The following is a 230,686-nucleotide window of genomic DNA, read 5'->3' as shown; positions in this document are numbered from 1 at the left end:
TTACTAGAGTTATGCAAACCCAATATATTTACAACATTCGTTGCTGGATTAGGAAATACTTTTATAGTTTGAGTAATTTTTTGTGTACGCTCCTCTTTATTTTGCTGCGCATTTATATTAAAGTAAATACACAAAAAAATAGTTGTTAGGATTAAGTATAGTCGCATTGTAAAAATAATCGTGTGAATTTATAACATTGAAGTTACAAATTCTGGATAGTTACATTAGTTATAGGGTAATTTTTTAAGTGACATTTAACTTTTGTTATAAAAAAATAGCCATATTATGGCTATTTTTACTTTTTTAAACTAACTCAAGGTTATTTACTTCTCGCAATTTTCATATGCTTTTATAAACTCTATTATGCTATTAGCATTATTTTCAAATTCTTTTTCTTTTACACGCTCTTTTAGTTCTGGGCAGTCTTCTCCTAATAAATTCCCAAGTTTTTTTCTAAATGCCATTAACCAACCAGAGCCTGAAGTGGAATACCCTTTTTTGTCAGTATTCTTTTTAATGATTAATTCTCTAGACTGATATTCATAAAGATTAATTTTTTTAGACGCGTAAATACGCTTTACATATTTATAGCTAGCTCTATCAAAACTAGACATTGTTACAGCATCATCTGCTTCTTTAAAAGGTAGCGTATATCTTTTTTCTCCATTTCCTAAGACTAAAGTGTTTACTTCATGAGCACCAAAATTCCTAAGTACTGGTTTGCCTTCTAGATCTTTAACATAGGTTTTTAAAATACCAGCTAATTTGTCAATTTTTTTCATGTTAATATAACCTGGTATGGTATCTCCAGAGTTTGTTATTACAAAAGAGAGGGAGTAGTCTGGATCCGTTTTGGGATCAAACGGTTTGTTAGGGTCATTAGCATCCATAAATTGATTAGAAGATGCTCCATAATAATCCGTTTTGTCTTCTGTTAAAACGTTAAGATGGCGCGTATCTGTTTTGTTTGTTGCAAATACATCTCTCAGTTTTATAGCTTTTTTGTCTAAAGACTTTCCATCGGATTTATCATAATCATTTTCAATTATTTTTGCGCCATAAGTAGCAGTTTCATCTGGATTGTCTAAATAATAATTTATCCACCCTAAATTATAAAGTGAAGCATATCGTAGTTTTTTAGATTTTCTGTCTTTGCCTTCATATTTAGAGAGAATGCTTTTGTAGTACTCCAGGGCGGGTTTCACCTCTATTTTTAAATTATCTAAGGATTCATAGCTTTTCATTTTAGAAAAAGCTTTTTCCACTATTTTAAAATTAGCTTTATGGTTCTCGTACTCTGGGTGCTTTTTAGAGTCCAAAACCCATAAGTTTTTTTTGGATTTTATTTCTTTATAACCAAAAAGACTTGATATTCTAGAGTTAACAGTGCTTATTACGCTTTTAATAAAGTTTATGCGTAATGTTTTTATAGAGTTGCTGTTTCTAAAAGCTCTGGCACTTTCATAATTATCAAATACTTTACTGCTTTTTGTTTTGTTTCCATTAAAAGTAAAAACTTCATTTATAGATTGGTCTGCAGAGGTAACTGTAACACTGCCTTCTGTTCTGTATTTAATAATTGTTTTATACTCAGTCCAGCGGGTAACTTTTCCATCATCGTCGGTTCTGCTCTTTGGAGTAGAATTTATATCATTACTAATTAAAGTAACATCTATTAATTTGCTTTGAATGGCTATAAAAGCATCATTATTTAATTTAGTGAAACCAGATAATTTTATTTCACTTTCAAAATATAATTCGGGTAAAGATTGGGTAAGTACTTGTGAGTTCAAGGATAAAACCGAAAAAGTTCGGTTGGCATCATTTAAAACTGGTTTGTCAGGTAATCTTACGTAACTTATTTCAATTGGTTCTTTGTCTATATCTGTGCTTTGTGCTTTTGCTATGTATAAAGATAATAGAGAAATAAAGGTTAGAAAAAAGATATTTTTCTTCATGAAAATGTTGGTTAGTGGTTAAATAGTTGTTTGTAAATTTAACACTTTGCTTTGCAAACCCTACAATTTTTCGATGAAATGATGTAACCCTCTAATGTTTTATATGTATTAGTGCGCTTCTAACCAATTAGTTCCTAAACCAACTTCTACATCTAACGGAACTGCAATTTTATACGCATTTTCCATTTCGCCTTTAATTAAAGTTTGTAGTTCTTCTAGTTCTGGTTTGTATACGTCAAAAACCAATTCATCATGTACTTGTAAAAGCATTTTAGATTTGTAAGTACCTTGCTCTAATTTCTTATGAATATTAATCATGGCAATTTTTATAATATCTGCGGCACTACCTTGAATAGGTGCATTCACTGCATTACGTTCTGCTGCGCCACGAACAATAGCATTACTACCATTAATATCTTTTAAATACCTACGACGACCTAAAACGGTTTGTACATACCCATTATCGCGAGCAAAATTTACTAGCTCGCTCATGTAGTTTCGTAATTTGGGATAGGTTTTGTAATAGGTGTCTATAAGTTCTTTTGCTTCACTTCTAGAAAGGTCAGTTTGGTTGCTTAGTCCAAAGGCGGAAACCCCATATATTATTCCAAAATTCACCGTTTTTGCATTGCTACGCTGTTCTCTTGTAACTTCTTCTATGGGAACATTAAATACTTTTGAAGCGGTAGAAGCATGAATATCTTCTCCATTTTTAAAAGCTTCAATCATGGTGGTTTCTTCACTTAAAGCAGCAATAATACGAAGTTCTATTTGTGAATAATCTGCAGCTAATAAGGTGTAATCTTCATTTCTTGGAACAAAAGCTTTACGTACCTGTCTTCCTCTTTCTGTACGTATAGGAATATTTTGTAGGTTAGGGTTGTTGCTACTTAACCTTCCTGTTGCAGCTACAGTTTGCATATAATCTGTATGTACACGGCCAGTGCTTTCTTCTATCTGTTCTGGTAAAGCATCTACATAGGTACTTTTTAGTTTTGCAAGTCCACGATAATCCAATACATTTTGAATAATCTCATGGTCTTTAGCTAAATAAGATAAAACATCTTCTGCAGTTGAAAATTGGCCTGTTTTGGTTTTTTTAGGTTTGTCTACTAGTTTTAGTTTATTAAATAAAATTTCTCCTAGTTGTTTAGGAGATGCAATATTAAATTCTTCGCCAGCAGCTTCATATATTTTTGACACTAGATTATTAATATCATTATCAAGATCTTCGGAAAGAGAGTTTAAGAATGTTTTATCAAGGTTTATTCCTTCTAATTCCATTTCTGCTAAAACATGTAAAAGTGGAATTTCAATATCTTTAAAAAGCCCGTCTGTTTTAGCTTCTGCTAATTCTGGTCTAAAGTGTTGTGCTAATTGGTAAGTAATATCTGCATCTTCCACCGCATATTCCGTTTGTTTTTCTAACGGAACATCTCGCATAGATAACTGATTTTTACCTTTTTTTCCAATTAATTCCGTTATAGAAACTGGAGTGTAGTTTAAATAGGTTTCTGCTAAAACATCCATATTATGACGCATATCCGGATTAATTAAATAATGTGCCAACATCGTATCAAAGCAAGGTCCTTTAACTTTTATATCGTATTTACGAAGCACTTTAATATCATACTTCAAATTCTGACCTATTTTTTCAATATTTTCTGCTTCAAAGAAAGGGCGTAATTGTTCTATAAGTTTTTGCGCTTCTTCTTTGTTTTCAGGAAAAGGAATATAAAAGCCTTTTGTTGCTTCCCATGAAAATGCAATACCTACTAGTTCTGCTGTTAGTGGGTTTAAACCCGTAGTTTCTGTATCAAAACATACAGAAGTTTGTTTCATTAAATTTTGAACAAAAAGTTTCATAGCCATTCCCTGAGCAATACTTTGGTAGGAATGCGCAATATCTTTTATGGTTTTTCTGCTAGAAATAGCTTCTAATGTTGCAGGAGAATCTCCATCATTCCCAAAAAGAGAAAATTGTCCTTGCCCAGCAGGGGAGGCTTTTTTAGGAGCTGCTTTTTCTTTTTTAGAAGGGCTTTCTGCAACGCTTTCTTCTTGTTTTGGAGCAAAAAGCTTTAGAAATTGGTCTCTTAGCCTTCTAAATTCTAGTTCTTCAAAAATTTCCTGAACTTTTTCACTATCAGGGGCAGATAGCTTGTAGTCATCTGCTTTAAAGGTAACATCGCAATTAACATCTATTGTAGCAAGTTTTTTAGAAAGCAATCCTAATTCTCCATTAGCTTCTACCTTTTCTTTCATTTTACCTTTTAGCTTATCGGTATTGGCTAAAAGCCCTTCCATAGAATCAAACTGTTCAATGAATTTTTTGGCGGTTTTATCTCCCACACCTGGTAATCCAGGAATATTATCACTGGCATCTCCCATCATCCCTAAATAATCTATAACTTGTTCCGGTCTTTGTACTCCAAATCTTTTTTGAATTTCTGGAATTCCCCAAATTTCAATACCATTGCCCATTCGTGCGGGTCTGTACATGAAAATATTATCGGAAACTAATTGCCCAAAATCCTTATCAGGAGTAACCATGTAGACTTTATAATCTTCTTTTTCAGCTTGTTTTGCTAATGTCCCTATAATATCATCGGCCTCATAACCTGGTAAAACAACAACAGGAATATCCATAGCATTTAAAATATCTTGAATATAAGGAACGGCTATACGAATAGCATCTGGCGTTTCGTCTCTATTTGCTTTGTATTCCGGGAACATTTCCGTTCTTTCTACACTACCACCTTTGTCAAAACAAACAGCTAAATAATCGGGTTTTTCTCTTCTAATAACATCTAAAAGTGAATTCATAAAACCCATAATTGCGGAAGTGTCCATTCCTTTAGAATTTATTCTAGGGTTTTTTATGAGTGCATAATATCCTCTAAAGATTAATGCAAATGCGTCTAGTAAAAAAAGTCTTTTTTGTTCTGCCATTAGTGTTATTGTTGTAGAATTTCAAAACTACGAATTAATGTGGTAAGGTATAAAATATTGTGTTTTTAAAATAAGATTTTATATCTAGTTTAGGAATAATGAAGGTGAAACAGAGGTGTGTTTTTTAAGGAAAGGAAAGAGTTTTCGACAAAAAAATGAAGCTATGTTGCTTTCTAATAAAGTTTTGTAATGTGGTATTGGTGAGTTTGCGTATTAAAACAACAGAATTGTTAAGCGTTAAATAAAAGGTAAAATAGCAATAAAGAGTATTCTAATCAAATACATTTGCAAAAAAAATATAATAAGAATGATTCGTATAGTACTATTTACATTACTCTATTTAATTTTAGGATTATATGTTGTACAGGGCTTTAAAACTATAACAAAAAATCCATGGATAGTTTATCTGTATATTGGTTTGTCTGTATTGGTGTTGCTTAATTTTTTATATCAGTTTGTAATTGTAGAGGGTTCTGGTGGGACTTTAACTAGGGTAAAAACATATGCTTTTAGTTTTTTTGTGATTCTATTGGTGTTTAAACTAGTGACAGTTATTTTTCTGTTTTCTGAAGATATTTTTCGTTTTTTAATTGCTATTTATAATAAGTTTTTTGGAGAAGCTAAAGTGTTTAATATGCCCGATAGGCGTAAGTTTATAAGCACACTAGCATTAGGTATAGCAGCAATTCCTTTTGGGGCATTACTTTATGGAATGTATAAAGGAAAATATAACTTTAAAGTTTTAAAGTACGATTTAGAGTATGATGATTTGCCAGATTCTTTTAATGGCTATCAAATTACTCAAATATCCGATGTTCATAGTGGAAGTTTTGATAATCGTGAAAAGATTGAATATGCTATAAACTTAATTAATGAGCAGAAAAGTGATGTTTTATTGTTTACGGGGGATATGGTAAATAATAAAGCAGAGGAAATGTATCCTTGGAAAGACCTTTTTTCTACTTTGGAAGCTAAAGATGGAAAGTTTTCGGTTTTAGGAAATCATGATTATGGAGACTATATACAGTGGCCTTCTGATGAAGCTAAAAAAGAAAATCTTAAGGATTTAAAAAAAATACAAAAGGAAATGGGTTTTCATCTTTTGTTGAATGATAGTGAATATATAACTAAAGGTGAGGATAAAATAGCTTTAGTAGGAGTTGAAAATTGGGGGAAAGGTGGATTTAAAAAAGCGGGTGATTTACATAAGGCTGCTTCAAAAATTAATAATGACGATTTTAAAATATTACTAAGTCATGACCCATCGCATTGGGAGCAAAAAGTTATAAAAGACCCTTACCATTATCATTTAACTTTAAGTGGGCATACTCACGGTATGCAGTTTGGAATTGAGATTCCTGGATGGATAAAATGGAGTCCGGTAAAGTGGCGTTATACATATTGGGCAGGAATTTATAAAGAAATGGGGCAGTTCATAAATGTAAACCGTGGGTTTGGATTTTTAGGATACCCAGGTAGGGTAGGAATATGGCCAGAAATCACAGTAATAACCTTAAAGAAGAAAAAGTTAACATGAATTTAACCTATTGTGTAGCTTGCAAATGCCTATGTATTAGCTGTATTTTAACATTTTTTATTACATTTGGCTAATAATGCAAAGTTAAACATATGTCTAAATTTGGTGAATTAATAGATTTAAACGTTCCCGTACTGCTTGATTTTTACGCAGAATGGAATGATCAATCTACTGCCATGCATGCTATTTTAAGAGATGTGGCCGCTGCCTTAGGAGATAAGGGAAAGGTTATAAAAATTGATGTAGATAAGAATAAAGAGCTGGCTCAGGCTTTAAGAGTAAAAGGCTTGCCTACTTTAATGATATACAAAAAAGGAGAAATGGTTTGGCGACAAAGTGGTGAGCAAGATGCCAATACACTTATTGGTATTTTAAACGAGTATTTATAAATTCTTCTATTTATTAAAAACAAAAACAAGGTGCATGTACACCTTGCTTTTTTTTGCGCTTTTGTTTAAGAGTAAAACATTAGTTATTCGCTAACGGTTTGTAAAGTAGTATCTTTTATTTGTACAGTATCTTTTAAATCAGGGTTAGTTGTGTTAGTCTCTATAATAGGTTCTTCTACTATTTCATCTTTATAAAAATGCTGAAACTTATCTATATATTCATTAAATATTAGCGTTTCTTTTTCGGCCATCTCGCGATCGTTATTAGATATAAGAATATCTATATTTCTTCTATAAGCTTCCATATCCGTTATGATTTCATCAATCTTACTGTATTGTTCATCTAGGGTAGTGCCAGCATAATAATCTAAACGTTCTTGGTATTTGGTTTTTAGCTTGTTAAATAAATCTCTTGCTTTTGTTGTTTCGCCTACTTTGTAATAACCATCTACAAAAGGTTCTACAAAAGTATAATATCCAAAATAATCTACCGGCATCTGCGTAATAGAAAGGTCTATTATTTCCTTTGCTTTGTCAATCTTATTTTCTTGTAGTAAAGCCTCAGTAAGTCGTGCTAAATTGCCTCTAAAAGATAAGCCTTGTATTCTTGTTTGTGTGTCATGATAAATATCTGCGCCAGAATTTCCCCAGTCCCAACCTTTTACTATAGAATACATTAAATCGGTATCTATGCGTCCCATATCAAAAGAATTTTTTCTTTCTGTTTTAATAGGAACTAATTTGTAGGCAAGACCATCTAATTGTAAATAATCTTTCATCCATATAAATTCAGCATCATCAAAACTTCCTCCAGAAAAATATATAGGTCTTTTCCAGTCGTTATTAGCTAGAATATCTAACATCATCATGCTCTTTTTAGTAATAGCAGAAGGTAAATCTATATCAATATAGTCTACTATTAAAGCAGTGTCTTTTTCTTTTACCAGTCCGTTTTCAAGAACATTTTTTTTGTTTACAGGGATGCGTATTTTATTAGTTGGATAATACACCATATTCTGTGTATTTTCAGAATAAGCACTAAGGTCTCCGCCTTGTTGTTGTAAAATGTATTTTAGTTTAGTGCGTGGTTTGTCACTATCTATCCAGTTTATAAAATCATTTATAGACCACCTGTTTTCTGTCATGCTTTGGTGGTATAAAACATCTCTAGACCCCCAACGGTATTTGTTGTGTGTAATTTGTGATGGTATGGCATCACTATCATATGCTTTTCTCTTCATTTGGTCTACATACCAATCTGTTTCAAAAAGGCTTGTACATATAATACGAACATCGGTACGGTATTTTTCTATTTCTTGTGCATACCATAGTGGAAATGTATCGTTATCTCCAATAGTAAATAATATTGCTCCAGCATCTTTTTGACAAGAATCTAAATATGCTTTGGCCGATGAATTTGCGGTGAACTTTCCGGAACGATCATGGTCGTCCCAGTTTTGATATGCCATTAATGTGGGTACTGCTAAAAGGCATATAATAGTTATTGCTGGGGCTAAAACTTTTGGAGTTATGAATTTTTTAAGTTCAAAGAACAATGCGTATACGCCAATGCCTACCCAAATGGCAAAAATATAAAAAGACCCTACAAGGGAGTAATCTCTTTCTCTGGGTTGAAATATATACGGATTTGTATAAAATTGAATGGCTAAACCAGTAAATAAGAAAAATACTAATAACGCCCAGAAGTGTTTTGGGTTTTTAGAAATTTGAAAGAACAAACCTATTATTCCAAGAATTAAAGGTAAAAAGAAATACGTGTTTCTTCCTTTGTTATTTAAAACATCAGAAGGCAGGTTTTCTTGACTTCCTAGGCGCCAGCTATCTATAGGGGTAAAACCACTAATCCAATTCCCATTTTCATTATATCTACCTTGAATATCATTTTGTTTGCCAACAAAATTCCACATAAAGTAGCGTGTATACATGTAGTTAAATTGAAACTCTATCATGTATTTAATGTTTTGCCAAACACTTGGTGGTTGTACTTCTATATATTCACTAAACCTTCTTAGGAAGCTAATATATTGTTCTGTGTCTATCTCGCCAGTTCTTAATCCTTCTTTAACCTGACTTACGGCTTTTCTTAATTCATCATTAGATTGGGTCATTTTAAAATCTAACGGTCCAAAATAACGCATATAATTTTCGGTATGTTGTGTGCTCCACATTCTAGGTAAAAAACCTACATGTTTTTCATTAGGTCCAGGTAATGCATTTTTATAATGATTTACAATTACGTATTTACCTAAAGTGTAATCTTTTTCATATTTTGGTTTTTCATCTCTTTCCGGGCCAGCTTCTGCAAAAGCATCAGAATAATAACCTCCAAAAAATGGACTGTCTACGCCTGGGTATTGCTCCCTGTTGTAATATGCTAATAAGGATCTAGCGTCTGATGGATTATTTTCATTAATAACAACATTTGCATTAGCTCTAATAGGTAGCATTAACCAAGAAGAAAACCCTAGGAATAAAAATAAAAGACATAAAACTAAGGTGTTTGCTGTTTTAAAGTTGTTTTTTCTAGTGTAATTTAATCCAAAATAGAAAGCCCCAATAAATAATATTCCAATAATTATAGAGCCAGAGTTAAATGGTAAGCCTAAATTGTTTACAAAGAAAACTTCTCCCCAACCAAAAACTTTTAGAACATAGGTTAAAGAAAATTTATATACCAACATTAAAATGGCAATAACAACCACATTGGCAATAAGAAAGTTTTTTACAGTGGTTTTTTTGTATTTCTTAAAATAGTAAAGTAACCCTATAGAAGGTATGGCCAAAAAGCCCATAAATTGTATTCCGAAGGTAAGCCCTACTACAAAAGAAATGAGGATAATCCATTTGTTTCCTCTGGGATTTTCTAAATCATCAGTCCATTTAAGCCCCATCCATAATAATACTGCCATTATGAAGCTTGCCATTGAGTAAACCTCTGTCTCTACAGCATTAAACCAAAAACTATCAGAATACGTAAAAGTTAAAGCGCCAACTACACCACTTCCTAAAACAGCAATAGCTTTGCTGTTGGTAAATTTCTTATCTGGGTTTATTAGTTTTCTAGTTAAATTAGTAATGGTCCAAAACATAAATAATATGGTAAAGGCACTAGATACACCAGATACAAAGTTTACCATACGAGCTACTTGTTCTGGCTCAAATGCAAACATTGCAAAGAAAGCACCTATCATTTGTAATAATGGAGCTCCTGGAGGGTGACCAACCTGTAGTTTAGCAGATGTGGCTATATACTCTCCTGCGTCCCAGAAACTACTTGTAGGTTCTACAGTTAAAAAATATGTAATAAGTGCTATGGAGAAAACTACCCATCCTAAGATGGTGTCCCATTTTTTGAAGTTTTTAGAAAACATGTAATTCTAAGTTTTACCTGATGGCGAATTTACTAATTAATATAGATACAAAGGAATAATTTTTATAAACCTTAACAGGCTTTTTATGTATTTTTTAAATTATTATTTAAAAAATGCTTGTGCAAATGAAAGTTTGTTTTAAATTTGCACGCTCTTAATGATTATTGGCCCATGGTGTAATTGGCAACACTCCGGTTTTTGGTACCGTCATTCAAGGTTCGAGTCCTTGTGGGCCAACTTAAAGTTTAAGATTAAATCCTAACATCCTAGATGTTAGGATTTTTGTTTTTATAGGGATTTTACTGCATAGGTTTGTTTCTGCTTCTATCATAGAGCACTATGCTTCCTGCTACAGCTACGTTTAAGCTAAATTCTGAATCAAATTGAATTAAAAAATGACAACGTTCCATGGCTTCAATAGTTAGGCCATTATCTTCTGCACCTAATAAGTAAACACAACGTTTAGGATGAGAAAAGGTTTCTAGGTTTACTGCATTTTTGGTTTTTTCTACGCCAACAATGCGTACTCCTTTTGGTAGGTGTTCAAAAAAATCATCAAAATCTTTATAGTGGTAGTAGGGAAGTGATTTTACTGCATTATGGGTGTCGCATGCTTGATTGGCATATCGTTTTCCGATAGTAAAAATAAAACTAGCTCCTAAGTTTTGAGCAGTGCGCCATAAAACGCCTAAGTTTTCAGGTGTTTTCCCGTTCTGAATACCTATGCCAAAAAAGGTTGTTGTAAAATTGTTAGGTTGCATCTAAAATAATAGCTATTTAATTTTCTTTTGGAGGGTCTCCTTCTGTTGCTCTAAAAGAATTGTCTTTTTCTGGAAGTTCTTCTTGGTGTTCATCTAAATTATTAAGAATGTCTTCCGCTTCATTTCTTTCTAATATTTCTTCGTCAATCTCATCGAGCATAGTATTCATTTTCCGTTTGTCTTTAATCATAGCCCATGTCATTACTAAACTTGTGGCTATTATAACAAAAAGTAATATCCCGGATTCAAAAGTTGCTACTTGTGCTTCTTTTGGTATATTATAAAACAAAAGAACCGTAATAAGTCCTCTAGGAGCAATAAAAAGTTGTGGTGTAATATCTTTTCCTAAAAATATTTTAAGAATTATAAATCGGATAATGTATATAGATGCTATAATTAATAAACTTACAAATACTACTGTAAAGTTAAATAGAGAAGAAAGAAAAATTGTTATTCCAAAGATTACAAAGAAAAAGGTGCGAACAATAAAGGCAGTTTCTAGGGTTATAATATGTAATTCATGGTATATTTGATGTATTTTTTCGTTCTCTAGAAAAACTTTAGTTTTTCCAGGAAAGAATAGTTTTACGTTTGCTATTACAAGTCCAAATATTAAAATTATTAGTAAAGAAGAAAGGTGCATTTTCTTGCCAATAGCATATAAAAGCAATAAAACAGCAATTAATAAAAATTGTTTTGCTTGACTTTTTATCCGTTGAAAAATAAGTATTATGGCATAACTAGCTATTAATGCAATTGCAATTGTTAGTGCAATGTTGCCAGCAAAACCTGCAACCCCGGAATCTTCAGAAGGATTTAAGCCTCCTATTAAGAAATAGAACATCATTATCCCCATAATATCAGAAAAAGTACTTTCGTAAATATGAAATTCTCTTTTATGTTCAGATAGCCCGCTAACACTAGGAATAATTATAGCGCTAGAGAGTATAGATAGTGGCGTAGCGTAAAGCCAAGCAGATTGCATAGTCATATCTTCAATAAAATAATGTAATATTAGCGCTGCAACCCACGCAGAACCTATTAAACCTAGTAGTGCAATGGCGGTGGCCTTTAGTATGGGGATTATCTTACTTTTTTTAAGTTCTAATTCTAATGCAGCTTCTAAAACAATCATAATAAGTCCAACAATACCAAGAAGTTCTAGTGCACCATCAAAATTTGGTAAATTAGGAACAAAATATTTTAAGGCGTATTGTAAAATTATGCCAAGTACAATTAGCATTAGTACAGATGGGATGTTGGTTTTTTTAGAAATTCCGTTAAACCAAAATGAAAGGACAACAATTAAAGAGGCTCCTATAATTAGGTTGTATGAAGAAAAGATTTCCATAAAATTAGATGTAATGGTTAGTTAATGTTGGTTTAAAAATAGTATTTCTAAATTGTAATTTTACAATAATTAGCGATGGATTAAAATATTTTACTAGTTAACTTGTTTTTAGGATGTTAATTTAGTGTCTTAAGCATGTGTAGGAAAATAAAATTATTTGTATATTTGCAAAACTGAAAGGATGTAAAGTATTCATGAGGGGACATTTTGTCCCCTCTTTTATTACTTAAAATTATGCTTAAACATAGAGTTAAAGAGTTGCTAGAGGTTGCTTTGCAAGAAGATGAGTCTATTTTTTTGATAGATTTAGCAATTACATTAGACAATAAAATTAACGTAGTTATTGATGGTGATAACGGCGTTACAGTTAAAGATTGTGTAAGAGTAAGTAGAGCAATTGAGCATAATTTGGATAGAGAAGAAGAAGATTTTTCTTTAGAAGTAGCTTCGGCAGGAGCAGCTTCTCCGTTTGTTATGCCAAGACAGTATAAAAAAAACATAGGAAGAAAAGTAGAGGTAGAGACCGAAAACACTTCTTATGAGGGTAATTTGACAGTTGCAAATGATGAGTCTATTACTTTAGAGTGGAAAGCAAGAGAACCCAAACCTATTGGTAAGGGTAAAGTTACAGTTCAGAAAAAAATGGAAATCCCTTTTTCTGATATTAGGAAAGCAAAAGTTGTATTAAAATTTTAATAGATAAGTAAAAATGGAAAATATTGCGCTGATTGAATCTTTCTCGGAATTTAAAGATGATAAATTTATAGACCGAGTAACGCTAATGGCGATTTTAGAGGATGTTTTTAGAAATGCTCTGAAAAAGAAATTCGGTTCGGATGATAACTTTGATATTATTATTAATCCAGATAAAGGAGATTTAGAAATTTGGAGAAATAGAATAGTAGTTGAAGATGGTGAGGTAGAAGAGCCTAATGAAGAAATATCTTTAGCAGAAGCTCGTAAAATTGAGCCAGATTTTGAAGTTGGAGAAGATGTGTCTGAAGAGGTAAAATTGATAGATTTAGGAAGAAGAGCAATTTTGGCATTACGTCAAAATCTTATTTCTAAAATCCATGAACATGATAATACAACTATATATAAGCAGTTTAAAGATTTAGAAGGCGAAATATATACGGCAGAAGTTCATCATATTAGACATAAAGCTATTATTATGTTAGATGATGAAGGAAATGAAATAATTTTACCAAAAGACAGGCAAATACCTTCAGATTTCTTTCGTAAAGGAGATAATGTAAGAGGTATAATAGAAAGTGTAGAGCTTAAAGGAAGTAAACCTACAATTATAATGTCTAGAACCTCTCCTAAGTTTTTAGAGGCATTGTTTTTTCAGGAAATACCAGAAGTTTTTGATGGTTTAATTACCGTTAAAAAAGCAGTTCGTATTCCTGGAGAAAAAGCAAAAGTTGCTGTAGATTCTTATGATGATCGTATAGATCCGGTAGGAGCTTGTGTAGGTATGAAAGGCTCTCGTATTCATGGAATTGTTAGGGAATTAGGTAACGAGAATATAGATGTTATTAATTTTACAACAAATCCGCAATTATTAGTTACAAGAGCATTAAGTCCAGCAAGAGTTTCTTCTGTAAAGTTAGATGATGAGAAAATGACAGCTCAAGTTTATTTAAGACCGGAAGAAGTTTCAAAGGCAATTGGTAGAGGCGGTCATAACATTAGATTGGCAGGACAATTAACTGGTTATGAGATAGATGTGTTCCGTGAAGGAGTGGAAGAAGATGTAGAATTAACAGAGTTCTCTGATGAAATAGATGCTTGGATTATTGAAGAATTCAAGAAGATAGGTATGGACACTGCAAGAAGTGTTTTAGAGCAAGATGTTAATGATTTGGTAAAAAGAACCGATTTAGAAGAAGAAACAATTGTAGAAGTTGTTCGTATTCTAAAAGAAGAATTAGAAGATTAACTATATATTAGCAGTAATTTTAAGAACGGCAATCAGTATTTATGGCAGATAATGCAAAAATAAGACTTAATAAAGTTCTTCGTGAACTTAATATTTCATTAGACAGGGCGGTAGATCACCTTAGTTCTAAGGGGCATTCTATAGAAGCAAGGCCTACTACTAAAATTTCTGATGAAGTTTACCAGGTTCTTTTGGATGAATTCCAAACGGATATGAGTAAAAAAGTTGCATCTAAGGAAGTAGGAGAAGAGAAAAGGAAAGAGAAAGAGGCAATTCGTGTTCAGTTAGAGCAAGAGCAAGAAGAAAGAAGACTTGTAAGGGAAAAGAGAAATGCTTCAGAGCGTATCATAAAAGCTAAAGTAGAACTTTCGGGACCTAAAACTGTTGGTAAGATAGATTTAAACCCTAAGAAGAAAGTTGCAAAAGTGGAGCCTGTTGAAGAAAAATCGGCTCCAGAAAAACAACCAGAAGCTTCGGTAAAGGAAGAACCTGTACCAGAGAAAAATGTTGAGGTTGCTGAAGCCAAGCTTGATGTAAAAGAGGAGGTAAAGCCTGTTGAGGTTGTAAAGGAGGTTGAAAAACCCCAACCAAAGAAAGAAGAGGTGCAGGAAAAAGTTGCTGCTAAGGTAGAAGATAAAGAAGCTACAGAGCAAGAAGAAGAGGCATCTCCAGAAAATGAGAAAATAACCACACAGTATAAAAAACTTAGTGGGCCAAAAATTACTGGTGATAAAATAGATTTATCTAAATTCCAAAAGCCAAAGAAAAAGAAAGAAGATGCTAAAGATTCTAATGCAGGAGGAGATAAGAAAAAGAGAAGAAGGAGAATTGTAAGTAATAATTCTGGTGGGGCAGGATCTAATAATAGAGGTCTGGCAAGACCGGGAGCTAGAGGAACAGGTCCAAGAGGTAATAATAATAAAGGTGGTAAGCGTTTTACGCCTGTTGCTAAAGTAGAGCCTACAGAGGAGGATGTACAAAAACAAGTGCGTGAAACCTTAGAGAAACTTCAAGGTAAGTCTAAAAAAGGCAAAGGAGCTAAGTATAGAAGAGATAAAAGGGATCAACACCGTCAACAAACGGAGAAAGATCTTGAGAAGCAAGAACAGGAAAGTAAAGTATTAAAAGTAACAGAGTTTGTTACGGCTAGTGAAGTTGCTACCATGATGGAGGTTAGTACAACAGAAATTATTTCTGCATGTATGTCTTTAGGTATGATGGTTACAATGAATCAAAGATTAGATGCGGAAACATTATCTATTGTTGCAGATGAGTTTGGCTATGAAGTGGAGTTTATAACTGCAGACATTGAGGAAAGTATTGTTGAAGAGGTAGATGCTCCTGAAGATTTAGAAGCAAGAGCTCCTATTGTTACAGTAATGGGGCATGTAGATCATGGTAAAACTTCGTTGTTAGATTATATTCGTAAGGAGAATGTAATTGCAGGAGAAAGTGGTGGTATTACCCAGCATATAGGTGCTTATGGTGTTAGTTTGGAAAATGGTCAAAAAATAGCATTTTTAGATACTCCTGGTCACGAGGCCTTTACGGCAATGCGTGCTAGAGGTGCTCAAGTAACAGATATAGCTATTATTGTTGTTGCTGCTGATGATGATATAATGCCGCAAACTAAAGAGGCAATTAGTCATGCACAAGCTGCTGGTGTGCCAATAGTTTTTGCAATAAATAAGATAGATAGGCCAACGGCTAATCCAGATAAGATTAAAGAAGGTCTTGCACAGATGAATTTATTAGTAGAAGATTGGGGGGGTAAAATACAATCTCACGATATTTCTGCTAAAACAGGTGCAGGAGTAAAAGAGCTTTTAGAAAAAGTATTATTAGAAGCGGAGTTGTTAGAGTTACAAGCAAATCCTAAGAAGTTGGCAAATGGTACTGTTGTGGAAGCTTTTCTTGATAAAGGAAAAGGGTATGTGTCTACCATTTTAGTACAGGCCGGAACTTTAAAAATTGGAGATTATGTATTAGCGGGTACCACTAGTGGTAAAATAAAAGCAATGCATGATGAAAGAGGTAATAGTATTAAGGCGGCTGGTCCTTCAACTCCAATATCTATTCTTGGTTTAGATGGTGCTCCTCAGGCTGGAGATAAGTTTAATGTTCTGGAAGATGAGCGTGAGGCTAAACAAATAGCTACAAGGCGTTCTCAATTACAAAGGGAACAGTCTGTAAGAACACAAAGACATATTACATTAGATGAAATTGGTCGAAGAATTGCACTTGGAGACTTTAAAGAGCTTAATATTATCCTTAAGGGTGATGTGGATGGTTCTGTAGAAGCTTTAACAGATTCTTTCCAAAAATTATCTACTGATGAAATACAAGTAAATATTATTCATAAAGGAGTTGGTCCAATAACAGAATCAGATGTGTTGCTTGCATCCGCATCAGATGCCGTTATTATAGGGTTTAATGTTCGTCCAATGGGTAATGCTAGGCAGGTTGCAGAAAAAGAAGAAATAGATATCAGAATGTATTCTATCATTTATGATGCTATAAATGATCTTAAAGATGCAATGGAAGGAATGTTGTCTCCAGAGATGAAAGAGGAAATTACAGGAACAGCGGAAATTCGTGAGACCTTTAAGATTTCTAAGATTGGAACAATTGCCGGTTGTATGGTTACAACAGGTAAGATATTCAGAAACTCTAGTATTAGGTTAATTAGAGATAGTGTAGTGATTTATACTGGAGAGTTTGCTTCTTTAAAACGATTTAAAGATGATGTTAAGGAAGTTGCTAAAGGATATGATTGTGGTCTTCAAATTAAAAACTACAATGATATAAAGGAAGGAGATATAGTAGAAGCTTTCCAAGAAGTAGCAGTTAAGAAAAAGCTTAAATAAGTAGTAGTTTAATATATTTAGAGAATAAAAAAAATCGACCTATTTGGTCGATTTTTTTGGTTTTAATAATATTGCTTCGGGATATTTTTTCCGTACTTCTTTGAACTTTCTTTCTGCTTCTAATTTAGATTTAAATCTACCTAATCTAACTCTGTATGTTGGGGAGTCAAAATCTATTTTAGAGGATAAGGTTGGGAAGTCTACTTCAACATTAGATTTTATTCTTTGTGCCCTAGCGTGGTTTCCAAAACCAACTTGAATCCTGTAGTAATTAGAGCTAGAGTTAGTATCAGAGTTTGATGATTTGTATAGCTTAAGAAGCTCTGTAATCCTATCGTCTTGACTTATAGTTATTTGATCGTTTTGACCAAATGTAGCTGTTGTAATAGAAGTAAAAGCTATAATTGTTAGTAATGTTTTCATATTGATTAGTTTAGCGTAAATAGTAGCTTTGCAAAAGTAATTTTTAAAAATGATTTATGTGTTTTTTATCTTTATTTAGAATTGTTATAAATTACAAATTATAAATACCTTAACATTTTCAAAATAAAGTCTATGTTGTATTTTTGCCATCGATTTAGGTGAAGATATGGTTGCTCTAAAATGATAAAGCCATTATCGTGCCAAATACCGATTGAAACATTCTATATATGAAAAAGGTTACATACCGCAATCAGATTTGTAAAGTATTAGGAGTAAGTTTTGTATTCTTTCTATTTTTTTCTGTTTCTCTTTTAGCTCAAGATGATGCTTCTGTATCAGAAGGAGATGCTGTAAAAGGTAAGGCATTGTTTAATCAAAATTGTGCTGCTTGTCATTCCTTAACTCGTAAAATGACTGGTCCTGCTTTGGAAAAAGTGGAATCTCGTTTATCTGAAGATGAAGGATTGGATAAGGAGTGGCTTTATGCTTGGATTAAGAATAGTCCTGGTGTTATTAAGTCTGGAGATACTTATGCTAATAAAATTTATGCAGAGTATAATAAGGCTGCGATGACAGCTTTTCCAACACTTTCAAATGCTGATATTGATAATATTTTAGCGTATACTGCGGCTGCACCTGCTGCGCCAGTAGTTCCTGTTGCTGGTACTGCTGCTTCTGCAGTAAGTTCTCAGTCTTCTAGTATTTCTAATAATGTTATTTTAGGGGCGCTAGTTTTTGTGTTTGCTCTTTTAGTGGTTATGTTGTTTTTAGTGAATAAGACATTAAAACGTATAGCAAAAGCAAATGGTGTAGAGTTAGAAGAAGAGAATGCTAAAAAGAAATTACCAATTTGGAAGGCTTTTGCTCAAAATCAATTTTTGGTTTTAGTAACGGTGATTTTTATGATGTTAGGAGGGGCTTATTTTGTCTATGGTTATTTAATGCAAGTAGGTGTTGATCAAGGTTATGCTCCAATACAGCCAATACATTATTCGCATAAAGTGCATGCTGGAGATAATAAAATAGAGTGTAAATATTGTCACTCTTCGGCAAGAGTTTCTAAGACGTCAGGTATTCCTGCTTTAAATGTGTGTATGAATTGTCATAAGTCTATATATGAGTATAAGGGTAATCCTGAGGGGCCTTCTACGGAAGATATAGCTAATGGGTATACAAATGAATTTTATACTGGTGAAATTAAAAAGTTGTATGCTGCTGTTGGGTGGGATGAAGAGTCTCAGAAATATACAGGAGAAAGTAAACCAGTAGAGTGGGTTCGTATACATAATCTTCCAGATTTTGCATATTTTAATCACTCGCAACACGTAAGTGTGGCAGGAGTGGAATGTCAAACATGTCACGGTCCTGTGGAGGAAATGGAAATCATGGAGCAATTTGCGCCATTAACAATGGGTTGGTGTGTGAATTGTCATAGGGAAACAAATGTAAAAGTGGAAGGGAATGCTTATTATGAAAAAATACATTCAGAACTTTCAAAAAAATATGGTGTGGATAAGCTTACTGCTGCTCAAATGGGTGGTTTGGAATGTGGAAAATGTCACTATTAATCTTAAGTAAAAGAAGCTAATTACATATATAAGTATGGCATCAAATAAAAAATATTGGAAAAGCGAAGCGGAGTTAAATCCTAACGATTCCATTGTTGAGACCTTAAAGCAAAATGAATTTGCGGAAGAAATTCCAGTAGATGATTTTTTGGGGGATAAAGAAAATTTGTCTGAAACGAATACGAATAGAAGAGATTTTCTAAAGTATGTTGGTTTTAGTACAGCGGCAGCATCGTTAGCGGCATGTGAGGGTCCTGTTGTTAAGTCTATTCCTTATGTAGTGCAACCGGAAAATATTATTCCTGGTGTGGCTAATTATTATGCTACTACTATTGCAAATGGATTTGATTTTGCAAATATCTTGGTGAAAACAAGAGAGGGTAGGCCAATTAAAATTGAGAACAATACAGATGCTAAGGTTGGTGGCTTTGCAAATGCAAGGGTGCAAGCTTCTGTTTTGTCATTGTATGATAGTACAAGATTGCAAGGTCCTTCTAAAGGAGGAGAGGCTGTTGCTTGGAGTGTATTAGATGCAGAGGTTGTTTCTAAAATAAATAGTTTAAAAGATTCAGGAAAGCAAGTAGTGTTTTTGACACAATCTTATGCTAGTCCATCTACTTCTAGATTAATAGAACAGTATAAGGCTTCTAATCCAAATATTAATCATGTAGTGTATGATGCTATTTCTCAAGATGCAGCTTTAAATGCATTTGAGAAAAGATATGGAGAAAGAGCATTAGCAGATTATGATTTTGAGAAAGCGGATATTATAGTTTCTTTCGGAGCCGATTTTATTGGAGATTGGCAAGGTGGAGGGTATAATGCAGGATATTCTAAAGGACGTGTTCCTAAAAATGGAAAAATGTCTAAGCATGTGCAGTTTGAGGCTAATATGTCTTTATCTGGTGCAAACGCAGATAAGAGAGTTCCTTTAACTCCAATGCAGCAGAAAGTTGCTTTAGCTAAATTGTATGCTAAGTTGTCTGGGTCTTCTGCAAGTGGGGAAATTCCTGCTTATGCTGAACAGGCAGTAGATAGTATTGCTTCTGCAATTAAAAAGAACAAAAAAGGATCTGTTGTAGTAACAGGTTTGGATGATGTTAATGCGCAAGCGGTTGTTCTTGCTATTAATGAGATGTTACAGAGTAAGGCATATGATGCTGTAGCTCCTAAGTATATAAGGCAGGGAAGTGTTAAAGCTGTTAATGCTTTACTATCTGATATGAATGCAGGAAAAGTTGGTGTTTTGGTAATGGATGGGGTTAATCCTATGTATTCTTTGCCTAATGCGGCTGATTTTAAATCTGGTTTAGAGAAAGTTTCGTTATCAGTTGCTTTTTCTACAAATTGGAATGAAACTACGGAGTTGGCTACATATACAGCTGCTTCAAATCATTACCTGGAATCTTGGGGTGATGTTGAGATTAAAAAAGGATATTATAGTTTAACGCAACCTGCGATAAAAGAATTGTTTGATACGAGACAATTTCAAAGTTCTTTATTAAAGTGGGTGGGTAATGATGTTGCTTATTATGACTTTATAAAGGAGACTTGGACTTCTGCTGTTTTAAATGGAAGCGATTGGAGTAAGGCTTTGCATGATGGTGTTTTTGTTGTTGAAAATATAGAAGAACTTATTGTTCCTACTGCGATTGTAGAAGGGGAAGAAGAAGTAGATGTTTTTGGAATATCCTCTGCAGTTAGAAGTTTGTCTAATGCAACTAGTGGAGGTGATTATGAATTAACACTATATTCAAAAACAGGAATGGGTGATGGACAGCAGGCTAGTAACCCTTGGTTACAGGAGTTTCCAGATCCAATTACAAGAGTTTCTTGGGATAATTATATTACTATTTCTAAAGCGGATGCTGAGGCCTTAGGTTTAGAAAATCATAATGTTGCTAATGGAGGTATGGATGGTAGCTATGCAAAAGTAACAGTTAACGGTGTTGCTATTGATAGAGTTCCTGTTGTTGTACAGCCGGGACAGGCAAATAAGTCTATTGGTCTTTCATTAGGGTACGGTAAAAAAGTAGGATTAAAAGAAGAGATGCAGACGGGAGTTAATGCTTTTGCTTTGTATCAAGGATTTAATAATATACAGTCGGTAGCTATTGAAAAAGCTGCTGGTAATCATGAGTTTGCTTGTGTGCAGTTGCATAAAACACTTATGGGAAGAGGGGATATTATTAAGGAAACTAGCTTAGAAATTTTTAATACTAAAAATCATAAAGAATGGAATCCTCAGCCAGTGGTATCGCTGGATCACCAAGAGGTTCCTGCTACATCTGTAGATTTATGGGATAGTTTTGATAGGTCTATTGGGCATCATTTTAATATGTCTATAGATTTGAATGCTTGTACCGGTTGTGGTGCTTGTGTAATTGCGTGTCATGCTGAAAATAATGTTCCTGTTGTTGGTAAACAAGAGGTGCGTAAATCTAGAGATATGCATTGGTTGCGTATTGATAGATATTATTCATCAGAAGAAAGTTTTGAGGCAGATGATACTAAGAAAGAAGAATTTGATGGCCTTTGGGGTGAAAAAGGCTCTTTAGGAGGTTTTGGAGAGTTAGAGGATCCTTCTGCTAATCCGCAAGTAGCTTTTCAACCAGTAATGTGTCAGCACTGTAATCATGCTCCTTGTGAGACTGTTTGCCCTGTTGCTGCAACATCGCATGGTCGTCAAGGTCAAAATCAAATGGCATATAACAGATGTGTTGGTACAAGGTATTGTGCAAACAACTGTCCTTATAAAGTGAGAAGATTTAACTGGTTCTTGTATAACAACAATGATGAGTTCGATTATCATATGAATAATGACTTAGGTAAGATGGTTCTTAACCCTGATGTTAATGTTAGATCTAGAGGTGTTATAGAAAAATGTTCTATGTGTATTCAAAAAACACAAAAAACTATTCTAGATGCTAAGAGAGATGGACGTGTTATTAAAGATGGAGAATTCCAAACAGCTTGTTCTTTGGCATGTGGAGATGGGGCAATTGTCTTTGGAGATGTTAATGATAAGGAGAGTAAAGTGGCTCATTTAAAAGAAAGTGATCGTATGTATCACTTATTGGAACACGTGGGAACTAAGCCAAACGTATTTTACCATGTACAGGTAAGAAATACAAACGAAGCATAATCAAACAAATAAGAAAGTAACTATAATTAAAGTCTATGGCGTCGCATTACGAAGCACCTATAAGAAAAGCCCTAGTTGTTGGTGATAAAGGTTACCATGATGTAACAGTGGATATTGCTGCTCCTGTAGAAGGAAGAGCTAATAAGCATTGGTGGATTGTTTTTTCCATTGCATTGGTAGCATTCCTTTGGGGATTAGGTTGTATCATTTATACCATTTCTACGGGTATTGGAACTTGGGGACTTAATAAGTCTGTTAACTGGGCATGGGATATTACTAACTTTGTTTGGTGGGTAGGTATTGGTCATGCAGGAACATTAATTTCAGCAGTACTATTACTTTTTAGACAGAAATGGAGAATGGCAATTAACCGTTCTGCAGAAGCAATGACAATCTTCTCGGTTGTTCAGGCAGGTTTATTTCCTATTATCCACATGGGTCGTCCATGGTTAGCATATTGGGTGTTACCTATACCAAATCAATTTGGTTCTTTATGGGTAAACTTTAATTCGCCTTTACTTTGGGATGTATTTGCAATTTCTACCTATTTATCTGTATCATTAGTATTCTGGTGGACAGGTTTATTGCCAGATTTTGCAATGCTTAGAGATAGAGCTATTTTGCCATTCCAAAAGAAAATATATGGTCTGTTAAGTTTTGGTTGGAGTGGTCGTGCTAAAGATTGGCAACGTTTTGAAGAGGTGTCTTTGGTTTTAGCAGGTTTAGCTACACCTTTAGTACTTTCTGTACATACAATTGTATCTTTTGATTTTGCAACCTCGGTAATACCAGGATGGCATACAACTATATTTCCTCCATACTTTGTGGCAGGAGCAATTTTCTCCGGATTTGCAATGGTAAACACCTTGTTAATCATTATGAGAAAAGTATGTCACTTAGAAGCGTATATTACAGTACAGCATATTGAACTTATGAACATAGTAATTATGTTAACAGGTTCTATTGTAGGTTGTGCATATATAACGGAGCTATTTATGGCTTGGTATTCAGGTGTAGAGTATGAGCAGTATGCATTCTTAAATAGAGCAACAGGACCTTACTGGTGGGCATATTGGTCAATGATGACTTGCAATGTTTTTTCTCCGCAATTTATGTGGTTTAAGAAGTTAAGAACTAGTATTATGTTCTCTTTCTTTATTTCTATTGTTGTAAACATAGGAATGTGGTTTGAAAGATTTGTAATTATTGTAACATCATTGCATAGAGATTATTTACCTTCTTCATGGACAATGTTCTCTCCTACGTTTGTAGATATTGGAATATTTATAGGTACTATTGGATTTTTCTTTGTGTTATTCTTATTGTATGCTAGAACTTTCCCAGTAATAGCACAAGCAGAAGTTAAATCTATTTTAAAATCTTCTGGAGAAAAGTATAAAAAACTTAGAGATGCTGGTTTACCAACATATGAGATAACTAGGCCTCTTGTAGGTAATAATGTTTCTGAGGTTGTTGCTGAAGAAGTTGCGGAGGTTTTAGAGCCAAATGAAAAGGATGTTTCTGATTTACTAGGAACTCTAGGGGCTTTTAATGCGGATACGGATACTGCTGATGATTTGAAAAAAGTTAAAGGTATTGGACCAAAAATGGAAGTTACATTAAACCAAATTGGGATATATACTTTTGCGCAAGTTGGTAAAATGACAGAAAAGGAATATAATCTATTAGATTCTATCACAGGTTCATTTCCAGGTAGAGCACAAAGAGATGATTGGGCGGGTCAAGCCAATAAATTAAATTCAAATAAATAAGAATATGGCATCTAAAGTTATACATGCTTATTATAATGATGATGAAGTGCTAATGCATGCAGTCAAGAAAGTTAAGGCAGCTAAGCATCATATAGAAGAAGTGTTTTGTCCTTTTCCGGTTCATGGTTTAGATAAGGCTATGGGCTTAGAACCTACAAGATTGGCTATTACAGCTTTTTTATATGGTTGTGTTGGTATTTCTGTTGCAACCTTAATGATGAATTTTATAATGATTGAAGATTGGCCACAAGATATTGGTGGAAAGCCAAGCTTTAGTTATATTGAAAATATGCCGGCTTTTGTGCCTATAATGTTTGAACTTACTGTGTTTTTTGCAGCTCACTTAATGGTAATTACTTTTTATTTAAGAAGTAGATTATGGCCATTTAAGAAAGCTGAAAATCCAGATGTTAGAACAACAGACGATCTTTTCTTAATGGAAATAGAGATTCATGAAAATGAATCAGAGTTAAGAGATTTGTTAGCAGAGAGTGGAGCCGTTGAAATTAATATATCAGAAAAAAACAGTCATTAAATATGAACAGTTTTAATAAATTAATAGTTGTATTTGGATTGGCGCTATTAGCAGTATCATGCGCTGATAAAAGCAAACCTAATTATCAATATATGCCAAACATGTATGAATCTGTTGGGTATGAAGCGTATGGTGAAGCAGATTTTTTACCTTATGGGATGGAAGCAAAAATGCCAGTAGAAAATACAATTTCTAGAGGTTGGATTCCTTATGGAATTGAAAACACGCCTGAAGGTAAAGAAATTGCAAGAATAAACCCTAGTCCATTAGATTCCTTGCAAAGTGTGTCTAATTTATCAAAAGGTAAAGAGTTATATGGCATATATTGTGCTATTTGCCATGGGCCAAAAGGAAAAGGGCAAGGTACTTTGGTAAAGAGAGAAAAAATATTAGGTGTTCCTAGTTATGCAGATGCTGCTAGAAACATAACTGTAGGTACAGCTTTTCATACTGTACAATATGGTTTAAACTCAATGGGTTCGTATGCTTCCCAAATGAATACAGAAGAAATGTGGCAAGTTTCTGAGTATGTAATGGCATTGAAACAAGATTTAATAAAATAATACATAGATAAGAATATGTACACGTTTTCAAATAGATTAAAAATTGCTTCATTTATATTAATGGCAGTTGGACTTATAGGTATAGCAGTAGGATTTATCTCTGCGCCATCTACAGTTGAAGAAGCTAAAGCAATAGTTGCAAGTCATGATACTCATGGAGATAGTCATGCCACAGAATCTCATAGTGCTGTTGATGCTCATAATGAACACGCAACAGTAGATGCGCATGATGATGGACATGGTTCTTCTCATGATGAGCATTTATTACACCAATTGCAAAACAAACCATGGGCAGCATTATATGTTGCGGCATTCTTCTTTATGATGATTGCTTTGGGGGTTTTAGCTTTTTATGCTATCCAAAGAGCGGCACAAGCAGGTTGGTCACCACTATTATTTAGAGTAATGGAAGGTATTACTTCTTACTTAGTTCCAGGTGGTATTATTGTATTTGTAATTTTAGTATTGTCTGTTATGCATATGAACCATTTATTTGTTTGGATGGATGCAGATGTTGTTGCACATGATCATTTATTACAAGGAAAAAAGGGGTATTTAAATCCTATATTCTTCTTAATACGTGCTGCTATATTTTTGGCAGGGTGGATTTTATATCGTGAGTATTCAAGAAAATTATCTTTAAAACAAGATGAATCTAATGATGATTCTAACTTTAAATTAAACTTTAGAATTTCTGCAGGGTTTTTAGTATTCTATCTTATTTCAGAATCTATAATGTCTTGGGATTGGATAATGAGTGTGGATCCACATTGGTTTAGCACCTTATTTGGATGGTATGTATTTGCAAGTATGTTTGTTTCTGGTATTACAGTAATTGCATTAGTAACTATATATTTAAAATCTAAAGGGTATTTAGAAGATGTAAATGATAGTCATATACATGATTTAGCAAAATTTATGTTTGGTATTAGTGTTTTCTGGACATACTTGTGGTTTTCACAGTTTATGCTAATATGGTATTCTGATATTCCTGAGGAAGTAACCTATTATGTTACACGTATACAAGATTTTAGATTACCATTTTTTGGTATGATAGTAATGAACTTTTTGTTTCCTGTTTTATTATTAATGAACAGTGATTATAAACGAGTAAATTGGTTTGTAGTAATGGCAGGTGTTGTTATTTTAGCAGGGCACTATTTAGATATATTTAATATGATTATGCCTTCAACAGTAGGTAATCAGTGGTTTATTGGAATCCCTGAGATAGGAGCTGTGTTGTTTTTTGCAGGCTTATTCATATTCTGGGTGTTTAGAGCATTAAGTAAAGCACCATTGCAACCAAAACGAAATCCTTTTATAGAGGAAAGTAGACATTTTCATTATTAATTAGTAAGGTATAATATTAAATCATACAATGACTACATTATTAACTTTAGTTGTATTAGTTCTAGTGGCAATTGCAATTTCGCAAATGACCAAAATGTTCGAACTCTCACAACTCACTACGGAGAATTCTCAAATTGCAAATGATCAGGATAATAAAATCAATGGTTATTTATTATTTGCTTTTTTAATATTTATTTATGGTATTACCATTTTTAGTTTTTGGAAATACACTAAAGTATTATTACCAACAGCTGCTTCTGCACATGGTGCAGAGTATGACTATTTAATGTTGGTGTCTTTTATAATCATATTTATAGTACAAACATTAACACAAGCATTATTACATTACTTTGGTTATAAGTATAGTGGTAAAAAAGGGAATAAAGCATTGTTCTATGCAGATAACGATAAGCTAGAATTTATATGGACTATTATCCCTGTAATTGTATTAGCAGGTTTAATTCTTTGGGGACTATACACTTGGACTGAAATAATGGATGTTAATGATGAAGATGATCCTATTATTGTAGAATTATATGCGCAGCAATTTAACTGGACAGCTAGATATGCTGGAGATGATAATGTACTTGGTGGTGCTAATGTAAGAATGATTGATATTGATAATGCTAATATATTAGGATTAGATCCTTCGGATAGTTATGCTGCAGATGATATTATTGTAAAAGAATTACACTTACCAGTAGGTAGAAAAGTTAATTTTAAAATGCGTTCGCAAGATGTTTTGCATTCTGCTTATATGCCTCATTTTAGAGCACAGATGAATTGTGTTCCTGGAATGATAACTGAATTCTCTTTTACGCCTATTACAACAACTGCTGAAATGAGATTAGATCCTGATGTAGTTGATAAGGTTAAAAGAACAAATGCTATAAGAGCTAAAAAGGCTGCTCTTGGCGAAGACAATTCTGATCCATGGGAGTTTGATTATATTTTACTTTGTAATAAGATTTGTGGAAAATCGCATTACAATATGCAAATGAAAATTATAGTGGAAACAGAAGAAGAATATAATAAATGGATAAAAGAACAAAAGACTTTTAAGCCAGCTATAGCTTCTGTAAACTAATTACAAGTAAGATAATAAATTAATAAAAAAAATAAAGTACGATTATGTCAGCAACAGCACATGCACAAGTAGATGGTCACGAAGAGGATCATGGACATCATCATCACAAAGAAACCTTTGTAACAAAATATATATTTAGTACAGACCATAAAATGATTTCTAAGCAGTATTTAATTACTGGTTTAATCATGGGTACTATTGGTATAGCAATGTCTATTTTATTTAGAATGCAAATTGCTTGGCCAGGAGAATCTTTTCCAATATTTGAGGCTGTTTTAGGAAAATGGGCTCCAGGAGGTGTAATGGATGCTGATATTTATTTAGCATTAGTTACTATACATGGTACTATAATGGTATTCTTTGTACTTACTGCAGGTTTAAGTGGTACGTTTAGTAACTTGCTTATTCCTTTGCAAATTGGAGCTAGAGATATGGCATCTGGTTTTCTTAATATGGTGTCTTATTGGTTATTCTTTTTATCTAGTGTAATAATGGTTTGCTCTTTATTTGTAGAGGCAGGACCTGCAGCAGCTGGATGGACAATTTACCCACCATTAAGTGCATTACCTATGGCACAACCTGGTTCTGGAATGGGTATGACATTATGGTTGGTTTCTATGGCTATATTTATTGCATCTTCTTTACTTGGATCATTAAACTATATAGTTACAGTTATTAACTTACGTACAAAAGGTATGTCAATGACAAGATTGCCATTAACAATATGGGCATTCTTTGTAACAGCAATTATTGGTGTTATTTCTTTCCCAGTTCTTTTATCAGCAGCATTATTACTTATAATGGATAGAAGTTTTGGTACATCATTCTTTTTATCAGATATTTTTATTCAAGGAGAAGTTTTACATTATCAAGGAGGTTCCCCTGTTCTATATGAACACTTATTCTGGTTCTTAGGTCACCCTGAAGTATATATTGTATTATTACCTGCATTGGGTATTACATCAGAAGTTATGTCTACCAATGCTCGTAAACCAATTTTTGGGTATCGAGCTATGATTGCATCAATAATAGCAATTGCATTTTTATCTACAATTGTTTGGGGGCACCACATGTTTATTTCTGGAATGAACCCATTCTTAGGTTCCGTATTTACATTTACAACATTATTAATTGCAATACCATCTGCAGTAAAAGCATTTAATTATATAACCACACTTTGGAAAGGTAACTTACAATTAAATCCTGGAATGTTATTTTCTATTGGTTTGGTTTCTACCTTTATAACTGGAGGTTTAACAGGTATTGTTTTAGGAGATAGTACTTTAGATATTAATGTTCATGATACCTATTTTGTTGTAGCACACTTCCACTTAGTAATGGGTATATCTGCATTGTATGGTTTATTTGCTGGTGTTTATCACTGGTTCCCAAAAATGTTTGAAGGTAAGATGATGAACAAAAATTTAGGGTATGTACACTTTTGGATAACTGCAGTTTGTGCTTATGGGGTGTTCTTCCCAATGCACTTTGTTGGTATGGCAGGTGTTCCTAGAAGATATTACCAGAATACAGCATTTCCAATGTTTGATGAATTAACTGATGTACAAGTTTTAATGACGGTATTTGCAATAATTGCTGCAGGAGCGCAATTAATATTCTTATACAATTTTGTTAATAGCATTTTTAATGGTAAAAAAGGTTCTTTAAATCCATGGAGTTCAAATACATTAGAATGGACTACTCCACATGAACATTTTCATGGAAACTGGCATGGTCCAATTCCAGAAGTTCATCGTTGGGCTTATGATTATAGTAAGGTAGATGCAAATGGAGAGTATATTATTCCTGGACAAGATTTTGTTCCGCAAACTGTACCTTTACAGCCAGATGAAGAAGAAATGCATCACTAATTAGTTTTGTATTAAAAATAGTAAAGTCTAACTTTTATAGTTAGACTTTTTTTTTGGACTTATTTTAAATGTATATGGCTTTTTTGTAATATCTTACAGTTACCATTAACGCTAAAATTTATCTATAATGAAAAGAATATTAATTGGCACATTATTATTTTTTTGTGCTTATACCTATGCACAACGTAAACCTAAAATAAAAGGGAATAAGAATGTAATTGATGTTGTCCAAGACCTACCCTCGTTTACAGAAATAGAATTAAATGATGACTTAGATATTACTTTAAAAAGAGGAGATGTTGAAGGGTATAGCATTACAGCTGATGATAATTTAATTGATGTTTTAAAATTTCGAGTAGTAAACGGAACACTTAAAATTAGTTCTTTTTATAAAATCACAAGAAAAAAGAAATTAGATATTATTGTAAGTTTTGTAGAATTGGATGCTATTGTTATGAGAGGAGGAAGAATACGAATGGAGGATATTGTAGAGTCTGAAGAACTTTATGTAAATACTTATGAAAATTCTAAATTAGAACTAAATGCACAATCTCCTTATGTAGATATTAATATGGAGGACAATAGTTCTGGTAATTTTAACATAGATAGTGATTCACTACAAATAAATTTAAAAGACCGTATAGATGTTTCTATTTATTCTACAAGTTCTACAAATTCAATTTTTATGACAGATACATCTTCTGCTAAAATGGATGGTACTACAGATGTTTTGAAAGTAAAACTTTTAGGGTCTTCTAACTTAAAAGCAGAGAAGCTTCAGGCAAGTGCTGTTTCGGTCACTTTATCTGAATCTCCTAGTGCAAGAGTTTATGCATCAGATACTATAGAATTATCTTCATCCGGGTCTTCTAAGACTTATTTTTATGGAGATGGTAAAATGGTACTATTAGATTTTTTAGATACCTCAGAATTGCATAAAAAAAAGGATTAATTTTATGCAATAACCTAATTGTAACTGCTCCGATTTTATTTACTAATCGGAGCAGTTAAGCAATGTTCTGGTATTCCAAAACCATCTATAAGGGTATTTATATGAGGTCTTAACTCTGTACTAAGTCTTTCCACGCGTTGTCGTATTGCCTTTGATTTTGTGGCTCCTATATAGCTTTGTTCTAAATACCAACTTGCATCAATTCTTATTTCATGTAACGCATATAAAACACCTAGTTTTTTAAATAGGTCTGCATATTTTTCATCTTTAATTATACTAATAGAAGTATAGTAAGCTTCGTAAGCTTTTGCTATGCTATAGGCTTTTCCTAAGCTTATTAAATGTGTTTGTACTTTTAAAAAAGCTTGATAAGATGGTACGCCTTTTTTAATATACCCTTGTATGCGTTTTGCAATAGAATACGTTAATCTTCTTGTTCTATAGTTTAGAGCATTTTTATGAAATTCTGGATCATATAAATGATCTTTATCTACTTTGTTAGTGTACAAAGGATTAGCAGTAGTAACGCTATCATTTATTTGGTTACTTAATAGTTTTAAAACAGATAAAAAACCAGCACTATTAAACTCTGCCTTAAAATCGGATAACACCCCTTTTGCTGCTAATTGTAGTAAAACTGTGTTATCTCCTTCAAAAGTTGTGAAAATGTCCACATCATTCTTTAAATCGGCTATTCTGTTCTCTATTAGGTATCCTTTTCCTCCACAAGCTTCTCTACATTCTTGGATAGTAGCATTGGCATACCATGTTATAATCGATTTTAAACCTGCAGCTTGTGTTTCTACTTTTCTTTTGTCAGAAGCTTCATTACAATACTCATACATCATTTTGTCTAAAGTAAAATGATATACATACGCTTTAGCTACTAAAGGGATTAATCGTAACTGGTGTGATGGATAATCCATCAACAAATCTTCCTGCATTTTTTTATTGTCATTAAACTGCCTTCTTTGTAAAGCATGTTTTATAGCAATTGTTAATGCCATTTTTGCACCACCTAAACCAGCTCTGGCAACACAAATTCTTCCGCCAACAAGGGTTCCAAGCATGGTAAAAAATCTTTTATTAGGATTTTCAATCTTAGAATAATAAGAACCGTCATTTGTAATAGAGCCATATTTGTCTAATAAATTGTCTTTTGGTACGGCAACTTGGTTAAACCATATTTTGCCATTGTCTACACCATTAAGCCCTAATTTGTACCCATTGTCAACCACATTTATTCCTGGTAGTAAGTTGTGGTTTTTATCTCTTAGAGGAACAAGAATAGCATGCACGCCTTCATTTTTTCCATTTACAATAAGTTGTGCAAAAACAGAAGCCATTTTCGAATCTAAAGCATTTCCTATATATTCTTTGTTGTCAATTTTACCAGGGGTGTGTATAGTTATCTGGTTTGATTTTTTGTCATACGTTGCAGTTGTTTTTACGCCTCTTACATTAGAGCCATGTCCAGTTTCTGTCATTGCAAAACACCCTAATAAAGATGCTTCTCCTGTGTTTTTTAGATATAAATCATGATGCTTTTTTGTGCCAAGTTTTTGAATACTTCCGCCAAATAATCCAAATTGAACACCAAATTTAATGGCCATACTGCCATCTACATACATCATGTGTTCAAAAATTGCAGCGTAACCTTCCATGTCTTCGGTTCCATTATAAACTCTAGGGTATGCCATTGCTCCATACCCTTTATTTGCAAGATGTTTTACCTGTTCTAAAACTTTTTTTCTGTGTGTGCTTTTATCGCGAATAGTTTCCCAGTTAAATATTGTAGCAGATAAATCTTTTCTAAAAGTATCAACCACTTTGGCTTGTTTGCCTTTTAAAATAGAATCTATTATTGCACTGTCATATTCTTTAGATGTTTTGTTAGTACTTATTTTAACCTCAAATAAATGATTGTAGTGGTTGGGTTGCATGCCTAGATTAACCTCTATTTTTTTAAGACTTTCGTTAAATGAGCTATCGGAAAAGTAGGAAGCAGTTACTTTTTGACTAAAAAAAGTTAGTGGATAAGACTCATTTTCTATTATTTTAATTTTAGATGCATCAATAATTTGCTTCCAAATTTTAACTTCTTTGTCTTTAAGAGAGTTTTCATTTTTTAACCAAGAAAGTAGTAGTTCTTTTTCTTGGTCCTCAAGCGTTGTATCTTCTTCTAAAGCATGTTTCACAACATTAATCTCAGAAACAGATAATAAATCATCTGCCCAAATAATATAAAAAAAAGGAAGGTATTGCGTTACGCCTTTAGAGTATTGTATATTTTTCATGAAATGAATTTACGATAATAATTAAATACTTTTTTATGGTTATTTAAAAAATTAGAATGTTATGATAGTTGTTAATTCTATTGAGTTATTAGCATTTGATTTTTGCTATCTTTGTTTACTATGAACGAAAATTTGGATCCAACTACTGGTAATTTTTCTTCGGAAGAGTTTGATATAGAAAGAGCTTTAAGGCCGGTTACTTTTAATGATTTTACTGGGCAGGAACAGGTTCTAGAGAATCTTAAGATTTTTGTGGAAGCAGCTAACCAAAGAGGAGAAGCGTTGGATCATACTTTATTTCATGGTCCTCCGGGATTAGGAAAAACAACTTTGGCTCATATTTTAGCAAATGAACTTGGTGTGGGTATAAAAATTACATCGGGTCCTGTGTTAGATAAACCAGGAGATTTAGCTGGTTTGTTAACAAATTTAGAAGAACGAGATGTCTTGTTTATTGATGAAATTCATAGATTAAGCCCAATTGTAGAAGAATACTTGTATTCTGCAATGGAAGATTATAAGATTGATATTATGATTGAAACTGGGCCAAATGCACGAACAGTACAAATAAACTTAAATCCGTTTACTTTAATAGGGGCAACTACAAGGTCTGGTTTACTTACAGCACCTATGCGTGCTCGTTTTGGAATTCAAAGTAGGTTGCAATATTACTCTACAGAGTTATTATCTACCATCGTAGAACGAAGTTCAGAAATTTTAAACGTACCTATAACTAATGAAGCAGCTATAGAAATTGCAGGCAGAAGTAGAGGTACACCAAGAATATGTAATTCCCTTTTAAGAAGGGTAAGAGATTTTGCGCAAATTAAAGGTAATGGTAGTATAGATATTGCTATTTCTAAGTTTAGCCTAAAAGCATTAAATGTAGATGCACATGGTTTAGATGAAATGGATAATAAAATACTAACTACCATTATTGATAAATTTAAAGGTGGTCCGGTAGGAATTTCTACTATTGCAACGGCAGTTTCTGAAAGCCCTGAAACAATAGAGGAAGTGTATGAACCTTTTTTAATACAACAAGGTTTTATAATGCGTACTCCAAGAGGAAGAGAAGTTACCGAGCAAGCCTATAAACATCTAGGTAGAATAAAAGGAAATATTCAAGGAGGATTGTTTTAGAAATTAGTAATAGCACTTTTGATAGATATAAAAGAAAAGCATAGTGCATTAATTAAAGAAGAAGCCAAGCGCCTTGGTTTTCTTTCTTGCGGTATATCTAAGGCAGATTTTTTAGAAGAAGAAGCTCCTCGGTTAGAAAAATGGTTGCAAGAGAATAGACATGGGCAAATGCAATACATGGAAAACCATTTTGATAAACGTTTAGATCCACGTTTATTAGTAGAAGGTTCCAAATCTGTAGTTTCTTTATTGCTCAATTACTTTCCAGAAGAACAGCAAAATACAAATTCCTATAAAATTTCTAAATATGCGTATGGTAACGATTACCATCATGTAATAAAATCTAAACTTAAGGAACTTCAGAATTTTATTAACACAGAAATAGGAGAAGTTGGGGGTAGAGCTTTTGTAGATTCTGCTCCTGTTTTGGATAAAGCTTGGGCAGCAAAAAGTGGTTTAGGTTGGATTGGGAAGCATAGTAATTTGTTAACCCAGCAAGTAGGTTCTTTTTATTTTATAGCAGAACTAATTTTAGATATTGATTTGGCTTATGATGCTAAAGTAACTGATCATTGCGGTACCTGTACGGCATGTATAGATGCTTGCCCAACACAGGCAATAGTAGAGCCATATAAAGTAGATGGTAGTAAGTGTATATCGTACTTAACAATAGAGTTGAAGAATGAAATGCCATCAGAGTTTCAGAACAAAATGGATGATTGGATGTTTGGGTGCGATGTTTGTCAAGATGTTTGTCCTTGGAATAGATTTTCAAAACCGCATTCAGAACCATTATTTAATCCGCATCCTGAATTGCTAAGTATGAATAAAAAGGACTGGGAAGAAGTTACAGAGGATGTGTTTAAAAAAGTCTTTCAAAAATCGGCAGTGAAAAGAACTAAATTTTCAGGGCTTCAAAGAAATATAAAATTCCTTAAGTAATTACAGGGGCTAACTTGTAATTACTCGTTTTCAAAAAAATTAATATACTTAACTAATATTTAAGCATTAAAAATAAAAGAATACACTTAAATTTGTAGTTCTAAACTTTAGGTATGAGTAAACAAAGAAATAGAAGAGAAGCATTAATATATCATGCAAAGCCAATTCCTGGTAAAATAAAAGTTGTTCCTACAAAACCTTATACAACCCAGAGAGATTTAGCACTTGCGTATTCTCCTGGTGTTGCAGAACCATGTTTAGAAATAGAGAAGGATAAGAATAATGCTTATAAATATACAGCAAAAGGAAATTTAGTAGCAGTAATATCTAACGGTACTGCAGTTTTAGGGTTGGGTAACATTGGTCCAGAAGCATCCAAACCAGTAATGGAAGGGAAAGGATTGCTTTTTAAGATTTTTGCAGATATTGATGTTTTTGATATTGAAGTAGATACCGAAAATGTGGAGGAGTTTATACAAACCGTAAAAAATATAGCACCTACATTTGGAGGAATAAATTTAGAGGATATAAAAGCTCCAGAAGCTTTTGAGATAGAGAGAAGATTAAAAGAGGAGTTAGATATTCCTGTAATGCATGATGATCAGCATGGAACTGCAATTATTTCTGCAGCAGCTTTATTAAATGCATTAGAGCTTACAGGAAGAAAAATTGAAGAGGCTCGTATTGTTGTAAGTGGTGCTGGAGCGGCAGCAGTGTCTTGTACAAGATTGTATAAGGCTTTTGGTGCAAGTGCAGAGAATATTGTAATGTTAGATAGTAAAGGGGTAATTCGTAAAGACCGTGAGAATTTAACAAAAGAAAAGTTAGAGTTTGCATCGGACCGTAAAATAGATACGTTAACAGAAGCAATGGTAGGTGCAGATGTTTTTGTTGGTCTTTCTATAGCAGATATAGTAGATCCTAAAATGTTGCTTTCTATGGCAAAGAATCCTATAGTTTTTGCAATGGCAAATCCAAATCCAGAAATAGGGTATGATTTAGCTTGTAGAACAAGGGAAGATGTGGTTATGGCAACCGGTAGATCAGACCATCCTAACCAAGTAAATAATGTGCTAGGCTTTCCTTTTATTTTTAGAGGAGCTTTAGATGTTAGGGCAACTAAGATTAATGAGGCTATGAAAATGGCTGCTGTAAAAGCGTTGGCAGATTTAACAAAAGAACCTGTTCCAGAGCAAGTAAATATTGCTTATGGAAAAACACGATTAGCTTTTGGTAAGGATTATATAATTCCAAAACCTTTTGATCCAAGATTAATTTCCGAAATACCACCAGCAGTAGCAAAAGCAGCAATAGAAAGTGGAGTTGCTAGAGAACCAATAGAAGATTGGGATCGTTATAGAGAAGAGCTTTTACAACGTTCTGGAAGTGATAATAAAATAGTAAGATTATTGCATGATCGTGCTAGAAGAAATCCTAAGCGAATTGTTTTTGCTGAAGCAGAACATTTAGATGTTTTAAAAGCAGCCCAAATTTCTTATGATGAAGGAATAGCTATTCCAATTTTATTGGGAAGAAAAGAAATTATTAATGAGCTGAAAAAGGAATTAGAGTTTGATGCTGATATAGAAATAATTGACCCAAAACTAGATGAAGCTCAAGAAAAAAGAGAGCTTTATGCTAAAACTTATTTTGAGAAAAGACAGCGAAATGGTGTAGGTATGTATGGGGCTCTAAGAAAAATGAGAGAACGTACGTATTATGGCTCTATGATGGTTGTAGTAGGAGATGCAGATGGGATGGTTACAGGCTATTCACGTGCATACCCTTCTGTTGTAAAACCTATTTTTGAGATAATTGGTAGAGCGGCTAATGTTAAAAGAGTATCTACTGTACATATTATGGATACAAAAAGAGGGCCAATGTTTTTAGCAGATACCTCTATAAACATAGATCCAAACGCAGAAGAACTTGCAGAAATTACACAAATGACAGCTAACGTAGCAACTACATTTGGTTTTACTCCAGTAATTGCAATGCTTTCCTATGCAAACTTTGGGTCTTCTGTTAATCCAAAAGCTAAAAAAGTAAAAGAGGCTGTTAGTATGCTGCATCAATCTAATCCAGATTTAATTGTAGATGGAGAAATTCAAACTGATTTTGCACTAAATAAGGAGTTGTTAGAAAGCAAATTTCCATTTTCAAAATTAGCTGGAAAAAAAGTAAACACGCTAATTTTCCCAAACTTAGAATCCGCAAACATTACGTATAAGTTATTAAAAGAGCTTAATGGTGCAGATTCTATAGGCCCAATTGTAGTTGGTTTAAAAAAAGCAGTTCATATTGTGCAACTTGGAGCTAGTGTAGATGAGATTGTAAATATGACAGCAGTTACTGTAATAGACGCTCAGGAAAGAGAGAAAAGAAAACAAGCAAAACAAGTAGAATAAATAGAGTAAACTACCTTGGGGCAATCCCGCAAGGCATTTATTTGGAAACTAATTTTGATTTCGAGGCAAGCCTCGGAGCATTTAAATCTCGATTATCGAGTAAAAAGTTAATACATAGTTTATGATTACGCATTTAAATGGAAAATTAATAGAGAAAAATCCAACTTATGTAATAATAGAATGTGCAGGAGTTGGGTATTTTGTAAACATATCTTTACATACATTTTCTAAAATTACCGATGCAGAAAACATTAGGCTATTAACACATTTACAAATTAAAGAAGATTCCCACACCTTGTATGGGTTTGTAGAAAAGTCCGAGAGAGAAATATTTAGATTGTTATTATCTGTTTCGGGAATTGGTTCTAGTACAGCAAGAACCATGTTGTCCTCATTAGAACCTTTGCAATTAAGAAATGCTATTGCTAATGGAGATGTGGCTTTAATACAGTCTGTAAAGGGGATTGGAGCAAAAACTGCTCAACGAGTTATTTTAGATCTTAGAGATAAGATTTTGAAAGTTTATGATATAGACGAAGTTTCCACCAGTTCAAACAATACAAATAAAGATGAAGCGTTATCTGCTTTAGAGGTTCTTGGATTTGTCAGAAGACAAGCAGAAAAAGTGATTGACAAAATCATGACCCAAGATCCTACACTTAGCGTAGAGAACATTATAAAACTTGCGCTTAAAAATTTGTAAAAAGTTTGAAACAAGGGGCAAAAAAAAATCTTAAATTATCATTTAAGTTTGCTTTCCTATTTGTTTTGTTTTTTGGAACAGTTACAACAACTGTTGCGCAGGACAATACAGGGGAAACAGCTAATGAGCAACAGGTAGATTCTGTGAAAACAGGATTTGATTTGGGTAAAATTTTACTTGAAAACCCAGAAAGTATAGTCTCTAAGTATATTTATGATACAGAACTAGATCGTTATGTTTATAATGAAAGTATTGGAGATTTTGATATAGGGTACCCAATAATACTTACTCCTGCAGAATATTTAGAATTAGTAAAAAGAGAAGGCATTAAGTCTTACTTCAAAGAAAAATCAGATGCCTTTGCGGGTAAAAAAGCAGGGAGCAAAGAGGCTAAGAAAAACTTACTTCCGGTTTTTTATAAAGACAATAAATTTTTTCAATCCATATTTGGAGAAGGTGGTATAGAGGTAATACCACAAGGTTCTGTGGCAATGGATTTGGGCGTTATTTGGCAAAAAAATGATAACCCATCTTTATCGCCAAGAAATAGAACAAACTTATCTTTTGATTTTGATCAGCGTATTAGTTTAAGTATGCTTGGAAAAATTGGAGAGCGTTTACAAGTAACAGCAAATTACGATACCGAGGCAACTTTTGATTTTCAGAATATTGTAAAATTAGATTACACACCAACCGAAGATGATATTATACAATCTATAGAAGTTGGTAATGTAAATATGCCTTTAAATAGTTCATTAATAACTGGAGCACAAAGTTTATTTGGTGTAAAAACGCAGTTGCAGTTTGGTAAAACTAGAGTAACCGCAGTTTTTTCAGAACAACGTTCGCAAAATAATACCGTTGTAGCGCAAGGCGGTGGTACCGTAAATGAATTTTCTATTACGGCTTTAGATTATGATGAGGATAAGCACTTTTTCTTATCACACTATTTTAGAGATAATTATGATGAAGCTTTAGAAAATTACCCATACATACGTAGTCAAATACAAATAACTCGTTTAGAAGTTTGGGTAACTAATCGTAGCCAACAAACATTAAATGTTAGAAATGTTGTAGCAATACAGGATTTAGGGGAAGCTTTGGAGGATAAAACAAGAATTGGTTCTCAAAATGGAGATCCATCTGGGTTTTTTAATAACCCTAGTAATAGACTGCCTAGGAATGATGCCAATGATTATAACCCTATGGCAATAGGTTCTGGTGCTTTAACAGAATCTATTAGAGATATAGCAACGGTAGAAGCTGGTTTTAATGTTCCAGGCTATCAAGTAAATCAGGGATTTGATTATGCTATTTTAGAAAATGCTAGAAAATTAGAACCTAATAGAGATTATGAGTATAATACACAGTTAGGGTATATTTCTTTAAATCAAAGACTTAGTAATGATGAAGTTTTAGGGGTAGCATTTCAATACACCTATAACGGAGAAGTGTATCAAGTTGGGGAATTTGCAAATGGTGGTGTAGATGCAACAACAGTATCTGGAGGAGTAAACCCAATAATAGAAAATAATACGTTAGTTCTTAAATTATTAAAAAGTAATATTACCAATATTACAGACCCTATTTGGGATTTAATGATGAAAAATATTTATGCTACTGGAGCATATAGATTAAGTCAGGAAGATTTTAAAATGAATATTTTATATTCAGACCCTACACCAAGAAACTATATTACACCAGTAGAACCTTTTCCAGCTCCAATTAATGGAAATAAAGATTTACAAGAAAGAATATTATTAGATGTGTTTAATTTAGATAGATTAAATACGTATAATGATGTCCAAAAAGGTGGGGATGGTTTCTTTGATTTTATCCCAGGTTTAACAGTAGACACAGAGAGTGGTAGAATAATTTTTACAAAAGTAGAACCATTTGGAGAGTTTTTGTTTGAAGAATTAGGAAGCGGAGATTATACAGATGAAAATTCATTTAATCAAAACCAAGAAAAATATGTCTTTAAAGACATGTATGAGTTAACTAAAGCAGCTGCACTTCAAGATCCAGAAAAAAATAAATTCTTATTAAAAGGGCGTTATAAATCGGAAGGTAATAATGGTATTCCTATTGGAGCTTTTAATGTGCCTAGAGGTTCTGTTCGTGTAACCGCTGGTGGTCGTCAATTACAAGAAGGAATAGATTATACCGTAAATTATCAAGCAGGTACCGTACAAATTTTAGATCCAAGTTTAGAGGCATCAAACACGCCAATAAATATTTCTGTAGAAAATAATGCAGTATTTGGACAACAAACTAGAAGGTTTACTGGTGTAAACGTAGAACATCAATTTAATAAGAACTTTGTTTTAGGGGGTACATTTTTAAATTTAAATGAAAGACCGTTAACGCAAAAATCTAATTATGGTGTAGAGCCAGTTAACAATACTATTTTTGGGTTAAATGGGAATTTCTCTACAGAAGTTCCTTTCTTAACTAGAATGGTAAATAAGCTTCCAAATATAGATACCGATGTTCCTTCCAATGTTTCTATGCGTGCAGAAATAGCTTGGTTAAAACCAAACTCGCCAAAGAATGCAGATTTTCAAGGAGAAACTACCACTTATTTAGATGATTTTGAAGGAGCGCAAGCTTTAATAGACATTAGAGCATCCTTAGGATGGACACTTGCTAGTACACCTTTAGAATTTGGGGAAGTTGAAAATGTAAGGTTGTATGGTTCTGGAGTTACAGATCCTGATAACCTTTTAAATGGTCATGGTAGAGCAAAAATGGCATGGTATACTATTGATCCAATTTTTTATACAAACCAAAGACCTTCTGGCATTAGTGATAGTGATTTATCTACAAACCCTACTCGTAGAGTTTTTATAGATGAAGTTTTTCCAGAGACGGATCAAGCGCAAGGACAAACTAGAGTGCAAAGTACTTTAGATATGGCATATTATCCTGATGATAAAGGGCCATATAATAATAATCCAGATTTTAATGCAGAAAACCCTGCAGATAAATGGGCGGGAATTATGCGTTCTTTAAGTAGTACAGATTTTGAGCAGTCTAATGTAGAATTCGTTCAATTTTGGGTGTTAGATCCATATGTAGATGGTATCGCTACAAGTCCTGGAGAGTTAGTTTTAAATTTAGGGAATATATCGGAAGATGTATTAAGAGATGGTAAAAAGCAATATGAAAATGGTTTGCCAGATACAAATAATACAGAGTCTACAGCTCCTACTTCCTGGGGAGAAGTTCCGCAAACACAAGCTTTGGTTTATGCGTTTGATGCCGAAGAGGCTAATAGAGCTATACAAGATGTTGGTTTTGATGGTTTAAGCGATACTAATGAAGGTACTGTTTTTAGTAATAATTCAGGTAATGACCCTGCATTAGATAATTATCAATATTATTTAAATAGAGAAGGTAGTATTTTAGAGCGTTATTTAAATTTTAATAACCCAGATGGTAACTCTCCTGTAGGTGTTTCTAATACCAATAGAGGTTCTACAACTTTACCAGATGTAGAAGATATAGATAGAGATTTAACCATGAATACGGTAAATAGCTACTATGAATATAGAATAGAGATAAAACCTAACACTTCTGTTAATGATAAATACGTAACGGATATAAAAGAAGGGGTTACTCCAGAATTACCAGATGGTACTAATTTAAATCGTAGATGGATTCAATATAAAATTCCATTAAGTGATTTTTCGGAAGCTGTTGGGGGTATTAATGATTTTAGGTCTGTTAGTTTTATGCGTATGTATATGACTGGCTTTACAAGTCCAACTGTATTGCGTTTTGCTACCTTAGATTTAGTTCGTGGCGATTGGCGTACGTATACAAAATCTTTACAAGAAGATGATATTGATAATAATGCAGCAGATGACGGTACAATAATAGATGTAAATACAGTAAATGTAGAAGAGAATAGTACAAGAAACCCTATACCTTATGTGTTGCCTCCAGGTGTAGTAAGGGAACAATTAAATAATAACAATACTATTATCCGTCAGAACGAACAGTCCTTGTCTTTTAAAGTTGAAAATTTAGAGTCGGAAGATTCTAGAGGTGTTTTCAAAAACTTAAATATAGATATCCGTCAGTATAAAAAACTTAAAATGTTTATGCATGCGGAGAAAATTAATGATGGAGATTACTCTGATAATGCTACGCCACTAGTTGGTTTTTTAAGAATAGGTACAGATTTTTCTGAGAATTACTATCAAATAGAACTACCGTTACAGTTTACACCTTTTAACGCAACATCGGAAAGCGAAATTTGGCCAGATGTTAATCAATTAGAAGTTTCTGTTAGCGATTTAAATAAAATAAAATCAGAATTAATAGCAAGCGGTAATTTTAACGAAGCACAATATTTTGAAGTAGAAAATGGCACTATAATTCCAACAACAGAATTTGCGCCAAGAACGTTAGGAAGAATACGTGTTGGTATAAAAGGAAATCCATCTTTAGGTAGTATACGTTCCATGATGGTAGGTATAAAAAACTTAGATAATTTAAGAGCACGTGGAGAAGTATGGTTTAATGAACTTCGTTTAGCTGGTTTAGATAATAATGGAGGTTGGGCTGCTGTAGCTGCCGTAGATGCTAATATTGCAGACTTTGCTAATGTATCTGCTACAGGTAGCAGAAGTACTTCTGGTTTTGGTGCAGTAGACCAAATGCCAAATGAAAGAGCTAGAGAAGATGCTATTTCTTATGACGTAGTTACAAATGTGAATGTAGGGCAATTACTTCCAAAAAAATGGGGAATTCAAGTTCCTTTTAATTATGGAATATCAGAACAACTAGTTACTCCAGAGTTTGATCCTGTTTATGATGATTTAAAGTTAGATGATTTAGTAGATGCTGCAGATACAGAGCAACAAGCAGATGATCTTTTAGAACAAGCAGAAGATTATACAAAACGTACAAGTATTAACTTAATAGGTGTTCGTAAAAATAGAGGAGAAGAAGCAGATGCTAATTTTTATGATATTGAAAATTTTACATTTAACTATTCTTATAACGAAACAAACCATAGAGATTTTGAAATTTCAGAATTAAGAGATCAAAACGTTAATACAGGTTTTGTTTACAATCACAATTTTAAACCAGTCGAGGTAGCACCTTTTAAAAAGAAAGACTCTTTGTTTAATGGAAAGTATTTTCAGTGGTTAAAAGATCTGAACTTAAATCTTTTGCCAAGTAGTATATCCGTGAACTCTAATATTAATAGGCAGTTTAATAAACAGCGTTTTAGAGATGTATTAGAGGAAGGTGTAGATAAATTAGAGTTGCCAGAATTACAACAAAGAAATTATCAATTTAACTGGCAATATGCTGTAAATTATAGTTTAACAAAATCACTTAGATTAAATTTAACGGGTTCTAATAATAGTATTGTTCGTAATTATTTTGAAGAAGAAGGTAATCCAGATTCTAGAATAGACGAAACTTTAGAATTATGGGATGGTTTCTTTGATATAGGAGAACCAAATAGACATGCACAAGAAATGCAATTGAATTATGAAATTCCATTCAATAAGATTCCTGCATTAGATTTTATTAGTGCACAGTATAGTTACACCAGTAATTTTGATTGGCAGCGCGGTGGTGATGCCTTGGCAGAAGTAGCTTCAGATGCATTAGGCTACCAAGCTTCAATTAACACAATTCAAAATGCAAATACACATAACCTTACAGCGTCTTTAACTATGCAGAAGTTCTATGACCTTTTAGGACTTAAGAAGCGAACAGGTAAGGCATCTGCAAAAAATGCACTTGCAAGAAAAGATAAAGCAGGAAATACAAAGGATACTAAAAAGGAAAAAGGAAAAACAAGTGGTTTGTTTAATACAGCTGTAGATGTTTTGACTATGGTGAAGCGTTTAAATATAAATTACAATGAGAGTAATGGTAAAGTGCTTCCAGGATATACACAATCTATAGGATTTATAGGAACAACAAGACCATCTATAGGATTTATTTTTGGTAGTCAAGCAGATGTTCGTTTTGAGGCTGCTCGTAATGGTTGGTTAACTCCTTTTCAAGAATTTAATGAACAATACGTAGAGCGAACAAATAAGCAGCTAAATATTACCGCGACAGCACAGCCAATAAAAGATTTAACAATAGATTTATCTGCAGATAGGCAATATTCTAATAGTTATCAAGAAAGTTTTCAAGTTAATGATTTAGGGAACGGAGATTATCAATATGAAAACTTATTAGGAAATAATTTTGGAAACTTTAGTATATCAACCATAATGATTGGTACTGCTTTTGGAAAAAGTGATGAGTTTGATTCAGAGACATTCCAAGAGTTTAAACAAAATAGAATAACAGTTGCTAATAGGTTGGTTAGTGATCGTGGAGAAACAATTGGAGCAGTAGATGCAGATGGTTTTCCAGAGCGTTATGGTAAAACACAGCAAGAAGTGTTGTTGCCAGCTTTCTTTGCAGCATATACTGGGCAAAAAGTAGATAGAGTAAATTTAGATGCTTTTAGGTCTATTCCTATCCCAAATTGGAATCTTAAGTATACTGGTTTAATGCGCAACAAATGGTTTAAAAAGAAATTTAAACGTTTCTCATTAAGTCATGGGTATAGAGCTTCGTATAGTATAAACTCTTTTCAGACCAATTTAGAAAAGCAAAATGGGAATATAAATTTAGAAAATGGAGATGTATTGCCAGATAATATTATTAGTAATGTGGTTTTAACAGATCAGTTTAATCCATTAATGCGAGTAGATTTTGAAATGAAAAATTCGGTTAGTGTACTAGCAGAAATACGTACAGATAGAGCGCTCTCTCTAAGTTTTGATAATAATTTACTGACCGAGATAAATGGAAAAGAATATACAGTTGGTTTAGGCTACAGAATTAAAGATGTAAAATTTGTAACTAATATAGGAGGAGAAAAAACAAGGCTTAAAGGAGATTTAAACCTTAAAGCAGATGTAACTTTAAGAGATAATATTACAATTATAAGAAACCTAGATATAGATAATAACCAAATTACTTCAGGGCAAAATTTATTATCTATAAAATTTACGGCAGATTATGCATTAAGTAAGAGTTTAAATGCATTATTCTTTTATGACCATTCATTCTCTCAGTTTGCAGTTTCTACAGCATTCCCGCAAACAACTATAAACGCCGGGTTTACACTTAGGTATAATTTTGGAAACTAAGTTGTAATAGCTCTATAGAAATTAGCTTAACTAAGTCGCTTATTTTTTTGAATACTGTTATAGAATCTGTTACATTTGTTTTGCTAATTAAAATATATATTATGAATTTACCATCGGAATTAAAATATACAAAAGATCACGAGTGGGTTACTATAGAAGGAGATGTTGCTACAGTAGGTATAACAGATTTTGCGCAAGGAGAACTTGGTGATATTGTTTATGTTGAGGTAGAAACACTGGACGAAACTTTAGATAAAGATGAAGTTTTTGGAACTGTAGAGGCAGTTAAAACTGTATCCGATTTATTTTTACCATTAAGTGGAGAGATAATAGCTTTTAATGAAGGTTTAGAAGAAGAGCCAGAAAAAGTTAATACAGATCCTTACGGAGAAGGTTGGATGATTAAAATAAAAATATCAGATGCTTCTCAAATAGAGGAGTTATTAAGTGCAGATGCTTATAAAGAGTTAGTTAGTGCTTAAAAAAAGTATATATAGAATTTTATTTATAAGCTGGATGATGTTAGTAACATTTGCCAGCTTATTTTCTTTTTCAGAGAGTAGTACTCCAAAAATAAGTATCCCTCATTTTGATAAAGTAGTACACTTTGGATTTTATTTTGGAGCTGTTGTTTTAGGTGTTTTTGCAATAAGGGAACATACACAAGGAAATACAGCTCTAAATAAAGGAGTGTTTTGGATGATTTTTTTTGCAATTATTTTTGGCATAGTTATTGAGATTTTACAATTAACATATACTTCTGATAGACAGGGAGATGTGTTAGATGTTTTAGCAAATAGTTTTGGCGCAATTTGTGGAGGAATAGCAATAAAAAGTTATTTTTCTAAGAAATGGGCGTTAAAATGGAAATAGTATTTGCATTTCTATTAAAATATTAGTTAAATTAGCAATCACTAAATTATATAAATATGGAACTTAAAAAGAATCCAAAAGCGGATTTAACAAAAAATAGTAGTTTATACTTCGTTATAGGACTAGCTGTAGTTATGTTAGTTGTTTGGCGTGCATTAGAATGGAAAACATACGAAAAAACAAATGAGTATGATGTTTCAATGAATGTTGATGATGATTTAGATGAAGAGGTTCCAATGACTGAACAAATAAAAACACCACCACCACCACCACCACCAGCTGCGCCTGAAATTATAGAAGTAGTTGAAGATGAAGAAGAAGTGGAGGAAACGGTAATAGAATCTACAGAAACTAGTCAAGAAGAAGAGGTTATAGAGGTTGAGGATGTAGAAGTAGAAGAAATTGAAGAAGATATAGATGTGCCTTTTGCTGTTATTGAAAACGTACCAGTTTTTCCTGGTTGTGAAAACGAAAGCAATAAAAGAGCTTGTTTTAATAAAATGATGCAAAAGCACATTGGTAAAAACTTTCGTTACCCAGAAATTGCTCAAGAAATGGGTGTTCAAGGTCGTGTAAGTGTAATGTTTGTTATTCAGAAAGATGGTAGTATTGGTGGCGTTAGAATGCGTGGACCAGATAAAAACTTAGAGAAAGAAGCGGCTAGAATTATTAGTAAACTTCCTAAAATGACTCCAGGTAAACAAAGAGGAAGAGCGGTAAGAGTGCCATTTAGTATTCCAATTACCTTTAAGTTGCAATAAAATATTCCATATATAATATTTAAAATCCCGAGCCTTGGCTCGGGATTTTTTTTTGGTACGCTTCTTGTGTTTTAACATAATTATAACAATCCCGGTAACGGGTCTAAAACGTAATATTATGAATAATAACACATGTAATCCTGCAAATTCTCACGGCAATGAGAATTGCAGCAAGCGCAACAGAGTAAGCCGTAAAAATGGCAAACACAGTGTAAATTTACAAAAAAGAGGTTCTACAAGATTTCAATTTGGTTTAATAATAGCCATGACTGTAGTTTATTTTGCTTTAGAGGCGTCTTTTGAGTCTTTTCAAGGGGCTGAGATGGTACACACTGAATTAGAACCAGAAGTTTTGGAGTACTATCCAGACTTGAACGATATGAAGGTGGAGGTTCCTGAAAAGAAGAAGGTTGTAAAACCAAAGGTTAAGAGTTCTTCTTTTAAGGTTGTTAAAGATGATACAAAAGTAGAACCAGAATTAGAGTTTATTGAAAAACCAAAAGAGGAAACCAAAGAAAATTTGAATCCAGATAATATCGTTTATAAAGAGGCGGAGCCTGAGATAGATGAAATTATTTTTATTGCTGTAGGAGATAAACCTATTTTTCCAGGTTGCGAGAATGTTGGTAAGGAAGAACGATTAAAATGTTTTACAGAAAAAATACAAAATCATATACAACGTAATTTTAAATATCCCGAAGAAGCACAAGAGTTAGGGATTAAAGGAAAAGTACATGTTGGTTTTAAGATTAGTAAAGAAGGGTATATAACAGATTTACAACTAAGAGGCCCTCATAAATTATTAGAAAACGAGGCAGAAAGAATAATAAGTAAATTACCAAGGATGACGCCTGGTAAACAAAGAGGGGAACCGGTTAGAGTTCCTTTTAGTATTCCAATAAACTTTATGTTAAATCAATAATGGAGCTAAAATGCAGTAGCAATAGTAATTGTTGCTGCATTTTGTTTTTTATAAAATACCACAGCTAAGGTGTTTAATGCTAAGATTACTCTTTAAAATATTCGTTTTCACTAGATTAAGTTTGTAGTAATGTTGTTAGATGTAATATAAATACTTGTAAATCGTTGCAAAAAATTAGAGTTGGGGTTATATTTGCAGCCCTCAATTAGATTGTTTAAAATGAAAACCGCGGTTAGCACAGTAGAAACAAAGACTTGGTCTTTAATTTATGCTGATTTTAAGGAAATTACAAAAGCAAGGCTTGCTATAAGTGTTGTGTTTTCATCTATTGCAGGATATTTTTTAGGAGCAATAGAAATTAATTATATATCTATTCTCCTTTTGTCTTTTGGTGGTTATTGTATGGTAGGAGCTTCTAATGCTTTTAATCAAATTATAGAAAAAGATTTAGATGCTTTAATGGATAGGACTAAAAATAGGCCTATTCCTGCAGGAAGAATTACCGTAAATAAAGCTATAGTAATAGCAGTTGTGTTAACTGTAATAGGTATTGTTTCTTTATATTTATTAAGCCCAAAGACAGCTATGTTTGGGGCAATTTCAATATTTCTTTATACTAGTGTATATACTCCTTTAAAAACAATAACACCCTTAGCGGTATTTGTAGGAGCTTTTCCTGGGGCTATTCCTTTTATGTTAGGTTGGGTAGCTGCAACAAATGATTTTGGTATTGAGCCAGGTACACTATTTATGATTCAATTTTTTTGGCAATTTCCTCACTTTTGGGCTTTAGCCTGGATGTTAGATGAAGATTATAAAAAAGGAGGTTTTAAAATGCTTCCAACAGGAAAAAAAGATAAAGGAACAGCTCTTCAAATTATTATGTATACTATTTGGATGCTTTTAATATCTGTAGTTCCTGCATTTGGTTTTACAGGTAGGTTGCATTTATCTATACCCGCAGCTATTGTTGTTTTTGCTATGGGCTTAGTAATGCTTGTTTTTGCATTTAAACTTTATGAAAAAAGAGATAATAAATCTGCTAGAAAATTAATGCTGGCAAGTGTAAGCTATATTACATTAATGCAAATAGTTTATGTTATAGATAAATTTTTACAATAAAAATGGATTTAACACAGGGAACACCAAAAGAAAAAAATGCAAGAGCAAAAATAATGATGCTCTGGTTTGGTATCATAAGTTTACTTATGGGTTTTGCAGGATGGACTAGTGCATATATAATTAGTAGTAGAAGAGAAGACTGGGTTACAGAAATTAATTTACCTTCTTCTTTTTATATAAGTACTGCAATATTAATAGTAAGTAGTTTAACTTATATTTTAGCAAGAAGAGCCATTAAAAAAAGCCAAACTAAGAATGGGACTATTTTATTGTTTACCACATTAGCCTTGGGGATTATTTTTATTGTGTTACAGTTTAATGGTTTTTCAGAAATGGTAGCTCAAGGTTATTATTTTACGGGTCCCACTAGTAGTGTTAAAATGTCTTATGTTTTTTTAATAGCAATGGTGCATATTGTGCACGTTGTTGCTGGTATAATATCATTAGTAGTAGTTTTATATAACCAAATAAAAGGTAAATACAATTCAGATAATATGTTAGGGGTAATTTTAGGTGCTAGTTTTTGGCATTTTTTAGACCTCTTATGGGTATATTTAGTCCTGTTTATGACAATTGTTAAATAATATTTTCAAATAAAGTGAGTTTTGATAGGGATTCGGTTTTTCTAAAGAAGAAAAAAAAAGTATTTTTGTCCAAAATTCTAATAAAATAGTAATCTTTTTATGAATTCTACAATAACAAGTACAGAAGAGAATGTATGGGGTGGTGGAGATAACCAACCTTTAGGAGCAAGTTATGGTAAAATGATGATGTGGTTTTTCCTAGTTTCGGATGCCTTAACATTTTCTGGTTTTCTTGCGGCATATGGCTTTTCAAGATTTAAGTTTATAGAAACTTGGCCAATTGCCGATGAGGTTTTTACACACGTTCCATTTACGCATGGTAGCTATCCTATGATATATGTGGCATTAATGACTTTTATTTTAATTATGTCTTCTGTAACTATGGTACTTGCTGTAGATGCAGGTCATAAAATGCAAAAAAATAAAGTAATATGGTATATGTTCCTAACTGTTATTGGAGGTGCTATTTTTGTTGGTTCTCAAGCATGGGAGTGGAATACGTTTATAAAAGGAGATAAAGGAGCTCTAGAAACAAAAGGTGGTAGAATATTACAATTTGTTAAAGCAGATTCTGGAGAAAGAGCTGCGTTAAAAGATTTTGCAATAACTATTCCGGGAGAAAGAGTAGAGCACGAGAATAAAAATGGAGTTTGGTTTTATGATGAAGGTTATGTGCCAAGCTACTCTGTTAAGGAGGTAGTAAAAGGATTTAAGGCTAATTCTAACATTTTAGTTCGTACAGAAACTATTAATGAAGAAGGGCATAAAACATTACTTTCTAGAGGAGAATCTTTAAAGAAGTTAGAAAATGCAACACAAGTTGTAGAAGGAGCTAACCTAATACACAATGAATACGGTAGTAGACTTTTTGGAGATTTCTTTTTCTTTATCACAGGTTTTCACGGTTTTCACGTATTGTCAGGGGTAATAATAAACCTTATTATTTTCTTTAATGTTGTAATAGGAACTTATGAGCGTAGAGGCCATTACGAAATGGTAGAGAAAGTTGGTTTATACTGGCACTTTGTAGATTTAGTTTGGGTATTTGTATTTACATTCTTTTACCTAGTTTAATAAAAAAATAGATACGGCATTTCATTTAATTGAAATTTTAAAGCATAAATAATGGCACACGAACACAAATTAGAAATATTTAGAGGTCTTTTAAAGTTTAAGAATAACACGCAAAAAATTTGGGGAGTACTTATCTTTTTATCTCTTGTTACTGCGGTAGAAGTTGTTTTAGGTATTATTAAGCCAGAATCTCTCACGGGAACTTCTGTATTAGGGATGAAATTATTAAACTGGATTTTCATTATCTTAACTTTAGTGAAAGCCTATTACATAGCATGGGATTTTATGCACTTAAGAGATGAGAAATCTGCTTTTAGAAGAGCTTTAGTTTGGACACCAATATTTTTAGTAATATACTTGGTATTTATTCTTTTAACAGAGGCCGATTATATTTATGAAGTTTATAAAGATGGTTTTGTTACTTGGAATTTCTAATATAAAAATAGATTTAACAAATAAAAAAGACGGTTTTAAGCCGTCTTTTTTATTTTTGTAGAGTTATTATATTATTACATATATGAAAAAAGTTTTTGTCTTAGTTGTTCTTTTTATTCTGCCTGTTGTTGCATATCTCTTTTTTGCATCTGGAGTAAATAACTTTGGTAAATTACCTATTCTTACAGAGAATATTGAAGATGTTTCTTCCCTAAATTCTGAAGTTACTTTTGCTAATAAAATATCTATTTTTGGATTTTTAGGTAGTAATGTAGAAGTTAAAAAAGGAGCTGCTTTTAATTTAAATCAAAAAATATATAAGCAATTTTTTGAGTTTAAAGATTTTCAATTTGTAATGTTGGTTCCTTTAGGAGCAGAAGATAAAGTTAAAGAGCTCAAGAAAGAACTAGGAGGTTTAGTAAATATAAATAAGTGGAACTTTGTTTTTGCAGATACTTCTGAAATTCAAAATGTATATAATAGTTTACAAACCAATATTAAGTTAGATTCTAACTATTCTACACCTTATGTTTTTATAGTAGATAAAGACCTAAGTTTAAGAGGTAGAACATCAGATGAAGATGAGGGTACTAAATATGGTTTTAACGCTAATTCTGTAGCAGAGTTAAATAATAAGATGGAAGATGATGTAAAGATTATCCTTGCAGAATACCGAATGGCTCTTAAAAAGAACGCTGCAAATAGATAGTAGGACTTATGAAAAAGAATTATACATATGTCTGGGTTTCTTTAATAGTTCTTGTCTTTGGAATTATTTTTATTCCAAGAATTATAGATAGGGTACAAACAGGGACTATTGTAGATAATGATAGAATGAGCCGTTTAGCATTTATAGATGTTAATGGGGAGCATAGGAAGGTTCCAGATTTTTCATTTATCAATCAAGATAGCCTATTTATTACGAATAAAGATTATTTAGGTAAAGTATATGTAGTAGAATTCTTTTTTACCACCTGCCCATCTATTTGTCGAGTAATGAATAAAAATTTGATAGAACTTCAAGAGGAGTTTAAAGGATTTAATGATTTTGGTGTAGCTTCTTTTACGATAAACCCTGAACATGATTCTCCAATGGTTTTAAAGGCATATGCAGAGGAGCATAGAATTACAAACTTAGATTGGCATTTGCTCACAGGGAATAGGGAAGATATATACGAGCTTGCAAATAAAGGGTTTTATATTTTTGCAAAAGAAAATCAAGAGGTTGCAGGAGGTTTTGAGCATTCCGGTATGTTTGCACTAATAGATAAAAATGGTTTTATGCGCTCTAGATTAGATGCCGCAAATAACCCAATAATTTATTATAGAGGTGCAATTACCGAACAGCAAGGAGAAAATGAAGAAGGCGAAAAAGAACAAATTTCTATTTTAAAAGAAGATATTAAAAAACTACTAGCAGAATAAAATGTCGGATACTATTACAATTAAAGAAAAAAAATTTAATAGACTTATAACTATTGTATCTATTATAGTTCCTATTGTGGTTGCATTACTCTTTGGGGTTAAAATTCCAAATGTAAAGCCATTATCTTTTTTACCTCCAATCTATGCAGGTATAAATGGTCTTACTGCTATTATTTTAGTAATTGCGGTTTGGGCAATAAAGAATGGGAATAAAAAATTGCATAAAAAATTAATGACTAGCTGTATTGGTTTGTCTCTCTTATTTTTGATAATGTATATTGGTTATCATATGACGTCAGATTCTACCTCATATGGTGGAGAAGGATTATTAAAATACATTTACTTTTTTATATTAATTACGCATATAGTTTTGTCTATAGCAATAATACCTTTGGTATTACGTACCTATGCTAAGGCATATTTAGGAAAATATGAAGCGCATAGGAAATTAGCAAAAATTACATTCCCTATTTGGTTGTACGTTGCAATTACGGGAGTTGTAGTTTATTTTATGATTTCACCATATTATACGCATGTATAAAAATGTTAGCATGAAAAAAATAGGTTTAATTCTTTTTCTATTGTTACTAATTGCTCCAGACTTTTTGCAAGCGCAATGTGCTATGTGTAGGGCTGTTTTAGAAAGTGGTGAAAACACTACAACAGCAGAAGGCGTAAATAATGGTATTGTTTATCTTATGGCAATACCATATATATTGGTAGGTGGCGTGTTTTATTTTATCTACAAAAAAATGAAATAGCGTTTTATATTTTTTTTAACACTTCTTTACTGTAACAATTATACCTTTCTGTAGTCTTATAGGTGCAATGCATTTTGTGTTGTAACCATCAATCAATCAAAATCAACCTATGTTTGACATCGAAAGATGGCAAGAGATTTTTGATACCATTCAAAAAAATAAACTACGGACATTCTTAACCGGTCTTTCTGTAGCTTCTGGAATATTTATTCTAGTTATTTTATTAGGTTTTGGACAAGGTATGCAAAATGGAATTGCCGCAGAATTTGAACAAGACGCAGCAACTAGTGTTTGGGTGTGGCCTGGTGTAACTACAATAGAATATAAAGGCCTTAATCCAGGAAGAAGAATTACTCTTACCAATGAGAACTACGAATTTTCAACCCAACTATTAGAGGAAAATATAGAGTACCAATCTCCTAGAATTTTTGTTAGAAATGTATCGGTAAATTACGGAAAAGAAGCTTTGGCCTATGGTATTCAAGGGGTTTCTAGTCAGTTTCAGCAAATAGAAAATGCTAAAATTACTGCAGGGCGTTTTATAAATTATCACGATGAAATTACTACAGGAAAAGTTGCCGTAATTGGAGAGAAAATAAGAAAAGATGTTTTTGGAGATTTAGAAACTCCAATAGGAGAGTTTATAGAAATTTCAGGAATTCCTTTTAAAATTATTGGTCAGTTTAAAGAAAAGGAAGATAGAGAAGAAGAAAGAATTTATATTCCAATAACTACAGCACAGAAAGCTTTTAATGGAGGAGATAGGGTTAATAATTTATCTTACACTTTAGCACCGGCTGAAACTTTTGAAGAAACTGTTGCGCAAGCAATACAATTTAAAAGAGATTTAAAAGGATATTTACAAAGTGCTCATACTATATCTCCCAAAGATGATAACGCTATAGAAGTGTGGAGTGCTATGGAAGAAGCAAAGAGATTTTTTAACCTAACAAACAGTATAAAAATGTTCTTTTGGTTTGTTGGTATATGTACCATAATTGCAGGGGTAGTAGGTGTTAGTAATATTATGCTCATTGTTGTAAAGGAGCGTACACGTGAAATAGGTATCCGAAAAGCTTTGGGAGCAAAACCATGGTCTATAGTTGGTATGATTTTGCATGAAGCTATTTTTGTCACCGCCCTATCCGGATTTGCCGGATTAATATTTAGTATGGGACTACTAGAAATTGTAGGGCCACATATAGAGGTTGATTATATTTTAAATCCTTCTGTAAATTTTAATGTAGCTATAACAACAGTATTTGTATTAATTTTTGCAGGAGCTGTTGCTGGCTTTTTTCCTGCGTGGAGAGCAGCAAGTATACATACTATTGATGCCTTAAGAGACGAATAAAATATGTTTAATAAAGATCGTTGGAAAGAAATTTTAGAAGTGCTAACCAGTAATTGGTTTAGAACGGTTTTAACTGCTTTTGGAGTATTTTGGGGTATTCTTATACTTATAATCCTATTGGCTGCTGGCAAAGGGTTAGAAAATGGTATAAAATCCGATTTTGGAGATATTGCAACAAATACAATGTTTATGTGGACAAGAAATACCACTAAACCTTATAAAGGCTTACCAAAAGGAAGGCGTTTTAATTTTAAAGTAGACGATGTGCAGTCTATAAAAGATAACATTCCTAACCTTAGATTTGTTTCACCAAGAAATAGGCTAGGTGGTTTTGGTGGTGGTAATAATGTGGTTAGAGGAATTAATGTAGGTGCTTATAACGTTTATGGAGATTATCCAGAAATTATTAAGCAAGAACCAATGGCTATTACTTCTGGTCGTTTTATTAATTACTCCGATATTAAGGAGAAGAAAAAAATTGCCATTATTGGTGAGGGTGTAAAAACTGGTTTATACAAGAAAGAAGAAAAAGTTTTAGGTACTTATATAAAAATACAAGGGATTAGTTTTTTAGTAGTTGGTACGTATAAGAAAAAAAGTAACGACGGAGATGGGGAAGAAGCTCAAAAAGAAATTTATGTTCCGTTTACTGCTTTTTCGCAAGCTTTTAATAGAGGAGATAATGTTGGTTGGATGGCTATAACTGCAAATGATGGGAGCTCAATTTCTAACCTAAAGGAACGCATTGTGGCATTGGTTAAAGAAAATAGAAAAGTACACCCAGAAGATAAAAGAGCAGTTGGTAATTTTGATTTGTATGAACAGTATAATAGAGTAGAAAGTCTTTTTGGAGCTATGCGTTTTATAGCGTATTTCGTTGGGGTTTTAGTTTTATTATCTGGAATTATTGGTGTTAGTAATATTATGCTAATTGTGGTAAAGGAACGGACCAAAGAAATTGGTATTAGAAGAGCACTGGGAGAAGACCCATGGTCTATAAAATTACAAATCTTAATGGAATCTATTTTTTTAACCATAATATCTGGTATGGCAGGAATTACATTTGGAGCATTATTTATTTATGGGATAAATAAAATGTTAGATATGAACGGACCTGTAGATATGTTTGTAAACCCAAGTGTAAGTCTAGGAGTGGTAGTAGCTGCTTTAATGATATTAATTGTGTCAGGACTTTTAGCTGGTTTTATTCCGGCGCAAAGTGCTATAAAAACAAAACCTATAGATGCTTTAAGAGCAGAATAAAAAATCACATCAATCAAAATAAATATTAAAAATTAGGAAATGAAAAAATCAGTAACTATCATCATTCTATTAGTTATAATAGTTGCCTTTGGGGGTTCTATGTACTATTTGTATCAAAAAAATGCAGAGGACCCAACGGTATATCAAACAGAAATTCCTTCTAAAAAAACAATTATAAAAAAGACAATGGCTACAGGCAGTATTTTGCCTTTAGAAGAGGTTTTAATTAAACCAAATATCTCTGGAGTAATTGAGGAAGTATATGTAGAAGGGGGAGATTATGTTACATCTGGCGATTTGTTATGTAAAATAAAAGTTGTGCCAAATTTAAATGCACTTAATGATGCCAGAAATACTATTGATGAAGCAAAAATAAACTTGGATGACCAACAAAGAAATCATTTAAGACAAAAGGGTTTGTTTGATAAAGGGGTAATCTCTAAAGTAGATTTAGAAAGAGCTCAGGTGTCTTATGATCAAGCAAAACAAGCATACAATGCAGCCAATAAAAGGTACGATATTGTAAAAACAGGTACAACAAGAGGTTTTGGTAATGCTGCAAATACATTAATTAGAGCAACCGTTAGCGGAATGGTTTTAGATGTTCCTGTAGAGGTTGGAAACCAAGTTATAGAAAGTAACAACTTTAACGAAGGAACTACAATTGCTTCTATTGCAGATGTGGAAAAAATGATTTTTGAAGGAAAAGTTGATGAGTCTGAAGTAGGAAAAATAAAAGAAAATTTGCCTTTAGAAATTACTATAGGAGCTATTGAAAATAAAACTTTTGATGCTGTTTTAGACTATATAGCACCTAAAGGTGTAGAGGAAAATGGAGCAATACAGTTTGAAATTAAAGGGACGTTAAGTAAAAAGGACACTACATTTATAAGAGCAGGCTTAAGTGCTAATGCATCTATAATATTAGCTAAAGCAGATAGTGTTTTGTCTTTAAAAGAAGGTCTAGTGCAGTACGATAGCAAAACAAAAAAACCTTTTGTAGAGATTGCAATTGGAGAGCAAGAATTTGAACGTAAGGAAGTAGAGTTAGGAGTAAGTGATGGTATTTATGTAGAAGTAAAAGAGGGTGTTAATGAAGGGGATAAAGTAAAAGTTTGGAATGAAATAGAGTCTGATGAAGAATCTAAGTAATATTTAACAAATAATTTTGAAAGAAAAACGTAACAATTAAGGAACTTAGAAGTCTAACTGTTATGTGTTTAAAAAATAGCCATCAAAAAATAAGATAACTACTATGATAGAAATTAAAGATCTTCACAAATCTTATAAAATGGGTAGCAATTCGTTACACGTATTAAAAGGAATTAATTTTTCGGTAAAAGAAGGAGAGTTAGTAGCTATTATGGGGTCTTCCGGTTCTGGAAAATCTACATTACTTAATATTTTGGGTATGTTAGATGAGTTAGATGAAGGTTCTTATACATTAGATGGTGTTCCAATTAAAAATTTAAATGAAACCAAAGCAGCTCAGTATAGAAATAAATTTTTAGGTTTTGTTTTTCAATCCTTTAATTTAATAAATTATAAAAGTGCTATGGAAAATGTAGCACTGCCATTATACTATCAAAAAGTTGGTCGTAAGGAACGCCAAGAAAAGGCGCTAAAATATTTAGAGCAAGTAGGTCTTAAAGAATGGGCAACACATTTGCCAAATGAATTATCTGGAGGGCAAAAACAAAGAGTTGCAATTGCAAGGGCAATGGCAGCAGAGCCTAAAGTTCTTTTAGCAGATGAGCCAACTGGAGCACTAGATAGTAAAACATCTTATGAGGTAATGGACCTTATTCAGAAAATTAATGACCAAGGAAATACAATTCTTTTAGTAACGCATGAACCAGATATTGCAGATATGTGTAAACGTATTGTGCATTTAAAAGATGGCGTTATTATTGAAGATAAAAAAGTAGAGCAAGTAAGAGCATCTCAATATGTTTAGTAGAGATAACTGGAAAGAAATTTTTGAAACCATCCAAAAGAATAAACTTAGGACTTTCTTATCTGGGTTTACAGTTGCTTTGGGTATTTTAATTTTTGTAGTTCTTTTTGGCTTTGGTAATGGTCTTAAGAATACTTTTTCTAAGTTTTTTGAAGATGATGCTCAAAACATTATAACTCTTTTTCCAGGGCAAACATCAAAACCATATAAAGGGTATAAATCTGGTAGGCGAATAGAATTTGATAATTCGGACTTAGAAGATATAAAAACTAATTTTCCAATTTTTTTAGAATACATAACGCCAAGAATTTCAAGAAACGGATTGGTTAAATATAAGAATGAGTCTAACAATTATTCTACAAGAGCGGTAGCACCATCGCATCAAATAGCAGAGAAGACTATTATTATGAAAGGAAGATACCTTAATGTAAAAGATGTTAAGGAAAAGAGCAAGACTGCGGTTATTGGTCGTCTTGTAGAAAAAGACCTTTTTGGTGCAAAAAATGCAATGGGAGAATATATAGACATTGGAGGTAGTGCCTTTAAAGTTATTGGAGTTTACCAAGATGAAGGTGGCGATGATGAAGAAAGACGTATTTATATTCCATATACTACAAGGCAATTAATAGAAAAAAACACAGATAAAATTGATCAGATTATTGTTGCTTTTAGACCAGAATTAGGATATGCTGGTGCCTTAGCACTAGATAAAGGACTAACAGAATTTATAAAAAATAAAAAATTTATTAATCCTAATGACCAGAACGGCCTTTATGTAAGAAACGTTGCAGAAGGTCTTAAGCAAACACAGCAAATGGCATTTGTTTTACAAATGATTGTTGGTTTTGTGGCAATAGGCACCATAATAGCAGGTATTATAGGAATAAGTAATATTATGGTTTTTGTAGTAAAAGAACGTACTAAAGAATTAGGAATACGAAAAGCTTTAGGAGCCACTCCAAAAGCGGTAATAGGAACTATTTTGTTAGAGTCTGTTTTTATTACAACGGTTTTTGGTTTCATAGGAATGATTATAGGAATAGCAATTCTAAATTCTATGGGAGATAAATTAAAAGACCGTTTTATTACAGACCCTTATATAGATATGCCAATTGCAATTGGAGCAACAGTTTTGCTAATTGTTTTTGGTGCAATTGCAGGATATATACCAGCTAAAAGAGCGGCAAGAATTAAACCCATTGTAGCATTAAGAGACGAATAATATGAAGTTTTTATTTGATAGCAATACATGGCAAGAGATTTTTGGTTCTATAAGTAAGAATAAAACCAGAACAATAATTACAGTAATAGGTGTTCTTTGGGGTATTTTTATTTACGTAGCACTTTCTGGTGCAGCCAAAGGTTTAGATAATGGTTTTGATAAAGCTTTTAAAACCGTAGCTATGAATAGTATGTTTGTTTGGGCGCAAAATACGAGCATGCCATATGATGGTTTTAAAACAGGTAGACCTATGCAGCTTAAATTGGGAGATGTAGAAACTTTAGAAAATAGAATTCCAGAAATACAATTTATAGCCCCTAGAATTACTCAAGGTGGTTTTGGCTCAGAACCTGTGTATACTGTAAGAGGACAAAAATCGGGTTCTTATACCCTTAATGGCGATTATCCTATTTATACAAAAATATCTACTAAGAAAATTTTTGATGGAGGAAGGTTTATCAATCAAGAAGATATGGATCAAGCCAGAAAAGTAATTGTTATAGGAGAACGTGTACAACAAGAATTATTTAAAAAAGAGGAGGATCCAGTAGGTGCTTATATACGTGTTGGTAATGTGTATTTTCAGGTAATAGGAGTTCATAAATTAGCACAAGGCGTGAGTTTCGATTCGGATAGTGCCATGTTTATTCCATTTTCTACCTATAGAAAATTGTATAATTCAGGAGATAATGTAGGTTATTTATGTATAGCAGCTTATGATGATGCCGATGTTGTACAAGTAGAAAAAGATATAAAAGCAATATTAAAAAGTACGCATAGAGTAAACCCTAAAGATGAGAGGGCTTTTGGGTCTTTTAATTTAGGAGAACGTTTTGGTGAAATTATGGGTTTTGCAGACGGATTAACATTTATGTCACTAGTTGTAGGTATAGCTACCATACTGGCAGGGGTAATAGGTATTGGAAATATACTTTTAATTTCGGTAAAAGAACGTACAAAAGAATTAGGAGTACGTAGAGCATTAGGAGCAACTCCTTCAGAAGTAAGAAATCAAATTATATTAGAGTCTGTTTTTTTAACCCTTATAGCAGGAGTAGTTGGTATTATTTTGGGTGCGGGCTTACTTAGCGGATTAAATGCTTTTACTAAAGATGCAGATTTTCCATATGCCAATCCAACTGTACCCATACCTTATGTTTTAGGAGCTTTGGCAATCATGGTAATTTTAGGAACATTAATAGGTTTAATACCAGCGCAAAGAGCAGTAAGTATTAAGCCAATAGATGCATTAAGAGAAGAATAATAAAACCAATTATACAATAAACACAAATAAAATGAATAAAATTGTAAAGTACATTCTAATAAGTCTTTTGGTATTAGGTGCGTTATGGGCTGCCGTATTTTTTATAAAATCTAACAGCAAATCTGCAATTACGTATGAAACTAGTAAACCATTTATTTCTAACATAGAGAAAAAAACAGTTGCAACAGGCAAGGTTGTACCAGAAGAAGAGGTAGAGATAAAACCTCAAATTTCTGGTATTATTCAAAAAATATATTTAGAAGAAGGGGCAAAAGTTAAGGCTGGAGATTTAATTGCACTTATTAAAGTGGTTCCAAATGAACAATCTTTAAACCAGTCTAGAGGTAGAGTTCGTAATGCAGAGTTGGCATTAAATAATGTTAAGATTGAATTTGACAGAAATAAAAAACTTTTTGATAAAGGGGTAATTTCTAGCCAAGACTATAACACAATTCAATTACAATATAACCAAGCAGAGCAAGAACTAAAAAATTCTAGAGCAGATTACCAGATTATTAGAGTAGGTTCTTCTGGCGGTTCTTCTAGTGCAAATACAAATATTAGAGCTACAGTAGCAGGGACAATTTTAGAAATTCCTGTAGAAGAAGGGGATCAGGTTATTCAAAGTAATAATTTTAATGATGGTACTACTATTGCTTCTATTGCAGATTTAAGTAAAATGATATTTGAAGGAAAAGTAGATGAAGGTGAAGTAGGAAAATTAAAAGTAGGAACGCCATTAAAAATTAGTTTAGGAGCTGTTGAAGATGTTGAGTTAGATGCTAAATTAAAATTTATAGCACCTAAAGGTGTAGAAGAAACTGGAGCAGTGCAATTTAGAATAGAGGGAGACGTAGAAATTAAAGACGATCTTTTTATTAGAGCTGGGTATAGTGCAAATGCATCTATTGTATTAGAGAAAAAAGAAGATGTTCTTGTAATTCCTGAAGCGTTACTACAGTTTGATAAAAAGACAGATGAACCTTATGTAGAAGTCGCTAATGGTAATGTAGATGATCAAAAGTTTGAAAGAAAAAATCTTGAAATTGGAATATCTGATGGAGTTAATGTGGAAATAGTTTCAGGTATTACAGAAGAAGATGAGGTGAAACAATGGAATAAAACAGAGCCGATTAAAATTGGTGATGAAAATAAAAAAGAGGAAGATTCCGAAGAAAGTGAAGAGTAAAAAGCATCAATCAATAATCAAAAACAATCAAAAATGAAATTTAAAATAACAACACTATTTTTAGTTTTAGTGCTGGGTATAGCTTCTGCACAAGAAAAGAAATGGACTTTGGAAGAGTGTGTTACTTATGCAGTAGAAAACAACCTTACAATTGAGCAGTTTGCCTTAGATTTAGAGAATACTAAAATTGAAGAGTCGGATGCTTTTGGAAATTTATTACCAAACTTAAATGCTTCAAGTTCAGCATCTAGCAATACAGGATTTTCTATTAACCCTACAAATAATGCACCAACAAATACTACTGCTTTTAATGTTAATGGAAGTTTAAGTTCTAATATTACTTTATTTGATGGTTTACGAAATGTAAATAGACTAAATAGAGCAAAATTAAACGCCATTGCAGCGCAATATAGATTAGATGATTTAAAGGATGATATTAGACTAAATGTTGCTAATGCTTATTTACAAGTTTTATCTAATAAAGAAAATTTAAAAGTATCTAGAGCGCAATACGCTGTTACAGAACAAGATTTAAAAAGAATTAAAGAGTTAGTAGATTCTGGAGTTGTACCTAAAGGAGATTTGTTAGAAATTGAGGCAACTGCGGCGAACCAAGAACAACAAATTGTAAACGGTGAGAGTAGAGTATTAATATCTAGAATAAATTTAGCCCAATTATTGCAAATTACAGATTATCAAAATTTTGATGTAGTAGAAGAAGCTTTTGCTATTCCGCCTTCAAATATATTAGATAACTCTGCAAAAGATATTTTTAATAAAGCTGTAAGCTACAGGAATGATATTAAGTTTTCTGAATCTAATGTTTCTCTTGCCGAAAAGGATTTAAAAATAGCAAAAGGAGCAATTTACCCTACACTTTCGGGATTTGCTAACTATGGTTCTAGATATTCTGATGCTACCACTCTTCCAGGGGGAATTGACCCTAGTTTTACAAATCAATTATGGATTTTTGATGGAGTTTCTTATGGTGCCCAATTAAATGTTCCTATTTTTAATGGATTTAGTACAAAGAATGGTATAAAAAGAGCAAAGATTCAACTAGAAAAAAGTAAGCTGCAATTTGAACAAGATAAGTTAGATTTAGAATCAAACATACAACAGGCTTATGTAGATGTTAAAACCTTTTATAAAGCATATGAAGCAGCAGAAAAAACACTAGAAGCAAGAAGATTGGCCTATAATTATTCTAAAGAGCGTTTTGATGTAGGTTTAATGAATGCTTTTAACTTTAGTCAGGCGCAATCAAGAGTAGATAACGCAGAGGCAGATGTAGTACGTACTAAATATGATTATATTTTTAGGTTAAAAATATTAGAATTCTATTTTGGTATTCCTATAAGCTTAAACTAGATTATATTTGTAGTCCTTATGGCAATATTATTAAATTTAGAAACGGCAACTACTAACTGTTCTGTTAGTATTGCAAAAGATGGAGAACTTATTGTTTTAAAAGAGCATGACTCTTCTAACTATTCACACGCAGAACAATTACATATATTTATAGAGGAAGCTTTACAAGAAGCTTCCTTATCTAGTAAAGATATAGATGCCATAGCGGTAAGTAAAGGCCCAGGTTCTTATACAGGTTTGCGTATTGGCGTTTCTGCTGCAAAAGGGTTATGTTTTTCTTTAGATGTCCCTTTAATTTCTATAGCCACACTAGAAAGTATGGCACATCAAGTAGTTTTGGAAGAAAATACAGTAATTATTCCGGTTTTAGATGCAAGAAGGATGGAAGTGTATTCTACTGTTTTTAACGCTTCGTATTCAGAAATAAGAGAAACTCGTGCAGAAATTATAGACGAAAATTCTTTTAGTAAGTATGTAGAAAATGGTAAAGTCATTATTGCAGGTAATGGAGCGGAAAAATGTAAAGATATTTTAACGCATCTTAATTTTGAGTTTAATACTAGTGTAGTTCCATCTGCTAAAGAAATGGCAAAATTATCTTATCAAAAATATCAAAATAAAGATTTTGAAGATGTAGCTTACTTTGAGCCTTACTATCTAAAAGATTTTGTAATGCAACAGAAAAAAGTAAAATAAAAAAACGCCATTTATTTGGCGCTTTTTTATTCTTTAAGATGCGAAAAGTGTACTAACCGTTTACGGCAACCACCTCGTTTATTTTATCACCCATCATATTTTTAAGCATAGTTTCTATTCCGTTTTTTAATGTAAATGTAGAAGAAGGACAGCCACTACAAGCACCTTGTAAAATTACATTTACGGTTTTAGTATCTTCTTCATAAGATTGGAATAAAATATTACCACCATCACTAGCTACAGCTGGTTTAACATATTCTTCTAAAATATCTATAATTTGTTTAGAGGTGTCATCTAGGCTAACCGCTTTTTCTACTTCAACAGGAGCAGCAACTTTTGTTTGCTGTTCAATAGAATCTGAAACTACTTGTTTCCCTGCAGCAATAAACTCCCTAATAAGTTCTCTTAAAGGCATAGTAATGTCTTCCCATTCTGCAACATCATATTTAGAGACCGACACATAATTTTCATCAATAAAAACTTGTTTAACAAAAGGAAGTTGAAATAATTCTAAAGCTAATGGGGAATCTTTTGCTTCATCAATATTCTTAAACTCAAAAGCTGTTGCAACTATTTTTCTGCTAGCAACAAACTTCATTGTAGTTGGGTTAGGCGTAACTTCTGCATAAACAGTTACCGCAACAGGTTTGTCGGTGTTCTCTTCTATAACAACTGGCTCACCAGAGTTTAAGTATTCTACTAATTGTTGTGCAACTTCATCTTTAACATCATCCCAAGCAACAATATCATATCTTTCTAAGCCAATAAAATTGCCAGAAATATAAACAGTCTTTATAAAAGGAAGGTAAAATAACTGTTGTGCTAAAGGCGAGTTTTTAGCTTCATCAATATTTTTATATTCGAAATTGGTATGGCTTGTTAAAAGGTGATTTGTTTCAAATTTTAATATGTTAGGATTGTTTGTGCTAACAACTGTAATTGTGTACTCCTTCATGAATCTAAATTTTTTACAAAAATACAAAGTAATTCTTAGTAATCATTTGGATAATATTGTTGTATTTGGCTCGTTATACTATATATTTAGAAGGTATAACAACTAATTAGCCCCATTTACTAGATGAAAAACCGAATTTTACTTCTATTGTCTTTCTTTGCGTTAAGTTTTAATTCTTATGCACAAGAAGGGGTTCCTGTTTATTTTGATTATTTATCCGATAACTATTATTTAGTATTTCCTTCCATGGCAGGTATTGGAGAAGGAGGCAAAGTTCGTGGTACTATACGTAAGCAATGGTTTAATGTAGATGAAGCACCAAGCCTACAGACATTAAATGCGCATTTTAGAGTTGCAGATAGTGATAGTGGAATAGGCGCTATATTTTATAATGATGCTAATGGGTATCATTCGCAAACAGGATTTAAAGCTACATACGCACATCACTTACGAATGGGTGGCGGAGATATAAGGTCTTTAAACCAATTATCTTTTGGTTTAAGCGCAGGATACTTACAAAGTAATTTAGATGAATCTGAATTTAGAAGCGTAATCCCGGATCCTATTATTAATGGAACTAATAATAGTGTTGGTTATTTTAATTTAGATTTTGGAATGTCTTATAACTATAGAGATTTTTATGCACATGCTGCAGTATTAAATGCGTTAGGTAGTGGTAGAGATTTGTATACTGCTATAGAAATTGATAATTTAAAAAGATATTTAATTTCTGCTGGTCATATTTTTGGAAGAAATGAATGGCAGATAGAACCTTCAGTTTTATTTCAGCTTACAGATTTTACAAAAGAAAAAACATTAGATATAAACGGAAAAGTTTATAGAGATGTAGATTTTGGTAGACTTTGGGCAGGTATTTCTTATCGTAGAAGCTTTGATGGTGCTCAGTTTCAATCTAACGGAACTTTTGGAGAACAAAGGTTACAGTTAATAACACCAATTATAGGCGCTAATATTAAGAACTTCTTAGTTTCTTATAACTACTCCTACCAAATGGGAGACATTCGCTTTGATAACGGAGGTTTTCATCAAATAACAGTAGGTTACGATTTTGGACAATCAGAACGTAAGTATGATTGTTATTGTCCTGCAGCACAGTAAAATAAAAATGTGTCTACCTTATAAATAAGAATAGACACATTACAAAACACCAACTAATTATTTATTCTTCCCACTTGTAATTTTTAGCAGCAGCTTGCTTTTTAATTGCTCTAAGCATTGCATTTTCTAATTCGCCTTTTGCATTTTCTTTTTGGTTTTTAGCTATGTAAGCGTTTCTTTTTTTATTTAATTCTTGTATTTCATTCTGGATTTTAACTCGCTCTGTTTTCTTTTCTTTAATATAACTTTTGATCTCTGCGCTAGATTTTTCTTTTAACTCCTTTGGTAATTCTTCTTTTTTAACTTTAGAAACATCAAAAGAAGCATCATCGGCAGCATCTACTAAATCCCAATTTTTGTTTTTATATAATCTAGAACTTTTACTAACGGCACGTTTTACAGCAACGGCTTCTTCCATTTCCATTGCATTACTATCTTGGGTACTTTGCATTTTATGTTTAGATGCGCCAAGAGAACCGTAAGAAATGTAGGTAGTATTTAGCTTAGAATTAAGTTTAATAATAACCTCATCATAAGGAGTATCTATATGTACTATTTTTTTGTTGTGATTAATAGCAATATATTCTCCACCAGTGAGGGTAGCACCTTTTTTCCATTTGCTATTTATGCCTTGTTCGTAATTTCCGCAGAAAATAGTATTTACAATAACATCTTTTTCTTTGGCATTGGTAACAGCATCTTCATAGTTTAATTTTCCTTGTGTAAAGGGTTCGTTACCAGCAATAAAAATTAGTTTTAAGTTGTCCTGGTTATTACCCCACTCTAATTGTTTTAACGACGTTTGTATAACTTCACCACAATATTCTTCTCCACCATTAGTAGTAAGTGAAAATAGTTTTTCAGAGATTTCATCTAAATCGCCACTAAAATTTAAAACTTGTTGTATATATCCTTCTTTAGAAGACAAGGCGTCATTGCCATATTGATACAATGCAATTTGTAAGTTAGGTTTAGCTTCATTGCCACATTTTGCATGCGTAAATTTATTTACAATATCCCATAATTGTGCTTTAGCTTGGTTTATTAGGCCATCCATACTATTACTAGTATCTAGTAATAAAGCAATTTTAACGGTGTTATTGGCAATAGGCTTTTCTGTTAATGCTTGTGCGTAAATAGTTTTTGTTTTCTTTTTTGGTTCGCAACCAAAAGTTGTAGAGCAAATTAATGCTGCAAATAAAAGACTAAGAATAGCGTTTACTTTTTTCATTTTATTATTTTTTAGAATTTATTTATTGATTTTAAGATGTTTTTAGTTTATTAATAGTGATGCTTACTAAATAGGCGAAAAGAGCCAAAAAGGTTAGTGCAGCCATTATTTTTATATAGGTTTCTAGGGTCCATTCTAAGGCAGATAAAATTTTAGTTATTATGGGAGTATCTATTTTTTTACCTTCAGATAAAGTAAATTGTACGGTACAGAATTCATTCTCATCATCAAAATTACCAAGGCTAACTCCTAAATCTTGAAGCTGTTGTTCTATCTCTAAAATTCTATTTTCTAACTGCATAAACTCATCAATTCTGCCACCTTTTGCTTTTAATTCTACCAGCGCAGTTCTAATTTTTTCAAGAGATAATTTTTTAGCATTTAGCTCTTTGTATTCATTAGTTTTATCTGTTTTAGTAATTTGCTTAGCAGAAACCACACCTATTTTAATAAGGCTTTGGTACATGGTATCAAAATTTTCTGGAGGCACCCCAATAGAAAAATTTAAATTCCTATTACCAGTATTACCGCTTTTGTTTTCATACTGTATTAAAGCTTTATAGTTTTTTATCTGATTTCTGATTAATTTTTCATCCGCAATAAAATCTGCTGTACCAGAACTAATTTTTGCTATTTTTTCATATTTCTGGTCTATTCTAGTTTGTGGAACAGCACTAGTGTTAGAAAATACTTCATGTTTTTTAGAAGCGTAATTTTTTCTAACATCCCATATAGTTTCAGAAATAAGTTGATTGTTAAATTGTATTGGAGTTTCTTTTTCGTTGTAGCTATATATAAAACGTACTATAAATAACGCTATAAAGCCTGCAATAAGAAGCAGAGTTATTTTTTTAAAATTGTGTTTTTCTTTTGTATTCATTTTTTTAGGTGTTTATGTTGGGTCAAATCTATGGGCAACTTTTTTAAAAAAAAATGAGGAATGAGGGAGCGCATCTTTTCAATGCGTAAAAGCGTGTTTTAACTTTGTGAAGGCATATAAAAGGAGGTTTAAAGGCTAAAATGTCGTGTGAGTCCATTTTTTAATGCCATATAAATCTGCTAAGTTTACGTTGTTATATAAAAAGCATGCAAAAAGCACTATACATACTTATTGTTCTATTTAGTTTTTGTTTTGGAACCTATGCTCAAGATTTTAATTCTAAAAAAGAAATAAAGGGTTCTGTAAAAGGGAAAGAAAATAGAACTCTCATACGTAATGTTGAGGTATCTACAAATAGTGGGCAATACACAAATACAGATAGTTTTGGGGAATTTAAGATTAAGGTTGCTATAGGCGATGAAATACTATTTAGAAGTCCAGAAATAGAAACGATTTATTATACTGTTAAAAGCTATGAAGATATTGATGTTTTGGTGGAAGGGTATGTTGTTGAAGCAAAAAAAACAAGAAGTAGTTCTTGGGTAAAAAGTGTTTCAGAGCATGAAGTTTTATTAGATTCTGCAAAAAAATATAAAAAAGGAGATATAGCAAAGAGCATAGATTTTATTACCCAATCTATTGCAAGTTTAGGCAAGAGAGCCAATAAGATAGAGTTGGCAAAATCTTTATCTCTTTTAGGAGAAGTGTACCAACAACACAACCAAACAGATTTAGCAATTTCTAGTTATTTAGACGCAATTAAGGCATACAAATCTTCTAAAACGTCCCTTTTGTTAGGAAAAGCTTATGTGTTAAATGGAGAGTATAAAAAAGCTATTGCTATACTGGAACCATTATTAAACATTAAAAACTTAGTGCCTTTTCAAAAGGTTACTTTGTATGAGACAATAGGGGATAGTTATAAAGGTTTAGAAAATGTAAATCAGGCTGTTTCTTTTTATGAAGAAGGGTTGGTTATAGCTAAGAAAAATCAGATAGCGCCAAAATTGGCCGATTTAAATTCTAAAATTGCAGATGCTTATTCTAGTGATAATAGGAGTGTAGAAGCAGAAGGATTTTATACAAATTCTTTAGAATTATCAGAAAAGCAAGCCCCACAAAGAGCAATACAAGAAAAGGAGAAAGTAGCCGATTTTTATAATAAAAAGAATAGGTATGATGAGGAAATTAAACTTCGTAAAGAATCTCTAGGAGAGTTAAATAGCTTTGGAAAAGTAAAAAAAAGTAAAGAATTAGGAGGTGTACTGGCAGACTCCATAACATCACAAAGAATAAATTACAAGATAGCTAATGCTTATGTGGCGCAACAAAAGTATGAAGAAGCAATACCGTATTTAGAAAAGAGTATTGTAGAGGCAGATGTAGAGGATGATTTGGTAGTACAAAAAGATGCAACTCGTAAATTATCGGAAGTTTATAAGTATAAAGGAGATTTTGGTAAAGCTTTAGAAACCTACCAGGAATATGTAAAAGTGGTTGATACTCTTTATGTAAGAAAAGAGCAAGAAATATCTCAGGCAGCCCGTTTTAATAGAGAATTAGCTTCTAAGCAAAGTAGAATTTCTGGCTTAGAGCAAGAACGCGAATTATCACAAAGCAAGTACGATCTGGCCTCTACAGAACAACAGTTATATCAAGTAAATAATAAGCGTCAAAAATGGGTTATTTACTCTTTAATAATAGGTTTGGTCTTAATGGCATTGGCAGCTTTTTTCTTTTATAGAAGTAATCAGCAACAAAAAATAGCAAACAACTTATTGGCTTTACGTTCTTTACGAACACAAATGAATCCGCATTTTATATTTAATGCGCTTAATTCTGTAAATAATTATATTTCTAAGAATGATGAGAGAAGTGCCAATAGGTATTTAAGTGATTTTTCGACTCTAATGCGAGCTGTTTTAGAAAATTCAGACGAAGATTTCATTCCGTTTTCAAAAGAATTAGAATTGTTAGAACTTTATGTGAAATTAGAACATTCTCGTTTCCCAGATAAATTTGATTATAGCATTACTGTAGATGAGAAAATTAATATAAACTCTTTTCAAATTCCACCTATGTTATTACAGCCTTATATAGAGAATGCAATTTGGCATGGTTTGCGTTATAAGGAGGAAAAAGGTTTTTTAAAAATTAATATACTGTATGTTTCTAATGAAGTGGTTCATATTGTTATTGTGGATAACGGGATTGGAAGAAAAAAATCTGCAGAGCTAAAAACCCAAAACCAGAAAAAGCAGAAATCTAAAGGAATGGGGAATATCAAAAAAAGAATAGCCATTTTAAACGAGATGCATAAAGATAAAGTAGATGTGTCTATCTCTAATTTGCAAGAAGATGGTATAGGAACAAAAGTACAGTTTACACTCAAAAAAGAATAATGGAATTAAAAGCAATTATAGTAGAAGACGAGGCAAATAGCAGGGAGATTCTTCGTAATTATTTACAAAAATATTGTCTTAAAGTAACACTCTTAGGGGAAGCAGCATCAATAGAAGAAGGGTTAAAATTAATACAAGAAAACACCTTAGATTTGGTTTTTTTAGATGTAGAAATGCCCTTTGGAAATGCTTTTGATTTATTAGAAAAAGTTCCAGAACGAAGTTTTGAAACCGTTTTTGTAACCGCATACAACCAATATGCTATGGATGCTCTTAATAACCATGCCGCATATTATTTAATGAAACCTATAAATATAGATGAGTTAATTAAAGCGGTGGATTATGTTTTAGAGATTAAAGAGAAAGAAGCACAAATATCAGATACCGTTTTAACTCCAAAAATTAACGGAGTAGAAGGTAAAATAACCTTACCGCAACAAGATGGTTTTCAAGTCTTAAATGTTGCAGATATATTGTTTTGCAAGGCAGATGATAATTATACCGAGATATATTTAGAAAATAAAAAAATTGTAGTAAGTAAAACTCTAAAATATTTTGAAGAGGCATTAGGTACGTTTTCTTTTGCAAGAATTCACAAGTCTTTTTTAGTTAATGTAAACGAAATAGTAAAATATAGAAAAGGAAAAGGAGGTAGTGTAATACTATCTAATGGTAAAGAAATACTTGTTTCTGCTAGTAGAAAAAAAGAATTGCTTTCCTTTTTTTAAATAAATTTAAAGTATGATAATAAAAACAGTTAAAGGGAAAACACCAGAATTTGGTAACGATTGTTTTATAGCCGAGAACGCCACTATTCTTGGAGAGGTTACTATGGGGGACCAGTGTAGCGTATGGTATAATGCTGTTTTGCGTGGCGATGTACATTACATTAAAATGGGGAACAAAGTAAATGTGCAAGATGGCGCTGTAGTGCATTGTACGTACAAAAAATCACCAACCACTATTGGTAATAATGTTTCCATTGGGCATAATGCAATAGTACATGGCTGTACTATTAAAGACAATGTTTTAATTGGTATGGGAAGTATTGTTATGGACGATTGTATTATAGAAAGTAATAGTATTATAGCTGCAGGAGCCGTAGTAACAAAAGGCACACATGTAAAAGAAGGTACTGTTTACGCAGGAATGCCAGCAAAAAAAATAAAAGATATTAGTCCAGAGCTAAGTTCTGGAGAAGTTAATAGAATAGCAGATAATTACGTTAAATATGCCAGTTGGTTTAAAGAAGAATAAGTAAGTTATTTTTAATATGTATTTTTGCCGCCTTAAATATGAATAAAATGAATGCATATATATTTCCAGGTCAAGGAGCTCAGTTTGTAGGAATGGGGTTAGACCTATTTGAAAAATACCCAATAGCAAAGGATTTATTTAATCAAGCTAATGCTATTTTAGGGTTTTCTATTACAGATATTATGTTTAATGGTACGCCAGAAGACCTAAAGCAAACCAAAGTAACACAACCTGCTATTTTTCTTCATTCTGTTATTTTAAGTAAAGTAATGGGAGATTCTTTTAAACCAGATATGGTTGCTGGGCATTCTTTAGGAGAGTTTTCTGCACTGGTAGCCAATGGGGTATTAAATTTTGAAGAGGCTTTAAAATTAGTTTCTCAAAGAGCTTTAGCAATGCAAAAAGCTTGCGAGATAAAGCCAAGTACAATGGCTGCTGTTTTAAGATTAGAAGACGCTGTGGTGGAAGAAATTTGTGATTCTGTAGAAGGTATTGTAGTGCCTGCAAATTATAACTGCCCTGGACAATTAGTAATTTCTGGTGAAGTAGAGGCAATTAATGAAGCTTGCGAAAAAATGAAAGAAGCGGGAGCTCGTAGAGCTTTAGTATTGCCAGTAGGTGGAGCCTTTCATTCTCCATTAATGGAACCAGCAAGAGAAGAATTAGCTACAGCAATAGAGCAAACAACATTTAATACACCTAACTGCCCAATATATCAAAATGTAACTACAACCGCTGTTACTGATGCTTCTGAAATTAAGAAAAACTTAATTTCACAACTTACAGCACCAGTAAAATGGACACAAAGTGTACAAAATATGATAGCAGATGGTGCAACACAGTTTACAGAAATTGGTCCAGGAAAAGTGTTGCAAGGTTTAGTTAATAAAATAAATTCTTCTGTAATAACTAGCGCTGCAATTATAGAATAATTACCTAATAACCTATAATACTGTATTTTATCCAAAAAAATCTAATTTAAGCTATTTCCTGAGGTAATGGCTTATTTTTTTAGTAATATTGACACCCAAATTTTGCCTTATAAATACTTGTTTTGCTGTGGATTGAATTCGTGTTAATTCATAAAACAGTTATGAAATTGAAAGAAAAATATAATGTATATCATTTAATAGTAAAGGGGGTATTTTTTTTACTAATTCTTTTGTTTAATGTTAATAGTTACAGTCAAACAATAACTATTGAAGATGTAAGTGCTAATGAAGATGATGGCGTTATTGTAATGTCTGCTACTTTAACAGGAGCTACTCCTAATCCATTTTCAGTAGATATCTCTACTTCTGATGATACTGCTCTTCTATCAGATAATGATTATACACCCATTGTAAGTCAAACATTAAATTTTAATGGAAATGATGGTGAAACAATAAATTTTAATGTTTTGCCAACTCCTGATACTAATATAGAGGGTTTAGAGGAATTAATAATATCGATGGATAATTTTATTCCAACAGGCTTTTTTCTATTTTTTGTTGATATTACGGATACTGCTATAGTTGGGATTTTAAATGATGATACAGGAACGGTTAGAGTTATTGAAAGTATACCTAATGCAGACGAAGAAGGTCCAGTAAATGGCCGTTTTCTATTAAGATTAAGTGATAATAATAATACGGGAACATCTCTAACGGTTAATTACACATTAACAGGTTCTGCTATATTGGGGGCTACAGAGGATTATACTACTACCGGGGCAGCTACTTTTAATGCAACTCAACTTGCAAGAAATATAAATATACTACCAATAGATGATAATTTTATAGAAGGAGCCGAAACCGTATTGTTAACTATAACGGGTACTAGTAGTACATCATTTACTCCTTTAGTAGGTTCTGAAAGTGGTACTGTTACTATTGCAGATAATGATACAGCAGGAGTAAATGTTACGGCAATAAATAGGAATACTACAGAGGCGGGACAAACAGCAACATTTAGAGTAACATTAGATAGCCAACCTGAAAATCCTGTAAATATTGCTTTGTCTAGTTCAGATGCAACAGAAGGGACAGTACCTGCAACAGTAAATATCCCTGTTGCTAATTGGGATAGTGGAGTTCTTGTTACAGTAACAGGAGTAGATGATGTGTTAGTAGATGGACCACAAAATTACAGTATAATTACAGGTAATGTAACTTCTGCAGATCCTGATTATAATACTTTAAATGGTGGGACAGTTGCTAATGTTCCAGTTACTAACGAAGATGATGATATTTATATAGCATCCTTAACCGCTACAGATGCGACAGCTACAGAAGCTGCAGAAGTAGGGAGAAATGGTGTTTTTACAGTAGATTTAGGAAGGGCTAATACTACAGGAAGCCCAATTGTAGTTAATTTTCAAATACTAGGTACATCTACTTCTACTGGTGCAGACTATGCAAGTATTGGTACAACTGTATCTATTCCTAATGGGCAGGAAACAGGTTTAATAACAATTAACCCTACTGATGATGCTATTTTTGAAGGTTCCGAAACGGTAGTAATACGATTAGTTGCTGGTACAAATTATGATTTAGCAACGCCAGCTTCTGCGCGTACTGCCACAGTTACTATTCAAGATAATGATACAGCAACCCTTAGTATTGCAGATGTTACAGAAAATGAAGATGTTGTAGGTGGTAATTTAGTGTTTACAGTAACTTTAGATAATGCGGTAGCAGGTGGCACAACAGTTAATTATGCATTTACAAATGGTACCGCAACAGGTGGTGGGGTAGATTTTACAGGCGTAGCTAGTAGCGTAACTTTTGCAGGAACACAAGGGGAGACAGAAACAATAGAGGTTCCAATTAATGATGATGATCTTTTAGAAGAATCGGAGACTTTTACAATTCGTTTAAGTGGTGCGACTAATGGAGTTCTTATTGCTGGAGATGGTAGAGCAACAGGAACTATTGGAGATGATGATAATTGTGCACCAACACCATTGTTAAGCCCAGATGCGCCAAGCGCAGAATTTTGTGGAGCTATACAAGCAAACTTAAATGAGTATACAGATTCTACACCACCAGCAGGAATGGAATTAAGATGGAGTCAATCTTCTAATCCACTTAATTCGGGAGCGCGTTTAACACCAGCAGAAAGTCAAGATGTTACGGTTCAAGGGTCCTTCTTTGGTTATTTTTATGATAGTGCTAACAATTGTGCAGGAGGTGTTTTAGAAATTGAATTAATTTCTAATGAAATACCTACAATAATTTCAACTACAGGAGAAACAAAATGTGAATCAGATTCAGGCTTAATAACCGCAACTCCTAGTGACGGAGCATCTATACGATGGTTTGATAGACCAACTGGAGGAACACAAATAGGAACAGGAAGCTCTTTTGTAACGCCTATAGTGGATGAAAGCACATTTTTTTATGCAGAAGCCATAGCAAATGGTTGCCCTTCGTTAGAAAGAATAGCGGTTGAGGTAACTATATTGGAAACACCTTCTTCTGGTATTCCTAGTAATGCTACGGCATGTAATTTAAACTCTACACAACAACCGTTAAGTCTTATAGATTTAGACACTCGTTTATCAGGAGATGTAGATGAAGGGGAGTGGACTTTTGTGTCGGGCCCAGCCACATTAGAGATTAACCAAGACAATGAAGTTAATTTCTTAGAAGAAGCTGTAGGGGAATATATATTTAGATATACAACTACTGGAGCGCAAGCCCCATGTACAAATAGCTCTACAGAGGTAACTATTACCGTGGTCTCAGATTGTACACCAGACCCTATAGATTTAGAAGTTTTAAAAACATTAGATAATCCAAATGCTATACTAGGGGAGAATGTAATTTTTACCATTACAGTGAATAATATATCTGCTAATGAAGGAAAAAATATAACTATAGGAGATGTTTTAGAATCTGGTTTTGAGTATGTTTCTAGTGAAACATCTACAGGAATGTATGATGAAGTAAGTGGTAATTGGATTTTTGAAAATTTACAGGCTAATGCAACAGCTACGTTAACTATAGAGGCTACTGTATTAGCAGGAGGAGTTTATACCAACACAGCAGAATTATTAGAATCATTTCCATTAGATAATAACTTAGCTAATGATACAGCAACAGTTTCTTTAGAATTAGATATCCCTGAGGGAACAGATTTAGAAATTACTAAAGCAGCACTAAGTAGTAGGCCGTTAGTAGGTGACCAAATAGTGTTTACAATAAAGGTTGAAAATAAATCTCAAGAAGGGGAAAGTGTTTCGCAAATACGAATTTCAGAAATTATAAACACAGATAATTTTACTATCGTAGAAGATCCAATTGCAGAACCAGGTAGTGTCTATGATATAAATACAGGTATTTGGGAAATTCCAGTCTTAGAAAGAGGGGAAGAAGCTACTTTAATAATTACGGTAACAGTCCCTAATGAAGGATTATTTACAAATACGGCTACGTTATTAAGTTCTTTTCCAACGGATAGTAATCTTGAAAATAATGAGGCAGTTGTGGAGGTAACAGTTAGTGAACCTACACCAGCCGAAGAAGGATTTTTGTTCAACCAGTTTTCTCCAAATGGTGATGGTACAAATGATGTTTTAAAGGTTCAAGATTCTAATATATTACCTGATTTTCCTAACCTCTCTATTACAATTTTTGACCGTTATGGAAGCTTAATACTAGAAAGAAAAAATATAACGGACACTATAATTTGGGACGGATTTTATGAAGGGAAACAATCTCCTAGCGGAACTTATTTTTATATTCTAGATTTAGGAGATGGTTCTAAAGTTAAAAAAGGCTGGATACAGTTAATAAGATAATGTATATGAAATATAAGATAGACATACAAAAGCAATTTTTGTTTGTTTCCATATTACTTTTGTTATTTAGTATAACATCGGTTTTTGCTCAAAAAGAACCCCAGTATACGCAGTATATGTATAATATTGGAAGTTTTAACCCTGCCTATGTTGGGAGTGTTGAGTCTCCAGAAATAAGTGCAGCATATAGAGCGCAATGGATAGATATTGATGGGGCTCCAAGAACTATACGTTTGGGAGCAAACCTTCCTTTCCAAAATGAAAAAATGGGATTGGGAATTAATATTATAAATGACCAAATAGGACCATTAACACAAACTTTTTTAGATATAGCATATTCTTATCAAGTTAAAGTAACCGATGAAACAAAGCTATCTTTTGGAATAGATGCTGGAGGGTCATTTTTGAATGTAGATTTTTCTAAAGGTACCTTTGAAAACCCTGGAGAGCCAATTTTAGATAGAGAAACAGTAAACAAATTTTATCCTACTGTAGGAGCAGGTCTTTTCATGTATGGGAATCAGTGGTATTTAGGGGCTTCAATTCCTAATTTTTTGACGGAAAGTGTATATAATGAGGATGTTGCTACTGTTGTAGAAGACAAAATACAATTTAACTTTGTAGGTGGTTATGTGTTTAACTTGTCGGAAGGACTTAAATTTAAACCCGCATTTTTAATAAATTCATTACAAGGAGCACCTGTTAATATTAATGTGTCTACTAATTTTTTAATTAAAGATGTATTTACGGCAGGAGTATCCTATAGAGTAGATAATGCTTTTAGTGGGTTAGCTGGTTTTCAAATATCTAACACAATGTATGTTGGTTATTCTTATGATTATAATACAAACCTCTTAGGAGATTTTAATAGCGGTTCTCATGAATTTATTCTTAAGTTTTATTTAGGAAGAAGTTCCAATACGAATAGAACTAATAAGTCTTCTAATAAAGGAGAAAGCCAAAATGCAAAAGGGAAGCCAAAACAAATTGATACTCCAAGATTTTTCTAAAGCTTGTAAGAATATGAAATTTAGATATATAATAATAGTATTTTTAGTAGTAAGTAAATTATCTCTTGGACAAAATAAAAAGTCTAAAGCAGATATCTATTTTTATGAATATAATTTTACTAAAGCTATAGAGGAGTACCGTAAAGAGGAAACAAAATGGCCATTAACGCAAGAACAACAACTAAAATTAGCAGATAGTTATTTTCAAATAAAAGATTTTAAAAACGCTTCGCAATTATATATTAATATTAATAAAGAAAATGATACTATTTTATCTACTCATAGAGTAAATAAAATGCTTCAAAGTTTGTCTAAAAATAATCAGAAAGAAAGGGTTGATGCTTTTTTACAATCTAAATTACATTTATTATCCGAAGAATTATTTAAGAACTATCAATTTAATAAAGAGTTGTTAGCTGGAGGGGTATCCTCTCAAGATTTCAAAATAGAAAACCTTTCTATAAATAGCCCTCAAGCAGATTTTTCTCCATCCTTTTATAAGGATAAAATATTATTTAGTAGTAGTAGAATAGCTAGTTACAAAAAAGCCTCTAAATCTAATGCAGAAGGTTATCTTGATATATACATTGCAAAAGTAAATTCAACAGGAGAAGTTTTAAACCCTAATCCTTTTACTGGAATACCAGAATTTGGTTATCATGAGGCTACACCTTATTATTCAGAAACTTTGAAAAAACTTTTTTATATACGTTCTAATAGTAATGGCGATAATATGGCTTTTAATGAAGAAGGAAAAAATTCTTTAGCTATAGGGGTCTTTGATGATACAAATACTTTTAGGTATTTGTTAAAGGATTTAAGCACTTCTTTTTATTACCCACATTATCAGGTAGAAACAAATAGATTGTATTTTGCAGCTAATTTTAGTGATAGTTATGGTGGTACTGACTTATACTATGTAGAAACCAATAATGGACAAATTATGTCTAGACCAATTAATTTAGGCCCTAAAATTAACACTCCTGCAAATGAAATAGCACCTTATATATATAATGGTAGTTTGTATTATGCATCAGACATATTTTATGGCTTTGGTGGAATGGATATTTATAAAACGAACATACAAGCAGACCAGAGTTATAGTATACCAATTAATTTGGGGAGCGGAATTAACTCTAAATCCGATGATTTTGGGTTCATTGTGAAAAATGATAAAACAAATAACTTAATAGGGTATTTTTCTTCCAATAGAGCAGGGGGAAAAGGAAAAGATGATATTTATAAATTTAGTGTGTCAGACCAAATAGGTCTAAAAACTTTTGCTATAAAAGGTAGAGTAATAAATTCTAAAACACGTAGAGGTGTAGAAAAAGCCTTGGTGAAACTATTAAATAATAGAGGAAGTGTTATAAGAGAAATATATACTAATGAGGATGGAGATTATAGTATAGAACTGCCTTGGCAAAAACAAATAACCATAAATACAAGTAAAGAGGGATATTCTTCTTTTTCAGTAACTTACAATGAAGAAGGAATGGTAGAAGCGCAAAAGGCTCCATTAAATATGGGAATTGTGGCTTTAAAAGACTTGGTGGAAGAAAAAGAAAATAAAGAAGTTATTAAGCTTAATAAGTTTTACTTTGATAAAGGTAGGAGTGAAGTAACCCCTTTAATAGCTGTTGAATTAGATAAAGTTATTGAGACCATAAGAAATTTCCCCCAATTACAGCTTAGAATAGAAACACATACTAGTAGTAAAGGATATACTTCAACTAATAAGAAAATATCTCAAAAAAGAGCCGATGCCATAAAATTTTATTTACTTAAAAAAGGTGCATCTGTTTCTAATATAGTAGGGGCTATAGGCTACGGAGAGGAACAGATTGTTAATAGGTGTGTTAATGGAGCGTATTGTTTAGATTTTTTGCATAAGCAAAATGAGAGAACTTTAATTGTATTGGTTAAGTAAAAGTATTACTCGATAATCGAGATTTAAATGCTCCGAGGCTTGCCTCGAAATCAAAATTAGTTTCCTAATAAATGCCTCGTGGGCTTGCCCCGAGGTAGTTTACTTAATACTAATTTTATCTCCAAAGAATTTAGGTTGCGTATTAAATAAAAGGTCTAAAAATACTTTTACTCGTGCAAAGTATTCTCTAAGATGTACCTTAAGTCCAGATTTACCTTCAATATCCTTGGCGTTAAATCCAATGGCATTTAATCCTTTTTTTTGAGCAATATAAATTGCTCTTTCATTGTGAAATTTTTGAGAAATTATAGTAACAGAGTCCAGGCCAAAAACAGCCTTGGCTCTTACCATAGAATCTAAAGTGCGGAAGCCTGCATAATCTAAAAATATTTTATCAGCAGGAATACCACCCTTAATTAAATCTCTTTTGAAACTATTGGGTTCATTGTAATAAACACTTCCATTATCACCGCTTACTAAAACAAACTCTATTTTATTAGAATTAAATAGAGTTATAGTAGCACTAATTCTGTTGGTGTAATAAGGGTTTGGTTGTCCTCCAACTAATTTTTTTGCAGTGCCTAAAACAAGCCCTACTTTGTTTTTAGGAATGTCTAAAATGTTGTCGAATGTTTTATTATTTGTAGAGTTACTAATAATAAAATTACTTAATATTAATGCAATACCAGGTAAGACAATTAATAATATAAGACTACGAAATAAAAACTTTTTCATGTAAAAAAAATCAACTTTTAAATATAGTGAATTGATGCTATATGGTCACATTTTTAATGCTAAGTCTAGTATTAAATCATAGCGATATAGTTACTTAAGTTTTCTTCTCTGGATAAATTTAATTTTTTGCGAACTCTAGAGCGTGCCATATGCACACTATGTAATGAGATTCCTAAAATCTGAGACATTTCTTTACTGTCAAATTTTAGCTTTATGAGGGCACAACATTTTAAATCGTTTGGAGTAAGTTTTGAGTGTATTTCAAGTAAACGTTTATAAAATTCACTGTTGGTTTTAGTGAATTGAAGATGAAAATCGTTCCATAACTTTTCATTACTTTGCTTGTATTTGTTATTTAGTGACTTATATTTTTGAGGTATGTTTTCTTTAATTGTTTCTAATAGTTCATTAACGGTATGGTCTTTTTCAATAATTTGTAGGGCGTTAGCTGTAAGTTCTTTATTTCTTATTTCTAAAATAGCATCATTTTTTTCTTTATTGTAAAGCATTTTTTTTATTCGGTACCGTTGTCTAAAAGTTAAAATTCCAATAGCGGCTAATAAAATTAGTAAACTGATTAAAAGTTTTTGTCTAAAGCTAGCTATATCTTTTAATTCAATGAGTTTGTTTTGAGCGATTATTTTGGCTTCTTTTTTAGATAGATCTTCTTGGTATTTGTTTTTAATTTCAAATAATTCTTTGTTATGTTCACTTTGAGTGTGGAAAAGGCTATCAGAGATTGCTTTAGCACTTTTCATATAGTTAAAAGCTTGTGCTTTTTTATTGATTTTAAAATGTAAGGTAGCAAGTTGCTCTAAAACTTCCGTTTTTTGTTCAATATGCACTTTCATGGTGTTTATAACTTCTAGAGATTTTTTGTAATAATAAATAGCACTATCCGTCTCTTTAAGGGATAATTTTAAATCTCCATTAAAAGAGCAAACCATAGCTAAAAAGCCTAATTTTCTTTCTTTAAATTTAGATGTAAGACCTTTTAAATATATGTTTGCTTTTCTATAATCTTTCTTTTTAGTGTGTATATGTCCATAATAGGCGTCAATATAAATTAACCTATTTTTTTTTTTATTACTTAAATAACAAGAGTCTAAGTATTTTAAAGCGGTATCGTATTTTTTAGTGTTAATACACTGTATTGCTAATGGCAAATAAGAACTAGGCAAAAGATTTTCAGGGGCATTATTTTTTTTCACGATTTCAACACTTTTTTTTAGATGATATAGAGAAAGACTGTCCTTTCCATATAATCCATATAATGACCCTAATTTTCGATGAAGCAACGCTAATGAATTTTTATTAGAATTTTGTTTTGCCTTAGGAAATATATCCCATAATATTTCAAACGACCTGTTAAACTTACCTTGTCTTATTTTAATTTCAGATAGTCCAAGCATACAATTTATATATGCCGTAGTATCTTTTTTCAATTTATAATATGTAGCTCCATTTAAAAAATGTTGATACGCTTTTTCTTGATTTTCATGAGCAATAGAATATCCTTCTTGAATGAATTTTTTTGATTGCTGTATAGTTGTATTTATTGGTGGTATAGTGTCTGAAATTGAAGCATAGACTTTAGGTTTAATGAATGTAATCATTAATATGATTGTTAAAAGTCTGAAATACAGCATTTTTTTGAATTTTTTTTAATGTTGGTATATGAGATAAATATAGTTTTAATATTTCCTTTTTTCAATATAATGTAGTTATTATGTAGTCTATTTTTTATTGAAGATTAGATTTTGGGTCTACATTTGAAATAAATTGTTATAGAAATATTACGTTTTGATTAGTAACATTTCTAACGATTAATGTAGATTCTCAATTTAAATGATAGAAATTAATTTATTAATAATGAAAAAAATAATACTTCTAAGTGTACTGGTCTTTTTATCTATTCAGTTAAAAGCACAAAAAGAAACCAAACCTAATGTTCTAGTAATTTATACGGATGATCATCGTTATTCTGGAGTTCACGCATTAGGGGGTGAAGCTGTAAAAACCCCCAATTTAGACAATCTTGCTCATGATGGTATTGCGTTTACAAAAGCATACTTAATGGGGTCGTTTTCCGGTGCAACTTGTGTGCCTAGTAGAGCAATGTTACTTACAGGAAGAAACGTTTTTCAATTACAGGGTCGTGGGTTCGATATTCCTAAAGAGCACACAACAATGGGGGAAATGTTTAAAAAAGAAGGCTACCATGCCCATCATGTTGGAAAGTGGCATCAAGATTTTGGGTCTCTATCTAGATCTTTTGATACTGGAGATAAACTTTGTGGTAAACCTGCATATTTAACAGACCAATATAGAATGCCTTATAGTGACTGGCATGCAGATGGAAAATATGTAATGGAAGATGTTTATTTGTTGGAGTATGATGAAAATGGAAATGTAAAAAGACGCCCCATTGCTAAAACTGATAAAAGAGGACCAACAGCAACCGAAAAAAAAGGACCCCATGTTTCTGAAGTGTTAGCAGATGCTAGTGTTGATTTTATTTCTAATTACAATAAGAAAAAACCTTTCTTTCATTATTTGGCCTTTCCAACACCGCATGATCCTAGACAAGCTCCGAAAAAATATAAAGACATGTACCCTGAAGATGAAATTGGATTATTGCCTTCGTATATGCCACAACACCCCTTTGATAATGGACATATTGTTTTAAGAGATGAGCTATTAGATGTATGGCCTCGAACAGAAGAAATATCAAAAAGACATTTATCTGATTATTATTCAATAATCACACATTTAGACGCCCAAATCGGTAGGGTTATTATAGCTTTAAAAGAAAGCGGATTGTATGAAAATACTATTATTATAATGGCAGGAGACAGTGGTTTAGCTGTTGGAAATCATGGATTGTTAGGTAAGCAAAATATATATGATGAAGATGGTGTGCATATTCCTTTTATTATTTCCGGAGGATTAATAGATGAAGCTAATAAAGGGAGAAGAGAGGATGCTTTTTGTTACAATTTAGACATATTACCAACACTTTGCGATATGATAGGTATTAAGAAACCTGCCTCTGTGTCTGGAACAAGTTTATTACCTATAATAAATAATGAAACAGAGAGCGTAAGAGACTACACCTATCATGTGTATCGCCAGCACCAACGTGCTTATAGAAAAGGAGATTATAAATTGATAGAATATGTTAGAGCTCCTGATGTGAGTAGAAAACGTGGGGATTTTATTTCTGGTTCTAGGGTTACACAATTGTTTAACATTACTAAAGACCCTTGGGAAATCTTTAATATGGCAGATTTTCCCGAATATGCAGAGATTGTTGCTTCCATGCGAAATGAAATGAAACAAAAGGCTAAAGAGTTAGGTGATAAATCACATGATGAACTGGCCAATGTAGATTTTTGGAAATATTACTAATCTATTTTAAGTAAAAAGGAAGTTAACTATAGTGAAAAAGTTTTTATTTATTTTTTTAGGACTTGTTTTTCTAGGATGTAATTCCAAGCTACCTGATACCATAAATTCTGAGTACAAAAATCTTCCTAAGGTTGTCGATTTTAATTTTCATATTAGACCCATATTATCAGATAGATGTTTTCATTGCCATGGACCAGATGAAAATGCAAGAGCAGCAGATTTAAGACTTGATGTTAGAGAGAGTGCTATTGCTTTGTTAAAAGATAAAGAGATATCTGCTATTCATCCCAATAAACCTTGGGAAAGTGATTTAGTAAATCGTATCCTTTCTCATGATGATGAGCTTATAATGCCTCCTTCAGACTCAAAATTAGAATTAACAAGTAGGGAAAAAGCCCTTTTAATTAAATGGATTGAACAAGGAGCAGAATGGAAAGAGCATTGGGCGTTTACAGCACCAATTAAAGCAACACTTCCAGAAGTAAAAAATACCGAATGGGTAAAAAATGAACTAGACTATTTTGTTCTTAACAATTTAGAATCAAAGAATTTAAACCCTTCTCCTGAAGCAAATAAAGAAACTTTAATCCGTCGTTTGTTTTTTGATTTAATTGGACTACCTCCATCTATTAAAGACATCCAAGCCTTTAAGAATGATACTTCAGAGCGTGCATATGAAAATTTAGTCGATCGTTTACTTAATTCTCCTCGATACGGAGAACGCTGGGCATGGGAGTGGTTGGATGTCGCTAGATATGCAGATACTAATGGTTTTCAAGGTGATTTTACTAGAGATATGTGGCCTTGGAGAGATTGGGTTATAAAAGCTTTTAACAGTAATATGCCATATGATGATTTTACTATCAGACAATTGGCAGGAGATTTAATTCCCGATGCAACTCAAGATGATGTTTTGGCTTCTGCTTTTAATAGAAATCATCCATATAATACTGAAGGCGGAACTATTCCTGAAGAAACACGTGTTGTAAATGTTTTTGATAGGGTAGAAACCACAGGTACGGTATGGCTGGGGTTGACTTTAGAATGTGCTCGATGTCATGATCATAAATTTGATGCTATTTCTCAAAAGGAATACTATCAATTGTTTGACTATTTTAATCAAACCTCTGAAGAAGGAGGTGGTTGGGGAGGAAATCAGGCTCCTCTATTAAATATAGGAGAAGAGCACCAAGTAAAGGAAATTGAGAAAATTCAAGCTTATATAGAAAAACTTTACAATGAAGTAGATAAAACTGAATTGGTGAAATTTCCTAGAGAAAAAGGGAAACCTACTTCCGAATCTAAAAAAGCAAAAGATTTGAATGGATTAGACCCTAGAATTTTAGCAAGACCGGCCAAACTTAGAGCTAAAAATCAATACAAAAGACTATCAAAATATTTTAAACAAAAGGATGAATACGGAAAACTTATAAAGAACGTTTTCGATTTAAAAACAGAATATGACGAATTAGCATCTTCCATTACTCAAGTCATGGTAATGGATAATCTAAAAGAACAGCGTAATACCTATGTTTTGAACAGAGGCGGTTATGATAACCCGCGATTGGACGAACAAGTTTATATGAACACGCCAAAAGCTTTACCTAAATTGCCGATTGATATTAAAAATAACAGATTAGCCTTGGCTAAATGGCTCGTGTCCAGAGAACAACCGTTAACTTCTAGAGTTACTGTTAATAGGTACTGGCAAGCTTTTTTTGGGAATGGTATTGTTAAAACTGTTGATGATTTTGGTGTTCAAGGGGAGCTTCCAACCCATCCAAAGTTATTAGATTGGTTATCTAGAGATTTTCAAGATAATCATTGGGATTTAAAAGCACTTTTTAAGAAAATAGTAATGAGTGCAACGTATAGGCAATCCTCAAAAGTGTCTAGTTATATATTAGAATTAGACCCAGAGAATAAATTATTATCGCATGCATCCAGAGTAAGATTACCATCATGGATGCTAAGAGACCAAGCGCTATTTACAAGTGGCTTACTGGTTGATTCTTTAGGTGGAAAACCTGTAAGACCATATCAACCATCAGGTATATGGGAAGAAGCTTCCTTCGGTAAAATCAAATACAAGCAAGATCATGGTGATGCCCTTTACAGAAGAACTCTATACACTTTTTGGAGACGTATAGTAGGACCAACAGTATTGTTTGATAATTCTACTAGACAAAAAAGCGCCGTTAAAGCTATGCGAACCAATACACCTTTGCATGCTTTAAATACTTTAAATGATATTACATACCTGGAAGCCTCTAGAGTTTTAGCGGCGAAGGTTATGAAACAAAAAAACTCTATCGAGGATAGGATTGTATATATCTTCAAAAAAATAACTTCAAGAACTCCTAAAAAACAAGAGTTAGACATATTAAAAAATAGACTAGAAAGATTAAAAGAAGAATATAATGGAAATTTAAGAGAAGCTGAAAAAATAATTCATGCAGGAGAGTATCTTATTGATGAAGAATTAGATGTATCAGAACTAGCTTCCTATGCTGTTATTACTTCTATGATTTTAAATTTAGATGAAACCATAACCAGACAATAATGAAAAAGAATATTTTACATCCTTTTGAAGCGCATCAAGCGAATTTAACAAGACGTGCTTTTTTTGGAAAAATGGCAAAAGGGGTTGGAGCAGCGGCATTGGCTTCAATGATTAATCCTAGTGTATTGTTTGGTTCAAACATTGGTTCTATAAATGCGCATTTAAAGAATAACTTAGGATTGCCTCATTTCCCGCCAAAAGCGAAACGTGTTATTTATTTATTTCAGAATGGCGCTCCTTCTCATGTCGATTTGTTTGATTATAAACCCATGTTAAGAAAATGGCATGGTAAACAGATTCCAGATGAACTTACACATGGTAAACGTTTTTCAACGATGACAGGTGGTCAATTAGATAGACCTGTAATTGGAGAGATTAGCAATTTTGCACAACACGGGCAAAGTGGCGCTTGGGTTTCAGACTTTATGCCAGAAACGGCCAAAGTAGCAGATGATTTATGTTTCATCAAGTCAATGTATACTGAATCTGTAAATCATGCACCTGCTATTACATTCTTTTTAACGGGTAATGAACAACCCGGTAGACCAAGTATAGGATCATGGTTAACATATGGTTTAGGAAGTACAGCTAAAGATTTACCAGATTTTGTGGCCATGACTTCCGTTGATAAACAAGCAAGTTGCGGACAAATATTTTACGATTATTATTGGGGAAGTGGTTTTTTGCCTTCAAAATTTCAGGGTGTAAAATTTAGGGGTGGAGGAGATCCTGTTCTTTATTTAAAAAACCCAGAGGGCATTAGTCGTAATACAAGGAGAAAAATGCTGGATGATATGCAAGCGCTTAACGAAATGAATTATCAAGAGTTTGGAGATCCAGAAATCAATACTAGAATTTCTCAATATGAGATGTCTTATAAAATGCAAATGAGCGTTCCTGAATTAACAGATTTATCTGATGAACCACAGCATGTGTTAGATATGTATGGACCAGATGTTAAGCGAAAAGGGAGTTTTGCATACAATTGCATTATGGCAAGACGACTAGCTGAAAGAGGAGTGAGATTTACACAATGTATGCATGCAGGTTGGGATCAACATACAAATTTAAATCATCAATTAAAAATTCAATGTCAAGATACAGATGCCCCAAGTGCCGCATTGATAAAGGACTTAAAACAACGTGGTATGTTGGAAGATACTTTAGTGATTTGGGGAGGAGAATTTGGGAGAACTCCATTTTTACAGGGTAATATAAAGGATGAAAAAAACTGGGGAAGAGATCATCATCCCTATGCTTTCACTATGTGGATGGCCGGTGCGGGTGTTAAACCTGGAATATCATATGGAGCAACAGACGATTTTGGATTTAACCCCATTGAAAACCCGGTTCACGTACATGATTTTCAAGCGACACTCATGCATCTTATGGGCATAAATCATGAACACTTTACCTATAAACACCAGGGTAGAAGATACCGATTAACAGATGTTCACGGGCATGTCGTTAAAGATATTTTAAGTTAGTAAGCTATGAAACGAAGACAATTTATAACAACAACAGCATTGGCTAGTGCCGGATTAACATTTTCAGGAGTGAAAGCTTTAACTCCGAAAATGTCCAATTCATCTGGTTTTGGTTTGGCCTTTTATTTAACAAAATGGGGATTTAAAGGTTCTTATGATGACATAGCAAAAGCAGCAAAACGAGAGGGCTATGATGGTATTGCTGTTGGCCCTCCAAAAGATGAGAGGCAAAAGGCTGATTTTTTTGAAGCTATTGCAAAATATGGGATTTCATATAGTGGATTTGCAAGTAGTGGAGAAAGCAATAATTTTCAAAAGCACGTAGATACATTTACAGATAATCTGAATAAAATGATAGCCTGTAGACCACATCATATCAATTGTCATGCAGGTAAAGATTATTTCTCCTTTGAGCAAAATGTAGAGCTATTTAAGATAGGGCTTCAAAAATCAAAAGAAAGTGGTATTCCCATTTATCAAGAAACGCATAGAGGGCGTGCTTTATTTGCAGCACATCTAAGCGAGTCTTATTTAAATGAATTGAAAGAATTAAGACTGACATTAGACATTTCGCATTGGTGTAATGTATCAGAATCATTCCTAGAAGATCAAAAAGACATTGTGAATAAAGTTCTTAAAAGAGTAGATAATATACATGGTAGAGTAGGATTTAAAGAAGGGCCTCAAGTTCCAGATTTTAGGGCGCCAGAATGGAAAAAAGCTACAGATGTGCATTTTGCTTGGTGGGATAAAGTTGTTGACATGAAAAAAGAAAAAAACGAGTTGTTAACCATTACTCCTGAATTTGGACCAAAGGATTATATGTGGCAGTTGCCATACACTCAGCAACCCGTCGCTGACCAGTTTAAAATGAATGTAGCCATGATGAATACATGGAAAAAAAGATATTTATAAAGCGAAACGATAATGGGTGAAGTGTCAGATATAGTCATTTTTTTAGGGAGATTTCACCCTTTAATTGTGCATTTGCCTATTGGTTTTCTCTTATTGGCAGGTATCATGGAAATACTGTCTTCAGCTTATAAAATTAAGTATGCCTCCTTAAATACAGCTATATCCATTTCTATGTTATGTGGAGCACTAGGAGCCGTAGCTTCAGCGATAATAGGATATATGTTATCCAAACAAGGAGGGTATGAAAGTAACACCTTGTTTTGGCATCAATGGTTAGGAATTTTATTAGCAGTTTTATCGTTTTTAGGATGGGCTATAAAATCAGGAAAAATAAACATTCCGTTTATCTCGTCTAAAACAATAATTATTTTATTAATCGTACTCATTTCTATAACAGGACATTTGGGAGGAAACTTAACACATGGAAGCGATTATTTAACAGCATATGCCCCAGAATTTTTAAAAGGGGATGAAGAGAAATCTAATTTTAAAATACCATCAAACCCAGATTCTATAGTTGTATTTAAACATTTGATACAACCTATTTTGAACAATAAATGTATTAGCTGTCATAATGATACGAAATCTAATGGCGGACTTAACCTTACCAATACAGATAAAGTGAATGATGGTGGTGATAATGGTATGGTTATTACACCTTTTCAACCTTATAATAGTGAACTTTTTTTACGATCTACCTTTCCTGAAAGCAGTAAAAAATTTATGCCTCCTAAAGGCACTGCATTAACATTTACAGAACTAAAACTTTTAGAATGGTGGATTGCTGAAGGAGCATCTTTTGACGGCAGATTATTGTCTTATAAATTCCCAAAAGAGTTAAAAAATCTTTTTGAAAGAGATTTTAAATTAAACACAAAAAAAAGACCTTATTATGAAACGGTTAAAAGCCCCAAGTTGGATGAACAAATTGTGTTAGAATTATCAGAACAAGGGTGGCTTGTAAATCCTTTGTCCGCAGAACATCACATGTTAGATGTGAAATTTTTCGATAACGAAATAACGCTATCGGCTTTTGAAACTTTGGAAAAAGCGAAAGAGCAAATTACATGGTTAGATATAAGTAAATCAGGACTTACAGATGATTTGTTAAAAAGACTTTCAGCGTTTAAAAATCTAACATATCTAAATATTCATAAATCCAATATCACTGATGAAGGTGTTAAACATATAGAAACTCTTGCACATTTGGAAGTACTTAATTTATACAATACCGAAATCACAGATAAAAGCATTATTGTTTTTGCAAAACTGCCATCTTTAAAAAGGGTGTATTTATGGAATACAAAAATTACAAAAAAAGCGATTGAAGAATTATACAAAGAAAATCCTAACCTAAAAATAATATCCAATTAATAATGAAAAAGAAACTCCTATTTTATATTTTAAATCTTGTCACAATGCTTACAGTAGAAGCGCAAAGGGCTAAACAACCAAATGTTCTAATTATTCTTGCAGATGACCTTGGATGGGCAGATGTAGGGTTTAATGGAAGTACCGATATTCCAACACCAGCATTAGATAAAATTGCTAAAGATGGTGTTGTTTTTACAGCAGGTTACGCTACGCATTCTTATTGTGGACCAAGTAGAGCTGGTTTATTGGCAGGAAGATATCAGCAACGGTTTGGATGTGAAAATAATATAGGGAAAGCGTTTGAAGGTCCTGTAATGGGCTTACCGCTTGAAGAAACTATTCTTTCTGAAGTGCTTAAAAAAAACGGATATCAAACTTGTGCCATAGGGAAGTGGCATTTAGGACACACTCCAGAGTATTGGCCAAATAATAGAGGGTTTGACGACTGGTTTGGATTCTCTGGTGGGTCAAGAAATTATTGGGGTAAAAATTGGGAGAAGAATTGGACCAATTGGCATAGAATTATGCGAGATGGAAAACCAGAACCTCTTGAGAATTTAAGTTATTTAACCGATGATTTCTCTAATGCCGCTGTAAAATATATTGATAGTTACAGCAAATCAGAGAAACCATTTTTTATGTATTTAGCCTACAATGCACCACATGCGCCAATTCAAGCTACTAAAGCATATTTAGAAAAGGTAAACCATATAGAACAAGGAGATAGAGCTGCATATGGCGCAATGGTTTCTGGAATGGATGCTGGCATAAGTAAAGTAGTAAATAAGTTAAAAGAAACAGGGGAATATGAAAACACACTGATTTTCTTTTATAGTGATAATGGCGGACATGGTAAGGGGTCTAATCAAGACCCATTTAGAGGGCAAAAGGGATTACTTTTTGAAGGTGGTATTCGAGTTCCGTTTCTAATGTCTTGGCCTGCTGGTTTCAATGGAAATCAAAAAATAGAAGAACCCGTTATAGCCTACGATATATTTTCAACAGTTCTAAAAGCAGCCAATATTAAAGCTAAAAAACAGCTTGATGGGGGTAATTTAATTCCGGTAGCAAAAGGAATCACAAAAAAAGGCATACATGACAAATTATTTTGGAGATACAGTGATGGGGCCGGATTTGCAGTTCGTAAAGGAGATTATAAACTTGTAAAAGAAGCGGTACGAGATGAATTATTCTTATTTAATATAAAAGATGATGCATACGAACATACTAATCTGGTTGATATCATGCCAGATAAAGTAAAAGAATTAGTTGCAGAATATAAAAACTGGAATAAAGAAAACATTGTTAATTATTGGCCAGACCCACATTTACCGAATATTTTAAAAATGAAAAAGGCAAGAGAAATTTTTGTAAATAAAGCTAGTGCTGGAGAAAATAAATATTAATGAAAATCATGAAAAATATACTGAAGTGTTTAATCATATTATTCATTGCATCAATAAGTATTGCATGTTCAAACGATTCAAAAAAAATACAAATAAATACTATTGAGAATTTTGATTTCGCATGGAAATTCCATGAGGATGACATATCAGGTTCTGAGAAAACGAACTATGATGACTCCAATTGGAGAGCTATTAATTTACCGCATGATTGGAGTATTGAAGGAAACTTTAGTAAAGATAACCCAACATTTTCTAGAGGTGGTTGGTTGCCAACAGGAAAGGTGACTTATAGAAAAACATTCTTGGTTTCTGAAAGTAGCAAGGATAAGCGTACTGTTATATATTTCGATGGAGCTTACAGAAATTCAGAAGTATATATTAATGGTAACTTACTGGGAAAAAGACCATTCGGGTACATTGCATTTTATTACGATATGACCAAATATCTCAAATTTGGGAAAGAAAATGTAATAACTGTAAAACTTGATAATTCAAATCAACCAGGAGCGCGTTGGTATACAGGAACAGGTATTTATCGTCATGTAAAATTAATAACAACCAATAAATTATACATACCTGTTTGGGGTAATTATATTAAGGCTAATAAGGTTGAAAATAATCAGGCAACTATTGCTGTTGAAACCAATATTGTTAATGATTTTGATGAAGATAAATTTATCGATATTCAGGTTTCAATCTTTGATAAAAAAGGTGTTTTAGTCGCTTTACAAAAGGAATCTAAAACAATTACTAAAAATAATTCTATTCAACATAAATCAAGTTTATCTATTGAAAATCCTTTATTATGGGATACCGAAACCCCACATTTATATGTTGTAAAAACAGATATTTTACAAAATGGTGAAACAATTTATTCTGAAACTTCTAAAACCGGAATTAGAACTTTGGAATATAGTAATAGCGATGGATTTAAATTGAATGGAAAGGCTACCAAATTAAAAGGAGTTTGCTTACATCACGATGGTGGTCCATTAGGAGCTGCAGTTCATAGAAGAACTATAGAGCGTCAGTTAGAAAAATTGAGAGAAATGGGATGTAACGCAGTGCGTACCGCTCACAATCCGTTTTCTGAAGAGTTTATGAATGTTTGTGATGAAATGGGTTTTTTAGTTATGAATGAAGCCTTTGATGAATGGGAAACACCAAAATCGCCAACAACAACCCAAAATGGAGCAAAAAAGAAAGTATTAGTACATAAATATGCACATGTCTTTAAAAAATGGGCAGATAAAGATTTAACTGATTTTGTAATGAGAGATCGTAATCACCCTTCGGTTATCATGTGGAGCATTGGTAATGAAATTGCTGAAATGCGCTATGAAAGTGCAGCAAAAATAGGAAAGCGTTTGGTTGAAATAGTTCATGAACTAGATTATAGACCTGCAACTAATGGAGTTCATGGTTACGGAAGTCTTAAAAGACCTAATCAAAAGGCAGCCGCTACAAGTGATATTTATGGATATAATTATATAAAAGATTGGAGATTAAAACTTGAAAGAGAAAAGTTTCCTAATGTTATGGCAGTAGTTACGGAGCATGAATCAGCTCAATCATTTTATCCACGTTCAACATATTTATACGGTGAAAAGAAAAAGGCTTGGTGGGATAAACTTGGATATGAAAAAAAGGAATCTTTTGATTGGGTAGAAAAACGAGATATTCGTGGTGAAAGCGGTATGGAAGCTTGGAAACTTGTTAAGGAAAGAGATTATCTAATGGGTATGTTTATCTGGACCGGTTGGGACTATTTAGGAGAAGTGATTCCTTTTGGTTGGCCAGCACGTTCGTCTTCTTTTGCACCCATAGATTTAGCTGGTTTTCCTAAAGACGGATATTATTTCTATCAAAGTCAGTGGTCAAAGAAACCTATGGTGCATATTTTTCCGCATTGGAATTTAGAAGGAATGGAAGGGGAAACAGTTCAAGTTTATAGTTATACCAATGGAGATGAAATTGAATTGTTTCAGGATGGAAAATCGTTAGGAAAGCAAAAAAATAATATTGAAGGTGTTGAATACCAAACTTGGAATATAGTTTATAAGCCTGGAGAGTTAAAAGCAGTATCTTATAAAAATGGAGAAAACATTGCGGAGAAAATTGTTAAAACTTCTGGAGCTCCTTCTAAAATAAAAATTGAAACACGTAAAACAGAAATGCAAGCCAATGGTCAAGATTTAATTTATGCGGAATGTACCATCTTAGATAAAGACGGTAATGAAGTACCAATAGCAAATAACCTATTAAGATTTGATGTTGAAGGTCCAGTAACTATAGTAGGCGTTGGAAATGGAGATAATATGGGCTTAGAACCTTTTAAAGCTAATCAACGAATGGCTTTTAATGGTAAATGTCTTGTGATTCTTCAGTCGACAAAAGAATCAGGTAATGTAAAACTTACTGTGCAATCCGATGGTTTATCTTCAAATACGGTAAATTTAATTTCGAAATAAAATGAAAAAGGTATATAAAATAACACTATTGTATTTATTGAGTTTTAGCTCTCTTTTAGCCCAACAAAAGACTTTTAATATTTTAGATTTTGGAGCTAAAAAATCACATATAGAGCTAAGTACAAAAGCCATTCAAATGGCAATTGATGCTGCTTCTAAAGAAAAAGGTATCGTTATTATTCCAAAAGGAACATATGTTACAGGAACATTGTTTTTAAAAAGTAATGTCACTATTAAAATGGAGGCTAATACGGAATTATTTGGAAGTTCTAACCTTAAGGATTATGCCGAAGTCCCATTAGGAACAGAAGAGCCACATTTTTCAAAATGCATGTTTTATGCTTATGGTGAAAAAAACATAAAAATTATAGGACATCCACGTTCAGAAATTAATGGTAAAGGATACATGTTTAAACATAGTCATGAAAGGCCAAAGTTATTTCGAATAGAAAATTGTAATAATATTGAGTTTGATAATGCTATTATTAAAAACTCAGGTTCTTGGTGTGTCTATTTTAAAGAATGTGACACTATAAATATTCATCATACTTCTGTTTATAACAAGGAGAATAGAAATAACGACGGGATGAATTTCGATGGTTGTTCCAATGTAAAAATTACAGATTGTAATTTACAGGTTGAAGATGATGCGATATGTCTTAAAAGTAGTGTAGATAAGATTTGCGAAAACTTTCTGGTAGAAAACTGTACCGTAAGTAGTTACTGGGCTTCTTTAAAATTTGGAACTGCATCAAAAACAGGGTTCAAAAATATAAAAGTTACCAATTGTCAGTTTTTTGATAGTAGACATGGGGCTATAAAATTGCTGGCTGTTGATGGGGCTATTATAGAAAATGTAGAAATTTCAAATATCAAAATGTACAATTGTGGAGGACCCATTTTTGTAAGGTTAGGAAACCGCGGTAGAGATTATTCTAAATCGATAAAACAAGTTTACAAATCAGATGCTCAACCGGAAGGCAGACCGGTTGGACAAATTAAAAATATTCTATTCAAGAATATAGAAGGAAGACTTACCGGGCGTATAGACCCGCCAACAGAGGGGATTATGTTTACAGGTTTACCAGGACATTATATTGAAAATGTAACATTAGAAGACATTAACTTTTCTTATACAGGGTTTGGAAATCAAAATGTAAAAGATAAAGTTATTAAAGAGGATGAAGCACGCTACCCAGAACAACTCTTCTTTGGAGTACTTCCTTCTTATGGTATGTATTTAAGGCATGTTAAAGGTTTAAAATTAAAAAATGTGAATCTAAGTTTGCGAAACCCAGATGATAGACCAGCAATTGTAATGGATGATGTTGTTGATAGTAGTTTTGATACTGTTAATTTAATTGTAAAGCCAGAAGCAGGCTCTGCATTAATACTGAAAAATGTAAAAAACACCACGTTAACGAATGTGAATTCTCTAGAAAGTATAGAATATTTATTAAGTATAAAAGGTGAGTTATCGAAAAGTATTAAGCTAAAACCATCAAAATTATCTAAAGAAAATTCTATCGCCAATTTTTCGGAAAATGTAAAAAAGAAGGCATTAAAAATTAAATAATAATGCAATGAAAGAGCGCTTCTTTTTCCTTTTTATAATATCAATGTTGGCATGTAATGCCCAAAACTCTAAACCAAACATTGTCGTAATTTTTGCTGATGATTTAGGGTATTCTGATATTGGTTGCTATGGTGGAGAAATAGAAACTCCTAATTTAGATAAGCTAGCTAATGAAGGTATTCGATTTACACACATTATTAATGGATCAAAATGTGCACCTTCAAGAGCTTCATTACTTACAGGATTGTACCCGATAGAAACTGGTTGTGTTGGCCCACCTGACCAAATGGTAAATGGAGTAACTATCGCTGAATTACTGAAAAAAGAGGGGTATAAAACATTGATGACTGGGAAATGGCATGGAAAAGAAAATCCTGTAAAAAGAGGTTTTGACCGATTTTTTGGAAGTACGCATGGTTCATTTAATTATTTTGAACCAAAAAAAAATCAGAAATATTGGGAAGACGAAAGTAATTTAACTCCATTTATTCCTAATAATAAAGAGGAATTTTATACCACTGATGAATTCACGAATAGGGCGATTAATTTTTTAGAAGATTATAAAGGCAGTAAAGAACCTTTCTTTTTATATGTAGCTTATAATGCTCCACATTATCCACTTCAAGCTTGGCCACAAGATATTGCAAAATATAGAGGGAAGTATTTAAGAGGTTGGGATAAATTAAGAGAACAAAGATTTGGTCGCCAACAAAAAATGGGATTAATCCCGAAGAATTGGAAATTATCTAAAAGAGATGTAAACGTATCTTCTTGGAAGAATTATAAGAATAAAGATATTGCAGATTTAACTATGGCAACCTATGCTGCTATGGTTGATAGAATGGATCAAAATATTGGCAAGTTAATTACTAAACTGGAAGAAACAGGGCGAAGAGAAAATACTCTAATTATTTTTTTGTCGGATAATGGCGGAAATGCAGAAGGGAATATGTGGGATGAAAAAAATTTAAATAACAAACCAGGTTTAAAAAATTCACAAGCAAAACTAGGGATTGAATGGGCAAATGCTTCAAATACACCTTTTAAAAATTACAAAAGATCTACGTTTAATGGTGGCCAACTAACACCTTTTATTGTCAATTGGCCAAATGGAAATCTCAAAAAAGGTTCAATATCAACTCAAAAGGGGAGTATCGTTGATTTAATGCCGACTTTTTTAGAGCTAGCAAATGTTAAATACCCAGAAGGTGATACATGGACTGTTGTACCAGAAGGGAATTTAAAAACTGAGTGGAAAATAAAAGCTCTTTCTGGAAAAAGTTTGTTGCCTGCCATTAAATATAATAAAGTTGTTGAGCGCGAAAATTTTAAAGGGTATTTTCAAGGAAGTAGGATGTTGATTTCAGGAAATTGGAAAATTGTATCTAATGGTGGTGATGGTGCAATTTTGCATTTATATGATTACCCTTGGGAATTATATAATATTAATGAAGATGGTACAGAAACTAGAAATGAGGCACTTATCTACTCTAAACTTGTTGATTCTTTAGATATTGTTTATAGGAATTGGATAAATGAAACAGATATATATACGAATGTAAAATCTCATGAATATTATCAGCCATATTATACAAGAGAACAAAAACAAGCTATTGAAATATTAGAAAAAGACTCAATCTATAATAAGTTAATGGCAAAAAGGAGAGCTATTGGATTGTCTATTGTTGATAAACTTAAGAGTGCAAATGTTAAAATGAAAACAACTTTAGGGATGGAGAAATTACCAATGTCTTATTTTGGAATAGTTGAAATTGGACGAAAAAATAGAGACTCAGTTCCAGAATTAATTAGTCTATATAAAGCATGGGATAATAATATAATATGCGGGGAAAAGTATTGTGAACATTTAGGATTGGTCTTTTTTGATGTATGGAAAATTCAAGAAAAAATAAGGCCTAGAACTACTTCTTTGGAAGTTAACTAACTATATAAAAAGAAGATAAAGAATTCTTTATTAATTAAGACTTAAAAAATGAAAAATTATTTAAAATCAATTTCACTTCTGCTTGCTATTATATTATTAAGTTGTGAAACCAAACAAGAAGACAAACGATCAATAAAAAAGGAAAAAATATATTATAAAACGGATTGGTCTTCGCTTCAAAAACATGATACACCGCAATGGATGTTAGATGCAAAATTTGGAATATATAGTCACTGGGGAGCGCAATCTGTACAATTAGAAATGGATAAAAATGATTTGCCAGCATATGAGGCTATTAAGTTATGGAAAGGAGAAAAATTTAAAGCTTCGGAATGGGTAGATTTATTTCAAAAAGCAGGAGCACAGTTTGCAGGTCCTGTTGCTTGGCATGTAAATGGTTGTTTAAATTGGGATAGTAAAATTACCGATTGGAACTCATCACAAAAAGGACCTAAAGTTGATATTTATGGGGAACTAGCTAAAGAAATTCGTAAAACAGATATGAAACTAATGGCTTCTTTTCATAGTACAACACTTTGGGGTGCAATGAGTAAAACAGATGATTCTTATATGCAACCAGAAGGAGATTATTCCAAAAGAGGAAATACTCCTATGGTTCATGGAAAAAAAGGACGTTATACAAGCGAATATTTACAAGGTTGGTTAGACCGTATGAAAGAAGGTTATGAATTATATGAGCCAGATATGGTTTGGGTTGATGTAGGTTTTGGAGGAACAGTTGGGCCTGAATTAAGAAAGCAAATGATTGATGGTAAAATTGTAGAAACTGAAAGAGAGCTTTTTATTGATGGTGTACGAGAAGATATTCAAAGAGAATATATAAGTAGTTACTTTAATGCTGCATTAGATTGGGGAAAAGAGGTTGAATTTGTTTACAAGAGTTTTGATATTCCACCGGGAGTAGCAATGCGAGATATTGAAAATGGAAATTTAGATGGTTTACAATTTGACCCATGGATGGCAGATATTAATATGCAACAACATATGGCATGGCCTTCTGTTTGGTTTTATAATCCAAAAAATAAATTGAAAGATGCTAATATTTTAGTGGATATGTTAGCTGATATTACTTCCAAAAATGGAAGAATATTATTAAATGTACCACCAAAAGCAGATGGAAGTTTTTCAGAAGAAATAAAGAAAGAACTTTTAGCAATTGGGAGTTGGCTAAAACTAAATGGAGAAGCTATTTATGGAACAACACCTTGGACAATTTATGGGGAAGGCCCGGCATTTGTAAAAAATGTAGGCCACCATGGTCAGGGAAAAAAGCACGGAACGGAAATTCCATCTTACAGTTCAAAAGACATACGTTTTACTCAAAAAAACGGAGTTATTTATGCAATAATTTTAGATTGGCCAGAAGAGGAAATAGTGATTAATTCTTTAGGTTATAATGGTAAATTATACCCTGGTGAAATAAAAAACATTTCACTTATTGGAAGTACTTCAAAAATTAAATGGGAACATAATGCGCAAAGTTTAATAGTTGAGTTTCCTAAAGAAAAACCTTGCGATTTTGCTTTTGTATTGAAAATTGAACGTAACAATTAAAATTTTGAAAAAAAATATTCACCTATTAACTGTTTTATTTCTATTAGGTTTTAATGTAGAACTTTCTAGTCAAGAAAAAAAAGAAAACAAGTATAAAGCTAATTGGAGTTCTTTACGTAAACATAAAAGTCCGGATTGGTTATATGATATGAAATTTGGGATCTATTGCCATTGGGGTCCGCAAACTGTGCAATTAGCATCAGATGATAAGGAAATAACACGGTTAGAAGCCATAGAGCAGTGGGAGGGAAAAAAGTTTAATTCAAAAAAATGGGTTGATTTATTTCAATCAGCTGGAGCTCAATTTGCCGGACCTGTTGCTTGGCATGGAAGCGGACTAGTAAATTGGGATAGTAATTTAACGGATTGGAATTCAGTAAAAAAAGGCCCTAAAGTAGACATATATGGGAGTTTGTCCAAAGAGCTTAGGGAGCGAGGAATGCCTGTGATTTCATCATTTCATACAGGTAATTTTTGGGAACGAATGTGGGGAACACTTTCACAGAAAAATTCGGTGTATATTAACCCTTATGAAGATAACTCTATTTATGCTACTTCTAATGAAGGAAGAATCTCAAATGAAATTTTTAACGCATGGTTTGATCGTATAACGGAAGCAGTTAATAAATATGAGCCAGATATAATTTGGTTTGATACTGGTTTTGGTGGTACTGTTAAAGGAGAATTACTTAAATGGACAGAAAAAGGACGTTTGTTACCGGAAGGTAATAATGAACTAATTAGTGCACCTGAAAAGTACCAGCAAAAAATGATAAGTCATTTTTTTAACAAAGGAATAGAATGGGGGAAAGATGTAGAGGTTATTTATAAAACTCATGACATCCCTGTTGGAATTGGAATGCGCGATGTTGAAGATGGTAATTTAATCGGGTTACAGTATGATTCTTGGATGGCAGATGTAAATATGCAACGCCATTTTACATGGAATTCTAATTGGTTTTACAATCCAGTAAACAAAGTTAAAAGTGCAGGGACATTAATAGATATGTTGATAGATATGACTAGTAAAAATGGTCGTATGCTGCTAAATGTTCCTCCAATGGCAGATGGTTCTTTTGCCCCCGAAGTTAAAAAAGAATTATACGCAATGGGAAATTGGCTTAAAATTAATAAAGAAGCTATTTACAATACAATGCCTTGGGTTTTCTTTGGAGAAGGTCCAACCGAAGTAACAAACCCTGGACATCACGGACAGGGAAAAGAACATGGCGAATTAATACCAAAATATACTGCAGAAGATATTCGTTTTACTCAAAATGGAAGAAACTTATATGCAATTTGTATGGATTGGCCAGGTAAAGAAGTTTTAATTAGAACTCTTGGTAGTATGGGGAAACTATATCCTAGAGATATAAAATCAATCTCTTTATTAGGTTCTACTGCTAAATTAAGCTGGCAACAAACAGGAGTGGGTTTAGTGGTTCAATTTCCAAAAGAAAAACCTTGTGATTTTGCTTATGTTCTTAAAATAGAAAGAAATTAATTTAGAAAAATTAATGTTGATTTTATCTGATTAAGTTGAGTTTGACTTGATTTGAGTCTTGTTTTAAAATAAGAAACCCTTGAAAATCAAAAGATTAACAAGGGTTTTAGTACTCGAGATGGGACTTGAACCCATACGGACTAATGTCCATTGGATTTTAAGTCCAACGTGTCTACCAATTCCACCACTCGAGCCTGTACTGTTATAAATAACAGCCAATTGGTATATTATATCTGAGCGAAAAAAGGGATTCGAACCCTCGACCTCCACCTTGGCAAGGTGATGCTCTACCCCTGAGCTACTTTCGCATTATGTTTAAGAACAAGTGTCTGTTTCTAGACGCGGGTGCAAATTTAAGATAATTATATAAATTGCAAAGTAATTTTTAATAAAAAAAAAGATTTTTTTTAAGATGTGGCTTTCTTCTTTTTTACAAGCAAGCGTTTAATTTCATTTAGCTTCATTAATGCTTCTACTGGAGTTAATGTATCTATGTCTAAATGAGTGATTTCCTCTTTTATTTGTTCTAATAATGGATCGTCTAGATTAAAAAAACTTAATTGCATTTCATTCTGGGCAGATTGTAATTTATTTGTAAGTTCTTCGCTCGAATGCGATTTTTCTAGTTTTTTTAGGATTTTATTTGCCTTAGAAATTACTTGCTGTGGCATTCCGGCCATTTTTGCAACGTGTATCCCAAAACTATGTTCGCTTCCTCCGGGAGTAAGTTTTCTTAAAAATAGGACGGTATCTTTTAGTTCTTTTACAGAAACATTGTAATTTTTTATGCGCTCAAATGTGTTACACATTTCATTTAACTCATGATAATGCGTAGCAAATAAAGTTTTTGCTTTTGCAGGATGCTCATGCAAGTATTCTGAGATTGCCCAAGCAATAGAAATACCATCATAAGTACTAGTTCCACGACCTATTTCATCTAAAAGAACTAAACTGCGCTCCGAGAGGTTATTTAAGATAGAGGCGGTTTCATTCATTTCTACCATAAAAGTAGATTCTCCCATAGATATATTGTCGCTAGCGCCAACTCTTGTAAATATTTTATCTACCATCCCTATAGTGGCAGCTTTTGCGGGAACAAAACTTCCCATTTGCGCTAATAAAACTATTAATGCAGTTTGTCTTAATATGGCAGATTTACCACTCATATTAGGGCCCGTAATCATTATTATTTGCTGTTGTGTTCTATCTAAATACACATCATTAGCAATATAAGTTTCTCCTAGTGGTAATTGTTTTTCAATTACAGGGTGTCTACCATTGGTTATAGATAAATCGGTAGATTCATTTACCTCAGGTAAAACATAATTATTTTCTTTTGATAACTGTGTAAAACCACAAAGGCAGTCTAGTTGTGCTATTAGTTGTGCATTATTCTGTACTGGCGCAATGTATTCTTGCATCCAAACTACAAGCTGCGAGAATAATTGTTGTTCTAAACTTAAAATTCGTTCCTCTGCACCAAGAATTTTAGCTTCGTATTCTTTTAGTTCTTCTGTAATATAGCGTTCCGCATTAACTAAAGTTTGTTTGCGTATCCATTCTTCTGGAACTTTGTCTTTATGGGTGTTGCGTACTTCTATGTAATACCCAAATACGTTGTTAGATGCTATTTTAAGAGAGCTTATTCCGGTTCTTTCGGTTTCTCTAGTGAGCATATTATCCAAATATTCTTTACCAGAAAAAGCAAGTCCTCTAAGTTCATCTAGCTCTTCGGAATACCCTTTGGCAATAGCGTTTCCTTTTAGAATATTAACCGGTGCTTCCTCGCTAAGCATTTCTTTTATTTTACTACGGAGTAAATCACAACCATGGAGTTGGTCTCCAATAAGATTTAGTGCTTCGTTCTTGGCATTTTTAGTTAATTGTTTAAGAGGGATAATAGCTTCTAAAGAATTTTTTAACTGAATAATTTCTCTAGGGTTTACTTTGCCGGTAGACACTTTAGAAATTAAACGTTCTAAATCGCCCATTTGCTTTATCCAATGCTGTAATTTATCTAAATCTTCTTCTTGTTTAGATAAATAAGTAATTACTGCATGTCTTTTTTGTATTCTTTCCAAATTTTTTAGAGGAAGAGCAAGCCAACGTTTAATCATTCTTCCTCCCATAGGAGAAATGGTTTTGTCAATTACATCTAATAAAGTAACCGCATTTGTATTATGGGAATGATAAAGTTCTAGGTTTTTTATGGTAAACCTATCCATCCAAATGTATTCATCTTCAGCAATACGTTGTAATTTATTTATATGTTGTAATTGGTTATGTTGTGTTTCCGATAAATAATGTAAAACTACACCAGATGCTATAGTGCCATTAATAAGATGGTCTACGCCAAAACCTTTTAGAGTATTTGTTTTAAAGTGGTTTGTAAGGGTTTCTTTGGTATAATCTTCTTGAAAAACCCAATCTTCCATAAAGAAAGTGTGGAACTGCGTTCCAAAAACATCTAAAAATTCTTTTTTATGCGCTTTAGAAATTAATATTTCATTAGGAGCAAAGTTTTGCAAGAGTTTGTCTATTTGCTCTTCGTTACCTTCGGAAGTTAAAAATTCTCCAGTAGAAATATCAACAAATGCAACACCTAATTTTTTTCTTCCAAAATGCACAGCACATAAAAAGTTGTTGGTTTTAGCATTTAAAATATCATCATTTAAAGCTACACCAGGAGTTACAAGTTCCGTAACGCCTCTTTTTACAATAGTTTTGGTTTGTTTTGGGTCTTCTAGCTGGTCGCATATTGCAACTCTTTGCCCAGCCTTTACAAGTTTTGGTAAATATGTGTTTACAGAATGATGCGGAAACCCTGCTAGTTCTGTTTTTTCACCACCATTATTCCTGTTTGTTAATGTAATACCTAATATTTTAGATGCTTTTATAGCATCTTCACCAAAAGTTTCATAAAAATCTCCAACTCTAAAAAGCAACATAGCATCTGGATACTTTGTTTTAATAGTGTTGTATTGTTGCATTAAAGGGGTAACCTTCTTTGTTTTTTCTTTAGCTGCCAATTGGTAATTTTTAAAGTATTTTTGTAACCTAACGAAAATAATATTTTCCTTATAGAATACACCGCATTGTTGATATTTCAGGATAACTTAAAAAAACAATATTGGTGTATTATATTTTGATGTTTTATTAATAGAGATACATGAGAAAATTAAAGAATGAAGAACTAGATCGTTTAGATGTAGAAGGGTTTAAGAATGCTAATAAAACTCCTGTTGTAATTGTTTTAGACAATATAAGAAGTTTAAACAATATAGGTTCTGTTTTTAGAACGGCAGATGCTTTTTTAATTGAGAAAATATACCTCTGCGGTATTACAGCAGTTCCGCCCAATAAGGATATTAATAAAACCGCACTAGGTGCAACAGAAAGTGTAACTTGGGAGTATAAAGAAAATACCCTAAATGTAATTCAGGAACTTAACACGCAAGGGTATATTACTTTAGCTGTTGAACAAGCAGAAAATGCAAAGATGCTTCAGGATTTTAAAGCAAATTCTAATGAGAAATATGTTTTAATTTTTGGAAATGAAGTAAAAGGGGTTTCACAAGAAGTGGTTAATATTTGCTCTGACGTATTAGAAATTCCGCAATTTGGGACAAAGCATTCTTTAAATATTTCGGTTAGTGCAGGTATTGTTATTTGGGATGTTTGGAGTAAAATTAAAGCAAAAAAAAACCCAACCTAAGTTGGGTTTTAGAGTAAAGTTTGAGTTAGTTAGTTGCATAAATGCTTTTGCAATTACGGCAATTGATTTAAAGTGTGCAAGAAAATTGCCAAAATTATGTTAATTTATTTGTTCAAAAGCTAGTTTTAGTACTTTATCAATAATTGTCTGATAATCTTTTTCATTGGCAACAAAATCTAATTTGGTAACATCTATTACAAGACTATTTTCTTTGGGATAACCTTTAAGGAAATCAAAATAACCTCTATTAATTTTTTCTAGGTAATCGGTTTTAATGCCTTGTTCGTAGTCTCTTCCGCGTTTTTTAATGTTTTCTAAAAGACGTTCTGTGGTTTGGTATAAATACACATAAATTTGAGGTTTTTTAACCTCTTTATACATAAAGTTGAATATTTTTCTATACAATTCATATTCGTCTTTTTGTAAAGTAACTTTAGCAAAAATTAGAGATTTAAAAATATCATAATCACTAACCATAAAATCTTTAAAAAGGTCAAATTGCGAGGTGTCATCAGAAAATTGTTGGTATCTATCTGCTAAAAAAGACATTTCTAAAGGAAAGGCATATCTAGACTGGTCTTTGTAAAAATTTGGTAAAAAAGGGTTTTCTGCGAAACGTTCTACAACTAATTTGGCATTAAAATCTTCCGAAATTTTAGTTGCTAAGGATGTTTTTCCTGCGCCAATATTACCTTCTATAGAAATAAACTGTGTTGTGGCAAGTAGTTCTTTTTTATTACAAAAAAGAGTGTACTTTGTTTTTGTTAAAACACTTTTGTCTTTACATTCCTGAATTAAATTTCTAGTATCTTTTTTTAAAATAGGATGATAAAATTGTGGCGCTATATCTGCAAGGGGTTTTAAAACAAAAAGCCTGTCTTGTAATTTAGGATGTGGTATAGTTAAATTAGAGTTTACTAGTACTAATGTATCGTAATAAACAATATCTAAATCTATAGTTCTAGATTGGTAGCCAGAATTTGCAGACCTTTCTCTTCCTAATTTTTTTTCTATTTCTAATAATTTAACAAGTAGCTCTTCTGGAGACAATTTTGTTTGTACATATAAACATGCGTTTAAAAAGTTTTCTCCAGAAAATCCCCATGCAGGACATTCGTACACTTTAGAGCATTTTTTTACAATACCAATATTTTTAGCAATTAAAAATATTGCTTCTTGTATGGTTTCTAGTCTATTGCCTAAGTTACTGCCAATAGAAATATATGTGTCTGTTGTGTTGTTCATAATCTTGGGGCAAAATAAACAAAACAAATTCAATTGGTTATCTTTGTTAGCTAATATTAACAGCTTATTTAATGAATTTTTTAAGAAATCTACTTGCAGCTATTTTAGGATGTATCATAGCTTTTGGGATTGTATTTATAATGTTTGTGATTTTTATTGCTTTATCTAGCCGTAATTCGGAAACTGTAGAAGTAAAACCAAAATCTATTTTAGAACTACAATTACAGCAACCAATAAGCGATTATGTAGGAGGAGATGAGGAAAACCCTTTTAGGGCTTTGTTTCAAAAATCGGAAGATTTAGATAGAATTATTCATGCTATAAAAGTTGCAAAGAATGATAAAGACCTTGTGGGTATAAGTATAAATAATAATTTTTTAATGTCGGGTTGGGCGCAAACACAATCTATAAGAAAAGCATTAGAGGATTTTAAAACTAGTGGTAAGTTTATTTATTCTTATGGCGATTTTTATATGCAAAAAGATTATTATTTAGCTAGTGTTTCTGATTCAGTTTTTTTAAACCCTGTTGGAGTGCTTGATTTTAAAGGGTTGTCTACAGAAGTTTTGTTTTATAAAGAGTTACAGGAAAAAACAGGAGTTAAGATGGAGGTTATACGCCATGGTAAATACAAAAGTGCTGTAGAGCCGTATTTAAATGATAACATGAGTGATGCAAATAGAACACAAATAAAAGAATTAATAGGCTCTGTTTGGAATTCCGTTATCGATGATATTGCAGTAAGTAGAAATATGACTGTAGAAAATATGAATGCTATTGCAGATACTTTAGGAGGTAGAATGCCAAAACATGCAAAAGCTTCTAAATTAATTGATGCTATAACGTATTATGATGAATATGAAGAAAAGCTAAGAAATGCTGCTAAAATTGAAGAAGGTAAAGAAATTAACCTTTTAAGTATTCAAGATTATAGTACTAAAGCAAACACTATAAAATTACATAAAGGAGAAAAAAAGATAGCTGTAATTTATGCGCAAGGAGAAATATTATATGGTGAAGGAAGTAATGAAGTAATTGGGCAAGGACTTATTAATAAAGCTATAATAAAGGCAAGAGACGATGAAAAAGTAAAAGCGATTGTTCTTCGTGTAAATTCTCCTGGTGGTAGCGCTTTAACTTCTGATATTATTTGGAGAGAAGTGGTCTTAGCAAAAGAAGTGAAACCAGTAGTAGTTTCTATGGGTAATGTTGCTGCTTCTGGAGGGTATTATATTGCAGCCGGAGCAGATAAAATTTATGCAGAACCTACTACCATTACAGGTTCTATTGGTGTTTTTGGGACTATACCTAATGTAAATGAATTAGCGGCAGATATTGGAATTAATGCCGAACAGGTAGGAACTAATAAAAATTCTGTAGGGTACTCTGTTTTTGAGCCAATGTCTGATAGTTTTAGAGGAGAAATACAAGAAAGTATAGAAACTACATACACAACTTTCTTGGAGAAAGTATCTAGCGGAAGAGGAATTTCTATGGCACAAGCAGATAGTATTGCTCAAGGTAGAGTTTGGAGTGGTGTAGATGCAAAACGTGTTGGCTTGGTAGATGAACTAGGAACTCTAGAAGATGCTATTAATGCAGCTGCTAATTTAGCCGGAATAGACAAATTTGGCATTAAAAAATTTCCTAAGTATAAGACAGGGATAGAAAAAATAATGGAAGATATAGGAGGAGCTAGTGTTTTTAATAAAGAAGAAATTATTGCTAAAGAAATTGGTACAGAAGGATATGCTATACTAAAAGAAATAAAAAAAGCAATAAACCAAAAGGGAGTTCAAGTAAGAATGCCTTATACACTGGATATTAAGTAGAAATATATTTATACTAAAAAGGCCGGTAACTATTTAAATAGTTACCGGCCTTTATTTTGCTGAAGTTTTTTTTTATTTAACTAAGTTTATTTCTACTCTTCTGTTTTGTTCCCTGCCATCTTTATACATATTGGTAGCTATGGGTTTTGTTTCTCCATAACCAACTGCACTTAACCTAGAGGAATCAATACCTTTTTCAATTAAAAAGTCTTTAACAGAATTAGCTCTGTTTTCAGATAATTTTTGGTTGTTTACAGCGCTACCAATACTATCTGTATGTCCTTCTACAGAAAATTTAGCATTAGGATATTCTTTTAGAATTTGAATAATTTCAATTAAAGCAGTTGTAGATTCTACTTTTATAGAGGTTTTTCCAGTATTAAATAATATGGTTTTAGCATAGTTATTTAATGTTTTTTGAACCGTTTCTGTAACTTCTGGGCAACCGTTATTTGCAGCAGTACCTGCAGTATTAGGACACTGGTCGTCTTTGTCTAAAATAGTATCTCCGTCTGTATCTTTCCATGGACAACCATTGTTTTCTGTTGGTCCTGCTTCTTCTGGGCATTTATCTTCTTCATCATAAATAGTATCTCCATCGGTATCTTTATAAAGACAACCACTATTTTCTGGTAATCCTGCTTCTTCAGGACATTGGTCATCTTTATCCAAAACAGTATCTCCATCGGTATCTTTCCAAGGGCAACCACTATTTTCTACTGGGCCTGCTTCTTCAGGGCATTGGTCATCTTTATCTAAAACAGTATCTCTATCGGTATCTTCCCAAGGACAACCACTATTTTCAATTGGTCCAGCAACTTTAGGGCATTTATCTTGCTTGTTGGTTACACCGTCACCATCTTTATCTTTTGGACTTTTTTGGGTGATAGGAATTTTAAGTCCTAAATATACATCTGCAGCTTTAGAGTCATTACTAGTTAATAAAGAAAGTATAGATCCAGAACCTATATATAATGGCCCAGCTCTAAAACCAGCTCCCCATTGGAATCCACTACCTTGTATAAGGCTAAGAGGCATGTAGAAACTAAATCCTTTACTTTCAAAACGAGGTGTTAAGGAGACTATATTTGCAATTCTGTTAGTGTTTTCTTTAGAGTTAGAACTTAAAGATAGGTCTGTATTTAAATTTAAATAGAATTTTTTAAGCATATTCCAGTCTGCATTTAAATGTAAAGCTGTTGGTAACATTGCTTTTGTAGAAAGTCCAGAATTAATTTCACGATAAAGGTTATTTAGAACATCTTCAAAATTTTCTTCGTTTTCAAAATCATCTTCATTTATAGTACCGTTAATATCATAAGTATTAGCTGTACCATTTTTGTATTTTATACTTCCAATATCTGTAATAGATAAGCCAAATTTAAATTTATACTTGTTTTTATCCTTGCGCCCATAAATATTTCCGTCTGAGTCTGTAGAGTTATAAGAAGCAAAGTCTGGTCTGTATTCGTAAACAAAACCAAGATCTAACCCAAATCCTTTGGCTCCATCAATTATCTCAAGGTCAAAGTCTTCAAAATTGCCATCAATATTATCACTATGACCGTAATTTACTTCTCCAGTGGTAGTTATGCTGCCAGTGGTAACACCGCCACCTAGGTTACTTCCATCTGCATCATAATCTATTGTAACGTCTTTACCACTGGTGTACGCATTTCCAAGTCCTTGTAAATATTTTAAAGAAACACCACCTTTTAGAAAATGTTGTTCTTTGTTGTAGATTGTTCTTGCATAGGTTATACCAATTTCGGCCCAAGCATTACCGGTTAAATAATAATCTTCTTCATTAACATTAAAATCTTCAGTTTCATCAAAATCATTAGAAATACTCTCGTAAGTCTCGCCATTAATTTCATTAATGTTATAATTAACTCGCATTCTACTAAAAACAGCGATAGAACTTTTTTTATCCAAATTAAACATAAAAGCGGGTCCTAAAACATCTACATTTCCAAAAATATTGTTACTGTTTGAAGGGTTTTTCGTGGCATCTTCTTCAAAATCAAAATCGCCACTTGTAACGTCAGATAATTTTATGCCATAATAATCATTAGCAAAAAGGACGCTAGCACCAACAAGGTTTACGTCGGTTTTAAATCTAGAGTCTGTAATATTTGCAGGGTTAGAAATTACGCCATGCACACCACTATAGTTATCTGTTAAGAAGCCTATATAGCTTTGCGCGTTGGTAAAATGTGCACTCAAAATGATACATAATAAGAAAAAAAGTTTTTTCATGTTGTTTATGATAAAAGGTTGGTTGATAGGTTTATTAAATGCAAATATACATAAGCCTTAATTTTTAATCATATACTATGTGTTATTATATAGTAAAATGTAATTAATTCTTAAAGCATAGTTTTTTATTTTGTTTGCCTATTTTTGAATATGCTAAAATTAGAAGATAAGAGACTTGCTTATAAGATATACCTGTATTTAGGAGCTTTGTTTATAACTTCCTTAGTTGTTTCTAATTTAATTTTTCAAAAATTCTTTTATTGGAAACCTTTTGGAGATATTACTATTTTTGGAGCACCATTGTTTGAGATTTCGGTTGGGATATTACCTTATCCAATTACTTTTTTAATAACAGATTTAATCTCTGAAATTTATGGGAAGAAAAAAGCAAACCAAATTGTTATAGCAGGTATTTTTGCTTCTTTCTTTTCTATGGGAATTGTATTGTTAGCTAATTATGTTCCAGCAATTAATGCTTCCCCTGTTAATGATGCTACTTTTAATAGTGTTTTTTCGTTATCGCCATTAGCTGTTCTTGCTTCTATGTTAGCCTATTTATTTGCACAATTTGTAGATATACAAATTTATCATTTTTGGAAAAAAGTAACCAAAGGCAAGCATTTATGGCTTAGAAATAATTTTTCTACTTTTTTTTCTCAGTTTATAGATACGTTTACAGTTGTTGGTTTATTATGTGTGTTTAAAGTGCTTCCGTGGGATTTGTTTTTTGGATTAGTTGTAAGCGGATTTATTTTTAAGATAATTATAGCATTTGTAGACACCCCTTTTCTATATTTCTTCGTATATACTATAAGAAAAAGATTTAATCTAACAATAAATCAGGAAATAGACTTAGAGGCATAATTTTTTCATTGCTTTTAAGTTGTAATGACATATTCTTACCCTATATGAAAAAGAAAATTTTTAAAATTTTTGGAATAGTATTTTTAGTTGTAATAGTAACACTAATTGCAGCACCTTTTTTTCTAAAAGGGAAAATAGCAGATATAATTAAAAACAAGGTTAACCATAGTGTAGATGCTACCTTTGATTTTAGTGATGCTAGTCTTAGTTTGTTCTCTAGCTTTCCTAATGCAAAAGTAAGTTTAGAAAACATTTCATTAGTAAATAAATCTCCCTTTGAAGGAGATACTCTTTTTTCTTCTAATAGCATAGAACTAGAAATGTCTATAAAAGAACTTTTTAAAGATGCTAATGAACCAATAGCTATAAAGAGTTTAACATTAGATAAAGCACTTCTTAATATTCTTGTAAATGAGAAAGAGGAAGCTAATTATGATATTTCTAAAGGGGAAGAGGAAGAAAGTACTACAACCACAGAAGAAAGTTCAGGGTTTAGCTTTTCTATGGATTCCTATGCAATTACAAGTACAGATATAAATTATATAGATAAATCTACAGGAATAAGTTTACTACTTAAAGATATAAATCATTCTGGTTCAGGAGATTTGTCTTTAGCAACTTCGGAGCTAGATACACATACAGATGCTATAGTATCTTTTGCAATGGACTCTACCAACTATCTAGATAATAACAAGATAAAATTAGATGCAATTGTAGGGGTAGATTTAGAAAAAAGTAAATACACCTTTTTAAAGAATAAAGCAGTTATAAACCAATTACCTCTTGTGTTTAATGGATTTATTCAAGTTAACGAAAATAACCAAGAGTTAGATATTACTTTTAAAACGCCGTCATCAGATTTTAAAAACTTTTTGGCATTAATTCCAGAAGTATATTCCAAAGATATTGGCAATGTAAAAACTTCTGGAGATTTTACGGTAGAAGGAGCTTTTAATGGAGTAGTGGATGATACGCATATACCAAAATTTAATATAACAATAGCTTCTCATAACGCTTCCTTTAAATATCCAGATTTACCAAAAACTGTACAAGACATAAATATAGATGTAGCTATAAATAATACCTCAGGTATTGCAGAAGATACTTATGTAGATATTAAAAAAGGAACCTTTAGAATAGATGAGGATACGTTCTCTATAGTAGCAAATGTTAAAGAGTTAATGGGGAATACGAAAGTAAATGCCCAATTAAAAGGAATAATGAATTTGGCTAATATTTCTAAAGCATATCCTGTTCCATCCGATTTAAATTTGAAAGGTCTTTTAAATGCAGATATAAACACTGCTTTTGATATGGCTTCTGTAGAACAAGAAAAGTATGAGAATACAAAAACGCAAGGGACTTTGCAGCTTAAAGACTTTGTGTATAAAAGTAGTGAAGTGCCAAACCCTGTAGAGTTAAATTCTACATCAGTTACATTTACACCTAAAACAGTTACGCTAAATACTTTAGAAGGAAAAACTGGAAAGACTGATTTTAAGGCAAATGGTACCATAGATAATTTATTAGGTTTTATGTTTAATGATGAAAAGGTAGAAGGGAATTTTAACTTAAACTCAAATACTTTTGCGTTAAATGATTTTATGGTTGGTGAAGAAGAAGTGGAATCTGTAACTTCAGAAAATAAAACACCAGAACCTGGTTCTGGTGAAGAGAAAATTAAAATTCCATCATTTTTAGATTGCACCATAAATGCCGATGCTAAAACAGTATTGTATGATAATTTAACGCTTACGAATGTTAAAGGTAGTCTTAAGATTAAAGACGAAAAGGCAACTTTAAATAATATGACGTCTTCTATGTTGGGGGGTAAGGTTGGTTTTGGTGGCGAAGTATCTACCAAACAAGATATACCAACATTTGCAATGCAATTAGATTTAGATAAACTAGGAATTGCAGAAACTTTTAAATCTTTAGAACTTTTTAAAGTATTAGCACCAATTGCAAGTGCATTACAAGGTAAGTTAGATTCTAATATAGAAATATCTGGAAATTTAACCAATGACTTTACGCCAGATTTAGGTTCTATTTCTGGTAACGTTTTGGCAGAATTACTTTCTAATGATATAGACCCCAATAAAGCCAAATTACTATCCTCGCTAACAAATAATCTTAATTTTATAAAGTTAGATGAAATTGATTTAAAAGGATTAAAAACTGCTCTAACTTTTGAAGACGGAAAAGTAAAAGTAAAACCGTTTTCTATTAACTATCAAGATATAAAAGTAAATGTATCTGGTGGTCATAATTTTGATAGTAGTTTGGATTATAAAGCTACTTTAGATGTGCCTGCTAAATATTTAGGAAGCGAAGTAACGAGCTTAATATCTAAAATAGATGATAGTAGTTTAGAGAATTTAACTATTCCTGTTACCGCTAATATTGGAGGGTTGTATAATAGTCCAAAAGTATCTACAGATATGACTAGTGGTATTAAAAGTTTGACTACTAAATTAATTGATATTCAAAAACAGAAATTAATTAATAAAGGAAAAGATAAGGCAAAAGATTTATTGTCAGATGTTTTAGGGGGTAGTACCTCTGAAAATGATACAACACAAACTAAAGATAAAACCAAAGAAGGGGTAAAAGAGGTTCTAGGGGGTATTTTAGGTGGTAGTAAGCAAAAAGAATCTTCGGAAGGTTCTTCTGAAACAAAAGAGGATTCTACTGTTGCTCCTAAAAAGGATGAGGATGTAATTAAAGAAAAGGCTAAAAATATTTTAGGCGGACTATTGGGAGGTAAAAAGAAAGAGGAATAAACTAGTTAATAGTTAGTCCAACATACAACCCTTCATTTGCTCTAATATTAAAAACAGTATTGTCTTCAAAAAGTAGATATTGCCCTTTAATACCGGTAAGTTTTCCTTTGTAATTTGGAGTTTTGGAAAGGTTTAGACTTTTAACTTTTTCGGGATACGATAGTACAGGAAAATGTAAATGAGTTTCTAAATTAGAATCTATAAAATATTCTTGAGTTTCTGCCGGAATATATTGTTTTAGCTTATTTCTCCATTCTACTAAATTTTCATCATCAATAGTATTGGTAAGCATTTTACGCCAATTGGTTTTGTCTGCAACATGTTCTTTTAAAGCAACCTCTGTAATACCAGCTAGATATCTATTTGGTACTTCTACAATTTCTATGGCTTCATGTGCACCTTGGTCTATCCATCTTGTAGGAACCTGTCCTTTTCTTGTTACGCCAACTTTTACGTTGCTAGAATTTGCTAAATAAACTATATGCGGTTGTAATTGTGCTTTTTTTTCAAATTCTAAATCGCGGTCCTCTTTTCCTAAATGGGCAGTACTTAATTCTGGTCTCATTATCCAATCTCCAGCAGAAGGCGTTTCAAAAAAGCAAGATTTGCAAAATCCTTGTCTATAAATAGGTTTGTCTAAATGGCAATTAAGGCACTCATATTTAATAAAATCTATAGACAGTTCTTTATTTAAAACTTGGTTTACATTTAAAAAATCATTTTCAAAAATTAAATAGTATTGAATAGGGTCTCCTATTTCTGTTTGCATTTTTTTTAAAACACCTTGGTATTGCATGATAAATAATTGAATTAAAAAATCTATTTGAAAATGATAACTTTTAGAACTAAATTTAGTGTCTGTTTCCTAGTTTATAAAGAAATAGAAAAACAGGATAAAGATACCTAAAAATGCCAATACCATTATTTAATTCTATAGCTTCTTGGCTCTTAAAAAAGAGATTTCATCAAATAGAACTTTTTATAAAATACCCGGAGGAGGTACAGGCTGAGGTTTTAAGTCAGTTAATTGAGTATGCTGAGGATACAGAAATTGGAAGAAGGTATGATTTTATATCTGTTAAAAACTATCAAACATTTAGGGAAAGGGTTCCTATAGTTTCATATGAAGAAGTGCAACCAATAATAGAACGTACAAGGAAAGGGGAGCAAAACCTTTTTTGGCCAACATCTATTAATTGGTTTGCAAAGAGTAGCGGTACCACGAATGCTAAGAGTAAGTTTATTCCTGTTAGTTCAGAAGCTTTGGAAGATTGCCATTATAAATCTGGTAAAGATTTGTTGTGTTTGTATTTAAATAACAATGAAAATTCACAGTTATTTACAGGTAAGAGCTTAAGGCTAGGTGGTAGTAAAGAAATTTATGAGGATAATGGCTCTTTTTTTGGAGACTTATCTGCTATTTTAATAGATAATATGCCTTTATGGGCAGAGTTTAGTAGTACACCTAGTAATAAGGTGTCTTTAATGAGTGAGTGGGAAGATAAATTAAAGGCAATAATAAAAGAAACCACGCAAGAGAATGTTACTAGTTTAGCGGGAGTGCCTTCTTGGATGTTGGTGCTTCTTAATAACGTAATAGAAGAAACAGGTAAAAATCATCTTTTTGAAGTTTGGGAAAACTTAGAGGTTTATTTTCATGGGGGAGTAAGTTTTAGTCCATACATGGATCAGTATAAAAACTTATTTCCTAGAAAGAGTTTTAAGTATTATGAAATTTATAATGCCTCGGAAGGCTTTTTTGCTATTCAAGATACTAACTACGAGAAAGATTTATTGTTAATGTTAGATTATGGTATTTTCTATGAATTTATCCCGATGGAGGTTTATGGAACAATACAGCAATATGCAATTCCTTTATGGGAAGTTAAATTAAATAAAAATTATGCTATTGTAATAACTACAAATTCTGGCTTATGGCGATATAGGATAGGAGATACAATTCGTTTTACTTCTTTAAAACCTTATAGGATAAAAGTTACTGGGCGTACAAAACATCATATTAATGTGTTTGGAGAAGAGTTAATTATAGAAAATGCTGAAGAAGCCTTAAAAAGTGTTTGTATAAAGACAGGGGCTAAGATTAAGGATTATACTGCAGCACCTATATTTATGTCTGGAAAAGAAAAAGGTACGCATGAGTGGATTATAGAGTTTAGAAAACCTCCTGAGCAATTAGATTATTTTACAGAATTCTTAGATAATGCTTTAAAATCTTTAAATTCAGATTATGAGGCAAAAAGATATAATAATATAACCCTTAAAATGCCTGTAGTACACATTGCTAGAGAAAATTTATTTAATGATTGGTTAAAATCTAAAGACAAATTAGGGGGGCAGCATAAGATACCGAGATTGTCTAATAAAAGAGACTACATCGAAGAATTGCTTCAGATGAACAATTAAATGTGGGTTTCTGTCGTTTAATCTCCATATTAGAGTTCTCAATCTTATAAAAAACTCTTAATTCAATTTAAAAATGGCAGAAAGACTAGTAATTATTTCGGATATGTGGGGGGCAAAAAAAGGACTGTGGATTACATCTTATTTAGGGTATTTACAGCAATATTTTGATATTGTTTTTTATGATATTCAGCAATTATCAAATTTAGATTTAAAAGTAAACTCTGGTGAAAATATACATAAAGCTTTTGTAGAAGGAGGTATAGATGTGGCTGTTGCTCATTTACTAAAAAAGGAAAAAGAACCAAGTCATTATTTAGCATTTAGTACTGGTGGTACTATTGCTTGGAAAGCTGCAAATTTGGGCTTGCCTATGAAATCTTTATATACTGTATCTGCAACTAGAATTCGATACGAAAAAGAAAAACCGGAAGTGCCAACTAAATTAATTTTTGGCGCTAATGATACTTTTAGGCCTTCAGAAGAATGGGAGAAAAAATTAAATATAGATATAGAGTCTATTTCTAATTTTGGACATACTTTATATACCGATGAAAAGATGATAAAAAAAGTGTGTAAAGATTTATTAGATCAAGTTACTAAGTTGCCAAGTAAAGAAAAAAAAGTAGTATAAATTAATCCTATATAAAAGCAAAAAGCGAAGAATACTATATTCTTCGCTTTTTTTATAATTACTTTGTTTAAGAAACTGCTTTTAGTTTCTTAATAGTTTCATGAGATATTTTTTTCTCGGCGTATGGCTTTGTAACCTTAAATTCTTTTTTATCACTACTAGGTAACTCAAACATGGCATCTGTAAAAATAGCTTCACAAAGAGAACGTAGACCTCTTGCTCCTAATTTATATTCTATAGCTTTTTCAACAATATAATCTAAAGCTTGTTCTGTTATAGAAAAAGTAATATTGTCCATGCCAAAAAGTTTTTCATATTGTTTTATGATAGCATTTTTTGGTTCTGTTAATATTGCTCTTAATGTTTTTGCATCTAATGGGTTCATGTGTGTTAACACAGGAAGCCTACCTATAATTTCTGGTATTAAACCAAACTCTTTTAAATCTTTAGGGATTATATATTGTAAAATATTTGTTTCATCTAATTGTTCATCAGCCTTAGATGCACTATAGCCTACAGCTTGCATGTTTAAACGTTTAGTTATTGCACGTTCAATGCCATCAAAAGCTCCACCGGCTATGAAAAGAATATTTTCGGTATTAACTTCAATAAACTTTTGATCAGGATGTTTTCTTCCTCCTTTTGGTGGTACATTAACAACGGTTCCTTCTAATAATTTAAGAAGCCCTTGTTGTACTCCTTCTCCAGAAACATCTCTAGTAATAGATGGGTTGTCACTTTTACGAGCAATTTTATCAATCTCATCAATAAAAACAATACCTCTTTCTGCTTTTTCTAAGTTGTAATCTGCGGCTTGTAAAAGGCGTGTTAGAATGCTTTCTACATCTTCTCCTACATAACCAGCTTCAGTAAGTACAGTGGCGTCTACAATTGCTAAAGGCACGTTAAGCATTTTTGCAATAGTCTTTGCCATTAAGGTTTTTCCTGTACCAGTTTGGCCAACCATTACAATATTACTCTTTTGTATTTCTATATCATCTTCCGTAGAAGATGGTTGTAATAATCTTTTGTAGTGATTGTATACAGCAACAGACATTACTTTTTTAGTGCGTTCTTGCCCAATGATAAAAGTGTCTAAAAACTCTTTAATCTCAATAGGTTTTTTTAAGACAAGCTCACTAGAGAGGTCATTGGTTTTGGTTTGTTTAGATTCTTCTGCTACAATGCCATGGGCTTGTTCTATGCACCGATCGCATATGTGCGCATCTAAACCAGCTATTAATAAGTTGGTTTCTGGCTTTTTTCTGCCACAAAATGAACATTCTAAGTTTTCTTTTGCCATATCAATTAATATCTTTCTGTATAGTTAACGAAAGATTTTCTTTTTTGGTTTGTCCTTTTTTAAAGGAAGAGTATTTAAATAGTCGGAATTATTGCTTGTCCCTAACCAAAATTTCATCAATCATACCGTATTTTTTAGCTTCATCAGCTTTCATCCAGTAATCGCGATCACTATCCTCATGAACCTTGTCTATAGTTTGCCCTGAGTGTTGTGCTATTATTTGGTATAATTCCTCTTTTAATTTTAGAATTTCACGAGCAGTAATTTCAATATCACTTGCTTGTCCTTGTGCACCACCCATTGGTTGGTGAATCATTACACGAGAGTGTGTTAAACCACTACGTTTTCCTTTTTCGCCAGCACATAAAAGAACAGCTCCCATAGATGCAGCCATACCAGTACAAATAGTTGCAACATCTGGCTTTATAAATTGCATTGTATCATAAATTCCTAAGCCAGCATATACACTACCTCCTGGAGAGTTAATATATATTTGTATGTCTTTAGAGGCGTCTGCACTTTCTAAAAATAATAATTGTGCTTGTACAATGTTTGCAACCTGATCGTTTATACCTGTTCCTAAGAATATAATACGATCCATCATTAACCTAGAAAAAACATCCATAGCAATTGCATTAAGTTGTCTTTCTTCTATAATGTTAGGAGTCATATTTGTTGGGTACATGCTGCTCATGATTTTGTCATAGTACATGCTATTGATTCCTTGGTGATTTATGGCGTAATTCTTAAATTCTTTTCCGTAATCCATATTAGGTATTTATTCAATTATATAACTAAAAAAAGGTGCCGAAAATAAATTTCCGGCACCGTAAAGATACTTATTTATTTTATGCAAAACTATCCGTAAACTTCTTTCACAAAGTTTTCGTATGTTACTTCTTTTGTCTTTAAGTTTACTTTTTCTTTATATAGAGAAAGTAGTTTTTGACTCATTAACTGTTCTGATAATCTTTTTACTTCGTCTTGGTTATCTAAAACTCTAGTAGCAATATTATCTAGCTCTTCTTCTTTTGGATCTAGTTGACCAAATTGTGCCATTTGACTTTTAATAAAACCTTTGGCAAATTCTTTTAACTCATCAAACTGAATTTGAATATCATTGTCTTTGATAATCTTTCCTTCAATAAGTTGGTAACGTAATCCTTTTTCAGATTTTTCAAACTCTTCTGCGGCTTGTTCATCTGATAACGGATTTTCTCCTGTAGATTGTATCCACTTCGTTAAAAAATTTGTTGGAAGTTCAAATTTTGTATTTTCAATAAAGTATTCAGTAACATCGTTAAGCAATTTTTGGTCTGCTTGTTGCTCAAACTGTTTTTCAGAATCTTCTTTAATTTTTTCTTTTAATTCTTTTTCAGAACTAACAGTGTCTTTTCCAAAAAGTTTATCAAATAATTCTTGATCTAATTTAGCAGGCTCTCTTTCATTTATTTCTTCAATAGTGAAAGTAACTTCTGTGTTTAAATCTTTAGCTTTTTCTGCATCTATACCTAAAGTACTAGCTAATAAATGCTCTTCTTTTAAAAGACCTTTTGTTTTTAAGGTAACAACATCGCCAACTTTTTTACCAACTAAACTATCAATAGCTTTTTTAGCTTTTAATTTATCTAGTTCTAGAGTGCTTTTGTTCTCTATAGCTTCTTCTTCATTAGAGAAAGTACCAGTTATTTCATCTTTTTTGCCTGCTTCTTCTTTGCTAACTAATTTTCCGTACTGTTTAGCAATACGTTCTATTTGTTCGTTAACCATTTTGTCGTCGGCAACAATTTTGTAGCTAGTAATTGCTTTTTTTGTTTTTAAAGCAACATCAAAACTAGGTGCTAATCCTAATTCAAACTCAAAATTAAAATCGTCTTTGTCCCAATCAAAACTTTCTTGTTGTTTTGGTAGTGGGTTTCCAAGAACGTCTAACTTCTCTTCGGTAAGATATTTGTTAAGGTTTTCTTGAATAAGTTTATTTACTTCGTCTACTAAAACAGCTTTACCATATTGCTTTTTAATAAGCCCCATAGGTACTTGCCCTTTTCTAAAACCAGGAATATTTGCCTGTTTTCTGTAATCTTTTAAAATACTCTCTACTTTGTCTTGGTAGTCGTCCTTAGTTATGGCAACTTTTACAACAGCATTTAAATCGTCTATCTGCTCTTTTGTGATGTTCATTCTTGAATCTATTTTTGCATAAATAAAATGGTGTGCAAAAGTACTATAATTTATAAAGCCTCACAACTTTTTAAATCACTGAATTTCAAACCTTAAAGTTGGGCTTTATTTACTTTCTTTGAGTAAAGAAAAAAGTATGGATTGTAAAAAAGATAAAAGTATGCTAAATAGTATGGCAGACCAGAAGCTAGTTACCTGAAAACCATCAATTAAATTGTCTGCTAAAAGGATGATAATAGCGTTAATTACAAGTAAAAATAACCCTAAAGTTAGTATGGTAACTGGCAATGTGAATAGTACTAATATCGGTTTTACTATAAAGTTAAGTATGCTAAGAACAATAGCTACAATAATAGCGGTACTATAATGATCTATCTGTACATTTGGTAAAAGGTTAGCTAAAACTATTACGGCTAATGCACTTAAAAGTGTTCTTAATATTAATTTCATAGTTTTTTGTAAAGATGAATTTACTAATAAATATAAGGATTATTAATGATTTTATTTTTGATTTAAAAAAAGATTGGATTTTGAAAAAAACTGTTTAGGATTTTCAGCATGAAGCCAATGACCAGCATTATCTATGGTTTCTATAGTTGCTTTTGGGAAATGCAGCTTAATTTGAGGCGAATCATTTGGCATTATATATTCTGATTTATCTCCTCTTAGGAATAAAGTTTCTCCGTCAAAAACATCTAAACTACTTACGTTTTCTCCTATTTCTTCCATTTTGGTGCTTAAAACTTTTAGGTTAAACCTAAAGCCTAATTTTCCTTTTTCTACCCAATAAAGGTTTTTAAGTAAAAATTGACGTGTTCCAAAATCTGGTATGTGTTTTTCAAGAGCTATATCTGCTTCTTTTCTAGAGGCTATTTTTTCTATGGAAATTGCATTTAAGCCTCCTATAATATTTTCATGATGTGGCGGATAAAATTTAGGGGCTATATCTGCAATTATTAATTTTTTTACCATTTCTGGATAAGAGCACGCAAATTGCATAGCGGTTTTACCACCCATAGAATGGCCTATAATACATGTGGACTGTATATTATAATGGTCAAGATATTTTTTTAAATCTGTAGCTAAGATGTCATAATTAAATTCCTCAGAATGAAAGCTTTTTCCATGGTTTCGTTGGTCTATTAAATGAACCTGAAAACCTTCTTCTGCATAGCTACTCCCTAATGTTTTCCAATTATCAGACATGCCTAAAAAACCATGTAAAATGCATAAAGGCTGTCCTTCTCCTATTATTTTAGAATGTAATATTTGGCTCATTTTAATTTGTTTAAATACATGTTTACAACATTTTCTAATCCTAAATAAAGTGATTCGCTTATTAAGGCGTGCCCAATAGATACTTCTAATAAGTTAGGAATATTTTCTTTAAAATATTTTATATTGTCTAAGCTTAAATCGTGTCCTGCGTTAATGCCTAGCTCTAATTTGTTAGCTAATATAGCTGCATCTGTAAAGGGTTTTATGCCTTTTAGATTGTTTTTAGCAAAATCTTCAGCGTAACTTTCTGTGTATAGTTCTATTCGGTCTGCGCCAACTTTTGCAGCTCCCTCAACCATACTAGGAACAGGGTCTACAAAAATAGAAGTTCTGATGCCGTTATTTTTAAATGTAGAAATAACTTCTTTTAAAAAAGATTCATTTTTAATGGTGTCCCAACCAGCATTTGAGGTTAAGGCGTCTACGGCGTCAGGTACAAGAGTAACCTGTGTTGGGTTGGTTTTAAGTACTAAATCTATAAATTTTTGTATTGGATTACCTTCAATATTATATTCTGTGGTTACAATTTCTTTTAAATCTATAGCATCTTGGTAGCGAATATGTCTTTCGTCTGGTCTAGGGTGTATGGTAATACCTTCTGCGCCAAAATTCTCAATATCCTTAGCTACTTTTAATAAATTAGGAACATTTCCTCCGCGAGAATTTCTTAGAGTTGCTATTTTATTTATGTTAACACTTAACTTAGTCATAGATATTATTTTAATTTAAAGCAGAGCAAAAATACAAATTAGGCATGCCTTTTGATATTTTAAATTAGTATTTTGCGTTATATTTTAAAGATATGCAGATTCAAACCCACATATTAACAAACATTCCTGTTTTTAAAGTAGAAGATTCTTTAAAAGCAGTGGTTAAATTTTTTAAGAATACAACTTTTTCTCACGTAGCAGTTATAGAAAAAGGACGGTTTTTGGGTGTCTTAAGTGAAGACGATTTAGAAAATTTAAAAGTGGATGAAAAAATAGAAGGCTATAGATATAGTCTGGATAATTTTTTTACACGTAAAGATGCTAATTGGTTAGATGTTTTAGAGGGTTTTGCTCGTAACGAAGCAAATATATTACCTGTTCTAGGAGAAAATGAAGAGGTTCTCGGTTATTATGATTTAACAGATGTAGTTGGGGTTTTCATAGATACGCCTTTTTTTACAGAACCAGGAAATATTTTAGTAGTAGCTAAGGGGACTAAGGATTATTCTTTTAGTGAAGTTGCACAAATAGTGGAAAGTAATAATGCAAAGTATATAGGTGGTTTTATTACAGAGATGTTAAATGATGTAGTGCAAATAACCATAAAAATAAGTACTGAAAACTTTAGTGATGTAGTGCAAACTTTTAGAAGGTATAATTATAATATAGTTTTTGGGAATAGTGATGATAAATTTTTGGAAGATTTAAAAGAGCGTTCCGATTATTTGGATAAATACTTAAATGTTTAAGAAATGAAAGTTGCCATTTATGGTCAAACATACCAAGATAATGCCATAGAGTATGTGTTGGAATTGCTAGAGGAGCTTCATAAGCAATCTGCCGAAATTTATTTTGAAGAAGAGTTTCATTCTTTATTACTAGAAAAAACAGCTTCTAAACCTTATAAAACTTTTACAGCAACCACTGGTTTGGATGCTACTTTCCAAATGTTTGTAAGTTTTGGAGGAGATGGTACAATTTTAAGAGCAACAACCTATGTTCGTGATTTAGGAATTCCTATAGTTGGTGTAAATACTGGTAGGTTGGGTTTCTTATCTACATTTAAAAAAGAAGATGTTAGGAAGGTTGTAAAAGAGTTTGTTCAAGGAGCATATACTATCGTAGAAAGAAGTTTGTTAGAAATAAAAGCCGAAGGTTACGAAAAAGAATTTCAGGATTTAAACTTTGCATTAAATGAGATTACGGTAAGTAGAAAAGATACCACATCTATGATTACGGTAGAGACATATTTAAACAATGAATATTTAACTTCTTATTGGGCAGATGGTTTAATAGTCTCTACGCCTACAGGTTCTACAGGCTATTCTTTAAGTTGTGGAGGTCCTGTTATTGTGCCTACAGCAAAATCATTAGTGTTAACCCCAATTGCGCCACATAATTTAAATGCAAGACCCTTGGTAATTTCAGATAACACTGTAATAAGGTTAAAGGTTTCTGGTAGAGAAGAAAATCATTTAGTGTCTTTAGATTCTAGAATTGCCTCTGTTGAGAATGAAACTGAAGTTGAAATTAGAAAGGCCAATTTTACAATAAAAATGATAGAGTATACTTCCGAAAGTTTTCTAAAAACACTTCGTAATAAACTATTGTGGGGAGAAGATAAAAGAAATTGAGAAGCTTTTAAAACAATAAATGCTTTTAAAAGCTGTTTATCTTGAGAGAACAGAACAAGAACAATTTTATGGTCTAAGCTATTGAAGTTGTTATATTTGCAAACTTTTAAATTTTATGAAGAGAATTATTTTTGTAATCTTCGCTATTACTTGTTTAGGATTAAATGCGCAAACCTATGAGGTTGGTGTATTTGCTGGTGGCGCCAATACAATTGGAGATGTAGGTAGAACAAGTTATTTAGTGCCTTCTGGCTTGGCTTATGGCGGACTTTTTAAATGGAATATAAGTAAAAGATATGCTTGGAGAGCAAGCATTATTCGTGGTAGTTTTACAGCAGACGATTCTAAATCTAATATGTTGTCAAGACAACAAAGAGGGTATGTAGTAGATAATTCTGTTTTAGAAGCTTCGGTAGGGTTAGAGTTTAATTTTGTGGATTATAATTTACATCAATTAGGTCCTGCTTTTACACCGTATTTATATACTGGATTCACTTATTTTAGATACGATTATAATTATTTTAATGGCGGTGTTTTGCAAGAAATTAATCAAAAAGATGGGGCATTAGCTATACCAATGACAGTAGGTTTTAAGTATCGCATTAGTCAAATGCTTATTTTTGGGGCGGAAATTGGAGCTAGATACACCTTTACAGATAATTTAGATGCCAGTAATCCAGAAGGTTCAAATTTTGAACCATTTAGATTTGGAAATATTTTTAGTGATGATTGGTACGTGTTTTCTGGGGTTACATTAACCTATACTTTTGGTAGAAAACCATGTGGCGATTGTTTTGAGTAAATATGCTCGGGGTAATCCTTGGAGTATTTAAATTTCGATTATCGAGTAAAACTATACATGAACACTATAGAAGAAATAAAAGGCCAAGAATTACCATCTCATTTAGCAATAATAATGGATGGTAATGGTAGATGGGCAAAGCAAAAAGGAAAATTACGTGTTTTTGGTCATGAAAATGGCATTAAAACGGTAAGAAGAACAGTAGAGAGTTGTGTGAAAATAGGCATAGAGTATTTAACTTTATATACTTTCTCTACAGAAAATTGGAATAGACCTAAGTTAGAGGTGGAGATGCTAATGCGCTTATTAGTAAGTTCCTTAAAGAAAGAATTAAAGACTTTTTTACAAAATAATGTTAAGTTAAATACAATTGGAGATGTTAACGCTTTGCCAGTAAAAGTGCGTAAAGAGCTCCAAGAAGTAATGGCAAAAACAGAGGGTAATACAGGAATGACATTGACTCTTGCTTTAAGCTATGGTTCTCGTGAAGAGATAAAAAATGCAGTGCAACAAATAGCTGTCAAAGTTAAAAATAATATAATTTCTCCAGAAAATATTGATGAAACCATTATAAATACTCATCTTTACACGCAAAATTTACCAGACGTAGACCTTCTTATAAGAACTAGTGGGGAACAACGTATAAGTAATTTTTTACTTTGGCAAATTGCATACGCAGAATTATATTTTATTGATGTATTTTGGCCAGATTTTACTGAAGAACATTTAGTAGAGGCACTTAAAAATTATCAGAACAGAGAACGAAGATTTGGAAAAACTAGCGAACAACTTAACTAGCAATATGTATAAGGGCATATTCCTAAAACCCTTTTTTACCATCCTATTTATTATAATTACAAGCTTGGGCTTTGCTCAAGAAACCACTTCTTATGAAGATGGTAAAAAGTATATATTAGGAGGTTTAAAAGTAACTGGCTTACAAAGCTATAACGAGCAAACAGTTAAAACGTATACAGGTTTAAGAGAAGGGCAACCTATAACACTTCCTGGAGAGCAAATAAGTGCTATAATTAATAAATTATGGGGACTAGAGCTATTTAGTGAGATAGACTTTTATATCACAAATATAGAGGAAGATAAAGTGTATTTAACCCTAAACATTATAGAAAGACCTACCTTATCTAAAATAACAGTTTACGGAGTTAAGAAAAGAAAGACCGACGAAATTCTTAAAGATACAGACCTTAAAAAAGGAAAAAAAATAACACAAAGTTTAATAGCAAATTCTAAAAATTACTTACAAAATAAATACAAGAAAAAAGGGTATTTAAATGCAAATGTAACCATTGCTACAGCAAAAGATACATCAGAAACCAATGCGCAAAGTATGGTGGTGAATGTAAAGAAAGGCGATAAAGTAAAGATAAAAGACATTGTTTTTGAAGGTAATAAAGAAATGTCTTCAAAAAGATTAAGAAGAGCACTTAAGAAAACTAAAAAGAAACAACTTGGTCGTTTTTGGAAGAAATCTAAATTTATACAAGAAGATTATAAAAACGATTTATCTTTATTAGTTGATAAATTTGCTGAAAACGGATATAGAGATGCGCGTATAATCTCAGACTCTATTCAGAAAGTAGACGAGAATAATATTATAATAAAATTAAATGTAGAAGAAGGTAATAAGTATTACTTTGGAGATATAGATTTTGTTGGTAATAGTGTTTATACAGATAGACAATTAAACAGAGTTTTAGGAATTAAAAAAGGCGCAACCTACAATGGAGTACTTTTAAGAGAGCGTATAGCAGATGACTCTAAGCCAGATGCTCAAGACGTAACAAGCCTTTATCAAAATAACGGATATTTATTTTCTAGTATAAACCCAGTAGAGGTTTCTGCAGAAAATGATACAATTAATTTTGAGATACGTATTATAGAAGGTAAAGAAACTTTTTTGGATCATATCACGGTTAATGGTAATGATAAAACTAATGACCATGTTATATTTAGAGAGCTAAGAACAAGACCTGGGCAACGTTACAATAAGTCTGACATTATTAGAACAATAAGAGAATTAGGACAATTAGGTTATTTTGATGCAGAACAAGTAAAGCCAGACATTATAAATCCAGACCCCAATGCTGGTACGGTAGATATCGCTTATAGTTTGGTAGAATCTGGCTCAAGCCAAATAGAACTACAAGGTGGTTATGGTGGTGGTGGCTTCATTGGTACATTAGGACTTTCTTTTAGTAATTTTTCTATTAAGAACTTATTTAAAGCAAAAGAATATAAACCAGTGCCAATGGGAGATGGGCAAACATTTGCTTTACGTGTACAAGCCAGTAGGACTTTTAGAGTATACAGTTTAAATTTTGCGGAACCTTGGTTAGGAGGTAAAAAACCAGTACGTTTTAATATGTCTTTGTCTAGAACTCAACAATTTAGGGCCTCATATGGTAGTAATGGAAGGGTAGAGGTAGATAAAGATCAACAATTTTCAATAACGGGAATTACAGCAGGTTTGGCAAAAAGAGTACAATGGCCAGATGATTTCTTTACAATTTCCCATTCTTTAAGTTACCAATTATATGATTTTAAAAATTATAATATAGGGCTATTTAATTTTGGTAACGGAAGATCTAACTCAATAGCATATACTTTAGGTATTTCTAGAAACGCAACCTCTGGAGGTAGAATTTTCCCTAGAGGAGGTTCTAATTTTGAAATAACTGCAAAATTTACACCACCATTTTCTTTACTAAATGGAAAAGATTATGATTCTTTATTAACAGCTGAAAAAGTGACGGATGCTTCTTCTGATGGAGGAACAACTGTAACTGCTGCAGAAAATAACCAATTAGAGCAAGACGACCAAGAGCGTTTTAAATGGTTAGAGTATTATAAGGTTAAATTTAAAGGCGATTGGTACACTACATTATTAGGTAGTGCGGATCATTCTTTAGTTTTACGTACCAATGTAGAATTTGGTTTTTTAGGAAATTATAATAGTAGTGTAGGTGATGTGCCTTTTGAGCGTTTTTATGTTGGTGGAGATGGTTTAGGTAATTTTACATTAGACGGTAGAGATGTAGTGCAATTACGTGGTTATGAAAATCAATCTTTAACACCATACACTACAGATCTTCTTAGAGGTGGTAGTTTAACACAAGAAGGAGCATTAGTGTACAATAAATTCTCTATGGAACTTAGATATCCATTAACCTTAAAACCTTCAGCATCTATATATGGTTTAGTATTTTTAGAAGCTGGTAATGCCTTCAACAATTTTCAAGACTTTAATCCGTTTGAGTTAAAACGATCGGCTGGTGCAGGCTTGCGTATTTTTATGCCGGCATTTGGTTTATTGGGTATAGATTTTGGATACGGATTTGATTCGGATGCAGCATCTCCAGGAACCGGTGCTCACGGATGGGAAACACACTTCATAATTGGTCAACAGTTTTAATTTTAAACATAATGCTAAATTCTAAATCGTTCATTTCTATGGTTTTAGTATTTTTGGCACGATATTTTCAATAAGGTAAAACGATATCAATAATGAAATTAAAAATTAAAGTTCTTTTCGTATTAGTTACAGGTTTGTTTTCTGTTTGTGTTACAGCGCAAAGAGGTGTTAGAATTGCTTATGTAGATATGGAGTACATTCTAGAAAATGTAGAAGAGTATAGAGACGCTACATCGCAATTAGAAACTAAAGTACAAAAATGGAAAGTACAAATAGAACAAAAGCGTAGTGTTGTAGAGCAAATGAAAAAAGACCTTATGGCAGAAAAGGTATTGCTTACAGAGGAGCTTATTGCAGAAAGAGAAGAAGAAATACAAATACTAGAAAAAGAAATGATAGAGTACCAACAAGATCGTTTTGGTCCTCAAGGAGATTTAGTTTTACAAAAAAGACAATTGATTCAGCCAATACAAGATCAAGTTTTTAATGAGGTACAGACTATAGGAACAAATAAAAAGTACGATTTTATTTTTGATAAATCTGCGGATGTTGTAATGTTGTATTCGCAAAAAAGACACGATATTAGCGATTTGGTTTTAAGAGGTATTGCTAGAACAAGAAAAATTAGCAAGCCTAAGAAAAAAGCAGCTAAAAGATTAATAGACGATTTTGATGATAAAGAAGAGTTAGAAAAGGAAATTAGCGATGAGCTAAAGGAAAGACAAGCAAAGGCAGAGCAAGCAAGTAAAGCCAGATCAAAGTCTGCTGATGAGAAAAGAGCAGAGCAGCTTAAACTGCGTGAAGAACGTAAGAAAGCATATGAGGAAAGAAGAAAAAAATTGTTAGAAGAAAGAGAAGCTAAGAAAAAAGCAAAACAAGAAGAACGAAATACAGAAGAAAATTAATTTTAATAACAAAAATTTAGTACCATTAATTAACACTCAAATAGAAATTGAAAATCATGAAACAAGTAAAGAAAATAGCTGTAGCATTAGTATTATTTATAGCAGCAACAAGTTTTGTAAACGCACAAAGTAAAGTAGCACATATAGATGTAACACAATTGTTATCTCAAATGCCAGAAATGAAAACTGCTGAGGCAGAGCTTAAAAAGCTACAAGAAACGTATAATGCAGATATACAAGCTTCTATGACAGAGTTGCGTAACAAATTTACACAATACCAAAATGAAGCAGCGTCTAAGTCTAAAGAAGAGAATGATAAAAGAGCTGTAGAGTTACAAGGATACGAGAAAAGTATTGGTGAAGCACAACAAGCTGCACAACAAGAATTCCAGAAAAAACAAGCAGAGTTATTTGCTCCAATTTCTGAAAAAGCTAAGGCTGCAATAGAAAAAGTTGCTGCTGCACAAGGTTACGACTATGTAATAGATGCACAAGCTGGTGGTGGTTTAATCGTTTCTAAAGGGAAAGACCTTTTAGTAGATGTTAAAAAGGAATTAGGTTTCTAAAACATTACTCTATAATTTAAAAAAAAAACCATCCTAATTTAGGATGGTTTTTTTATGCTTCAATTTAGAATAATTTTTGTTTAATATTTTTCCATCTAAGTTTTCTTATGAAGTCTCCTTCTTCTTTAGAAACTAAAAAAGGAACTTTTTCTTTTTTAGCATTTCTATACCCCTCAAGATTATGAAAAAAAGTAGCACTTTTTTTCTGTTTTAAGGCCATTTTCAATGAAGCAATTATAGTGATCCAAAAACCATAGCGTAATGTGCGCATGGCTTTTCCTTGCAGTAACTTTGCTTTTTTGTTGTAAGCACCACCAGTAGGTCTTAAATGTTTAACTTGTAGTTGGTCTTTAGTGTATATTTCAAAGCCGTGGTATTGCGCTAATAACTCATCTACCGTATCCCATCCCATGGCATTTTTAAGTCCGTTAATGGCTTTAAAACAAGTTTTAGAGTATGCTTTAAAAGCGCCACGTACATGGTCTTTATTCATGGGGTGATTTAAAAGCCATTTGCCATCTTTAGTTTCTTCATATGCAAACCCTCCTGCAATACCAACTTTAGGATTGGTTTTAAATATATAGGCTATAGTTTCAAAATAATTTTCTGGGAGAATAATATCAGCATCTAACTTAACAATAAAATCATAAGAGTTATCTAGTAACTCTAGTCCTTTATAAAAAGCATTTATTACTTTACTGCCGGGCATATGTTCTTTAGTAGAAGTAGTGTTAAGTTTTGTAAAGAACTCAGATTTTAAACAATAAGAATTTATGATTTTTTCTGTATCATCGCTAGAATTATCATTTACGATAATTACTTTTTTTGGAAGTAAGGATTGTTTTAAAATAGAATCTAACGTATAAGAAATATACTGTTCTTCGTTATGAGCCGGTATAACTATATAATAATCCATAATGCAGGCCTTTAAGCTTGTTTTGTTTTTTCTGCATAAACAATGTAGTATCTAGGAGTAAACGAGCGTAAAAGGGGTCTAATACCTATTTTTTTAACAGGGTTTGTCCATTTAGCACGGTCTTTTATTTGCCAGCCAGCTTTTTCTAAGAGCCAATCAAATTGCCAATCTTCAAATTCATGATAATGTCTATCCCATGGGTCTGTTTTACTTTGATATGCAGGTGAGAACCACAAGCGTAGAGGTATACTAGCAACTAATTTGTTTGCTTTTATTTCTTTTAAGATGGTAAGTGGATTTAATAAATGTTCAAAAATTTCGAAAGCAGTAACTACTTCTGCATTGGAGGTTGTAATGTTAGAGAAATCAACATCAATATCTTCTCCATTAGTATTTTCTACAGCATAACCATTTTCTTCCATAATTTTAGAAAAAGGATTAGGAACTCCTAAATCTAAAATAGACTGGTTAGTGGAAATATGTTTTTCTAAGAATGTTAAGGTGTGTTTAAATCTTTTACTTGGAAAAGTCTTTTCGTACATCTACTATCCATTTATAATATGGTTACGAAGGTAAAAAAATAAGTGTATAGTTTTGTATATGTTATTAAACTCTATAAACAATAGCATTTATATTCATTCCTGCACCAACACTAGCAAAAATAACTACATCTCCTTTGTTTATATGTTGATTATCAATTTGATTTTTATTTACCAAATCATATAAAGTAGGTATGGTTGCAACAGAACTATTACCAAATTCTTCAATAATCATTGGCATTATTCCTTTTGGTACTTCATTAATATCATAGAGTTTAAAAAAACGTTCTACTATTGCTTCATCCATTTTTTCATTGGCCTGATGGATAAATATTTTCTTTAAATTTTTAATAGGAATGTTAGCACTATCTAAACAATGTTTCATAGCTACGGGAACATTAGTTAATGCAAATTCATATATTTTTCTACCAAACATTTTAATATAAAGATTATCGTCTTCTATTTCTTTGTTATAGGTTTTTCCAAAGAAAAGATAATTTGCTTCGCCATTTGCATATGTAGCAGAGTCATGAAAAAGTATTTCTCCTGCATTGGTGTTATCTTCTACAATTGCCGCACCAGCTCCATCAGAATAAATCATAGAATCACGATCATATTTATCTACAATTCTAGATAGGGTTTCGGCACCAATTACAAGACATTTTTTTGCCATACCGCTCTTAATAAAAGCTTGTGCTTGTATCATTGCTTGTACCCATCCTGGGCATCCAAAAAGAATATCATAGGCAACACATCTTGGATTTTTTATTCCTAACTTATGTTTAACACGTGTTGCTAAGCTAGGTAAAGTGTCCCCTTGAGGTTTTCCATAAGTTACGTCTCCAAAGTTGTGTGCAACAATAATATAATCTAAAGTTTCTTTATCAATACCAGCATCTTTGATAGCTTTTTCCGAGGCAAAAAATGCTAAATCGGATGTGTTGTGTTCTTTTTTAGCATACCTTCTTTCACTAATTCCAGTAATTGCTTTAAATTTTTTTATTATTACTGGATTGGGAGCATTTATTATGGTTCCGTCAGAATTTAGGAATTCATGAGATTCAAAATCTTCATTTTTAGTTATTTCTGAGGGTAAATAACTTCCTGTTCCAGTAATTCCTATAGGCATAATTATAACTTTTGTGGTATAAGTAACAAGGTAGTTAAAAGCGTATTTTTTGTTATGCATGCATAACAAAAAATACGATAGCCAGTACCCATATTTTAAATTCTTAGAAAAATAAAAAGCCCTTTTGAATTGATAAAAGGGCTTGTTTTATAGGGCTCTCAATAGTTTTTTATGCCTCTGCGTATGCTTCAATAGGGATACAGCTACATATTAAATTACGATCGCCATAAGCATCATCGACTCTTCTAACCGATGGCCAAAATTTATTTTCCTTTACAAAGTCTAAAGGAAAGGCAGCTTTTTGTCTACTATATTCAAAATTCCAATTATCGTTAGTTACCATTTCTAAAGTATGCGGTGCATTTTTTAGAACGTTATCCTTATTCTCAGAATATGCTTCTTCTATTTCTTGTCTTATAGATAGCATTGCATCACAGAAGCGGTCTAATTCTGGTAAGCTTTCACTTTCTGTAGGTTCTATCATTAATGTTCCTGCTACAGGAAAAGAAACCGTAGGGGCATGAAAACCGTAATCCATTAATCTTTTAGCAATATCGGTTACTTCAATGCCATTTTGTTTAAATGGTCTACAGTCTATAATCATTTCATGAGCAGCTCTTCCTTTTTCTCCAGTATATAAAACATCAAAACCACTACTTAATCTACTTTTTATGTAGTTAGCATTAAGTATGGCAGTTATTGTGGATTGTTTTAATCCTTTTTCGCCAAGCATTTTAATATAACTATAGGATATTAAACATACTAAAGAGCTACCCCATGGAGCACCAGAAATAGCAGTAATTGCTTTAGAACCTCCAGTTTTAATTACTGGGTTTGATGGTAAAAAAGGAACTAATTGTTTTGCAACACATATTGGCCCTACACCAGGACCGCCGCCGCCATGCGGAATTGCAAAAGTTTTATGTAAGTTTAAATGGCATACGTCTGCACCAATTGTTGCTGGGTTAGTTAAACCAACTTGCGCATTCATATTTGCTCCATCCATATAAACTTGTCCTCCGTGATCATGGATAAGTTTTGTAATTTGTTTTATGGAAGATTCAAAAACGCCATGTGTAGATGGGTAAGTAACCATTAATGCCGATAGATTTTCGGAATGTAATTTCACTTTTTCTTCTAAATCTGCAACATCAATATTTCCTCTTTCATCTGTTTTAGAAACAATTACTTTCATGCCTGCCATTACAGCTGAAGCTGGATTAGTACCGTGTGCTGAAGCTGGAATAATACATATATTTCTATTTGTATCCCCATTAGATTCATGATAAGCTCTAATAGCCATAAGACCTGCATATTCTCCTTGCGCACCAGAGTTTGGTTGTAAAGATGTAGCTGCAAAACCGGTTATTGTAGAAAGATCATTTTCTAACTCTTTTAATACAATTTGGTAACCTTCTGCTTGTTCTACTGGAGCAAATGGATGAACGTTTCCCCATTGGTTAGAGCTTAATGGTAACATTTGTGTTGCAGCATTTAGCTTCATAGTACAAGAACCAAGAGAAATCATAGAGTGGTTTAAAGCTAAATCTTTACGCTCTAGTTTTTTAATGTAACGCATTAACTCTGTTTCGGAATGGTAAGAGTTAAAAACAGGATTCTCTAAAAAAGTAGAAGATCGTTGTAGTTCTTGATCAATTTCTTTCTTATCTGTAAAAGAAGTTATTTGAATAGTTTTATTTTCTTTTGCTTCCGAAAAAATTGTTGCAATAGTTTCTACATCAGCAACGGATACACTTTCGTTTAAAGAAATAGAAATTGTATTGGCATCTATATAATAAAAATTAATTTCTTTTTGCTCTGCTAATGGCTTTATTACAGCAGACTCAGCTTTAATAGTAATAGTATCAAAGAAGCTGGTATTTAGTTGTTTATAGCCTAACTGCTCTAAATTTGTAGCAAGGGTAACTGCAGCTGCATGTATTTTGTTCGCAATATATTTTAGGCCTTCTGGGCCATGATATACAGCATACATACCTGCCATTACTGCTAATAATACCTGAGCTGTACATATGTTAGAGGTAGCTTTATCTCTTTTAATATGTTGTTCTCTGGTTTGTAATGCCATTCTAAGCGCTTGTTTGCCATCAGTATCTTTAGTAATACCAATTATTCTTCCAGGGATATTACGTTTATAAGCCTCTTTTGTAGCAAAAAAAGCAGCATGTGGGCCACCATAACCTAAAGGAATACCAAAACGTTGTGTTGTGCCAACAACAACATCTACACCAAATTCCCCTGGTGGTTTTAACAAGGTTAAGCTTAAAATATCTGCAGCAACGGCAACTTTTATATCATTCTCATTAGCCTTAGAAACAAAAGAATCAAAGTTATGTACTTGACCATATTTTCCAGGATACTGTAATAACACTCCAAAGAAATCATTAGTAAAGGTAAATTCTTCATGATTACCAATAACTAATTCTATTCCTAGTGGTGTAGAACGCGTTTGTAATAACGATAACGTTTGCGGTAGTACTTCTTCTGAAACAAAAAACTTTAAGATATTAGCCTTTTTTTGAGCTCTACTACGAACATCAAAAAGCATAGTCATAGCTTCTGCTGCTGCTGTACTTTCATCTAAAAGGGAGGCATTTGCAATTTCCATTGCAGTTAAATCGCAAACTACAGTTTGGAAGTTTAGTAGAGCTTCTAGTCTTCCTTGTGCTATTTCTGCTTGGTATGGGGTATACGCAGTATACCATCCTGGGTTTTCTAAAATATTACGTTTAATTACAGAGGGGATAAGAGATTCATGATACCCTAAGCCAATGTAAGATTTAAATACCTTATTTTTATTTGATAGCGCTTCTAAATGATTAAGAAACTCATGTTCACTCATTGCAGGAGACAATTGTAAGTCTTGCTTAAGGCGAATATCATCTGGTATTGTTTCGTAAATAAGTTGTTCTAAATTAGCAACACCTATGCTTTGTAGCATGTGTTTGTAATCTTCTTTTTTTATGCCAATATGGCGAGATGCAAATAAGTCTGTTCGCATATTCTGAATTAGTTTTTTTACTTTAAATAGTTTTGCAAAATAAGGAAATTATTTATGGTATTTTAGGACTCAGTAAAGGAAGAATACTAAAGTTTTTAACCAAAAACTTAGGTTATAAACAGTTTAGTTATTTTTGTTATATGAAGGTATTAAAAACTCTATTTAATTTTTACTTAGATGCCAGTATTCATGTTGCTTTAGCGGTAGTTTCTTTACTTTTAGTAACAGGCTTATTGTTTTCTATAAAAATTGATAACCATTTACTGTCTTTTGTTTTTTTTAGTACTATTTGTGGATACAATTTTATAAAATATGGGGTAGAGGCTAAGAAATACATTTTAGTTGCAAATAAATACCACAAAAACATTCAGTTTTTTAGTTTCATAGCTTTAGCTATTTGCATATATAATATCTTTTATTTGCATATCAAAACCATTTTAGGCTTGTTAGTGTTAATTGTTTTAACAGGTTTATATGCTATTCCTGTTTTACCACATATAAAAAAGTTTAGAGATTTTGGTGGATTTAAAATTATATCTGTAGCCCTGGTTTGGGCAGGATTAACAGTTGTTATCCCTTTTTTAGATTTAGATTTACCATTAACCTGGGATGTTTGGGTAGAAACATTACAACGTTTTATTTTAGTTTTAATTCTTCTTATTCCTTTTGAAATACGAGATTTAAAATACGATTCTCTAGAACTTAAAACATTACCGCAACGATACGGAGTTACAAAAAGTAAAATAATAGGTGCTTTTGGGGTGCTAATTTTCTTTTTATTAATTTATTTAAAAGACACTATTACGACAATAGATATTTTAGCAAAAGGTATTTTGTTTTTAACGTTGGGAATTTTAATGTATGTAACCAAAAGAAATCAGAATAAATATTTTGCTTCTTTATGGGTAGAAAGTATTCCTGTATTTTGGTATATTTTACTTTTATTTTTTTCCTTCTAATTTACTTTTCATAGCTAACTTGTCATTATCAGACAAAATATGAAGGTTAGCTTTATTACAAAGCGATGTTAATTCCGCATTTTTTTTACTGTGTTTAGAACAAGCCTTACACATAAAAAGATGGAATTTTAATTTTATTTTCTCCATTAAAGAAGCCTCTTTATACTGAGCTTTGTTACAAATTACTGCTGCTTTTTCACAAGAAATCATACTTTAAAACCAATTTTTATTTAAACAATCCATAAGGGCAGTTCTGGCTCTGTGAATCATAACCCACAAATTAGACGGATTAATTCCTAGTTCATTACAAATATCTTCTGTATCTATACCCTGAACTGTTTTCATTACAAAAACTTTAGATTGTTTTTTAGGTAATTTAGAAATACATAGTTGTATAGCTTCACCCAATTCCTCATTTTCTAATAGATTATTATTCATAGTGCTAAAAGGGTCTGCCACTTGTTCTTCTAGCCAATCTCCTTCAGAATCACTATTAGCACTATAGTTCATACGAACTTCTGCCTTGCCTTTCTTAGAATTTATTTTTCGGTAATGGTCTATTACTTTTCTTTTAAGAATTGCTATTAACCAAGTACGCTCTGCAGCATCTCCTTTATAATTTTTAGCAGATTTTAATCCTGCAAAAAAAGTTTCTTGTACTAAATCTTTTGCAATCTCAGCGTCACTAACTCTTGTAACAGCATAATTAAAAAGATAATCTGCGTATTGATCTACCCAGATATTTGGATTTAGTTGATGAGATGCCATTCTGTTATTTATTAGTATCAAAAGTAAAAGATTTTTATTTAATATGTTAATTTTGAGTTATTATCCAACAAAATAAATTTTATGAAATTATTTTTCTTGTCTTTTACATTGTTGTTCTTATTTTTTTCTTGTTCACAAAATAAAGCAATACATATCACAGAATTTTCACAAAAAGATACTAATAATGCAATACTTATAGATGTTAGGACCCCTGTGGAATTTGCAGAAGGCCATTTAGAAAATGCTAAAAATATTAACTGGTTTGATAAGAATTTTGAAGAGCAAATTAAATCTCTAGATAAAGAAGAAACTATTTATGTTTATTGTAAAAAAGGTGGAAGAAGTGCAAAAGCTGCTTCTTTGTTAGATTCCTTGGGATTTAAAAATGTAATTAATTTGCAAGGTGGTTATGATGCTTACCTTTTTAGTTTGCAGCAAGATTAATTTGTAAAATCCCTGAAATAAGGGAGGTGTTACTTATGTTAATACTGCAATTTTGCAATAAAATTTCAATACACCATGTATGAGAAGTCATGTAACTGATTTATTTAAAATAGACCTACCAAATGCTTTTGAAATTTTTGATTCTTCTAAAGTAGGAATATGGGCCAATAATAAAACGATAAAATATAAGAATCAGTGGCCAATCATTAGTGTTGCGGTTTTAAAACTTTCAGACCTTTTTAGTTCCAATTATTTGGGGAGTACATGGCAAGAAAAGTTTCAGGATTCTTGTTTGTCTGTACATTTTAAATCTGAAAAAATATGTGGTAAAAACAAGAAAATAAATGATTTAGATGCTTTTTTAATAAAAGCACATACAGATGCAGTTTTTCGTGAAACTCATTTTAATATTAATTATTTTTTTGCTGGGATTTTATTAGATGATGATTATTATATAGAATTTAAAGTGGTTCATGAAAAAAATGAAGACGGGCAGTTACAAGAATGGGTAATGCAAACTTTTGAATCTTTAAAAATTCTTGGAGATAAAGCACACCGCCAGAAAATTTGGGAAGAACATCTTTTAGAGATAAAAAAAGAAGAAGAGGAATACCAAGAAAAACTAAAAGTTGTAACTGCTACAAGCATAAAGCCAGAACAAAAGATATATGATATTACTATCCCAGCAGATGGTAAAGAATATATAACTGTAGGTAACTTTAAATTTCAGTTTATTAAAGAAGATTGTAAGGCTATTATTGCTAAAATGTCTAAAGAGTTGGTGGTTACAATTAGTGCAAAAACTAAAGAGTTTAAAAAAGCTATTGCTGACGAAGTATTGGATGATTACCCAGGAGACGGACGAATAGAAATAGTTATACCAGCAAAAGGTATTCATAAAAACGGATTGCCAGATGGGCAATTACTGTTTAATGAGGGCAAGACAAATGCCCCTTTGTTTTTGCACTCTAGATTAAAGGGTTTTAATTATAGGTTAGATTTTAATGGTACTGTTATATTTAAAAAAGGTTGGCTGTTAATGGCTGGTGAAATGACTAAAAGTTATCATAATAAATCTTTCCCAATACAATTGGCAAAAAAAATGGAGGTTGAAAGTCTTAATTGGTCTAATTATCAATTTATATCTTTAAAGGAAACGGAAACCGCATCGCCAAATGATGTTTGTTTTTTAAATTTAGAAAATCCAAATTTTGTTTCCTTTCCAAAAAATATATTGGCCTTTAAAAACTTAGAAAGCTTAAGTATTTCGCAGCGTTCTAATAATTGGCAAAACCAAAAATTACCATTAAAAGAAGTTCCAAAGGAAATTTCTAAACTAACAAAGTTAAAAACATTGCATTTTAGTGGTACTTCTATACAAGAACTTCCTAAAGCTATAGGGAAGCTTACAAATTTAGAGCAATTATCTTTAGGAAATAACCTTTTGTTTGCTTTGCCAAACGGTGTATGGCAGTTACCAAAATTAAAAAATTTCTGGGTTTCTAATAATAAAATTACAAATATTCCTAATGAAATTAAGATGCCAGAGCTTCAAAATATTTCTTTAGATGGGAACTTATTAAAAACGTTGCCAAAATCTTTAGCTAAACAATCTAAATTAGGCAAGATAAACTTAAATAAAAACCCATTAGAAAGTTTGCCATCGGTATATAATACTATAAAAGTTATAGAGCTTTCTATAGAAGACAAAAAACGCTTGTTAGATTATGATTATAAAGGAGCAGATGGGAAAGGTTTAGTTTCTTGGGATAATACAATTTTTTATGCAAAAAATGATAAAGAATTAGTCTCTGAAATTGAAAAGGTCATAGTAGAAAATAAATTGGAGAAACATAAAAAGGCACTACTTAGTGTTGTTAAAAAAAGTGTTTCCTTTACGCATGAGGTAGAAGAAGATTATGCCAATTTGGGTAACCATCGTTTTGGTGGAATGCCAGATTTGCCAGAAGAAGTTCCCTATCCAAGATTTGGAGATAATTGGAGAGAAAACAAAACCAATTATATCTATGAATTTATAGGACAAATAAATTGTTCGCAAATAACACATTTGCAAGACTATTTGCCTAGAAAAGGCATACTTTTTTTCTTTTTAGAAACTTTGCATACTATCTATGGCGGAGATAGTAGCCCAGGAAAAATAATTTATATAGAAGATGAAAGCACTTTAAAATCTGGGAAAAGATTTAAGTTTTCTGAAGAAGATTATTATGAAATGGTAGAGGATAGTTACCAAGGATATAAGGTAAATGTAAAAAAAATTAATAGTGCTCCATCTTTTTATGCAAGTTATGTAAATACACATTTGTTTAAAGGAGAGGATGCAAAAAAATTACAGGAAGACGAACATTTTTTGGAAGATTTATATGACCTTTTTGAAGAACCTTTGCAAGGTAAAAATAAGTATAATTATGCTGTAAATGCTCATGCATTTACGCAGCATGAAGCCCCAGAATTACAAGCCTCTTTAAATAAAAAAGGAAACCCAGAAGATTGGATAACTTTATTAACAGTAACCTCTGCAGGCGATATGCAATGGGGAGATGCTGGTGACTTATTTTTTGTTATTCATAAGAGTGATTTAGAAAAATGTAATTTTAGTAATGTATTTATAACAATGGAGAGTAGTTAAATTATAAATGCTAGGCAGTTATAATTAACATAATTAGGTTAAGTACACACGATAATTAACTATTTCTCACTTTTTTTTTAATCCAATTTCTCTAAAATATCCATTAATTGTTGTTGCCTTATTGGTTTTGTTAAATAATCTGAGATATCTTCTATTTGTGTTGCTTTTTCAATATCTACGGGGTCTACGGAGGATGATATCATATATATGATTATATTTTTAGTAAGTTTAGATTTAATTTTTTCATATTCTTCCATAAATTGAAAACCATCCATTACTGGCATGTTTATGTCTAGAAAAATTATGTCTGGTAATTCCTCTTGGTTATGGAGTTTATCTAGCATAAAATTAGTTGCTTCTAAACCATCATTAAAAACTTTAATTTCGCCAACGGAATCTAAAGATTTTAGATTTAGAGACATGGTGTATTGGTAAATTTCATCATCATCTACAATACAAACATTCAATTTATTTTTCATTTTTTTTAATTAAAAGTTATAAAAAAAGTAGTTCCAACATTTACTTCACTTTCTGCATAAATGGAACCTCCCATAGCTTCTATTTGTGTTTTTGTCATAAAAAGGCCTATTCCATTAGCTTCTGGATGTCTATGAAAAACCTTATTTAACCCAAATAATTTATGACCATGCCTTTTTAAATCTATGCCAAGACCATTGTCTTTAATAGATAATTTTATTTTCCCATTAACTGTGTCAGACTTAATTTCAATTTCTGGATTACGGTCTGGAGATTTATATTTAATTGCATTACCTATAAGGTTTAGAAAAATACTTTCTAAGTATATTTGATTATATGTAATAGTATCCTTGTTAGAAAAATTATTTTTAATTACTGTTTTGGTTTTTAAAATTTCGGCAGCTAAAATTTCTTCGGTTTTATTTAGGGTTTCTTTAAAGGAAAGTTTTTGCATAGTCACATCCATATTGTTAGTAACTTTTAAAGACTCAATTAAAGAGTTTAATGTAACAGTAAGGTGGTTAATTACAATTTCAAATTTATCAAAAAGAACCTCTTTTAAGTTTTCATTACCTTCACCTTTCCAAAGATCTAATAATGCATTTAAATTACTTACAGGAGCTCTTAAATTATGAGAGGTAATATGGTTAAATTCTGCAAGTTGTTTGTTCCTTGCAGTTAATTCGGCTGTGGATTTTTCTAGATTGTTATTAGTTTCTATTATTTTTTCTTGAACTCGCATTTGTTCTGTTATATCTCTGCTTGTTCCTATAACTTCAATAACTTTTCCACTTTTATTCTTTTTTACATTTCCAATAGCCTCAATAGTTCTAATGGTTCCATTTTTAAGAATTATTTTATATGTGATTTTTTTAAATATTTTATTGGTCATGATTTCATTAAGATGATTTACTAAATTCTCAAAATCATCAGGGTGTATACGTGTTAGAAATTTATCAAAATTCATGGGTATACCAATTTCAAAATCATAAATCCTATAGGAATTTTTGGACCATTTAAACTCATCAATGATTGGATTGTAGATAAACGAACCAATCATTGCTAAATGTTCTGCTTTATTAAGCTGTTGGTTCTTTTTTATTAACTCTTTTTCTTTTTTTACATTTTCCGTTATATCTTGACTTGAACCTATTAATTCAGTTACTTTTCCATCTTTATTGGTAATAACAGTACCAACTACTTCAATAGTTTTAATGTCACCATTTTTATGTTTTAAATGATGAACAAATTTTTCGAATACTTTAGTTTCAACAAATTTATCTCTTTGTTCTTTTAAATATTTTTTATCCTTTAGAGGTAAATGAGTTAGGAATTTATTAAAATTCATTGGGGTTCCAACTTTAATATCAAAAATACGGTATAAATTGTCAGACCAAATAAATTCGGCGCTGGGTACTTTTAAGCGCCAGTAACCAATTAGTGTTAGTTGTTCTACAAAAGTTAATAGTCGGTTTTTTTCTATGAGCTCGTTTTCTTTATTCCTTTTTTCAGTAACGTCTCTAGTTGCGCCAATAATTTTAGTTATATCTCCATTATTATTGGTTACTAGTTTACTGGAAATTTCTAAAGTTCTTTGAGAATTATCAGGGCAAATTATAGTGTGCGAAAATTTTTGAAAGTTTTTATTGGCAACGGAAAGTTGTGCATGTTTATATATTATTTCATGTTCTTCTTCCGGAATTCTTGATAAATACTTTTTAAATGTTATTCTAGAACCTTTTTCAAACCCAATAATTTCATACAAATTATCGGACCAAGTAAATTCTTTAGTTATTGGATCCCATTCCCACGACCCCATTTCAGAAATATTTTCTGCAACAGCTAGTAATTGATTCTTTTCTAATAACTCTTGTTTGGCTTGTATCCTTGTAGTAATATCTTGTGTAGTGCCTATAAGGTTTGTAATATCTCCTTCTCCATTTGTGCTTGCATACCCTATTACTTCTAAGGTTTTTACTTGGCCATTATCTAGTAGAATACGATATCTAGTTTTACTGAACTCTTTTTCTGTAAGTATTTGTGCCTCATTTTTTTTAACATAATCAAAGTCTTCTGGATGTATATAGGAATAAAAAAGATCAAGATTTATTGGTGTGCCAATTTCAATACCAAATATTCTATAATGGTTATCAGACCATATAATTTCATTTTTAATTATATCCCATTGCCAAGAACCTAGGTCTGCTATTTTTTCAGCAAAATTAAACTGTTGGTTTTTTTGCGTTAACTCTATTTCTTTTTGTATTCTTTCTGTTACATCTTGGCAAGTTCCTAACATTTCTATAACATCACCATCTTTATTGGTTATGATTTTACCAACCGTTTTTAGGGTTTTTATTTTTCCGTTTTTTAATTGTATTCTATACGTTGCATTTCTAAAATTTCCATCTTGCATTCCTGCTTTAAGGTTCGATATTACAGTGCTTTTATCTTCCTCATAAACGTAACTTATATAGGTTTCATATTTTACAGGTTCGTTTTTATCATGCTCATAAATGTTATACATATTATCGGACCATATCACAGTATTGGTTTTTGGATTCCATTGCCAGTTCCCAATTCTAGTCATTTTTTCTGCAATACGTAATTGTTGGTTTTTTTGAGTTAATTCTATATTTATAGTTTCACTTTCTGTAATGTCTAAACATGTGCCAAGTAATTCTAATACCCCGTCATATTTATTTATTGATATCTTACCAGTAATTTGAAGAATTCTTATTTCACCACAATTTACTATGATTCTATGCATAAAATCATAAAATTTATTGTCATTAATTGATTGGTTAATTTTTTCTTTAACAAACTCTTGGTCTTCTGGATGAATGCAATTAAAATAAGATTCAAAAGATAACTTCTCTTCTTTGGGATGCTCAAACATTTTATAGAGATTCTCTGACCAAAAAACAGCATTAGTGTTTGGCTTGTATCTCCAAAATCCCATATTAGTTAATTGCTCTGCAAAATGCAATAACTCATTAGCTTCTAGTAATTCTTGTTCTATACTTAAATTATTTGTAATGTCTCTAATACTACCAATTAGTTCTACAGCTTTCCCTTTTTTATTAGTAATAGGTTCTGCAATAACTTCTAGGGTTGTATAGGTCCCGTTTTTTTGTAATATGCGATGCGTAAATGTACTGGCCTTATTGGTTTCTAATATTTTTTGAATAGCTTTTTTTACAGGTTCCCTATCCTCTGGATGCGTATTTGCATTGATTAATTCAAAACTAATTTTTGTACCAACCTTTATGCCTAATATTTTGTATAAATTATTGGTCCATTTAAATTCATCTTTTTCTATATTCCATTGCCAAGAACCAGCTTTTGCTACTTTTTCAGTTAAATTTAATTGCTTATTGGTTTGATGTAACTTTATTTTTGAGTTTAGTTTATCGGTAATATCTTGGCAAGTGCCATAAATTTCTACAACCTTTCCTTTACTGTTTGTTATTGTGTCTGAAACAATTTTCACTGTTTTAACAGTTGCATCCTTTACTATAATGCGATGCGTAAATGTTATAGATTTTTTTTCTTCTTTTATTTCATCTAACTTAGATTTAATATAATCTCTGTCCTCAGGATGTATTAGGTTAAATAGTAGTTCTAGGTTAGTTTTGGTGCCATGTTCAATATCAAAAATTTTGTACATGTTATTTGTCCAACTAAACTCCTCATTTTCTAAAATTAATTTATAACAACCTACTGCTGTAATATTTTCAGTTTGTTGTAGTTGTTTATTTTTTTGAAGTAGCTCTTTTTTTTCAGCTAGTTCTTGCGTTATATCTTGGCAAGAACCAACAATATTAAGGATTTCTCCTTTACTGTTTGTTATGACTTTACCAGCGGATTTAAGGGTTTTAATAGCGCCGTTTTTTAGTTGAATACGATAGGTAGAGTTATTATATTTTTTATGAGCTATTGCGTCTTCAAATTTTTTGGTTACATGTTCTTTGTCTTCTTTATAGATATAATCTAAATACACTTCATAAGTAACTGGAGTGTTTTTGTTATGGTTAAAGATAGTATATAAATTATCTGACCATTTTAATTCATTTGTAATTAAGTCCCAATTCCAGGAACCTAATTTTGCTAATATTTCGGCAGTTTTTAGTTGCTGGTTTGTTTTAGTTAAGCTTAATTTAGATTTTTTAGATTCTGTCAGGTCTATTATAGTGCCAAGAATTTTTATGCAATTATCTTTTTCAAATACTGGTTGGCCAGATACTTGTAAGTATTTATTATTTCTTTTTGCAGTTCTTATATCATGTTCTAAAACAAATGACTTTTTAAGTTTTAAGGCATTGGCGTGTATATTGCAGAAAAGCTCTTTTTGTTTGGGGTCTTTTATAAAATTAAAAATATTGTCTAATGTTGGGATAAAATCCTCCGAAACCTCATATATTGATTTTAATACATTATTCCAGTAAATTTTTTTTGTGTTAACATCAAATTGGAATATACCAATATGTGCTACTTTGTTAGTGTTTTCTAACAGCTCTAGGGTTTGGTTAATATCAAATTTGCTATTATTCAAAACTGTTAGTTTTTTTACAAAGAATATTTTTTGGGAAAAAACCCATTATCTTGTATGTTTTAAACTACAATATATCAAATAAATTTATATTTTATTGTAAATGATAAATAAATTAGAGCAACGACAAATATTTAAAACCCCCTTGTTTTATTGGGAATCTTAGTTTTTTATTTTAAAAGTGAATCTAAATTTATTTAAAATAAAATAGACAAATACATGTAACGCATCTGCCTATTTATAACTTATTATTTTATGAAGAATAACATTCTTGTAAGAATGCTTACTTGATAATCAAAATTTATACGCTACGTGGTTATTTACCTTAATAAAATTAGATTCCCAACAGCATTGTTTAATTCTTCTGCAGTTGTTCCAGGAACCATATCTTCATGGTAAAGAAAACGTATAATTTCTTTTTCTACATCTAAAAAGTCGTTATTTGGACTTATAGTAGAGCATAAAAAGCTCTTTTCCTCATCACATTTATTTGAGTGACCAAGACCTAAGGAGTGTCCTATTTCATGTTTTAGTAAAGTTTCTATTGGACTAGATATCCAAATTCTAGAATTATTAAGAGCAAGGCCAGTTCCAGAACTTATAGCATATCCATGATACGCTTTACCTTCAATAATCTCATACATATCTGGCCATAGAGCCTCTATTTCTTGGGCTTCTCCGTAATATAAATGGGCGTTAGACTCTGCTTTGGTATCTACAATAGTAATTGAGAATTCTCCTAAATTAAATAAGGTGTTATACTGGTCTAATACACTTTGTACCGTTGCACGGTAGTCTGAGCTTATAGTACCGTCTAGAAAAATTTTCATTGGTGCTCCCCATTTTTGAATAGCGCTTAAGGTGTTAGAGTCTTCCCATAAAGTTAAATATCTAAAATAATCTACAAGCTCTTTTTGTTCTGCGGTTAAAACAGCATATTCCTCAATATTTTCTAGAGTAATAGTAATATCTTCATCTACAATAGTAGTACCATCAAAAACAGATATGGTAGCAGAAATACTTGGCGTAGTTTCAAAATCTAATATGGTATTCTCGCCTATAGTAATTTCTCCGGTGTTTTCATTTATTATTAAATCGGCTTCAGATTGTATCGTATAGGTTAGCGCATCATTATCTTTATCTATAGCTTTAATAGTACCAATACTGCTTTCAAAAGCAGAATGTTCTTCGATACTAAAACTTTGATTAGCTGTAAATTCTGGATTGTTATTACCTATATCATTAGACTCATTAGTAGAATCTTTACTACATGAAAAGATTAATAAAGAAAAAATTGGAATAATAATTTTTTTCATATTTTTTTATTTGGGCTCAAATTTATTCAGCATTTATAATTTAATGATACCTGTAAATAGGGTTTTTAATTACAACTATATAGGTTTTTTAAAACGGTAGGTTTAGTAATAAAATTGTATAACTATAAAATAGAGCTACTGTTTTATAGTTATACTTTTATAAAATCCCTAAATACAGGGATGCTTAACGTATTTTTTAGGAATACTTTTGTTAAAAATAAATTACATGATGAAGGTAGTAAAGAGTTTAAAACAATTAATAATAGTTGTAGCAGTAGTATTATATAGTACTACTAATATAGTAGCCCAGCAAGATACTTTGTGGTATGACTCTAAATGGAAGAAAACTACACAAGAAAATGCAAGTTATTATAGACCACCTGTAAAAGCAGAAGGAGATTTTTTTAGAGTAAAAGATTATTACAAGTCTGGTATTTTACAAATGAATGCTTTATCTAAATATGTTGATAAAGACTTTTGGGAAGGTAAGGTTACTTGGTATAAAGAAAATGGAAAAGCTTACCAGGAGGGTACTTATAAAAATAATAAGTTAGATGGAGAATATATAAGTTATATACAAGATAAAAAGATAATTTCTACCTATAAGAATGGCAAATATGTAAGTGGGGAAACAAATTTAAACTACAGTTCTTATTATATTTATTTTAAAGAAATTGAAGATGGTTTTAAGAGAACATATCATAATGGAGATTTAAATGGATTGCGATACGAAGAGTATTTAGATAAGGAACACAAAAAAAAATACACGAAGTATTATGATAAAAAAGGAGAGCTCTTAGGAGAATCTAAATATTTATCTAACGGAAATAAAGCAGGTATAGAGGTGTATTATAATTACAATCCATTTTCTATATCTAGTATACAATATTATTCTAAAGGAGGAGCTGTGCTAGGTAAATCTGTATATTATAAAAGCGGAAATATAAGAGAAAAATTTATTTCGGAACCAAGCTATAAAACAGTTTATTATACTACTAAAGGGGAAGAATTGGGTTCTTTAACCTATACTATGATAAATTCTTATTTGAGCCCTAATAATGGGACACAATATACTTTTAAATCTAATTATTCATACTCCAAAAAAGAAGATAAAAAGGAAGAAGATTGGCTTTCTTATAGCACTGTTTATGAAGAAGGGAAAATTGTAGAGTCTACAGAAAAGTATAAGAATGGAAAAATAAAATCCCATTTCACCTATAAAGATGGTGTTAAGTTGTTAGATGTTTTTTATGATGAAGAAGGGAAAGAAAAATCACGTTTAAGTTATAAAAATTACAAACCTTATAATGGAATACAATATAACAGAGATTCTAAAATAACCTATGTAGACGGAGATTTAATTGAAGAGATAAAATACTACCCAGAAACTAAGATTAAATTCATGGTTTCAAAAAATGATTTACAAACGTATTACGATAAAAAAGGAAAGGTTTTGGGTACCTTAACATTAAGAAGTGGGTCTTACGGATCTCCAGAAGATGGTGTTAAGTATAGTTATTATAATGGTGTTTATGATAGAATAGAAGAATATAAAGCAGGAAGAAAAATAAAAGTAACTACTTTAAGAAAAGGTAATAATGATGCTTATTATAAAGCAATTGAGGGGTATGATTCTAGCGGTTATAATAAAGAAAAAGAAATAAGATTTTATAGTAATGGAAAGGCGCAAAGTAATACAGTTTTTAAAAATTACAAACCAGTTCTAGGGGTATATTTTAATGAGAAAGGAGAGAAAATTGGTACTTATGATTTTGTAACAAAAGAAGGAAAGCGTTATGAGTTTTTCTACGAATCTGACCAAATAAAAGAAGTAGAAGAAATAAAAAACGGAAAGTTAATTAGTGCTTTAACTTATGAAAGGGTTTATAATTATGATAAAAAAGGCTATGAATATGTAGTAGTAAAAGATATAGATAGTTCTAAAGATGCTAAATTTTTTGATAAAGATGGAAAGTTAATTGCTAAAGCTACTTTTAAAAATGGGGAATTATATAACGGTACTACTTTTGATGCAAAAAATAGAGTCTTGTATACTATAAAAGAGGGAAAGAAAAATGGTAATTATGAAAAGTATGATTATAATTCTAGTGTGCTAGAAAAAGGTGCTTATAAGAACAATTTAAAAGAGGGGCTCTTTGTAACCTACAATGCTTCTGGTTCTAAAAAGTCATCCGTAAATTATGTTAATGGTAAACCAGAAGGAGACGCTATTTATTATAAAGGAGATGAAGTACTAAGTAAAATAACGTATAAAAATGGCAAGCCTTATAAAGGAAAAGTAACTAATTACAATTCATATTCAGATACGTATCAAGAAGATACTTATGTTGATGGGAGTTTAGTAAAATCTATAGATACTAAAAAGGATGGAAAAATTATAACAACACATACCAGTAAAACAAATAAAGAGATTGTTAAGTATAATTTAAATGATAAAAAGGTCTTAACTTATAATTTGCATAATGAAAGTTTAGAGGGAAAAGTTATTGGTTATGATGATGAGGGTAATGTAGAAAGAACAGCAGAATTTGAGAATGGTAAATTAGTAGCTGGGAAAGTAAAAATAAAAGGACAATCTTATAACACTCCTTCTAGCTATATTTTTTTAATAAGAACAGATACTACTTTTGCTATTGAACAATATAATGAAGATGGTTTAGAATATAAAGCTTTTGAAAAAGTGGAAAAAGGAATTCGTTTACAGCATTTATATAAACTAGATTCTAAAACGGAGTACATTTATCATACCGATTTATTATAAGAACTTAGCATAAAAAAAAGCTCCACTAGTACTACTAGTGGAGCTTTTTTGTTTTTAGTACGAACTAGTTATAACAAACCAGCACGCTCTAATAAAGCTTCGACCTTAGGTTCTGCGCCTCTAAAACGTTTGTATAAAACCATTGGGTTTTCGGTTCCGCCTTGGGAAAGTACATTGTCTTTAAACTTTGTAGCAACCTCTTTATTAAATATTCCTTTTTCTTTAAAGTATGCAAAAGCATCAGCATCTAAAACCTCTGCCCATTTGTAACTGTAATATCCAGAAGAATACCCTCCTTGAAAAATATGTGCAAAAGCAGTACTCATACACGTTTCTTTTGTTTCTGGGTATAAGTTTGTTCCAGTAAACGCTTTTGTTTCATGTGCTTTTACATTTGTAATTTTTGTTGGATCTGAACCATGCCAAGACATATCTAACAAGCCAAAACTTAATTGGCGTAGTGTTGCCATGCCTTCTTGAAAAGTGGCCGATTCTTTTATTTTTTGAACCAAATCCATTGGGATTAATTCTCCTGTTTCATAATGTGTAGCAAAAAGCTCTAAAGCTTCTTTTTCATAACACCAGTTTTCTAAAACCTGACTTGGTAATTCTACAAAATCCCAATACACAGATGTTCCAGATAAGCTAGGATAGGTTGTGTTTGCGAGCATTCCGTGTAGCCCATGACCAAATTCATGAAAAAGAGTAGTAACCTCGTTAAAGGTTAGTAAAGATGGTTTGCTTTCAGTGGGTTTGGTAAAGTTACATACGTTAGATATATGTGGGCGTACATTTTCTTCGCCTCTTTTGTATTGTGATTTGAAAGAGGTCATCCAAGCACCACCACGTTTTCCTGCTCTAGGATGAAAATCTGCATAGAAAAGTGAGATGAAATTCTTTTCTAAATCATAAACCTTATATGTTTTTACTTCTTCGTGATAGGTGTCTATATCAAAAACCTCTTCAAACTGTAAGCCAAAAAGTTTTTCAGATACTTTAAAAACGCCAGAAATAACATTCTCTAGTTTAAAGTATGGCTTTAGAATTTCATCATCCAAATTAAAAAGTTTTTGCTTTAATTTTTCAGAATAATAAGAGCCATCCCATTTTTGTAATTGGTCTATACCATCTAGTTCCTTTGCAAAATCTTCTAGTTGCTTAAACTCTCGTTCTGCAGCAGGTTTTGCTTTTTCTAATATTTCGCTTAAAAAAGCTTGTACTTTTTCTGGCGTTTCTGCCATACGTTCTTCTAAAACAAAATGTGCATGTGTTTTGTATCCTAAAAGATTAGCACGCTCATGTCTAAGATTTGCAATTTGCAATACATTTTCCTGGTTGTCTAAATCATTGCCTTTAAAACCTTTGCTCCCAAAAGCTAAAGTAAGTTCTTTACGTAGCTCACGGTTACTAGCATATTTCATAAAAGGAATATAGCTTGGGTAGTCTAAGGTAATTAACCAACCATCTAAATCTTTAGATTTTGCTAATTGCGCAGCAGCTTCTTTAGCACCATCTGGTAAGCCGTCTAAATCGGCTTCGTTAGTAAGGTGTTTTTGGTAGGTATTGGTTTCTGCTAAAATATTTTCACCAAATTGTAATTTTAGTTTTGCAAGAGCTGCATCGATCTCTCTAAGCCTGGTTTTTTTGTCTTCTGGCAGGTTAGCACCATTACGACTAAATGCCTTATATCTTTTGTCTAATAAAGTTTGTTGTTCTGTACTTAGTGTTAGTGTCTCTTTTTGGTCATATACCGCTTTAACTCTAAGGAATAAATCTTTATTAAGCGTAATATCATTCCCAAATTCAGATAAAAGAGGAGAGATTTCTTGTGCTATTTTCTGAATTTCTTCATTAGTTTCTGCAGAATTCAGGTTAAAAAATACACTAGATATTCTGTCTAATTGTTGTCCAGAAAACTCTAAAGCTTCAATAGTGTTTTCAAAACTCGGAGATTCAGAATTTCCTGTAATGGTATCAATCTCTGCTCTAGCATCTTTCATTGCCTGTAAAAAAGCAGGTTTAAAATGTTTGTTTTCTATAGTAGAGAAAGGAGCAGTATCAAAAGGAGATAATAATGGATTCATGTATTCAAGTTCAAGTTTAAGCGTCAAACCTGTCTGTCTTTGCAGAATTCAAGTTTAAAACTCTCAATAATATTTATATTAATTTTTTAAAGCTTAATTCTGTACTTTTTACTAAATACTTCGTACTTCTTTCGCACCATCAATAACTTTTTGTTTAAGTCCTTCCTTGTAAAGAATAATTTTATCTAGTACACATTTATCGCCACTACCAATTATTTGTGCCGCAAGAATACCTGCATTTTTTGCGCCATCTAAGGCAACAGTTGCAACAGGAACACCACCAGGCATTTGCAAAATAGAAAGAACAGAATCCCAACCATCTATTGAGTTACTGCTTTTTACAGGAACACCAATTACAGGTAGGGGAGACATAGAAGCTACCATTCCTGGTAAATGTGCCGCGCCGCCAGCACCTGCAATTATTACGGAATACCCGTTAGTGTGCGCATTTTTACTAAAATCGAAAAGTTTTTCTGGAGTTCGGTGTGCCGAAACTATATCTACATCAACCTCTATATCAAAACCTTTTAAAATATCTATTGCATCTTGCATTACAGGAAGGTCGCTTGTGCTTCCCATTACTACGGCTACTTTGCTCATATCTTTATTTGCTTATAACTTTTATTGTTTCTTTTACTTGTTGTGCAATTTCTCTTGCCTTACTTAAATCTTTATTTACTATGGTTACATGACCCATTTTACGAAAAGGGCGTGTTTGTTTTTTACCATAAATATGAGGGGTTACACCTTCTAATTTTAGAATTTGCTCCATGTTTTCATAAACAACATTACCTGTATGGCCTTCGGCACCAACTAGGTTTACCATAATTCCGGCTACTTTATTTTCAGTACTTCCTAAAGGTAAATCTAAGATAGCTCTTATATGTTGTTCAAATTGATTGGTGTAACTGGCCTCTATAGTTTGGTGTCCGCTATTGTGTGGTCTTGGAGCAACCTCATTTACCAAAATTTGGTCATCCTGAGTTTGAAACATTTCTACAGCTAGTAACCCAACTTGTTTTATTTTGTTAGAAACTTTTAACGCTATTTCTTGTGCTTTTTTTGCTACATCTTCATTAATTCTTGCTGGGCAAATAACATATTCCACTTGGTTAGCTTCTGGATGAAATTCCATCTCTACCACAGGATAGGTAACTACTTCTCCAGATGCACTACGGGCAACAATTACAGATAACTCATTTTTAAAAGAAACCATTTCTTCTGCAATGCATTCTACATTTGGTAAGTCTTTTAAATCTTCTGCCTTACGAACTACTTTTACCCCTTGTCCGTCATACCCAAATTGGGCAGCTTTCCAAACAAAAGGAAACCGTAACCCGCCATTTTCAATGCTGTCTTTTATTTCGCTAGTATATGCAAAACGGGAGAATGCAGCTGTTGGAATGTTATTATCCGTATAAAATAATTTTTGAGTAGCTTTATTTTGAATAATACGTAAAGCCTTTGTTGGCGGATATACTTTTACTCCTTCGTCTTCTAATTTTTCTAAAGCTTTAGTGTTTACATTTTCAATCTCTATAGTAAGTACATCTACACTTTTTCCAAAATTATAAACGGCATCAAAATCTAATAAATTTCCTAAAACAAATTCATTGCAAGCAATTTTAGAAGGTGCATCTTCCGATGCTTCTAATACTTTAGTTTGTATGTCAAATTTTCGCGTTTCATACAATAGCATTTTGCCAAGTTGCCCACCACCAAGAATACCTAATTTAAAATCTGAAGAAAAATAACTCATGTTTATACTATACTTTAGTAAAAATAATAACAAAAATACAGCTAAATCTTAGAAACCAATTCTATATAATCTAAAAACCACCATCAAAATGTTATCTTTGCCAACTTAGTAAAATTATGGGACTAATAAAACTTCAGGATAAAACCTTTAAACCTTTTTTAAGCGAAGAACAAATTCTTGCTGCTGTAAAGAGTGTTGCAGATAAAATTGCTGCGGATTATAAAGACCAAAATCCAATTTTTGTAGGTGTACTTAATGGGTCTTTTATGTTTGTTTCCGATTTTTTAAAAGCCTATGATTTTCCATGCGAAGTATCTTTTGTTAAATTAAGCTCTTACCAAGGCTTAACATCAACAGGAATAGTAGAAACGTTATTAGACTTGCCAGAAAATATTGAAGGTAGAAGTGTAATTATATTAGAAGATATAATTGATACTGGAAGGACCTTAAAAGAACTTATTCATTTGTTTAGTAGAACAAATGTAAAAGAATTTAAAATAGCTACTTTATTTTATAAATCTAGCGTTTACAGAGGGGAATACCCTATAGATTATTTTGGATTAGATATTCCAGATAAATTTATTGTAGGCTATGGCTTAGATTATAATGAACAAGGTAGAAACTTAAAAGAAGTATATCAACTAAACCAAACAACTATGATTAATCTTGTCCTATTTGGAAAACCAGGAGCTGGGAAGGGCACCCAGGCCGAATTTTTAAAAGAAAAATATAATTTAAAACACATTTCTACAGGAGATGTTTTTAGATTTAATATTAAGAATGGTACCGAATTAGGAACATTAGCAAAATCTTATATAGATAAAGGAGAATTGGTTCCAGATGAGGTTACTATTAACATGTTACAGGCTGAGGTGGAAAAAAACCCAGAAGTTGCAGGTTTTATTTTTGATGGTTTTCCTAGAACTACTGCACAGGCAGAAGCTTTAGATGCTTTTTTAGAATCTAAAGACATGACTATAAACGCTACAGTAGCTTTAGAAGCTAATGATGAGGTACTAATTCAGAGATTATTAGAAAGAGGAAAAGTTAGCGGCCGATCAGATGATCAGGACGAAAACAAAATTCGTAATCGTTTTGATGAATACAACTTAAAAACGGCTCCTCTTAAAGAATTTTATGAAGGGCAAAGTAAGTTTTATAGCGTAAATGGTATTGGAAGTATTGCTGAAATTACAGAGCGTTTAGCAGGTGTTATAGATAATTTATAGTAGAGATAACAGGAATAATAAGTTGTACGTATGACGGAGGGGAATTTTGTAGATTATGTAAGAGTGTTTTTAACTTCTGGTAATGGAGGTAAAGGTTCTGTACACTTGCATAGAGAAAAGTACATAACAAAAGGTGGCCCCGATGGTGGAGATGGTGGTCGTGGCGGACATGTTATTCTTAGAGGTAATAAAAACTTATGGACATTAGTAACTTATAAGTTTAAGAAACACTTTAAAGCAACACATGGAGAACACGGTGCTAAAAGCAGAAGTACTGGTGCCGATGGAAAAGATGTGTATTTAGATGTGCCATTGGGTACTATAGTTAAAGACCCTGAAACGGAAGAGGTAATCTATGAAGTTACTAAAGATGGCGAGGAAATAATTATTCTTAAGGGTGGTTTAGGTGGCCGTGGTAACTGGCATTTTAAGTCGCCTACAAACCAAACGCCACGTTATGCCCAACCAGGAATGGAAGGGGATGAGAAAGATTTTATATTTGAATTAAAAGTATTAGCAGATGTAGGTTTGGTAGGTTTTCCTAATGCAGGAAAATCCACATTACTATCTGTAATAACATCTGCAAAACCTAAAATTGCAGATTATGAGTTTACTACATTAAAACCTAATTTAGGAATAGTACAGTATCGCGATTTTCAGAGTTTTGTAATGGCAGATATTCCTGGAATTATAGAAGGTGCTGCAGAAGGAAAAGGATTAGGTCATTATTTTTTAAGACATATAGAACGTAATTCTACTTTGTTGTTTTTGATTCCTGCAGATAGTAAGGATATTGGTAAAGAGTATGAAATTCTTTTGGATGAATTACGCCGATATAATCCAGAATTACTAGATAAAGAAAGACTTATTGCAATATCTAAAAGTGATATGTTAGATGAAGAACTTATTGCAGAAATGAAGGTTGAGTTAGATAAAGACCTTGAAGGAGTGCCTTACATGTTCATATCTTCAGTAGCGCAATTGGGCATTACAGAGCTAAAAGATAAACTTTGGAATATGCTTAACGTTTAATCGAAAAAATCTATTTATGTAGATTTTCGCACTCTTTTTTATGTACATTTATAAAAAGCATGTACTATGAAAAAGTTATTTTCTTTACTTTTTGTTCTTGTTTTATTTTCTTGTAACGCTGTTCGTGTGCAGTATGATTTTGAGAAAACTACAGATTTTACAAGCTACACTACCTATAATTATTTTTCAGACTTAGAAACAGGCTTAAGCGATTTAGATACTAAAAGATTACTAAAAGCTTTAGATATAGCCATGCAAACCAAAGGAATGCTTTTGTCTGAAGAGCCAGATTTTTATATAAATATTGAGAGTAAAATATACCAGACCGCAAATGGGAATACTGTAGGTGTTGGGGTAGGTGGTAGTGGTAATTCTATTGGCGATGGCGTATCTGTAGGTATTCCAGTAGGGCAGCCCAAAATGAAAAGAGAAATAACTTTCGATTTTGTAGATATAAAAAAGGATGCACTTTTTTGGCAAGCTATAAGTATAGACACTTACAAAGAGAACCATACACCAGAAGAACGAGAATTACATTTGCAGACTTTAGTAAATAAGGTGTTAGATAAATATCCGCCAAAGAATAAGAAAAAATAAAAATGGCTTCAAGTAATTGAAGCCATTTTTAGATGCGTTTTTTAATACTTATGCCTTAAGTAAATCAGTATAATGGTCTTTGTAACCATAAAGCATTATAATATTAAATACGATTAAAATTATGGAGCCAGCTATTGTTGTTGGTTCTAATGTTCCATGGTATAAAACTGCATTTATGGATATACTCATTAGAATAACCATAAGTAAAGCCCCAAATTTATTTATAAGTAAAGATAAACCTGCAATAATTTCAATAATAGCAACTATGTGCATTGTTTTTGTAACTTCTAGAGCTTCTAAATAATTTACAGCATTTTCTGTTTCTGGTACAAATATTATAAAATCAAAAAATTTGTTTAATCCAAAAAATAAAAGGAAAAGTCCAAAAAGGATGCGTAATACTAGAAATACTTTTGAATTCATGATACTTGGTTTTAGTTGTTGAACTCTAAAAATACGTAATATTTTTCTTTAAGTTTTATAAGATTATTGTGTTTTCGACTACTTGCGCGTTTTTACTGTATAGGTGGCAATTATTAATCCATCCACTTTAATGTGGACATCATAATATCCTGTTTTATTAAATGTGTGTTTTAGAGTGCATTTATTTTTAACCTTTATAGTTTCTGGGGTACTAGTTATAGATTTACTGCCGTTAACAATAACCAAAGCTATTTCTTCACCTGTGAATTGTTTAGTTTGCAAAAGTTCAAAATGAACCGATTTGTTTTTTTGAATTTCTATATGCATGACTTCTGGAGAAACTGGAATAATACCATTTGAAAAAGCTTCTTTATAAACTATAGGTCCGTTAATGAATTGAGAAAAAGAAGGGGTAGTGGTCATTAAAGTCCAATCTAAATCTAACGGATAATGGTTTTTAATAAATAAGGAAGGTTCTCCTAAAAAATACCCATCAAAATAATCTGCTATAAATTTTGGTTCGCCTTCTTCAATCATTACTCTTCCAGCGGACCAAGTGGCATCAGATAAATACCATTTATCATTTAATTTAACCACATTCCAGGAATGATTAGGGAGGCTATTTTTATCTAATTTTAAATTAGCAGTACGACCAAAACCATTTATTATTTTGCATTCTAAAGCTGCCAACTTAGCAAGTTCTCTTATTAAATAGGCATAACCTGTGCATGCAGTTTTCTTATGATGTAATAGTTTTTTAAAAACCTTTGGTGTAAAACTAGAGTTCCATTGCAAGAATGCTTCTCTGTCTTTATTAATTTTTTTTCTATTCTTTTTAGTCTTTAAATAGGAAGAGTAGTCGTTTTCTATATTAGTGCAAACCCAAGTATAGATAGCTCTAAATTTTTCAACCTCAGTATCTAGGCTAGAAGTTAATTTTTGAGTTAAAAGCGGTAAATTTTTTAAATTTTCACCTTTATAATTATTGGCAATACTATCCGCTTTCTTAAAACTAATAGATTTAAAATCACTACGTTGGCCAAAAGAAATTATAAAGGTGAAAATAAAAAATATGGTAAGGCCTTTCATTATTTAAATAGACCTATGAACTTCTGAAATACATTTTGCTTTGTTTTGTAAACTCCGCCTATTTCTATTTCTCCCATGAGTTCAACGTCCGCGTTAGTGAAATTAACAGTTATATTGATAGTCTCTGAAGTACTTTCTTTTACTTTGTATTCCTTAGTATCATATCCTATATAACTAAAAACTAGAATGTCATTTTTTCCTAGTTTTTTAGGGAATTCAAAATTACCATCTAAATCTGTTACAGTACCTTCTGCTGTTCCTTTTAGTATAACATTAACGCCGGGCAAAGGAGTATTTTCTTCATCTAGAACAATTCCTTTTACAGTATAGGAAGAATATGCATTAGAAACCTTCCCAACCGTGATACTAGAAATTCCAGTTTTTATTTCTGAATCTGTGCTAGCTATTTCTTGTGCTTGTACATTAGAAACGGCACATAATGCAAGTAAAGAGAAGCCCATAGTTGCAATTCCTTTAGATATATAATTAGTCATAGAATGCTGTTTGTTAGTTTGTAATTGAGATGATTTAAAGCGCCCACAAGTATTTGCTCTAGGAACTAGAAAATAGTTGTTAATTTCTGTCATACGCATAGAAGTAAAATCGATAACTTCTTTTTCGCAGGAATTACAGTATCCTCCTAATTCAGTTTTACTAAAGGTATCAAAATTTTCTGAACACGGTTTTTGAATGGTAATATTATTATCATTTTTCATACTACTTTGGTTTTAGATTATACCTCTAAACTATGTTCTTTATAGTATTCTTGAAACCAAAATTTAGTAAACCCTCCTCAATTTTAAGTAAAACCACTTATTCACTTAGGTAACTATTTATCTCTATTCAATTTTAACTCTAATACCTTCACTATGACTGCTAAATTCTGGAGCGTACATGCTTTGAATAGTGGTAATGCCATTACTAAAATCTCCAGCATTATTAACAAGTACATCATACTCAAATACATAAATGCCTTTTGGTAAATAATCAAAAAAGAAATTAGTGCTAGCATCTTTAGTACTTTCATAGTACCCAAGACCATCTTGCCATTTGTATTGCGAGAATACATTTACAGGTTCAAAACCTGCGGCACGCATATCTTTCATATGAATATATTGCATGGTTCTATCTGCTTTTAGCTCTATACGTACGCGAACTAAATCGCCCACTTTTATATTTGTTTTAGAAGTAATTTCTGATAATTGCTCTCCAGTGTCTGTATTTTTCTTCAAAAACAGTTTTTTCTTTAATTGTAATGGCGTTTTTGCAGATGTAATTTTATCTAAATCTTCAAAATATTGCCAGTACAAGGCTCCCCAAGCAATACCATTTCCTTTTTTAGAGATGTTTACTTCCCCTAAAGAATTATTTATTTCATTGGTATTCCAGGTAGTCTTATAATACCCTGTACCTGCTTCTGTTTTTACTTCTTTTAATTTTTCAGGTGCAATTTTATTTCCACCGATTAAAACATCTACAGTCTCGGATACAGAAAGCCAATCACTTCCTTGCAGTAGCAATGCATATACTGCTTCTGTAGTTGCTTTGGTAGTTTTCCATTGATTGGTTTGTTTGTTTTTAAGTAACCAAATTTTAAGATTATCAACAGTAGTAATATCATTCTCTATCTCAGAAAAAGCTTCAATAAGTAAGGCTTGTGTTTCTATTGGTGCTTGGTACCAATACCAAGAATTGGTGTTTTCTTTCCAATACATTCCTAATTCATCCGATGTAATGCTATTCTCTTTTAATGACCTTAGGATTTTAGAAGCTGTAGTTGCATCTTTTGCTCTATGACTAATTAATGCAAGCATTCCTTTTCTATACAAACTATTCGCTTTCCAGTATTTTTTGGTTTGACCTAAATAGTAATCTGTTATTCCTGCAACTTTTTTAGATTTTTTATACTCCGTGAAAAAGCTACGCATGTATAAGTAATGAATCTGTGTACTGGTTAAATGGTTGTCTTTTATATTAGTTGCATGCTTTTTCATGTACTCGTACTCCTTCACAAATTCTCTGTCTAAATAGGAAATAGCCTTTTTTAGCATAGCTGAAACCTCTTTATTGTTTTCGGTAACTTGTAGCTGTTTTAAATGCCCTAAGCCTGAAACAATATGTTGGGTAATAAATCGGTTCTCACGACCGCCTTTAAACCATGGCCATGCGCCAGAAGACATTTGATTTTGCTGTAATTTTAAAAGTGCAGTGGCTTGTTCGTTTTGCATTTTGTTTAGATTAAACAAAAGTGCAATACGTTTTTTCTGTTCCGTTTCAGATTGTGCATCTCTAAGCCAGGGAGTTTCTTGAATTAATAGCGATTTTAATTCTTGATTCTTTTCTAAATTACTGACCAAAGCATCTGTTGATCCTGTCGAAGTAGCCCATTGCTTAAATACTTCCTGAATTCTAGGATTACTATTTGCAATATGGCTAGCCAATGCATTTGCGTAATATCTAGAGAAAGTCTGTTCATTACACTCATAAGGGTACTCCATTAAATAGGGTAGTGCTTGCACTGCATACCAAGCAGGGTTGCTGGTAATTTCTAAAGTAAGTTTATGATGTTTTAGTGTTGTGCTAGGGTCGTTGAGCGGAGTTGAAACGAGTTTATCTAAAGTAAAGGTTTTAGATTGATTACTGCGAACCCACATAGGTAGTGTTTCTGTAACCAACATTCTATTGCTTAAAACAGGAAGTACATTTTGTTCTCCATCGCTAAAATCACCAGCTTTTGCAATTACAGTATATTGCAAACCTTGTAACCCTTCAGGAATGTTTAATTTCCAAGATACTTGAGTATTGTTTAGAGAGTCCACTGTAAATGGAAGTCTTGTTTTAGAACCAATTAGTGTATCAGATATAGATTTCCCAGTTAAAACATCGGTTAGTTTTAACTCTGCCATTCCAGACAGTTTTTTGTCGGTAAGGTTGGCAATTTTGCTACTGATAATAATGTCATCTCCTTCTCTTAAAAAACGTGGAGCATTAGGTACTACCATAAGTTCTTTTTGCGTAATTGTATGCATGGTAGAAATAGCGCTCTCTCCAGTTTTGTTATGTGCTAATAATTGAAGTTTCCATTTGGTTAATGCCTCAGGAGTGGTGAAACTAAACGTTACATTTCCTGCTGCATCGGTTTGTAAATGCGGAAAGAAAAAGGCCGTTTCTTGTAGATTAGTACGAATTTTAACTGGTTCTTCTTTTTTAGAATTATCTTCTATTGTTTCTTTATCTTTTCTTTTGCTTTCTGGTTTTGATATTTTTTTCTCTGAGGTATAACCTACTACAGCATCCATTTCTCCTTCAGAATCTTCCATAGCCATTTCTGCTACTTCTACATTGCTTTCCATTATTGGCATAGGGGCACCGCTTTTCACCATTCGTCTACTTCTACCATAATTTGCATATCCAAATTGAAGACCAAACCATTGGAAAGAATCGTAATATTGTTGTTTATAACTATATCCGTTATTAAAAAGATTATAAGAATTAAAGTAAGTAGTATTAAAACTATTGTAGCCGTTTATTGAGCATTGAGAATAATAATAGGGTTGTGCGTTAGGAGAAAAATACCAGTTATGTCCTCTAAAGGAATCTAAAGAAGCATCATACATACTTGCAAGCAATTCAGCAGAAACCTTTTCTCCTTTAGCTCCTTTTATTTTAAAAGACCAAGTTTCTTCTGTTCCTGGTTGTAGTTTATCCCTAAAGGTTAAAGTTTCTATTTCTAAATCTTTTTTAGGATAAGGAACTGATATATTTATGTTACTACTTATAAAAGAATTGTAAGCAGAAAAACTATAAGAAATTGAAAACCCACCTAAGTCATTCTTCTCTACAGGTATTGTAATTGTTTTGCTTGTACCTTTTATATTTATAATTTGCGTATTTACTAATTTTCCAGATTTTTCAATAAATAATGTTACGTCTAAATCTTTAACATTAGAGAATAAGCTTAGTTTTACTTTATCGCCAATTGCATAAGAAGGTTTGTCTGTCTTCATATGAAAAAGTTGATTATCTGCTAACTTCTTATCTTTGTCACTATATAAAGTAGTGCTAGCTACATCTTTTACCAGGTTTCCAAATTTGTCTTTGGTTTCTAATTCTATTCGGTATTTTCCAGATTCCCAATCTTTGATTGAATTTAGTTTTAGTTCGGTAGATTTTTCTGTATTAAACGTACTTTGCCAAACCATTTCTCCTTTTTTCCATGTATCTGAATTATGCTCATCCGAATAACTTTCATTAGGGAATAATTTTTTAAACTCTTCTTTGTTCCAAGCATTGTAATCAGGAGCATTCCAAGGTCTTGTTCTAAGAACAAAATTAGGAGCTTTTAGCTTATAAATTTTTATAGTTCCTTTTGTAGAAACAGCAGAGCCATTAAGGTTTTGAGTGTATACCTGTATGGTGTTATTTTTATTTTCTTTATCTAATAAGTTAAGAATATTTACAGTTGCAGTTAAGGTATGATAGCCTACTTGTACTACAGTAGAAGTACTATGCGTTTCTCCATTAATATCAGTAACATCTGCAGTAACTTCATAGCTAAAAGTTGGAGAATCTGCTTTGTCTAAGGAATTATCTGGGATTGCTTTAAAAGTAATATCATACAAACCACTATCATTAGATGTAACTTCTCCATGGGTAATTTCTTGTGGTTCTATATGTCTATACGGTCTATAACTCCAATAGTACCATCTAGGAAAGTAAACAACCCTTTTTACTCTATAGCTAACTTTTGCATTGGTAATACTACTGCCCGAAAATGCGATAGCTTTACCTGTTACTTTAATACTATCATTAACCTTGTAGGTTTCCGTGATTGGATTAAAAGAAGTTTCAAATTTTGGCCTTTTATATTCTTCTACAGAGAAATTTGTAGTTCCATTTAGATTGCTTTTAGAGGAACTTACATAGATAGAAAAATTACCAGTAAGCCCGTTATTTGGAAGTATAAAATCACCTGAAAAAGAACCGTATTCGTTTGTTTTAAAATCTACTTTTTTTACTTCTTGATAATTGGCATCTCTAAGCGTTACAGTAACATTTGTATTTACTAATAAGGTAGATTTTTCTTTGCCTTTTTGCAAAGCAATTCCTTTAAAGTATAATGGTTGTCCTGGTCTGTAAATGCTTCTGTCTGTAAATAGAAAACAAGAATTTGTTACAGAAGGAGAGTTTCTATTATATTTTTGATTAATGTAGAATTCGCCAAAAAAAGCTTTGTCATCTGTGTTTTTGGCTTCAATATGAACATCGCTCCACCCTTGTTTAGAAAGGGCAATTTGTGCAAAACCAAGTTTGTCTGTTTTTAAATTTTCAGTTAGTTTTTTTCCATTATAATCAATGCGATAGGTAAATTTTAAATTGGTATTAGGTTTTGGTTTTCCATTAGTTCTATCAATAATTTGATATCTATAAAAATCTGGAGTTCTTGTTTCTACAAGGGCCATATTTGTAACCTGCAAAGCTTTATATGCAAAAGAAACATTGTCATCTTTAGATTCTACCAAGAATAAGTAATGACTGCTTTCTAATTCAGGAATTAACACTTCTACGCTATGTGTTTGGTAATCTTGTTCATTAGGAAGGGTTGCATTCCATTGTTTATGAACTTTAAGAGTTTTAATAAAATCTAATTGTTTTTTTTCAGGATAAAGTTTGCTAAGTTTTTGTAATTCTGAGCTATTTATTTTTATTGCAGAAAGTTCTAAGTTTTCGTGATTTTTATAGGTTACCAGTATTTTTGAAGGTTTGTTAGTTGGTATATATTCTTCTGCAGTTACCTGAATACTTTTTCCTAAAATAGAAGCTTTTAAAGAACGACATTGGTCTGCACCATAACTTTTTGGAAAGCTAGAAATAGTTTGCTCACATAGCGTTAAAGCTTCTTTTAATTTCCATTTATTATTAGTGTTGGTAGAGTTATATGTTACTCCCCATTGCTGATAAAGGGTAGCTATTTCATAATTATAAAGTGCAGAAATAGCTTCTTTCTTATAATTTTCAGCATTATTTTGTAATGTATGAAGGTATTTTAAGTCTTTGTCCTTAATAACAGCATTTCCATAAACATACTTTAATCGTTCTATATCTATGTTTGCAAAGGCCTTTAAAGATGTATCATTAAAATGAAAAGATAATAATTGCTGGTATATTTCTAATGCTCTAAATTCTAATGATGTTTTATCTTTTGTATCAATTTTTTCTTTTATAAATATAGAAGCGTCACACAAATAATTATCGTTATTAATCTCAAACTTATCTGCGGGTCTGGTAATACTTGTTTCGTTGGTTTTATAAAACTCTAATGCGTTATGCGCTAAAGCATCGAATAAGGTAGGTCTAAATGTTTCCGAATTAGTTTGATGATGAAGAATTGTATAAAACTGAGTAATAGGTATTTCTTGTAATCCTTTTGTGTATAATAAAGAATTAGAAAAATGAAGGTTTATTTCATGAAATAGAGTAGTTAAGTCCCAAGTTCTAAAATCTTTGCTATTTACTTTGTTTTCTGTGTTTGTTCTATTATAAAATTGGTATCTATTTTGTTGAAAATATTGCCAGTATAAATTTGCTAAATAACTTTCTAGTACGTTTTTAGTGGGGAATGACGCATTTTCTATTTCAGTATTGAAATCAGAAATTATTTTTAGTTGTGCATCTTCTTCTAAAGTCATTGCATACTTTGAAGCATGTAAAAGCGCTTTAATTTTTTGCGCCGTATTATTTTCTTTACTTGCTTTTTTAGAAATAGTTTGCACTACTTCTAATGCAGATTTGGTCAGAGCTTCATTTTCTAATTGTTCTACTTTTTGCCATAGGGCTTCAAAAGAATTACTAGATTTTTGTGACTGCATCATTTGCGCAAAAAAGATTATAGTGAGTATTGTGATAGTATTTTTCATCTATATAAATTTACGTAACAAATATGAACTCTTATTGTTTTTAATACAAGTTTAAATGAGTAAAGTGTCCCTTATAGTTAGTGAACGTTACTTTTTGGTGTTTAGTAAAGGAAAAACGTTTTTGCTACCTACTTTTAATAAAAAAAGCTCCTATAAAAACTATTATGTTACTATAGGAGCTTAGGTTTTAAAGAGAAATGTTATGTTATTTCCAGTCTACAATAACAAACTCACATCTACGGTTAATTTCATGTTGTTCTTCGGTGCAGGATTCTTCGGTCTCACATTTTATTTGTGGCATTTTTTCACCATATCCTTTAGCAGATAAGCGTTTTTTAGAAATGCCTTGTCTTATTAAATATTCTACTACAGCATTAGAACGTTTCTGAGAAAGTTTTTTGTTATAATCATCATTACCTCTAATATCGGTGTGTGTGCCAATTTCTAATTGTATACCAGGATTGTCTTTTAAGATTTTAATGATTTTATCTAAGGTTTCTTTACCTTCTAAACGTATGTACCACAAATCATAATCAAAATGAACTTTTGGTTCTGCTTTTATAACAATGCGCTTTCCTTGCCTTACAACAGCAGGTTCATTTTCTATTGCTTTTTCAATACGTTCCTTACGTTCTTTTTCAGCTTTAACTTTGGCCTCTTTTTTACGTTTTTCTTCTTCTTTTTTAATTCTTTCTGCCTCTTCTTTTTTGCGTTTTTCTTCCTTTATACGCTCTTCTTTAGCAAGTTTTTCTAACCTTTCCTCTTCTTCTTTAGCTTTCTGAATTTTTTCATTCTTTTCTTTCTCTATTTGAGCTATAGATTGTAATTCTAAAGAACCATCTTTAACGCTATTACGTTCTTTATCTGTTATAATAATTTTAGAATTGTCTTTATATCCTGTTTTTCTAGCCTTTACGGTATATTGTGCCATACAAGTAACAGTAAATTTAAATTCTGCTTTTTCTGATGCAGTTTGAGACTCTACTAATGTTCCGTCTTCTGTAACTAAATCTACTACAGCAAAAGCAATTGGTTTTTTTGAAGAAACCTCTGTAACAATACCAGCTATAAATTGGGAACAATCTTTAATATCTAAAGGTTTTGTTTCTTCTAATTTATAAATGTCATCACCACCAACGCCTCCTGGTCTGTTGGAAGCAAAGAAGCCCTGATTGTTATTTGAATATATATTAAATGAAAAATCATCATAACCTCCATTAATAGGTTTACCCACATTATTTGGTTTTAGGAAAGTATCACCTTCTTTTTTTGCAACAAAGACATCTAATAATCCAAAACCTGCATGACCATTTGATGAAAAATAAAGGTTGTCTTTGGCGTCTATAAAAGGAAATTGTTCTTTCTTATTTGTATTTATTGTAGCTCCTAAATTTTTAGGTTCTCCAAATTCTCCATTTGCATTTAAAGAAACAGAATACAAGTCTAAAGAACCAAAACCACCAGATTTATCTGATGCAAAATACATAACAGTTTCACTTGCATTTAATGCAGGGTGTTCTGTAGAAAAATCATCTCCGTTAAATGGTAATTCTTCTATATTTTCCCATGAGCCATCTACTAGTTCTGCTTTGTAAATTTTTAATCTAGATATTTTTTTGCCATCTGTTTTCTTTTTCCCTTTAAGGAAGTTATTACGTGTAAAGTAAATGGTTTTTCTATCTTTTGTTATCGCAAAAGTTGCTTCATGCATTTTTGTGTTAATAGAAGAGGAAAGACTTGTACTAACGCTATCGCCAAGAGTAATTTGGCTCATTGGGTGTTTGTACATATCTAAATAGTTTTCACTATTCCATCTATACCGTTTGTTTAATCCTGGGATTGCTTTTTTCTTAGATGCAGCATATATTATACTGCTATCTACTCTAGTTGCTCCAAATTCAGATTTCACAGTATTTAGAGGCAAATTTTCTAATTTAAAACGTTCTCCAATAGCATCTACGTTTTCTAAATGCCTTAAATCTTCCTTTAACGAAGCAACTTTTTCTTTGTTTTCTTGACTTGTATAATAATCCATTAGAACTTCTAATGCTTCTTCATATTCGCCAACTGCTTTTAAAGTTTGGCTGTATTTAAAGAAATAACTTTCGTCTAAATTTTCTCCATAAACAGAAGTTAAATAAGAATACCATTTTGCTGCTCTTGGCAGTTGGTAGGTATTGTAATAACTGTCTGCTAAGTTTTTTACAACTTTAGAACTTTTATTAGTTTTTGCAATTTCTTCATATAAAGGAATAGCATCGGTATAAAAAGCTCTTTCAAAATACATGTTTGCTCGCTTTAATTCTTCTTGAGCAAATGAAACGGTCTGTAAAAGGCCTGTAAATAGTATAAATAGGAATATTTTTTTCATAGTATAGTTTAGTAAAATCTTGGAGATTTATCATATCCTCTTTGTAGACCTAGTAAATCTAAATCAAACAAAAGGAAAATTTCATGAGAACCAGCACTAAAATCACTTAGATTAGATAAGGTGTAATCATAGGCATAACCAGCTTTTAAACCAGGTAATATTTTCATATTAAACATTGCATTTATAGCATCTTCTAATCTATAAGATATTCCTGCTTCAAATTTATTATGAATTAAAGTATTTAAAGAAACATCAAAAGTAATAGGAGCACCTTTTACCATTTTTGCTAAGAAAGATGGTTTAAGCTTAATATTGTTGTTTAAATCATATACATAACCAGCAGTTGCAAAAAGGTGCATTTTTTCGGAACCTACAGTACTAATACCATTTTGATTGTCTACATGCTTAGAATTTAAAAAATTAGGAATTGATAAACCAGCATAGAGTTTGTCTCTATGATAGAAAGCTCCAAACCCAACATTAGGAAATGTGCTATTCATGTTTTCACTAAAAGCAGAATCATCTTGTGTTTCTGGTAACATAAAACCATTAAAGTTGGTGTTAAAATTTGTAATACCTGCTTTAAGTCCTAAAGCTAATCTACTTTGATCGTCTAACTTTAGACTATAAGCAAAATCTGCAAAAACGTTATTTTCTTTTAAAGCACCATCACCAATTTCATCTTTAATAAAAGAGATACCGGCTTCTACTTTTTCTGTAATTGCAGCATGCGCAAAAAAGGTTAGTGTTTTTGGAGACCCTACAGCAGAGGCCCATTGGCTTCTGTATAAAGTTCCAAAGTTTACTACGTTAAGATTATTGGTTGTATAAGCAGGGTTTATTACACTCATATTATACATGTACTGGGTATATTGTGGGTCTTGTTGCGCAACTACAAAAGAGGATTGTAGAAGTAACAGAAAGAAAAAATATAGAAATGTTTTTTTCATTATTATTTTATTAATGATAGTTGGTTGGTGTATGGTTTATCTATTAAGGTATAAGTCTCCTTGAATTGGATTATAGCCTTCTTTATTATAGTTTATTATGTAAAAATAAACTCCGTTTGGCGCAATACTACTTTTGTTATTAGTGCCATCCCAAGCAGGGTTATTTATATCTCCTTTAAACATGCTACTACCATATCTGTTAAGTATTTCTAGAGTAAAATCTGGAAATATAATTTCTATGTTTGGAATAAAGAATAAGTCGTTTTTACCATCTCCGTTAGGCGAAAATGCATCTGGAATAAAGAAGTTGTATGCATCTGGTTCACAATTACTAAGAAGTATTGTTACAGCTATTCTTTGCGGATTAATACAACCGGTTATTGGGTTGTAACTTTCTGCATAGTACATTTCATTTGCGACTAAGGGAGTGCTACTATCTAATGGTGTTGTACTTTCTGCATTAATAAACCAGCGAGTTTCGTAAGAATTAGAGTTTTCTAAAACTGCTAAATTAGTTACAGTTGGGTTGTCTAAACCACATAAACTTAATGTTGTAAACTCTAGAGTAGCCGGTTCTAGTTCATGTATTATTGGTGTAACTTCTACACGGTCTGTACTATGACAACCATTAGTGTTTTCAGAACTTGCAAAGTAGCTGGTTCCGTTTTCTAAAATAGTGTTTTGATCAAGTAAGTTACCACCAGTTAAAGCATCATACCAAACTGTAGTATCTCCGTTAGGAACATTTACACTAAGGTTACTTACTGTAGCATTATCTGCAGCACAAAATTCTGGGTTAGATTCTGTAACGGTAGGTCCTTCCGGATTAGTTAACATAGTAACTACTTGTACTCTGTTGGATCCTTCACAATTATTATTTAAATCGGTATTAGAAATAAAATAATCTTCTCCGTTTACAAGAGCTGTTGTTATTGGTAGTATAGAAGTATCTGTAGCGGTGCTATAAAAAAGAATAGTTCCTGTAGCTGTAACACTAATATCTTCTAATGTTGGACCAGAATTAGCGTAATTATTTAAACAAAAGGTTTGTAAGGCATCTACAACTGGAGCATCTGGTACGCCACCTCTTGCAAAATTTTCTTGCAATTCAAAATCAAACTCAATCCTACACGGAGTTGTGTCATTTTGAGAGCTTCGTACACTAACCGTATAATTTCCTTGCGCAAACCCAGCAACATCTATTTGATAACTAGCAGTACCTCCAGAAAAGTTTATACTGTTTTGCGTTAGTACATTATTTGATAATTGATCTATAACATCATAAGTTATAGAATATGTTCCATTTGTTAGTGTTGGGGCATCAATAAGAACATCAATTAAAGTTGCATCACAATTATTATCTACAACTAAATCTAATTGTATTTCTGATGGAGTAGGGGTAATAGAACTACTAGAGCTTATAGTACAACCTAAATCTAAGCCTCCAACTATCTCAAAATTAAAATCATAATCACCACCTTCTACAAAATTAGTTCCTGGTATTGTAAGAGATGCAGCGCCATTTGTAAAATTAACTGCGGACTCGGATAGGTTTGTAACTATACCACTAGGGTTCGTAATACTGTAGTTTATTGTGTGGTTTTGGTTGGATAATACCTCTGTAGTATCAAAAATATTGATAAAATCTACAGTTACATCGGTATTAACACATTTGTTAGTACTTGATGCAGATGGATTTGTAATAAGAAAATCTACAGAAGGAACTAGTATGCTAGGACAAACAACTTGACTAGGAGATGTGCCTTCAATACTAGTAATGTTTAGTGTTACGGTACTATTGGTTGGAGCTGTGCTTTTCTCAATATTAAAAGAGCCAACGCCATCTGTTAAAATTGCAGTAACAGTTTCTGTTTGTGTAACTCCGCTTAATCTATACGTAATATCGTAGGTTCCATTATATAAATACGTATCATCATACGATAAAGAAACTGGATATGTATCTTGAGAAACACAATAGTTATCTACATCTAAAGTACCTATGAGAGTAGGTAGTATAGTTATGCTAACTATAGTAGAAGATTCTTGACATACAGGATGATAAGGCGTAGGATAAACTAAATAAGTAAAAGAATATTCGCCAACACCAAAGTCGTTATATATTTGCTGAATATCTATAATATTATCCGATAGATCACTTAATTGGTTAGTACCACTATTATCAGACCAAGTACCTTCGGAGTCTTCATCGGTAAGTAAATCATTAAGATTTACATTCGTGTAGATAGAAAAATCTTCATTGTTACAAATAACAAGGCCTTGACTTTCGCCAGATCTAGCTCTTGGGTGTACTTTTAAAATTATCGTAGAAATACTTTCTGGACAACCACCTACTGGAGCTACGGTATACGTAAAGGTATAATTTCCGGGTCCGGCTTCTTCAGCATTAAACAAATTGTTATTTAAATAACCAGTAAAAGTAGAAGGGTCTTCTTCCCAAAGACCATTAACATCTGGTAGTATATCATTTATTTGATCTCCAAGAAATCTGTTTAAATCAACACCAGCATCGTCACTACAAGCATTTGCATCTCCTTCTATATTATCTTCGCCAGAATATCCTCCTAAGTCTATAGTAACTGTGGCAGAATCTCCACAAAGGTTATTAGTATATGTAAAAACATGTGTGCCTGCATAATGTATTCTCCAAAGATTAAGAATACCTGTGTTTTCTTGTAGGGCAAAATATACTGCTGGATCATTAGTGCTCCAAGTACCTCCTGGTAATTCTCCTATTAAGGCATCGTTTAAATCGTAAGATTGGTTGTTCGTGTCGGAGTATTTGTCACAAATAGTAACGGTAGTGTCTGTCCCTGCGCATTGTGCGTATGACGCTACTGAAAAATTTAGTAGACAAAGAAAGATAAACCATTTATAATAAATAGTTTTGTGGCTTTGATTGGTCATTTGGTAATAGTATGGTTATTTAATATTGAAAAACGCAATTTAGTAGGATATACTATTTAGTCACTTGTTTTTGTTGTATAACCTTACAAAAGAGTTGTTAAATAAGAGAGGAATATGGTTGTGCATCTTTAAAAAAGTGCGTTTCATCGATAATTATCTGTTATTATTAGGTTAGAATAGCCTTGACGTACTTAAGAGCTTTACTTATCTTTACAGCTTAATTCCCTTTTTTATGCATATTCATTTTATAGCAATTGGCGGTAGCGCCATGCACAATTTAGCGTTAGCACTTCAACATAAAGGATATAACGTCTCGGGTAGTGATGACGTTATTTTTGAACCTTCTAAATCAAGGCTTTCTTCTAAAGGTTTATTGCCAGAGTCTTTTGGCTGGTTTCCAGAGAAAATACATGAAGGCTTAGATGCTGTGATTTTAGGAATGCATGCAAAAGCAGACAATTTAGAGCTTTTAAAGGCCAAAGAATTAGGGATTACTATTTATTCTTACCCAGAATTTTTATATGAACAATCTAAGAATAAAACTCGTGTGGTTATAGGTGGTAGTCATGGTAAAACAACTATTACATCTATGATTTTGCATGTGTTAAACTATCATGATATTAGTGTAGATTACATGGTTGGTGCCCAATTAGAAGGGTTTGATAGAATGGTGCATTTAACAGAAGAGAATGATTTTATTGTATTAGAAGGCGATGAATATTTGTCTTCCCCCATAGATAGGAGACCTAAGTTTCATTTGTATAAACCTAATATAGCACTGTTAAGTGGTATTGCGTGGGATCATATTAATGTTTTTCCTACCTATGAAAATTATGTAGAGCAGTTTAAAATATTTGTAGACAGTATAGTTAAAGGAGGCAGCATAACATATAATATAGAAGATGCCGAAGTTAAAAATGTGGTAGAGCAATCCGAAAATTCTATTCGTAAACTAGGGTATAGTACACCAGAATATACTGTTGTAGACGGACAAACATTATTAGATACTCCAGAAGGACAAATGCCAATAGAAGTATTTGGGAAACATAACCTTAGTAATTTAGCAGGGGCAAAATGGATTTGCCAAAACATGGGAGTAGATGAGGATGACTTCTATGAAGCAATAGGCACTTTTAAAGGGGCTTCTAAAAGATTAGAGAAAATAGCAGAGAGAACTAACGCTGTTGCGTATAAAGATTTTGCTCACTCACCAAGTAAAGTTGCTGCAACTACAAAAGCAGTAAAAGAACAGTATCCAAACAGAAAGGTAATTGCATGTTTAGAATTGCATACCTACAGTAGTTTTAATCCTGAATTTTTAAAGGAGTATAAAGGGGCTTTAGATGCCGCAGATGAAGCTATTGTTTTTTACTTACCAGAATCTGTGAAAATTAAAAAGCTAAAAGAAGTAACAAAAGAGCAAATTTCGGAAGCGTTTAAGAGAGATGACCTTAACATACAAACTAATGCTGCTAGTTTTAAGGAGTTTGTTTTTAATAAGAATTATGATAATTCTGTTCTGCTTTTAATGAGCTCTGGAAATTACGGAGGGTTAGATTTTGAAGAAGTTAAAGGTCTTGTAAGTGGTTGATAATTAAATATTTCGGTTATTTTGTCAGTTTTTGTTAAGATGGATTGTTTCTTGCTATTATTCTTAGCATGAAATACGTACTTAGCATATATAAACAAATCGTCTTTTTTATAAAAAGAAGAGTATCTATATTTCTAGTAGCTTTTATGCTAGGTATGTCTAATGTTATTTTAGAAGAAACAAGAATGATAAATGATACTCGTGCAGAAATAGAGTTGCAAGAAGTTCAGGACAAAGATTTTAAAAAATAATTAAACACCAAATTGTTTTAAGTGGTGGTCTAAATGTTTATATTCCATTTTTCCCCATTGGTCATGAGTTAATACTCCGAAAACGGGATGAGAATGCCATTTTTCTCTAGCTTTTAAAGCATAAAATTCTATTACAAGTTCTTTTAATTTTTCTATTTCGGTAGTTATATCTTTTTCTTCTTTAGTTTTTAATGCAGGAGCTGTTGGTAAACTTTTTCGCCAAGGTTTATCATTATACATAGATTTTTTAACAAAGAGTCTAATAATAAAGTTTGCTTTCTTATCAGATTCTTTATTCTTAATAGCAATTTTTAAAGGGTATTGGCAATGCCATGCCATTTGGCCTAAAGACATTTTTCCCCATTGTCTTTGAGAATTATCCTTTAAATTGTTTATTCTATTTATTACTTCCTTGTAAGCTTCTTCGTTAAATAAAGATTTCATAGCACTATTTTATTACAATGGAAATTTACATATAAATTTTTAAGTTTACTATCTTTAAACCATGCAAGAAAAAGTAAGTTCACTTTCTATTAAGCATTGGTCAGATGATGATAAACCTAGAGAGAAATTATTTAACAAAGGAAAATCGGTCTTATCCGATGCCGAATTAATAGCAATTCTAATAGGCTCAGGAAACAGAGATGAAAGTGCGGTAGAATTATCTAAAAGAATTTTAGCATCTGTAAATCATAATTTAAATGAGTTAGGTAAATTATCTATTAAGCAATTAACACAATTTAAAGGAATAGGAGATGCAAAAGCAATTTCTATAATTGCAGCTCTAGAAATAGGGAAAAGAAGAGGAGGAGAAGAAGCAAGAACCATTGTAAAAATAACAAGTAGCAAAATTGGTTTTAATATAATGCAGCCTATTTTAGGAGAATTGCCCCATGAAGAATTTTGGATTATTTATTTAAATAATGCCAATACCGTATTACATAAAAGACAACTTAGTAAAGGCGGTATAACAGGTACTTTAGTAGATGTTAGATTAGTTATGAAACAGGCTTTAGAATATGGGGCTGTAGCTTTAATATTAGTGCACAACCATCCTTCTGGCACATTAAGGCCAAGTCAAGCCGATAAGCAAATTACTCAGAAATTAAAATTAGCAGGAGAATCTTTAGATATAAAAGTCTTAGATCATTTAATAATTACTGAAAAAGATTATTTTAGTTTTGCAGATGAAAGCATTCTATAATTTTTAGAGCCTATGTTATTAATATATACACATAAAATTACACCGCGATTTAGTTATATTATGCGGCATATGTTTACTAAGGTTCTAGGCATAAAAATTATACTTACAACAACGGTAGAAGATTTTATAAAGCATACCGGTCCTAAAATAACCTACACGAAACAACCTTTACAGAACGAGTTTTTTGTACGTAGTAATGATTTACTTTTTGAGCAAGGAATAAATGCTATAGATATTTCTATTAATGATTGGGATGGAGTACCAGCTTTTTTTGCAACAGGAGAGCGTAGTAGTATACCTTTTGATATTTTTTCGGCAAGTTTTTATTTGTTAAGTAGATATGAGGAATATTTACCGCATGTTAAAGATATGCATGGTAGGTTTCCTCCCAAAGAGAGTATAGCCTATCAAAATAATTTTTTACAAATTCCTTTAGTAGATTTATGGGCTTTAAAGTTGTTAGATGCACTTAAAGAAAAATTTCCAGATGTAGCGGCAGTAAAAAGAAAGTATAATTTTACTTCTATTATAGATGTTACTTCTTCACATTGTTATGCGTATAGAGGAATTGTAAGAGGTATTTCAGGGTTTTTATTAGATCTGGTTTATTTTAGATTAAAAAGAATTGCGCAAAGAGTTGCCGTTTTATTTAACCCAAGTAAAGACCCTTATAACAACTACCAATACTTAATAAATTTGCATAAAAAGTACCGCATAAAAAGTATGTTCTTTTTTCAGTTTGCATCCTATTCTACCTATGATAAAAATGTGTCTACTAACAATAATAAATTTAAATTTTTAATAAAATCGGTTGCAGATTATAGTTTAGTATCACTAGCTACATCATATAGTTCTTTTGGTAATGTAGCATTAATAAAAAAAGAGAAAAAAGAATTATCAAGTGTTATTAATAGGCCTATAAACTATTCTAGAATACGGTATAATAGAGTAGATATTCCAGAGACCTATAGGAATTTAGTGGAAGCAGAATTTACAGATGATTACACTATGGGCTATACCTCAGAAATTGGTTTTAGAGCAGGTACTTGTACTCCTTTTTATTTTTATGATATACCACTGGAAATACAACAGCCAATAAAAATACACCCGTTTGCAATACATGATTATGCTTTAACAAAAGAAAAGAGTGTAAAAGATATTTTATCAAAAGTTACGGTAATAAAGTCTCGAGTAAATGAAGTTAATGGTAGTTTTAATGCCATTTTTTCAAATGAACTATTAGGTGGAGATTCTAAAATAAATTGGTTAAAAATTTATACTGAAATTATAAAAAGTAGTAATGTTTAAAGAAGTGGTTACGGATGTTTTTTTTGATTTAGATCATACCCTATGGGATTTTGAAAAGAACTCTGCAATTACATTTAATAAAATTCTTCTGGATAATAAAGTAGATATTAAGCTAGAAGATTTTTTAAAAGTTTATATCCCTATAAATTTAGAGTATTGGAAATTATTTAGAGAAGAGAAAATAACAAAAGAAGAACTTAGATTTTTTAGATTAAAAAAAGTTTTTGATACTTTAGAGTATAAAGTACAAGATCAACTTGTACATAAACTGTCAGACGATTATATAGACCATTTATCTTCTTTTAATCATTTATTTACTAACGCAATAGAAATACTAGATTATTTAAAACCAAACTACCAATTACATATAATTACCAATGGTTTTCAGGCTGTACAAGAAAGAAAATTAAAGAACTCTAACATTCGAGAATACTTTTCTAATGTTGTAGATTCTGAGATGGCGGGTGTAAAAAAGCCAAATCCAGAAATTTTTAAATTGGCTTTGTGTAAAGCAAATACAACACCCAGAAAATCTATAATGATAGGGGATAGTATAGAGGCCGATATTTTAGGAGCAAAAGCGGTTGGTTTTCATACACTTCATTTTAATGCGCATAATGAGGAAAGGCATGATTATTGTGATATGATTCATGATTTAAATGAAATAAAAAAATATTTATAGAGTTATAAATATAGATGCCATTTTATGCATTTTTTTTATCCTTAACAATTTGTGCTATTATGAAAAAGTTAGGTATATTTTTATCGCTTATAACACTTCTGTTATGTGTGGTTTCTTGTATAGAAGACCAAGACTTTGATCAATATAAAGATTTGAGTGTTGTTCCAGTTTTTGAAAGTAGTATCCTGTACCTTGAATCTACTGAAGATGTTATAAATAATGTGCCTCCTGGACCATTTTATTCCCAAGATTTTAGTTTTAATGCTTTTTCTGAAGCTGTTTTTTCAGATAGAGTATTAGATGGTGTAATTACGTATGAAATAGAGAATACAACAAGTAAACCATTATCCTTAACCTTAGAATTTTTGAATGACGCTGATGAGGTTCTAGATTCAGAATCTTTTGATATAGACGCTAGTCCATCTGGTACGCTACAAAGAGATGTTGTTTATGGTAATACGGGAAAAAGCTTAGATATAATAAAAAATACCTCTAAAATTAGAGTTGTTGCAGTTAATAATGGAGATAATACAAGTACTTCTACTATTTCTCCTCCATTGGTAGTATTAAAATCTAGTGGAAAATTTAGTGTTCGTGTAAAATGAGAAAATATAGTTTAATTTTTATTCTCATGGTATTTGTATGCCGTTTTGTTTCTGGACAAAACAAGCAGCTGTTATATGATTTTTCAGAAATTCCGCAATCTTTATTAATAAACCCAGGAACAGAAACAGACTTTCAATGGTATTCAGGAGTTCCTTTACTTTCAGGAATTTCATTTCAAGCTGGTTCTTCAGGAATATCTGTAAATGACCTTTTTGCAAATGATGGAATAGATTTTAATGACAAAGTAAGAGACCGCTTAATTAATGGCATGAGCCCTAAAGATGATTTAAGTGGCACCTATCAAATAGAATTAATAAATATAGGATATAGAGGTTCTGAAACAGATAATTTTTATTCTTTTGGAATTTATAATGAAGGAGATGCTATTGGTTATTGGTTTAAAGATTATGCTAAACTAGGTTTTGAAGGTAATGCAGATAATTTAAATAATAGATTTAATTTAGGTCATTTAAAAACTAGAGGAGAAATTTTAAATGTTTTTCATTTTGGAGTTACAAAAGAGATAGATAATAAATTAACTTTTGGGATAAGAGGTAAGTTATATTCTGGAATCTTAGATTTTACGTCCACAAAAAACAAAGGATATTTTGTAACTACTGAGGGGCAGAATAACCTGTTAGCTAATACGATAAGTGCAGATTTAGAATTAAAGTCTTCTGGGATAATAACTTTAGATCATGTTATGGATGGCGATAGCTCTGCAGGAGACATGATAAAAAGAGGTTTTTTTGGCGGCGATTTAGGTCTAGGAGTAGATTTAGGATTTACCTACCATTTAAATGAACAGACTCTAATAACAGGTAGCATATTAGACTTAGGTTTTCTATATCATAGTAATGATGTGTTAAGTTATTCTTTAAGAGGAAATGCAACTGTAGAAGGAGTAGAGATTATATTACCAGATGCTATAAATGACCCTAACGCAGATTTTTGGCAAGATTTAGTAGATGAGGTAGAGGGTTTAGTTCCGTTCGAAGAAAATAGAAAAAGCTATTTAACTTTTAGACCAACAAAATTATATGGTTCTTTACGATATAATTTTGGAGAAACCGTACAATCAAAAGGAAGATTAGATTGCGATTGTAACGTTTCAGGTGGTAAATCTAATCGAGCAAAATATACTAATGGAGTAGGAGGTCAACTTTATGTTATTAATAGACCAAGAGGACCGCAGGCAGCTTTATCTGCGTTTTATCAAAGATGTTTTGGAAACATAATGGCAGTAAAAACAACCTATACTATAGATAAATATTCTTATTCTAATGTTGGGCTAGGTTTAAACTTACAAGCAGGTCCAATAAATATGTATTTCATGGCAGATAATTTATTAGCTTATAGAAATATTGCTGCTAGTAATTACGCTTCTTTTCAGTTAGGAATTAATATCATATCTTGGGGTAAAAATTGATATAAATGTTAAAGGATTAAAATTTTAGTCTTCATATGCCCAAATTTGGCACATTTATTTCATATTACTAATAACTCTAAAGAATTTTATTTTGAAATATTTTATTTTATTTGCTGCGTTTACAATTAGTTTTTCTTCTATGGCACAATCCGTTTTTGATGATTATAAATATATAGTAGTGCCAAAAAGGTTTGCTAGTTTTAAGAAAGAAAACCAGTATCAAACTAGTACATTGGTGAAACATTTACTCACAGAAAATGGTTTTACAGCGGTTTATGAAGATGCTCTTCCAGAAGATCTTTTAATAAATAGATGTATGGGGTTATATGTAAAATTAAATGATAACTCTTCTATGTTTAGTACAAAAGCCAGTGTTTCTTTTGAAGATTGTAGTTCCAAAGAAATATATATAACAGAGGAAGGGAAAAGTAAAGAAAAAGAATATAAGCTGTCTTTTTCCGAAGCTATAAGAAAAGCAATGAAATCTTTAGAAGTTGTTAATTATACGTATAAAGAACCAGTTAATGAGCCTATAAAAGTTAGTTATAAAAACGATGTAAAAAAGATTGGTAATACTGCTCAAGAATCTACTAGTAAAGTACAAAAAACACAAGTTGTACAGCAAGAGGCAACTAAAGAGGTGCAAAGTTATAAGAGTGTTGCGCCAGTAAAATCTAATTTCAAAAAGGCAGTAAAAAACATTGTTCCTCTTGAATTTAATTCAGAAGAGGTATTATATGCTCAAGAAATAACAAATGGCTATCAGTTAGTAGATAGTACTCCAAAAGTTCGTTTAAAGGTATATAAAACCTCTGTAAAAGATGTGTACTTAGCTACTAGTGGAATTATTTATGGTAAAGAAGGTAAGTGGTACTATGAGTATTATACCAATGATGTTTTAACTACAAAAGAATTAAATATTAAATTCTAAAAGTTATACTTGTCTTTCCACCTATTTTTTAAAAAATCTTTGAGGGCATTTTCTCTTTGGTTATTTCCTGGAGTATAAAAACTAGTGCCTGATATTTCATTTGGTAAAAATTCTGCCATCACAAAGTTATTTTCATAGCTGTGTGCATATTTGTAATCTTTACCGTAACCAATATCTTTCATTAGTTTAGTTGGAGCATTTCTTAAATCTAAAGGAACAGATAAATCTCCTGTTTGTTTTACTAATTGTTGCGCTTTTCCTATAGCAGCATAACTTGCATTACTTTTGGCAGAAGTTGCTAAGTATATAGCACATTGACTAAGGATTATCCTTGCTTCTGGGTATCCAATAGTAGTAACTGCTTGGAAGCAATTATTAGCAATTACTAAAGCAGTAGGATTTGCTAAGCCAATATCTTCAGAGGCAGAAATTAGTAACCGCCTTGCAATAAACTTTACATCTTCCCCGCCTTCAATCATTCTTGCTAACCAGTATACTGCTCCATTAGGGTCACTTCCTCTAATAGATTTTATAAAAGCAGAAATAATATCATAATGTTGTTCTCCTGTTTTATCATATAAAACAGTATTTTTTTGAACTTTACTCATTACTAAATCATTAGTAATTTCAATATTTTCTCCTTCTTCAGAATTTACAACAAGCTCAAAAATATTTAAAAGTTTTCGGCCATCTCCAGCAGATAAGCGCATAAGAGCTTCTGTTTCTTTTAAATTAATCTTCTTTGTTTGTAGTACAGAATCTTCTTTTATGGCTCTAACTAATAAAGCCTCTAAATCATTTTTATCAAAAGCATTAAGAATATAAACTTGACATCTAGATAAAAGTGCCGGAATTACTTCAAAACTAGGGTTTTCTGTAGTAGCTCCAATTAATGTAACCCATCCTTTTTCTACGGCAGCCAATAAAGAATCTTGTTGCGATTTACTAAAGCGGTGAATCTCGTCTATAAATAAAATCGGGTTTTTAGCTGTAAATAAGCCTCCAGATTGTTTTGCCTTATCAATAACTTCTCTAATATCCTTTACACCGCTATTAATAGCACTCAGCGTATAAAAAGGACGTTTGCTTTCTTCAGCAATAATGTTTGCTAAAGTTGTTTTTCCTGTCCCAGGAGGCCCCCAAAGGATTAAAGAAGGGATAAGTCCTTTTTTAATTTGATTAGTTAAAGATCCTTTTTCACCTACCAAATGGTTTTGACTTATATAGTCTTCTAAGTTTTTTGGACGTACTCTTTCTGCAAGTGGCTCATTCATCCCATAAAAGTAAAACAAAAAATAAGATGACAATCTTACAGATTTTATTAATTTGGATAATTTGTTGTAGTATAGTTTATATGTCTGAAAATAATTATTTTAAATTATCTAATAAAGTTGTTATAGCTCCATTGGTGGCTGTAATTAGTATTTGGTTCGTGTATTGGTTAGAGTTAGTATTAGAAACTAATTTTAATCAATTTGGTATTTATCCAAGAACTTTAGTTGGTTTAAGAGGGGTTTTATTAAGCCCATTTATTCATGGTTCATTAGAACATTTATATAATAATACAATACCGTTAGCTATATTAATTACAGCATTATTTTACTTTTATAATAAAGTAGCGCTGCGGGTACTAGTTATAGGTACTATAACTTCTGGACTATTAACTTGGATTATAGCAAGAAGTTCTTATCATATTGGCGCTAGTAGTGTAATTTATCTACTGGCAAGTTTTATTTTTTTTAAAGGTATTTTTACTAAATATTATAGACTAGTTGCTTTGTCCCTTATAGTAGTTTTTGTTTATGGTAGTATGTTGTGGTATTTATTTCCAATAAAAGACGGTATATCATGGGAAGGGCATTTAGGTGGTTTTTTAGCTGGATTGTTTTTGGCAATTGTATTAAAAGCTAAAACCCCTGCTCCAAAAAAGTATGTTTGGGAGCAGGAGGATTTTAAAGAAGAGGAAGACCCCTTTTTGCAACAATTTGATGAAAATGGTAATTTTGTAGAACTAGAGAGTGAAGAAATTAATGAGGAAATAAAAATAAATTATCACTTTAAAGAAAATACAAATAAAGAAGATTAATTATCTTCTTTGGCGTACCGCCTCGTATAAAAATACTGCACAAGCAACAGAAACATTTAGAGATTCTATTTCGCCCAATAAAGGTAATTTAGCAGTATAATTAGATGCTTTTAGTATAGATGGAGAAATTCCTCTGTCTTCTGCACCCATTATTATCGCAATAGAATCTTTAAAATTAACATCATAAATAGTGTTATCTGTTTTCTCTGTAGCAGAAACAACTTTTATTCCAGATGCTTGTAAATAAAATACCGCATCTTTTATATGGTCTACTTTGGCAATAGGGACTTTAAAAGCAGCTCCTGCGGAAGTTTTTATAGTATCTGCTGTTACTGGTGCTGCACCTTTTTTTTGTATAATAATACCATCTACACCTGTACATTCTGCAGTTCTTATTATTGCACCAAAATTACGAACATCAGATAATTGATCTAAAAGTAGGAATAGGGCAGGAGTTTCTTTCTTTTCCGTTTTTTCTAATAATTCCTCAATAGAATAAAAAGTAATAGGAGAAATATTTGCAACAGCTCCTTGATGGTTGTTTTTTGTGAGACGATTTAACTTTTCTATTGGAACGTAAGAGGAGTTAATTCCATTTTTACGAATTAAACTTTCTAGTTCTCTATATAAATCACCTTTAAGACCTTTTTGTAAGAAAACCTTATCAATTGTACTTTCAGATTCTATTGCTTCTATTATGGCTCTTATACCATATATATGGGTTTCTTTTTGCATGACGTAAAGGTATAAAAAAACCACTCTGTAAAAGAGTGGTTTTACTATTATATGAATAGTATTTAATTAGTTATGAATCTTGAATTATTTTTGACAAATCACTTAAATTTTTAATCTTAAATTTTTTATATTCTTTTTGTTTTTTTTGAGATGTATTTAATAACTCAAATAATTTATTTTTTGACTTTGGTAATTTAATTGTTCTCCCATCATTAAATAAAATATACTCAGAATCTTTAAGAACAATTTTTCTTTCAAATAAACCAAGTGTTTGTGTTTGTGTCTGCATTACAGAAGCTTCATATATTTTAATTAGTCGTACATTTTTACCAACTGCTAGTTCTTCATGATAAGATGTTAAAGAATTTCCTAATTTAAAAATTTGACTTCCTCTTCTAATTTGTATTACAGATTTAGGATTTAAAATATATTTTTCATTTTTTATAACTATTTCAAACTGATCTAAAACAGGATTATAATTTCCTTTAATATGATATGTTTCTTCTTTTTTTAATTTTACTGTTATATAAATATCGGACCAATCAGAAAATAAATAGGGAGATCCTTTAATATCCTCATTTACACCATTATTGTATACATCATCAACTTTTTGAATCGCAAAAAAGTCAAGATTGTTGCTAAATACACCATTTACTGAAGATGGTACTCTAGATTGGCTAAATATTGTGATTGTATATAATAGACTAAAGTATATTAGAATACCTGTTTTTTTTATTTTCATTTTTTTTATTTTATGATATTAGTTTTTTCAAACATATTTTGGAAACTTAAAGTTCCTCCTAAATACCCTTTTTTTATAACCAATTGTTTGTAAATATTTGGACCTTCAAAACAATACCCATTCCAATCGTATTTATCTAGACCGTCTATTAAATAATTTCCGGAGGAATGAATGGAAAGAGTCTGGTTTTCATTTAAGATAAATACACGGACAATATTTTTATTTTTATCTCCAATAATAAATGTGCTTTTTAGCTTACATGAAAATTTTTCTTTTGAAGAAATTTTTTTAAATGGAATTATATCAATATTGTTTTTTATTTTATCATTATTTATTCCAATTGACATATGCTCCCAATCTAATACTTCTTCAGAGTTGTAACCCCTAGTTTGTTGGTATAAGCCTAAATCTTCATCTAAAACTTGTGCTACTTTTATATTACTATAAATATTTTTAATGGTTCCCCATCTAGTATCCAATAGAGGTAATGAATTCCCTAAAATATATTGTTGTCCAGCAATACGTCTTTCTTGCATTTGAGAAAAATAACTGTCTTTTTTTGAGTTGTACATGACTAGGTTTTCTCTATACCTAAAGCCAGAGGCTTTTAATTTATTACCAAGTTCAAGTTTAAAAACAAGTGTGGTGTTTGTTATAGGGCAATGCGATACTGCATATGATTTTCCATTCCAATTAAAGTTTAAAACTTCAAAGTATCCTAAATCACCAAATAAAAAAACTAAGTTTTGATCCTCTATATTAACTAATGCAACTCTATGTTTATTTGATATTTTATTTAAATAAATTGGCTCAGAAGTAAATTGTAAAGAATCTATTTCAGGGAATGGATCAAACTTACCAATTAAATCATTTTCAGAAATTTCCCAGTGAATTTTTTTTGAATTAGTTAACTCATCTTCGTTATTACTATTTATTGTTTCTGACTTTGAACATGATATTATAAAAAGAAAAAGTATAATATATTTCATGAATTTATGATTTATTAAATACATAAAAAGGCTGTTGTAAAACAACAGCCTTTTTTAATATAAGTTAAGATGTAATTAAATTACTGTGCATCCCAAAATACTTTAGTTGTTTTAGTATCTCCACCAATTGCAGCTGCTGCAGCATCTAATTGCGTTCCATTTAATGTAGCTTCTGTTACAGGATATAAGAATCTTGTTGGTATGTCTGCTAAAGTTTGACCTTCAGGAGCATTAAAAGTAAGAGTATCAAATATTCTCCATGTTGTCCAACCTTCAAATCCATTATTAAACATAGCTATCCATTTTTGTTGTGCTATCTTTTGTTTCCAATCCCCAGCTGCGGTAGTATATGCTACTTCAGTTTGAGCTAAATAAGTATCAACATCAGCTTGTTCGCCTCCCCATTCAAGTATAGAAGTAGAAACACCAGCATCGTAATAAGCTTCAGCAGTACCAGTAACAGAATATCCTCTTTCAACAGCTTCAGCTAGTAAAAAGTTTACTTCAGACGCGGTAATAATACTACCAATTAAATCTGGAGTTTTCATTAAATCTGATAAATTAGAATTTACAGAGGCATTATTTGCACTACCATATGTTCCTCCAACATAATCTCCATTTACAGTATTGAAGAAGAAAGGTCTTCTAGGATCATTTAGTGGATTTAATACATCAATGTATGTGTTTGCTGCAATAAAATCATTTCTGCCACTTTGTACTAAAGACACCCATAATGGATTTGTATTTGGCGCAGACCCTAAATATTGAATCCCAAAATTGTCATCATTAGTAGTTATTAAATCTGAAACAGAAATAGATTCTACAGTTTGTTGTGCTAACGAAGCATTTACATCTGCAAGTCTAAGACCCATTCTTAGTTTTAATGATGTTGCTGCTTTTTTCCATTTCGTTAAATCTCCATTATAAATTGGATCTTGAGCTGAAGAAAATCCTTCTGATCCACTCATATCAGAAATAGCTGTATTTAATTTAGAAATTAAATCTATATATATTGTAGCAGCGTCATCATATTTAGGACTAGAATTAGTTGGGTCTAATGCCTCTGTATAAGGCACATCTCCAAAAGTATCAACTAAAACAGAGTAAGCATAAACTTCCATAACGCTGATAATAGCATTTTTGTTAGTTAAATTACTAGCTCCTTCTTCAGCAAGAACTTCCTTAGAACCTTTTAAATCTTGTAATACATCTCTGTAAAGAGTATTCCAAATATATCCTCCATTATTACGTGTAATTTGATTGTATTGACTTTCGTCTGGGTACGTTGTTTGTGCCCAATACTGAGCATACAATCTAAATACATTTTCATTAACACTACAAGAATTCATTAAATCAAATAAATTTCTTGTTCCGTTTGTAAAAAGAGCATCACCAGGAACTATTGTAGGGTTTTTTTGATCTCTATTTAAACTTTCGTCTATTTCACATCCACTAAGGGCAAGTACTAGACTAAATAATAAAATTATATGTTTTTTCATTTTCATTTTTTTTAAAATTCTAGATTAAGGTTCAATCCAACTGTTTTAAGAGTAGGGTAAGATCCTGATAAATAACCTTGAACATTTCCTGCTCCTAAACCAGATTCAGGATCAGCAAATGGTACATTTTTATCAATAATCCATAAGTTTCTACCTACTAAAGAGATTGTTGCTGCAGAAACAAATTTACCTTTTAGCCACTTATCTACTGGCATTTGATATTTAAGCGAAAGTTCTCTTAATTTAATATATGATGCATCATAAACAGTTAAAGCAGCTGGGTTTCTACTAGAATTACCCCAGTAATATGCTCCACCAAAATAATCAGCTCTTGCTCTTGTTGTATTTGGTTGTCCATCTTCCGTAACACCAGGATTTAATACACCTCCACTATCAGCGCCGCTAGTTACAGGGTCACGCTTTGGGTTACCTAATTCGTTTAATCCTGCAGTATAATATGGAAGACCTGTCCCTTGTCCATAATGGGTATCTAATGAATAAACATCACCACCTTTTTGAATATCTATTAAGAAATTTAAAGAAAGTTCTTTATATCTAAGAGTGTTAGAAACACCACCTAACCAATCAGGGTTTACATTTCCTAAAACTTGATCCGCTTTTGCAACATAATAACCATTTGCGTCAACAATTTTTTGACCATTACTATGATAATCAAATCCAGTTCCTCGTATAGAACCATATGCCTCACCAACCGTAGCATTTATAGAAATACCGCCTTGAAAAGAATTTAATTGTAAGTTTTCTTGACCTCCAAATAAACTAACAACTTTATTTTCGTTTTTAGACCAGTTTACGTTTACATTCCATGCAAAATTATTTGTTTCTACAGGTGTAAAATTAAGTCCAACTTCAATACCTTTATTTTCCATTTCACCAGCGTTTACCCATCTTCTAGTAAAACCTGTTGTAGTACTTAAAGAAACATCCATTAACTGGTCTTCAGTGTTTTTCTTATAAGCAGTAATGTCAAAACCAACTCTGTTATTAAACATTCTAGCTTCTAAACCAAATTCAATTTCTTTAGTTCTTTCAGGAATTAACTCAGAATTTTGTTTTGTTCCTGGATATGAAACTATTACAGAACTACCAAAGTTATTGTTAATGGTAAAGGTGTCATAAACATTATTTGCAGGTAAATCATTACCTACTTCTGCATATCCTCCTCTAATTTTACCAAAATTTAACCAACTAGCATCTATTAAGTTTGAGAAAATTAAACTTGAACTTATTGCATAATAATTATATTTATTATTACCAGAAGGTAATGAAGAAGATACATCATAACGATCTGTAAGGTCTAGATATAACATATTTTTATATCCTAAAGATGCTTGTGCATAATAACCGGCAACTTTCTTTTTTTCTAATGTTTCTTTTGGTTTAGGAACAGCGTTAACAGAATTGCTTAAAGAATATAGTTCTGGTACAATAATACCTCCAGCAGTTGCTTGGTGATAAAAACTATATGTTTCACTTCTTAAGTTTACTCCGGCAACACCAGTTAAAGTTAAATCATCGTTAAATGCTGTATTAACATTAAACATTAAATCATAGTTGTATTCTCTAAATGAAATATCTTTTCTGTCATATCCAGAAGATTCGTCATCTCTTAGTAGTCCAAATGGTGCGGCTACAGAACCTACAGCTCTTCTTTCCTCTCTTAATTCATCGTAAGAATCTACTGCTCCTTTAGCAGTAACATCTAACCAATTTGTTAAACTATATGTTGCAAATAAATTACCATAGAAACGTGCTCTTCTATCATTTTGGTAATTTTTATATCTTGACCAATATGGGTTATCCCAATAATGTGGTTGTAAAGCACTACCACCTTGAACAAAACCACCTTCATGATTCCAAGAATAGTTTTGCCCTGTTTCATTAAATATTGCTTGTTGTTCTTTAACATCAACATTCACTTGCCACCATTGTCTAAATTGGGACATTAAGTTATCACTATAACCAGTAGAGTTTCTACCAACAGTTCTTTGTATAATGAAATTTGCGTTTGAACCAACTTGTAACTTATCATTTACTTTTAAAGTACCATTAAGGTTAAAAGTGTTTTTGTTCAAGTTTGAGTTTGGTAACATACCTTTTTGCTCAAAGTTAGTATAACCTAAACGGTATGTCATTTTTTCATTCCCTCCTGCAACAGAAACGGAATTATTGTATTGATAAGACGTTTCAAAAAAGTCTACTGGCGTATTTTTGCCTGCAACATAAGGTGTTGCAGTTTGGTAATTAGCATGTTCTGGAACAAAAGCATCCCATTGGTAAACTAAACTACCATCTAATGGAGCTCCATAAGAACCATCGTCAAATGTAGGAACAACTATATCAGTTATACCATCTCCGGTAGCATCTATATCTTGAAAATAACTATCTTCATTTATACCATAATATGGTCCATAACCAGCTCCATATTCATCTTGGTATTCTAAAAAAGTACTTTTATCTATTGATCCTACTGTAATTCCAGATGATACAGTAACTTTTGCATTTCCAGATCGTCCTTTTTTTGTAGTGATAATTATAGCACCATTAGACCCCCTAGAACCATAAATTGCAGAAGCAGCGGCTCCTTTAAGTATGTTTATAGAAGCAACATCGTCTGGGTTAATATCTGAAGCTGCGTTTCCATAATCATAACCGGTGCTACCGCCTTCTTGGGCAGTTGTGTTGTTTATTCTGTTAGAAATTGGAATACCATCTATTATAAATAAAGGTTGGTTATTTCCTTTTAAAGAACTTACACCTCTAATTAAAAAGTTAGAAGAACCACCAAAGTTATTATTAGCTTTAATTTGAACCCCACTTACTTTACCAGAAAGAGAGTTTACAACATTATCTACTTTAACTGTAGAAACTTGATCTCCTTTTATTTCTTGTGCTGCATAACCAAGAGATTTTTTTTCTCTTGACATACCCATTGCAGTAACAACAACCTCTTCTAAGGCTTCTGCATCTTCTTGCAATTGAATATTAACAGTATTGGAAGCTCCTACTATAGCAGTAGCAGTTTTTTGTCCAATGTAAGAAAACATAAGAGTCTGTCCTTCAGAAGCATTTATGCTATAATTACCATCAAAATCTGTTTGTGTTCCGGATGTAGATCCTTGTACAACAATGTTAACTCCTGGTAAGGGTAGACCATCTTGATCGGATACCGTACCTGAAACTGTTTTCTCTTGCGCAAGAGTAACATGCGCAATTAACGCTAAGAGAAGCGTCAAAATCCCATTTAATTTTGTTCTCATTTTTAAATTATTTGAATTAGCTAATTACAAAAGTCTTAATTAATTGTTAATTACACAACTTTTATTTCGAATTAATTATGCATGCATACAATTAAAGTTGTAATATTTCTGTTAATTTTTTGTTTTTTTGATTAAAATTATAACATATAGCATTTTTTTATTTATTAAATAACAAATTTTGGCCCCTCGATTTTAATCTTTTAAGAAAAACAGCAATGATGTATTATTAAATTGTTAAAAATCAAATATTTAAAAAGTAAGTAGGTTTGATGATATTGTAAAAATCACAAAAGCCATTCTTTTTTAAAAGAATGGCTTTTTGAGAATTTTATATTGGAGTTTTATTTTTGGTTCCACCAAACTTTGTCAGTTTTGTAATCTGTATTCGGTACATTTTCTGTATTATTTAAAATTGAATTTGTTGGATAGGGGAATCTTTCTGGTATTTGAGAGCTATAATTTATTATTGGTAATGGAATATTAGGGTAGCCTGTTCTTCTATAGTCATTGTAAGATTCAATTTGTAGAAAATTTGCAATATACTTTTGTTCAATAATTATTTTTTGTGCTCCTTCTAAATTATTTGGTATACTTATGTTATTTATAAATGTATTTATATCACTTTCAGATAATGTTAGGACTCCATTTGTATTTAATTTTTCTAAGTTTGCTTTTACTGCATTTTTTAAAAATATTTCGGAATTACTGTAATCGGATTTGTGAGCATATGCTTCTGCTACAATAAATAGTAATTCATTATAGGTCATCCAATCTACACTAGTTGTGTTTTTTATGAAGTAATCATTTGTGTTTAATTCTCCTTCGGCTTTTGAATTAGAAACCATAGAGATTTCTGAGTTTTGGATTTCTGTTCCATTTTCTGCTCCAATAATATTACCGTCTTCTTGTTTTAGAGCATATGCATTTAACCTTGGGTCTAAATTAGAGGATAACATAGTAACAATAAATTTATTTATAAAAATATCTGTCCATTTATCTTCCCATTGTGCCCATGGGTTATTTGCATCTTCTTTGTCTTCAAACGCATATCCAGCATCATCGTCATTAGAAGAAAATCCATCCATAGCATATGTAAGTGCTAAATCTGCCTGATTTGTTCCTTTTGCATATATTAAGCGTAGTGCATAGCGAGCTCTAAGACTGTTGGCAAGTTTTTTCCATTTTGATAAGTCTCCATCATATAATAAATCTTGGTTTGTGTTGGCATTAGAGTTTATAGCAGCAGTTAATGATGTGTTTGCTTCATTTAATAGTTGATCAATAGAATTGTATAAACTTTCTTGACTGTCAAATTTAGGTTTAGTTATGTTTTCATTAAAAGCTTCAGACCATGGAGCTTCTCCCCAAAAGTCTGCTAAAATTGAAAGGGCATACGCTTGTATTACTTTTCCAATACCAATGTAGTGTGGATTATTATTTGCTTCGGCTTTACTAATCATATTATTTGCGTCTTTTAAAACCCCAGTATATAGACCAAATTGCCAAGTGTTGTTTATGTCTGTGTCGTCTATAAAAAGAGTGGAAATGCTTCTGCTGGTGCCATCGTCTGCTATTTGTTGTGTCCAAAGGCTCGATGCTCTTGCTGGGTAACCTCCTGCTAATTCATAAGATAATTGAGTTGTTAAACCTGGTAATATTACATCTTCTGTAATTTGTGCGTCACTTGGAGAATCTGGATCAGTATTTACATCAAGATAATCGGAACAACTTATAATAAACAGACTTGTAAAAAGAAGTGTGCTTAACTTGTATATAGATTTTTTATTTATTTTTTTCATAATATTTTTTTAGAAAGATAGGTTAAGAGTTAAGCTATAACTTTTATTAGAAGGTATTTGGAAATTTGTAATCCCTTGCCCATTTCCACTTCCATATAAGCTAAGTTCTGGGTCGGATCCTGTAAAAGAATCATCTGTCTTTATCCATAAGTTTCTACCTGATAAACTTAATTTTGCAGAATTAAATCCTGTTTTAGTTATTAATCTAGATGGTATATTGTAAGCTAGAGTAACGTTTCTAAGTTTAATAAAATCTGTTTTTTGAACAAATTCTTCATCGCCAGCATAGGCATTCCAGTAATTAAAATCTTTTTTTATGGGTATAGTGTTAACTTCTCCAGAGGATTCTATTATGCCATCTATTATAACATCTTTTTCTCTATCAGCAGTTAATATAGATGTTCCGTAGAACGATGTGTAAAACTCATCTAAATTGTATATTTTGCCCCCCACTCTTATATCCATTACTCCAGATAATTCAAATCCTTTATACCTCACATTAGTGGTTAGTCCTCCTGTCCAATCTGGTGTTGCGGTTCCAGCGTTACCAACTTCTCCAAACTGTATATAGCCATCGTCATCTAATAAAAGCTGTCCTTCCTCATTTCTTTTATATAGGGTTGTCCAAATTACACCATAAGGTTCCCCTTTTCTGATAAAAATACCAGGATTTGTAAAGCCAGATAGCCTAACAGATTCTACTCCTTCTGCAAGTTCTATAACTTTGCTGTCATTTTTAGAGTAATTAACTCCTATGTCCCAGCTAAAATTTTCAGTCTCTATTGGAGTGACATTTGTGGCTATTTCTATACCTTTGTTTTCAATGGACCCTGCATTTTTAAAAATTGAACTAAAACCTGTTGCTGCTGCTAGAGGTACTTCAAAAATTTGATCTTCACTTTTTCGGTCATAATAATTAAATTCTATTCCAAGTCTGCTTTGAAAAAACTGTAAGTCGGCACTTATTTCAATTTCATTTGTAAATTCTGGAGTTAACTCAGGGTTTCCTTTTATAGCACTCTGAACATAACTTCCTGATCCTTGAAAAGGGAAGTTTATGTTTCCTCTTTGTCCGTCTCCAGGGTTAGCCTTTATGTTTCCTGTTATTGTGGAGTATTCTGGAGCGTCTTTTCCTATTCTAGAATAGGAAGTTCTTAGCATGGCTCTATTAAGAGTGCCATGTAAATCAAAAGTTTTTGCTAAATCTATGCCTAAGCTTCCAGAATAATAAAAGAAGGAGTTTTTGTTTGATGGTAGTGTAGAGGACCAATCATTTCTTCCAGTTAAAGTTAAAAATAGATAATCATCGTAACTAAAATTTGCCTGACCATAAAAAGAATAGTTTCTTTTTATGGTGGTTTCCTCATCGGTTTGTAAAGATGTTGTATTGGAGAGGTCGTAAAAATCTGGTATAACAAAAGAAGCACCTTCAGCATATAGTGAAGAATTTTTTCTGTCTAATAAATTATATCCAATTAAATAATCTGCAGTAATTTTTTCGCTAAAGTTTTTATTTATAGTTAGGATTATGTCTGTGTTAAAATCTCTGTTTGTTCTATCCGTTTGTAAAACTCTGCCGCTAGAATAAGTCCCAATAATTCCAGAATTCTCAATGGATCTAGCATTTGATAAGTTGTAATCCATGCTAGAGGTGGCTTTTAGCTTTATCCATTCTAAGATGTTGTATGTTAAAGAGATAGATGGCTGAAATCTATTTGTTTTTGAAGTTAATCCGGTGTTTTCTAATAAGTGATATGGGTTGTTTCTATTTGTTCTATATAGGCGTTGAGATCCGTCTTCGTTTGTAGCGGGTAGTAAGTTATATGATATTGGTGCTCCGGCTATGGTCCACATAATAGATGTTCTTCCATTTCCTTCAAAAGGTCTTTTGTTAATGCTATTGGTGTAGCTTAATTTTGCGTTTACACTTAATTTTTTGGTTATGTCATGAGAAGAATTAAATAGAAAAGAATATCTGTCAAAAGAATTGGTTGGAACGGTTCCTTCTTGATTAAAAATACCTACAGACGCATAATAGGTTGCGCTTTCTGACCCTCCTCTTACGCTTAAAATATTGTCTTTTGTAATACCAGTTCTAAATATATCATAAGGGTTGTATTGGGATATTCCTAATTCTGAAATTTTTGGCCCCCAGCTTAATGATGTTTGGTCTCCAGGTTCTCCGGTTCTATAATTTCCTCCAGAACCTTGAGTATATATTTGCTGACGCTTTGGTTCAATAATAGTACTAATAGTAGTAGAGGATTTAAAATTAAATTGAGCAGAGCTGTTTTTGTTTCCTTTGTGGGTGTCAATTACAATTACACCATTTGCTGCTCGAGAACCGTATATGGCAGATGCTGCAGCTCCTTTAAGAATTGTAATATTTCTAATTTGATCAGGTGAAATGTCTATTGACCCTCCAGATGTGCTGCCGTAGAATAATGCTTGGTCTTCATCTCTAGAATCAAACTGATTTTCGGTGTTGGATACGGGGATGCCATCAATTACATATAAAGGAGTGTTGTCATAGTTTAAAGAAGATACACCACGGATTAAAATTCTTGAAGAGCCTCCTGCTAACCCAGAAGAGCTATTTATCTGTACGCCTGTAGTTTTTCCTGCAAGTGCGTTAACAAAATCAGTTTCATGGGCATCTAGCATTTTTTCGGTATCAACTGTTGCTACAGAATATGCAAGCTTACTAGGGTTTTTGCTTTGCCCTAAACCTACGACAACAACTTCTTCAAGTGCTTGAGCATCTTCCTCCATTGTTATATTGATAGTGGTTTGCGTTTTTATTGCTACTCTAATTTCTTTTTGCCCCAGATAGGAAAAGAGGATGGTTTGCCCTTGATTTCCAGTTATCAAATAATTTCCATCAAAATCTGATTGTGTTCCGTTGGAGGTTCCTTCAATTAATATGTTTACTCCAGGTAAGGGTAGACCATCTTGATCGTAAATAGTTCCAGAAATTGGTTTTTCCTGAGCAAATGAAATTTGCACAAGAAATCCTATAAAAATTATACAGGTTTTTTTAAATATTTTTTTCATTCTATATTTTTTGATTGATTATTTCAAAAGTCATAATTTCTTACTAAAGAAACAATTATTCTTATGTTAGTAACATAATTAAAAATGTTTGTTATGTTGTGTATATATGTGTTGTGATGGAATTACCTTCGTAAAATTCATATAATATTTTCAGCAAGCCTAAATGCGTCACAATTGTAAGTTTTTTATTACAATAATATTAAAAACGTTTAATTTTTGTTTTTATTTAGTATTAATGAATTTAATGGGTTTCTAGCAGTTTTTTAAGTAGATATTGTGGTAAGAAAAAAAAACTTTTAAAATAAGTTGGTTAGGATTTGAATTTTGTTTAAATATTACTACATTTGCCGACCCTTAAATAGGGGTAAGTTATATATACATATAAAAATAGTATGCCAACAATTTCACAATTAGTACGAAAAGGAAGGGCCACGATTACTAAGAAGAGTAAATCGGCTGCTTTGGATTCGTGTCCACAAAGAAGGGGAGTTTGTACACGTGTTTACACAACTACACCAAAGAAACCAAATTCAGCAATGCGTAAAGTTGCAAGGGTTAGGTTAACCAATGGTAAAGAGGTAAATGCATACATCCCTGGAGAAGGACACAACCTCCAAGAGCACTCGATAGTATTAGTACGTGGAGGAAGAGTAAAAGATTTGCCAGGAGTTAGGTATCATATCGTAAGAGGTGCTTTAGATACTGCAGGTGTTGCAGGAAGAACGCAACGTAGATCTAAATATGGCGCAAAACGCCCTAAGAAGTAAACCACTTTTTAAAGAAAAGACATGAGAAAAAAACAGGCAAAGAAAAGACCATTGTTACCGGATCCAAGATTTAATGATCAGCTGGTAACTCGTTTTGTAAATATGATGATGTGGGACGGTAAAAAATCCGTTGCATTTAGTGTTTTTTATGATGCAATTGATATTGTAGAGGAAAAAAAGACTGACGAAGAAAAAACAGCTTTAGAGTTGTGGAAAGATGCTCTTTCTAACGTAATGCCTCACGTAGAGGTAAGAAGTAGAAGAGTTGGTGGTGCAACATTTCAAATTCCAATGCAAATTAGACCAGACCGTAAGATTTCAACTGCTATGAAGTGGTTAATTAGTTATGCAAGAAAGCGTAATGAAAAGGGTATGGCTCAAAAATTAGCAGCGGAAGTATTAGCAGCTTCTAAAGAAGAAGGTGCAGCAGTTAAGAAAAGAGTAGATACTCATAAGATGGCTGAAGCAAATAAAGCATTCTCTCACTTTAGATTTTAATCAGAAATGGCAAGAGATTTAAAATTCACAAGAAATATAGGTATTGCTGCACATATTGATGCAGGAAAAACCACTACAACAGAGCGTATATTATTTTATACGGGTGTTAGTCATAAAATAGGAGAAGTACATGATGGTGCTGCTACTATGGACTGGATGGAGCAAGAACAAGAAAGAGGTATTACAATTACTTCTGCGGCTACTACATGTGAGTGGCAGTTCCCTACAGAAAATGGAAAGCCAGCAAGTGACGCTAAAGGGTATCACTTTAATATTATTGATACTCCTGGTCACGTTGATTTTACAGTAGAAGTAAACCGTTCATTAAGAGTTCTTGATGGTTTGGTTTTCTTATTTAGTGCTGTTGATGGTGTTGAACCTCAGTCAGAAACTAACTGGAGATTAGCAGATAATTATAAAGTGCCAAGAATTGGTTTTGTTAATAAGATGGATCGTCAAGGGTCTAACTTTTTAATGGTTTGTAAACAAGTTAAAACAATGTTAGGTTCTAATGCAGTTCCTATTGTTTTGCCAATTGGTGAGGAAGCTGATTTTAAAGGGATTGTTGACTTAGCTAAGAATAGAGCTATTGTTTGGCATGATGAAGGATTTGGTTCTACTTTTGATGTTATTGACATTCCAGAAGAGATGAAAGCGGAAGTAAAGGAGTATAGAGCTGCTTTAATTGAGGCTGTTGCTGAGTATGATGAGGAGTTAATGGAGAAATTCTTCGAGGATGAAGATTCTATTACAGAAGAAGAGGTGCATGCTGCATTGAGAGCTGCTGTAATGGATAGAGCTATCATTCCAATGATATGTGGTTCATCATTTAAGAATAAAGGAGTTCAGTTTTTATTGGATGCTGTTTGTAGATATTTACCATCTCCTTTAGATAAGGACGATATTATAGGTACAAATCCAGATACTGATGAGCAAATTTCTCGTAAACCAGATGTTAAGGAGCCTTTTTCTGCCTTAGCATTTAAAATTGCTACCGATCCTTTTGTTGGTCGTTTGGCATTCTTTAGAACATATTCAGGTCGTTTAGATGCTGGTTCTTATATATTAAATAATAGATCAGGTAAAAAAGAACGTATTTCTCGTATTTACCAAATGCACTCTAATAAGCAAAATGCTATTGATTTTATCGAAGCTGGTGATATTGGTGCTGCTGTAGGTTTTAAAGATATTAAAACCGGGGATACTATGTCGGATGAAAAACATCCTATAGTGTTAGAGAGTATGGATTTTCCTGATCCAGTTATTGGTATTGCTGTAGAGCCTAAAACAAAGGCTGATGTGGATAAGTTAGGTATGGCTTTAGCTAAATTAGCAGAAGAAGATCCAACTTTTCAAGTTAAGACTGATGAGGCTTCAGGACAGACAATTATTTCTGGGATGGGAGAACTTCACTTAGATATTATTGTGGATCGTTTAAAGCGTGAGTTTAAAGTTGAAGTTAACGAAGGTGAACCTCAAGTAGAATATAAAGAAGCTTTAACTAGAACGGCGTCACATAGAGAAACTTATAAAAAGCAATCTGGTGGTCGTGGTAAGTTTGGTGATATTGTATTTGAAATGGGTCCTGCTGATGAAGATTTCGAAGGAACTGGATTACAGTTTGTTGATGAGATTAAAGGTGGTCGTATACCAAAAGAATTTATTCCTGCTGTAGAAAAAGGATTCCAAGCTGCAATGAAAGATGGCCCTTTAGCTGGTTTTGAAATGGATGCAATGAAAGTTGTTCTTAAAGATGGATCTTTCCACCCTGTGGATTCAGATGCATTATCTTTTGAACTTGCTGCAAAAATGGGATACAAAGCTGCTGGCAAAGCTGCTGGTGCCGTTATAATGGAACCAATAATGAAACTAGAAGTGTTAACTCCAGAGGAGAACATGGGTGATATTGTTGGGGATTTAAATAGAAGAAGAGGAACTATTAGTGATATGAGTGATAGAGCTGGTTCTAAGGTTGTAAAAGGTACTGTGCCATTATCAGAAATGTTTGGTTATGTAACTTCTTTAAGAACACTTTCTTCTGGTAGAGCAACATCAACTATGGAATTTGCACAATATGCAGAAACTCCATCAAATATATCAGAGGCGGTTATTAAAGCATCAAAAGGATTAACTGTATAAATTTTAGAAGATGAGTCAAAAAATTAGAATAAAACTAAAATCTTACGATCATAGTTTGGTAGATAAATCTGCTGAAAAAATCGTAAAAACGGTTAAGACTACAGGTGCTGTTGTAACAGGTCCTATACCTTTGCCAACGCATAAAAAAATATTTACGGTATTGCGTTCTCCGCACGTAAATAAAAAGTCTAGAGAACAATTTCAACTAAGCTCTTATAAGAGGTTATTAGATATATATAGTTCTTCATCAAAGACAATTGACGCTCTAATGAAACTGGAGCTTCCTAGTGGAGTTGAAGTAGAGATTAAAGTGTAATTGCATATTGCAATATATAATTTAATAAAAGCCTAGAAATTTAATTTCTAGGCTTTTTCTTTGCAAAAAAGGGTTTTTTTTTATTGTTTTTTACTTGTTTAAGTGTTTTTATTTATTAGGAATAGAATATCTTTAAATATCTTTAAATATAGTTTGGTAAACCGAAAAATATTCCTATTTTTGCCGCCACTAAAAACCTCTTTAGGTAAATAAAGTGTACATGTCCTGAGCTGCGTGCGAAGGAAAAACGGAAAAAACAAAATTCAGGGTTGAATTAGTTTTGACCCTTTTTTTATGTGTAAAAGTTAAGAGTAATACGAATAATTAATATAAACGGAGATGGGATTTATTTTTTAAATCAAGTATCCATAATTTAAAACAAATGTCTGGGTTAATAGGAAAAAAAGTAGGCATGACTAGTATTTTTGACGATAATGGTAAAAATATGCCATGTACCGTTATTGAGGCTGGACCATGTGTGGTTACCCAAGTCAGAACCGAAGAGGTAGACGGGTATAATGCCCTTCAGCTTGGTTTCGATGACAAGGCGGAAAAACGTGCTAATAAGGCTGAAACAGGTCACTTTAAAAAAGCAGGTACTTCACCTAAGAAAAAAGTCGTTGAATTTCAGGAATTTGAAGGAGAGTACAAATTAGGAGACACTGTAGGTGTTGATGTTTTTGTAGAAGGTGAATTTGTTGATGTTGTAGGCACATCAAAAGGAAAAGGTTTTCAGGGTGTTGTTAAAAGACATGGCTTCGGTGGTGTTGGTCAAGCAACTCATGGTCAACATAACAGATTAAGAGCTCCGGGTTCTATAGGTGCGGCTTCGTATCCTGCTAGAGTTTTTAAAGGTATGAAGATGGCTGGAAGAATGGGTGGTGATAAAGTTACTGTTCAAAATCTTAAAGTATTGAAAATAGTTCCAGAAAAAAATCTTTTAGTAGTAAAGGGTTGTGTTCCTGGACATAAAAACGCTTACGTAACTATTCAGAAGTAATGAAGGTAGCAGTTTTAGATATTAAAGGAAAAGATACGGGTAGGAAAGCAGAGCTTTCAGATTCAGTTTTCGCAATAGAACCAAATAATCATGCGGTTTACTTAGATGTTAAGCAATATTTAGCACATCAAAGACAAGGTACACATAAGGCTAAGGAAAGAGGAGAGATTGCTGGTAGTACTAGAAAGATTAAAAAGCAAAAAGGTACTGGTACGGCTCGTGCTGGTAGTATTAAGTCTCCAATCTTTAGAGGTGGTGGTCGTATTTTTGGCCCAAGACCTAAAGATTATACGCAAAAGTTAAACAAAAATGTTAAGCGTTTGGCTAGAAAATCTGCACTTACAATTAAGTCAAAAGAGAATGCAATTGTAGTTCTTGAAGATTTTAGTTTTGATGCGCCAAAAACTAAAGATTTTATTGAGGTTCTTAAGTCTTTAGGCTTAGAAAACAAAAAGTCTTTATTTGTGTTGGGTGATTCAAATAATAGTGTATATTTGTCTTCGCGTAATTTAGAGCGTTCTGAAGTTGTAACTAACTCAGAATTAAGTACTTACAAGATATTAAATGCAAATAATATTGTATTGCTTGAAGGTTCTTTAGAAGGAATTGAAGCAACTTTAAATAAATAGGAAACATGAGTGTGTTGATAAAACCGATAATAACTGAGAAAATGACCGCTGATAGCGAGTTGTATAATCGTTATGGTTTCTTTGTTAGTCCAAAGGCTAATAAGATTCAGATAAAAGATGCTGTTGAAGCAACTTACGGTGTTTCCGTAAAAAAGGTACGTACTATGAATTACGGGCCTACTAGAAAGTCACGTTACACTAAGACAGGTGTACAGCATGGAAAGACAAATGCTTTGAAAAAAGCTGTTGTTGATGTAGCTGAAGGTGATATAATTGATTTTTACAGTAATCTATAAAGACAAGAGATGTCAGTTAGAAAATTAAAACCAATCACTCCTGGGCAGCGTTTTAGAGTAGTTAATGGATTTGACGCCATTACTGCTGATAAGCCGGAAAAAAGCTTGCTTGCTCCGTTAAAAAAATCAGGAGGTAGAAACAGTCAAGGAAAAATGACAATGCGCCATAGAGGTGGTGGTCATAAAAGAAGGTATCGTGTAATAGATTTTAAAAGAGATAAGCAAGATGTTGCTGCTACTGTAAAGTCTATTGAATATGATCCAAATAGAACAGCATTTATTGCTTTGTTAGAATATGCTGATGGAGTAAAAAAATATATAATTGCACAAAATGGTTTGCAAGTTGGTCAGAAGGTTTCTTCGGGTCAAGGTGCAGCTCCAGAAGTTGGTAATGCACTTGCTTTAAGTGAGATTCCATTAGGAACTGTTATTTCTTGTATAGAATTACGTCCTGGTCAAGGTGCTGTTATGGCTAGAAGTGCAGGAACTTTTGCTCAATTAATGGCAAAAGACGGTAAGTTTGTTACTGTAAAAATGCCTTCAGGAGAAACTAGATTAATTCTTTCTGGTTGTATGGCTACAATAGGAGCTATTTCGAATTCTGATCACCAATTATTGGTGTCTGGTAAGGCAGGTAGAACTAGATGGTTAGGTAAGAGACCAAGAACTAGACCGGTAGCAATGAACCCAGTGGATCACCCAATGGGTGGTGGTGAAGGTAGAGCTTCTGGTGGTCATCCAAGATCAAGAAACGGAATACCTGCTAAAGGATTTAGAACTCGTTCTGAGACTAAGAGTACAAACAAGTATATAATAGAACGTAGAAAGAAATAAAAAGTAGAAAGAAATGGCACGTTCACTAAAAAAAGGACCTTACGTTCACTATAGTTTGGATAAGAAAATCCAACAGAATGCAGCTTCTGGTAAAAAGTCAGTAATTAAGACTTGGTCTAGAGCTTCAATGATAACACCTGATTTTGTAGGTCTTACTATTGCGGTACATAATGGAAGACAATTTGTCCCTGTTTTTGTTACTGAAAATATGGTAGGTCATAAATTAGGAGAATTTTCTCCAACACGATCTTTTAGAGGTCATGCAGGGGCAAAGAATAAAGGAAAAAAGTAAGCTATGGGAGTTCGTAAAAAACAAATGGCCGAAAGAATAAAGGCTGAAAAACAAAAAGTAGCATTTGCTAAACTTAATAATTGCCCTACTTCTCCAAGAAAAATGCGTTTAGTTGCAGATTTGGTAAGAGGTAAGAAAGTTGAAAGCGCTTTAGCTACTCTAAGATTTAATCCTAAAGAGGCTTCTAGAAGGTTAGAGAAATTATTGCTTTCTGCAATTGCAAATTGGCAAGCAAAGAATGAGGATGCTAATGTTGAAGATGCTGATCTTATTGTAAGTGAGATTAGAGTGGATAGTGGTAGTATGTTAAAAAGATTACGCCCTGCGCCTCAAGGAAGAGCACATAGAATTAGAAAACGTTCCAACCATGTAACATTGGTTGTTGGGTCTAACAATAATACACAAAGCTAGAATGGGACAAAAGACAAATCCAATAGGTAATCGTTTAGGAATCATCAGAGGTTGGGAATCTAACTGGTACGGTGGTAATGATTATGGAGATAAGTTAGCTGAGGATGATAAAATTAGAAAATATATTCATGCTCGTTTATCAAAAGCAAGTGTATCTAGAGTTATCATTGAGCGTACTTTAAAACTTATTACTGTTACGGTTACAACGGCAAGACCTGGTATCATAATTGGTAAAGGTGGTCAAGAAGTAGACAAGCTTAAAGAAGAGCTTAAGAAAATTACAGGTAAGGAAGTTCAGATTAATATATATGAAATTAAAAGACCTGAGTTAGATGCTAATTTGGTTGCGGCAAGTGTTGCAAGGCAAATTGAATCTAGAATATCTTTTAGAAGAGCAATAAAAATGTCTATTGCGGCTGCTATGAGAATGAATGCTGAAGGTATTAAGATTCAAATTTCTGGACGTTTAAATGGTGCAGAGATGGCTCGTTCAGAATCTTATAAAGATGGACGTATTCCATTATCTACTTTTAGAGCAGATATTGATTATGCTTTGCATGAGGCTCATACTACTTATGGTAGATTGGGAATCAAAGTTTGGATAATGAAAGGTGAAGTATATGGAAAGAGAGAGCTTTCTCCATTAGTTGGAATGCAAAAGAGCCAAGGTGGAAAAGGTGGAAAAAATGATGGTGGAAGAAAACCACGTCGTAGAAAGTAATTTTTTAAAGAAGTAAGAAAATGTTACAACCAAAAAGAACGAAGTTTCGTAAAATGCAGAAGGGCCGTATGAAGGGTAATGCCGGAAGAGGGCATTTGCTTTCAAATGGTATGTTCGGTATAAAGTCCTTGGATACATCTTTTTTAACATCCCGTCAAATTGAAGCTGCTCGTATTGCTGCTACAAGATATATGAAGAGAGAGGGGCAGTTATGGATAAAGATATTTCCAGATAAGCCTATTACGAAAAAACCTTTAGAGGTACGTATGGGTAAAGGTAAAGGTGCTCCAGAATATTTTGTAGCTGTTGTAAAACCAGGTAGGGTTTTATTTGAAATAGCAGGAGTATCTATAGATATAGCTAAAGAAGCCTTACGTTTAGCTGCGCAAAAATTGCCAGTTAAAACTAAATTTATTGTGGCTAGAGATTATACTGTTCAAGATTAAACGTAAGTATCATGAAAAAACAAGAAATAAAAGAATTGTCCAACCAGGAACTTACGGAGAAGTTGGTGGAGTTAAAAAAACTTCATGCTGATTTAAAGATTGCGCATTTTGTAACACCTCTAGAAAACCCACTTCAAATAAGAAAAGTTAGAAGAACAGTAGCTAAATTGGCTACGGAATTAACTAATAGGGACAACCAATAATTGGTTCTGCTTTATGGAAAAAAGAAACTTAAGAAAAGAGAGAATAGGAGTAGTAACTAGTGATAAAATGGAAAAATCCATTGTTGTTGCAGAAGTTAAAAGAGTTAAGCATCCTATGTACGGTAAGTTCGTGTTAAAAACAAAGAAATATGTTGCACACGATGAAAAGAATGATTGTAATATTGGCGATAAAGTCAAAATTATGGAAACACGTCCTTTAAGTAAGAACAAGTGTTGGAGATTAGTAGAAATCTTAGAAAGAGCTAAATAATATGTTACAGCAAGAATCTAGACTAAAGGTAGCAGATAATACCGGTGCAAAAGAAGTTTTGACTATACGTGTACTTGGTGGTACAAAAAGAAGATATGCTTCAATTGGCGATAAAATCGTTGTTACTGTTAAGGAGGCAACTCCAAATGGTGGTATTAAAAAAGGAGCAGTTTCTACAGCGGTAGTTGTAAGAACTAAAAAAGAAGTAAGAAGACCTGATGGTTCATATATACGTTTTGATGACAATGCGTGTGTATTGTTAAATCCAACTGGAGAAATGAGAGGTACGCGTGTTTTTGGGCCTGTAGCTAGAGAACTTCGTGACAAACAATTTATGAAAATTGTATCATTAGCCCCTGAGGTACTATAATATATTCAGTACAATGAAGAAATTAAAAATTAAAACAGGAGATACGGTTAAAATTACTGCTGGTGACCATAAAGGTACGGAAGGTAAAGTTTTAAGTGTAAATCTTCAGAAAAACAAGGCAATTGTTGAAGGTGCTAATATGGTGTCTAAACATGAAAAACCTAGTGCAAAAAATCCTCAAGGAGGAATTGTTAAAAAAGAAGCTCCAATTCATGTTTCTAATCTTTCTTTAGTTGACCCTAAATCTGGTGATTTAACCAGGGTTGGTTATGACTTAAGAGATGGTAAGAAAGTTAGAGTTTCTAAAAAATCCAATGAAGTAATTTAGTTATGGCTTACGTTGCAAGATTAAAAACAGAATATACAGAGCGTATTGTAGGTGCTCTTAAAGAGGAATTTGGTTATAAAAATATAATGCAAGTTCCTAAGTTAGAAAAGATAGTTGTAAGTAGAGGTATTGGAGCTGCAGTTGCTGATAAAAAGTTGATTGATCATGCTGTTGATGAAATGACTATTATTACTGGACAGAAAGCTGTTGCTACTATGTCTAAGAAGGATGTTGCTTCTTTTAAATTACGTAAAGGTATGCCAATAGGTGCTAAAGTGACTTTGCGTGGTGAAAGAATGTATGAATTCTTAGATAGATTGGTTACTAGTGCGTTACCTAGAGTTCGTGATTTTCAAGGAATTAAAGCTACTGGTTTTGATGGAAGAGGGAATTATAGTTTAGGTATTACAGAGCAAATCATATTTCCTGAAATTAATATTGATAAAATTAATCGTATTAATGGTATGGATATTACATTTGTAACTTCTGCAAATACAGATAAAGAAGCAAAATCATTATTAACCGAATTAGGATTACCTTTTAAAAAGAACTAGTATGGCTAAAGAATCAATGAAAGCCCGCGAAAGAAAAAGGGCAAAAACTGTAGCTAAATATGCTGAAAAAAGAAAAGCTTTAAAAGAAGCTGGAGATTATGAAGCGCTACAAAAATTACCTAAAAATGCATCGCCAATTCGTATGCATAATCGTTGTAAGCTTACTGGAAGACCTAAAGGATACATGAGAACTTTTGGAATTTCTAGGGTTACTTTTAGAGAAATGGCTAATCAAGGTTTAATACCAGGTGTTAAAAAGGCAAGCTGGTAATTATTAAGAGTATTAACTGGTTTCAGGTTTAACAATAGTGTTAAAAACCGTCACCGAAATAAATAAAAATGGTAACTGATACTATAGCAGATTATTTAACAAGAATTAGAAATGCCAGCAGAGCAGGGCATAGAGTGGTAGATATACCATCTTCTAATGTTAAAAAAGAAATAACAAAAATATTATTCGATCAAGGATATATATTAAGTTATAAATTCGAACAAGACAAAGTACAAGGTTCTATCAAAATAGCTTTAAAATATAATAAAGTAACTAAAGAGCCTGTAATAAAAAAATTACAACGTGTTAGTAAACCTGGTTTACGTAAGTATGTTGGAAAACAAGACTTGCCAAGGGTTCTTAATGGACTTGGTGTAGCTATAGTGTCTACTTCTCATGGAGTAATGACTAGTAAGCAGGCGCAAGATGAAAATGTAGGTGGCGAGGTATTATGCTACGTTTATTAATATTTAAAGATTAAAAAAATGTCTAGAATAGGTAATAATCCAGTAGCAATTCCAGAAGGTGTAACTGTTGAAGTTAAAGATAATGTTGTTACTGTAAAAGGTAAATTAGGAGAGTTAACTCAAGAATTCTCTGGTGTTTCTATAAATGTAGAAGAAGGTGAAGTAAAAGTTACTAGATCATCAGACTCTAAAGATCAAAAAGCAAAACACGGTTTATATAGATCATTAGTTTTGAATATGGTTAATGGTGTCTCTAAAGGGTGGACAAAAGAACTAGAACTTGTAGGTGTAGGTTATAGAGCAAGTAATCAAGGTCAAAAGTTAGATTTAGCTTTAGGTTTTTCTCATAATATTGTTATTGATTTAGCTCCAGAAGTTAAAGTGGAAACAATATCTGAAAAAGGTAAAAACCCAATAGTAAAATTAACTTCATACGATAAACAATTGGTTGGTCAAATTGCAGCAAAAATTAGATCATTCCGTAAGCCAGAACCATATAAAGGAAAAGGTATTAAGTTTGTTGGAGAAATATTAAGAAGAAAAGCCGGTAAATCAGCTTAAGAATAGCATTATGAAATTATCAAAGACACAAAGAAAATATAGAATTCGTAGAAGAATACGAAAAGTTTCTTCTGGTACGGCAGAAAGACCTAGATTATCAATTTTCAGAAGTAATAGTGAAATATACGCTCAGTTAATAGATGATGTAAAAGGTATTACTTTACTTGCAGCGTCATCTAGAGATAAAGCAATTGATTCTAAAGGAAACAAATCAGAAATTGCAAAATTAGTTGGAAAAGCAATAGCTGAGAAATCTTTAAAAGCTGGTTATGATAAAGTAGCTTTTGATAGAGGAGGGAATTTATATCACGGAAGAGTTAAATCTTTGGCCGATGGCGCAAGGGAAGCAGGACTTAAATTTTAAATAGCATTATGTTTCAAAAATATAAAAACGTAGAGACAGTAAAACCAGGAGGTTTAGATTTAAAAGACAGATTAGTTGGTGTACAAAGAGTTACCAAAGTTACTAAAGGTGGTAGAGCTTTTGGCTTTTCTGCAATAGTAGTTGTAGGTGATGAAAACGGAGTAGTTGGTCATGGTCTTGGAAAATCTAAAGAGGTAGCAACTGGAATTGCAAAAGCAATAGAAGATGCTAAAAAGAATTTAATTCGTATTCCTTTAAATAAAGGAACTTTACCTCATGAGCAAAAAGGTAAATTTGGTGGTGCTAGAGTTTATATCCAACCAGCATCTCATGGTACTGGAGTTATTGCAGGTGGAGCTGTAAGAGCGGTATTGGAAGCTGTAGGTGTTCAAGATGTATTATCTAAATCTCAAGGGTCATCTAACCCACACAATGTAGTAAAAGCTACTTTTGATGCTTTATTACAATTAAGAGATGCTAAGACAATAGCTCAAGAAAGAGGAGTTTCTTTAGAAAAAGTTTTTAAAGGATAATATAAGATATTATGGCAAAGATTAAAGTAACACAAATACGTAGTAGTATAAAAAGACCTTTAAATCAAAAGAGAACTTTAGAAGCTCTAGGTTTAAAAAGAATAGGACAGGTAGTTGAACATGATGCAACTCCTAGTGTTATAGGTATGGTAAATAAAGTTAAACACTTAGTTTCTTCTGAAGAAGCTTAATATATATTAGTGTAATGAATTTAAGTAATCTAAAACCAGCTGAAGGATCTATTCAAAGAGACGGTAAGCGTATAGGTAGAGGTCAAGGATCAGGTAAAGGTGGTACAGCCGCAAGAGGTCATAAAGGTGCTAAATCTAGATCTGGTTATTCTAAAAAGATTGGTTTCGAAGGTGGTCAAATGCCATTACAAAGGCGTGTGCCTAAGTTTGGTTTTACCAATATTAATCGTAAAGAATATAAGGGTGTTAACTTATCTACTTTACAAGAATTAGTTGATAATAAAGTTATTAAAAACGAACTTACTTTTGACGCATTAGTTGAAAATGGTTTAGTTGGAAAAAATGATTTAGTTAAGATATTGGGAGGAGGAGAATTAAAAGCTTCTCTTAAAGTATCAGTTCATAAATTTACAGCAACAGCAAAAGCTGCTATTGAAGCAGCAGGTGGTGAAGCAATAAGTTTATAAGTATAGAATAGACACTATGAAGAATTTTTTTGATACAATATCTAATATCTGGAAAATAGAAGAACTAAGGAATAGAATATTAATTACTTTAGGTCTTTTATTGGTTTACCGTTTTGGTTGCCAAATAGTACTTCCGGGTATTGACTCTACACAGTTAGCATCACTTGCTTCAAGTACGGATCAAGGTATTTTTGGATTACTTAATGCTTTTACTGGAGGTGCATTTGCTAATGCTTCTGTTTTTGCCTTAGGTATTATGCCTTATATCTCAGCTTCTATTGTAGTGCAATTAATGGGTATTGCTATCCCTTATCTTCAAAAACTTCAGAAAGAAGGAGAAAGTGGAAGAAAAACTATAAACCAAATCACAAGATGGTTAACCATAGGAATTTGTATTGTACAGGCGCCGGCTTATCTTTATGGATTAGAAGCATTTGGTGTTAGAGACAGTGCGTTCTTGTTAGGTAAAGGTTTAGATTTTATGGTTCCTGCTGTTATTATTTTAGTTTCAGGTTGCGTATTTGCAATGTGGTTAGGAGAAAAAATAACAGATAAAGGTATTGGTAATGGTATTTCTTTATTAATAATGATAGGTATTATTGCTACCATGCCACAATCTTTTGTTCAAGAATTTTTATCTAGAACTACTAATAATAATGGTGGTTTAATGTTTATTCTTGTGGAAGTTATAGTATGGTTCTTGGTTATATTAGCTAGTATTTTATTAGTAATGGCTACACGTCAGATACCAGTACAATATGCTAGAAGAACTGCTTCTGGTGGATATGAAAAGAATGTTGCCGGTTCAAGACAATATATTCCATTAAAATTAAATGCATCTGGTGTAATGCCTATAATATTTGCACAAGCTATTATGTTTGTTCCTGGTTTAATTGGGCAAGCTTTTGATGAGACTTCTGCAGGGCAATGGATGCAAGTACAATTTGCTGATATTTTTGGATGGGCATATAATTTATTATTTGCTTTCTTAATTATCATATTCACTTATTTTTATACTGCTATAACAGTTCCTACGAATAAAATGGCAGATGATTTAAAAAGAAGTGGAGGATTTATACCAGGGATAAGACCTGGAAAAGAAACTGGAGATTTTTTAGATAAAATAATGTCTTTAATTACGTTACCTGGATCTATATTTTTAGCTTTGCTAGCTGTTTTACCAGCAATTGTTGTAAAACTTATGGATGTACAGGCAGGTTGGGCTATGTTTTATGGAGGTACATCACTATTAATTATGGTGGGTGTTGCTATAGATACAGTGCAACAAGTAAATTCTTACTTGTTAAATAGACATTACGATGGATTAATGAAATCTGGTAAAAACAGAAAAGTAGCATAATTTATGGCTAAACAAGCAGCAATAGAACAAGATGGCTCTATAATCGAAGCATTATCAAATGCTATGTTTAGAGTAGAGTTAGAAAATGGACATGTAGTAACGGCTCATATTTCTGGTAAAATGCGTATGCATTACATAAAATTGCTTCCAGGCGATAAAGTAAAATTAGAAATGAGTCCTTATGATTTAAGTAAGGCTAGAATCACTTATAGATATTAAGATAGATAGAGATGAAAGTTAGAGCATCAATAAAAAAGAGAAGTGCCGAGTGCAAAATTGTGCGTAGAAAAGGCAGGTTGTATGTAATCAACAAAAAGAATCCTAGATTTAAACAAAGACAAGGATAGTTATGGCAAGAATTGCAGGTATAGACATACCAAAACAAAAAAGAGGCGTAATTGCCTTAACTTACATTTTTGGAATTGGTAACAGTAGAGCTAAAGAGATTTTAAAAGTGGCTCAAGTTAGTGAAGATACTAAAGTATCGGATTGGAATGATGATGAAATAGGTCGTATTAGAGATGCGGTTTCTTCTTTTACTATTGAAGGGGAATTACGTTCAGAGACTCAATTAAACATCAAGCGTCTAATGGATATTGGATGTTACAGAGGAATACGTCATAGATCTGGTTTACCTTTAAGAGGTCAAAGAACTAAGAATAATTCTAGAACCAGAAAAGGAAAGAGAAAAACAGTTGCTAACAAGAAAAAGGCAACTAAATAATAATTAGGTATTATGGCAAAAGCAAATGCTAAATCTACTAAAAAACGTAAAGTTATAGTAGAGTCTGTGGGTGAAGCTCACGTTACTGCTTCTTTTAACAATATCATTATTTCGTTGACAAATAAAAAGGGGGATGTTATCTCTTGGTCGTCTGCGGGTAAGCTTGGTTTTAGAGGTTCAAAAAAGAATACTCCTTATGCTGCTCAAGTAGCTGCAGAAGATTGTTCTAAAGTTGCTCATGAAGCAGGTTTAAGAAAAGTAAAGGTTTATGTAAAAGGACCTGGAAATGGTAGAGAATCTGCTATTCGTTCTATTCATAATGCAGGAATAGAGGTAACAGAAATTATTGATGTTACTCCAATGCCTCATAATGGTTGTAGACCTCCAAAGAGAAGAAGAGTTTAATTAATTTATTATTTCATAGAGAGTGTAGTTACGATTATCGAAGGATAAGCCTTAATTCATAATCACACTTTCAAATTTTTAGAAAATGGCAAGATATACAGGACCAAAAAGTAAAATCGCTCGTAAGTTTGGAGAAGCGATTTTTGGAGACGATAAGTCTTTTGAAAAGAAAAATTATCCTCCAGGACAACACGGAAATAATCGTCGTCGTGGAAAAAAATCTGAATACGCTGTCCAGTTAATGGAAAAGCAAAAAGCAAAGTATACTTATGGTATATTAGAGCGTCAATTTAGAGGAATATTTGCAAAAGCGAATAGTAGTAAAGGAGTTACCGGTGAAGTATTACTTCAATTATGTGAATCTAGATTAGATAACGTAGTTTTTAGAATGGGTATCTCTAACTCTAGAAGAGGAGCTAGACAGTTAGTATCACACAGACATATTACAGTTAATGGTGAGTTGGTTAACATACCTTCTTATTCTTTAAAAGCTGGTGATGTTGTAGGTGTAAGAGAAAAATCTAAATCTCTACAAACAATTCAAGATGCATTATCATCAAATAATAATGTATACGAATGGATGACATGGAATTCTGAAACTAAACAAGGAACTTTTGTTTCTGTTCCAGAAAGAATGCAAATTCCAGAGAATATTAAAGAACAATTAATAGTCGAGTTATACTCTAAATAAACAACACCAATCGAATATGGCATTATTTAATTTTCAGAAACCCGATAAAGTAATAATGATCGATTCCTCTGATTTTGAAGGCAAATTTGAATTTCGCCCTTTAGAACCAGGTTATGGATTAACGGTTGGGAACGCATTAAGAAGGGTATTACTTTCTTCATTAGAAGGTCATGCTATTACTTCTGTAAGAATTGATAAGGTAGAGCATGAATTTTCGGTTATACCGGGAGTTGTAGAAGATGTTACCGAGATTATTTTAAATTTAAAACAAGTACGTTTTAAAAAGCAAATTGAAGATTCTGAAGCAGAAGTTGTTTCTATATCTGTAAGTGGTAAAGATCAATTAACTGCTGGAGATTTTCAGAAATTTATTTCTGGTTACCAAGTTCTTAATCCAGACTTAGTAATTTGTAATATGGATGCTAAAGTTAGCATTAATATGGAAATTACAATAGACAAGGGTAGAGGATATGTACCAGCAGAAGAAAATAAGAAATCTGGAGTAGCTTTAGGAACTATTGCTATTGATTCTATATTTACACCAATAAAAAATGTAAAATATAGTATTGAAAACTTTAGAGTAGAACAGAAAACGGATTATGAGAAATTGGTTTTTGAAATTGTTACAGATGGTTCTATTCATCCAAAAGACGCTTTAACAGAAGGAGCTAAAGTTTTAATACATCACTTTATGTTATTTTCTGATGAAAGAATAACTTTAGAAGCAGATGAGATAGCACAGACGGAAACATATGATGAGGAATCCTTACATATGCGTCAGTTATTAAAAACTAAATTAGTGGATATGGATTTATCTGTAAGAGCACTAAATTGTTTAAAAGCTGCAGAGGTTGATACATTAGGAGATTTAGTTTCTTTTAATAAAAATGATTTAATGAAGTTTAGAAACTTTGGTAAAAAGTCTTTAACGGAATTAGAAGAGTTGGTTATCAACAAAGGATTAAGTTTTGGTATGGATTTATCAAAATACAAATTAGATAAAGATTAATTTTACTTCTATTAGAAGAGAAAAGCTCTGATAAGGAAGAAAATAGAATAAATAATGAGACACGGTAAAAAAGTTAATCATTTAGGAAGAAAAGCTGCCCACAGAAAAGCAATGTTGGCAAATATGGCTTGTTCCTTAATTGAACACAAGAGAATTAATACTACAGTAGCTAAAGCAAAAGCTTTAAAACAATTTGTAGAGCCTTTAATTACTAAAGCTAAAGCAGAAAATAATAAAACTGCAGATAAAGGAACACATAACAGACGTATTGTTTTCAAAAATTTAAGAGACAAGTATGCTGTTTCAGCTTTGTTCAGTGAGGTTTCTGAGAAAATTGGAGAGAGACCAGGTGGTTATACTAGAATTATTAAACTAGGAAATCGTTTAGGGGATAACGCAGATATGGCAATGATAGAGTTAGTAGATTTTAATGAGCTATATAATGCTGGTAAACCTGCTAAGAAAAAATCTACAAGAAGAGGTAGAAATAAAAAAGTTGATACTCCTCCTGTAGCTGTAGCTGAAACTAAAACAGACGATTCAGAAGAGTAGTATGTTTAAAGAAATATTTTTTATGAAAGGATAAGTTATTAATAACTTATCCTTTTTTTTATGTTTTTATATTATATTAAAATTCATATTTAAGTTTATGAAATATCAAACAAAGAAAAAAGCAATAGTATTATTAGCAGATGGTACCATCTTTCATGGGAAATCTGTAGGAAATTTAGAAGGAACTTCTTTTGGAGAAGTTTGTTTTAATACTGGGATGACTGGTTATCAAGAAATATTTACAGATCCATCTTATTTTGGTCAGTTAATGGTAACTACTAATGCCCATATTGGTAATTATGGTACAAACATAGATGAGATAGAATCTGATTCTGTTAAAATATCTGGACTAATATGTAAAAATTTTAGTTATGAATATTCTAGAGACCTTGCTGACAAAAGTTTAGAAGATTTTTTAGGGAATAGTAATCTTTTTGCAATTTCCGATGTAGATACCAGAGCATTGGTAAGTTATATTAGAGATAATGGTGCTATGAATGCTGTAATTACTACAGATGTTACTAATTTAGAGTCTATAAAAGAACAATTGGCGAAACAGCCTAGTATGAAAGGCCTAGAACTTTCTTCTAAAGTGTCTACCAAAGAACCTTACTTTTATGGGAACGAGAATGCTAAGTATAAAATATCGGCATTAGATATTGGAATTAAAAAAAATATACTTAGAAATTTAGCTAAAAGAGATGCTTATATAAAAGTATTCCCATACAATGCTAGTTTTTCTGATATGGCTGCATGGGATGCAGATGGTTATTTTATTTCTAATGGACCTGGCGATCCAGAGCCTTTAGTAGAAGCTATTGAAACTGCAAAGGGTTTAATTGATAGTGGGAAACCTTTATTTGGTATCTGTTTAGGCCACCAAGTTATTGCACTTGCAAATGGAGTTTCTACTTATAAAATGCATAATGGTCATAGAGGTATAAACCATCCTGTTTTAAATCTTGTTACTGGTAAAGGAGAAATAACTTCTCAAAATCATGGTTTTGCTATTAATAGAGAAGAGACTGAGGCAAATAGTAATTTAGAAATTACACATGAACATTTAAATGACAAAACAGTTGCAGGAATTAGAATAAAAAACAAGCAAGTTTTTTCTGTGCAATACCATCCAGAAGCTAGTCCCGGACCTCATGATTCTGACTACCTTTTTGATGATTTCTTTGAAATGATTAAGAAATAACAAATAAAAGATATATAGTTTAAATAATCGTTATTTTTTGACTAATATCAGCATTAAAATAAACCAAAAAAAATAGGGTTTTGTATCTTTGTATTTTAAAAAGATAAAAGCAAAATAACCATAAATAATAAAAAAACACATGAGTATTATCCTAAGTGTACACGCAAGACAAATTTTAGATTCTAGAGGTAACCCAACTGTAGAAGTGGATGTAATAACAGAAAACGGTATAATGGGAAGAGCAGCAGTTCCTTCTGGAGCATCTACAGGAGAACATGAAGCTGTAGAACTACGTGATGGTGGTGATACTTTTATGGGTAAAGCAGTTTTAAAAGCTGTTAGTAATGTAAATGGAGCTATAGCAGAAGAGGTTTTAGGAATGTCTGTTTTTGAACAGAATCTTATAGACCAAACAATGATAGATTTAGATGGAACACCAAACAAATCTAAATTAGGGGCAAATGCTATATTGGGAGTTTCTTTAGCAGTTGCAAAAGCTGCAGCAAATGAATTAGGGCTTTCTTTGTATAGATATATTGGAGGGGTAAGTGCAAATACATTACCTGTACCAATGATGAATATTATTAATGGAGGTTCGCACTCAGACGCTCCTATTGCTTTTCAAGAATTCATGGTAATGCCAGTAAAAGCAAAATCTTTTTCGCATTCCATGCAAATGGGAACAGAAATTTTTCATAACCTTAAAAAAGTATTACACGATAGAGGTTTAAGTACAGCAGTTGGTGATGAAGGTGGTTTTGCACCAAACCTTGCAGGTGGTACAGAGGATGCATTAGATACTATTGCAAAAGCTGTAGAAAAAGCAGGCTATAAATTAGGTGATGATGTTATGATAGCTTTAGATTGTGCGGCAGCAGAATTCTATGTAGATGGTAAATATGATTACACTAAGTTCGAAGGGGATAAAGGTGTTGTACGTACATCAGAAGAACAAGCACAATATTTAGCAGATTTATCTGCAAAATACCCTATAATATCTATAGAAGATGGTATGGATGAGAATGACTGGGACGGATGGAAGTCTTTAACAGAAAAGATTGGTGATAAAGTACAATTAGTAGGGGATGATTTATTTGTAACTAATGTAGAGCGTTTATCTAAAGGAATCAAAAATGGAATTGCAAATTCTATTTTAATTAAAGTAAACCAAATAGGAACTTTAACAGAAACTATATCTGCTGTAAATATGGCTAAAAATGCTGGGTATACATCTGTAATGTCTCACCGTTCTGGAGAAACTGAAGATAATACAATTGCAGATTTGGCTGTTGCATTAAATACTGGACAAATTAAAACAGGATCAGCTTCTCGTTCAGACAGGATGGCTAAATACAACCAGCTTCTTAGAATAGAAGAAGAATTAGGAAATATGGCATATTATCCGCAAGAAAAAGCATTTAAAATAAATTAATTGTGTTATATGTTAAAAAAAAAGCCTTTCTAAAATTTTAGAAAGGCTTTTTTTTTGAATCTTTAATAAGAATGTATATCTTTTATTAAAATCATTAATTTAACTCCCTTTTTTTAAAATATGAATAATTTTCTTTTTGTTGCTGCAGAAAATGATGCATTATATAATTGTAAAGCTGGTGGTATGGGAGATGTGGTCAGAGATGTACCGCGTCAAATTGCATCCCGAGGAGATAAAGCCCATGTTGTTGTTCCTTCTTATGGTAGGTTACATCAGCAAGGTACTCTAAAAACAACACTTACTTTTAACTTAAGAAGTACAACATACATAGCAGAATTGTATGAAGTAAATCCTAAGAAAAATTTTGATAATATTCATTATTATGTTATCCACCATCCAGAAATTGAAGCAGGAGATATAGCCCATATTTATCATAATGATCCCACAGAGCCTTTTTATACAGATGCTATTAAATATTTTATATTTTGTACGGCAGTTGCAGAAGCAATAAAAAATGAAGCATTTGGGAAAATAGATATAGTTCATATGCATGATTGGCATACAAGTCTTCTATTGTTTTTAAAGAAATTTCATGTAGGCTATAGGGTTTTAGAAAAAGCTCGGTTTGTTTATAGTATTCATAATCTTGCTATACAAGGAATAAGACCTTTTGAAGATAATTATTCTTCCGTAAAAAATTGGTTTCCAGATATTCCTTATGATACGGAAAGTTTAAAAGATTATCGTTATTCAGATTGTATAAACTTAATGGCAGTAGGTATTCGTTATGCCGATGCTGTGCATACGGTATCTCCTTCTTATAAAGAAGATATTTTAAACGCAAGTAATCCTCCAGAGTTTATTGGTGGGGAAGGTTTGGAAGAAGATTTACAAAAAGCAGATAATGAAGGTAGATTAATAGGAATTCTTAATGGCTCTAATTACAAAAATATTAGAACAGCAGAAAAGGGGAAAATATATTTAATTACTATTAATGCTATATTTAAATGGCTACAAGAGGAGTCTAAAAAATATAAAGCAGATTTTTTGGCGCATACCGGAGAAAAAATTGCTAAATATTTGGTAGAGCCTCCAGAGTTTATTTGTTCCAGTGTAGCTCGCTTAACAGAGCAAAAATTTTATTTTTTTAAACGGTCGCCTGATGCATTTGTTGAAATTTTAAAAAAATTAAAGAAAGTAAATGGATCTTTTATTCTGTTGGGTACTGGTGCTCCAGATTATGAAGAACTTTTTAGAAAAATAAGCTATGAGCATGAAAATTTTATTTTTATAAATGGTCAATCTGAAGATGTTATAGATGCTATTTATTTAGAATCTAATTTATATTTTATGCCTAGTTTATTTGAGCCTTGTGGTATTAGCCAAATGTTGGCAATGAGAAATGGAAACCCATGTTTAGTTCATCATACAGGAGGTTTAAAAGATACAGTATCTCATTTAAAAACCGGTTTTAGTTTTAATGGAGCAACTTATGAAGAAAAAGTAAAAAATATGCTAGAGGTTTTTGATCTTGCATTGAAAATTTATTCAAAGGAAAATGAAAAATGGATAAAAATTCAGAATAATGCAAAAAAGATGCGTTTTACATGGGAAAAATCGGTAGATGAATATTATAAATTACTCTATTCTATAAATCAATAATAAACCTCCTTTTTTTTTAAATTTCTTTTAACCAGCTTAGTAGCTATAACGTTATAGTAGTTAGTTTTGACATGTTTTATATTGTTAAAATTAAAGGTTTTTTCGTAAATTTACGAAGCACAAAAATTAAGTAAAAAATTCATGTCGGATAAAGCATTTTTAGAGTACAACGGAGAAAAATATGAGTTTCCTGTAATAAAAGGAACAGAAGAAGAATTAGCTATAGATATAAAATCTTTGCGTTCAGTATCTAAAGGATTAATAACTATTGATCCAGGGTATAAAAATACTGGTTCTTGTGAAAGCGCTATTACATTTTTAGATGGTGAAAAAGGAATTTTAAGATACAGAGGATATTCTATAGAAGAGCTAGCTGAAAAAGCTGATTTTTTAGAAGTTGCTTATTTATTAATTTTTGGTGAGTTACCAAATGCAGAGCAGTTAAAGAATTTTCATGAAGATATAAAGGAAGAATCTCATATAGATGAAGAAATGAAAAAAATTCTTCATGGTTTTCCAAAGTCTGCTCACCCAATGGGAGTATTATCTTCTTTAACAAGTGCATTAATTGCTTTTAACCCTAGCTCTGTAAATGTTACTTCGGAAAAGGAAATGTATCATGCTATTGTTAGAATATTAGCAAAATTTCCAGTTTTAGTTGCTTGGACAATGCGTAAGAAAAAGGGATTACCTCTTGATTACGGAGATGATACATTAGGTTATGTTGAGAATATACATAAAATGATGTTCAAGAAACCAACCCAAGAATACCTTAAGAATCCAATAATAATTGACGCCTTAGATAAATTATTAATATTACATGCAGATCATGAGCAAAATTGTTCAACATCTACTGTGCGTATTGTAGGTTCATCACATGCAGGATTGTTTGCATCTTTATCTGCAGGAATTTCTGCATTATGGGGCCCATTACATGGTGGTGCTAACCAGGCAGTTTTAGAAATGTTAGAGGCTATAGAAGCAGATGGGGGCGATACTAAAAAGTACATGGCTAAAGCCAAAGATAAAAGTGATCCATTTAGATTAATGGGCTTTGGGCATAGAGTATATAAAAACTTTGATCCAAGAGCTAAGATTATTAAAGTTGCTGCAGATGAAGTTCTTGCAGATTTAGGTATAGATGACCCAATTTTAGAAATAGCCAAAGGATTAGAAAAAGAAGCACTAGAAGATCCTTATTTTGTAGATAGAAAATTGTATCCTAATGTCGATTTTTATTCTGGTATTATATATAGAGCATTAGGAATTCCTACAGAAATGTTTACAGTAATGTTTGCTTTAGGTAGATTACCAGGATGGATTGCTCAGTGGAGAGAAATGCGTTTAAATGGAGAACCAATTGGTAGACCAAGACAAGTTTATACTGGAGAAAATCATAGACCATTTAAGAAACTTGACGACAGAAAATAAGATTACTATCTTTTTAATATTTTAAAGCCCTTTTTTAAAAAAGGGCTTTTTTTTAGTAAAAAAGTAATTCTATATTTGTTTCAAATTTTTTATATGTTACATTTAAATGTTACAGATGAAACATCTGTTTTAAAGGCAGTAGTACTTGGTACTGCAGAAAGTTGTGGCCCAACACCAAAACCTGAAGAGGCTTATGATCCTAAATCATTAGAGCATATTTTAGCAGGAACTTATCCTTTAGAGAAAGATATGGTTCTAGAAATGGAGGGTTTTGCAGCAGTTTTTAAAAAACATAATGTTACAGTATATAGACCAGAAGTTCTTAAAGATTGTAATCAAATATTTTCTAGAGATATAGCTTTTGTAATAGGAAGCAAATTAATTTTAGCAAATATTTTACCAGATAGAGAAAAAGAAATTGATGCAATACTTCATGTATTAGATAAAATACCAGAAGAGAGTATTATAAGACCTCCAGAAGAGGTACATGTAGAGGGTGGTGATGTTATGCCTTGGAAAGATTATATTTTTATTGGAACCTACACTGCAAAAGATTATTCAGAGCATATTACAGCTAGAACTAACAAAGCTGCTGTTGATTATATTTCGAAACAATTTCCAGAGAAAACTATAAAATCTTTTGAGTTACGGAAATCTAAAAATGCGAAAGAAAATGCATTACATTTGGATTGTTGTTTTCAACCAATTGGTAAAGGAAAAGCAATCTTGCATAAAAATGGCTTTTTAGTAGAAGAGGAGTACCAATGGTTGGTAGATTTTTTTGGTGAAGAAAATATTTTTGAAATTACTGCAGATGAAATGTATCAAATGTTTAGTAATGTTTTTTCTATATCACCAGAAGTTATAGTTTCAGAAAAAAGTTTTGTAAGATTAAATATTTGGTTAAAAGAACAAGGTTTTATAGTAGAAGAAATAGCATATTCCGAAATTTCTAAACAAGAAGGATTGTTACGTTGTAGTACATTACCACTAATACGAGAATAAATGATGCAAATATCAAACACAATTTTAATGATTCGCCCAGTTAACTTTCGTAAGAACGAACAGACAGCGGTAAATAATTACTTTCAAGAAGATATAAATCTTGATGACATAACTGTTATTAAAAATGCTCAAAAGGAGTTTGATGCCTTTGTGGATACTTTAACAGCTAAAGGGGTAAATGTTGTAGTTATAGAGGATACAAAAACTCCAGATACTCCGGATTCTATTTTTCCTAACAATTGGATTTCTTTTCACTCTAATGGTACGGTAGGCTTATACCCTATGTTTGCAGAAAATAGACGTAATGAAAGAAGAGAAGATATTTTAAATACTTTAGAGGAAAAAGGGTTTATTATAGAAAATGTAATGGATTATACTTCTGCAGAAGAAGATAATCTTTTTTTAGAAGGAACAGGTAGTTTGCTTTTAGATCGTGTAAATAAAAAAGCATATTGTGCTTTGTCTGATAGAGCAAACGAAGAACTTATTATTGAGTTTTGTGAAGATTTTGACTATTTGCCAGTTATTTTTAGTGCCTATCAATCTGTGGGAGATAAACGTATGCTTATATACCATACTAATGTAATGATGTGTTTAGCAGAGCACTTTTCTGTTATTTGTTTAGATTCTATTGATGATAAAAAAGAGCGTAAAAATGTTGTTAAACATTTAAAAGAAAATGGTAAAGAAGTAATAGCTATTACAGAGGAGCAAATACATCACTTTGCTGGTAATATGCTTCAAGTTTTAGGAGCAGATGATAAAAGATATTTAGTTATGAGTTCTGCTGCTTATAACTCTTTAAATAGTTCACAAATAAAAAGTATAGAGAAGTATTGCGAAATTCTTCATAGTTCTTTAGAAACTATAGAAACATGTGGGGGAGGTAGTGCTAGATGTATGATGGCTGAAGTGTTTTTACCACAAGAGTTAGATTAAAATAAGTTATTTATAAATATAAAAAGAGGTCTCTATTAGAGGCCTCTTTTTATTCGTAAAACTCTGCTATTTTGTTTAATGTTTTTCTTTCAATATCTGGAACGTAAGTTGGTTCTTTTGGATATCCTACTGGTAATAATAAAAAAGCTCTTTCATTACTTGGTCGGTTTAAAAGTTTGGCTAAAAAATTCATAGGGCTAGGAGTATGTGTTAATGTAACCAAACCGGCATTATGGATGGCGGTAATTAACATACCACATGCAATACCAACAGATTCATTTACATAATAATTATTTTCTTTTTCTCCATTCTCACTAATATCATGTACTTTTTTAAATACTATAATTAGCCAAGGTGCTTTTTCTAAAAAGGGCTTGTGCATATTGGTCCCGAGAGGTTTTAAATCTTTTTTCCAACGGTCACTCATTCTACTTTCGTAACTTTCTTTTTCTTCTATTTCTGCAGCTTTTCTAATCTTAGTTTTTAAATTTGAGTTTGCTACAGCACAAAAAGTCCATGGTTGTTTATGTGCTCCAGAAGGTGCAGTAGAAGCTGTTTTAATTAAAGTCTCAATTACTTCTTTAGGAACTGGAGAATCAGAATATTCTCTAACCGATCTTCTTTTGTCTAAAAGAGAAAAGAATTCTTTACTTTGTTTGAGAAGTTCTTCTTTTGGTAAAACATTACTTTGGTAAGCTACATGTTTATGACCATTAATTAAAATATGAGATTTAGTTATCATTCTTAAATATACTATTTTTAGCTTATTCCATATCTGGATTAGTTAAAACTTTCCCTTCTGCACGAGCTTTCATATAAACGGCCTTAGAAGGTCTTGGTCGTATACGGTACTTAGTTGGTAATCCTGTTTCTCTAAAGAAATCATCCGGTGTTCTTACCGTAGGAAGTACATCATTAGTTACATTTCTTATTTTTTCTAACCTAGATTTCATATCCTCTAAAACGTTACTATATTCTGGGTTGTTTGCTAGATTATTTAACTCGTATGGATCTTTAGTAATATCAAAAAGTTCATCAATATCTCTAGGGGTTACAAAACATTTTAGTTGTGCTGTGTTTAATGTTCCCTTTTCTTTTTCTTCTAACATACTTTGCCAACCAAGACCTCTAATTATATCTGCAGAAGGAGTATTAGGTAAATCTGAATAATAATTTTTTATATACTTAAATTGTTTTGTACGAACAGCTCTGGTATAATCTTCAAAATCATGAAAATGATCTTCTGCATAAATTTCTTCGTGTATAGAAATACTTGTATTTTCTATAGAGGGTAAAATACTAGTGCCATTAAATTCTTTTAATGGTTGTAAGCCTGCTACTTGCATAAAGGTTGGGGCAATATCTACAGAACTTACTAGCTCATTATTTGTTTGTCCTCCTTTAATTTTTGCAGGCCATTTTATAATCCAAGGCGTTTTTATGCCGCCTTCATATAATGTGGTTTTATCTCTAGGGAAAGCTCTCCCATTATCTGATATAAAAAGTATGATTGTATTTTTTGTTACATTTTGTTTTTCTAATTCAGATACTACTTTTCCTATGTAGCTATCCATTCTAGAAATTTCATCATAATAAAGGGCAAAGTCTTTTTTAACACCATCTGTATTGGGAACATAAGGGGGTAAGTTTACATCTTCCGGACTATGAGGGTTGTCACTAATGCCTTCATAAAAAGGTCTATGTGCATCATACGCAGCAAGCCATGTAAAGAAAGGTTGGTCTTTTGGCCTTTCATTTAATAGTTTAATCCAATCATCGCAACCACTACCATCACCCACTAATTTTCTATCTATTCCTTTTAGTCCAATATTATCATTCCATTGCATTTCATGTAATGCATCAAAATCATCGATTACAGCTTCTCCTAAATGATATTTTCCTGCTAAGCCTGTCCAATAACCAGCATTTTTTAATTCTTGAACAAATGTTCTTTTCCCTTCTGGTAAAGGCCATGCTAATTGTTCTGCATCAGTATTATGAGGATATAAACCCGAAATAATACTTGTTCTGCTGGGACTACAGGAGCTTGTGGTTAAAAAAGCTTGATTAAATAACATGCCATCTTTAGCAAGTTGATCTAAGTTTGGGGTTCTAATGTTTTTATTACCATAGGGACCAATATCATCCCAATTTACATCATCCGCTATTATTAAAACTATATTTGGTCTTTGATCAGAAACATTTTCTTTTTTTTCTTGACAAGAAAATAGAGAACATATAACAAGTAAAGAAAATAAATGGTAAAGTTTATTCGTATACATTTTAAAATTAATTAGTTTATTTTACTAAAGTAATGCTATTTTTAGGATTATAAACAGGGGTATACACCTAGTTAAATTTTAGATACTTATTTCTTAGTAATCATTTTTCTTAAAAATAGGCTAGCCATAACTATCATAAAAAAAGAAAATGGTAAAGAGGTAATAATTAGTAGTTTTTGAACAGTATTAAGAATATCTATATCTGGTTTTACATTTGCTAAAACTAATAAGGCAAGAGTGGCTAAAAAAATAAAGATAGACCAGAGTAACCTATGTTTTTTACTTGGGTTTTGTTTACCGTTATCTGTAAACATACTCAAAACAAAAACGGCAGAATCTACCGAAGTAACTAAAAAACCAATTAATAAAATTATAGAAGTAGTATTTAGTAGACTAGGCACTGGGTAATTTTCTAAAAATCTAAATATAGAGGTAAAAACATTAGTAAACTCTCCAGTATAGCTTCCCCAATCTTGGATTAAATTAAATGCAGATTGGCCAAATACAGCAAACCAAAAAAAAGTGCCCAAAGATGGAATTATTAATAGTCCTAATAGTAATTGTCTTAAGGTTCTTCCTTTAGAAATGCGTGCTATAAATATTCCAGTAAAAGGAGCCCAGGCAATCCAAAAAGCCCAGTAATAGAATGTCCAATCCGTTAAGAAATCTATGCCTGGATTAAATTTCCCTATAGCTAAACTCATAGGGATAAAATCTATTATGTATGCTATAGTTGCATGTGCAAAGGAATTTAATATGCCAAGTATGTCACTTGTAAAAAAGACAAATAAAAGTAAAAGTAAGGTTATTAAAATGTTTCCTTTAGAGAGGAATTTAATTCCTTTATTTAAACCTTTCCAGGCAGATAAAAAAGCGAGTGTACAAATAATTAGTGTTAATATAAGAGTAGTTTTAAAACCAAATTTTTGTTGGGTTAAGTGGGTTAACCCGCCAGTAATTTGTGTAGTACCAAGGCCAATAGCTGCAATAAGGCCAAAAACTGTTGTAATAATAGTAAGTATGTCTATGCATCCTTTTGCAATTGGATTTTTTATAGATTCTTCTGTTGTAGTACTTATTTGCACTTTTTTATGGTCTACAAATAAGGCATAACCTATAACCATTGCAAATAACCCGTAAAAAGCCCAGGCTGTAAACCCCCATTGATAAAAAGTAAATTCTAAAGCTAAGATATTAGAATGCAAATTACTTTTAAAGGGAGGATTTTGTTGCATATAAACGGGTTCTTGTACCGCACGTAATAAAATTCCAGCGCCCATTCCTGCACTATAAAGCATAGCAACCCAACTCCAGGTAGAATGCTCTGGTTTACTATTAGGTTTCCCTAACTTTATATTTCCTAAAGGAGATAATGCAATGGCTAATAGAAATAAGACGCAGCCTAGCCCTAGATATAAATAAAAATAGCCAAAATAATTTCTTACCCATATAGATAAATTTTCAATAATTTCATAGGTGGCTGTTGTTGCAAAAAAAGCAAATAAACATAAAATTGCTAAAACACAAATTGCAATACTTAAAACTGGTCGTTTTGGGAAGGTTGTAAAAAGATTATTAGGTAGTATTTTCATTAAAAGTATTAGCAGTAAATTTTTATTATATATACCACCAAAGTTTGTTTACAGGTAATTGTTATTATAAAATAATGTAGTTTCCTTAAAGGTAATCAATTACTTATAGATTAGAAAAATGTAATATTACTTTAATACATTGTATTTGGATTGGCAGATTGTTTAGGGATTTGTTGAATAGCATCCCAATGTTCACATATTTTGCCTTGAGCATCAAACCTAAAAAAGTCCATTGTTATGTATTGGTCATTGTCTGGCCATGTTTGGTGGGTGTGTAGAGCCACCATGTTTCCTTCTGCTACAGAGCGTACAAATTGTATACTTTTGTCAGGATATTCTTTATGCATTCTTTCAAAATAATCTATAAAACCTTGCGTGCCGTCAGCAACATCAGGATTGTGTTGTATATATTTAGAACCTACATACTGTGTAATTGCTTTTTTAGGATTACCTTCATATGCTGTTTTGTAAAAGTTAATTGCATTTTGTTTATTTTTATCTAAGTCCATAGTGTTTTTTTTAATAAGGGTATTAAAGATAATATTCTAAGTTTTTATTGTATATTTTTTATGAAGTATTTTTTTCTCTTTTTTTTATTTATTGTTATGCCTGTAAACGCACAAACTAAATCAACTTTAGTTACTCCGCCTTATTTAAAAAAAGGAGACACTATTGCAATTATAGCACCTGCGGGAATTATAAAAGCATATAAAAAACCGGCCATGGAAAGTGCAAAAAAATTAGCAGAAAGTTGGGGTTTAAAAGTAGTTTTTGGGGCAAATTTATATAACCAGAATAATCATTTTGCGGGTACAGATGAGCAACGTTGTCAAGATTTTCAAGATGCACTAGATAACCCTAATATAAAAGCTATTTGGTGTGGAAGGGGTGGATATGGTTCTGTTAGAATTTTAGATAAGTTAGATTTTACTAAATTTTTAAAACACCCTAAATGGGTTATTGGTTATTCTGATATTACAGCTTTTCATAGTCACTTGCATACTTTGGGGGTAGAAACATTACATGCAATGTTAGGGAGCAGCATGCAAGATAAGGCCGAGGATATACCACATACTATAGAGACCTTTAGAAAGGCATTATTTGGAGAGGTTTTACAATATAAAATACCTTCTTCTAAATATAATAGAAATGGAAAAGTTACTGGAAGTTTAGTTGGTGGTAATATTGCAATTTTATCTTCTATGTTAGGATCTCAAAGTCAAATTTCTACCAATGGAAAAATACTTTTTATTGAAGAAGTAGGGGAATATAAGTATAGTATAGATAGAATGCTACAAAGTCTTAAACGTGCAGGTTATTTTAAAAATATAAAAGCTGTGGTTGTAGGGGGTATGACTAAAATTAGAAAAAATACTACTCCTTGGGGAACCTCAATAGAACAACTAATTTCTGATGTTGTGCCTAATAATATACCTATACTATTTAATTTTCCTGCAGGTCATGACCCTGATAATAGAGCTTTACTTATGGGGAGAATTGCAGAAGTTACAATTACAGATAAAATTTCAACAATTACTTTTGTTCCGTAGAATTTATAAACTTAATTTTCTTTCTCGTAATTGAATCTCATTTTTAATAAATTGGGTTTTAATTTTTTATACACTTTAATAGTGCTGTTATTTTTTGTATAAACATCTAATTGTATTTCTCTTTTTTTTGCATTATTAAAAGGTTAGAATTTCCATTTTTCGTTTATTTTTTCGATACGATTTTTCAAATTGCAACTACAGTAATTGTTTATGAATAGTAGTGAGTTTATATGCTATACTTTTTGGAAAGTAAATTGGAAAAATAAAAAAAGAATAGCGACTTGAATTAAGATTCAAATTGCTATTACTTATACACGTGGTTGGCAATAGTTATTACACTTCAACTTGACTCCAAATCCCTGTTTTAGCAGTTTCTTGTGCATATTCTAGAAATGTTTTTGCTTTTCTCCCTAGAACTCGTTCAATATCATTAACTACCAGTTGATTCTTTGGATTAGTTAAAACATGACTAAATAAATACTCAATTAACCAAATAACATCATTAGGTATTTGCATTTGCTTCATACCATCAATATATTGTTCTAATGTGATGTCATAAAAGTTTAAATTTCTATTGCTAGTCCTAGAAATGATATTCACAATATCTTTAAATGTGATTAATTCTGGACCAGTTACCTCAATAATTTCACCATTATAAGTATTATCTAGTAATACGGTTGCGGCTACTTCTGCAATATCATTAGCGTCTACAAATGGAATTAAAACATCAGACATTGGTAACGCCACTTCTCCTGAAAGAATAGGGTCTAAAAAGAAGCTTTCGCTCCAATTTTGGTTGAACCATGAGGCACGAACGATTGTATAATTTATGCCAGAATCCATTATAATTTTTTCACAAGCTTCTGCTTCAGTTTCACCTTTTCCTGAAAGTAAAACCATTTTTTTTACTCCTAATTCTATAGCTAAATGAGTTAAACTCGCTATGGCTTCTTTAGCTCCAGGAACTGCTAGATCAGGATAATAAGTAACATACATTTTTTCAATACCGTTTAAGGCATTTACCCAAGTATCTTTATTATTCCAATCAAAGCTTGGTGATGAATTTCTTGAACCAATTCTTGGCTCAATCCCTTTGTTTTGTAATTGTGTTACTACTCGCCGACCAGTTTTTCCTGTTCCTCCGATTACTAAAATGTTTGTTTTCATAATAAATTGTTTTAAAATGTTTTTTGAATAAATATTGATATAAGTAATAGTATGAATGAAACCATGCTTGAAATAGTTCTAATACCATGGAAATGATTCCAAGCACTTTCATAATAGAATCTAAAATTCTTTAGTTCTATAGCGTTAAGATTGGTAATGTTTAATGCTTCTAGTTCATTATTTAAGGGTACATTTCCAAAGGCTGTAACACCAAAAGTGCCAATTAGATATATGATTGTTGATGCTAATACTAACACAAACACAGTTTTATTGTTTAATTGTAAATATGTAGTTATTCCCAATGCAATTAAGCTTCCAAAGAACACAATGAAGAACAACGGATTCAAGATTTCTCTATTAATGCTTTGCATTGTTTCCAAATAAGTTAAATGACCTACTTTTTTTGTTCCCAGTATTACTGAAACTGACCAAGCGAAGAAAAAACCTACAGAAAGTGCATTCAATAAAACCGTTATAAAAACAACAATAGCTTTCATGCTTTATTTTTTTTATTGGTTAAATGAGTTCCGAAATAGAAAACAATGAAGTAAAACTCAACAACAATGGTGTAAAACATTGGATCTCCGAAAAATTCAAAATAGCTTCCACCATTTGGAATTATGAATACTGGAACTGTGATTATTATATCTAGAAGCGTAGCTACAATAACAAATGTAAGACCCAATGTATGTGGTTTTATATAGCTTTTTGTATAGAACAAATAGGTTCCTATACATGCACTAGGAACAATGCCTAAAACCAATACAACATTAGATTGTAGTTCCGGATTTTCTAAAATGGGAACATAAAATGATAAGAGGTAAAAGCTAACGCCTAAAATCCAAACGAGTATACCACATACAATGCTAAATAAATTTTTATTAATCATAATCTTTAGTTTTTGAATTATGATACAAATTTATAGTAGCTGTCTACCAGTGACTTATTTAGAAAGAATTATGATTTATTCGAAAAGAATTTTACACTTGGCTAGGTCTGTAGCCAAACTTTTTTTCAAAAGCATTAGAGAAAGAACCTAAACTATCATAGCCTACAGCCCATGCGGCTTCTTGAATTGTTTTTTGTTCGTTTTTAATTAAACTGTATGCCTTTTTTAAACGTTCGTTTTGTAAGTATTTAAAAACAGGAACGCCAAACTGTGCTTTAAATTCTATTTTAAGCTTATTAATGTTGGTCCCAATTCTGTTTGCCAATTCTGTTAAGGAAGGTGGGTTTTCTAAATCAGATAATAAAATTTCTTGAGCTAGATTGATTTTTTCTATTTGCGAAGTATTAAGTTTTGTGTTTTGTTGTTTTGCCAATTGCCCAAAATAATGAGAAAGTAAAGCTGTGATATGGCTTTTATAAAACATCATTTTAATCTTACCCTCGTACGTATTGCTAAAGAACTGTTCCACTAATTGAAACATTTCTGGACTCATATTAAATACTGGACCTTCAACATAATGGTCTTTTGGGTGAATTAATTGATATAAATATTGTTCCAAGAATTGACCTTCACCATTAGGCAATTTGTCTATGTTTCTTATTGTTGTAGCGATTACTAAACATTGCAGCGATTTTAGTTTGGAAACATGATGTTCAAACTCTACCATATTATCCGCATAAAATGATAGTACCATACCTTTGGTGTGATGGAACTCTTTGGTTTTTCCATCAAATTTTACGGTAAGGCCAACATCCCCAGCACCATAAAAGGCGATAGCTATTACAGGCTCGTCAAAAAAACATGAATCTATTAAATTATTTTCGGTAGAAGCCTCTTCCAACAAGATTGTGTAATCACTTATATCTATTATTTCACGATTCATTCTTATGAATTATCTAAATCGAATTTAATTATTGTCAATGGTTTGGGCTATGATATAAGACTGGATTAAATAATCGTTAAATATTCTGCCTTACTTTAGATTAAAAAATTACAGAAATTATTGAGAGAGCAATTTTCCTAGTTTTAAGTATAGTTATTGTTATCCTTTTAGGTATTTATTCTAGTAGGAACTCCATCTATTTTGCACAAACATAGGTTTTGTAATTTTTTATACAATTTAGTAAATAAATTCAGTCATGGAAATTAAATTTAGTCAAAGATTGGTTTTACGTACAGATTAAGCCGTACAGATTTCATTCACGCTTAAGAAAGTAAATAGGTCTCTTTTTTTAAGGATACTAATTTTTAGCCTAAAAAAGTTTAAGAAAATACAGTTATATATAATAATTGTAACGCATAGTTGTTTTTTATTCAAATAGTTCTGGATAATTCTTTTTTGAAATATGTGTAACCCATTTTTCATAGTCTGTATTCACGTATTTGCTCAATTTTTTATCCGTTATTATTTGTTCAATTTTCAGACAGTTTCCAAAGTCATTTTCTCCAGCTTCATATCTATTTCCGTCTTTGGCTCCACTAAAAGTTATAGAAATTATTTCGTTTTCAATCCACATAAAACAAGGAACAGAGTTTACTTTTATATGCAAAGGTTGTTCATATTCAGGGTAGTCTTTTATTTCACTTTTAAGTTTCTTAGATTTAGCGGAGCTATATAGTTTACTTGAAATAGATTTGGAATAATTTTTAGGCATTCTTTTCAATTCAATTCCGAATGCATTTAAAATTTCAAATAATTCCGCCCTATTATAGTACTTCAACCAAATTCCAAATTCATCTCCATCATTTGCGTGTCCACCCCAAGCTCTTTTAAAATATCCGTATTTTAGACTTTTACTCCATCTTTTAATCACACTCTTTTGGTGTTTTTCAAATAGATAGATATCTGAAAGTTTCTCAGTGTTCATAATTATTCACGGTGTTTCCTATAGTATTTATTTTCCAACTTTAATAATTCAGCAAATGGATCTCCTTCCAATCCTAATAATTTGGCAAAAGCAGGTTCCGTTTTTATTCCTTTTGATTTTAGTTCTTTTACTCTCTGTTTAAATTTAGAACCTTTTTCGTTTAAAATTCTATTCTCAATAATCATATGTCGATAAGCATTTTGCTTTTGAGTTGGAATGTTTTGACCAAAAATATCAAACAAAAAATTATCAGTTTTAAATTCCGCAATTGTTGATTTAATTCCATTTTGTTTTATTGAATAAAGCTTGAATTCCATTTTATCAGAAAAATTTTCTGATAAATATGCACTAAATTCAGAGTGATTTTGACATTCACAAATAATATCTAAATCACTTTCTGGTAAATCAATTCCGATTGGAATAGTTCCAACCAAAATTGGATTATATTTTTTAAGTTTATCTAAAATTTTATATTTTTTAATTTCAGAAAAAGCATTTTTTTGTCTTTCGTTTCCGAATTTCAAATATTCAATATTTTTAAAATTTTCAATCAATTTTATCTATTGTGAGTAACAGTTTATGTAAAAAAATGAATTTTTATTGACTAACTTTTTGGTTTATTATGGACCTTAAATTTATAAAATTCATTTTCAGTAATTATAACGGTGTTTTGGTATAAGATAAGTTAGGTGTTTTAAGTATTAAATTTAACAAATAAATCACAGATAGAAAGTTCGCAAGGCCCTACGTTTTGGGATTAGTAAGTAAGCTATATCTAGCAATGAATTATACAAGTTGAGGTACTGCGTTTATTTCATTTTTGATGTAAATATATTTTTAATTGTATCTAATTTTTTTTTGTATTTTAAATCTGTTCTTGATGCAAAATATAAGGTGTTTTCCGTTTTTACTTTACCCTCCCAGACTAAATTTATTTCGTTTCTTAAAATTTGTTCTCGACATAAAAAATCTGGAACTAATGCAAATCCGTTTCCATTGTTTAAGCATCTTATAATAGAAGTAATATTTGGTAAAATGTAATTTGGTTTAAAAGCAGGTTTTTTATTAAAGTTCTCAAACCAAAAACGTCTAAAATGTTCCATTTCGTTTGATGAACTATACCAAATATTTTGGAGTAATTTCGCTTCTAATTTATTCGTATTTTTAGATTTAATGTGTTTTTTTATTTCGCTTGTATTCGTTTTATTTCCTGCAATTAAAACGATTCTTTCTTTTGAAAACGGAACATATTCAACCAATGATTTTTTTTCATTCTGTTTTTTAGGTGTTATTACTAAATCTAAAATTCCATTGTTTAGGTCTTTGATTAAATCTGTATGAGCTCCAAATCTAGCTACTAGGTCAAAGTCTAGTTTGGGAATTTCGGGTTCAATAATAAGTTGAAACATTTCAGAGCACATTCCTATATTTAAAGATGGATTTTTTTCTTGCGTTGTTTTTTTAAAATGCTGTTCTGCAATCTCAAGTTTTTTTAAAGATTCAATAATATATTCATATAAAAATTTCCCATCTTCTGTTGGAATCATTTTTCTCGAAGTACGTTCAAATAGTTTTTTGCCAACATAAGCTTCTAAAGCATTTAAGTGTACACTAACACCTGGTTGAGAAGCATATAAAGCAATAGAAGCTTTGGTCAAAGTTCCGTTTTCATATATTTCTTTAAATGTTCTGTACCATTCTAAATTTACCATATCTATAAATATATTGATACAAAGGTATGATTTGTATTATTTTTACAATAATAAATGTTGCTTTAGTTTTGCCTTATATAAAATAAGAGACAAATGAAAAACATATTTATAATTAATGGAAGTCATCCATTTGCACATTCTGGTGGAAGATTTAACGAAACACTTTTCAATAAAACTATTTCATATTTTGATGCGCGTGAGGAATTTGAAGTGAAATTTACTCAAGTAGGTGAAAATTATAATGTTAAAGAAGAAGTTGAAAAATTTAAGTGGGCTAATTTAGTGATTTATCATACTCCAATTTGGTGGTTTCAAATACCGTTTGGATTCAAAAAATATATAGATGAAGTTTTTACGGAAGGTCATCAAAATGGAATTTATGCAAGTGATGGAAGAAGTAGAAAAAATCCAAACATCAATTACGGGACAGGTGGATTAATGCACGGGAAAAAATATATACTTACTACAAGTTGGAATGCACCCAAAACAGCATTTACTTTAGAAAATGAATTTTTTAATCAGAAAAGCGTAGATGAAGGTGCTATGTTTGGGTTTCACAGAATGAATGCTTTTACAGGAATGGAATTATTAGCAACACATCATTTTCACGATATGGAAAAAAATGGAGATGTTCCTTTTGAGTTGAATAATTACAGTGTTTTTTTAAATGATTTAATGATTAATTTGTAATTATCTGGTTTCGTTTAACGTTTTGTGTATGGTGCGTATCCCGTAGAGTATGCATTATATACTTTGTAAGCTACAGTTTATTTTACAAAATACATTTCCAATTCTCCTTTTCCCTTTGTAAAGATCTTTCCACGAGAAAGACATGTAAAGTCGTTTTTAATCAGTTCATAGGTAGAAGAAGATGTATTTATTTTACCTACCTCACCAGCAGATTCTATTCTGCTGGCTGTATTTATCGTGTCTCCAAAAAGGTCGTATGCAAACTTCTTTTTACCTACAACACCTGCTACTACAGTTCCTGAATGTATCCCAATCCTCATTCTCCATTTTATCTCATGGCTTTTATTTCTGTCCTCAAGGTATGATAGCATCATTTGCGCTGCTCTAATACAGTTAGCAGCATGATTTGTCATTTCTTTCTCAAGGCCACAGGCTGCCATATATGCATCACCAATTGTTTCAATCTTTTCAACTTCCGTTTCTTCCATTATTTCATCGAATCGACCAAAAATGTCATTGAGTTCATTTACCAAAGTGATTGCCGATATGGATGCTACAGTCTCAGTAAAGCCTTCAAAGTCAGTAAATAGGATCGTGATATTCTTATGTCTTTTAGGAATTGTCTTACCACTTTCTTTTAAGTCCCTAATTATATTTGCCGGTAGAATATTATGAAGAAGATCTTCTGATTTTTTCTGTTCAGCCATTAAAGATTCCTCTGATTTATCAATTAATATAGACATACTCGATATGAGTATGAGGCAAATGAATCCAGTAATGCTGATATTGACTATTTGTGATATGTAAGGATCTAAACCGCCAAAATGAGCTGTTATATTCGATTGAAATATTACTGTAACAATCAATGTCAGGCAAGCTAGAATACTAAAAGCATGGGCTATATTCCTTGCCTTTCGGGGGAAAGTCATGTATGGTAGGATAATAATTAGGAAACAAACAACTTCAACGCCTGAGGAATATCCCAACAAATAAAGAAACAAGAAAAGCGACATATAAGATGCCAAAATAAGCCATATGGAAGCCAAGACTCGCCACCCTTTCTTGTTGAATATTAACGCCATTAGAAATATCAATCCCAACAAAGCATTGCTAACGTAAATGACTAGTGCGTCTGTGAGAAAAAATGCAACTAGCATCCAAATAGCATTATAAATTACTCCTAAAACTGATGCAATATTCGTTACGCGCAAATATCTGATTTCAGTGATGGAAGAGTTGTTTTTAGCACCAATGTCAACCATTCCTTGAAAGAATCTGGATTTGTTATTATCATAAGTTGACATAAGCTCTTCTCAATTTCTTTGGATTATTAACTTTTTTTCTTGTTTGTAAAGGGACATAGTATACACTTTTTAAAGTTTGTCTTGTCCTGAAATAGGGTGTCCTTTTTTGAATATTTAAAAGGTTAATAATTCCGGATTTTTATTGTTTTTACGATACGATTTGTATTCTATATTTTGATTTAAGTGAACGTTGTTAGGTGTACTTAAATTGAGGCTCCAATGCGTTCTAAAATTGTTGTAAATAAAGATAGCTTTTTTTGCTATTTTTTGTGCAAGTTTGGTTTTTTTAATAGTTTTTTTAACGCGTATTCATATATGAATTTGGTCAATGATTAAAAGTTTGAGCTCAAAACCTACTTTTTGATAGGATTTTTTTGGGCAAGGTAATTTTTGTTGTTTCATAAGTGACTATAATTAAGGAGTTAATTTTTAGTCAACCTATTTCAGGACGGGTCAAGCTTGTTGCCAACGTGTTTGTGTATGATTTCGTTGCGTGTTTCGGCAACTAATTTAGCAAATACAAACCGAATAGAAAATCCGATAGGACTTTCGTAAGTAGGCTATAATTAGCAATGAATTATACACGTCTTAAGTTTGATTCTCATTAAATTGTTGATATAACTAGAAAGAACAAAAGAGAGAATTAAGGTTACTATACACGG

Annotated in this window: 191 protein-coding genes and 3 tRNA genes (1 of these 194 cut by a window edge); 129 read left to right on the top strand and 65 right to left on the bottom strand. The window is 32.0% G+C overall.

Going from position 1 to position 230,686, the window contains the following annotated elements:
* The 3 genes from CLV91_RS01075 to polA all read right to left on the bottom strand — a co-directional run.
* Window positions 1–167 carry the beginning of a T9SS type A sorting domain-containing protein gene (locus CLV91_RS01075; RefSeq protein ID WP_121063114.1) on the bottom strand. 169 nt of this gene lie to the left of the window's left edge, so 167 of the gene's 336 nt are visible here — the first part of the coding sequence; it begins with the start codon at window positions 165–167; its stop codon lies off the left edge, out of view.
* Between the two features lie 156 nt (window positions 168–323).
* Entirely contained in the window at window positions 324–1,958 is a 1,635-nt protein-coding gene (locus CLV91_RS01070) for a hypothetical protein (RefSeq protein ID WP_121063112.1), read from the bottom strand.
* A gap of 108 nt (window positions 1,959–2,066) precedes the next feature.
* Entirely contained in the window at window positions 2,067–4,907 is a 2,841-nt protein-coding gene (polA, locus tag CLV91_RS01065; RefSeq protein WP_121063110.1) for a DNA polymerase I, read from the bottom strand.
* Window positions 4,908–5,214: 307 nt separating this feature from the next.
* Between polA and CLV91_RS01060 the strand changes: the two genes are divergently transcribed.
* Together CLV91_RS01060 and CLV91_RS01055 are read left to right on the top strand one after the other, a co-directional pair.
* Window positions 5,215–6,444 carry a metallophosphoesterase gene (locus tag CLV91_RS01060; RefSeq protein ID WP_121063108.1) on the top strand — a complete coding sequence of 410 codons (1,230 nt, stop codon included), beginning with the start codon at window positions 5,215–5,217 and terminating at the stop codon, window positions 6,442–6,444.
* Between the two features lie 92 nt (window positions 6,445–6,536).
* A complete protein-coding gene (locus CLV91_RS01055; RefSeq protein WP_121063107.1) occupies window positions 6,537–6,833 on the top strand; it encodes a thioredoxin family protein in 297 nt (98 codons plus the stop codon).
* An 83-nt stretch (window positions 6,834–6,916) separates the two neighbouring features.
* Here CLV91_RS01055 and CLV91_RS01050 read toward each other — a convergent pair whose 3' ends face one another.
* Window positions 6,917–10,225 (bottom strand): glycosyltransferase family 117 protein, encoded by a 3,309-nt coding sequence (locus tag CLV91_RS01050; RefSeq protein ID WP_121063105.1) that lies wholly within the window; start codon window positions 10,223–10,225, stop codon window positions 6,917–6,919.
* A 165-nt stretch (window positions 10,226–10,390) separates the two neighbouring features.
* On the opposite strand from CLV91_RS01050, the gene CLV91_RS01045 reads away from it, so the two are divergent.
* Window positions 10,391–10,462 (top strand) — tRNA-Gln (locus tag CLV91_RS01045).
* Between the two features lie 62 nt (window positions 10,463–10,524).
* Here CLV91_RS01045 and CLV91_RS01040 read toward each other — a convergent pair.
* Together CLV91_RS01040 and CLV91_RS01035 are read right to left on the bottom strand one after the other, a co-directional pair.
* Window positions 10,525–10,986 carry an RNA methyltransferase gene (locus CLV91_RS01040; RefSeq protein ID WP_121063103.1) on the bottom strand — a complete coding sequence of 154 codons (462 nt, stop codon included), beginning with the start codon at window positions 10,984–10,986 and terminating at the stop codon, window positions 10,525–10,527.
* A gap of 16 nt (window positions 10,987–11,002) precedes the next feature.
* A complete protein-coding gene (locus CLV91_RS01035) occupies window positions 11,003–12,337 on the bottom strand; it encodes a cation:proton antiporter domain-containing protein (RefSeq protein WP_121063101.1) in 1,335 nt (444 codons plus the stop codon).
* A 234-nt stretch (window positions 12,338–12,571) separates the two neighbouring features.
* Here CLV91_RS01035 and rimP point away from each other — a divergent pair, with 234 nt between their 5' ends.
* The 3 genes from rimP to infB are packed head-to-tail and all read left to right on the top strand — an operon-like array spanning window position 12,572 to window position 17,146.
* Window positions 12,572–13,033, top strand: a complete 462-nt coding sequence (rimP, locus tag CLV91_RS01030) for a ribosome assembly cofactor RimP (protein WP_121063099.1) — start codon at window positions 12,572–12,574, stop codon at window positions 13,031–13,033.
* Between the two features lie 13 nt (window positions 13,034–13,046).
* Entirely contained in the window at window positions 13,047–14,279 is a 1,233-nt protein-coding gene (gene nusA / locus CLV91_RS01025) for a transcription termination factor NusA (RefSeq protein ID WP_121063097.1), read from the top strand.
* A gap of 41 nt (window positions 14,280–14,320) precedes the next feature.
* Window positions 14,321–17,146 (top strand): translation initiation factor IF-2, encoded by a 2,826-nt coding sequence (gene infB, locus CLV91_RS01020; protein WP_121063095.1) that lies wholly within the window; start codon window positions 14,321–14,323, stop codon window positions 17,144–17,146.
* Window positions 17,147–17,185: 39 nt separating this feature from the next.
* On the opposite strand, the gene CLV91_RS01015 is transcribed toward infB, so the two are convergent.
* Entirely contained in the window at window positions 17,186–17,569 is a 384-nt protein-coding gene (locus CLV91_RS01015) for an SPOR domain-containing protein (protein ID WP_121063093.1), read from the bottom strand.
* A 227-nt stretch (window positions 17,570–17,796) separates the two neighbouring features.
* Here CLV91_RS01015 and CLV91_RS01010 point away from each other — a divergent pair, with 227 nt between their 5' ends.
* From CLV91_RS01010 to CLV91_RS00970, 9 genes are all read left to right on the top strand, one after another.
* Window positions 17,797–19,137 carry a cytochrome c3 family protein gene (locus CLV91_RS01010; RefSeq protein ID WP_121063091.1) on the top strand — a complete coding sequence of 447 codons (1,341 nt, stop codon included), beginning with the start codon at window positions 17,797–17,799 and terminating at the stop codon, window positions 19,135–19,137.
* Window positions 19,138–19,171: 34 nt separating this feature from the next.
* Entirely contained in the window at window positions 19,172–22,282 is a 3,111-nt protein-coding gene (locus tag CLV91_RS01005; RefSeq protein WP_121063089.1) for a TAT-variant-translocated molybdopterin oxidoreductase, read from the top strand.
* 35 nt (window positions 22,283–22,317) lie between these two features.
* Window positions 22,318–24,054 (top strand): NrfD/PsrC family molybdoenzyme membrane anchor subunit, encoded by a 1,737-nt coding sequence (gene nrfD / locus CLV91_RS01000; RefSeq protein WP_121063087.1) that lies wholly within the window; start codon window positions 22,318–22,320, stop codon window positions 24,052–24,054.
* Between the two features lie 4 nt (window positions 24,055–24,058).
* The gene (locus tag CLV91_RS00995) at window positions 24,059–24,589 is read left to right on the top strand and encodes a DUF3341 domain-containing protein (RefSeq protein ID WP_121063085.1); all 531 of its coding nucleotides are present in this window, start codon (window positions 24,059–24,061) and stop codon (window positions 24,587–24,589) included.
* Window positions 24,590–24,591: 2 nt separating this feature from the next.
* Window positions 24,592–25,152: a c-type cytochrome gene (locus CLV91_RS00990; RefSeq protein WP_121063083.1), complete on the top strand. Its 561-nt coding sequence runs from the start codon at window positions 24,592–24,594 to the stop codon at window positions 25,150–25,152.
* 15 nt (window positions 25,153–25,167) lie between these two features.
* Complete coding sequence (locus CLV91_RS00985) at window positions 25,168–26,502, top strand: quinol:cytochrome C oxidoreductase (protein ID WP_121063081.1); 1,335 nt, start codon at window positions 25,168–25,170, stop codon at window positions 26,500–26,502.
* Between the two features lie 28 nt (window positions 26,503–26,530).
* Window positions 26,531–27,589, top strand: coding sequence for a cytochrome c oxidase subunit II (locus CLV91_RS00980; protein WP_121063079.1), 1,059 nt, complete (start codon window positions 26,531–26,533; stop codon window positions 27,587–27,589).
* Between the two features lie 44 nt (window positions 27,590–27,633).
* Window positions 27,634–29,460, top strand: a complete 1,827-nt coding sequence (locus CLV91_RS00975) for a cytochrome c oxidase subunit I (protein ID WP_121063077.1) — start codon at window positions 27,634–27,636, stop codon at window positions 29,458–29,460.
* A gap of 127 nt (window positions 29,461–29,587) precedes the next feature.
* A complete protein-coding gene (locus tag CLV91_RS00970) occupies window positions 29,588–30,412 on the top strand; it encodes a GIN domain-containing protein (RefSeq protein WP_121063075.1) in 825 nt (274 codons plus the stop codon).
* Between the two features lie 35 nt (window positions 30,413–30,447).
* Here CLV91_RS00970 and CLV91_RS00965 read toward each other — a convergent pair whose 3' ends face one another.
* Window positions 30,448–32,709: an acyl-CoA dehydrogenase family protein gene (locus tag CLV91_RS00965; protein WP_121063073.1), complete on the bottom strand. Its 2,262-nt coding sequence runs from the start codon at window positions 32,707–32,709 to the stop codon at window positions 30,448–30,450.
* 120 nt (window positions 32,710–32,829) lie between these two features.
* Between CLV91_RS00965 and ruvB the strand changes: the two genes are divergently transcribed.
* The 26 genes from ruvB (at window position 32,830) to tsaB (ending at window position 63,362) form a co-directional block, all read left to right on the top strand.
* On the top strand, window positions 32,830–33,852 hold the full coding sequence (gene ruvB / locus CLV91_RS00960) for a Holliday junction branch migration DNA helicase RuvB (RefSeq protein ID WP_121063071.1): 1,023 nt from the start codon (window positions 32,830–32,832) through the stop codon (window positions 33,850–33,852).
* Window positions 33,853–33,873: 21 nt separating this feature from the next.
* The gene (gene queG, locus CLV91_RS00955; RefSeq protein WP_121065612.1) at window positions 33,874–34,794 is read left to right on the top strand and encodes a tRNA epoxyqueuosine(34) reductase QueG; all 921 of its coding nucleotides are present in this window, start codon (window positions 33,874–33,876) and stop codon (window positions 34,792–34,794) included.
* A 113-nt stretch (window positions 34,795–34,907) separates the two neighbouring features.
* On the top strand, window positions 34,908–37,202 hold the full coding sequence (locus CLV91_RS00950) for an NADP-dependent malic enzyme (RefSeq protein WP_121063069.1): 2,295 nt from the start codon (window positions 34,908–34,910) through the stop codon (window positions 37,200–37,202).
* Between the two features lie 121 nt (window positions 37,203–37,323).
* Window positions 37,324–37,905 (top strand): Holliday junction branch migration protein RuvA, encoded by a 582-nt coding sequence (ruvA, locus tag CLV91_RS00945; RefSeq protein ID WP_121063067.1) that lies wholly within the window; start codon window positions 37,324–37,326, stop codon window positions 37,903–37,905.
* A 5-nt stretch (window positions 37,906–37,910) separates the two neighbouring features.
* Entirely contained in the window at window positions 37,911–45,089 is a 7,179-nt protein-coding gene (gene sov, locus CLV91_RS00940; protein WP_121063065.1) for a T9SS outer membrane translocon Sov/SprA, read from the top strand.
* A 101-nt stretch (window positions 45,090–45,190) separates the two neighbouring features.
* Window positions 45,191–45,571 carry a glycine cleavage system protein GcvH gene (gene gcvH / locus CLV91_RS00935; protein WP_121063063.1) on the top strand — a complete coding sequence of 127 codons (381 nt, stop codon included), beginning with the start codon at window positions 45,191–45,193 and terminating at the stop codon, window positions 45,569–45,571.
* Window positions 45,564–45,962 carry a VanZ family protein gene (locus CLV91_RS00930; protein WP_170146682.1) on the top strand — a complete coding sequence of 133 codons (399 nt, stop codon included), beginning with the start codon at window positions 45,564–45,566 and terminating at the stop codon, window positions 45,960–45,962. Before gcvH ends, CLV91_RS00930 begins: the two co-directional genes overlap by 8 nt.
* 56 nt (window positions 45,963–46,018) lie before the next feature.
* Window positions 46,019–46,723 (top strand): energy transducer TonB, encoded by a 705-nt coding sequence (locus tag CLV91_RS00925; RefSeq protein ID WP_121063059.1) that lies wholly within the window; start codon window positions 46,019–46,021, stop codon window positions 46,721–46,723.
* A 118-nt stretch (window positions 46,724–46,841) separates the two neighbouring features.
* Window positions 46,842–47,645 carry an energy transducer TonB gene (locus CLV91_RS00920; protein ID WP_211333179.1) on the top strand — a complete coding sequence of 268 codons (804 nt, stop codon included), beginning with the start codon at window positions 46,842–46,844 and terminating at the stop codon, window positions 47,643–47,645.
* A gap of 219 nt (window positions 47,646–47,864) precedes the next feature.
* Complete coding sequence (gene cyoE / locus CLV91_RS00915; protein WP_121063057.1) at window positions 47,865–48,767, top strand: heme o synthase; 903 nt, start codon at window positions 47,865–47,867, stop codon at window positions 48,765–48,767.
* Window positions 48,768–48,769: 2 nt separating this feature from the next.
* Window positions 48,770–49,351: a cytochrome c oxidase subunit 3 gene (locus tag CLV91_RS00910; RefSeq protein WP_121063055.1), complete on the top strand. Its 582-nt coding sequence runs from the start codon at window positions 48,770–48,772 to the stop codon at window positions 49,349–49,351.
* Between the two features lie 99 nt (window positions 49,352–49,450).
* Entirely contained in the window at window positions 49,451–50,425 is a 975-nt protein-coding gene (locus tag CLV91_RS00905; RefSeq protein ID WP_121063053.1) for a cytochrome c oxidase subunit 3, read from the top strand.
* Between the two features lie 51 nt (window positions 50,426–50,476).
* Entirely contained in the window at window positions 50,477–50,860 is a 384-nt protein-coding gene (locus CLV91_RS00900) for a cytochrome C oxidase subunit IV family protein (protein WP_121063051.1), read from the top strand.
* 82 nt (window positions 50,861–50,942) lie between these two features.
* Entirely contained in the window at window positions 50,943–51,569 is a 627-nt protein-coding gene (locus tag CLV91_RS00895; protein ID WP_121063049.1) for a hypothetical protein, read from the top strand.
* Window positions 51,570–51,577: 8 nt separating this feature from the next.
* Window positions 51,578–52,285: an SCO family protein gene (locus CLV91_RS00890; RefSeq protein ID WP_121063047.1), complete on the top strand. Its 708-nt coding sequence runs from the start codon at window positions 51,578–51,580 to the stop codon at window positions 52,283–52,285.
* Between the two features lies 1 nt (window position 52,286).
* Window positions 52,287–52,826, top strand: coding sequence for a DUF420 domain-containing protein (locus CLV91_RS00885; protein ID WP_121063045.1), 540 nt, complete (start codon window positions 52,287–52,289; stop codon window positions 52,824–52,826).
* A 10-nt stretch (window positions 52,827–52,836) separates the two neighbouring features.
* Window positions 52,837–53,046 carry a hypothetical protein gene (locus CLV91_RS00880; RefSeq protein WP_121065606.1) on the top strand — a complete coding sequence of 70 codons (210 nt, stop codon included), beginning with the start codon at window positions 52,837–52,839 and terminating at the stop codon, window positions 53,044–53,046.
* Between the two features lie 109 nt (window positions 53,047–53,155).
* Window positions 53,156–54,400 (top strand): ABC transporter permease, encoded by a 1,245-nt coding sequence (locus CLV91_RS00875; RefSeq protein WP_121063043.1) that lies wholly within the window; start codon window positions 53,156–53,158, stop codon window positions 54,398–54,400.
* A 3-nt stretch (window positions 54,401–54,403) separates the two neighbouring features.
* Window positions 54,404–55,663: an ABC transporter permease gene (locus CLV91_RS00870; RefSeq protein ID WP_121063041.1), complete on the top strand. Its 1,260-nt coding sequence runs from the start codon at window positions 54,404–54,406 to the stop codon at window positions 55,661–55,663.
* A gap of 39 nt (window positions 55,664–55,702) precedes the next feature.
* Window positions 55,703–56,815 (top strand): efflux RND transporter periplasmic adaptor subunit, encoded by a 1,113-nt coding sequence (locus tag CLV91_RS00865; RefSeq protein WP_121063039.1) that lies wholly within the window; start codon window positions 55,703–55,705, stop codon window positions 56,813–56,815.
* 103 nt (window positions 56,816–56,918) lie between these two features.
* Window positions 56,919–57,620, top strand: a complete 702-nt coding sequence (locus CLV91_RS00860; protein WP_121063037.1) for an ABC transporter ATP-binding protein — start codon at window positions 56,919–56,921, stop codon at window positions 57,618–57,620.
* Window positions 57,613–58,842: an ABC transporter permease gene (locus tag CLV91_RS00855; protein ID WP_121063035.1), complete on the top strand. Its 1,230-nt coding sequence runs from the start codon at window positions 57,613–57,615 to the stop codon at window positions 58,840–58,842. Before CLV91_RS00860 ends, CLV91_RS00855 begins: the two co-directional genes overlap by 8 nt.
* Before the next feature lies 1 nt (window position 58,843).
* Window positions 58,844–60,106 (top strand): ABC transporter permease, encoded by a 1,263-nt coding sequence (locus tag CLV91_RS00850; protein ID WP_121063033.1) that lies wholly within the window; start codon window positions 58,844–58,846, stop codon window positions 60,104–60,106.
* Window positions 60,107–60,137: 31 nt separating this feature from the next.
* Window positions 60,138–61,295, top strand: a complete 1,158-nt coding sequence (locus CLV91_RS00845; RefSeq protein WP_121063031.1) for an efflux RND transporter periplasmic adaptor subunit — start codon at window positions 60,138–60,140, stop codon at window positions 61,293–61,295.
* Between the two features lie 33 nt (window positions 61,296–61,328).
* Entirely contained in the window at window positions 61,329–62,666 is a 1,338-nt protein-coding gene (locus CLV91_RS00840; RefSeq protein WP_121063029.1) for a TolC family protein, read from the top strand.
* Window positions 62,667–62,684: 18 nt separating this feature from the next.
* Window positions 62,685–63,362: a tRNA (adenosine(37)-N6)-threonylcarbamoyltransferase complex dimerization subunit type 1 TsaB gene (tsaB, locus tag CLV91_RS00835; RefSeq protein ID WP_121063027.1), complete on the top strand. Its 678-nt coding sequence runs from the start codon at window positions 62,685–62,687 to the stop codon at window positions 63,360–63,362.
* A gap of 52 nt (window positions 63,363–63,414) precedes the next feature.
* Here the strand turns inward: tsaB and CLV91_RS00830 are convergent, their stop codons facing one another.
* The gene (locus CLV91_RS00830; RefSeq protein ID WP_121063025.1) at window positions 63,415–64,317 is read right to left on the bottom strand and encodes a NifU family protein; all 903 of its coding nucleotides are present in this window, start codon (window positions 64,315–64,317) and stop codon (window positions 63,415–63,417) included.
* A 123-nt stretch (window positions 64,318–64,440) separates the two neighbouring features.
* Here CLV91_RS00830 and CLV91_RS00825 point away from each other — a divergent pair, with 123 nt between their 5' ends.
* On the top strand, window positions 64,441–65,436 hold the full coding sequence (locus CLV91_RS00825) for a PorP/SprF family type IX secretion system membrane protein (RefSeq protein ID WP_121063023.1): 996 nt from the start codon (window positions 64,441–64,443) through the stop codon (window positions 65,434–65,436).
* A 61-nt stretch (window positions 65,437–65,497) separates the two neighbouring features.
* Here the strand turns inward: CLV91_RS00825 and CLV91_RS00820 are convergent, their stop codons facing one another.
* Window positions 65,498–66,667, bottom strand: coding sequence for a vWA domain-containing protein (locus CLV91_RS00820; RefSeq protein ID WP_121063021.1), 1,170 nt, complete (start codon window positions 66,665–66,667; stop codon window positions 65,498–65,500).
* Window positions 66,668–66,698: 31 nt separating this feature from the next.
* Window positions 66,699–67,547 carry a DUF4349 domain-containing protein gene (locus CLV91_RS00815; RefSeq protein ID WP_121063019.1) on the bottom strand — a complete coding sequence of 283 codons (849 nt, stop codon included), beginning with the start codon at window positions 67,545–67,547 and terminating at the stop codon, window positions 66,699–66,701.
* Between the two features lie 206 nt (window positions 67,548–67,753).
* Here CLV91_RS00815 and CLV91_RS00810 point away from each other — a divergent pair, with 206 nt between their 5' ends.
* The 7 genes from CLV91_RS00810 to CLV91_RS00780 all read left to right on the top strand — a co-directional run bounded on the left by CLV91_RS00810 (window position 67,754) and on the right by CLV91_RS00780 (window position 78,929).
* A complete protein-coding gene (locus CLV91_RS00810; protein ID WP_121063017.1) occupies window positions 67,754–69,949 on the top strand; it encodes a tetratricopeptide repeat-containing sensor histidine kinase in 2,196 nt (731 codons plus the stop codon).
* Entirely contained in the window at window positions 69,949–70,677 is a 729-nt protein-coding gene (locus tag CLV91_RS00805; protein ID WP_121063015.1) for a LytR/AlgR family response regulator transcription factor, read from the top strand. Before CLV91_RS00810 ends, CLV91_RS00805 begins: the two co-directional genes overlap by 1 nt.
* Window positions 70,678–70,690: 13 nt before the next feature.
* Window positions 70,691–71,206: a gamma carbonic anhydrase family protein gene (locus CLV91_RS00800; protein ID WP_121063013.1), complete on the top strand. Its 516-nt coding sequence runs from the start codon at window positions 70,691–70,693 to the stop codon at window positions 71,204–71,206.
* 47 nt (window positions 71,207–71,253) lie between these two features.
* Entirely contained in the window at window positions 71,254–72,138 is an 885-nt protein-coding gene (fabD, locus tag CLV91_RS00795; RefSeq protein ID WP_121065603.1) for an ACP S-malonyltransferase, read from the top strand.
* 161 nt (window positions 72,139–72,299) lie between these two features.
* Window positions 72,300–75,989: a Calx-beta domain-containing protein gene (locus tag CLV91_RS00790; RefSeq protein ID WP_121063011.1), complete on the top strand. Its 3,690-nt coding sequence runs from the start codon at window positions 72,300–72,302 to the stop codon at window positions 75,987–75,989.
* 5 nt (window positions 75,990–75,994) lie between these two features.
* Window positions 75,995–76,999: a PorP/SprF family type IX secretion system membrane protein gene (locus tag CLV91_RS00785; protein WP_121065600.1), complete on the top strand. Its 1,005-nt coding sequence runs from the start codon at window positions 75,995–75,997 to the stop codon at window positions 76,997–76,999.
* Window positions 77,000–77,012: 13 nt separating this feature from the next.
* A complete protein-coding gene (locus CLV91_RS00780) occupies window positions 77,013–78,929 on the top strand; it encodes an OmpA family protein (RefSeq protein WP_121063009.1) in 1,917 nt (638 codons plus the stop codon).
* A 99-nt stretch (window positions 78,930–79,028) separates the two neighbouring features.
* Here CLV91_RS00780 and CLV91_RS00775 read toward each other — a convergent pair whose 3' ends face one another.
* On the bottom strand, window positions 79,029–79,664 hold the full coding sequence (locus CLV91_RS00775; protein WP_121063007.1) for a SanA/YdcF family protein: 636 nt from the start codon (window positions 79,662–79,664) through the stop codon (window positions 79,029–79,031).
* Window positions 79,665–79,735: 71 nt separating this feature from the next.
* Window positions 79,736–81,280: a hypothetical protein gene (locus CLV91_RS00770; protein ID WP_121063005.1), complete on the bottom strand. Its 1,545-nt coding sequence runs from the start codon at window positions 81,278–81,280 to the stop codon at window positions 79,736–79,738.
* Between the two features lie 256 nt (window positions 81,281–81,536).
* Between CLV91_RS00770 and CLV91_RS00765 the strand changes: the two genes are divergently transcribed.
* From CLV91_RS00765 to CLV91_RS00715, 11 genes are read left to right on the top strand one after another with little or no spacing between them, the layout of a single operon-like run.
* Complete coding sequence (locus CLV91_RS00765; protein WP_245987113.1) at window positions 81,537–83,075, top strand: sulfatase-like hydrolase/transferase; 1,539 nt, start codon at window positions 81,537–81,539, stop codon at window positions 83,073–83,075.
* Between the two features lie 31 nt (window positions 83,076–83,106).
* Window positions 83,107–85,638 (top strand): PSD1 and planctomycete cytochrome C domain-containing protein, encoded by a 2,532-nt coding sequence (locus CLV91_RS00760; RefSeq protein WP_121063001.1) that lies wholly within the window; start codon window positions 83,107–83,109, stop codon window positions 85,636–85,638.
* Window positions 85,638–87,125, top strand: coding sequence for a DUF1501 domain-containing protein (locus CLV91_RS00755; RefSeq protein WP_121062999.1), 1,488 nt, complete (start codon window positions 85,638–85,640; stop codon window positions 87,123–87,125). The genes CLV91_RS00760 and CLV91_RS00755 overlap by 1 nt, the downstream gene beginning before the upstream one ends.
* 6 nt (window positions 87,126–87,131) lie before the next feature.
* Window positions 87,132–88,040 carry an apurinic/apyrimidinic endonuclease family protein gene (locus CLV91_RS00750; protein ID WP_121062997.1) on the top strand — a complete coding sequence of 303 codons (909 nt, stop codon included), beginning with the start codon at window positions 87,132–87,134 and terminating at the stop codon, window positions 88,038–88,040.
* 12 nt (window positions 88,041–88,052) lie between these two features.
* Window positions 88,053–89,414, top strand: coding sequence for a c-type cytochrome domain-containing protein (locus CLV91_RS00745; RefSeq protein WP_121062996.1), 1,362 nt, complete (start codon window positions 88,053–88,055; stop codon window positions 89,412–89,414).
* A gap of 44 nt (window positions 89,415–89,458) precedes the next feature.
* A complete protein-coding gene (locus CLV91_RS00740; RefSeq protein WP_245987112.1) occupies window positions 89,459–90,820 on the top strand; it encodes a sulfatase family protein in 1,362 nt (453 codons plus the stop codon).
* 8 nt (window positions 90,821–90,828) lie between these two features.
* A complete protein-coding gene (locus CLV91_RS00735) occupies window positions 90,829–93,291 on the top strand; it encodes a sugar-binding domain-containing protein (RefSeq protein ID WP_245987111.1) in 2,463 nt (820 codons plus the stop codon).
* Between the two features lies 1 nt (window position 93,292).
* Window positions 93,293–94,867: a glycoside hydrolase family 28 protein gene (locus tag CLV91_RS00730; RefSeq protein WP_121062990.1), complete on the top strand. Its 1,575-nt coding sequence runs from the start codon at window positions 93,293–93,295 to the stop codon at window positions 94,865–94,867.
* A gap of 7 nt (window positions 94,868–94,874) precedes the next feature.
* Window positions 94,875–96,812 carry an arylsulfatase gene (locus tag CLV91_RS00725; RefSeq protein WP_121062988.1) on the top strand — a complete coding sequence of 646 codons (1,938 nt, stop codon included), beginning with the start codon at window positions 94,875–94,877 and terminating at the stop codon, window positions 96,810–96,812.
* Window positions 96,813–96,860: 48 nt separating this feature from the next.
* A complete protein-coding gene (locus tag CLV91_RS00720) occupies window positions 96,861–98,387 on the top strand; it encodes an alpha-L-fucosidase (RefSeq protein WP_121062986.1) in 1,527 nt (508 codons plus the stop codon).
* A 4-nt stretch (window positions 98,388–98,391) separates the two neighbouring features.
* Complete coding sequence (locus tag CLV91_RS00715; RefSeq protein ID WP_170146681.1) at window positions 98,392–99,891, top strand: alpha-L-fucosidase; 1,500 nt, start codon at window positions 98,392–98,394, stop codon at window positions 99,889–99,891.
* Window positions 99,892–100,001: 110 nt separating this feature from the next.
* Here the strand turns inward: CLV91_RS00715 and CLV91_RS00710 are convergent.
* The 3 genes from CLV91_RS00710 to mutS form a co-directional block, all read right to left on the bottom strand.
* Window positions 100,002–100,085 (bottom strand) — tRNA-Leu (locus CLV91_RS00710).
* A gap of 42 nt (window positions 100,086–100,127) precedes the next feature.
* Window positions 100,128–100,199: transfer RNA gene (locus CLV91_RS00705), tRNA-Gly, on the bottom strand.
* 99 nt (window positions 100,200–100,298) lie between these two features.
* Window positions 100,299–102,881 carry a DNA mismatch repair protein MutS gene (gene mutS, locus CLV91_RS00700; RefSeq protein WP_121065597.1) on the bottom strand — a complete coding sequence of 861 codons (2,583 nt, stop codon included), beginning with the start codon at window positions 102,879–102,881 and terminating at the stop codon, window positions 100,299–100,301.
* Window positions 102,882–103,060: 179 nt separating this feature from the next.
* Here mutS and CLV91_RS00695 point away from each other — a divergent pair, with 179 nt between their 5' ends.
* Window positions 103,061–103,606, top strand: coding sequence for an RNA methyltransferase (locus CLV91_RS00695; protein ID WP_121062981.1), 546 nt, complete (start codon window positions 103,061–103,063; stop codon window positions 103,604–103,606).
* Between the two features lie 99 nt (window positions 103,607–103,705).
* Here the strand turns inward: CLV91_RS00695 and folK are convergent, their stop codons facing one another.
* Window positions 103,706–104,851 (bottom strand): 2-amino-4-hydroxy-6-hydroxymethyldihydropteridine diphosphokinase, encoded by a 1,146-nt coding sequence (folK, locus tag CLV91_RS00690; protein WP_121062979.1) that lies wholly within the window; start codon window positions 104,849–104,851, stop codon window positions 103,706–103,708.
* A gap of 71 nt (window positions 104,852–104,922) precedes the next feature.
* Here folK and sppA point away from each other — a divergent pair, with 71 nt between their 5' ends.
* Window positions 104,923–106,683: a signal peptide peptidase SppA gene (gene sppA, locus CLV91_RS00685; protein WP_121062977.1), complete on the top strand. Its 1,761-nt coding sequence runs from the start codon at window positions 104,923–104,925 to the stop codon at window positions 106,681–106,683.
* 72 nt (window positions 106,684–106,755) lie between these two features.
* On the opposite strand, the gene CLV91_RS00680 is transcribed toward sppA, so the two are convergent.
* On the bottom strand, window positions 106,756–108,942 hold the full coding sequence (locus tag CLV91_RS00680; protein WP_121062975.1) for an OmpA family protein: 2,187 nt from the start codon (window positions 108,940–108,942) through the stop codon (window positions 106,756–106,758).
* Between the two features lie 150 nt (window positions 108,943–109,092).
* Here CLV91_RS00680 and CLV91_RS00675 point away from each other — a divergent pair, with 150 nt between their 5' ends.
* Both CLV91_RS00675 and CLV91_RS00670 read left to right on the top strand, forming a co-directional pair.
* Window positions 109,093–109,806 (top strand): queuosine precursor transporter, encoded by a 714-nt coding sequence (locus CLV91_RS00675; RefSeq protein WP_121062973.1) that lies wholly within the window; start codon window positions 109,093–109,095, stop codon window positions 109,804–109,806.
* Between the two features lie 44 nt (window positions 109,807–109,850).
* Window positions 109,851–112,589: an AsmA-like C-terminal region-containing protein gene (locus tag CLV91_RS00670; protein ID WP_121062971.1), complete on the top strand. Its 2,739-nt coding sequence runs from the start codon at window positions 109,851–109,853 to the stop codon at window positions 112,587–112,589.
* 1 nt (window position 112,590) lies between these two features.
* On the opposite strand, the gene CLV91_RS00665 is transcribed toward CLV91_RS00670, so the two are convergent.
* Complete coding sequence (locus tag CLV91_RS00665) at window positions 112,591–113,385, bottom strand: DUF2797 domain-containing protein (protein ID WP_121062969.1); 795 nt, start codon at window positions 113,383–113,385, stop codon at window positions 112,591–112,593.
* A 113-nt stretch (window positions 113,386–113,498) separates the two neighbouring features.
* Here CLV91_RS00665 and CLV91_RS00660 point away from each other — a divergent pair, with 113 nt between their 5' ends.
* Both CLV91_RS00660 and CLV91_RS00655 read left to right on the top strand, forming a co-directional pair.
* The gene (locus CLV91_RS00660) at window positions 113,499–115,013 is read left to right on the top strand and encodes a GH3 auxin-responsive promoter family protein (RefSeq protein ID WP_121062967.1); all 1,515 of its coding nucleotides are present in this window, start codon (window positions 113,499–113,501) and stop codon (window positions 115,011–115,013) included.
* Window positions 115,014–115,086: 73 nt separating this feature from the next.
* Entirely contained in the window at window positions 115,087–115,644 is a 558-nt protein-coding gene (locus CLV91_RS00655) for a dienelactone hydrolase family protein (protein ID WP_121062965.1), read from the top strand.
* A 67-nt stretch (window positions 115,645–115,711) separates the two neighbouring features.
* Here CLV91_RS00655 and clpX read toward each other — a convergent pair whose 3' ends face one another.
* From clpX to CLV91_RS00625, 6 genes are all read right to left on the bottom strand, one after another.
* A complete protein-coding gene (gene clpX / locus CLV91_RS00650) occupies window positions 115,712–116,947 on the bottom strand; it encodes an ATP-dependent Clp protease ATP-binding subunit ClpX (RefSeq protein WP_121062963.1) in 1,236 nt (411 codons plus the stop codon).
* Window positions 116,948–117,035: 88 nt separating this feature from the next.
* On the bottom strand, window positions 117,036–117,716 hold the full coding sequence (clpP, locus tag CLV91_RS00645; protein ID WP_121062961.1) for an ATP-dependent Clp endopeptidase proteolytic subunit ClpP: 681 nt from the start codon (window positions 117,714–117,716) through the stop codon (window positions 117,036–117,038).
* 89 nt (window positions 117,717–117,805) lie between these two features.
* On the bottom strand, window positions 117,806–119,128 hold the full coding sequence (gene tig, locus CLV91_RS00640) for a trigger factor (RefSeq protein ID WP_121062959.1): 1,323 nt from the start codon (window positions 119,126–119,128) through the stop codon (window positions 117,806–117,808).
* Window positions 119,129–119,233: 105 nt separating this feature from the next.
* Window positions 119,234–119,578, bottom strand: coding sequence for a phage holin family protein (locus CLV91_RS00635; protein WP_121062956.1), 345 nt, complete (start codon window positions 119,576–119,578; stop codon window positions 119,234–119,236).
* 51 nt (window positions 119,579–119,629) lie between these two features.
* Window positions 119,630–120,406 carry an alpha/beta fold hydrolase gene (locus CLV91_RS00630; protein WP_121062954.1) on the bottom strand — a complete coding sequence of 259 codons (777 nt, stop codon included), beginning with the start codon at window positions 120,404–120,406 and terminating at the stop codon, window positions 119,630–119,632.
* Window positions 120,403–121,116, bottom strand: coding sequence for a pyridoxine 5'-phosphate synthase (locus CLV91_RS00625; protein WP_121062952.1), 714 nt, complete (start codon window positions 121,114–121,116; stop codon window positions 120,403–120,405). The genes CLV91_RS00630 and CLV91_RS00625 overlap by 4 nt, the downstream gene beginning before the upstream one ends.
* A gap of 92 nt (window positions 121,117–121,208) precedes the next feature.
* Here CLV91_RS00625 and CLV91_RS00620 point away from each other — a divergent pair, with 92 nt between their 5' ends.
* The 7 genes from CLV91_RS00620 to CLV91_RS00590 all read left to right on the top strand — a co-directional run bounded on the left by CLV91_RS00620 (window position 121,209) and on the right by CLV91_RS00590 (window position 128,456).
* Entirely contained in the window at window positions 121,209–121,865 is a 657-nt protein-coding gene (locus CLV91_RS00620; RefSeq protein ID WP_121062950.1) for a CBS domain-containing protein, read from the top strand.
* Between the two features lie 3 nt (window positions 121,866–121,868).
* Window positions 121,869–122,750 carry an NAD kinase gene (locus tag CLV91_RS00615; protein ID WP_121062948.1) on the top strand — a complete coding sequence of 294 codons (882 nt, stop codon included), beginning with the start codon at window positions 121,869–121,871 and terminating at the stop codon, window positions 122,748–122,750.
* Between the two features lie 115 nt (window positions 122,751–122,865).
* Window positions 122,866–123,552, top strand: a complete 687-nt coding sequence (gene porG / locus CLV91_RS00610; RefSeq protein WP_121062946.1) for a type IX secretion system protein PorG — start codon at window positions 122,866–122,868, stop codon at window positions 123,550–123,552.
* Between the two features lie 57 nt (window positions 123,553–123,609).
* Entirely contained in the window at window positions 123,610–124,350 is a 741-nt protein-coding gene (locus CLV91_RS00605) for an isoprenyl transferase (RefSeq protein WP_121062944.1), read from the top strand.
* A gap of 4 nt (window positions 124,351–124,354) precedes the next feature.
* On the top strand, window positions 124,355–126,985 hold the full coding sequence (bamA, locus tag CLV91_RS00600) for an outer membrane protein assembly factor BamA (RefSeq protein WP_121062942.1): 2,631 nt from the start codon (window positions 124,355–124,357) through the stop codon (window positions 126,983–126,985).
* A gap of 92 nt (window positions 126,986–127,077) precedes the next feature.
* On the top strand, window positions 127,078–127,890 hold the full coding sequence (locus CLV91_RS00595) for an OmpH family outer membrane protein (RefSeq protein WP_121062940.1): 813 nt from the start codon (window positions 127,078–127,080) through the stop codon (window positions 127,888–127,890).
* 56 nt (window positions 127,891–127,946) lie between these two features.
* Window positions 127,947–128,456 (top strand): OmpH family outer membrane protein, encoded by a 510-nt coding sequence (locus CLV91_RS00590; protein WP_121062938.1) that lies wholly within the window; start codon window positions 127,947–127,949, stop codon window positions 128,454–128,456.
* 64 nt (window positions 128,457–128,520) lie between these two features.
* Here the strand turns inward: CLV91_RS00590 and CLV91_RS00585 are convergent, their stop codons facing one another.
* The 4 genes from CLV91_RS00585 to gcvP all read right to left on the bottom strand — a co-directional run bounded on the left by CLV91_RS00585 (window position 128,521) and on the right by gcvP (window position 134,059).
* Window positions 128,521–129,372, bottom strand: a complete 852-nt coding sequence (locus CLV91_RS00585; RefSeq protein WP_121062935.1) for a glycosyltransferase family A protein — start codon at window positions 129,370–129,372, stop codon at window positions 128,521–128,523.
* 11 nt (window positions 129,373–129,383) lie between these two features.
* The gene (locus CLV91_RS00580) at window positions 129,384–129,914 is read right to left on the bottom strand and encodes a class I SAM-dependent methyltransferase (protein WP_121062933.1); all 531 of its coding nucleotides are present in this window, start codon (window positions 129,912–129,914) and stop codon (window positions 129,384–129,386) included.
* 64 nt (window positions 129,915–129,978) lie between these two features.
* The gene (locus CLV91_RS00575) at window positions 129,979–131,040 is read right to left on the bottom strand and encodes a 3-oxoacyl-ACP synthase III family protein (RefSeq protein WP_121065594.1); all 1,062 of its coding nucleotides are present in this window, start codon (window positions 131,038–131,040) and stop codon (window positions 129,979–129,981) included.
* Window positions 131,041–131,209: 169 nt separating this feature from the next.
* A complete protein-coding gene (gene gcvP, locus CLV91_RS00570; protein ID WP_121062931.1) occupies window positions 131,210–134,059 on the bottom strand; it encodes an aminomethyl-transferring glycine dehydrogenase in 2,850 nt (949 codons plus the stop codon).
* Between the two features lie 140 nt (window positions 134,060–134,199).
* On the opposite strand from gcvP, the gene CLV91_RS00565 reads away from it, so the two are divergent.
* Window positions 134,200–135,018, top strand: coding sequence for a UbiA prenyltransferase family protein (locus CLV91_RS00565; protein ID WP_121065590.1), 819 nt, complete (start codon window positions 134,200–134,202; stop codon window positions 135,016–135,018).
* On the opposite strand, the gene CLV91_RS00560 is transcribed toward CLV91_RS00565, so the two are convergent.
* Window positions 135,001–135,228: a hypothetical protein gene (locus CLV91_RS00560; protein ID WP_121062929.1), complete on the bottom strand. Its 228-nt coding sequence runs from the start codon at window positions 135,226–135,228 to the stop codon at window positions 135,001–135,003. The two genes, CLV91_RS00565 and CLV91_RS00560, sit on opposite strands and share 18 nt — an antisense overlap.
* Before the next feature lie 3 nt (window positions 135,229–135,231).
* On the bottom strand, window positions 135,232–135,786 hold the full coding sequence (locus tag CLV91_RS00555) for a sigma-70 family RNA polymerase sigma factor (RefSeq protein ID WP_121062927.1): 555 nt from the start codon (window positions 135,784–135,786) through the stop codon (window positions 135,232–135,234).
* Window positions 135,787–135,867: 81 nt separating this feature from the next.
* Between CLV91_RS00555 and CLV91_RS00550 the strand changes: the two genes are divergently transcribed.
* A complete protein-coding gene (locus tag CLV91_RS00550; protein WP_121062925.1) occupies window positions 135,868–136,230 on the top strand; it encodes a rhodanese-like domain-containing protein in 363 nt (120 codons plus the stop codon).
* Between the two features lie 79 nt (window positions 136,231–136,309).
* On the top strand, window positions 136,310–138,880 hold the full coding sequence (locus CLV91_RS00545; protein ID WP_121062923.1) for a DUF1963 domain-containing protein: 2,571 nt from the start codon (window positions 136,310–136,312) through the stop codon (window positions 138,878–138,880).
* Window positions 138,881–138,957: 77 nt separating this feature from the next.
* On the opposite strand, the gene CLV91_RS00540 is transcribed toward CLV91_RS00545, so the two are convergent.
* The 3 genes from CLV91_RS00540 to CLV91_RS00530 form a co-directional block, all read right to left on the bottom strand.
* Entirely contained in the window at window positions 138,958–139,359 is a 402-nt protein-coding gene (locus CLV91_RS00540) for a response regulator (RefSeq protein ID WP_121062921.1), read from the bottom strand.
* Between the two features lie 5 nt (window positions 139,360–139,364).
* Complete coding sequence (locus CLV91_RS00535; protein ID WP_121062919.1) at window positions 139,365–143,912, bottom strand: PAS domain-containing protein; 4,548 nt, start codon at window positions 143,910–143,912, stop codon at window positions 139,365–139,367.
* Window positions 143,913–144,229: 317 nt separating this feature from the next.
* Window positions 144,230–145,225: a DUF2927 domain-containing protein gene (locus CLV91_RS00530; RefSeq protein ID WP_121062917.1), complete on the bottom strand. Its 996-nt coding sequence runs from the start codon at window positions 145,223–145,225 to the stop codon at window positions 144,230–144,232.
* A 226-nt stretch (window positions 145,226–145,451) separates the two neighbouring features.
* Between CLV91_RS00530 and CLV91_RS00525 the strand changes: the two genes are divergently transcribed.
* A complete protein-coding gene (locus CLV91_RS00525) occupies window positions 145,452–148,007 on the top strand; it encodes a toxin-antitoxin system YwqK family antitoxin (RefSeq protein ID WP_147406394.1) in 2,556 nt (851 codons plus the stop codon).
* 68 nt (window positions 148,008–148,075) lie between these two features.
* On the opposite strand, the gene CLV91_RS00520 is transcribed toward CLV91_RS00525, so the two are convergent.
* From CLV91_RS00520 to CLV91_RS00510, 3 genes are all read right to left on the bottom strand, one after another.
* Complete coding sequence (locus CLV91_RS00520) at window positions 148,076–150,091, bottom strand: M3 family metallopeptidase (protein ID WP_121062913.1); 2,016 nt, start codon at window positions 150,089–150,091, stop codon at window positions 148,076–148,078.
* A 111-nt stretch (window positions 150,092–150,202) separates the two neighbouring features.
* Complete coding sequence (gene purE, locus CLV91_RS00515) at window positions 150,203–150,691, bottom strand: 5-(carboxyamino)imidazole ribonucleotide mutase (protein WP_121062911.1); 489 nt, start codon at window positions 150,689–150,691, stop codon at window positions 150,203–150,205.
* A gap of 4 nt (window positions 150,692–150,695) precedes the next feature.
* Complete coding sequence (locus CLV91_RS00510; RefSeq protein WP_121062908.1) at window positions 150,696–151,850, bottom strand: 5-(carboxyamino)imidazole ribonucleotide synthase; 1,155 nt, start codon at window positions 151,848–151,850, stop codon at window positions 150,696–150,698.
* 116 nt (window positions 151,851–151,966) lie between these two features.
* Between CLV91_RS00510 and CLV91_RS00505 the strand changes: the two genes are divergently transcribed.
* The 3 genes from CLV91_RS00505 to CLV91_RS00495 all read left to right on the top strand — a co-directional run bounded on the left by CLV91_RS00505 (window position 151,967) and on the right by CLV91_RS00495 (window position 154,708).
* Window positions 151,967–153,079 carry an adenylate kinase gene (locus tag CLV91_RS00505; RefSeq protein ID WP_121062907.1) on the top strand — a complete coding sequence of 371 codons (1,113 nt, stop codon included), beginning with the start codon at window positions 151,967–151,969 and terminating at the stop codon, window positions 153,077–153,079.
* Window positions 153,080–153,109: 30 nt separating this feature from the next.
* Window positions 153,110–154,111 carry a GTPase ObgE gene (obgE, locus tag CLV91_RS00500; RefSeq protein ID WP_121062905.1) on the top strand — a complete coding sequence of 334 codons (1,002 nt, stop codon included), beginning with the start codon at window positions 153,110–153,112 and terminating at the stop codon, window positions 154,109–154,111.
* Between the two features lie 66 nt (window positions 154,112–154,177).
* A complete protein-coding gene (locus CLV91_RS00495; RefSeq protein WP_121062903.1) occupies window positions 154,178–154,708 on the top strand; it encodes a DUF4136 domain-containing protein in 531 nt (176 codons plus the stop codon).
* 48 nt (window positions 154,709–154,756) lie between these two features.
* On the opposite strand, the gene CLV91_RS00490 is transcribed toward CLV91_RS00495, so the two are convergent.
* The 7 genes from CLV91_RS00490 to CLV91_RS00460 all read right to left on the bottom strand — a co-directional run bounded on the left by CLV91_RS00490 (window position 154,757) and on the right by CLV91_RS00460 (window position 169,383).
* The gene (locus CLV91_RS00490; protein ID WP_121062901.1) at window positions 154,757–155,131 is read right to left on the bottom strand and encodes a DoxX family membrane protein; all 375 of its coding nucleotides are present in this window, start codon (window positions 155,129–155,131) and stop codon (window positions 154,757–154,759) included.
* A gap of 78 nt (window positions 155,132–155,209) precedes the next feature.
* The gene (locus CLV91_RS00485; protein ID WP_121062899.1) at window positions 155,210–156,220 is read right to left on the bottom strand and encodes a transglutaminase domain-containing protein; all 1,011 of its coding nucleotides are present in this window, start codon (window positions 156,218–156,220) and stop codon (window positions 155,210–155,212) included.
* Window positions 156,220–156,936: a carboxypeptidase-like regulatory domain-containing protein gene (locus CLV91_RS00480; protein ID WP_121062897.1), complete on the bottom strand. Its 717-nt coding sequence runs from the start codon at window positions 156,934–156,936 to the stop codon at window positions 156,220–156,222. Before CLV91_RS00480 ends, CLV91_RS00485 begins: the two co-directional genes overlap by 1 nt.
* 123 nt (window positions 156,937–157,059) lie before the next feature.
* On the bottom strand, window positions 157,060–163,137 hold the full coding sequence (locus CLV91_RS00475) for an alpha-2-macroglobulin family protein (protein ID WP_170146680.1): 6,078 nt from the start codon (window positions 163,135–163,137) through the stop codon (window positions 157,060–157,062).
* A gap of 205 nt (window positions 163,138–163,342) precedes the next feature.
* Entirely contained in the window at window positions 163,343–165,508 is a 2,166-nt protein-coding gene (locus CLV91_RS00470) for an OmpA family protein (protein WP_121062893.1), read from the bottom strand.
* A gap of 8 nt (window positions 165,509–165,516) precedes the next feature.
* Window positions 165,517–166,458 (bottom strand): PorP/SprF family type IX secretion system membrane protein, encoded by a 942-nt coding sequence (locus CLV91_RS00465; protein ID WP_121062891.1) that lies wholly within the window; start codon window positions 166,456–166,458, stop codon window positions 165,517–165,519.
* A 36-nt stretch (window positions 166,459–166,494) separates the two neighbouring features.
* Window positions 166,495–169,383: a gliding motility-associated C-terminal domain-containing protein gene (locus CLV91_RS00460; protein WP_121062888.1), complete on the bottom strand. Its 2,889-nt coding sequence runs from the start codon at window positions 169,381–169,383 to the stop codon at window positions 166,495–166,497.
* A 232-nt stretch (window positions 169,384–169,615) separates the two neighbouring features.
* Here CLV91_RS00460 and CLV91_RS00455 point away from each other — a divergent pair, with 232 nt between their 5' ends.
* Together CLV91_RS00455 and CLV91_RS00450 are read left to right on the top strand one after the other, a co-directional pair.
* Complete coding sequence (locus tag CLV91_RS00455) at window positions 169,616–170,974, top strand: UDP-N-acetylmuramate--L-alanine ligase (protein WP_121062886.1); 1,359 nt, start codon at window positions 169,616–169,618, stop codon at window positions 170,972–170,974.
* Between the two features lie 68 nt (window positions 170,975–171,042).
* Window positions 171,043–171,225, top strand: a complete 183-nt coding sequence (locus tag CLV91_RS00450) for a hypothetical protein (RefSeq protein ID WP_121062884.1) — start codon at window positions 171,043–171,045, stop codon at window positions 171,223–171,225.
* On the opposite strand, the gene CLV91_RS00445 is transcribed toward CLV91_RS00450, so the two are convergent.
* Window positions 171,226–171,669, bottom strand: coding sequence for a DUF1569 domain-containing protein (locus tag CLV91_RS00445; protein WP_121062882.1), 444 nt, complete (start codon window positions 171,667–171,669; stop codon window positions 171,226–171,228).
* Between the two features lie 61 nt (window positions 171,670–171,730).
* On the opposite strand from CLV91_RS00445, the gene radC reads away from it, so the two are divergent.
* The 6 genes from radC (at window position 171,731) to CLV91_RS00415 (ending at window position 177,385) form a co-directional block, all read left to right on the top strand.
* Complete coding sequence (radC, locus tag CLV91_RS00440; protein ID WP_121062880.1) at window positions 171,731–172,429, top strand: RadC family protein; 699 nt, start codon at window positions 171,731–171,733, stop codon at window positions 172,427–172,429.
* Window positions 172,430–172,498: 69 nt separating this feature from the next.
* Complete coding sequence (locus CLV91_RS00435; protein ID WP_394340483.1) at window positions 172,499–173,737, top strand: DUF7033 domain-containing protein; 1,239 nt, start codon at window positions 172,499–172,501, stop codon at window positions 173,735–173,737.
* Window positions 173,730–174,419, top strand: a complete 690-nt coding sequence (locus CLV91_RS00430; RefSeq protein ID WP_121062876.1) for a YjjG family noncanonical pyrimidine nucleotidase — start codon at window positions 173,730–173,732, stop codon at window positions 174,417–174,419. The genes CLV91_RS00435 and CLV91_RS00430 overlap by 8 nt, the downstream gene beginning before the upstream one ends.
* Window positions 174,420–174,478: 59 nt before the next feature.
* Window positions 174,479–175,024 carry a hypothetical protein gene (locus CLV91_RS00425; RefSeq protein WP_121065587.1) on the top strand — a complete coding sequence of 182 codons (546 nt, stop codon included), beginning with the start codon at window positions 174,479–174,481 and terminating at the stop codon, window positions 175,022–175,024.
* A gap of 26 nt (window positions 175,025–175,050) precedes the next feature.
* The gene (locus CLV91_RS00420) at window positions 175,051–176,454 is read left to right on the top strand and encodes a DUF5723 family protein (protein WP_245987110.1); all 1,404 of its coding nucleotides are present in this window, start codon (window positions 175,051–175,053) and stop codon (window positions 176,452–176,454) included.
* Window positions 176,455–176,545: 91 nt separating this feature from the next.
* The gene (locus tag CLV91_RS00415; RefSeq protein WP_121062873.1) at window positions 176,546–177,385 is read left to right on the top strand and encodes a hypothetical protein; all 840 of its coding nucleotides are present in this window, start codon (window positions 176,546–176,548) and stop codon (window positions 177,383–177,385) included.
* On the opposite strand, the gene CLV91_RS00410 is transcribed toward CLV91_RS00415, so the two are convergent.
* Complete coding sequence (locus CLV91_RS00410; protein ID WP_121062871.1) at window positions 177,382–178,659, bottom strand: replication-associated recombination protein A; 1,278 nt, start codon at window positions 178,657–178,659, stop codon at window positions 177,382–177,384. The two genes, CLV91_RS00415 and CLV91_RS00410, sit on opposite strands and share 4 nt — an antisense overlap.
* Before the next feature lie 80 nt (window positions 178,660–178,739).
* Here CLV91_RS00410 and CLV91_RS00405 point away from each other — a divergent pair, with 80 nt between their 5' ends.
* Window positions 178,740–179,471 (top strand): rhomboid family intramembrane serine protease, encoded by a 732-nt coding sequence (locus CLV91_RS00405; protein ID WP_121062869.1) that lies wholly within the window; start codon window positions 178,740–178,742, stop codon window positions 179,469–179,471.
* Here the strand turns inward: CLV91_RS00405 and rlmB are convergent, their stop codons facing one another.
* The 7 genes from rlmB to CLV91_RS00370 all read right to left on the bottom strand — a co-directional run bounded on the left by rlmB (window position 179,472) and on the right by CLV91_RS00370 (window position 191,570).
* Complete coding sequence (gene rlmB / locus CLV91_RS00400) at window positions 179,472–180,206, bottom strand: 23S rRNA (guanosine(2251)-2'-O)-methyltransferase RlmB (protein WP_121062867.1); 735 nt, start codon at window positions 180,204–180,206, stop codon at window positions 179,472–179,474.
* Window positions 180,207–180,276: 70 nt separating this feature from the next.
* Window positions 180,277–180,948 (bottom strand): hypothetical protein, encoded by a 672-nt coding sequence (locus CLV91_RS00395; RefSeq protein WP_121062865.1) that lies wholly within the window; start codon window positions 180,946–180,948, stop codon window positions 180,277–180,279.
* 5 nt (window positions 180,949–180,953) lie between these two features.
* Window positions 180,954–181,937, bottom strand: a complete 984-nt coding sequence (locus tag CLV91_RS00390; RefSeq protein ID WP_170146679.1) for a DUF3179 domain-containing (seleno)protein — start codon at window positions 181,935–181,937, stop codon at window positions 180,954–180,956.
* An 80-nt stretch (window positions 181,938–182,017) separates the two neighbouring features.
* The gene (locus CLV91_RS00385) at window positions 182,018–183,436 is read right to left on the bottom strand and encodes a SusD/RagB family nutrient-binding outer membrane lipoprotein (RefSeq protein WP_121065584.1); all 1,419 of its coding nucleotides are present in this window, start codon (window positions 183,434–183,436) and stop codon (window positions 182,018–182,020) included.
* 11 nt (window positions 183,437–183,447) lie between these two features.
* Window positions 183,448–186,717, bottom strand: a complete 3,270-nt coding sequence (locus CLV91_RS00380) for a SusC/RagA family TonB-linked outer membrane protein (RefSeq protein ID WP_121062861.1) — start codon at window positions 186,715–186,717, stop codon at window positions 183,448–183,450.
* 341 nt (window positions 186,718–187,058) lie between these two features.
* A complete protein-coding gene (locus CLV91_RS00375) occupies window positions 187,059–188,516 on the bottom strand; it encodes a SusD/RagB family nutrient-binding outer membrane lipoprotein (protein ID WP_121062859.1) in 1,458 nt (485 codons plus the stop codon).
* 9 nt (window positions 188,517–188,525) lie between these two features.
* A complete protein-coding gene (locus CLV91_RS00370; RefSeq protein WP_121062857.1) occupies window positions 188,526–191,570 on the bottom strand; it encodes a SusC/RagA family TonB-linked outer membrane protein in 3,045 nt (1,014 codons plus the stop codon).
* Window positions 191,571–191,962: 392 nt separating this feature from the next.
* Here CLV91_RS00370 and rpsL point away from each other — a divergent pair, with 392 nt between their 5' ends.
* The 38 genes from rpsL (at window position 191,963) to ctlX (ending at window position 216,910) form a co-directional block, all read left to right on the top strand.
* A complete protein-coding gene (gene rpsL / locus CLV91_RS00365) occupies window positions 191,963–192,337 on the top strand; it encodes a 30S ribosomal protein S12 (RefSeq protein ID WP_013305196.1) in 375 nt (124 codons plus the stop codon).
* A gap of 21 nt (window positions 192,338–192,358) precedes the next feature.
* Window positions 192,359–192,835: a 30S ribosomal protein S7 gene (rpsG, locus tag CLV91_RS00360; RefSeq protein WP_121062855.1), complete on the top strand. Its 477-nt coding sequence runs from the start codon at window positions 192,359–192,361 to the stop codon at window positions 192,833–192,835.
* 6 nt (window positions 192,836–192,841) lie between these two features.
* Entirely contained in the window at window positions 192,842–194,974 is a 2,133-nt protein-coding gene (gene fusA, locus CLV91_RS00355) for an elongation factor G (protein ID WP_121062853.1), read from the top strand.
* A gap of 10 nt (window positions 194,975–194,984) precedes the next feature.
* Window positions 194,985–195,290, top strand: coding sequence for a 30S ribosomal protein S10 (gene rpsJ / locus CLV91_RS00350; RefSeq protein ID WP_121062851.1), 306 nt, complete (start codon window positions 194,985–194,987; stop codon window positions 195,288–195,290).
* Window positions 195,291–195,672: 382 nt separating this feature from the next.
* The gene (gene rplC / locus CLV91_RS00345) at window positions 195,673–196,290 is read left to right on the top strand and encodes a 50S ribosomal protein L3 (RefSeq protein ID WP_121062849.1); all 618 of its coding nucleotides are present in this window, start codon (window positions 195,673–195,675) and stop codon (window positions 196,288–196,290) included.
* A complete protein-coding gene (gene rplD, locus CLV91_RS00340; protein WP_121062847.1) occupies window positions 196,290–196,919 on the top strand; it encodes a 50S ribosomal protein L4 in 630 nt (209 codons plus the stop codon). The genes rplC and rplD overlap by 1 nt, the downstream gene beginning before the upstream one ends.
* Before the next feature lie 5 nt (window positions 196,920–196,924).
* Window positions 196,925–197,215 (top strand): 50S ribosomal protein L23, encoded by a 291-nt coding sequence (gene rplW, locus CLV91_RS00335; protein ID WP_121062845.1) that lies wholly within the window; start codon window positions 196,925–196,927, stop codon window positions 197,213–197,215.
* 9 nt (window positions 197,216–197,224) lie between these two features.
* The gene (rplB, locus tag CLV91_RS00330; protein ID WP_121062843.1) at window positions 197,225–198,049 is read left to right on the top strand and encodes a 50S ribosomal protein L2; all 825 of its coding nucleotides are present in this window, start codon (window positions 197,225–197,227) and stop codon (window positions 198,047–198,049) included.
* 13 nt (window positions 198,050–198,062) lie between these two features.
* Window positions 198,063–198,341 (top strand): 30S ribosomal protein S19, encoded by a 279-nt coding sequence (gene rpsS, locus CLV91_RS00325; RefSeq protein WP_121062841.1) that lies wholly within the window; start codon window positions 198,063–198,065, stop codon window positions 198,339–198,341.
* Between the two features lie 3 nt (window positions 198,342–198,344).
* Window positions 198,345–198,752 carry a 50S ribosomal protein L22 gene (rplV, locus tag CLV91_RS00320; protein WP_121062840.1) on the top strand — a complete coding sequence of 136 codons (408 nt, stop codon included), beginning with the start codon at window positions 198,345–198,347 and terminating at the stop codon, window positions 198,750–198,752.
* Window position 198,753: 1 nt separating this feature from the next.
* The gene (gene rpsC, locus CLV91_RS00315) at window positions 198,754–199,473 is read left to right on the top strand and encodes a 30S ribosomal protein S3 (protein ID WP_121062838.1); all 720 of its coding nucleotides are present in this window, start codon (window positions 198,754–198,756) and stop codon (window positions 199,471–199,473) included.
* A gap of 20 nt (window positions 199,474–199,493) precedes the next feature.
* Window positions 199,494–199,919, top strand: coding sequence for a 50S ribosomal protein L16 (rplP, locus tag CLV91_RS00310; protein ID WP_121062836.1), 426 nt, complete (start codon window positions 199,494–199,496; stop codon window positions 199,917–199,919).
* 11 nt (window positions 199,920–199,930) lie between these two features.
* The gene (gene rpmC / locus CLV91_RS00305) at window positions 199,931–200,122 is read left to right on the top strand and encodes a 50S ribosomal protein L29 (RefSeq protein ID WP_121062834.1); all 192 of its coding nucleotides are present in this window, start codon (window positions 199,931–199,933) and stop codon (window positions 200,120–200,122) included.
* A gap of 13 nt (window positions 200,123–200,135) precedes the next feature.
* The gene (gene rpsQ, locus CLV91_RS00300; protein ID WP_121062832.1) at window positions 200,136–200,393 is read left to right on the top strand and encodes a 30S ribosomal protein S17; all 258 of its coding nucleotides are present in this window, start codon (window positions 200,136–200,138) and stop codon (window positions 200,391–200,393) included.
* Between the two features lies 1 nt (window position 200,394).
* Window positions 200,395–200,763: a 50S ribosomal protein L14 gene (gene rplN, locus CLV91_RS00295; RefSeq protein ID WP_013993867.1), complete on the top strand. Its 369-nt coding sequence runs from the start codon at window positions 200,395–200,397 to the stop codon at window positions 200,761–200,763.
* A gap of 13 nt (window positions 200,764–200,776) precedes the next feature.
* Entirely contained in the window at window positions 200,777–201,091 is a 315-nt protein-coding gene (rplX, locus tag CLV91_RS00290) for a 50S ribosomal protein L24 (RefSeq protein WP_121062830.1), read from the top strand.
* Between the two features lie 2 nt (window positions 201,092–201,093).
* Window positions 201,094–201,645 (top strand): 50S ribosomal protein L5, encoded by a 552-nt coding sequence (gene rplE / locus CLV91_RS00285; RefSeq protein ID WP_121062828.1) that lies wholly within the window; start codon window positions 201,094–201,096, stop codon window positions 201,643–201,645.
* A 1-nt stretch (window position 201,646) separates the two neighbouring features.
* A complete protein-coding gene (gene rpsN / locus CLV91_RS00280) occupies window positions 201,647–201,916 on the top strand; it encodes a 30S ribosomal protein S14 (RefSeq protein ID WP_121062826.1) in 270 nt (89 codons plus the stop codon).
* 68 nt (window positions 201,917–201,984) lie between these two features.
* Window positions 201,985–202,383 carry a 30S ribosomal protein S8 gene (gene rpsH, locus CLV91_RS00275; RefSeq protein WP_121062824.1) on the top strand — a complete coding sequence of 133 codons (399 nt, stop codon included), beginning with the start codon at window positions 201,985–201,987 and terminating at the stop codon, window positions 202,381–202,383.
* 18 nt (window positions 202,384–202,401) lie between these two features.
* Window positions 202,402–202,944 (top strand): 50S ribosomal protein L6, encoded by a 543-nt coding sequence (gene rplF, locus CLV91_RS00270; RefSeq protein ID WP_121062822.1) that lies wholly within the window; start codon window positions 202,402–202,404, stop codon window positions 202,942–202,944.
* 10 nt (window positions 202,945–202,954) lie between these two features.
* Window positions 202,955–203,308 (top strand): 50S ribosomal protein L18, encoded by a 354-nt coding sequence (gene rplR, locus CLV91_RS00265; RefSeq protein WP_121062820.1) that lies wholly within the window; start codon window positions 202,955–202,957, stop codon window positions 203,306–203,308.
* Between the two features lie 8 nt (window positions 203,309–203,316).
* Window positions 203,317–203,841, top strand: coding sequence for a 30S ribosomal protein S5 (rpsE, locus tag CLV91_RS00260; protein WP_121062818.1), 525 nt, complete (start codon window positions 203,317–203,319; stop codon window positions 203,839–203,841).
* A gap of 11 nt (window positions 203,842–203,852) precedes the next feature.
* Entirely contained in the window at window positions 203,853–204,032 is a 180-nt protein-coding gene (gene rpmD, locus CLV91_RS00255) for a 50S ribosomal protein L30 (protein ID WP_121062816.1), read from the top strand.
* A gap of 14 nt (window positions 204,033–204,046) precedes the next feature.
* A complete protein-coding gene (gene rplO / locus CLV91_RS00250; protein ID WP_121062814.1) occupies window positions 204,047–204,499 on the top strand; it encodes a 50S ribosomal protein L15 in 453 nt (150 codons plus the stop codon).
* Window positions 204,500–204,515: 16 nt separating this feature from the next.
* The gene (gene secY, locus CLV91_RS00245) at window positions 204,516–205,859 is read left to right on the top strand and encodes a preprotein translocase subunit SecY (RefSeq protein WP_121062812.1); all 1,344 of its coding nucleotides are present in this window, start codon (window positions 204,516–204,518) and stop codon (window positions 205,857–205,859) included.
* Between the two features lie 3 nt (window positions 205,860–205,862).
* Complete coding sequence (infA, locus tag CLV91_RS00240) at window positions 205,863–206,078, top strand: translation initiation factor IF-1 (protein ID WP_013751343.1); 216 nt, start codon at window positions 205,863–205,865, stop codon at window positions 206,076–206,078.
* An 11-nt stretch (window positions 206,079–206,089) separates the two neighbouring features.
* On the top strand, window positions 206,090–206,206 hold the full coding sequence (gene ykgO / locus CLV91_RS00235) for a type B 50S ribosomal protein L36 (protein ID WP_013621733.1): 117 nt from the start codon (window positions 206,090–206,092) through the stop codon (window positions 206,204–206,206).
* Window positions 206,207–206,208: 2 nt separating this feature from the next.
* A complete protein-coding gene (gene rpsM / locus CLV91_RS00230) occupies window positions 206,209–206,583 on the top strand; it encodes a 30S ribosomal protein S13 (protein ID WP_121062810.1) in 375 nt (124 codons plus the stop codon).
* A 12-nt stretch (window positions 206,584–206,595) separates the two neighbouring features.
* On the top strand, window positions 206,596–206,988 hold the full coding sequence (gene rpsK / locus CLV91_RS00225) for a 30S ribosomal protein S11 (protein WP_121062808.1): 393 nt from the start codon (window positions 206,596–206,598) through the stop codon (window positions 206,986–206,988).
* A gap of 85 nt (window positions 206,989–207,073) precedes the next feature.
* Window positions 207,074–207,679, top strand: coding sequence for a 30S ribosomal protein S4 (rpsD, locus tag CLV91_RS00220; protein ID WP_121062806.1), 606 nt, complete (start codon window positions 207,074–207,076; stop codon window positions 207,677–207,679).
* A 16-nt stretch (window positions 207,680–207,695) separates the two neighbouring features.
* Window positions 207,696–208,688: a DNA-directed RNA polymerase subunit alpha gene (locus CLV91_RS00215; RefSeq protein WP_121062804.1), complete on the top strand. Its 993-nt coding sequence runs from the start codon at window positions 207,696–207,698 to the stop codon at window positions 208,686–208,688.
* A 54-nt stretch (window positions 208,689–208,742) separates the two neighbouring features.
* Window positions 208,743–209,240 (top strand): 50S ribosomal protein L17, encoded by a 498-nt coding sequence (gene rplQ / locus CLV91_RS00210; RefSeq protein ID WP_121062802.1) that lies wholly within the window; start codon window positions 208,743–208,745, stop codon window positions 209,238–209,240.
* A gap of 97 nt (window positions 209,241–209,337) precedes the next feature.
* On the top strand, window positions 209,338–210,441 hold the full coding sequence (gene carA / locus CLV91_RS00205; protein ID WP_121062800.1) for a glutamine-hydrolyzing carbamoyl-phosphate synthase small subunit: 1,104 nt from the start codon (window positions 209,338–209,340) through the stop codon (window positions 210,439–210,441).
* 139 nt (window positions 210,442–210,580) lie between these two features.
* On the top strand, window positions 210,581–211,873 hold the full coding sequence (gene eno / locus CLV91_RS00200) for a phosphopyruvate hydratase (protein ID WP_121062798.1): 1,293 nt from the start codon (window positions 210,581–210,583) through the stop codon (window positions 211,871–211,873).
* A 120-nt stretch (window positions 211,874–211,993) separates the two neighbouring features.
* Window positions 211,994–213,535, top strand: a complete 1,542-nt coding sequence (locus CLV91_RS00195) for a glycogen synthase (RefSeq protein WP_121062797.1) — start codon at window positions 211,994–211,996, stop codon at window positions 213,533–213,535.
* A 141-nt stretch (window positions 213,536–213,676) separates the two neighbouring features.
* Window positions 213,677–214,966 carry a citrate synthase gene (locus CLV91_RS00190; protein WP_121062796.1) on the top strand — a complete coding sequence of 430 codons (1,290 nt, stop codon included), beginning with the start codon at window positions 213,677–213,679 and terminating at the stop codon, window positions 214,964–214,966.
* A 93-nt stretch (window positions 214,967–215,059) separates the two neighbouring features.
* Window positions 215,060–215,971 (top strand): dimethylarginine dimethylaminohydrolase family protein, encoded by a 912-nt coding sequence (locus CLV91_RS00185; protein WP_121062795.1) that lies wholly within the window; start codon window positions 215,060–215,062, stop codon window positions 215,969–215,971.
* Entirely contained in the window at window positions 215,972–216,910 is a 939-nt protein-coding gene (ctlX, locus tag CLV91_RS00180; RefSeq protein WP_170146678.1) for a citrulline utilization hydrolase CtlX, read from the top strand.
* Window positions 216,911–216,959: 49 nt separating this feature from the next.
* On the opposite strand, the gene CLV91_RS00175 is transcribed toward ctlX, so the two are convergent.
* The 4 genes from CLV91_RS00175 to CLV91_RS00160 all read right to left on the bottom strand — a co-directional run bounded on the left by CLV91_RS00175 (window position 216,960) and on the right by CLV91_RS00160 (window position 221,293).
* On the bottom strand, window positions 216,960–217,652 hold the full coding sequence (locus CLV91_RS00175; protein WP_121062794.1) for a nitroreductase family protein: 693 nt from the start codon (window positions 217,650–217,652) through the stop codon (window positions 216,960–216,962).
* Between the two features lie 22 nt (window positions 217,653–217,674).
* Window positions 217,675–219,192: a sulfatase family protein gene (locus tag CLV91_RS00170; RefSeq protein WP_121062793.1), complete on the bottom strand. Its 1,518-nt coding sequence runs from the start codon at window positions 219,190–219,192 to the stop codon at window positions 217,675–217,677.
* Between the two features lie 86 nt (window positions 219,193–219,278).
* Window positions 219,279–220,784 carry a BCCT family transporter gene (locus tag CLV91_RS00165; protein ID WP_121062791.1) on the bottom strand — a complete coding sequence of 502 codons (1,506 nt, stop codon included), beginning with the start codon at window positions 220,782–220,784 and terminating at the stop codon, window positions 219,279–219,281.
* Between the two features lie 131 nt (window positions 220,785–220,915).
* Entirely contained in the window at window positions 220,916–221,293 is a 378-nt protein-coding gene (locus CLV91_RS00160) for a nuclear transport factor 2 family protein (RefSeq protein WP_121062789.1), read from the bottom strand.
* A gap of 96 nt (window positions 221,294–221,389) precedes the next feature.
* Between CLV91_RS00160 and CLV91_RS00155 the strand changes: the two genes are divergently transcribed.
* Window positions 221,390–222,334, top strand: coding sequence for a S66 peptidase family protein (locus CLV91_RS00155; protein WP_245987109.1), 945 nt, complete (start codon window positions 221,390–221,392; stop codon window positions 222,332–222,334).
* Window positions 222,335–222,667: 333 nt separating this feature from the next.
* Here CLV91_RS00155 and CLV91_RS00150 read toward each other — a convergent pair whose 3' ends face one another.
* The 7 genes from CLV91_RS00150 to CLV91_RS00120 all read right to left on the bottom strand — a co-directional run bounded on the left by CLV91_RS00150 (window position 222,668) and on the right by CLV91_RS00120 (window position 228,030).
* Window positions 222,668–223,501, bottom strand: coding sequence for an NmrA family NAD(P)-binding protein (locus CLV91_RS00150; protein ID WP_121062785.1), 834 nt, complete (start codon window positions 223,499–223,501; stop codon window positions 222,668–222,670).
* An 11-nt stretch (window positions 223,502–223,512) separates the two neighbouring features.
* A complete protein-coding gene (locus tag CLV91_RS00145; RefSeq protein WP_121062783.1) occupies window positions 223,513–223,998 on the bottom strand; it encodes an anthrone oxygenase family protein in 486 nt (161 codons plus the stop codon).
* Window positions 223,995–224,390 carry a DUF5367 family protein gene (locus CLV91_RS00140; RefSeq protein ID WP_121062781.1) on the bottom strand — a complete coding sequence of 132 codons (396 nt, stop codon included), beginning with the start codon at window positions 224,388–224,390 and terminating at the stop codon, window positions 223,995–223,997. The genes CLV91_RS00145 and CLV91_RS00140 overlap by 4 nt, the downstream gene beginning before the upstream one ends.
* Window positions 224,391–224,481: 91 nt before the next feature.
* Entirely contained in the window at window positions 224,482–225,333 is an 852-nt protein-coding gene (locus CLV91_RS00135; protein WP_121062779.1) for a helix-turn-helix domain-containing protein, read from the bottom strand.
* A 427-nt stretch (window positions 225,334–225,760) separates the two neighbouring features.
* Entirely contained in the window at window positions 225,761–226,318 is a 558-nt protein-coding gene (locus CLV91_RS00130) for a hypothetical protein (RefSeq protein WP_121062777.1), read from the bottom strand.
* Between the two features lie 2 nt (window positions 226,319–226,320).
* Complete coding sequence (locus CLV91_RS00125) at window positions 226,321–226,842, bottom strand: DUF4269 domain-containing protein (RefSeq protein WP_245987108.1); 522 nt, start codon at window positions 226,840–226,842, stop codon at window positions 226,321–226,323.
* Between the two features lie 285 nt (window positions 226,843–227,127).
* On the bottom strand, window positions 227,128–228,030 hold the full coding sequence (locus CLV91_RS00120) for a LysR family transcriptional regulator (RefSeq protein ID WP_121062773.1): 903 nt from the start codon (window positions 228,028–228,030) through the stop codon (window positions 227,128–227,130).
* Window positions 228,031–228,123: 93 nt separating this feature from the next.
* Between CLV91_RS00120 and CLV91_RS00115 the strand changes: the two genes are divergently transcribed.
* Window positions 228,124–228,720 carry an NAD(P)H-dependent oxidoreductase gene (locus CLV91_RS00115; RefSeq protein ID WP_121062771.1) on the top strand — a complete coding sequence of 199 codons (597 nt, stop codon included), beginning with the start codon at window positions 228,124–228,126 and terminating at the stop codon, window positions 228,718–228,720.
* Window positions 228,721–228,797: 77 nt separating this feature from the next.
* Here the strand turns inward: CLV91_RS00115 and CLV91_RS00110 are convergent, their stop codons facing one another.
* Window positions 228,798–230,024 carry an adenylate/guanylate cyclase domain-containing protein gene (locus CLV91_RS00110; RefSeq protein ID WP_245987107.1) on the bottom strand — a complete coding sequence of 409 codons (1,227 nt, stop codon included), beginning with the start codon at window positions 230,022–230,024 and terminating at the stop codon, window positions 228,798–228,800.
* Between the last annotated feature and the right edge of the window lie 662 nt (window positions 230,025–230,686).

The organism is Maribacter vaceletii (assembly GCF_003634105.1).
GTDB classification, from domain to species: Bacteria; Bacteroidota; Bacteroidia; order Flavobacteriales; family Flavobacteriaceae; genus Maribacter_B; species Maribacter_B vaceletii.
This window is presented reverse-complemented; position numbering and strand designations above follow the sequence as displayed.

Coding starts and splice junctions, on each gene's coding strand:
- infA (WP_013751343.1), top strand. CDS start 205,863: ATGGCTAAACAAGCAGCAATAGAACAAGATGGCTCTATAATCGAAGCA.
- tsaB (WP_121063027.1), top strand. CDS start 62,685: ATGGCAATATTATTAAATTTAGAAACGGCAACTACTAACTGTTCTGTT.
- gcvH (WP_121063063.1), top strand. CDS start 45,191: ATGAATTTACCATCGGAATTAAAATATACAAAAGATCACGAGTGGGTT.
- CLV91_RS00810 (WP_121063017.1), top strand. CDS start 67,754: ATGCAAAAAGCACTATACATACTTATTGTTCTATTTAGTTTTTGTTTT.
- CLV91_RS00405 (WP_121062869.1), top strand. CDS start 178,740: ATGTCTGAAAATAATTATTTTAAATTATCTAATAAAGTTGTTATAGCT.
- CLV91_RS00870 (WP_121063041.1), top strand. CDS start 54,404: ATGTTTAATAAAGATCGTTGGAAAGAAATTTTAGAAGTGCTAACCAGT.
- rpsK (WP_121062808.1), top strand. CDS start 206,596: ATGGCAAAAGCAAATGCTAAATCTACTAAAAAACGTAAAGTTATAGTA.
- CLV91_RS00770 (WP_121063005.1), bottom strand. CDS start 81,280: ATGATTACATTCATTAAACCTAAAGTCTATGCTTCAATTTCAGACACT.
- CLV91_RS00605 (WP_121062944.1), top strand. CDS start 123,610: ATGAACACTATAGAAGAAATAAAAGGCCAAGAATTACCATCTCATTTA.
- nusA (WP_121063097.1), top strand. CDS start 13,047: ATGGAAAATATTGCGCTGATTGAATCTTTCTCGGAATTTAAAGATGAT.
- CLV91_RS00480 (WP_121062897.1), bottom strand. CDS start 156,936: ATGAAAAATGATAATAATATTACCATTCAAAAACCGTGTTCAGAAAAT.
- CLV91_RS00820 (WP_121063021.1), bottom strand. CDS start 66,667: ATGAAAAAAGTAAACGCTATTCTTAGTCTTTTATTTGCAGCATTAATT.
- CLV91_RS00750 (WP_121062997.1), top strand. CDS start 87,132: ATGAAACGAAGACAATTTATAACAACAACAGCATTGGCTAGTGCCGGA.
- CLV91_RS00375 (WP_121062859.1), bottom strand. CDS start 188,516: ATGAAAAAAATAAATAAAAAATCTATATACAAGTTAAGCACACTTCTT.
- rpsL (WP_013305196.1), top strand. CDS start 191,963: ATGCCAACAATTTCACAATTAGTACGAAAAGGAAGGGCCACGATTACT.
- radC (WP_121062880.1), top strand. CDS start 171,731: ATGCAAGAAAAAGTAAGTTCACTTTCTATTAAGCATTGGTCAGATGAT.
- CLV91_RS00370 (WP_121062857.1), bottom strand. CDS start 191,570: ATGAAAAAAATATTTAAAAAAACCTGTATAATTTTTATAGGATTTCTT.
- rpsH (WP_121062824.1), top strand. CDS start 201,985: ATGGTAACTGATACTATAGCAGATTATTTAACAAGAATTAGAAATGCC.
- CLV91_RS00615 (WP_121062948.1), top strand. CDS start 121,869: ATGAAAGTTGCCATTTATGGTCAAACATACCAAGATAATGCCATAGAG.
- CLV91_RS00990 (WP_121063083.1), top strand. CDS start 24,592: ATGAACAGTTTTAATAAATTAATAGTTGTATTTGGATTGGCGCTATTA.
- CLV91_RS00555 (WP_121062927.1), bottom strand. CDS start 135,786: ATGGCATCTCATCAACTAAATCCAAATATCTGGGTAGATCAATACGCA.
- CLV91_RS00430 (WP_121062876.1), top strand. CDS start 173,730: ATGTTTAAAGAAGTGGTTACGGATGTTTTTTTTGATTTAGATCATACC.
- porG (WP_121062946.1), top strand. CDS start 122,866: ATGAAGAGAATTATTTTTGTAATCTTCGCTATTACTTGTTTAGGATTA.
- CLV91_RS00585 (WP_121062935.1), bottom strand. CDS start 129,372: ATGGATTATTATATAGTTATACCGGCTCATAACGAAGAACAGTATATT.
- CLV91_RS01040 (WP_121063103.1), bottom strand. CDS start 10,986: ATGCAACCTAACAATTTTACAACAACCTTTTTTGGCATAGGTATTCAG.
- CLV91_RS00865 (WP_121063039.1), top strand. CDS start 55,703: ATGAAAAAATCAGTAACTATCATCATTCTATTAGTTATAATAGTTGCC.
- CLV91_RS01015 (WP_121063093.1), bottom strand. CDS start 17,569: ATGAAAACATTACTAACAATTATAGCTTTTACTTCTATTACAACAGCT.
- CLV91_RS00765 (WP_245987113.1), top strand. CDS start 81,537: ATGAAAAAAATAATACTTCTAAGTGTACTGGTCTTTTTATCTATTCAG.
- CLV91_RS00695 (WP_121062981.1), top strand. CDS start 103,061: ATGAGAAAATTAAAGAATGAAGAACTAGATCGTTTAGATGTAGAAGGG.
- CLV91_RS00655 (WP_121062965.1), top strand. CDS start 115,087: ATGGCAGAAAGACTAGTAATTATTTCGGATATGTGGGGGGCAAAAAAA.
- CLV91_RS00780 (WP_121063009.1), top strand. CDS start 77,013: ATGAAATTTAGATATATAATAATAGTATTTTTAGTAGTAAGTAAATTA.
- CLV91_RS00470 (WP_121062893.1), bottom strand. CDS start 165,508: ATGAAAAAAATATTCCTATTTATACTATTTACAGGCCTTTTACAGACC.
- CLV91_RS00575 (WP_121065594.1), bottom strand. CDS start 131,040: ATGCCTATAGGAATTACTGGAACAGGAAGTTATTTACCCTCAGAAATA.
- CLV91_RS00630 (WP_121062954.1), bottom strand. CDS start 120,406: ATGAGCCAAATATTACATTCTAAAATAATAGGAGAAGGACAGCCTTTA.
- CLV91_RS00995 (WP_121063085.1), top strand. CDS start 24,059: ATGGCATCTAAAGTTATACATGCTTATTATAATGATGATGAAGTGCTA.
- CLV91_RS00850 (WP_121063033.1), top strand. CDS start 58,844: ATGAAGTTTTTATTTGATAGCAATACATGGCAAGAGATTTTTGGTTCT.
- rpsN (WP_121062826.1), top strand. CDS start 201,647: ATGGCTAAAGAATCAATGAAAGCCCGCGAAAGAAAAAGGGCAAAAACT.
- CLV91_RS00460 (WP_121062888.1), bottom strand. CDS start 169,383: ATGACCAATCAAAGCCACAAAACTATTTATTATAAATGGTTTATCTTT.
- polA (WP_121063110.1), bottom strand. CDS start 4,907: ATGGCAGAACAAAAAAGACTTTTTTTACTAGACGCATTTGCATTAATC.
- CLV91_RS00905 (WP_121063053.1), top strand. CDS start 49,451: ATGAATTCTACAATAACAAGTACAGAAGAGAATGTATGGGGTGGTGGA.
- CLV91_RS01060 (WP_121063108.1), top strand. CDS start 5,215: ATGATTCGTATAGTACTATTTACATTACTCTATTTAATTTTAGGATTA.
- rpsJ (WP_121062851.1), top strand. CDS start 194,985: ATGAGTCAAAAAATTAGAATAAAACTAAAATCTTACGATCATAGTTTG.
- rplR (WP_121062820.1), top strand. CDS start 202,955: ATGAAATTATCAAAGACACAAAGAAAATATAGAATTCGTAGAAGAATA.
- CLV91_RS00195 (WP_121062797.1), top strand. CDS start 211,994: ATGAATAATTTTCTTTTTGTTGCTGCAGAAAATGATGCATTATATAAT.
- CLV91_RS00830 (WP_121063025.1), bottom strand. CDS start 64,317: ATGAAGGAGTACACAATTACAGTTGTTAGCACAAACAATCCTAACATA.
- ctlX (WP_170146678.1), top strand. CDS start 215,972: ATGATGCAAATATCAAACACAATTTTAATGATTCGCCCAGTTAACTTT.
- CLV91_RS00985 (WP_121063081.1), top strand. CDS start 25,168: ATGTACACGTTTTCAAATAGATTAAAAATTGCTTCATTTATATTAATG.
- ruvA (WP_121063067.1), top strand. CDS start 37,324: ATGATTACGCATTTAAATGGAAAATTAATAGAGAAAAATCCAACTTAT.
- CLV91_RS00840 (WP_121063029.1), top strand. CDS start 61,329: ATGAAATTTAAAATAACAACACTATTTTTAGTTTTAGTGCTGGGTATA.
- CLV91_RS00800 (WP_121063013.1), top strand. CDS start 70,691: ATGATAATAAAAACAGTTAAAGGGAAAACACCAGAATTTGGTAACGAT.
- CLV91_RS00825 (WP_121063023.1), top strand. CDS start 64,441: ATGAAAAACCGAATTTTACTTCTATTGTCTTTCTTTGCGTTAAGTTTT.
- CLV91_RS00530 (WP_121062917.1), bottom strand. CDS start 145,225: ATGAAAAAAATTATTATTCCAATTTTTTCTTTATTAATCTTTTCATGT.
- CLV91_RS00490 (WP_121062901.1), bottom strand. CDS start 155,131: ATGAATTCAAAAGTATTTCTAGTATTACGCATCCTTTTTGGACTTTTC.
- CLV91_RS00660 (WP_121062967.1), top strand. CDS start 113,499: ATGCCAATACCATTATTTAATTCTATAGCTTCTTGGCTCTTAAAAAAG.
- CLV91_RS00950 (WP_121063069.1), top strand. CDS start 34,908: ATGAGTAAACAAAGAAATAGAAGAGAAGCATTAATATATCATGCAAAG.
- rplB (WP_121062843.1), top strand. CDS start 197,225: ATGTCAGTTAGAAAATTAAAACCAATCACTCCTGGGCAGCGTTTTAGA.
- CLV91_RS00680 (WP_121062975.1), bottom strand. CDS start 108,942: ATGAAAAAACTTTTTTTCTTATTATGTATCATTTTGAGTGCACATTTT.
- CLV91_RS00170 (WP_121062793.1), bottom strand. CDS start 219,192: ATGTATACGAATAAACTTTACCATTTATTTTCTTTACTTGTTATATGT.
- CLV91_RS00855 (WP_121063035.1), top strand. CDS start 57,613: ATGTTTAGTAGAGATAACTGGAAAGAAATTTTTGAAACCATCCAAAAG.
- CLV91_RS00380 (WP_121062861.1), bottom strand. CDS start 186,717: ATGAGAACAAAATTAAATGGGATTTTGACGCTTCTCTTAGCGTTAATT.
- rpsE (WP_121062818.1), top strand. CDS start 203,317: ATGTTTCAAAAATATAAAAACGTAGAGACAGTAAAACCAGGAGGTTTA.
- CLV91_RS00665 (WP_121062969.1), bottom strand. CDS start 113,385: ATGCAATACCAAGGTGTTTTAAAAAAAATGCAAACAGAAATAGGAGAC.
- CLV91_RS00410 (WP_121062871.1), bottom strand. CDS start 178,659: ATGAATGAGCCACTTGCAGAAAGAGTACGTCCAAAAAACTTAGAAGAC.
- CLV91_RS00545 (WP_121062923.1), top strand. CDS start 136,310: ATGAGAAGTCATGTAACTGATTTATTTAAAATAGACCTACCAAATGCT.
- CLV91_RS00140 (WP_121062781.1), bottom strand. CDS start 224,390: ATGATTAATAAAAATTTATTTAGCATTGTATGTGGTATACTCGTTTGG.
- CLV91_RS00165 (WP_121062791.1), bottom strand. CDS start 220,784: ATGAAAATACTACCTAATAATCTTTTTACAACCTTCCCAAAACGACCA.
- CLV91_RS00860 (WP_121063037.1), top strand. CDS start 56,919: ATGATAGAAATTAAAGATCTTCACAAATCTTATAAAATGGGTAGCAAT.
- CLV91_RS00735 (WP_245987111.1), top strand. CDS start 90,829: ATGAAAAATATACTGAAGTGTTTAATCATATTATTCATTGCATCAATA.
- clpX (WP_121062963.1), bottom strand. CDS start 116,947: ATGGCAAAAGAAAACTTAGAATGTTCATTTTGTGGCAGAAAAAAGCCA.
- CLV91_RS00730 (WP_121062990.1), top strand. CDS start 93,293: ATGAAAAAGGTATATAAAATAACACTATTGTATTTATTGAGTTTTAGC.
- CLV91_RS00720 (WP_121062986.1), top strand. CDS start 96,861: ATGAAAAATTATTTAAAATCAATTTCACTTCTGCTTGCTATTATATTA.
- bamA (WP_121062942.1), top strand. CDS start 124,355: ATGTATAAGGGCATATTCCTAAAACCCTTTTTTACCATCCTATTTATT.
- CLV91_RS00625 (WP_121062952.1), bottom strand. CDS start 121,116: ATGACTAAGTTAAGTGTTAACATAAATAAAATAGCAACTCTAAGAAAT.
- infB (WP_121063095.1), top strand. CDS start 14,321: ATGGCAGATAATGCAAAAATAAGACTTAATAAAGTTCTTCGTGAACTT.
- CLV91_RS00580 (WP_121062933.1), bottom strand. CDS start 129,914: ATGTACGAAAAGACTTTTCCAAGTAAAAGATTTAAACACACCTTAACA.
- rplQ (WP_121062802.1), top strand. CDS start 208,743: ATGAGACACGGTAAAAAAGTTAATCATTTAGGAAGAAAAGCTGCCCAC.
- rplP (WP_121062836.1), top strand. CDS start 199,494: ATGTTACAACCAAAAAGAACGAAGTTTCGTAAAATGCAGAAGGGCCGT.
- CLV91_RS00805 (WP_121063015.1), top strand. CDS start 69,949: ATGGAATTAAAAGCAATTATAGTAGAAGACGAGGCAAATAGCAGGGAG.
- rpsS (WP_121062841.1), top strand. CDS start 198,063: ATGGCACGTTCACTAAAAAAAGGACCTTACGTTCACTATAGTTTGGAT.
- CLV91_RS00745 (WP_121062996.1), top strand. CDS start 88,053: ATGGGTGAAGTGTCAGATATAGTCATTTTTTTAGGGAGATTTCACCCT.
- eno (WP_121062798.1), top strand. CDS start 210,581: ATGAGTATTATCCTAAGTGTACACGCAAGACAAATTTTAGATTCTAGA.
- CLV91_RS00875 (WP_121063043.1), top strand. CDS start 53,156: ATGTTTGACATCGAAAGATGGCAAGAGATTTTTGATACCATTCAAAAA.
- rimP (WP_121063099.1), top strand. CDS start 12,572: ATGCTTAAACATAGAGTTAAAGAGTTGCTAGAGGTTGCTTTGCAAGAA.
- fusA (WP_121062853.1), top strand. CDS start 192,842: ATGGCAAGAGATTTAAAATTCACAAGAAATATAGGTATTGCTGCACAT.
- tig (WP_121062959.1), bottom strand. CDS start 119,128: ATGAACATCACAAAAGAGCAGATAGACGATTTAAATGCTGTTGTAAAA.
- rpsM (WP_121062810.1), top strand. CDS start 206,209: ATGGCAAGAATTGCAGGTATAGACATACCAAAACAAAAAAGAGGCGTA.
- CLV91_RS00510 (WP_121062908.1), bottom strand. CDS start 151,850: ATGAGTTATTTTTCTTCAGATTTTAAATTAGGTATTCTTGGTGGTGGG.
- CLV91_RS00670 (WP_121062971.1), top strand. CDS start 109,851: ATGAAAAAGAAAATTTTTAAAATTTTTGGAATAGTATTTTTAGTTGTA.
- CLV91_RS01055 (WP_121063107.1), top strand. CDS start 6,537: ATGTCTAAATTTGGTGAATTAATAGATTTAAACGTTCCCGTACTGCTT.
- cyoE (WP_121063057.1), top strand. CDS start 47,865: ATGAAAACCGCGGTTAGCACAGTAGAAACAAAGACTTGGTCTTTAATT.
- rplV (WP_121062840.1), top strand. CDS start 198,345: ATGGGAGTTCGTAAAAAACAAATGGCCGAAAGAATAAAGGCTGAAAAA.
- CLV91_RS00185 (WP_121062795.1), top strand. CDS start 215,060: ATGTTACATTTAAATGTTACAGATGAAACATCTGTTTTAAAGGCAGTA.
- CLV91_RS00215 (WP_121062804.1), top strand. CDS start 207,696: ATGGCATTATTTAATTTTCAGAAACCCGATAAAGTAATAATGATCGAT.
- CLV91_RS00775 (WP_121063007.1), bottom strand. CDS start 79,664: ATGAAAAAGTTTTTATTTCGTAGTCTTATATTATTAATTGTCTTACCT.
- CLV91_RS00815 (WP_121063019.1), bottom strand. CDS start 67,547: ATGAATACAAAAGAAAAACACAATTTTAAAAAAATAACTCTGCTTCTT.
- CLV91_RS00475 (WP_170146680.1), bottom strand. CDS start 163,137: ATGAAAAATACTATCACAATACTCACTATAATCTTTTTTGCGCAAATG.
- fabD (WP_121065603.1), top strand. CDS start 71,254: ATGAATGCATATATATTTCCAGGTCAAGGAGCTCAGTTTGTAGGAATG.
- gcvP (WP_121062931.1), bottom strand. CDS start 134,059: ATGCGAACAGACTTATTTGCATCTCGCCATATTGGCATAAAAAAAGAA.
- carA (WP_121062800.1), top strand. CDS start 209,338: ATGAAATATCAAACAAAGAAAAAAGCAATAGTATTATTAGCAGATGGT.
- CLV91_RS00910 (WP_121063055.1), top strand. CDS start 48,770: ATGGATTTAACACAGGGAACACCAAAAGAAAAAAATGCAAGAGCAAAA.
- CLV91_RS00145 (WP_121062783.1), bottom strand. CDS start 223,998: ATGAAAGCTATTGTTGTTTTTATAACGGTTTTATTGAATGCACTTTCT.
- CLV91_RS00420 (WP_245987110.1), top strand. CDS start 175,051: ATGGTATTTGTATGCCGTTTTGTTTCTGGACAAAACAAGCAGCTGTTA.
- CLV91_RS01050 (WP_121063105.1), bottom strand. CDS start 10,225: ATGTTTTCTAAAAACTTCAAAAAATGGGACACCATCTTAGGATGGGTA.
- CLV91_RS00565 (WP_121065590.1), top strand. CDS start 134,200: ATGAAGGTATTAAAAACTCTATTTAATTTTTACTTAGATGCCAGTATT.
- CLV91_RS00880 (WP_121065606.1), top strand. CDS start 52,837: ATGAAAAAAATAGGTTTAATTCTTTTTCTATTGTTACTAATTGCTCCA.
- CLV91_RS00445 (WP_121062882.1), bottom strand. CDS start 171,669: ATGAAATCTTTATTTAACGAAGAAGCTTACAAGGAAGTAATAAATAGA.
- CLV91_RS00135 (WP_121062779.1), bottom strand. CDS start 225,333: ATGAATCGTGAAATAATAGATATAAGTGATTACACAATCTTGTTGGAA.
- rpsG (WP_121062855.1), top strand. CDS start 192,359: ATGAGAAAAAAACAGGCAAAGAAAAGACCATTGTTACCGGATCCAAGA.
- CLV91_RS00120 (WP_121062773.1), bottom strand. CDS start 228,030: ATGGTAAATTTAGAATGGTACAGAACATTTAAAGAAATATATGAAAAC.
- CLV91_RS00595 (WP_121062940.1), top strand. CDS start 127,078: ATGAAATTAAAAATTAAAGTTCTTTTCGTATTAGTTACAGGTTTGTTT.
- CLV91_RS00620 (WP_121062950.1), top strand. CDS start 121,209: ATGCAGATTCAAACCCACATATTAACAAACATTCCTGTTTTTAAAGTA.
- obgE (WP_121062905.1), top strand. CDS start 153,110: ATGACGGAGGGGAATTTTGTAGATTATGTAAGAGTGTTTTTAACTTCT.
- rplF (WP_121062822.1), top strand. CDS start 202,402: ATGTCTAGAATAGGTAATAATCCAGTAGCAATTCCAGAAGGTGTAACT.
- CLV91_RS00520 (WP_121062913.1), bottom strand. CDS start 150,091: ATGAATCCATTATTATCTCCTTTTGATACTGCTCCTTTCTCTACTATA.
- CLV91_RS00890 (WP_121063047.1), top strand. CDS start 51,578: ATGAAAAAGAATTATACATATGTCTGGGTTTCTTTAATAGTTCTTGTC.
- rpsC (WP_121062838.1), top strand. CDS start 198,754: ATGGGACAAAAGACAAATCCAATAGGTAATCGTTTAGGAATCATCAGA.
- CLV91_RS00965 (WP_121063073.1), bottom strand. CDS start 32,709: ATGAAAAATATACAATACTCTAAAGGCGTAACGCAATACCTTCCTTTT.
- CLV91_RS00110 (WP_245987107.1), bottom strand. CDS start 230,024: ATGTCAACTTATGATAATAACAAATCCAGATTCTTTCAAGGAATGGTT.
- CLV91_RS00885 (WP_121063045.1), top strand. CDS start 52,287: ATGTCGGATACTATTACAATTAAAGAAAAAAAATTTAATAGACTTATA.
- CLV91_RS00755 (WP_121062999.1), top strand. CDS start 85,638: ATGAAAAAGAATATTTTACATCCTTTTGAAGCGCATCAAGCGAATTTA.
- rplC (WP_121062849.1), top strand. CDS start 195,673: ATGTCTGGGTTAATAGGAAAAAAAGTAGGCATGACTAGTATTTTTGAC.
- CLV91_RS00560 (WP_121062929.1), bottom strand. CDS start 135,228: ATGATTTCTTGTGAAAAAGCAGCAGTAATTTGTAACAAAGCTCAGTAT.
- CLV91_RS01035 (WP_121063101.1), bottom strand. CDS start 12,337: ATGGAAATCTTTTCTTCATACAACCTAATTATAGGAGCCTCTTTAATT.
- sppA (WP_121062977.1), top strand. CDS start 104,923: ATGAATTTTTTAAGAAATCTACTTGCAGCTATTTTAGGATGTATCATA.
- CLV91_RS00540 (WP_121062921.1), bottom strand. CDS start 139,359: ATGAAAAATAAATTGAATGTTTGTATTGTAGATGATGATGAAATTTAC.
- CLV91_RS00395 (WP_121062865.1), bottom strand. CDS start 180,948: ATGAAAATAAAAAAAACAGGTATTCTAATATACTTTAGTCTATTATAT.
- CLV91_RS00455 (WP_121062886.1), top strand. CDS start 169,616: ATGCATATTCATTTTATAGCAATTGGCGGTAGCGCCATGCACAATTTA.
- CLV91_RS00550 (WP_121062925.1), top strand. CDS start 135,868: ATGAAATTATTTTTCTTGTCTTTTACATTGTTGTTCTTATTTTTTTCT.
- rpmC (WP_121062834.1), top strand. CDS start 199,931: ATGAAAAAACAAGAAATAAAAGAATTGTCCAACCAGGAACTTACGGAG.
- CLV91_RS00155 (WP_245987109.1), top strand. CDS start 221,390: ATGCCTGTAAACGCACAAACTAAATCAACTTTAGTTACTCCGCCTTAT.
- mutS (WP_121065597.1), bottom strand. CDS start 102,881: ATGCAACAATACAACACTATTAAAACAAAGTATCCAGATGCTATGTTG.
- CLV91_RS00150 (WP_121062785.1), bottom strand. CDS start 223,501: ATGAAAACAAACATTTTAGTAATCGGAGGAACAGGAAAAACTGGTCGG.
- CLV91_RS00465 (WP_121062891.1), bottom strand. CDS start 166,458: ATGAAAAAAACATTTCTATATTTTTTCTTTCTGTTACTTCTACAATCC.
- CLV91_RS00590 (WP_121062938.1), top strand. CDS start 127,947: ATGAAACAAGTAAAGAAAATAGCTGTAGCATTAGTATTATTTATAGCA.
- CLV91_RS00130 (WP_121062777.1), bottom strand. CDS start 226,318: ATGAACACTGAGAAACTTTCAGATATCTATCTATTTGAAAAACACCAA.
- CLV91_RS00175 (WP_121062794.1), bottom strand. CDS start 217,652: ATGATAACTAAATCTCATATTTTAATTAATGGTCATAAACATGTAGCT.
- CLV91_RS00675 (WP_121062973.1), top strand. CDS start 109,093: ATGCTAAAATTAGAAGATAAGAGACTTGCTTATAAGATATACCTGTAT.
- CLV91_RS00970 (WP_121063075.1), top strand. CDS start 29,588: ATGAAAAGAATATTAATTGGCACATTATTATTTTTTTGTGCTTATACC.
- CLV91_RS00785 (WP_121065600.1), top strand. CDS start 75,995: ATGAAATATAAGATAGACATACAAAAGCAATTTTTGTTTGTTTCCATA.
- rpsD (WP_121062806.1), top strand. CDS start 207,074: ATGGCAAGATATACAGGACCAAAAAGTAAAATCGCTCGTAAGTTTGGA.
- rplN (WP_013993867.1), top strand. CDS start 200,395: ATGTTACAGCAAGAATCTAGACTAAAGGTAGCAGATAATACCGGTGCA.
- CLV91_RS00385 (WP_121065584.1), bottom strand. CDS start 183,436: ATGAAAAAACATATAATTTTATTATTTAGTCTAGTACTTGCCCTTAGT.
- CLV91_RS00390 (WP_170146679.1), bottom strand. CDS start 181,937: ATGAAATATATTATACTTTTTCTTTTTATAATATCATGTTCAAAGTCA.
- ruvB (WP_121063071.1), top strand. CDS start 32,830: ATGAACGAAAATTTGGATCCAACTACTGGTAATTTTTCTTCGGAAGAG.
- CLV91_RS00895 (WP_121063049.1), top strand. CDS start 50,943: ATGAAAAAAGTTTTTGTCTTAGTTGTTCTTTTTATTCTGCCTGTTGTT.
- nrfD (WP_121063087.1), top strand. CDS start 22,318: ATGGCGTCGCATTACGAAGCACCTATAAGAAAAGCCCTAGTTGTTGGT.
- CLV91_RS00790 (WP_121063011.1), top strand. CDS start 72,300: ATGAAATTGAAAGAAAAATATAATGTATATCATTTAATAGTAAAGGGG.
- CLV91_RS00485 (WP_121062899.1), bottom strand. CDS start 156,220: ATGAAAGGCCTTACCATATTTTTTATTTTCACCTTTATAATTTCTTTT.
- rpmD (WP_121062816.1), top strand. CDS start 203,853: ATGGCAAAGATTAAAGTAACACAAATACGTAGTAGTATAAAAAGACCT.
- CLV91_RS00190 (WP_121062796.1), top strand. CDS start 213,677: ATGTCGGATAAAGCATTTTTAGAGTACAACGGAGAAAAATATGAGTTT.
- purE (WP_121062911.1), bottom strand. CDS start 150,691: ATGAGCAAAGTAGCCGTAGTAATGGGAAGCACAAGCGACCTTCCTGTA.
- CLV91_RS00435 (WP_394340483.1), top strand. CDS start 172,499: ATGTTTACTAAGGTTCTAGGCATAAAAATTATACTTACAACAACGGTA.
- CLV91_RS00425 (WP_121065587.1), top strand. CDS start 174,479: ATGAAAAAGTTAGGTATATTTTTATCGCTTATAACACTTCTGTTATGT.
- CLV91_RS00115 (WP_121062771.1), top strand. CDS start 228,124: ATGAAAAACATATTTATAATTAATGGAAGTCATCCATTTGCACATTCT.
- CLV91_RS00845 (WP_121063031.1), top strand. CDS start 60,138: ATGAATAAAATTGTAAAGTACATTCTAATAAGTCTTTTGGTATTAGGT.
- CLV91_RS00725 (WP_121062988.1), top strand. CDS start 94,875: ATGAAAGAGCGCTTCTTTTTCCTTTTTATAATATCAATGTTGGCATGT.
- clpP (WP_121062961.1), bottom strand. CDS start 117,716: ATGGATTACGGAAAAGAATTTAAGAATTACGCCATAAATCACCAAGGA.
- CLV91_RS00160 (WP_121062789.1), bottom strand. CDS start 221,293: ATGGACTTAGATAAAAATAAACAAAATGCAATTAACTTTTACAAAACA.
- CLV91_RS00495 (WP_121062903.1), top strand. CDS start 154,178: ATGAAAAAGTTATTTTCTTTACTTTTTGTTCTTGTTTTATTTTCTTGT.
- CLV91_RS00975 (WP_121063077.1), top strand. CDS start 27,634: ATGTCAGCAACAGCACATGCACAAGTAGATGGTCACGAAGAGGATCAT.
- rplE (WP_121062828.1), top strand. CDS start 201,094: ATGGCTTACGTTGCAAGATTAAAAACAGAATATACAGAGCGTATTGTA.
- folK (WP_121062979.1), bottom strand. CDS start 104,851: ATGAACAACACAACAGACACATATATTTCTATTGGCAGTAACTTAGGC.
- CLV91_RS01005 (WP_121063089.1), top strand. CDS start 19,172: ATGGCATCAAATAAAAAATATTGGAAAAGCGAAGCGGAGTTAAATCCT.
- CLV91_RS00740 (WP_245987112.1), top strand. CDS start 89,459: ATGCTTACAGTAGAAGCGCAAAGGGCTAAACAACCAAATGTTCTAATT.
- rplX (WP_121062830.1), top strand. CDS start 200,777: ATGAAGAAATTAAAAATTAAAACAGGAGATACGGTTAAAATTACTGCT.
- ykgO (WP_013621733.1), top strand. CDS start 206,090: ATGAAAGTTAGAGCATCAATAAAAAAGAGAAGTGCCGAGTGCAAAATT.
- CLV91_RS00525 (WP_147406394.1), top strand. CDS start 145,452: ATGATGAAGGTAGTAAAGAGTTTAAAACAATTAATAATAGTTGTAGCA.
- CLV91_RS01010 (WP_121063091.1), top strand. CDS start 17,797: ATGAAAAAGGTTACATACCGCAATCAGATTTGTAAAGTATTAGGAGTA.
- CLV91_RS00450 (WP_121062884.1), top strand. CDS start 171,043: ATGAAATACGTACTTAGCATATATAAACAAATCGTCTTTTTTATAAAA.
- CLV91_RS00920 (WP_211333179.1), top strand. CDS start 46,842: ATGAATAATAACACATGTAATCCTGCAAATTCTCACGGCAATGAGAAT.
- rplW (WP_121062845.1), top strand. CDS start 196,925: ATGAGTGTGTTGATAAAACCGATAATAACTGAGAAAATGACCGCTGAT.
- CLV91_RS00900 (WP_121063051.1), top strand. CDS start 50,477: ATGGCACACGAACACAAATTAGAAATATTTAGAGGTCTTTTAAAGTTT.
- CLV91_RS00980 (WP_121063079.1), top strand. CDS start 26,531: ATGACTACATTATTAACTTTAGTTGTATTAGTTCTAGTGGCAATTGCA.
- rlmB (WP_121062867.1), bottom strand. CDS start 180,206: ATGCAAAAAGAAACCCATATATATGGTATAAGAGCCATAATAGAAGCA.
- rplD (WP_121062847.1), top strand. CDS start 196,290: ATGAAGGTAGCAGTTTTAGATATTAAAGGAAAAGATACGGGTAGGAAA.
- rplO (WP_121062814.1), top strand. CDS start 204,047: ATGAATTTAAGTAATCTAAAACCAGCTGAAGGATCTATTCAAAGAGAC.
- CLV91_RS00505 (WP_121062907.1), top strand. CDS start 151,967: ATGGGACTAATAAAACTTCAGGATAAAACCTTTAAACCTTTTTTAAGC.
- CLV91_RS00925 (WP_121063059.1), top strand. CDS start 46,019: ATGGAACTTAAAAAGAATCCAAAAGCGGATTTAACAAAAAATAGTAGT.
- CLV91_RS01070 (WP_121063112.1), bottom strand. CDS start 1,958: ATGAAGAAAAATATCTTTTTTCTAACCTTTATTTCTCTATTATCTTTA.
- CLV91_RS00635 (WP_121062956.1), bottom strand. CDS start 119,578: ATGAAATTAATATTAAGAACACTTTTAAGTGCATTAGCCGTAATAGTT.
- secY (WP_121062812.1), top strand. CDS start 204,516: ATGAAGAATTTTTTTGATACAATATCTAATATCTGGAAAATAGAAGAA.
- rpsQ (WP_121062832.1), top strand. CDS start 200,136: ATGGAAAAAAGAAACTTAAGAAAAGAGAGAATAGGAGTAGTAACTAGT.